Source organism: Cohnella caldifontis (assembly GCF_029360585.1).
Classification (GTDB): Bacteria; Bacillota; Bacilli; order Paenibacillales; family Paenibacillaceae; genus Cohnella; species Cohnella caldifontis.
Genome location: NZ_JAQZSJ010000002.1, coordinates 172415 through 403100, shown reverse-complemented (window position 1 = coordinate 403100; position 230686 = coordinate 172415). Strand labels below are relative to the sequence as shown.

Annotated in this window: 225 protein-coding genes, 1 tRNA gene, 3 pseudogenes, 1 riboswitch and 1 other annotated feature (1 of these 231 only partly in view); of the genes and pseudogenes, 190 read left to right on the top strand and 39 right to left on the bottom strand. The window is 60.5% G+C overall.

Annotated elements, in window-relative coordinates; translation table 11 throughout:
* Window positions 1–1625: 1625 nt before the first annotated feature.
* Together PTZ19_RS04885 and PTZ19_RS04880 are read right to left on the bottom strand one after the other, a co-directional pair.
* Entirely contained in the window at window positions 1626–2753 is a 1128-nt protein-coding gene (locus PTZ19_RS04885) for a YkvI family membrane protein (RefSeq protein ID WP_276352685.1), read from the bottom strand.
* Window positions 2754–2822: 69 nt separating this feature from the next.
* Window positions 2823–3338 (bottom strand): DinB family protein, encoded by a 516-nt coding sequence (locus tag PTZ19_RS04880; protein ID WP_276352683.1) that lies wholly within the window; start codon window positions 3336–3338, stop codon window positions 2823–2825.
* Between the two features lie 177 nt (window positions 3339–3515).
* Between PTZ19_RS04880 and PTZ19_RS04875 the strand changes: the two genes are divergently transcribed.
* From PTZ19_RS04875 to PTZ19_RS04855, 5 genes and pseudogenes are all read left to right on the top strand, one after another.
* Window positions 3516–4088 carry a xanthine phosphoribosyltransferase gene (locus PTZ19_RS04875; RefSeq protein WP_276352682.1) on the top strand — a complete coding sequence of 191 codons (573 nt, stop codon included), beginning with the start codon at window positions 3516–3518 and terminating at the stop codon, window positions 4086–4088.
* Window positions 4089–4190: 102 nt separating this feature from the next.
* Window positions 4191–4517: a hypothetical protein gene (locus PTZ19_RS04870; RefSeq protein WP_276352930.1), complete on the top strand. Its 327-nt coding sequence runs from the start codon at window positions 4191–4193 to the stop codon at window positions 4515–4517.
* A 76-nt stretch (window positions 4518–4593) separates the two neighbouring features.
* The gene (locus tag PTZ19_RS04865; RefSeq protein ID WP_276352679.1) at window positions 4594–4809 is read left to right on the top strand and encodes a hypothetical protein; all 216 of its coding nucleotides are present in this window, start codon (window positions 4594–4596) and stop codon (window positions 4807–4809) included.
* A gap of 82 nt (window positions 4810–4891) precedes the next feature.
* A pseudogene (locus PTZ19_RS04860) lies at window positions 4892–5224 on the top strand (carboxymuconolactone decarboxylase family protein); the annotation flags it as partial.
* A 264-nt stretch (window positions 5225–5488) separates the two neighbouring features.
* Window positions 5489–5575: transfer RNA gene (locus tag PTZ19_RS04855), tRNA-Leu, on the top strand.
* A 75-nt stretch (window positions 5576–5650) separates the two neighbouring features.
* Here PTZ19_RS04855 and PTZ19_RS04850 read toward each other — a convergent pair.
* Window positions 5651–5896: a helix-turn-helix transcriptional regulator gene (locus PTZ19_RS04850; protein WP_276352677.1), complete on the bottom strand. Its 246-nt coding sequence runs from the start codon at window positions 5894–5896 to the stop codon at window positions 5651–5653.
* 49 nt (window positions 5897–5945) lie between these two features.
* On the opposite strand from PTZ19_RS04850, the gene PTZ19_RS04845 reads away from it, so the two are divergent.
* Window positions 5946–6263, top strand: a complete 318-nt coding sequence (locus PTZ19_RS04845; RefSeq protein WP_276352676.1) for a hypothetical protein — start codon at window positions 5946–5948, stop codon at window positions 6261–6263.
* 376 nt (window positions 6264–6639) lie between these two features.
* On the opposite strand, the gene PTZ19_RS04840 is transcribed toward PTZ19_RS04845, so the two are convergent.
* The 5 genes and pseudogenes from PTZ19_RS04840 to PTZ19_RS04825 form a co-directional block, all read right to left on the bottom strand.
* Window positions 6640–7029, bottom strand: coding sequence for a DoxX family protein (locus PTZ19_RS04840; RefSeq protein ID WP_276352675.1), 390 nt, complete (start codon window positions 7027–7029; stop codon window positions 6640–6642).
* Between the two features lie 15 nt (window positions 7030–7044).
* Window positions 7045–7389 carry an SRPBCC domain-containing protein gene (locus tag PTZ19_RS04835; RefSeq protein WP_276352673.1) on the bottom strand — a complete coding sequence of 115 codons (345 nt, stop codon included), beginning with the start codon at window positions 7387–7389 and terminating at the stop codon, window positions 7045–7047.
* Window positions 7390–7419: 30 nt separating this feature from the next.
* Window positions 7420–7526: pseudogene (locus PTZ19_RS25375) on the bottom strand (ATPase); the annotation flags it as partial.
* Between the two features lie 21 nt (window positions 7527–7547).
* Window positions 7548–7886: an ArsR/SmtB family transcription factor gene (locus PTZ19_RS04830; protein ID WP_276352671.1), complete on the bottom strand. Its 339-nt coding sequence runs from the start codon at window positions 7884–7886 to the stop codon at window positions 7548–7550.
* Window positions 7887–8046: 160 nt separating this feature from the next.
* Window positions 8047–8691: a DUF1054 domain-containing protein gene (locus tag PTZ19_RS04825; protein ID WP_276352669.1), complete on the bottom strand. Its 645-nt coding sequence runs from the start codon at window positions 8689–8691 to the stop codon at window positions 8047–8049.
* A 174-nt stretch (window positions 8692–8865) separates the two neighbouring features.
* Here PTZ19_RS04825 and PTZ19_RS04820 point away from each other — a divergent pair, with 174 nt between their 5' ends.
* Window positions 8866–9462 carry a hypothetical protein gene (locus PTZ19_RS04820; protein ID WP_276352667.1) on the top strand — a complete coding sequence of 199 codons (597 nt, stop codon included), beginning with the start codon at window positions 8866–8868 and terminating at the stop codon, window positions 9460–9462.
* A 76-nt stretch (window positions 9463–9538) separates the two neighbouring features.
* Here the strand turns inward: PTZ19_RS04820 and PTZ19_RS04815 are convergent, their stop codons facing one another.
* Window positions 9539–10072, bottom strand: coding sequence for a YceI family protein (locus PTZ19_RS04815; protein WP_276352665.1), 534 nt, complete (start codon window positions 10070–10072; stop codon window positions 9539–9541).
* Between the two features lie 222 nt (window positions 10073–10294).
* Here PTZ19_RS04815 and gndA point away from each other — a divergent pair, with 222 nt between their 5' ends.
* A complete protein-coding gene (gene gndA, locus PTZ19_RS04810; protein ID WP_276352663.1) occupies window positions 10295–11710 on the top strand; it encodes an NADP-dependent phosphogluconate dehydrogenase in 1416 nt (471 codons plus the stop codon).
* Here gndA and PTZ19_RS04805 read toward each other — a convergent pair.
* Window positions 11701–11994, bottom strand: a complete 294-nt coding sequence (locus PTZ19_RS04805; protein WP_276352662.1) for a hypothetical protein — start codon at window positions 11992–11994, stop codon at window positions 11701–11703. The genes gndA and PTZ19_RS04805 overlap by 10 nt on opposite strands.
* A 229-nt stretch (window positions 11995–12223) precedes the next feature.
* Window positions 12224–12532, bottom strand: a complete 309-nt coding sequence (locus PTZ19_RS04800; protein WP_276352661.1) for a rhodanese-like domain-containing protein — start codon at window positions 12530–12532, stop codon at window positions 12224–12226.
* A gap of 120 nt (window positions 12533–12652) precedes the next feature.
* Here PTZ19_RS04800 and aroA point away from each other — a divergent pair, with 120 nt between their 5' ends.
* From aroA to ptsP, 4 genes are all read left to right on the top strand, one after another.
* Window positions 12653–13948, top strand: coding sequence for a 3-phosphoshikimate 1-carboxyvinyltransferase (gene aroA / locus PTZ19_RS04795; protein WP_276352660.1), 1296 nt, complete (start codon window positions 12653–12655; stop codon window positions 13946–13948).
* Between the two features lie 53 nt (window positions 13949–14001).
* On the top strand, window positions 14002–14430 hold the full coding sequence (locus PTZ19_RS04790) for a CoA-binding protein (protein ID WP_276352659.1): 429 nt from the start codon (window positions 14002–14004) through the stop codon (window positions 14428–14430).
* Between the two features lie 99 nt (window positions 14431–14529).
* Window positions 14530–16419 (top strand): glucose PTS transporter subunit IIA, encoded by a 1890-nt coding sequence (locus PTZ19_RS04785; RefSeq protein ID WP_276352658.1) that lies wholly within the window; start codon window positions 14530–14532, stop codon window positions 16417–16419.
* The gene (gene ptsP, locus PTZ19_RS04780; protein ID WP_276352657.1) at window positions 16416–18170 is read left to right on the top strand and encodes a phosphoenolpyruvate--protein phosphotransferase; all 1755 of its coding nucleotides are present in this window, start codon (window positions 16416–16418) and stop codon (window positions 18168–18170) included. The genes PTZ19_RS04785 and ptsP overlap by 4 nt, the downstream gene beginning before the upstream one ends.
* Window positions 18171–18229: 59 nt before the next feature.
* Here the strand turns inward: ptsP and PTZ19_RS04775 are convergent, their stop codons facing one another.
* Entirely contained in the window at window positions 18230–18757 is a 528-nt protein-coding gene (locus PTZ19_RS04775) for a type 1 glutamine amidotransferase domain-containing protein (RefSeq protein ID WP_276352656.1), read from the bottom strand.
* A 119-nt stretch (window positions 18758–18876) separates the two neighbouring features.
* Between PTZ19_RS04775 and PTZ19_RS04770 the strand changes: the two genes are divergently transcribed.
* The 5 genes from PTZ19_RS04770 to PTZ19_RS04750 all read left to right on the top strand — a co-directional run bounded on the left by PTZ19_RS04770 (window position 18877) and on the right by PTZ19_RS04750 (window position 22464).
* Complete coding sequence (locus PTZ19_RS04770; protein WP_276352655.1) at window positions 18877–19341, top strand: VanZ family protein; 465 nt, start codon at window positions 18877–18879, stop codon at window positions 19339–19341.
* 55 nt (window positions 19342–19396) lie between these two features.
* The gene (locus PTZ19_RS04765) at window positions 19397–19813 is read left to right on the top strand and encodes a hypothetical protein (RefSeq protein ID WP_276352654.1); all 417 of its coding nucleotides are present in this window, start codon (window positions 19397–19399) and stop codon (window positions 19811–19813) included.
* 354 nt (window positions 19814–20167) lie between these two features.
* A complete protein-coding gene (gene ytxJ, locus PTZ19_RS04760) occupies window positions 20168–20524 on the top strand; it encodes a bacillithiol system redox-active protein YtxJ (protein ID WP_276352653.1) in 357 nt (118 codons plus the stop codon).
* A 133-nt stretch (window positions 20525–20657) separates the two neighbouring features.
* Window positions 20658–21671, top strand: a complete 1014-nt coding sequence (gene ccpA / locus PTZ19_RS04755; protein ID WP_276352652.1) for a catabolite control protein A — start codon at window positions 20658–20660, stop codon at window positions 21669–21671.
* Between the two features lie 91 nt (window positions 21672–21762).
* Entirely contained in the window at window positions 21763–22464 is a 702-nt protein-coding gene (locus tag PTZ19_RS04750) for a 5'-methylthioadenosine/adenosylhomocysteine nucleosidase (RefSeq protein WP_276352651.1), read from the top strand.
* A 32-nt stretch (window positions 22465–22496) separates the two neighbouring features.
* Here the strand turns inward: PTZ19_RS04750 and PTZ19_RS04745 are convergent, their stop codons facing one another.
* A complete protein-coding gene (locus PTZ19_RS04745) occupies window positions 22497–23687 on the bottom strand; it encodes an acetoin utilization protein AcuC (protein ID WP_276352650.1) in 1191 nt (396 codons plus the stop codon).
* A 73-nt stretch (window positions 23688–23760) separates the two neighbouring features.
* Window positions 23761–24393 carry a GNAT family N-acetyltransferase gene (locus tag PTZ19_RS04740; protein ID WP_276352648.1) on the bottom strand — a complete coding sequence of 211 codons (633 nt, stop codon included), beginning with the start codon at window positions 24391–24393 and terminating at the stop codon, window positions 23761–23763.
* A 258-nt stretch (window positions 24394–24651) separates the two neighbouring features.
* On the opposite strand from PTZ19_RS04740, the gene acsA reads away from it, so the two are divergent.
* Window positions 24652–26370 carry an acetate--CoA ligase gene (gene acsA / locus PTZ19_RS04735; protein WP_276352647.1) on the top strand — a complete coding sequence of 573 codons (1719 nt, stop codon included), beginning with the start codon at window positions 24652–24654 and terminating at the stop codon, window positions 26368–26370.
* A gap of 89 nt (window positions 26371–26459) precedes the next feature.
* Here the strand turns inward: acsA and PTZ19_RS04730 are convergent, their stop codons facing one another.
* Entirely contained in the window at window positions 26460–29555 is a 3096-nt protein-coding gene (locus PTZ19_RS04730) for a penicillin-binding protein 1A (protein ID WP_276352646.1), read from the bottom strand.
* 130 nt (window positions 29556–29685) lie between these two features.
* Window positions 29686–29916 (top strand) — a binding site (T-box leader).
* A gap of 68 nt (window positions 29917–29984) precedes the next feature.
* Between PTZ19_RS04730 and tyrS the strand changes: the two genes are divergently transcribed.
* Entirely contained in the window at window positions 29985–31274 is a 1290-nt protein-coding gene (tyrS, locus tag PTZ19_RS04725; RefSeq protein WP_276352645.1) for a tyrosine--tRNA ligase, read from the top strand.
* Between the two features lie 98 nt (window positions 31275–31372).
* On the opposite strand, the gene rpsD is transcribed toward tyrS, so the two are convergent.
* On the bottom strand, window positions 31373–31972 hold the full coding sequence (gene rpsD / locus PTZ19_RS04720; RefSeq protein ID WP_276352644.1) for a 30S ribosomal protein S4: 600 nt from the start codon (window positions 31970–31972) through the stop codon (window positions 31373–31375).
* Between the two features lie 347 nt (window positions 31973–32319).
* Here rpsD and PTZ19_RS04715 point away from each other — a divergent pair, with 347 nt between their 5' ends.
* From PTZ19_RS04715 to PTZ19_RS04695, 5 genes are all read left to right on the top strand, one after another.
* Window positions 32320–34293, top strand: coding sequence for a sensor domain-containing diguanylate cyclase (locus PTZ19_RS04715; RefSeq protein WP_276352643.1), 1974 nt, complete (start codon window positions 32320–32322; stop codon window positions 34291–34293).
* Window positions 34294–34446: 153 nt separating this feature from the next.
* On the top strand, window positions 34447–35217 hold the full coding sequence (locus PTZ19_RS04710; RefSeq protein ID WP_276352642.1) for a hypothetical protein: 771 nt from the start codon (window positions 34447–34449) through the stop codon (window positions 35215–35217).
* 43 nt (window positions 35218–35260) lie between these two features.
* Complete coding sequence (locus PTZ19_RS04705; protein ID WP_276352641.1) at window positions 35261–36376, top strand: aminopeptidase; 1116 nt, start codon at window positions 35261–35263, stop codon at window positions 36374–36376.
* Window positions 36377–36467: 91 nt separating this feature from the next.
* Entirely contained in the window at window positions 36468–36707 is a 240-nt protein-coding gene (locus PTZ19_RS04700) for an HPr family phosphocarrier protein (RefSeq protein ID WP_276352640.1), read from the top strand.
* Between the two features lie 140 nt (window positions 36708–36847).
* A complete protein-coding gene (locus tag PTZ19_RS04695; RefSeq protein WP_276352639.1) occupies window positions 36848–37153 on the top strand; it encodes an Fpa/YlaN family protein in 306 nt (101 codons plus the stop codon).
* A gap of 37 nt (window positions 37154–37190) precedes the next feature.
* Here PTZ19_RS04695 and cax read toward each other — a convergent pair whose 3' ends face one another.
* Complete coding sequence (gene cax / locus PTZ19_RS04690; protein ID WP_276352638.1) at window positions 37191–38249, bottom strand: calcium/proton exchanger; 1059 nt, start codon at window positions 38247–38249, stop codon at window positions 37191–37193.
* Between the two features lie 173 nt (window positions 38250–38422).
* Here cax and PTZ19_RS04685 point away from each other — a divergent pair, with 173 nt between their 5' ends.
* The gene (locus PTZ19_RS04685; RefSeq protein WP_276352637.1) at window positions 38423–38809 is read left to right on the top strand and encodes an Asp23/Gls24 family envelope stress response protein; all 387 of its coding nucleotides are present in this window, start codon (window positions 38423–38425) and stop codon (window positions 38807–38809) included.
* 46 nt (window positions 38810–38855) lie between these two features.
* On the opposite strand, the gene ftsW is transcribed toward PTZ19_RS04685, so the two are convergent.
* Both ftsW and PTZ19_RS04675 read right to left on the bottom strand, forming a co-directional pair.
* On the bottom strand, window positions 38856–40037 hold the full coding sequence (gene ftsW, locus PTZ19_RS04680; protein ID WP_276352636.1) for a putative lipid II flippase FtsW: 1182 nt from the start codon (window positions 40035–40037) through the stop codon (window positions 38856–38858).
* A 19-nt stretch (window positions 40038–40056) separates the two neighbouring features.
* Window positions 40057–40401, bottom strand: a complete 345-nt coding sequence (locus tag PTZ19_RS04675) for a YugN family protein (protein WP_276352635.1) — start codon at window positions 40399–40401, stop codon at window positions 40057–40059.
* 263 nt (window positions 40402–40664) lie between these two features.
* Here PTZ19_RS04675 and PTZ19_RS04670 point away from each other — a divergent pair, with 263 nt between their 5' ends.
* The 4 genes from PTZ19_RS04670 (at window position 40665) to PTZ19_RS04655 (ending at window position 45758) form a co-directional block, all read left to right on the top strand.
* Complete coding sequence (locus tag PTZ19_RS04670) at window positions 40665–41828, top strand: M20 metallopeptidase family protein (protein ID WP_276352634.1); 1164 nt, start codon at window positions 40665–40667, stop codon at window positions 41826–41828.
* Between the two features lie 51 nt (window positions 41829–41879).
* Complete coding sequence (locus PTZ19_RS04665) at window positions 41880–42317, top strand: CBS domain-containing protein (RefSeq protein WP_276352633.1); 438 nt, start codon at window positions 41880–41882, stop codon at window positions 42315–42317.
* A 200-nt stretch (window positions 42318–42517) separates the two neighbouring features.
* Window positions 42518–44962, top strand: a complete 2445-nt coding sequence (locus PTZ19_RS04660) for a stalk domain-containing protein (RefSeq protein WP_276352632.1) — start codon at window positions 42518–42520, stop codon at window positions 44960–44962.
* Between the two features lie 181 nt (window positions 44963–45143).
* Window positions 45144–45758 carry a hypothetical protein gene (locus PTZ19_RS04655; RefSeq protein ID WP_276352631.1) on the top strand — a complete coding sequence of 205 codons (615 nt, stop codon included), beginning with the start codon at window positions 45144–45146 and terminating at the stop codon, window positions 45756–45758.
* On the opposite strand, the gene PTZ19_RS04650 is transcribed toward PTZ19_RS04655, so the two are convergent.
* Entirely contained in the window at window positions 45711–46601 is an 891-nt protein-coding gene (locus tag PTZ19_RS04650; RefSeq protein WP_276352630.1) for a helix-turn-helix domain-containing protein, read from the bottom strand. The two genes, PTZ19_RS04655 and PTZ19_RS04650, sit on opposite strands and share 48 nt — an antisense overlap.
* Before the next feature lie 567 nt (window positions 46602–47168).
* Between PTZ19_RS04650 and PTZ19_RS04645 the strand changes: the two genes are divergently transcribed.
* The 9 genes from PTZ19_RS04645 (at window position 47169) to PTZ19_RS04605 (ending at window position 57727) form a co-directional block, all read left to right on the top strand.
* A complete protein-coding gene (locus tag PTZ19_RS04645; protein ID WP_276352629.1) occupies window positions 47169–49679 on the top strand; it encodes a family 78 glycoside hydrolase catalytic domain in 2511 nt (836 codons plus the stop codon).
* A gap of 50 nt (window positions 49680–49729) precedes the next feature.
* On the top strand, window positions 49730–50461 hold the full coding sequence (locus tag PTZ19_RS04640) for a phospholipase D-like domain-containing protein (protein WP_276352628.1): 732 nt from the start codon (window positions 49730–49732) through the stop codon (window positions 50459–50461).
* Between the two features lie 104 nt (window positions 50462–50565).
* Entirely contained in the window at window positions 50566–52260 is a 1695-nt protein-coding gene (locus tag PTZ19_RS04635) for a DNA repair helicase XPB (RefSeq protein ID WP_276352627.1), read from the top strand.
* Window positions 52261–52262: 2 nt separating this feature from the next.
* Window positions 52263–54233 carry a helicase-associated domain-containing protein gene (locus tag PTZ19_RS04630; RefSeq protein ID WP_276352929.1) on the top strand — a complete coding sequence of 657 codons (1971 nt, stop codon included), beginning with the start codon at window positions 52263–52265 and terminating at the stop codon, window positions 54231–54233.
* Window positions 54234–54300: 67 nt separating this feature from the next.
* Complete coding sequence (locus PTZ19_RS04625; RefSeq protein WP_276352626.1) at window positions 54301–54792, top strand: YlbF/YmcA family competence regulator; 492 nt, start codon at window positions 54301–54303, stop codon at window positions 54790–54792.
* 66 nt (window positions 54793–54858) lie between these two features.
* Entirely contained in the window at window positions 54859–55122 is a 264-nt protein-coding gene (locus tag PTZ19_RS04620) for a YlbG family protein (RefSeq protein WP_276352624.1), read from the top strand.
* A gap of 321 nt (window positions 55123–55443) precedes the next feature.
* The gene (locus PTZ19_RS04615) at window positions 55444–55881 is read left to right on the top strand and encodes a hypothetical protein (RefSeq protein ID WP_276352623.1); all 438 of its coding nucleotides are present in this window, start codon (window positions 55444–55446) and stop codon (window positions 55879–55881) included.
* Window positions 55882–55989: 108 nt separating this feature from the next.
* Window positions 55990–56898: a LysR family transcriptional regulator gene (locus PTZ19_RS04610; protein ID WP_276352621.1), complete on the top strand. Its 909-nt coding sequence runs from the start codon at window positions 55990–55992 to the stop codon at window positions 56896–56898.
* Entirely contained in the window at window positions 56885–57727 is an 843-nt protein-coding gene (locus PTZ19_RS04605; RefSeq protein WP_276352619.1) for a PHP domain-containing protein, read from the top strand. Before PTZ19_RS04610 ends, PTZ19_RS04605 begins: the two co-directional genes overlap by 14 nt.
* A gap of 259 nt (window positions 57728–57986) precedes the next feature.
* Here PTZ19_RS04605 and PTZ19_RS04600 read toward each other — a convergent pair whose 3' ends face one another.
* Entirely contained in the window at window positions 57987–59729 is a 1743-nt protein-coding gene (locus PTZ19_RS04600; protein WP_276352618.1) for an Rqc2 family fibronectin-binding protein, read from the bottom strand.
* Between the two features lie 176 nt (window positions 59730–59905).
* Between PTZ19_RS04600 and PTZ19_RS04595 the strand changes: the two genes are divergently transcribed.
* The 20 genes from PTZ19_RS04595 (at window position 59906) to spoVM (ending at window position 83404) form a co-directional block, all read left to right on the top strand.
* The gene (locus PTZ19_RS04595; RefSeq protein WP_276352616.1) at window positions 59906–62725 is read left to right on the top strand and encodes a calcium-translocating P-type ATPase, SERCA-type; all 2820 of its coding nucleotides are present in this window, start codon (window positions 59906–59908) and stop codon (window positions 62723–62725) included.
* 103 nt (window positions 62726–62828) lie between these two features.
* Entirely contained in the window at window positions 62829–63254 is a 426-nt protein-coding gene (locus PTZ19_RS04590) for a VOC family protein (RefSeq protein ID WP_276352615.1), read from the top strand.
* A gap of 184 nt (window positions 63255–63438) precedes the next feature.
* Window positions 63439–64272: a diaminopimelate epimerase gene (gene dapF, locus PTZ19_RS04585; protein WP_276352614.1), complete on the top strand. Its 834-nt coding sequence runs from the start codon at window positions 63439–63441 to the stop codon at window positions 64270–64272.
* A 223-nt stretch (window positions 64273–64495) separates the two neighbouring features.
* Window positions 64496–64777, top strand: a complete 282-nt coding sequence (locus tag PTZ19_RS04580) for an ArsR/SmtB family transcription factor (RefSeq protein WP_276352613.1) — start codon at window positions 64496–64498, stop codon at window positions 64775–64777.
* A 69-nt stretch (window positions 64778–64846) separates the two neighbouring features.
* A complete protein-coding gene (locus PTZ19_RS04575; protein ID WP_276352611.1) occupies window positions 64847–66055 on the top strand; it encodes an MFS transporter in 1209 nt (402 codons plus the stop codon).
* Between the two features lie 121 nt (window positions 66056–66176).
* Window positions 66177–68042, top strand: a complete 1866-nt coding sequence (locus tag PTZ19_RS04570) for a bifunctional homocysteine S-methyltransferase/methylenetetrahydrofolate reductase (protein ID WP_276352610.1) — start codon at window positions 66177–66179, stop codon at window positions 68040–68042.
* A 189-nt stretch (window positions 68043–68231) separates the two neighbouring features.
* A complete protein-coding gene (gene remA / locus PTZ19_RS04565; protein ID WP_005548256.1) occupies window positions 68232–68492 on the top strand; it encodes an extracellular matrix/biofilm regulator RemA in 261 nt (86 codons plus the stop codon).
* Window positions 68493–68505: 13 nt separating this feature from the next.
* Window positions 68506–69141 carry a guanylate kinase gene (gene gmk, locus PTZ19_RS04560; protein ID WP_276352609.1) on the top strand — a complete coding sequence of 212 codons (636 nt, stop codon included), beginning with the start codon at window positions 68506–68508 and terminating at the stop codon, window positions 69139–69141.
* Between the two features lie 6 nt (window positions 69142–69147).
* The gene (rpoZ, locus tag PTZ19_RS04555) at window positions 69148–69348 is read left to right on the top strand and encodes a DNA-directed RNA polymerase subunit omega (RefSeq protein WP_276352607.1); all 201 of its coding nucleotides are present in this window, start codon (window positions 69148–69150) and stop codon (window positions 69346–69348) included.
* Window positions 69349–69463: 115 nt separating this feature from the next.
* Window positions 69464–70687: a bifunctional phosphopantothenoylcysteine decarboxylase/phosphopantothenate--cysteine ligase CoaBC gene (coaBC, locus tag PTZ19_RS04550; RefSeq protein ID WP_276352605.1), complete on the top strand. Its 1224-nt coding sequence runs from the start codon at window positions 69464–69466 to the stop codon at window positions 70685–70687.
* Entirely contained in the window at window positions 70684–73170 is a 2487-nt protein-coding gene (priA, locus tag PTZ19_RS04545; RefSeq protein WP_276352603.1) for a primosomal protein N', read from the top strand. Before coaBC ends, priA begins: the two co-directional genes overlap by 4 nt.
* Window positions 73171–73186: 16 nt before the next feature.
* Window positions 73187–73675 (top strand): peptide deformylase, encoded by a 489-nt coding sequence (gene def / locus PTZ19_RS04540; protein ID WP_276352602.1) that lies wholly within the window; start codon window positions 73187–73189, stop codon window positions 73673–73675.
* Window positions 73676–73677: 2 nt separating this feature from the next.
* Window positions 73678–74631, top strand: coding sequence for a methionyl-tRNA formyltransferase (fmt, locus tag PTZ19_RS04535; RefSeq protein WP_276352600.1), 954 nt, complete (start codon window positions 73678–73680; stop codon window positions 74629–74631).
* A 1388-nt stretch (window positions 74632–76019) separates the two neighbouring features.
* Window positions 76020–77495 carry a 16S rRNA (cytosine(967)-C(5))-methyltransferase RsmB gene (gene rsmB, locus PTZ19_RS04530; RefSeq protein ID WP_276352599.1) on the top strand — a complete coding sequence of 492 codons (1476 nt, stop codon included), beginning with the start codon at window positions 76020–76022 and terminating at the stop codon, window positions 77493–77495.
* A gap of 30 nt (window positions 77496–77525) precedes the next feature.
* Window positions 77526–78608 (top strand): dual-specificity RNA methyltransferase RlmN, encoded by a 1083-nt coding sequence (gene rlmN, locus PTZ19_RS04525; RefSeq protein WP_276352597.1) that lies wholly within the window; start codon window positions 77526–77528, stop codon window positions 78606–78608.
* Window positions 78605–79444: a Stp1/IreP family PP2C-type Ser/Thr phosphatase gene (locus PTZ19_RS04520; protein ID WP_339329291.1), complete on the top strand. Its 840-nt coding sequence runs from the start codon at window positions 78605–78607 to the stop codon at window positions 79442–79444. Before rlmN ends, PTZ19_RS04520 begins: the two co-directional genes overlap by 4 nt.
* Window positions 79441–81537 (top strand): Stk1 family PASTA domain-containing Ser/Thr kinase, encoded by a 2097-nt coding sequence (pknB, locus tag PTZ19_RS04515; RefSeq protein WP_276352595.1) that lies wholly within the window; start codon window positions 79441–79443, stop codon window positions 81535–81537. The genes PTZ19_RS04520 and pknB overlap by 4 nt, the downstream gene beginning before the upstream one ends.
* A gap of 37 nt (window positions 81538–81574) precedes the next feature.
* Window positions 81575–82480 (top strand): ribosome small subunit-dependent GTPase A, encoded by a 906-nt coding sequence (gene rsgA / locus PTZ19_RS04510; RefSeq protein WP_276352594.1) that lies wholly within the window; start codon window positions 81575–81577, stop codon window positions 82478–82480.
* 1 nt (window position 82481) lies between these two features.
* Window positions 82482–83129 (top strand): ribulose-phosphate 3-epimerase, encoded by a 648-nt coding sequence (rpe, locus tag PTZ19_RS04505; protein WP_276352592.1) that lies wholly within the window; start codon window positions 82482–82484, stop codon window positions 83127–83129.
* A gap of 194 nt (window positions 83130–83323) precedes the next feature.
* On the top strand, window positions 83324–83404 hold the full coding sequence (spoVM, locus tag PTZ19_RS04500) for a stage V sporulation protein SpoVM (protein ID WP_010345573.1): 81 nt from the start codon (window positions 83324–83326) through the stop codon (window positions 83402–83404).
* Window positions 83405–83546: 142 nt separating this feature from the next.
* On the opposite strand, the gene rpmB is transcribed toward spoVM, so the two are convergent.
* Complete coding sequence (rpmB, locus tag PTZ19_RS04495) at window positions 83547–83735, bottom strand: 50S ribosomal protein L28 (RefSeq protein WP_276352590.1); 189 nt, start codon at window positions 83733–83735, stop codon at window positions 83547–83549.
* 231 nt (window positions 83736–83966) lie between these two features.
* Between rpmB and PTZ19_RS04490 the strand changes: the two genes are divergently transcribed.
* The 5 genes from PTZ19_RS04490 to PTZ19_RS04470 all read left to right on the top strand — a co-directional run bounded on the left by PTZ19_RS04490 (window position 83967) and on the right by PTZ19_RS04470 (window position 89629).
* Entirely contained in the window at window positions 83967–84326 is a 360-nt protein-coding gene (locus tag PTZ19_RS04490) for an Asp23/Gls24 family envelope stress response protein (protein WP_276352589.1), read from the top strand.
* 86 nt (window positions 84327–84412) lie between these two features.
* A complete protein-coding gene (locus PTZ19_RS04485) occupies window positions 84413–86251 on the top strand; it encodes a DAK2 domain-containing protein (RefSeq protein WP_276352588.1) in 1839 nt (612 codons plus the stop codon).
* A gap of 49 nt (window positions 86252–86300) precedes the next feature.
* Window positions 86301–87155 (top strand): DegV family protein, encoded by an 855-nt coding sequence (locus PTZ19_RS04480; protein ID WP_276352587.1) that lies wholly within the window; start codon window positions 86301–86303, stop codon window positions 87153–87155.
* 33 nt (window positions 87156–87188) lie between these two features.
* Window positions 87189–89234: an ATP-dependent DNA helicase RecG gene (gene recG / locus PTZ19_RS04475; protein WP_276352586.1), complete on the top strand. Its 2046-nt coding sequence runs from the start codon at window positions 87189–87191 to the stop codon at window positions 89232–89234.
* A gap of 101 nt (window positions 89235–89335) precedes the next feature.
* Window positions 89336–89629, top strand: coding sequence for a stage VI sporulation protein F (locus PTZ19_RS04470; protein ID WP_276352585.1), 294 nt, complete (start codon window positions 89336–89338; stop codon window positions 89627–89629).
* 72 nt (window positions 89630–89701) lie between these two features.
* On the opposite strand, the gene PTZ19_RS04465 is transcribed toward PTZ19_RS04470, so the two are convergent.
* A complete protein-coding gene (locus PTZ19_RS04465) occupies window positions 89702–90382 on the bottom strand; it encodes an SOS response-associated peptidase (protein WP_276352584.1) in 681 nt (226 codons plus the stop codon).
* Window positions 90383–90612: 230 nt separating this feature from the next.
* Here PTZ19_RS04465 and PTZ19_RS04460 point away from each other — a divergent pair, with 230 nt between their 5' ends.
* The 3 genes from PTZ19_RS04460 to PTZ19_RS04450 all read left to right on the top strand — a co-directional run bounded on the left by PTZ19_RS04460 (window position 90613) and on the right by PTZ19_RS04450 (window position 93947).
* A complete protein-coding gene (locus PTZ19_RS04460) occupies window positions 90613–92598 on the top strand; it encodes a bifunctional diguanylate cyclase/phosphodiesterase (RefSeq protein ID WP_276352583.1) in 1986 nt (661 codons plus the stop codon).
* 135 nt (window positions 92599–92733) lie between these two features.
* Complete coding sequence (locus PTZ19_RS04455; protein WP_276352582.1) at window positions 92734–93744, top strand: TIR domain-containing protein; 1011 nt, start codon at window positions 92734–92736, stop codon at window positions 93742–93744.
* Window positions 93741–93947: a hypothetical protein gene (locus tag PTZ19_RS04450; protein WP_276352581.1), complete on the top strand. Its 207-nt coding sequence runs from the start codon at window positions 93741–93743 to the stop codon at window positions 93945–93947. The genes PTZ19_RS04455 and PTZ19_RS04450 overlap by 4 nt, the downstream gene beginning before the upstream one ends.
* A 61-nt stretch (window positions 93948–94008) precedes the next feature.
* Here PTZ19_RS04450 and PTZ19_RS04445 read toward each other — a convergent pair whose 3' ends face one another.
* From PTZ19_RS04445 to PTZ19_RS04430, 4 genes are all read right to left on the bottom strand, one after another.
* Window positions 94009–94332, bottom strand: coding sequence for a YolD-like family protein (locus tag PTZ19_RS04445; protein ID WP_276352580.1), 324 nt, complete (start codon window positions 94330–94332; stop codon window positions 94009–94011).
* Entirely contained in the window at window positions 94329–95591 is a 1263-nt protein-coding gene (locus PTZ19_RS04440) for a DNA polymerase IV (protein ID WP_276352578.1), read from the bottom strand. The genes PTZ19_RS04445 and PTZ19_RS04440 overlap by 4 nt, the downstream gene beginning before the upstream one ends.
* Window positions 95588–95977 carry a YhjD family protein gene (locus tag PTZ19_RS04435; RefSeq protein WP_276352577.1) on the bottom strand — a complete coding sequence of 130 codons (390 nt, stop codon included), beginning with the start codon at window positions 95975–95977 and terminating at the stop codon, window positions 95588–95590. Before PTZ19_RS04435 ends, PTZ19_RS04440 begins: the two co-directional genes overlap by 4 nt.
* 422 nt (window positions 95978–96399) lie before the next feature.
* Window positions 96400–96786 carry a YmaF family protein gene (locus PTZ19_RS04430; RefSeq protein WP_276352576.1) on the bottom strand — a complete coding sequence of 129 codons (387 nt, stop codon included), beginning with the start codon at window positions 96784–96786 and terminating at the stop codon, window positions 96400–96402.
* Window positions 96787–97019: 233 nt separating this feature from the next.
* Here PTZ19_RS04430 and PTZ19_RS25515 point away from each other — a divergent pair.
* Window positions 97020–97118 (top strand): annotated as a pseudogene (locus PTZ19_RS25515) (DUF2935 domain-containing protein); the annotation flags it as partial.
* Between the two features lie 115 nt (window positions 97119–97233).
* A complete protein-coding gene (locus PTZ19_RS04425; RefSeq protein ID WP_276352575.1) occupies window positions 97234–99330 on the top strand; it encodes a YhgE/Pip domain-containing protein in 2097 nt (698 codons plus the stop codon).
* 794 nt (window positions 99331–100124) lie between these two features.
* Here the strand turns inward: PTZ19_RS04425 and PTZ19_RS04420 are convergent.
* The gene (locus PTZ19_RS04420) at window positions 100125–101678 is read right to left on the bottom strand and encodes an FAD-dependent oxidoreductase (RefSeq protein ID WP_276352574.1); all 1554 of its coding nucleotides are present in this window, start codon (window positions 101676–101678) and stop codon (window positions 100125–100127) included.
* 207 nt (window positions 101679–101885) lie between these two features.
* Here PTZ19_RS04420 and PTZ19_RS04415 point away from each other — a divergent pair, with 207 nt between their 5' ends.
* The 10 genes from PTZ19_RS04415 to PTZ19_RS04370 all read left to right on the top strand — a co-directional run bounded on the left by PTZ19_RS04415 (window position 101886) and on the right by PTZ19_RS04370 (window position 111049).
* Window positions 101886–102629, top strand: coding sequence for a YheC/YheD family protein (locus tag PTZ19_RS04415; protein WP_276352573.1), 744 nt, complete (start codon window positions 101886–101888; stop codon window positions 102627–102629).
* 433 nt (window positions 102630–103062) lie between these two features.
* Complete coding sequence (locus PTZ19_RS04410; RefSeq protein WP_276352572.1) at window positions 103063–104151, top strand: ABC transporter substrate-binding protein; 1089 nt, start codon at window positions 103063–103065, stop codon at window positions 104149–104151.
* Window positions 104152–104176: 25 nt separating this feature from the next.
* Window positions 104177–104476 carry an MTH1187 family thiamine-binding protein gene (locus PTZ19_RS04405; protein WP_276352571.1) on the top strand — a complete coding sequence of 100 codons (300 nt, stop codon included), beginning with the start codon at window positions 104177–104179 and terminating at the stop codon, window positions 104474–104476.
* On the top strand, window positions 104466–105245 hold the full coding sequence (locus PTZ19_RS04400; RefSeq protein ID WP_276352570.1) for an ABC transporter permease: 780 nt from the start codon (window positions 104466–104468) through the stop codon (window positions 105243–105245). Before PTZ19_RS04405 ends, PTZ19_RS04400 begins: the two co-directional genes overlap by 11 nt.
* A complete protein-coding gene (locus PTZ19_RS04395) occupies window positions 105242–106027 on the top strand; it encodes an ABC transporter ATP-binding protein (protein ID WP_276352568.1) in 786 nt (261 codons plus the stop codon). Before PTZ19_RS04400 ends, PTZ19_RS04395 begins: the two co-directional genes overlap by 4 nt.
* Window positions 106017–106814 carry a TatD family hydrolase gene (locus PTZ19_RS04390; RefSeq protein WP_276352566.1) on the top strand — a complete coding sequence of 266 codons (798 nt, stop codon included), beginning with the start codon at window positions 106017–106019 and terminating at the stop codon, window positions 106812–106814. The genes PTZ19_RS04395 and PTZ19_RS04390 overlap by 11 nt, the downstream gene beginning before the upstream one ends.
* A 36-nt stretch (window positions 106815–106850) precedes the next feature.
* Entirely contained in the window at window positions 106851–108503 is a 1653-nt protein-coding gene (locus tag PTZ19_RS04385) for an MGH1-like glycoside hydrolase domain-containing protein (protein ID WP_276352565.1), read from the top strand.
* Between the two features lie 560 nt (window positions 108504–109063).
* Window positions 109064–109711, top strand: coding sequence for a hypothetical protein (locus PTZ19_RS04380; RefSeq protein WP_276352564.1), 648 nt, complete (start codon window positions 109064–109066; stop codon window positions 109709–109711).
* A 152-nt stretch (window positions 109712–109863) separates the two neighbouring features.
* The gene (locus PTZ19_RS04375; protein ID WP_276352563.1) at window positions 109864–110412 is read left to right on the top strand and encodes a T6SS immunity protein Tdi1 domain-containing protein; all 549 of its coding nucleotides are present in this window, start codon (window positions 109864–109866) and stop codon (window positions 110410–110412) included.
* A 100-nt stretch (window positions 110413–110512) separates the two neighbouring features.
* On the top strand, window positions 110513–111049 hold the full coding sequence (locus tag PTZ19_RS04370; RefSeq protein WP_276352562.1) for a T6SS immunity protein Tdi1 domain-containing protein: 537 nt from the start codon (window positions 110513–110515) through the stop codon (window positions 111047–111049).
* Here the strand turns inward: PTZ19_RS04370 and PTZ19_RS04365 are convergent.
* The 4 genes from PTZ19_RS04365 to PTZ19_RS04350 all read right to left on the bottom strand — a co-directional run bounded on the left by PTZ19_RS04365 (window position 111029) and on the right by PTZ19_RS04350 (window position 113003).
* Window positions 111029–111550, bottom strand: coding sequence for a SecY-interacting protein Syd (locus tag PTZ19_RS04365; RefSeq protein ID WP_276352561.1), 522 nt, complete (start codon window positions 111548–111550; stop codon window positions 111029–111031). The genes PTZ19_RS04370 and PTZ19_RS04365 overlap by 21 nt on opposite strands.
* 53 nt (window positions 111551–111603) lie before the next feature.
* Window positions 111604–111825, bottom strand: a complete 222-nt coding sequence (locus PTZ19_RS04360; RefSeq protein WP_276352560.1) for a hypothetical protein — start codon at window positions 111823–111825, stop codon at window positions 111604–111606.
* Complete coding sequence (locus PTZ19_RS04355) at window positions 111788–112342, bottom strand: CcdC protein domain-containing protein (protein ID WP_276352559.1); 555 nt, start codon at window positions 112340–112342, stop codon at window positions 111788–111790. The genes PTZ19_RS04360 and PTZ19_RS04355 overlap by 38 nt, the downstream gene beginning before the upstream one ends.
* A 454-nt stretch (window positions 112343–112796) precedes the next feature.
* Window positions 112797–113003 carry an alpha/beta-type small acid-soluble spore protein gene (locus tag PTZ19_RS04350; protein WP_276352558.1) on the bottom strand — a complete coding sequence of 69 codons (207 nt, stop codon included), beginning with the start codon at window positions 113001–113003 and terminating at the stop codon, window positions 112797–112799.
* Window positions 113004–113151: 148 nt separating this feature from the next.
* Between PTZ19_RS04350 and PTZ19_RS04345 the strand changes: the two genes are divergently transcribed.
* Window positions 113152–114003, top strand: a complete 852-nt coding sequence (locus tag PTZ19_RS04345; RefSeq protein WP_276352557.1) for an ATP-dependent DNA ligase — start codon at window positions 113152–113154, stop codon at window positions 114001–114003.
* Between the two features lie 73 nt (window positions 114004–114076).
* Here PTZ19_RS04345 and PTZ19_RS04340 read toward each other — a convergent pair whose 3' ends face one another.
* Window positions 114077–114199, bottom strand: a complete 123-nt coding sequence (locus PTZ19_RS04340) for a hypothetical protein (RefSeq protein WP_276352556.1) — start codon at window positions 114197–114199, stop codon at window positions 114077–114079.
* A 177-nt stretch (window positions 114200–114376) separates the two neighbouring features.
* Here PTZ19_RS04340 and PTZ19_RS04335 point away from each other — a divergent pair, with 177 nt between their 5' ends.
* Window positions 114377–114583 (top strand): hypothetical protein, encoded by a 207-nt coding sequence (locus tag PTZ19_RS04335; RefSeq protein ID WP_276352555.1) that lies wholly within the window; start codon window positions 114377–114379, stop codon window positions 114581–114583.
* 17 nt (window positions 114584–114600) lie between these two features.
* Here the strand turns inward: PTZ19_RS04335 and PTZ19_RS04330 are convergent, their stop codons facing one another.
* Window positions 114601–115155, bottom strand: coding sequence for a DUF3231 family protein (locus PTZ19_RS04330; RefSeq protein WP_276352554.1), 555 nt, complete (start codon window positions 115153–115155; stop codon window positions 114601–114603).
* Between the two features lie 397 nt (window positions 115156–115552).
* Here PTZ19_RS04330 and rsmD point away from each other — a divergent pair, with 397 nt between their 5' ends.
* The gene (gene rsmD, locus PTZ19_RS04325; protein WP_276352553.1) at window positions 115553–116161 is read left to right on the top strand and encodes a 16S rRNA (guanine(966)-N(2))-methyltransferase RsmD; all 609 of its coding nucleotides are present in this window, start codon (window positions 115553–115555) and stop codon (window positions 116159–116161) included.
* The gene (gene coaD, locus PTZ19_RS04320; protein ID WP_276352552.1) at window positions 116158–116682 is read left to right on the top strand and encodes a pantetheine-phosphate adenylyltransferase; all 525 of its coding nucleotides are present in this window, start codon (window positions 116158–116160) and stop codon (window positions 116680–116682) included. Before rsmD ends, coaD begins: the two co-directional genes overlap by 4 nt.
* Window positions 116683–116688: 6 nt before the next feature.
* Here coaD and PTZ19_RS04315 read toward each other — a convergent pair whose 3' ends face one another.
* Both PTZ19_RS04315 and PTZ19_RS04310 read right to left on the bottom strand, forming a co-directional pair.
* Window positions 116689–117957 carry a hypothetical protein gene (locus PTZ19_RS04315; RefSeq protein WP_276352551.1) on the bottom strand — a complete coding sequence of 423 codons (1269 nt, stop codon included), beginning with the start codon at window positions 117955–117957 and terminating at the stop codon, window positions 116689–116691.
* A gap of 421 nt (window positions 117958–118378) precedes the next feature.
* Entirely contained in the window at window positions 118379–119611 is a 1233-nt protein-coding gene (locus PTZ19_RS04310; protein ID WP_276352550.1) for a nucleotidyltransferase, read from the bottom strand.
* Window positions 119612–119739: 128 nt separating this feature from the next.
* On the opposite strand from PTZ19_RS04310, the gene PTZ19_RS04305 reads away from it, so the two are divergent.
* The 23 genes from PTZ19_RS04305 to ylqF all read left to right on the top strand — a co-directional run bounded on the left by PTZ19_RS04305 (window position 119740) and on the right by ylqF (window position 140980).
* Window positions 119740–120252 (top strand): YceD family protein, encoded by a 513-nt coding sequence (locus tag PTZ19_RS04305; protein ID WP_276352549.1) that lies wholly within the window; start codon window positions 119740–119742, stop codon window positions 120250–120252.
* Window positions 120253–120357: 105 nt separating this feature from the next.
* Window positions 120358–120531 (top strand): 50S ribosomal protein L32, encoded by a 174-nt coding sequence (rpmF, locus tag PTZ19_RS04300; protein ID WP_276352548.1) that lies wholly within the window; start codon window positions 120358–120360, stop codon window positions 120529–120531.
* Between the two features lie 162 nt (window positions 120532–120693).
* Entirely contained in the window at window positions 120694–121299 is a 606-nt protein-coding gene (fapR, locus tag PTZ19_RS04295) for a transcription factor FapR (RefSeq protein WP_276352547.1), read from the top strand.
* Window positions 121283–122272: a phosphate acyltransferase PlsX gene (plsX, locus tag PTZ19_RS04290; protein ID WP_276352545.1), complete on the top strand. Its 990-nt coding sequence runs from the start codon at window positions 121283–121285 to the stop codon at window positions 122270–122272. The genes fapR and plsX overlap by 17 nt, the downstream gene beginning before the upstream one ends.
* A gap of 9 nt (window positions 122273–122281) precedes the next feature.
* Window positions 122282–123268 (top strand): beta-ketoacyl-ACP synthase III, encoded by a 987-nt coding sequence (locus PTZ19_RS04285; RefSeq protein ID WP_276352543.1) that lies wholly within the window; start codon window positions 122282–122284, stop codon window positions 123266–123268.
* Between the two features lie 32 nt (window positions 123269–123300).
* The gene (gene fabD / locus PTZ19_RS04280) at window positions 123301–124224 is read left to right on the top strand and encodes an ACP S-malonyltransferase (protein ID WP_276352541.1); all 924 of its coding nucleotides are present in this window, start codon (window positions 123301–123303) and stop codon (window positions 124222–124224) included.
* A 410-nt stretch (window positions 124225–124634) separates the two neighbouring features.
* Complete coding sequence (fabG, locus tag PTZ19_RS04275) at window positions 124635–125381, top strand: 3-oxoacyl-[acyl-carrier-protein] reductase (RefSeq protein WP_276352924.1); 747 nt, start codon at window positions 124635–124637, stop codon at window positions 125379–125381.
* Window positions 125382–125512: 131 nt separating this feature from the next.
* Entirely contained in the window at window positions 125513–125746 is a 234-nt protein-coding gene (acpP, locus tag PTZ19_RS04270) for an acyl carrier protein (protein ID WP_219637538.1), read from the top strand.
* A gap of 73 nt (window positions 125747–125819) precedes the next feature.
* Window positions 125820–127061, top strand: coding sequence for a beta-ketoacyl-ACP synthase II (fabF, locus tag PTZ19_RS04265; protein WP_276352538.1), 1242 nt, complete (start codon window positions 125820–125822; stop codon window positions 127059–127061).
* A gap of 89 nt (window positions 127062–127150) precedes the next feature.
* Window positions 127151–127843 (top strand): ribonuclease III, encoded by a 693-nt coding sequence (rnc, locus tag PTZ19_RS04260; RefSeq protein ID WP_276352537.1) that lies wholly within the window; start codon window positions 127151–127153, stop codon window positions 127841–127843.
* Window positions 127844–127891: 48 nt separating this feature from the next.
* Window positions 127892–131464 (top strand): chromosome segregation protein SMC, encoded by a 3573-nt coding sequence (gene smc / locus PTZ19_RS04255; RefSeq protein ID WP_276352536.1) that lies wholly within the window; start codon window positions 127892–127894, stop codon window positions 131462–131464.
* Between the two features lie 19 nt (window positions 131465–131483).
* Complete coding sequence (gene ftsY / locus PTZ19_RS04250; protein WP_276352535.1) at window positions 131484–132482, top strand: signal recognition particle-docking protein FtsY; 999 nt, start codon at window positions 131484–131486, stop codon at window positions 132480–132482.
* A gap of 145 nt (window positions 132483–132627) precedes the next feature.
* The gene (locus PTZ19_RS04245) at window positions 132628–133068 is read left to right on the top strand and encodes a MarR family winged helix-turn-helix transcriptional regulator (protein ID WP_276352534.1); all 441 of its coding nucleotides are present in this window, start codon (window positions 132628–132630) and stop codon (window positions 133066–133068) included.
* A gap of 3 nt (window positions 133069–133071) precedes the next feature.
* Entirely contained in the window at window positions 133072–134574 is a 1503-nt protein-coding gene (locus tag PTZ19_RS04240; protein WP_276352533.1) for a DHA2 family efflux MFS transporter permease subunit, read from the top strand.
* 131 nt (window positions 134575–134705) lie between these two features.
* A complete protein-coding gene (gene ylxM, locus PTZ19_RS04235) occupies window positions 134706–135050 on the top strand; it encodes a YlxM family DNA-binding protein (protein ID WP_276352532.1) in 345 nt (114 codons plus the stop codon).
* 28 nt (window positions 135051–135078) lie between these two features.
* On the top strand, window positions 135079–136470 hold the full coding sequence (gene ffh / locus PTZ19_RS04230) for a signal recognition particle protein (RefSeq protein ID WP_276352531.1): 1392 nt from the start codon (window positions 135079–135081) through the stop codon (window positions 136468–136470).
* A 292-nt stretch (window positions 136471–136762) separates the two neighbouring features.
* Window positions 136763–137035 (top strand): 30S ribosomal protein S16, encoded by a 273-nt coding sequence (gene rpsP, locus PTZ19_RS04225; RefSeq protein ID WP_276352530.1) that lies wholly within the window; start codon window positions 136763–136765, stop codon window positions 137033–137035.
* Window positions 137036–137093: 58 nt separating this feature from the next.
* Window positions 137094–137327 carry a KH domain-containing protein gene (locus PTZ19_RS04220; protein WP_276352529.1) on the top strand — a complete coding sequence of 78 codons (234 nt, stop codon included), beginning with the start codon at window positions 137094–137096 and terminating at the stop codon, window positions 137325–137327.
* Window positions 137328–137416: 89 nt separating this feature from the next.
* Window positions 137417–137941: a ribosome maturation factor RimM gene (gene rimM / locus PTZ19_RS04215; RefSeq protein WP_276352528.1), complete on the top strand. Its 525-nt coding sequence runs from the start codon at window positions 137417–137419 to the stop codon at window positions 137939–137941.
* Window positions 137942–137944: 3 nt separating this feature from the next.
* On the top strand, window positions 137945–138700 hold the full coding sequence (gene trmD, locus PTZ19_RS04210; protein ID WP_276352527.1) for a tRNA (guanosine(37)-N1)-methyltransferase TrmD: 756 nt from the start codon (window positions 137945–137947) through the stop codon (window positions 138698–138700).
* 155 nt (window positions 138701–138855) lie between these two features.
* Window positions 138856–139197 (top strand): 50S ribosomal protein L19, encoded by a 342-nt coding sequence (rplS, locus tag PTZ19_RS04205; protein ID WP_276352526.1) that lies wholly within the window; start codon window positions 138856–138858, stop codon window positions 139195–139197.
* Between the two features lie 111 nt (window positions 139198–139308).
* Complete coding sequence (lepB, locus tag PTZ19_RS04200; protein ID WP_276352525.1) at window positions 139309–140040, top strand: signal peptidase I; 732 nt, start codon at window positions 139309–139311, stop codon at window positions 140038–140040.
* 37 nt (window positions 140041–140077) lie between these two features.
* Window positions 140078–140980 carry a ribosome biogenesis GTPase YlqF gene (gene ylqF / locus PTZ19_RS04195; protein ID WP_276352524.1) on the top strand — a complete coding sequence of 301 codons (903 nt, stop codon included), beginning with the start codon at window positions 140078–140080 and terminating at the stop codon, window positions 140978–140980.
* A gap of 259 nt (window positions 140981–141239) precedes the next feature.
* Here ylqF and PTZ19_RS04190 read toward each other — a convergent pair whose 3' ends face one another.
* The gene (locus PTZ19_RS04190) at window positions 141240–141734 is read right to left on the bottom strand and encodes a hypothetical protein (RefSeq protein WP_276352523.1); all 495 of its coding nucleotides are present in this window, start codon (window positions 141732–141734) and stop codon (window positions 141240–141242) included.
* 205 nt (window positions 141735–141939) lie between these two features.
* Here PTZ19_RS04190 and PTZ19_RS04185 point away from each other — a divergent pair, with 205 nt between their 5' ends.
* From PTZ19_RS04185 to PTZ19_RS04165, 5 genes are all read left to right on the top strand, one after another.
* Window positions 141940–142569: a ribonuclease HII gene (locus tag PTZ19_RS04185; protein ID WP_276352522.1), complete on the top strand. Its 630-nt coding sequence runs from the start codon at window positions 141940–141942 to the stop codon at window positions 142567–142569.
* A 72-nt stretch (window positions 142570–142641) separates the two neighbouring features.
* Window positions 142642–144453: a hypothetical protein gene (locus tag PTZ19_RS04180; RefSeq protein ID WP_276352521.1), complete on the top strand. Its 1812-nt coding sequence runs from the start codon at window positions 142642–142644 to the stop codon at window positions 144451–144453.
* Window positions 144450–144761, top strand: coding sequence for an EscU/YscU/HrcU family type III secretion system export apparatus switch protein (locus tag PTZ19_RS04175; RefSeq protein WP_276352520.1), 312 nt, complete (start codon window positions 144450–144452; stop codon window positions 144759–144761). Before PTZ19_RS04180 ends, PTZ19_RS04175 begins: the two co-directional genes overlap by 4 nt.
* A gap of 25 nt (window positions 144762–144786) precedes the next feature.
* Complete coding sequence (locus PTZ19_RS04170; RefSeq protein WP_276352519.1) at window positions 144787–145161, top strand: YraN family protein; 375 nt, start codon at window positions 144787–144789, stop codon at window positions 145159–145161.
* A 61-nt stretch (window positions 145162–145222) separates the two neighbouring features.
* Entirely contained in the window at window positions 145223–145360 is a 138-nt protein-coding gene (locus PTZ19_RS04165) for a hypothetical protein (protein WP_276352518.1), read from the top strand.
* Window positions 145361–145454: 94 nt separating this feature from the next.
* On the opposite strand, the gene PTZ19_RS04160 is transcribed toward PTZ19_RS04165, so the two are convergent.
* Entirely contained in the window at window positions 145455–147074 is a 1620-nt protein-coding gene (locus tag PTZ19_RS04160) for a YifB family Mg chelatase-like AAA ATPase (protein WP_422614968.1), read from the bottom strand.
* A gap of 280 nt (window positions 147075–147354) precedes the next feature.
* On the opposite strand from PTZ19_RS04160, the gene sucC reads away from it, so the two are divergent.
* From sucC to PTZ19_RS03880, 56 genes are all read left to right on the top strand, one after another.
* The gene (gene sucC, locus PTZ19_RS04155) at window positions 147355–148515 is read left to right on the top strand and encodes an ADP-forming succinate--CoA ligase subunit beta (RefSeq protein WP_276352517.1); all 1161 of its coding nucleotides are present in this window, start codon (window positions 147355–147357) and stop codon (window positions 148513–148515) included.
* Window positions 148516–148582: 67 nt separating this feature from the next.
* Window positions 148583–149509 (top strand): succinate--CoA ligase subunit alpha, encoded by a 927-nt coding sequence (gene sucD / locus PTZ19_RS04150; protein ID WP_276352516.1) that lies wholly within the window; start codon window positions 148583–148585, stop codon window positions 149507–149509.
* A gap of 237 nt (window positions 149510–149746) precedes the next feature.
* On the top strand, window positions 149747–150826 hold the full coding sequence (gene dprA, locus PTZ19_RS04145; RefSeq protein WP_276352515.1) for a DNA-processing protein DprA: 1080 nt from the start codon (window positions 149747–149749) through the stop codon (window positions 150824–150826).
* A gap of 222 nt (window positions 150827–151048) precedes the next feature.
* On the top strand, window positions 151049–153145 hold the full coding sequence (gene topA, locus PTZ19_RS04140; RefSeq protein WP_276352514.1) for a type I DNA topoisomerase: 2097 nt from the start codon (window positions 151049–151051) through the stop codon (window positions 153143–153145).
* Between the two features lie 19 nt (window positions 153146–153164).
* A complete protein-coding gene (gene trmFO, locus PTZ19_RS04135; RefSeq protein ID WP_276352513.1) occupies window positions 153165–154505 on the top strand; it encodes an FADH(2)-oxidizing methylenetetrahydrofolate--tRNA-(uracil(54)-C(5))-methyltransferase TrmFO in 1341 nt (446 codons plus the stop codon).
* A gap of 69 nt (window positions 154506–154574) precedes the next feature.
* Window positions 154575–155117: an ATP-dependent protease subunit HslV gene (gene hslV, locus PTZ19_RS04130; RefSeq protein ID WP_276352512.1), complete on the top strand. Its 543-nt coding sequence runs from the start codon at window positions 154575–154577 to the stop codon at window positions 155115–155117.
* Between the two features lie 38 nt (window positions 155118–155155).
* Entirely contained in the window at window positions 155156–156550 is a 1395-nt protein-coding gene (gene hslU / locus PTZ19_RS04125; protein ID WP_276352511.1) for an ATP-dependent protease ATPase subunit HslU, read from the top strand.
* Between the two features lie 39 nt (window positions 156551–156589).
* Window positions 156590–157357 (top strand): GTP-sensing pleiotropic transcriptional regulator CodY, encoded by a 768-nt coding sequence (gene codY / locus PTZ19_RS04120; protein ID WP_276352510.1) that lies wholly within the window; start codon window positions 156590–156592, stop codon window positions 157355–157357.
* Window positions 157358–157617: 260 nt separating this feature from the next.
* Window positions 157618–158028: a flagellar basal body rod protein FlgB gene (gene flgB, locus PTZ19_RS04115; protein ID WP_276352509.1), complete on the top strand. Its 411-nt coding sequence runs from the start codon at window positions 157618–157620 to the stop codon at window positions 158026–158028.
* Between the two features lie 6 nt (window positions 158029–158034).
* Entirely contained in the window at window positions 158035–158478 is a 444-nt protein-coding gene (flgC, locus tag PTZ19_RS04110) for a flagellar basal body rod protein FlgC (RefSeq protein WP_276352508.1), read from the top strand.
* Between the two features lie 54 nt (window positions 158479–158532).
* Window positions 158533–158844 (top strand): flagellar hook-basal body complex protein FliE, encoded by a 312-nt coding sequence (fliE, locus tag PTZ19_RS04105; protein ID WP_276352507.1) that lies wholly within the window; start codon window positions 158533–158535, stop codon window positions 158842–158844.
* Between the two features lie 83 nt (window positions 158845–158927).
* Complete coding sequence (fliF, locus tag PTZ19_RS04100; RefSeq protein ID WP_276352506.1) at window positions 158928–160517, top strand: flagellar basal-body MS-ring/collar protein FliF; 1590 nt, start codon at window positions 158928–158930, stop codon at window positions 160515–160517.
* A gap of 14 nt (window positions 160518–160531) precedes the next feature.
* On the top strand, window positions 160532–161545 hold the full coding sequence (gene fliG / locus PTZ19_RS04095; RefSeq protein WP_276352505.1) for a flagellar motor switch protein FliG: 1014 nt from the start codon (window positions 160532–160534) through the stop codon (window positions 161543–161545).
* Window positions 161538–162380, top strand: coding sequence for a FliH/SctL family protein (locus tag PTZ19_RS04090; RefSeq protein ID WP_276352504.1), 843 nt, complete (start codon window positions 161538–161540; stop codon window positions 162378–162380). Before fliG ends, PTZ19_RS04090 begins: the two co-directional genes overlap by 8 nt.
* Window positions 162367–163686 (top strand): flagellar protein export ATPase FliI, encoded by a 1320-nt coding sequence (fliI, locus tag PTZ19_RS04085; RefSeq protein WP_276352503.1) that lies wholly within the window; start codon window positions 162367–162369, stop codon window positions 163684–163686. Before PTZ19_RS04090 ends, fliI begins: the two co-directional genes overlap by 14 nt.
* A 29-nt stretch (window positions 163687–163715) precedes the next feature.
* Window positions 163716–164138, top strand: coding sequence for a flagellar export protein FliJ (fliJ, locus tag PTZ19_RS04080; protein WP_276352502.1), 423 nt, complete (start codon window positions 163716–163718; stop codon window positions 164136–164138).
* Window positions 164139–164180: 42 nt separating this feature from the next.
* Complete coding sequence (locus tag PTZ19_RS04075) at window positions 164181–165089, top strand: magnesium transporter MgtE N-terminal domain-containing protein (RefSeq protein ID WP_276352501.1); 909 nt, start codon at window positions 164181–164183, stop codon at window positions 165087–165089.
* A 42-nt stretch (window positions 165090–165131) separates the two neighbouring features.
* Window positions 165132–166571 (top strand): flagellar hook-length control protein FliK, encoded by a 1440-nt coding sequence (locus PTZ19_RS04070; RefSeq protein WP_276352500.1) that lies wholly within the window; start codon window positions 165132–165134, stop codon window positions 166569–166571.
* A gap of 22 nt (window positions 166572–166593) precedes the next feature.
* Window positions 166594–167079 (top strand): flagellar hook capping FlgD N-terminal domain-containing protein, encoded by a 486-nt coding sequence (locus PTZ19_RS04065; protein ID WP_276352499.1) that lies wholly within the window; start codon window positions 166594–166596, stop codon window positions 167077–167079.
* Window positions 167072–167455 carry a TIGR02530 family flagellar biosynthesis protein gene (locus tag PTZ19_RS04060; protein ID WP_276352498.1) on the top strand — a complete coding sequence of 128 codons (384 nt, stop codon included), beginning with the start codon at window positions 167072–167074 and terminating at the stop codon, window positions 167453–167455. Before PTZ19_RS04065 ends, PTZ19_RS04060 begins: the two co-directional genes overlap by 8 nt.
* Before the next feature lie 104 nt (window positions 167456–167559).
* Window positions 167560–168381 (top strand): flagellar basal body rod protein FlgG, encoded by an 822-nt coding sequence (flgG, locus tag PTZ19_RS04055; RefSeq protein WP_276352497.1) that lies wholly within the window; start codon window positions 167560–167562, stop codon window positions 168379–168381.
* A gap of 59 nt (window positions 168382–168440) precedes the next feature.
* Window positions 168441–168674 carry a flagellar FlbD family protein gene (locus PTZ19_RS04050; RefSeq protein ID WP_276352496.1) on the top strand — a complete coding sequence of 78 codons (234 nt, stop codon included), beginning with the start codon at window positions 168441–168443 and terminating at the stop codon, window positions 168672–168674.
* Window positions 168671–169153, top strand: a complete 483-nt coding sequence (locus tag PTZ19_RS04045; protein ID WP_276352495.1) for a flagellar basal body-associated FliL family protein — start codon at window positions 168671–168673, stop codon at window positions 169151–169153. Before PTZ19_RS04050 ends, PTZ19_RS04045 begins: the two co-directional genes overlap by 4 nt.
* A 100-nt stretch (window positions 169154–169253) precedes the next feature.
* Window positions 169254–170255: a flagellar motor switch protein FliM gene (gene fliM, locus PTZ19_RS04040; protein ID WP_276352494.1), complete on the top strand. Its 1002-nt coding sequence runs from the start codon at window positions 169254–169256 to the stop codon at window positions 170253–170255.
* Window positions 170245–171477 carry a flagellar motor switch phosphatase FliY gene (fliY, locus tag PTZ19_RS04035; protein WP_276352493.1) on the top strand — a complete coding sequence of 411 codons (1233 nt, stop codon included), beginning with the start codon at window positions 170245–170247 and terminating at the stop codon, window positions 171475–171477. The genes fliM and fliY overlap by 11 nt, the downstream gene beginning before the upstream one ends.
* 21 nt (window positions 171478–171498) lie before the next feature.
* Complete coding sequence (locus PTZ19_RS04030; RefSeq protein ID WP_276352492.1) at window positions 171499–171861, top strand: response regulator; 363 nt, start codon at window positions 171499–171501, stop codon at window positions 171859–171861.
* Between the two features lie 20 nt (window positions 171862–171881).
* On the top strand, window positions 171882–172427 hold the full coding sequence (locus PTZ19_RS04025) for a flagellar biosynthetic protein FliO (RefSeq protein ID WP_276352491.1): 546 nt from the start codon (window positions 171882–171884) through the stop codon (window positions 172425–172427).
* Window positions 172428–172456: 29 nt separating this feature from the next.
* Entirely contained in the window at window positions 172457–173170 is a 714-nt protein-coding gene (fliP, locus tag PTZ19_RS04020; protein ID WP_422614972.1) for a flagellar type III secretion system pore protein FliP, read from the top strand.
* A 33-nt stretch (window positions 173171–173203) separates the two neighbouring features.
* Complete coding sequence (gene fliQ / locus PTZ19_RS04015; RefSeq protein ID WP_276352489.1) at window positions 173204–173473, top strand: flagellar biosynthesis protein FliQ; 270 nt, start codon at window positions 173204–173206, stop codon at window positions 173471–173473.
* Between the two features lie 5 nt (window positions 173474–173478).
* Window positions 173479–174273 (top strand): flagellar biosynthetic protein FliR, encoded by a 795-nt coding sequence (fliR, locus tag PTZ19_RS04010; protein WP_276352488.1) that lies wholly within the window; start codon window positions 173479–173481, stop codon window positions 174271–174273.
* A gap of 25 nt (window positions 174274–174298) precedes the next feature.
* A complete protein-coding gene (gene flhB / locus PTZ19_RS04005) occupies window positions 174299–175399 on the top strand; it encodes a flagellar biosynthesis protein FlhB (RefSeq protein WP_276352487.1) in 1101 nt (366 codons plus the stop codon).
* 81 nt (window positions 175400–175480) lie between these two features.
* A complete protein-coding gene (flhA, locus tag PTZ19_RS04000; RefSeq protein WP_276352486.1) occupies window positions 175481–177514 on the top strand; it encodes a flagellar biosynthesis protein FlhA in 2034 nt (677 codons plus the stop codon).
* Complete coding sequence (gene flhF / locus PTZ19_RS03995) at window positions 177511–178905, top strand: flagellar biosynthesis GTPase FlhF (protein WP_276352485.1); 1395 nt, start codon at window positions 177511–177513, stop codon at window positions 178903–178905. The genes flhA and flhF overlap by 4 nt, the downstream gene beginning before the upstream one ends.
* Window positions 178898–179761 (top strand): MinD/ParA family protein, encoded by an 864-nt coding sequence (locus tag PTZ19_RS03990; RefSeq protein ID WP_276352484.1) that lies wholly within the window; start codon window positions 178898–178900, stop codon window positions 179759–179761. Before flhF ends, PTZ19_RS03990 begins: the two co-directional genes overlap by 8 nt.
* An 80-nt stretch (window positions 179762–179841) precedes the next feature.
* On the top strand, window positions 179842–181332 hold the full coding sequence (locus tag PTZ19_RS03985; RefSeq protein ID WP_276352483.1) for a protein-glutamate methylesterase/protein-glutamine glutaminase: 1491 nt from the start codon (window positions 179842–179844) through the stop codon (window positions 181330–181332).
* A gap of 31 nt (window positions 181333–181363) precedes the next feature.
* The gene (locus PTZ19_RS03980) at window positions 181364–183439 is read left to right on the top strand and encodes a chemotaxis protein CheA (RefSeq protein ID WP_276352482.1); all 2076 of its coding nucleotides are present in this window, start codon (window positions 181364–181366) and stop codon (window positions 183437–183439) included.
* A gap of 16 nt (window positions 183440–183455) precedes the next feature.
* Window positions 183456–183923, top strand: a complete 468-nt coding sequence (locus tag PTZ19_RS03975; RefSeq protein WP_276352481.1) for a chemotaxis protein CheW — start codon at window positions 183456–183458, stop codon at window positions 183921–183923.
* 29 nt (window positions 183924–183952) lie between these two features.
* Window positions 183953–184543 carry a chemotaxis protein CheC gene (locus PTZ19_RS03970; protein WP_276352921.1) on the top strand — a complete coding sequence of 197 codons (591 nt, stop codon included), beginning with the start codon at window positions 183953–183955 and terminating at the stop codon, window positions 184541–184543.
* Entirely contained in the window at window positions 184540–185034 is a 495-nt protein-coding gene (locus PTZ19_RS03965) for a chemotaxis protein CheD (protein WP_276352480.1), read from the top strand. Before PTZ19_RS03970 ends, PTZ19_RS03965 begins: the two co-directional genes overlap by 4 nt.
* A gap of 1 nt (window position 185035) precedes the next feature.
* Window positions 185036–185452 (top strand): hypothetical protein, encoded by a 417-nt coding sequence (locus tag PTZ19_RS03960; RefSeq protein ID WP_276352479.1) that lies wholly within the window; start codon window positions 185036–185038, stop codon window positions 185450–185452.
* 12 nt (window positions 185453–185464) lie between these two features.
* Window positions 185465–186253 (top strand): FliA/WhiG family RNA polymerase sigma factor, encoded by a 789-nt coding sequence (locus PTZ19_RS03955; RefSeq protein WP_276352478.1) that lies wholly within the window; start codon window positions 185465–185467, stop codon window positions 186251–186253.
* Window positions 186254–186284: 31 nt separating this feature from the next.
* Window positions 186285–187685 (top strand): DUF342 domain-containing protein, encoded by a 1401-nt coding sequence (locus tag PTZ19_RS03950; protein WP_276352919.1) that lies wholly within the window; start codon window positions 186285–186287, stop codon window positions 187683–187685.
* 34 nt (window positions 187686–187719) lie between these two features.
* Window positions 187720–188040: a hypothetical protein gene (locus PTZ19_RS03945; RefSeq protein WP_276352477.1), complete on the top strand. Its 321-nt coding sequence runs from the start codon at window positions 187720–187722 to the stop codon at window positions 188038–188040.
* A 33-nt stretch (window positions 188041–188073) separates the two neighbouring features.
* Window positions 188074–188655, top strand: a complete 582-nt coding sequence (locus PTZ19_RS03940; protein ID WP_276352476.1) for a DUF6115 domain-containing protein — start codon at window positions 188074–188076, stop codon at window positions 188653–188655.
* Entirely contained in the window at window positions 188648–189226 is a 579-nt protein-coding gene (locus tag PTZ19_RS03935; protein WP_276352475.1) for a RodZ family helix-turn-helix domain-containing protein, read from the top strand. The genes PTZ19_RS03940 and PTZ19_RS03935 overlap by 8 nt, the downstream gene beginning before the upstream one ends.
* 43 nt (window positions 189227–189269) lie before the next feature.
* Window positions 189270–189348: riboswitch (ZMP/ZTP riboswitch) on the top strand.
* Between the two features lie 51 nt (window positions 189349–189399).
* Window positions 189400–189999: a DJ-1/PfpI family protein gene (locus PTZ19_RS03930; RefSeq protein ID WP_276352474.1), complete on the top strand. Its 600-nt coding sequence runs from the start codon at window positions 189400–189402 to the stop codon at window positions 189997–189999.
* A gap of 1036 nt (window positions 190000–191035) precedes the next feature.
* Window positions 191036–191734, top strand: a complete 699-nt coding sequence (rpsB, locus tag PTZ19_RS03925; protein WP_276352473.1) for a 30S ribosomal protein S2 — start codon at window positions 191036–191038, stop codon at window positions 191732–191734.
* Between the two features lie 239 nt (window positions 191735–191973).
* Window positions 191974–192624, top strand: a complete 651-nt coding sequence (gene tsf / locus PTZ19_RS03920; protein WP_339329290.1) for a translation elongation factor Ts — start codon at window positions 191974–191976, stop codon at window positions 192622–192624.
* Between the two features lie 73 nt (window positions 192625–192697).
* Window positions 192698–193426, top strand: a complete 729-nt coding sequence (gene pyrH, locus PTZ19_RS03915) for a UMP kinase (RefSeq protein ID WP_276352471.1) — start codon at window positions 192698–192700, stop codon at window positions 193424–193426.
* Window positions 193426–193980 carry a ribosome recycling factor gene (frr, locus tag PTZ19_RS03910; protein ID WP_276352470.1) on the top strand — a complete coding sequence of 185 codons (555 nt, stop codon included), beginning with the start codon at window positions 193426–193428 and terminating at the stop codon, window positions 193978–193980. The genes pyrH and frr overlap by 1 nt, the downstream gene beginning before the upstream one ends.
* Window positions 193981–194112: 132 nt before the next feature.
* Entirely contained in the window at window positions 194113–194907 is a 795-nt protein-coding gene (locus tag PTZ19_RS03905; RefSeq protein ID WP_276352469.1) for an isoprenyl transferase, read from the top strand.
* 3 nt (window positions 194908–194910) lie between these two features.
* The gene (locus PTZ19_RS03900) at window positions 194911–195705 is read left to right on the top strand and encodes a phosphatidate cytidylyltransferase (RefSeq protein WP_276352468.1); all 795 of its coding nucleotides are present in this window, start codon (window positions 194911–194913) and stop codon (window positions 195703–195705) included.
* 32 nt (window positions 195706–195737) lie between these two features.
* Window positions 195738–196883: a 1-deoxy-D-xylulose-5-phosphate reductoisomerase gene (locus PTZ19_RS03895; RefSeq protein WP_276352467.1), complete on the top strand. Its 1146-nt coding sequence runs from the start codon at window positions 195738–195740 to the stop codon at window positions 196881–196883.
* Window positions 196884–197008: 125 nt separating this feature from the next.
* Entirely contained in the window at window positions 197009–198268 is a 1260-nt protein-coding gene (gene rseP / locus PTZ19_RS03890; protein ID WP_276352466.1) for an RIP metalloprotease RseP, read from the top strand.
* Between the two features lie 27 nt (window positions 198269–198295).
* Window positions 198296–199744: a proline--tRNA ligase gene (gene proS / locus PTZ19_RS03885; protein ID WP_276352465.1), complete on the top strand. Its 1449-nt coding sequence runs from the start codon at window positions 198296–198298 to the stop codon at window positions 199742–199744.
* A gap of 277 nt (window positions 199745–200021) precedes the next feature.
* Entirely contained in the window at window positions 200022–204329 is a 4308-nt protein-coding gene (locus PTZ19_RS03880; RefSeq protein ID WP_276352464.1) for a PolC-type DNA polymerase III, read from the top strand.
* Window positions 204330–204402: 73 nt separating this feature from the next.
* Here PTZ19_RS03880 and rihB read toward each other — a convergent pair whose 3' ends face one another.
* Window positions 204403–205338 (bottom strand): ribosylpyrimidine nucleosidase, encoded by a 936-nt coding sequence (rihB, locus tag PTZ19_RS03875; RefSeq protein WP_276352463.1) that lies wholly within the window; start codon window positions 205336–205338, stop codon window positions 204403–204405.
* A gap of 107 nt (window positions 205339–205445) precedes the next feature.
* On the opposite strand from rihB, the gene yeiL reads away from it, so the two are divergent.
* The 24 genes from yeiL to PTZ19_RS03755 form a co-directional block, all read left to right on the top strand.
* Window positions 205446–206117, top strand: coding sequence for a transcriptional regulator YeiL (yeiL, locus tag PTZ19_RS03870; RefSeq protein ID WP_276352462.1), 672 nt, complete (start codon window positions 205446–205448; stop codon window positions 206115–206117).
* Between the two features lie 181 nt (window positions 206118–206298).
* On the top strand, window positions 206299–206760 hold the full coding sequence (gene rimP, locus PTZ19_RS03865; RefSeq protein WP_276352461.1) for a ribosome maturation factor RimP: 462 nt from the start codon (window positions 206299–206301) through the stop codon (window positions 206758–206760).
* Window positions 206761–206787: 27 nt separating this feature from the next.
* Complete coding sequence (gene nusA / locus PTZ19_RS03860; protein WP_276352460.1) at window positions 206788–207885, top strand: transcription termination factor NusA; 1098 nt, start codon at window positions 206788–206790, stop codon at window positions 207883–207885.
* A 52-nt stretch (window positions 207886–207937) separates the two neighbouring features.
* Window positions 207938–208261 (top strand): RNase P modulator RnpM, encoded by a 324-nt coding sequence (rnpM, locus tag PTZ19_RS03855; protein ID WP_276352459.1) that lies wholly within the window; start codon window positions 207938–207940, stop codon window positions 208259–208261.
* Window positions 208245–208577 (top strand): L7Ae/L30e/S12e/Gadd45 family ribosomal protein, encoded by a 333-nt coding sequence (locus PTZ19_RS03850; protein ID WP_276352458.1) that lies wholly within the window; start codon window positions 208245–208247, stop codon window positions 208575–208577. Before rnpM ends, PTZ19_RS03850 begins: the two co-directional genes overlap by 17 nt.
* On the top strand, window positions 208570–211890 hold the full coding sequence (gene infB, locus PTZ19_RS03845; RefSeq protein ID WP_276352457.1) for a translation initiation factor IF-2: 3321 nt from the start codon (window positions 208570–208572) through the stop codon (window positions 211888–211890). The genes PTZ19_RS03850 and infB overlap by 8 nt, the downstream gene beginning before the upstream one ends.
* Before the next feature lie 33 nt (window positions 211891–211923).
* Complete coding sequence (gene rbfA, locus PTZ19_RS03840) at window positions 211924–212280, top strand: 30S ribosome-binding factor RbfA (RefSeq protein WP_276352456.1); 357 nt, start codon at window positions 211924–211926, stop codon at window positions 212278–212280.
* A gap of 60 nt (window positions 212281–212340) precedes the next feature.
* Entirely contained in the window at window positions 212341–213321 is a 981-nt protein-coding gene (locus PTZ19_RS03835) for a DHH family phosphoesterase (RefSeq protein ID WP_276352455.1), read from the top strand.
* The gene (truB, locus tag PTZ19_RS03830) at window positions 213318–214250 is read left to right on the top strand and encodes a tRNA pseudouridine(55) synthase TruB (protein WP_276352454.1); all 933 of its coding nucleotides are present in this window, start codon (window positions 213318–213320) and stop codon (window positions 214248–214250) included. The genes PTZ19_RS03835 and truB overlap by 4 nt, the downstream gene beginning before the upstream one ends.
* 66 nt (window positions 214251–214316) lie before the next feature.
* Window positions 214317–215306, top strand: coding sequence for a bifunctional riboflavin kinase/FAD synthetase (locus PTZ19_RS03825; RefSeq protein ID WP_276352453.1), 990 nt, complete (start codon window positions 214317–214319; stop codon window positions 215304–215306).
* 1122 nt (window positions 215307–216428) lie between these two features.
* Complete coding sequence (gene rpsO, locus PTZ19_RS03820) at window positions 216429–216698, top strand: 30S ribosomal protein S15 (RefSeq protein ID WP_276352452.1); 270 nt, start codon at window positions 216429–216431, stop codon at window positions 216696–216698.
* Window positions 216699–216957: 259 nt separating this feature from the next.
* Window positions 216958–219060, top strand: a complete 2103-nt coding sequence (gene pnp, locus PTZ19_RS03815) for a polyribonucleotide nucleotidyltransferase (protein WP_276352451.1) — start codon at window positions 216958–216960, stop codon at window positions 219058–219060.
* Window positions 219061–219174: 114 nt separating this feature from the next.
* Entirely contained in the window at window positions 219175–220185 is a 1011-nt protein-coding gene (locus PTZ19_RS03810) for a polysaccharide deacetylase family protein (protein ID WP_276352450.1), read from the top strand.
* 204 nt (window positions 220186–220389) lie between these two features.
* On the top strand, window positions 220390–221670 hold the full coding sequence (locus PTZ19_RS03805; protein ID WP_276352449.1) for a M16 family metallopeptidase: 1281 nt from the start codon (window positions 220390–220392) through the stop codon (window positions 221668–221670).
* On the top strand, window positions 221633–222076 hold the full coding sequence (dut, locus tag PTZ19_RS03800) for a dUTP diphosphatase (RefSeq protein WP_276352448.1): 444 nt from the start codon (window positions 221633–221635) through the stop codon (window positions 222074–222076). The genes PTZ19_RS03805 and dut overlap by 38 nt, the downstream gene beginning before the upstream one ends.
* Window positions 222077–222269: 193 nt before the next feature.
* Entirely contained in the window at window positions 222270–223169 is a 900-nt protein-coding gene (gene dpsA, locus PTZ19_RS03795; protein ID WP_276352447.1) for a dipicolinate synthase subunit DpsA, read from the top strand.
* Window positions 223166–223762, top strand: a complete 597-nt coding sequence (locus PTZ19_RS03790; RefSeq protein WP_276352446.1) for a dipicolinate synthase subunit B — start codon at window positions 223166–223168, stop codon at window positions 223760–223762. The genes dpsA and PTZ19_RS03790 overlap by 4 nt, the downstream gene beginning before the upstream one ends.
* 39 nt (window positions 223763–223801) lie before the next feature.
* The gene (locus tag PTZ19_RS03785; protein WP_276352445.1) at window positions 223802–224842 is read left to right on the top strand and encodes an aspartate-semialdehyde dehydrogenase; all 1041 of its coding nucleotides are present in this window, start codon (window positions 223802–223804) and stop codon (window positions 224840–224842) included.
* Between the two features lie 45 nt (window positions 224843–224887).
* On the top strand, window positions 224888–226111 hold the full coding sequence (gene dapG, locus PTZ19_RS03780) for an aspartate kinase (protein WP_276352444.1): 1224 nt from the start codon (window positions 224888–224890) through the stop codon (window positions 226109–226111).
* 10 nt (window positions 226112–226121) lie between these two features.
* Window positions 226122–227006 carry a 4-hydroxy-tetrahydrodipicolinate synthase gene (dapA, locus tag PTZ19_RS03775; RefSeq protein WP_276352443.1) on the top strand — a complete coding sequence of 295 codons (885 nt, stop codon included), beginning with the start codon at window positions 226122–226124 and terminating at the stop codon, window positions 227004–227006.
* Window positions 227007–227262: 256 nt separating this feature from the next.
* Complete coding sequence (locus PTZ19_RS03770; RefSeq protein ID WP_276352442.1) at window positions 227263–228942, top strand: ribonuclease J; 1680 nt, start codon at window positions 227263–227265, stop codon at window positions 228940–228942.
* A 337-nt stretch (window positions 228943–229279) separates the two neighbouring features.
* Window positions 229280–230023, top strand: coding sequence for a ClpP family protease (locus PTZ19_RS03765; RefSeq protein ID WP_276352441.1), 744 nt, complete (start codon window positions 229280–229282; stop codon window positions 230021–230023).
* Complete coding sequence (locus PTZ19_RS03760) at window positions 230020–230250, top strand: YlzJ-like family protein (RefSeq protein WP_276352440.1); 231 nt, start codon at window positions 230020–230022, stop codon at window positions 230248–230250. Before PTZ19_RS03765 ends, PTZ19_RS03760 begins: the two co-directional genes overlap by 4 nt.
* 105 nt (window positions 230251–230355) lie before the next feature.
* Window positions 230356–230686 carry the 5' portion of a DNA translocase FtsK gene (locus PTZ19_RS03755; protein ID WP_422614967.1) on the top strand. 2336 nt of this gene lie beyond the right edge of the window, so 331 of the gene's 2667 nt are visible here — the first part of the coding sequence; the start codon lies at window positions 230356–230358; the stop codon falls past the right edge of the window.

Sequence of the window (230686 nt, the reverse complement as noted above, 5' to 3'; positions counted from 1 at the left end):
GGCCGGCATACTGGCAGCGCTGGCTGCCGCCCTTGCCGCGGGGGGCGCCGCCGGTTTCGCCGGCACGCCGGCTGCAATGCTGTACGTCGCGGCTGCCGCGTGCGCCGTGCTGGCGATTATCGCCGCTGCAGTCGGATGGCGGAATCGCAGCCCATCATCCGGCTACCCGCCGACAAACACAGCAGGCAGCGCAGGCGACCTGGCCCGCTTGGCCGAGCTTCGGCGGAGCGTCGAAGCCCGGTTGGCCGCGCTGCTCGAGCGGCCGGAGCGGATGGCGGCATTGCTGCTGGACGACCGCAAGGAGAACTCCGCGGAGGCTTGGAGGCGGTTGCGGCGCGCGGTTCAAGCCGTGATGGCCGAGATGGAACGCGCCGAACGGTTCGGAGAACGGTCGCGGGAAGCGCGAGGCCGCCTTCATCAAATCGACCGGGAACTCGAATCGCTGGAGGCGGCGATCGGGGAGGAGAACGCAAGCCTGATCGGGCTCGAGACGGAATGGTCGGCTTGGCTGTCGCGTTACCGGCTCTCGCCTGCGTACACGCCCGACCTGCTGCCGGAGCTGCTCCATCTGGCGGAACAAGGAGAATCGGCGCTCCGTCGGCGGCTTCGGACCGAGGAACGCCTGGCGGCTTTGGAGCAAATCCAAGCCGCGTTTCGGCAATCGGCCGCGGCGCTGTTCCGCGTCTGCCCGCCGCCCCCGTCGATGGAAGCCGACCCCGCGCTGGCGGTATCCTGGCTGTTCCGCCGGTCTGCCGAGCAACAGGCGGCGTTCCAGGAGGCGGCGCGCCTGGACCGGCAGCTTCGGGCCGCGGAGCAAGCGGAACGCGAGGCGAAACGCCGATTGGAGGAAGCGGAACGGGAGGCGGCTGCCGTCCTCGCGCAAGCGGGAGAGCTTGACGAAGCGTCCTACGAGCGCCGGCTTCGCGTCGACGAGCGCCGGCGCGCGCTGCGTAAGGAACGGCGGGAAGCGGAGCTCCGGCTGGAGGCCGGGCGAACGCCTGCGGAGGCCGCCGATTTGTACCGGTTGCTGGATCGACACGATGAGGCGGAACTCGGGGAGAAACTCGCGCAAGCGGAGGAGAGAAGGAAGGCCGCGGAGCGGGAGCGGGCGGAGCTGCTGGACCGGAGGGGAAGGCTTTCCCAGGAGCTGGAGCGTTTAAAGAGCGAAGCGGAGACCGAAGACCGCGGGTCGCGGCTTTCGGAAATGGAGAGCCGGCTGGAGCGGCTGCTGGAGCGGTACGCGTTGCTGGCCGTCGCCGACCGGCTGCTTCAGGAGACGAAGGCGGTCTACGAAGCGGAGCGCCAGCCCGAAGTGCTGCGACTCGCCTCCCGTTATTTTTCGGAGATGACCGGCGGCGCTTATACCCGGATCCTGGTTCCGGAAGACACGCCCGCCGTTCTCGCCGAATCCCCCGATCGCCGGATCACGGACAGCGCGTTTCTCAGCCGCGGCACGCAGGAGCAGCTCTATCTGTCGATGCGCTTCGCGCTGGCGGAGGCCGCTTCGAAGGAAGCGCCGCTGCCCCTGCTGTTGGACGACCTGTTCGTGCATTTCGACGAACACCGGCTTCGCCGGACCGTTCCCGTGCTGGGGGAAATCGCCCGGAGCCGGCAGGTGCTGCTGTTCACGTGTCACCGGCATGTGGCGGAAGCGGTGCGGAGCGCGATGCCGTCCGCCGGGATGATGGACTGGGCGGGGCGGGCGGCGGACCGTCCCTCAGCGCCCGGTCCCTTCCCATCAGAAACAGCCAGCCCAGGCTGAGCATCCCGAAGAACGGATACAAAGCCGACAGCAGCGGACCGAAGCCGAATTGTCCGATGATGAAGCATACCAGTAACAGCCCCGCGGTCAGCGCGCCTCTCGAGATCCGGGTACGTTCCTGCAGTTGGACGGTCAAGCCGAAAATATCGGAGACGAGCGTCGTGAAAATTTCGGAGAAGATCAGAAGGACGTAAGTCCAATGGATCCACGCTCCGAATTCCCGGGCGATTCCGCCCATCGGAATGTCGAACTGGGAGATGCCGGGCATCCGGGCCGACAGCGTGAGATGGCCGGCCAAGAGCAGCAGCCCGATGCCGATGCCGCCCATCCAGGCTCCCCGCTTCAGGATGCGGGGGTCGCCGACGGAAGAACCGAGCGGCACGAGAACGGCCTGCGCCATGGAGAGGTTAAAAGCCGCGTACAAGAAGGGAGACAGCAGGGCGGCCCACGGGGAGACGGCAAGGCTGTCCTGGGAGGAGGGCCAGCCGCTCGTGCCTGGGCTCGTCAGCGTGTCGACCATCAGCACCGCGGTAAACGCAACCATGATCGGAACGACGAAGGAATTGACGGCGATGATCCCCGGGATTCCTTTCCGAAGCAGGACAAAACAAGCGAACATCGTAATCAGGAGTCCGCTCTGGTAGCTCAGGTTCAGATGCTCGGAGAACAGCGAGCCGGCGCCGGCCAGCATGACGGCGTTCACGGCCGTCAGCACGAGCAGCATGAGCAGGCTGACCCAGCGGCCGGTCCGATCCCCGAACAGATGCCGGTTGAGATCCTCGTAGGAGCCCGCTTTCAGCTTCGAGGCCAGCAGCAAGACCTTGGCGCCGATCCAGACGAAAAACAAAGAGGCCAGAAGGATCAGCAGCGGTCCCCAGTCCCCGAAACGGGTGAAGAACTGCATGACCTCCCGGCCGGAAGCGAATCCGGCGCCTACGACGGTCCCGATAAACGTAAACGCCACCTGAAAGCTTTTCCACCACGATTTCACGCCGCACCGGAACCCCCCGTCTCGTCCCCTTTTTACCAAGCCTATGAGCGGACGGGGACGGGCATTCCGTCAAACCGAATATTTGTCCCGGATGATCGCGATATGGTGTTTTTCGTGCCCGGCGATCACGTGCGCGAGCGCGCGGACCGTAAGGCCGACGTTGCTGGCGGTCCCCCTGCGGGACCAGGCTTCCTCCGGCAGTCCCTTCAGCAGCGTGAGGGTCGCCTTCCGAACCGCGCCGTAATCTTCCGCGAGCTGCGCGAAGCTCCACCCGCCGAACACGGAGTGCTTCATCCACAGATCCTGGTCGAAGCCGGGGAGCGGCGTCTCGTCCCCGCGGGCGATCCGCAGCAACCGATAGCTCATGACGCGTTCCGTGTCGGTCATATGCCCGATCAGTTCTTTCAACGACCATTTGCCTTCCGCGTACCGGTAATCCCCCCGGCTTTCGGGCAAGCCGCTCAGCAAGCCGATCGTATCCCGTTCCTGCGCCTCCAGCGTCTCCACGATATCGCCTTCCGGCACCAGCCGGATGTAGTTCCCGAAATGTCCTCCGTATTCGTTTTCCGACGGTTTTCCCCGCATGGAAATATCCCCCTTCGCGATAATTGACCCGATTATAGCACCCGAACGGGCGCCGGGACAACGTTTATGCCCCAAACTTCACTATTGAAATTCCGCGCGGCGGAAACGCCGGTTCCCATATTGCGCAAGCTTGGAGGATGTGATACGTTAAACAGAAAAAGAACGGGCGGTGGGAAAATGGACATATTGAAGGAACGGCTGCTCAAGGAGGCCACCGTCCTGAATTCCGACGTGCTCAAGGTCGATTCCTTGCTGAATCACGGCGTCGACCCCGTGCTGACGATGGAGATGGGCAAGGAATTCGCCCGGAGATTCGCGGAAGAGAAAGTCACGAAAGTCGTGACGGTAGAGTCCTCCGGCATCCCGGTGGCGTTCGCGACCGCGCTGGAACTGAAGGTTCCGCTCGTGTTCGCCAGACGGAAGAAGACGCTTTTGAACGAGGCGGATGCCTACACCGTCAGAGTCCCTTCCTTTACGAAAGGGATCGTGACGGACCTGATCGTCTCCCGCCATCTGCTGAGCCGGGAAGATTCGGCTTTATTCATTGACGACATCATCGCCAACGGGGACGCCGCTCGCGGCATGATCCGGATCATCGAACAGTCCGGCGCCCGTCTCGCGGGGATCGGCATCGTGCTGGAGAAGTCGTTCCAGGCCGGAGGCAAGGCCCTTCGGGAGCTCGGATACAGGGTCGAGTCGCTCGTGCGAATCCGGTCGCTGGAGGATAACCGGATCGCGTTCGAGGACTAAATTCCAGAAACATCTCCAGGCCGATCGGCTTGTCATCCCTTTTCGGAGCGTTCGGGATGACGTATAATGAAGGGGAACTTGCAGAGGGGAGGCGAGCAGCAAATGGGGAACGTTCAGCCGTCTGACGACTTTTTCGCGCAAAAGCTGGAGGAAGCCAAAGTCCATTTCGAGCGCGCGCTCGACTGCAAACATACGGAGTTCGACGATCTGTACCCTTATATGATCGAACATCCGCAGTTTTTCTGGTATAAGCGGTATGTCGCTTGGTCCGAACTGCTGACGGTGGTCAAAATGTGCGATGAGCTGGATTTTCCTTGGGCGGACCGCTTTACGGAACGCCAAGCCGAATATGTCCGGAGCCGCGTCATGTCGAGCAAGGTGCTGGACGAATGGTACGAAACGAACGACTCGGTGAAACACGTCGGATGACCGGCGCGCCGGCTCGATACCCGCGGAACCGATGTTCCGGCGGGTATTTTTTACGCGGAAAAGGAGGGAATCGCGTATGGACGAGGAACAGTTGGACCGCTGGCGGATGGACGGCACGAAGGTAAGGGTCGTTCGGGACGCGCTGGAGCAGAACGACGTACGCGGGATCGTCGTGGCTTGGGACGAGGAGAGCGTGCTGATCCGGCGGCCCAATCGGCGGGTCGTCAAGCTCAGCCGGAGCTATCGCATCCAGCCGGCGAACGAGCCCCGGACTTGGGAATTTCCCGAGTAAGACCGGGTATGGGATCGCCTTCCTTGTGGCAGATTAGGTCTGTGCCCCGGACTGCGGGGACGACAGGGAAGGGGGAATCGCCATGACCTCCGCGCTCGCGGATCAGAAAGTGCGCCAGTACAAGGATCAGGCCGGCCGGTTGTCCGAAACGCTTCCGGAGACGGCGTCGGCCTACCATCAATGGACGGGAGAGTGTTTCGCCTCCGGAGAGCTGGACGCGAAGACGAAACATTTGATCGCGCTGGCCGTCGCCATGTACGCGAATAACGAGGTATGCACGTTTTACCATATGGAAGAGGCCCGTTCCGAAGGCGCGTCCGACCGGCAAATCATGGAGACGGCGGCAGTGGCGGCGGCCGCGGCCAGCGGGCATGTGCTGTCCCAAGGGGTCGTCCGCGTCCAAGGAACGCTGCGGCCGGAGGCGGCGGGATTTGCCGGAATCCCGGCGGGCGGCATGCAGGATTACCTGCAGGATACGGAATTTTCCGCGGATTGGGACTTGAACCATGAAGCTCCCGGGGCGCCCGGTGCGACTCATGAGGTCTCGCCGAGCTATTAACCCCCGCCGTTAACTGAAAATTTGAACTTCCCTAGAACGGCTTGACTTGGCTTTCCGCCCCGTGCTATGATAAGTCACGTGATTGCGACAGGTTCTGCCGATGCGCATCACGGATGGCATGCGGTCGTGGCGGAATTGGCAGACGCGCTAGATTCAGGTTCTAGTGGTGTAACAGCCGTGGAGGTTCGAGTCCTCTCGACCGCACCATACTTAAACAATCGAAGCCCTTCAGGACAGTTCCTGAAGGGCTTTTTTCGCATATCAAAGCGCGTCTCGCCCTATCTAACGTTCCTTGGCGAATTTGCTGCGGAAGCCCGAGGGAGAGAGGCCTTCTTTCTTGTAGAAGCAGGTGGAAAAATGCGAGACGTGATGGAAGCCCACTTCGTCCGCGATCCGGGCGATCGACCACGCGGTTTGCAGCAGAAGCCGTTTGGATTGTTCGAGCCGGTAATATTGGAGATAGGTCATCGGCGTCATTCCGTAAACTTTCAGCATTGCCTTGGCCAAATAATTGGGGTGGTAGTTCATCTTCTTTTGCAACACCGAATTCGTGATATCGCTGGCGTAGTTTTGGCGGATGAACAGTTCGATCTGCTCGGCGAGCCGAATCGCGGTGACGTTCGAATATTGCCTGGAAGAAGCGGACAATGGCCCCGACCTTACGGATATTTGCTTTCCCGAGAACTCCGATTTCAAAGCGGAGTATCGGGAAGACGTCCTGGGCGGGATCGTCGCCTTGACCGGAGAGGGGCAACGCTCCGATCTTTCCTGGGAGGATGAACTGTACAGGCCGGTCACGCGAAAGAAGAAGAGCGTCCCGGTCACGGCCGTCCCTTACGCCTACTGGGGAAACCGGGAACCGGGCGAAATGACGGTTTGGATTCGCGAACGGTAAGGTCGGAAAGGACGCGCAAAATCGCCAGGGTCCCCGAGGGGACCCTTCAGGCTGTTGAAGAACCTTCAACAGCCTAATTAGCAAAAGCGATTTAAATTTTATATTCGATTTTTCGAGTTCAATTATTGGTAAAACCACAATTCGTCTATTCTATATGAAAAATCGCATACAATCCTCGACTTAGCGGCCGCAGGGTGAAATGTATTCGAAATTTCAAACAGAATCATAAAATGATCTGCTCAAGCGATTTGTGATTGATCTTTCGAATATCGTTGGATGGTTTCCCCAAGGGGGGCGAATAATCCTGGTAACGGCTTCACCAACAGGCTGAAGGGTCCCCGAAGGGACCCTTTATCTCGTCGATGCGGACGATCGATTATGCCCGTTGCGTCGACCTCAGCTTCCATGCGCCTTCCGCGCGGATCAACCGTACCAGCAGGAAGACCAGCAGGATCAAGTATACCGCGGGCAGCACGGCGTCCGCCGGCGCGCTTGCCGTCAATTGCGACGCGATCGCGCCGACCATGACGACCGCAAGCGCGACCGAAGCGGCAGCCGCGGCGCGTTTCCAGCGGAAACCGGCAATCAGCGCGAGCGCCGCCGAAGTTTCGATCGCTCCGATCGCATAGATGAAAACGGGGTCGTAGCCGAGCGGATCCGAGTACATCTCGCGGATCTGCTCCAAGCCGGAAAAAAGCTTCGTCAAACCTGACATCAGAAATCCGACGCACAGCACGCCTTGCACGATCCGGGCAACCCATTTCATTTTCGTGAACCCTCCTTATCGGGATTGGAGTTTCGCCAGAACTTCCTCCAGCCGGTCCATCAGCTCCATGGCGCCTTCCGTCATGCCGGATTGCAGCACGCCGTCGCGCACTTCCACCGACGGGTACAGCGTCAGCTCCGTGAACTTCGTCTTGCCGCCCGGCAGCTCTTCGAACGTCGTGGTGACGAGGCCGACCGAACCGGGATAACCTTCGTATTCGTAGGTGTTCACCAGCCGGCCGGGAGACGCCACTTCGTGATACACCCCGTTATGGGCATGCTCGTAGCCGTTCGCTTCGCGCTGGACGTACCGCCAGACGCCGCCCTTCCGGACTTCCATTCGGTCGACGGTCGTCGCCATGCTGGAGGGACCCACCAGTCGGGGACTAACGCCGGATCCGTATACGTACGGAACACGAGTTCCCGGGGGGCGTCGAATTCGCGGGTAATCACGATTTCCTGCTTGCCTTTCTCGGCGATTACGTTCGTTTTGGACATGCTATCGTCTCCTTTTGACCCTTAATCGTTTTTCGCATTCGTTTCGTTCATTTGGGCTTTCTTCAGCAGTTCTTCGAATCGGTCGAATTGTTCTTCCTTGACCCGGGTGAAAGTCTCCAGCCAGTCGTTCATCTCGAGCAGCGGCGTCGGGCACAACGAATAAATGCGGCGATTCGCGTCTACCTGAACATTGACGAGGCCGGCTTCGGAGAGGACGTGCAAATGTTTGGAGGATTGGGGGAGCCGAAGGCCCAGCTTCTGGGCGATCTCGCTCACCGTCATCGCGCCGAAGTCGCGCAGCAGTTCGACGATGTTGAACCGGTTGGGCTCAGCAAGCGCGCTGAGCGTTGCGAAAGTCATGGAAGGAGCACCTCCTTTCGGATCCGGATCGGATTTCCTGATTTCAATTTACCCGAAAAGGAAATTTCCGTCAAGAGAAATTTCCTAAAGAGGAAAATAAATCTCAAAAAATGGCCTCGGCGCATTTTCTTTGCCGAGGCCATCGTTCTCAGAGCAATGATCAGCCTGACGCCAAGCGGTAAAGCGGCAGCAGCGTGCGGAACGTATCCAGCGCCAGCCGCGCGAAGGCTTCTCCGTCCGCGAGGACCGGATCGCCTTTCAGCACGTGGATGCCGCAGGTGATTTCCGCGGCTTTCACGGCGCGAAGCCGTCCCAGCCAATCCGCCAGTTCGTCGTTGGCGATCGACCCGTGCGGGCGGCCTTCGGGGACCGTATGATCCCGGGACCAGACATAGTCGTCCGGCACGGCCTTGCGGATCGAAGCCAGCTCCCGGAGCGCGTTGTCCGCGAACGACGATTTGTCCGGGCATTCGTAAATGATGGCGAACTGCGCGAAGACGTGCGTCGGCCAGATGCCGACCTGGAAATGCGGGTGCATTTTGTAGCCGCGCGGACTGCGGGACCAGGCGACCCAAGTGTCGGCGGGAGGATTGACGGATCTTCGGGCGTGCTTGGCGACGTGGGGCGTCATGGCTTCTCCGCACGACTCGCCCAGCCGGGGGGCCAGATCGGCTCCGAGCGACGTCAGCTTGGGACGGACCGTTCGGATGATCGCTTGCATCCGGCCGTCCAAGCCTTCGGCCGTCATGGCTTCGAAGTCGGCTTGTCCGAATCCGGGAAACGTCAGGGAGGTCAAGGAGTTCAAAAGGGGTCACCTCTTTGCGGAATTTGCCGTGATGCTTTCCCCACTATAAAGGAAAATAGTCAAGAAACCAAGTTGCCAGAACATAAGATGGAGTATAAGATAAGGATAAGAAACGAATTTTCAGAACATTCGGTCAAACTCTGATCATGCGGAACCCGCAGGAGGTGTTTGCCCGTGTACCGCAGCTGCGAAGTGGAATACCGCGATCTGGAAGTCCGTTTCGACCGCCGTCAAATCCAGAATTCGATCCGGGAGCTGATTCAGCAAGGATACTCGTTGTATTGGAACGAAAGCGACGGCCAAATGACCGTTTCGGTCCGATCGGGAAGGAAGCTGGTGAAATTCCGGTTTCTGCGGGCGCATGGATGCTACAAGCTCGTGGGCGAATACCGGGTGAAGGATGAGCGGCTCGCGTCGTGGATGGAGAAGCTGATCGGCGATTCCCGGGGGCATGCCGTGGTCAAACGGTTTCGGGACCGCCAAGTCCTCATCGAGAACATCATGTTCGGAGAAATCATCCGTCAGGTGGAGGTGTCGGGCATGGAACATCGGATCATTTACCAGAAGAAACCGCAGGTTACAGTGGAAGACATGATACAGGCGTTCAAGTCGGAACGCGCCGAACAGCGCGCTGCCGTTCTCAGACTTGAAATCGATTACGAGCTGGCCGTGCTCCATGAGGCCCTCCGGGAAGGGCGCTCCGAGGCGTCGGAAGCTTCCAAGGAGAAGCTCCGGGCCATGAGGATCGAAATGCTGCAGCTGGAATTGTAGAGGCCGGAGATCGGCAGCGAATAGAGAAAAAGCATCCCCCGCGAGGGGGATGCTTTTTTTTGGCGGCGCGTTATCGTTAGGCCGCTTTCGCGAACTGGAGCTCGATGTTCAGCTTGACGGTGTCGCTGACGAGCACGCCGCCGGTTTCCAGCGCCGCGTTCCAGGTCAGCCCGAACTCGGAACGGGACAGGGAGCCGCTGGCCGACACGGCGATTTTCTCGTTGCCCCAAGGGTCTTTGGCCGGTCCGGAAATTTCCCCGCTGAGCGTGATCGGTTTCGTGTTGCCCAGGATCGTCAAATCCCCGGCGATCTCGTATTCTTCCCCGCCTTTGGACGTCACTTTCGTCACCTTGAAGACCATGTTCGGATGCTGCTCGACATTGAAGAAGTCCGGCGATTTGAGGTGGCCGTCGCGGCCTTCGTCCTTCGTGTCGATGCTCGCAACGTCAATCGTGATCGTCGCGGAAGCGGTTGTCGGATCCGCCGGGTCCGCCGTAACGGAAGCGTCGAATTCGCCGAAGCTGCCGCGCACGTTCGCGATCATCATATGCCGGACGCTGAAGGTGATGTTGCTGTGGGATTTGTCGAGATTCCATTGGGAAACGGCCATGTAGAATTCCTCCTTAAGATTATCTAGTACATACTATAAGATAACTAACTATAGAAAAGCAAGTAAAATTCTTGCCATGCGAATTTTCGATAACGGCATTCAAAATTTCGATGTCCGGAATTGACTTTTGAGGGCCGGGTTTGCCAATGCATGGTTTTCATCCGGGAGCAAAAAGAGTACAATAGGAATGTTGCAAATTCGGAATGTAAGGATGGAGAGAAGATGACCAAAGCGAACATCGGCGTCGTCGGCATGGCCGTCATGGGACGCAACTTGGCCTTGAATATCGAGAGCCGCGGTTTTACGGTGGCCGTATACAACCGTTCGCCGGACAAAACGCGCGATCTGCTGGAGACGGACGGCAAAGGCAAAAATCTCGTCGGCACGTTCTCGGTGGAGGAATTCGTGAACGCCCTCGAGAAGCCCCGCAAAATCCTGATCATGGTACAGGCGGGCTCGGGAACGGATGCCACGATCGAATCGCTGCTTCCCCATTTGGATAAAGGGGATATCCTCATCGACGGCGGCAACGCCTACTTCCCGGACACGCAGCGCCGCAGCAAGGAATTGACCGAGAAGGGTTTCCACTTCATCGGGACCGGGGTTTCCGGCGGCGAAGAAGGCGCGTTGAAAGGCCCCTCGATCATGCCGGGCGGCCCGGAAGAAGCTTACCGCCTCGTCGAGCCGATCCTGACGGGCATTTCGGCGAAGGTGAACGGGGATCCTTGCTGTACCTATATCGGACCGGACGGCGCCGGCCATTACGTGAAGATGGTGCATAACGGCATCGAATACGGCGACATGCAGTTGATCTGCGAAGCGTACCAACTGCTGAAAGACGTGCTCGGCCTTTCGACGGACGAGCTCCAAGCGATTTTCGCCGAGTGGAACAAAGGCGAACTCGACAGCTATCTGATCGAAATCACGGCCGACATTTTCACCCAGAAAGATCCGGAAACCGGCAAGCCGATGGTCGACGTCATCCTCGACGCCGCCGGCCAGAAGGGAACCGGCAAATGGACGAGCCAAAGCGCCCTGGACCTCGGCGTGCCGCTCTCCATCATTACCGAGTCGGTATTCGCCCGTTTCCTGTCGGCGCTGAAGGAAGAACGCGTCGCGGCCAGCAAAGTGCTGAAAGGACCGCAGACCAAGCCCTTCGAAGGCGACAAGAAAGCGTTCATCGAAAGCATCCGCAAAGCGCTGTATGCCAGCAAGATTTGCTCTTACGCGCAAGGCTTCGCCCAAATGCGCGCGGCTTCCGAGGAGTACGGCTGGAACCTGCGGTACGGCGACATCGCCATGATTTTCCGCGGCGGCTGCATCATCCGGGCCCGTTTCCTGCAAAATATCAAAGACGCGTACGACCGCGATCCCCAGCTGCGCAACCTGCTGCTGGACGAATATTTCAAAGGCGTGGTCGAAAATTACCAAGACGCTTGGCGCGAGGTCGTGGCGACCGCGGTACGGTACGGCATTCCGGTGCCTTCGTTCGCAAGCGCGCTGTCCTACTACGACAGCTACCGCTCCGAGCGCTTGCCGGCGAACCTCCTGCAGGCGCAACGCGATTATTTCGGCGCCCATACGTTCAAACGCCTCGATAAAGAGGGAACGTTCCACCACGACTGGATTCACAACTGAGCCGGGTCGCGGGCGAATAAACCTTCGAGCATCGCGCGGAAGCGTTCCGTTTCCGGCTTGCCCGGCGTCTGCCGATGCAGGAGCAGGAGCGACATTTCCGCGAAGCAAGCGAAAACCTCCAGCAGCTGCGGCCGATCGAGTCCCGACCATTCGGGCGCTCCATCGGCCGCTTTCCGTTTCATGTAATCCAGCGCCCACAGGACGTCTTCTTTGCAGAACGGCTGGGAACGGTCGAGCAGTCTTTTCAGGGGGGACGGGGGAAGAGCGGGGCTGGCGGATTTCATCAACGCGCATCACCTTCCAGAACTTTACAGTCACACACTATCAAACTTACGGAAAATCGCGCGGATTTATACCTGGCCGCCCGAACGGTGTGTTATAGTAGAAAACAAATCCCCCAAAAGCGACGCGAAGCTCTGCAGCATATTCCGATTCCTTTCGGGGGAGCCCCCGGTTAAAACATAAAAAAGCGGAGCAGCGCGCTCCGCTTGTCCGTGGCGATATTCGTAAGGGTCAGTCGGGAAGCTGGGACCAGGCCAGCATGCCTCCGATCATGTTCACCGGCTTCTCGAAGCCCAGCATGCCGAGGTAATCGCACACTTGGCCGCTTCGGTGGCTGCTGCGGCAGACGAAGATGACTTCGCCTTCTCGGGGGATTTCGTCCAGCCGCTGCGGGATTTGCCCCATCGGAATGTGGACGGCTCCCGGGATCATGCCGTACGCCACTTCCTCGGGTTCGCGCACGTCGATGATGAGCGGTTTCTCGCCGGCGTCCAGCCGGGCTTTCAATTGTTCCACGGTAATCGTTTCCTGCGGATTCATACGGATTCGCCCTTTCATCCCCAATTGGTATTCTCATCATAGGAGAACGCCGGCCTTGCTGTCAAACGGAGGCACGGAGCAAGCGATAGTCGCATCGGACAAGGGAGTGTCTAGCGTAACATGGATATGATCGTGACGCCGACGAATCGGCTGCAGGGAGACATTCAAGCGTTGTCTTCCAAAAACTATACGACCCGTTATTTGCTCGTGGCGGCATTAGCCGAAGGAACCAGCACGATCCTGTATCCCGCCCACAGCGAGGACGGGGAAGCGATGCGGCGCTGCATCCGCGATCTCGGCGCCGTCATCGAGGAAGACGCGGAGAAAATCGTGATCACCGGGTTCGGGAGACATCCGAGGCCCGTGAAAGAGCTGAACGTCGGCAACGCCGGCGCGGTGCTGCGGTTCATCCTGTCGATCGCCGCCCTCGTGCCGGGCGAAGTGAATTTCGTCAACGCGTATCCGCAATCGCTCGGCAAACGTCCGCACGACGATTTGCTCGAAGCGCTGCAGGGCATGGGCGTCGAAATCGAACATAACGGCGGGAAATTGCCGATAACGGTCCGCGGCGGGAATCCGAAGGGCGGCAAAATCCGCGTATCGGGCAGCGTCAGTTCGCAATTTTTAAGCTCCTTGCTGTTTATGACCCCGCTGCTGGACGAGGACAGCGAAATCGAGGTTCTGCACGACCTCAAGTCCAAGGTCGTCATCGGCCAGACGCTGGAAGTGCTGGCGCAAGCGGGCATCGTCGTCCATGCCTCGGACGATTTGATGTTTTTCCGCGTGCCGGGGCGGCAGAAATATCGCGCGCAAACCTACACGGTACAAGGGGATTATCCCGGCTCCGCCGCCGTGCTCGCCGCGGCCGCCGTCACGAATTCCGACGTGAAGCTGCACCGGCTGACGGAAGACAGCAAGCAGGGGGAACGAGCGGTCGTGGACGTGCTTCGGGCGATGAACGTCCCGCTGACGCACGAGAACGGGATCGTCCATGTTCGGGGCAAAGGCCGGCTGAAGGCCGTCGAATTCGACGGCGACGAATTCACCGACGGCGTGCTGGCGATGGTCGCGGCCAGCGTCTTCGCCGAAGGAACCTCCCGGTTCTATAATGTAGAGAACCTGCGTTACAAGGAATGCGACCGGATCACGGATTATTTGAACGAGCTGCGCAAAGCGGGCGCGAACGTCGAGGAGAAACGCGACGAGATCATCGTGCACGGTCGGCCGGAAGGCGTGGAAGGCGGCGTGGAGATCGACGCCCATTTCGACCATCGGGTCATCATGGCGCTGACCGTCGTCGGCTTGCGCGCGGCGAAGCCGATCCGCATCCGGGACGCCCATCACGTGGCGAAATCGTATCCCCAATATTTCGACCATCTGAAGGCGCTGGGCGCCCAGGTGAAGTGGGTGGAGTAAAGCCGGGAACAATTAGACCCCGTCAAACTCCCGAGTTAAAGGAGGACTCGAGCATGGCATTCGAAAACCCGTCCAGGGACGAAATCAAGCGCATTTTGCAGGAAGCCGGAACGATCGCGGTCGTCGGGCTGTCCGACGATCCTTCCAAAACCTCGCACATGGTGTCCGCCGCCATGCAGGCGAAGGGCTACAAAATCATCCCGGTGAACCCGAACGCGGATACGATCCTGGGAGAGAAGGCGTATCCCTCCCTCAAGGACGTGCCGGTGCCGATCGACATCGTCAACGTGTTCCGGCGCCCGGAGCATACGCCGCCGATCGCCGGCGAAGCGGCGGCCGTCGGGGCGAAGACGCTGTGGCTCCAGCTCGGCATCGTGAACGAAGAAGCCGCCGATATTGCCCGCCAAGCCGGCATGACCGTCATCATGGACCGCTGCATCAAGGTCGAAGACTCGATTTTGCTGCCGCAGGGCAGAGGCTGATCCTCTCGCAAGCGGCCGGGCGCTCGCCCGGCTTTTTGCTTGAGATGGGCGCAGGTTGCCCAAGCACCGCATGAGACCGGAAAAGGAGGGGAGCTGCCGATGTTCGGATTAGGCTATCTGCAAAGGCTGGGCCGGGCCATGATGCTGCCGATGACGGTGCTGCCCGCCGCGGCGATTTTTCTCATGCTCGCCAGGCTGCCGTGGGAAGCGATGGGCTGGCCGCAAGTACCGGACCTGCTGCATGCCGCGGGACTCGTGATGTTCCAATATACGCCCCATATTTTCGCCGTGGGCATTGCCCTGGGGTTGTCCAACCAGACTGCCGCGGCCGGCATCGCGGCGCTCTCCGGGATGATCATTTTCGCGGCGATCACCCACACGTACGATCCGGAAGGCGTTCAGCCTTCCATGTTCGCGGGCGCCGTCATCGGCATCGTCACCGGCTGGGCGCACGACCGCTTCAAATCGATCGTGCTTCCGGAATATTTGCAATTTTTCGGCGGCTCCCGTTTCGTTCCCTTGTTCATGAGCGGATTCTCCCTGCTGTTCGCCTGGATCATGATCGGGGCGGGCAAAGGCGTGGCGGACCTCGCCGCGACGGCTGGCACCTTGGTGCAGTCGGCGGGGGGCTTCGGCATTTTCCTTTACGGCTTTTTGCATCGGATTCTCGTGGCGTTCGGGCTGCATCATTTGCTGAATCACGTGTTCTGGTTCCAAGTCGGCCAATACCAGGACGGAAGCGCGATTTATTTCGGGGACATGCCCAGGTTTTTCGCGGGGGATCCGGAGGCCGGGGCGTACATGGCAGGGCTCTACCCGACGATGATGTTCGCGCTGCCGGCGGTAGCGTTCGCCATCATCCATGAGGCGCGGGAAGATTTGAAGCCGAAAATCGCCAAGCAATTCCGCATCGCCGCGCTGGGCTCTTTCCTGACGGGCGTGACGGAACCGGTCGAGTTCGCGTTTCTGTTCGTCGCCCCGTATTTGTTCCTGGTCCACGCGCTGCTGTCCGGCGCCATCATGTGGCTGACCTACGAACTCGGCGTGCGCCACGGCTTCAGTTATTCCGCCGGCGCGTTGGAATACGTCATTAACCTGCCGCTCTCCACCAAAGGCTGGCTCATCCTCCCGCTGGGGCTTGTCGTCGGCCTCGCGTATTACGTGCTGTTCCGCTGGAGCATCCGGCGGTTCGAGCTGACGACGCCGGGGCGGGAGGACGAGTCCCGATTGGACGACTGGGCGGGCGACGTGCCTTATCGGGCGCCGCTGATCCTGCAGGCGCTCGGAGGCAAGGAAAACATCGCCCGGTTGGAAGCCTGCATCACGCGGCTGAGGCTGACGTTGGAAGACGACCGCAAAGTCGACGTGCCGGCGATGAGGCACCTAGGCGCGGCGGGCGTCATCAAGCTCGGGGGCGGCCACGTGCAGGTCGTGTTCGGCACGTACTCGGAGCTGATCCGGGAAGAAATCCAAAAACTGCTGCAGCAGGACGTTCAGCAAGTGCAATTCCATTCGCCGGTGCAAGGCCGGATGATTCCGCTGGAAGAAGTGGACGATCCGATCTTCGCCGGACGCCTGGTCGGACGCGGGGTCGCTTTCCTGCCCGAGAAAGGCGAACTGGTCGCCCCCGTGAAAGGGAAGATCGTCCACGTTCACCCGTCGAAGCACGCGATCGGCCTGCGGACGGATGACGGGCTGGAAGTGCTGCTCCACGTCGGAATCGATACCTCGCTGCTCGGCGGCGAAGGCTTTACCGCCTTGATCAAAGAAGGGGACGAGGTGACGCCGGGGCAGCCGCTGCTCCGGTTCCATCTGCCGACAATCCGCAAGAAAGCCAAGTCGCTGGCCACGCCGATGGTCATCACGAACCCGGATATCGTCCGCTCCTGGCGGTTCGCTCCCTTCAAAAACGTGAAGAAGGGGCAGGCGGCCGTCATGTCGGTGGCCGTGAAGCACGGGGAACACAACGTCCGGGAGGTGGAAGCATGATACAGGCGCTCGGGGCATCGGCAGGCATCGCGATCGGCAAGGCGTTCGTGCTGCCGAACTGGGAATGGGAATTGCCGGACCAGAAGATCGACGTGGCCGACTTGGCGAAGGAGTTCGACCGGCTGTATGAAGGCGTCCGCCGCTCCAAAAGCGAAATCGCCCAAATGAAATCCGAGCTGGACGAAGCGGTCGGCGCGCAGGAATCCAGCATTTTCGACGCGCACATCGCCATTCTGGAGGATCCCGTTTTCATGAACGAGATCCAGGGCATCATCCAGCGCCAGTACAAGGCCGCGGAAGTGGCGGTGAAGGAAGCGATCGACCATTTCGTCACGATGTTCGATCTGCTGGACGACGAATACATGAAAGAACGGGCGGTCGACATCAAAGACGTCGGCAACCGGCTCCTCAAGCATCTGCTTGGGGTCCCCGAGATCGATCTGCCGGAGGATACGCAGCCGTTCGTGCTGGTCGTCCGCGAGCTGACGCCTTCGCAGCTCATTCACCTCCGGCCGGAGCTGGTGCTCGGCATCGTCACGATGGTCGGCAGTCCGACTTCCCATGCCGCCATCATGGCGCGGGCGTTCGGCATCCCGCTCGTCATGGGCGTGGAAAGCAAGCTGGAGGCGCCGATCGTGACGGGAGACCTGCTCATCGCGGACGGAGGAACCGGCCAACTGTACATCGAACCGGATCCCGAGACGGTAGAGCTTTACGTCGGACGGCGCCAGCAATATCTCGCCCAGCAGGAGCAGCTGCGCTCCCTGGTGGCGCTGCCGTCGGTCACCATGGACGGGGTCCCGCTGCAGCTGGGGGCCAATATCAGCTCGGTCAAAGAGCTGGAAGCCTCGCTGGAAAGCGGGGCGGAAGGGGTCGGCTTGTTCCGGACGGAGTTCCTGTACATGGACCGCAGCCATTTTCCGTCGGAGGAAGAGCAGTTCGAAGTGTATCGGGCGGCGGCGGAACGGCTGAACGGCAAACCGCTCGTGGTCCGCACGCTCGACATCGGCGGGGATAAGCAGCTCGATTATTACGAAATGCCCGAGGAAGACAACCCGTTCTTGGGCTACCGGGCGATCCGGTTCAGCCTGCACCGCAAAGACCTGTTTAAAATCCAGCTGCGGGCGATTCTCCGCGCGGCGGCGTATGGCGACGTGCAGATCATGTATCCGCTCATCGCGTCGGTCGAGGAAGTGAGGGAAGCGAACGGGGTATTGGAAGAAGCGAAGCGGGAGCTGGCGGCGGAAGGTATCGCCTACCGGGCCGACGTGCCGACGGGCATCATGATCGAAGTGCCCGCGGCCGTGGCCGTGGCGGATCTGCTGGCGGAGGAAGTTTCGTTCTTCAGCATCGGCACGAACGACCTGGTCCAGTTCACCCTGGCGGTCGACCGGATGAACGAGAACATCGGGCATTTGTATGAGCCGTTCCACCCGGCGGTCATCCGGATGCTGGCCCAAGCCGCGGAAGCCGCCAATCGGCGGGGCATCTCCGTCAGCGTATGCGGGGAGCTGGCGGGAGACGTCCGCGCGCTGCCCCTGCTGCTGGGACTGGGCATCACGGTGCTCAGCTTGTCCGCCCAAGCGATCCTGCCGGTCAAGGAATGCCTGCTCCGCACTCGCGCGGCGGACTGCCGCGCTCTGGTGCAACAGGTGCTGGCCTGCCGGACGGCTGCCGAAGTCCGCGGGGTGTTGGAGGCTTTCCATGCCGAGACCGAGTCGCGGAACTGGCAGGTGCAGCCTCGGGCTTGAAGGCGAGGCCCAAGGCCCAAGGCCCGTAGCCCGAAAGGAGATATCGGGCCGGCACGGGATCAGGACAAGCGGCCGTACAGCTTGTCGCAGAACGCTTTGGCGTAAGGGGGCAGATCGGGCGGCCGCCGCGCGGAAATCCAGTTGCGGTCTATGACGACCGGCTCGTCGAGCCACGTCGCGCCCGCGTTTTCCCAATCGTCCCGGATGCCCGGCGTGGAAGTGACCGTGCGGCCCGCGGCGATTTTCGCCGAAATGAGCACCCAGCCCGCGTGGCAAATTTGGCCGATCGGCTTGCCGGCTTGGTCGACCCGGCGAACGAAATCGAGCACGCGCCGGTCGCGGCGGATTTTGTCCGGCGCCCATCCGCCGACGATCAGCAAGCCGTCGCAATCCAGCGCCGCCAAATCGTCGTACGACAAATCGGCCACCGCGGGAACCCCGTATTTTCCGATATATTTGCGCCCGCGTTCCGGGCCGGCGAGCAGCACCTCGGCGCCTTCCTCGCGTACCCGGTAGACGGGATACCACAATTCGAGATCTTCGAATTCGTCGTCTACGAAGCAAACGACTTTTTTCGTTGCGTTCATGACTTCATCGCCTCCGTCTGTGATGGATTCCGAGTCTCATTCTACCAGAATTCGTGTCGGAGCGCTTCCGTATGACGTCTCAGCCGGAAGCCTTCGCCTGCTTAAGGAGTGGAAATTCGTTGCCGATTCCTTCGGAAGGTATGCGTGGCCGGGCCGGCGGACGCCGACTATGGCGCTGGGCGCCGGCTTTGATTTGGATGGGGGCGATCTTCGCCCTGTCAGCCCGCAGCGGAGGGCAATTGGACACTTGGCTGCCGTTTTTCAGGCGGCTGTTCCCGGGTTTGCAATCCTTCAACCCGATGCACTATGTCGCTTATTTCGGCTTGGCGCTGACGGTGGCATACGGTCAAGGTTCCCGTTTTTGGTCATGGACGGGCGGTCTGTTGAACGTGCTGATCTGCGTGCTGTACGGCGTCACGGACGAATGGCATCAATCGTACGTGCCCAATCGTTCCCCCGATGTCATGGATCTGCTTCATGACGGAATCGGAGCCGCGGCAGCCTGCCTGGTGCTGTTTGTATGGCACTGGCGGTTTAGAGGCAAGCGTGCCAGATATTACAGTTCACGGAAGAGCAGGAATTAGATCGGGCATCGGCGAATATACAGGGATGAGTGCTTTCAGAAGGAGAGATACCCCCTTGAATAAACGATGCCAATGCGGGGACCTGCAAAAACTTCGCCTTCGCACCGTCATCTATGCCAGGCAGGTCAGCATCACGAGGGTGCCTGTATTTTGCTGCAACCGCTGCGGAAGCAGCGAAGTGCACGCCGGCGTGAAGTCGGACATCGGAAGGCTAATCGGGCGCCTCGGTTCGCATCCGGTGCCGCGGATCATCCCGTTCGACCAGGTCAACGAGCTGGCGGGCGTGCTTTCGTCGGCGCTGGAGAACGGGAGCGACGACTTGCATGCCGTCGACATTGCCCGGGCCGCGGAAGAGAGGACGAACGAGCTCCTGGATCTGTGGCTGATCGCGTCCTCCTTGAAGGACGAAGGCTGGAAGTCGGAAATCCAAGGCCGGTTGGCGCAGCTGAGTTCCCCTTACATATCTTCTTGAACGTTCGTACATACTTCGACTGAAATCGGCGCTCGGACATACGGGTTGCCGATTTCGGCGTTAGACGACTTTTCCGTACATCACCCCATGAATGACACGGATATACCCTCGATGTCCGACTTTCCCGTACATCTCTCCTTTTTTTCAGCGGAAAATCCGCCGTTGCCCGATTTTCCCGTGTATCCGATTTTGAAAGAAACCGCTTGGAATTCCCGGAGCGGATCCCCTCGCGAACCGAATAAGCCTATCCCGCGATACGGATGAGGCCGGCTTTCAAACCCTTCGTTTTGCGGGAGAAGGCGATTTCTGATAACATGAAAATTAACGAAGCATTTTCAAAGGAGGGTGCCCATCATGGCCGAGATGAACCAACTGACCAGCCTGGAACAATGGAAGGAGGCGCTCCGCAAATCGTCGGACCGTCCCTTACTGGTATTCAAGCACAGCACGAGCTGCCCGATCAGCGCGGGAGCGCACGAGGATTTGGTTCAGTACGTGAAGGATTCCGTCCAGCCGAATGTCGATTTCACGATCGTGCACGTCATCGAGGACCGTCCGGTCAGCAACGCGATCGCGGAGGAACTCGGCGTGCAGCATAAATCGCCGCAGGCCATCTTGGTCCAAGGCGGCAAACCGGTTTGGAACGATTCGCATTGGAACCTGACCTATGCATTTTTCGCGGAGAAGCTGGGAAATCCCAAAGAGGCGTGAAAATAGGGGAAACGCCCGTTTGGCGCCGCGCCGACGTTGCGAAAACGCTCGTTTTATCGTATCATTACCTTAAATATCCATGATCGGACAAGCCTGTTCTCTTGTTCCCGTCATGACATTGGAGCGAACAAACGTGACAGTAACCATTTACGACGTGGCTCGCGAAGCCGGGGTGTCGATGGCCACGGTTTCCCGTGTCGTCAATCATAATCCGAACGTGAAACCCCAAACCCGCAAAAAAGTGTACGAAGCGATCGAGCGGCTCGGCTATCGGCCGAACGCGGTCGCGCGCGGACTCGCAAGCAAGAAGACGACGACGGTCGGCGTCGTCATTCCGGACATCGCCAACGCGATTGTCGCCGAGGTCGCCCGCGGAATCGAAGATATCGCCAACATGTACCATTATAATATCATCCTCAGCAACGCCGACAAACGCAAAGACAAGGAAATCCGCGTGGTGAACACGCTGCTCGAGAAACAAGTCGACGGCCTGCTGTTCATGGGCGGCGTCGTGACGGACGAGCACCTCCAAGCGTTCAATACGTCGAACGTCCCGATCGTCCTCTGCGCGACGACGGACGAGAAGGGGAGCATGCCTTCCGTGGACATCGACCACGAAGGGGCTGCGTTCGACGCCGTGAACAAGCTGATCCAGGAAGGCCATCGCTCCATCGCCATGATCAGCGGAACGCTGCAGGACCCGGCGAACGGCTACGCCCGCTTCCAAGGCTACAAGCGCGCCCTTGAGAAGGCCGGCTTGCCATACCGCGAAGATTACGTCCGGGTCGGCAACTACCGTTATGAATCGGGCATCGAAGCGACCGAGTACTTCCTGAAGCTGTCCGAACGGCCGACGGCGATTTTCGCGGCGACCGACGAAATGGCGATCGGCGCGATCCATTGCTTGCAGGACGCCGGGCTGGCGGTGCCGGGCGACGTGTCCGTCATCGGCGTCGACAACAGCCGCATGGCTTCGATGGTGCGTCCGATGCTGTCGACGGTCGCGCAGCCGATGTACGACATCGGCGCCGTCTCCATGCGGCTTCTGACGAAGCTCATGAAGAAGGAATCGGTGGACAACGCGAAGGTCACGCTGCCCCATGAGTTGATCTTGCGCCAATCCGTCGCGGCTCCGAAAGGCCGGTAAATCCCGCATCACAATCGACAGCCCCGCGAGGGATCGCGTTTCCCTCGGCGGGGCATCTTCATGGATAGGAATCGGAAAGGGTGAGCTCCTCTTGCGGATCGGAACCATCGGAATCATCGGAGCGATGAAGGAAGAGATCGACCTGCTCCTCCAAGAGCAGCAGGATACCGCCGAAGAGCGGCACGCCGGCATCGCTTTCCATACCGGCCGTCTGCACGGACGCCGCGTCGTGTCCTGCAAATCGGGCGTCGGGAAAGTCAACGCGGCGGTATGCACGCAGCTCTTGATCGACCGGTTCGGCGTGGATGCCGTCTTGTTCACCGGGGTGGCGGGCGCGCTGGATCCGCAGCTCGAAATCGGCGATATCGTCGTCTCCCGCAGCTGCGTTCAGCACGACATGGACGTGACGCCGCTCGGCTTCGCCCGCGGAGTGATCCCCTACCAGGAGGTATCGGAGTTTCCGTCCGACCCGGAGTTGATCCGGCTCGCCGAACAAGCCGGCGAGCGCGTATTCCCCGGCCGCTGCCGGATCGGGAAAGTGTTGTCCGGCGACCAATTCATCGCCGACCGGGAAACGGTTCGAAAGCTCCACGAGGAAATGCAGGGGACCTGCACGGAGATGGAGGGCGCGTCCGTCGCCCAAGTGTGCCACATGAACGGCATCCCCCACGTGATCATCCGTTCCATGTCCGACAAGGCCGACGGCTCGGCCCACGTCAATTTCGCGGAGTTCACCGTGGAAGCCGCCAACCGCTCCTTCGCCATCGTGAGCGACATGGTGAAGCGGATGTAGGACGGATGGGTTTGCGCGTCACGCTTATACGTTTAGCCCAGATGCTGGAGCGCAAGCTCCAGCATTTTGCGGTTGTTGGCGGCGATTTCGCTCCGCCGGGGCATGGGCGCCCATCGCGAGGTGTCGTCGAGCCAGGTGGCCGGCATCTCCGGAGGGACCGCGCCCGTGCCCGGCAGCGGCCAGCCGGACGGCAGCGCAGGCCCGCAAGGGAAAGCGTCGATCGCTTCGAGCAGCGGGTGTCCGTTCATTTCCAGCCACAGCAGTCCCCAAGCCCGGGGGGCGACGCGATAGTGGTCGTACCCGCCGCCGCCCAGCGCGATCCATCGGCCGTCCGCGTAACGGTCCGCGACGGAACGGATCATCCGGGGCATTTCCCGATAGATTCTCATGCTGCAATGGACGTGCGCGAGCGGATCGAAGGCGTGGGCGTCGCACCCGTGCTGGCTGACGACGACGTCCGGGCGGAAGACGGATGCCGCCTTCTCCAGCGCGGTTTCGAAGCATTCCAGCCAAGAGTCGTCCTCCGTATACGGCTCCATGGACAGATTGAGGCAAGCCCCGTAGCCGGAGGACGCTCCGCGTTCATGGGCGAAGCCCGTCCCGGGAAACAAATATTTGCCCGTCTCATGGATCGAGAACGTGAACACGTCCGGATCGGTATAGAAAAACCACTGCACGCCGTCTCCGTGATGGACGTCGGTGTCGACGTACAGCACCCGGCTGCCGTACGCCTCCCGGATGCGGGAAATCGCGGCGGCGGCATCGTTGTAGACGCAGAAGCCGGCAGCCCGTTCCGGGAAGGCATGATGCAGCCCCCCGGCCAAATGCAGCGCGCGCGAGGCGAAGCCGGACATCACGGCGTCCGCGGCCGCGAGCGAGCCGGCGACGATGGAGACGGCCGCCTCATGCATGCCGGCGAAATAGGGCGTGTCCCCGTCGGGATGCAGCCCGTACGTTTCCGCCTTCCGGACGGCTTCCGGGGCGGGACGTTCCGCGCTTAAGGCCAGCACGGCCGCTACATAGTCCGGCCGATGCAGCGCGCGTACGGAACGTTCGGCTTCCGTTGCCGGGAGCGAGTCGATCGTCTGGGAGGCGTCTAGCGCGCCCGATAACCGAAGCAGCTGCTCCGTAAGCGAAAGACGAATCGGGTGGAATGGGTGCTCGTCATGGAAACGGTACCGCCCTGCGGCGGACGAATCCACCCATACGGTTCTGGACTTCAACTCGCGTCTCCTGCCTTTCTCCGGTGCCCCGGTACTCTAGTGCACTAGCGCACTAACGCTCCGGTTCGGCCCGTCAATACATGAATCGCTGCCTGAACCGGACCCGGTCGAACTTTTCCGCCGATTCCAGCGGCACGTCTTTGCCGATCCGGACCATCAGGCAATTCGCCGGGTGCGCGCAAATTTCCGGATCGTCCGTGGCGAACCAGACCATGCCGACGGATTTCATCAGCCGTTCCATCATGTCCCGGTACTCCCATACGGAAAGTTTGCTGCCTTCCAAATCCCAATGCCAATAATATTCGGTCGTATAGACGATCGCGTTGTCGAGCTGTCCGTGCTCGAAGGCGGCGGCCAGCATCGCTTTGCCCAGTCCGAGCGATCGGTATTCGTCCGCGACTTCGATGGCTCCCAGCTCGATCAAGTCGTCCATTCCGCCTTCGGACCAACGTTCCAGCTCGTCCGGGTAGTGGAACGTCACGTACCCGGCGATCACGTCGCCTTCCCGGGCGGCGATGATCCGTCCTTCGGGAAGGCTCGCGATCTCGACCAGCGCTTCGTGCTGGTCATTCGGTTTGCGGAAAGCGTCGAGGGAAGGGTGGAGCGTATACGTCCGGAGCCGTTCGGGCGGTATCGGACCTTCGACGACGAGCTTGCGCCCGTTCCGTTCGATCGTATGGGCAACTTCGATCTTGACGTGCTTCATGCGATCTCCCCACAAAAGCGGATGGCCGCGGCGGTCATGCCGTGCGGCGGCGGCCGCGGATTTGACGCCATTATACACCAGGCGGAAGATTTTGTCCCTTCGAGTATCGGAATTTCGCCCGCAAATCCATGCGCCGGCACGCGGCGCTGTGTTATAATGCTTATTGGCGGAGACGGAGTCTCCAAAATGTAAGCGATTACGTTCGTATAGCCAACCCGCAAGAGGGACGGGAATCCAGACGGGAAGGGGAACAAGGAAATGGAACACAACGAAAAGCTGGCCGCGACCGCCGCGGTCTCCAACATGGGTCCTTACGAAGAAGCGGTGAAGTCTTTCCGTTGGGAGGACGTCGAATCTCATTTCACGTGGTCAAAGACCGGGAAAGTCAACATGGCGTACGAAGCCATCGACCGGCACGCGGCGGAAGGACGCGGGGATAAAATCGCGTTATATTACAGCGATCCCGTTCGGGACGAAAGCTATACGTACGCGCAGCTCTCCAAGCTGTCGAACCGGTTCGCCAACGTGCTGCGCGGACTCGGAATCGGCAAGGGCGACCGCGTCTTCATTTTCATGCCGAGAACGCCGGAACTGTATGCCAGCCTGCTCGGCATTCTGAAGGTCGGGGCCGTCGTAGGTCCGTTGTTCGAAGCGTTCATGGAAACGGCCGTGCGCGACCGGCTCCAAGACAGCGGCGCCGTCGCCATCGTCACGACGCCGGCCTTGCTGTCCCGCGTTCCCCGCGCGGACTTGCCCGATCTTAAGCACGTGATCGTCTACGGCGAAGGCGTGCAGGAAGGGGACGGCATCGTCGATTACGCGAAAGCGATGGACGGAGCCTCCGAAGAGGCGGAAATCGAATGGCTGGACCGCGAGGACGGCCTCATTCTCCATTATACGTCCGGATCGACGGGCAAGCCGAAAGGCGTTTTCCACGTCCAGAACGCCATGATCCAGCATTACCATACCGGCCGGATCGTGCTGGATTTGCGGGAAGACGACGTCTACTGGTGCACGGCGGACCCGGGCTGGGTTACCGGAACGTCCTACGGGGTGTTCGCGCCGTGGCTGAACGGCGTCACCAACGTCATCCGGGGCGGACGGTTCAGCCCGCAAGACTGGTACTCCACCCTTGAGAAATACAAAGTGACCGTATGGTACAGCGCGCCGACCGCGTTCCGGATGCTGATGGGCGCCGGCGACGAAGCGGTCAAGCCGTTCGACCTGTCGAGCTTGCGCCACGTGCTCAGCGTCGGCGAACCGCTGAACCCCGAAGTCGTCCGTTGGGGGTACAAAGTATACGGGCAGCGCATCCACGATACGTGGTGGATGACGGAAACCGGCGGCCAGCTGATTTGCAACTATCCAAGCATGCCGATCAAACCGGGATCCATGGGCCGTCCGATTCCGGGCGTCCAGGCCGCCATCATCGACGACCAGGGCAACGAGCTGCCCCCGCTGCGGATGGGCAACCTGGCGATCCGGACGCCGTGGCCGTCCATGATGCGCAAAATCTGGAACAACCCGGCCAAGTACGAGGAGTATTTCCGGATTCCCGGCTGGTATGTGTCGGGTGACTCCGCTTACCGGGACGAAGAAGGGTACTTCTGGTTCCAGGGCCGAATCGACGACGTCATCAATACGTCCGGCGAACGGGTCGGGCCGTTCGAGGTCGAGAGCAAGCTGGTGGAGCATCCGGCCGTCGCGGAAGCCGGCGTCATCGGAAAGCCGGACCCTCTGCGCGGGGAAATCATCAAAGCGTTTATCTCGCTGCGGGAAGGCTATACGCCTTCGGAGGAGCTGAAGGCCGACATCGCGAAATTCGTGAAGGAAGGGCTGTCCGCCCACGCGGCGCCGCGCGAAATCGAGTTCAAGGACAAATTGCCGAAAACGCGCAGCGGCAAGATCATGAGACGGGTGTTGAAGGCTTGGGAATTGAACCTTCCCACGGGCGACCTGTCCACGATCGAGGACTGATTGACTTTCCCCAAGTTCAAACGGCAACCAAAAATCCCCTCAAGCACATCGCTTGAGGGGATTTTGCCGCGGTATGGCGAGGTTGTCGGTCAACCGCCCGATTTGGCCTCCACCGCCGTCGACGGAGCGGATTCTCCGCCCGGACCGACGGCCGTTACCCGGTACCAGCCGCTGCTGAGCGGGGAAACGTATTCGAAGCGGTTTTGCACCGAGCTGCCCAGCAGCTTGAAGCTGCCGGTCTGGCTGGCGGAGTAATAGACTTTATAAGAGGTAACGCCTTCGTCGCCCGAATTCGCCTGCCAGGTAAGCGTAACGCCGAGATCCGTCGTTTGGGCGTTCAGCCCTTGAGGAGCGGAAGGCCCGCTCCCCGACGGGGTGCCCCCGATGCTGCCCGGATCGATCACGGAGCCGTTGCCGCCGGCATTCGGATCGTAACCGCCGGACGATCCGTCGGAACGGACGACGGCGCTTCGCGGCGATTCGTTGCCGCCTACGTCGACCGCGGTCACATAGTAGCTGTAGGCCATTCCTCCGGCCGTGGGGTCCGTGAACTTGGTTGGCTCGCCCGTCAGGATCGAATTGCCGATTTTTTCGAAGTTCACGCCGTCGGCGGAACGGTAGAGCCGATAGCCGACGACGTCTTCCGCGCCGACCGCGGAAAATCCGATCTGCACCGTCGGTCCGACGGTTTCGGCGGTCACGTCTCCCGGAGCGGGAGGGGCGCTGCCGTCCTCCACGCGGGGATCCGGCTTGCCGGGCGCGCTGTTCGCCGCGTCCGCCGGCAAATAGTAGGCCATCGACTTGCGGTTTTGGGCGGCCACTTTGCCGAGCGCTGCCTGGATTTCTTCCATCAGCACGTCGAGCGGCTTCTCCCGTTTCACCATGACGGCTTCGCGGAGCATGTCTTCCGGCGTTTCCGGAAGCGGTACGTAATTGACCCCGTTATAGGAGATGTATTTCATTTTGACGAGGGCGTCGTCCGCTTCCTTCGGGACATACTTGCGGTTGAACAAATCCGTCACGAGCTTGCCGGCTTCCTTGGTCAAATCCGTCGGCAGCTTGCCGCTGACGCTGGAGACGGTCACCGAGACGAGGCCGTCGGGCTTCGCGAACGATTTGGTCGGGAACAGCTCGGGTCTGGCTTCCGTCACCGCGTTCATGACGCTGGCCCAGATCAGCTTGGCCCGATCCTTGCCTTCCCCGGAGAGCGTGTGGATCTGCTGCTCGTAGCCGGCCCAGACGCCGAGCGTGATGTCCGGCGTGAACCCCTCGAACCAGACGTCGCCGTAGTTCTGCGTCGTTCCCGTTTTGCCGACGATCGGGATCTTGCCGTAATTTTTGAACTTGGCCTTGACCATGGTGGCGGTGCCTTCGGTCACGACCGTTCTCAGCATGTCCGTCATGAGGTACGCGGACTGTTCGGACACGACCCGCTTGGGTTCGGCCTTATGCTGGTAGACGGTCTGGCCGTCGATCGTCGTGATGTTCTCGATCAGGTACGCGTCGTTGAACACGCCTTTGTTGGCGATGGCGCTGTAGGCATTGGTCAATTCCTCGACCGAGACCCCGTAGGCCAGGCCGCCGATGACGCCCGTTTGCGCATGGTTGTCGCTTTCCGTCAGCGTCGTGATGCCGAGGGATTTCGCGAATTTCCAGGCTTCGGGGATGGTCACTTTGTCCAGGAACACCTTCAAAGCCGGGATATTGAGCGATTTGTTGAGCGCGGTCCGCGCGGTGACCAGTCCCGAGTACTTGTTGTTAGAGTTTTTCGGGATATGTTTGGACGAGCCTCCGTTGTTCAAAATGATCGGCGAATCGTCGATGACGCTGGCGGGCTGGATCAGCCCTTTCTCGATCGCGGGCAAGTAAGCCGCGATCGGTTTCATCGCGGAGCCCGGCTGCCTCGTCATTTGGGTGGCGAAATTCATCTGCTCGAGATGGAAGTCGCGGCCCTCGATCATGCCGAGGATGGCGCCGGTTTTGTTATCCAACATGACGGCGGCCGTCTGTTCCACGCCTTTCGTCTTGCTGTCGGGAGAGAAGTTTTTCGGGTTTTCGGCCACGTCGTGCATCAAGTCGTACACTTTCTTGTCGATGGTCGTCGTGATTTTGTATCCGCCCCGAAGCAGCTGCTGGCGCGCGTCCTCGACGAGCGACGCGTTTTCTTTCTTCTTCAAATCCTCGAGCGTCAGTTCAGGGTTCTGCTTCAGCACGAGCCGTTCGGCCGCCTGGCGCTCCACTTCCAGCATGAGGTACGGATACGTGTTGTACGCTTTTTCGGTCGGTTTGGCAAGGTGCGAGCGGATGTCGTAGGCCAGCGCTTCCTGGTACTCCGCCTGGTCGATCTTGCCTTCCTCCAGCATGCGCCTGAGCACGAGCTTCTGGCGCTCGATGGCGCGGGCGATGTTCTTCTCGTTATACTCGCCTTTGCTCGTGTAGTTGGAATAAAGGGACGGAAGCTGGGGAAGACCGGCCAAATAAGCGGCCTGGGCCACGTTCAAGGTGCTCAGGTCGTCCACGCCGAAAATGCCTTTGGCCGCCGCTTTGATGCCGACGAGCTGATAACCGGAAGACCCGTTGCCGTACGGAATTTTGTTTAAGTATGCCGTGATGATTTCCGGTTTGCTCAAAAAGCGTTCCAGCCGCAGCGACAGGAAAATTTCCTTCGCTTTGCGGCTCTGCGTCTGGTCGAGGGTGAGGAACACCCGCCGGGCCACCTGCTGCGTGATCGTGCTGCCGCCCGTTTGCACGCTTTCGTTCAGCAGCTGCTGCTTCACGGCGCGAAGCAACCCGTTCGTATCAATGCCGATATGATTGAAAAAGTTCTTGTCTTCGATCGAGACGACGGCGTCGATCATCGTTTTCGGAATTTCCTCGTAAGTAATGGGACGTTGGTCTTCCTCCGTGCGCAGCTGGCCGACAAGGGAGCCGTCGCGGAAGTAGACGAAGCCGGTCTGCGCGTTCTCGCCGATTTTCTGTTCGATGAATTGCCGATCGCGGACGGGATCGTCCTTGACCAGCGAGGCTACGTACCCGGCGACGGCGCCGGCGGCGGTCAGCCCGGCCAGCACGCCGAACAGCACGAGCCACAGCACGGTGAAGCCGGCAATCTTGCCCGCAACGATGAAACCGTATCCTTTGCGGCGAGGCGGCGAAGGATTTTGCGGGGGTTGTTTCTGATCCATAAACAGCCTCCTTCTGCAAACAGAAATATTATAGCACATTTTGCCTTGACCTGACCTCCTTAGACAGGAGAAAACCCTGCAAGTTGACAGGGCTGGCGGAACATGTTATAACGGGAATCAAACATTCGCAAACCAAGCGATGAAGGGAACCCAGTAGCGTTCGGAGTCAATGTTCCAGAGAGCCGGCGGTCGGTGCAAGCCGGTACTTGAACGGACGCGAATTACGTCCCCGAGCTTCCGCTTCCGAAACCGCCGCGGCGGAAGGAACGGACGGCAGCCGGCCGTTATCCGGTTCGAGAGGAACGCGCGCGCGGCCGGCGCGCGTTCAACGAGGGTGGTACCGCGATGACTCGTCCCTGTTTGAGGGGGACGGGTCTTTTTGCATTCCGGGCTTAAGCTGCCCGTAAACGAAGGAGAGAGGATCCGAAAATGACGACGACGAACCAAGCGATTCCGCAAGACGTGCTGGACGACCTGGAATACCGCGGGCTGCTGTACCAGGTCACGGACCGGGAGGGGCTCAGCGGCAAGCTGCGCTCCGATCGGATCGTGCTCTACTGCGGCTTCGATCCGACGGCGGACAGCCTGCACATCGGAAGTTTGCTCCCCATCTTGACGCTTCGCCGGTTCCAACTGGCCGGCCATATTCCGATCGCGCTGGTGGGGGGAGGCACCGGTCTCATCGGCGACCCGAGCGGACGATCGACCGAACGGTCCTTGAACGGACCCGAGACCGTCGCGGCCTGGACCGACAGCTTGAAAAAGCAGCTTTCCCGGTTCCTGGACTTTGGCGCCTCGCCGAACGCGGCCAAGCTGGTCAGCAACTACGACTGGCTCGCGAAGCTGGACGTCATCGCGTTCCTGCGCGACGTCGGCAAAAACTTCACGGTCAATTACATGCTGGCGAAAGACTCCGTGGACTCGCGGCTCGCGCAAGGCATTTCCTTCACCGAGTTCAGCTACATGATTCTGCAGGCTTACGATTTCCACCGGTTGTACGAAGACCTGGGCTGCTCGCTGCAGATCGGCGGTAGCGACCAATGGGGCAACATTACGGCCGGACTGGATTTGATCGGCAAGCTGGGCGGCGAGCGAGAAGCGTTCGGCATGACGATGCCGCTCGTCACCAAGAGCGACGGCAAGAAGTTCGGCAAGTCCGAGTCGGGCGCCGTCTGGCTGGACCGGAGCAAAACGACCGCTTACCAGTTCTACCAGTTCTGGATCAACACGGACGACGCCGACGTCATCAAGTTCCTGAAGTACTTCACTTTCCTTTCCAAATCCGAAATCGAGGCGCTGGAAGCCGAATTGAAGGCGAACCCGGAGCAGCGGGCCGCCCAGCGGACGCTGGCGCGGGAAGTGACCCGCATCGTGCATGGGCAGGAAGCGGTGGAGACGGCGGAGAAGGTGACGTTATCCCTCTTCTCCGGCGACGTTTCGCAGCTGGGGCAAGAGGAGCTGGTCGAGGCGATGCGCGACATGGCCAGCGCGGAAGTGGAAGAAGCCGAAGAAATCCCGCTGGTGGACCTGCTGGTCGCGTCCGGGCTGGCTCCGTCCAAGCGCCAGGCGCGCCAGGACCTGGAGAGCGGAGCCGTATACGTCAATGGACAGAAGCAGTCGGGCATCGATGCCGTCGTCGGCCGCGACCAGAGGCTGTACGGCAAATACGTGATCCTGCGCCGGGGCAAGAAAAACTACGCCGGCATTACGATCCGCTGACGAAACCGCCGTCTATCCGAATGGATAGGCGGCGGTTTTCCGATAGACGGATAAAGAAAAAAGCACCGTCCGAGGACGGTGCTTGTCGTTGGATGCGATTAACGGGAGTAGAACTCGACGATCTGCTTCTCGTCGATGTCTTGGGACAGCTCGTCGCGGCTCGGCAGACGGACGTACTTGCCTTCCATCGCGTTCGCGTTGAAGTCGAGGTATCCCGGCAGGTGATGGCGGCCTTCCAGCGCTTCCTTGATGGATTTCAGGCCGCGGCTGCGCTCGCGCAGGCCGATCACGTCGCCCGGTTGAACCGTGTACGAAGCGATGTCGACCTTCTTGCCGTTCACGGTCACGTGGCCATGGGAAACGAGCTGGCGCGCGCCGTAGCGGGAGTTGGCCCAGCCCAGACGGTAAACCAGGTTGTCGAGGCGGCTTTCGAGCAGGAACATGAAGTTCTCGCCGGCGATCCCTTTGAGCTTGACGGCACGGTCGAACAGGTTGCGGAATTGCTTTTCGTTCAGGCCGTACATGTGGCGGAGCTTTTGCTTCTCTTGCAGCTGCAAGCCGTAGCCGCTGATCTTGCGGCGTTGGCCGGGACCGTGCTGCCCGGGGGCGAACGGACGTTTCAGTTCTTTGCCGGTTCCGCTCAAGGAAATGCCGAGGCGGCGGCTCAATTTAAATTTCGGACCAGTATAGCGGGACATCGTATGCAGACTCCTTTTTCCAAAAAGGTGATTTTGAAAAATGGGGTTCGGCTAGTGCCGGATTTCGCCTAACCGAATCGAATCGGTTCCGGCAGGGAAGTTCAGCCGCTGCCCGCCGGCGGGAAATCCGTGAGGGTGACACGAGATGAGCCCAATATTCAACTATTGATATTATAGGAGAACGAGGCCTTTTGTCAAGGTCTGTACGGTTTGCCTGAACGGTTTCCAAAGATTCATCCGCAAGTAAGACTAAAGGCCCGGTTTCGAGTCTTCGAAACTAGTGCAAAATTCACGCAATCATTGTATAGTGAAAGGTAGAAGGCGTTGCCCTGGAGGTGATCTGAGGAATGGCGGAAAAACGGCAGTTCGAGATTCCCATACACGAAGTTCCCGGCCATGCTCCGATCGCGTTGGACGAGCTTCCTCCATGGCTCAAACGCCAAGACTTGCTGGACGCGGATTTGCCCTATCTCCACTCCTTGCTCGAGGAAAGCTTCGCGGATTGGGCGGAGCAATCGGAAGACTTCCCTTGGCTCTCGGGTCCGATGATGCTGTACCATGCGGACGGGAGCCGCGCCGGGATACGGCCGGGCACGGAAGAATCCGCTTTCCCGGCCTCCGGGGCCGGCGGCGGACAGCCGCTTCCCCGCGCCGTCGAGGCCGTGCTCCGCACGTGCCGCCCGGCCATGCTCCGGGCCGATCCGGCAGAGACATCCGCCGACCACGCCCTGGATTCCCTGGCCGTTCCCGTTTTCTCCCGGTCTACGGGCATTCTGTGCGCCGTGATGGCCGCCCTGCTTCCCGGCGGATCCGCCCAAGCCGGGGATTTGAAGCTCCTTCAGGCGGCGGCGCTTCATTACCGCAGCTGTCTGTATCGCCGATTCGAATTATTGTTCATCGGCGGCTTGATCCGGGAGCAGAAGTTGACGCGGAAGGAAGAAGCCCGCCGGGACATTCTGTTCGAAGTGCTGCGCAGGCTGAACGACCATATGGAAGTGGAGCAGGTGCTCTCGGAGCTGCTGGCCAGCCTGGAACGGCTGTATCCCGCCTGCCGGGTCGATCTTTTCCTTTCCCAGGACTACAGCAGCACCAATGACAAGGTCAAACCTCTGGCTTTCCATCATCCGGACATGGGGTTATGCAGGCAGGCGTTTCTGTCCGGTTCGCTCCGCGAGCAGCTGACGGACGGTTTCCATCAGCTGGCGGTGCCCTTCGCCGGCAAGCAGGGCGTTTACGGGGTGCTGCGGCTCGGGATGCCCGAGCACAGGTTCGACGATTTGGATTTGCGATTCCTCGAGACGCTGGCCGGTTCCGCGGGCGCGGCGTTCGAAAAAGCGAAGCTGCACGAGCAATCCAACTCCCTCGTCGGGGAGTTGCGTTTGATCAACGAGCTTACCCATCGGCTGAACAGCAGCCTGAAGCTTTCGGATACGATCGAATTCGCGTCCTCGGAACTTCTGAATATTTTCCAAGCGGATTTCTGCACCATTCTTCAGGTAAACCCCTCCAAGAGCGAGTTTACGATTATCTCCTCGAACGTGAAAGAGACGATCGGCGATACTTTCCCGATCGATTACGGTTTCGTCGGGGTCATGTGGGTCACGAAGGAGCCGATCATCCTTTCGGATTACGCCGCGGCCGCTCCGGTACCGTCCAAGCTGATGACCGTTACCCAGTCGAGATCGCTGCTGGCGGCGCCGCTGCTCCTGAACGGCGAAGTCATCGGCGCCGTCATGATTTGCCATCGCGAACCGAACCATTTCTCCTACGACAATTACAAGCTGCTGCAGGTGCTGTCGGCGCATTTGGGGCTTGCCGTTTCCAACGCCAGCCTGCACGCCGAAGTCCGCCGCATGGTCATTACGGACAATTTGACCGGCCTGTTCGCCCGCCACTATTTGAACGAGCGGATCTCCCGCCGGCAGAAGAGGGATACTTCCGGCTCGCTCATCCTGGTGGATATCGACCATTTCAAACGGGTGAACGATACGTTCGGGCATCAGATCGGGGACGAAATCCTTAAACAGGTGAGCGAGATCATCCGGAATGCCATCCGGGACGGCGATATCGCGGCGCGTTGGGGCGGAGAGGAGATCGCGATTTATTTGCCGGAGGTCGGGTACGACCTTACGGGCAAGGTCGCGGAGCGCATCCGGCTTCGCGTGGAGAAGGAAACCGATCCGCAAGTGACCGTGTCGTGTGGCATGTCGGAGTGGCGTTCCACCGACGAGAAGATCAGCGTCGAGTCTTTGTTTTACCGGGCGGACATGGCCTTGTACGAAGCCAAACGCCTCGGACGCAACCGGGTTCAAACCGGTTGAATCGACGATCCCCCGATCAATCGATCCGGGGGATTTTTTTGCGTTCGATCGTTTGAATGGGGGAAGCCGCAAAGGCAACCCGCCTTTCCATGCATTGCATGAAGCCCCTGAACGTTGGTTAGCCTACGGAAATAAAACCGTGGGGGCGATTCCATGCGCTGGCGGATGTCCGACATACTCCGGCCCGGGTGGAGGGCCGGTATCGTCCTGTGTGGTTTGGCCGCGGCCTTGGCGGGCTGCGCGAACGGAAAAAACGGTATTTCCGCCGACAAAGCCTTTGCCTTGTCCGCGTCCGCGCTTTCGGGCAGCGACAGCTACGGGTTGAACGGAGAAGTCTCGATCCTGGATCCGAACGGCGTCGTGGCGGACTATTCCAGCTATAACGGCCAAGTGACCGGACACGGACAGCTCAAGCTGACTTGGACGGGAGGGCGCGCGATCCGGACCCGGGCGGCGGACGGTCCGCCCGCTTATCGGCCGCTCCAGCTGCTCAGCGTGGTCCAGCACGGGAACGCGAAAGTCGGCTACGCGGACGGAGACGCTGAAGGGAAATCGCCGGACGGGACGGTGACCCTTCGCTTGGAGCTGAACCCGGACGCGGCCGGCAAACCGTTCGCGGACGGGCTGCGCGGGGAGATGGCCCAGCTTCGAAGCGCCGTGAAGGCCAAAAAACTCGACGCGGCCCGCCGGACAGAAGCGAATCGCATTTTGGACGACGCCGACCGGGACTTGGAGGCTGCCTTGTCTTCGATAAAGGCGAGTACGGTCATCTTATGGACGGCGGACCGCAAAACCTGGTTTCCCCGGAAGATGTCCGAGCAGTCGGAACTGGTCTATACCTGGAAAGGGAAAACGTACCGGGAAAAAAGAATGTCCGTCACGAATTTCCTCCCGGTCGGGCGAAATGGTACAATAACGGAGTAAAAACGCATACAAACCTAGATAGATGCTCAAGGAGGAAGTTCACATGCGCGATCCGCGTTTGCAGCGTCTGGCCGCCACCTTGGTCGGATATTCGGTCAACGTTCAGCCCGGCGAGAACGTACTGGTTGAAATGATCGGATCGGAAAGGGAATTGCTGAAATGCGTCATCGAGGAGATCGCCCAAAGGGGAGGCCGGCCTTTCGTCGAACTGACGGACCGGTCCGTCGAGCGGAGCCTGCTCCGGAACGCCACGCCGGAAATGGTCGAAACCTGGGCCTCGTACGACATGGAACGGATGAAGCGGATGCAAGGGTACATCGGCATCCGTTCCGGCGAAAACGCGAACGAGCTGTCCGACGTGCCGACCGACAAATATAAGCTGTACGACCGCATGTACCGCCATCCGATCCATACCGAGCGGCGCGTCAAGAAGACGAAATGGGTCGTGCTGCGTTACCCGAACCCGTCGATGGCCCAGTCGGCCCAGATGTCCACGGAGGCGTTCGAGGATTTCTACTTCGACGTCTGCAACCTCGACTACGCCAAAATGAAACGCGCGATGGAACCTCTCGAGGAACTGATGAAGCGTACGGACAAAGTGCGCATCGTCGGGCCGGGCACGGACTTGTCGTTTTCGATCAAAGGCATCGGAGCCAAAAAATGCGCGGGGGATCGCAACATCCCGGACGGAGAAGTATTCTCTTGCCCGGTACGCGATTCCGTGAACGGGACGCTCGCTTACAACACGCCCAGCGTATATAACGGCTTCAAATACGAGAATATCCGGTTCCGCTTCGAGAACGGCAAAATCGTGGAAGCTTCGGCGAACGACACGGACCGGATCAACGCGCTGCTGGACACGGACGAAGGAGCCCGGTACATCGGCGAATTCAGCCTGGGCTTCAATCCCTACATCCTTCACCCCATGATGGACACGCTGTTCGACGAGAAGATCGCCGGGAGCCTGCACTTCACGCCCGGGCAAGCCTACGAGGAAACGGACAATGGCAACCGTTCCGCCGTGCACTGGGATCTGGTGCTCATCCAACGTCCCGAATACGGAGGAGGCGAAATCTACTTCGACGACCGGCTGATCCGCAAAGACGGGTTGTTCGTCGTTCCGGAACTCGAAGCATTGAACCCGGAGGCGCTCAAATAAAGCGAATTTCCCTGGATTCACCCTTGCACGGTTGCCAGTTGGCGGGTATGATGATTTTGAGCAGGTGATACCTAATATTGGAGGGAATCCAATGTCCAACAATGCAGCGATTGTGGAATTGTCCCAAACCGCAAACAAGTTCCGTTCTTCGATCGTGCTCCAAGCCGAGAACAAGTACATCGACGTGAAAAGCATCCTCGGTCTGTTCACGACCCTCGTCGGCGGACATGCTTACGAGCTTCACGTCCACGGTCCGGACGCCGAGGAAGCCAAGTCCGCATTGGCGGAAGTGTTCGCCAAGCATAACCTGAACGTGAAAGTCGTGGACTGATCCCGATGATCATGCCGAACGCCCTTCCGGCCGGAAGGGCGTTTTTTCGATCCCGGGACCCCCGTCCTTGAACATCGGCCGAAATTCGTCTAATATGGAAGAGATAGCGTAGATGGCCGTTTGGCACTGGGGGAGTGAAGATGGCTCAACTTGAAACCGAAACGATCGAATTCCTGAAGCATAAGGCGCTACGCATGCTGCAGGACGATGCCGATAAAATCGAGAAACTGATCGCCATCCAGATGGAGAACTTGACGACCCGGCAATGCCCTTTGTACGAAGAAGTGTTGGACACGCAGATGTACGGCTTCTCCCGGGCGGTCGACTTCGCGGTGCGAACCGGTTTGGTGGAGGAAGGCGCCGGGCGTCTGCTGGTCAATGAGCTGGAACGCAATCTGGCCCTGCTGTACGAGGCTTTGAACCAAAAAAACGAGCAGCTTCCTTAGGAAGCTGCTTCTTTTATTCCGATATCCGGTTTGCGGTTTAAACGAGATAGAAAGCGACGCCGAGAATGCAGTACACGATGATCAGCAGCTTTCCTTCATACCAGGTGGTCGAGCCGTCGCGGGAAATGGAGATGGCGATGAGCGCCGCCACCGCGAGCGCGGCCAGTTCGATCGTGCTGAAAATCAAATTCATGTGTTCCTGGAAGAGCAGGCTGATGAAGACGAGCACCGGCGCCACGAACAACGCGATTTGGAGGCTGCTGCCGACGGCGATCTCGACGGCCGCGCCCATCTTGTTCTTTAGCGCGAGCATGACCGCGGCGCTGTGCTCGGCCGCGTTGCCGATAATGGCGACGACGAACGCCCCGACGAACAGCTCGGACATGCCGAATTTGGCCGTGAACACGTGCAGCGTGCCGACCAGCCATTCGCTGACGAACCCGACCATGACGGTGGCCAGGAGGAGGAACAGGATCGAGACGCCTTTCGACCAAGCGGCTTCTTCTCCGTGGTCCGCCTGGGTGTCGACATGGTCCTCCAGCATGTCCTTATGGGTGAACATGGAGTAAATGAGCCACCCGATATAGGCTAAGATCAGGAAACCCGCAACGATGACGCTGAGCGTCATCGTCTCGGTTTCCGGGAAATGCTCGGTTTTCACGAAAACCGCCGGGATGAACAACGCGATCACGCCGAGCAGCATGAGCGAAGCGTTCTGGCCCGCCAGATGGACGTTGAATTTCTGCTCCTTGAATTTGAGGCCGCCGGCCAAAGCGCTGGCTCCGAGCACCAGCAGCAGGTTGCCGATGATCGCGCCGGTCAGGCTGGCTTTCACGACGTCGAACAGCCCTTCCTTGATCAGGAAGATGGCGATGATGAGTTCCGCGGCGTTGCCGAACGTCGCGTTCAGAAACCCTCCCAGCCGCTGTCCCGCGTAGTGGGCGACCGATTCGGTCGATTTTCCGAGAAAGCCGGCGACGAAAATGATCGCGATCGCGGAAAGCACGAATTCCGGCGTCGGACCCCAATGCAGGTAATGAGCCGCCGCGCTGAGCAGGAACGTCAGGATGAGCAGGGGAAAGAACAGTTTTTTCAAGTTCGGACACCTCAGTTTGCGTATGGGATGGTGCATGTTGCCATCTTTTTTACTATAACGAAAAGAATCGGCCAAGTAAATGCGAACGGACGAAGCGTCGGCCGATTCGGTTGCTTTCACCCGGTGTCTTCCATTACAATGAAATCATCAAAGGTTCGGGGGAGTGGGCCGCCATGACGGAAGAGCTGCTTCAAGAAGGACTTATCCGCATATCCGACGACGTCGTCGCCACCATCGCCGGGCTCGCGGCGTTGGAGACGCCGGGGGTATCCGCCATGTCCGGAGGCATATCGGAAGGGCTCGCCAAACGGCTCAGCGGCCGCAACGCCCAGAAGGGCGTCTCGGTCGAAGTGGGGCAAGTGGAGGCGGCGATCGATCTTCGCATCGTCGTGCAATACGGGATCCCGATTCACGAGGTTTGCCGCCGGCTGCAGGACAACGTGAGGGAAGCCGTCGAGAATATGACGGGACTCCGGGTCGTCGAAGTCAACGTCAAAGTCGAAGGCGTGGCGTTCAAAGACGAAGAGATCGAGGAAATTCAAAAAGACAGAGTCAAATAACGACGAAAGAAGCCGTCCTGCGCGCAGGACGGCTTCTTTGCGATTGTCAGGCGGCTGCGCCCGGCCGGCGTTCCTTCTCTTTGTCGACCCGGTTATACTCCCGCGAAATGCTCAGCAGGATCCCCATTCCGAACAAGGTTACCAGCATGGAAGATCCGCCGTAGCTGATGAACGGCAGCGTGACTCCGGTAACGGGAATGGCCCCGCTGACGCCTCCCATGTTGACCAGGGCTTGGATCGAAATCAGCGAAACGATGCCGACCCCGACCAGCGTGCCGTAAATGTCCGGACAGCGAAGCGAAACGATGAGCGCCCGCCAGAGAAACAGCATATAAAACAACAAGAAAACCGTAGTCCCGATGAACCCCAGCTCTTCGGCGATCACCGCGAAAATGAAATCGTTGTAAGCGTATGGTAAATAGAACAACTTTTGCACGCTGTGGCCCAGGCCGGCCCCGGTCAGGCCTCCGTGTCCGAACGCCATGAGCGATCGGCTGAGGTGGTAGCCGCTGCCCTGCTCATCCGACAGGGGATTGAGGAAGGCGGTAAAACGGGCGCCGCGGTACCCGCCGTCCGTGTCCGGATTGGCGAGCAGGTAGATGCTGAGCCCGAGCAAGCCGACTCCGGCGAGCACGCCCGCCGACAAGAACACGTGCTTGAGGTTGGACCCCCCGGCGACGATGATGACGAACGCGCAGGAGATCAGGATCAGACATGAGCCCAAGTCCGGCTGCAGCATGATCAAGAAAGCGATGAATCCGATCACGATCATGACGGGCAAGAGCCCTCGTTTGAATTCGCGGAATTTCTCGTCCTTCTTGACGATGATCGAAGCCAGGTACAGAATGACCGCCAGCTTGGCGAATTCGGTGGGCTGGATGCCGAACCCCCCGAAACCGAGCCAGCTGCGGGCGCCGTTGATATTATCCGCCACGAACAGCACGAGAACGAGCATGCCGATCGTCAGGAAGAGGAACGGGGCAAACCATTTTTTGAACTTGTGGTAGGGGATGTTCATGAGCGTCAGCATCATGAACGTGCCGATCCCGGCCCACAGCAGCTGCCGCTTGGTGAAATACAACGCGTCGTAGCCGTATTTGGCGGAAACGACGGTCATGCTCGAGCTGGCGCTGAACACCATGACGAGGCCGAAGCCGACCAAGAGCAGCGTCAAGATGAGCAGCAAAAAATCCGGCGTGCCGCGCTGGCCCGTAACCGGGGTTTTCATGGCTTAAACCCCCGGCGGCTCAGGCCAGCAGCTGCTTCAATTCCTGCGCGCGTTGCGTGGCCGCATTCAAAATCGGCTGCGGAATCGGCGATTCGTATTCCATCCCATGGGGGAACGTGGCGCGTCCGATGTATACGTGTTCGACTTCCAGGATCGCGTCCGGCTTTTCGAGCTTGCCCTCGACCGCCCGGGTGCTGATCCGAAGAAAGTAGTCGTTTCCGCTGGCGCGGTCGTGCATTTTCAGATCGTATGTAGCCCGGCGATACTCCCACTGCCACCGCACGAAGCCGAGTTTTTCGGCGGATTCGTCCAAATGGGCAAGGTCGCTGCGCATGCCGTTCAAGCCTGTATTTTCGATGATCATGGGCGTATAGCTCCTCCTTCGGTAGTCCATGCGGGTTCGACGTGCCGCGGCGCTTCCCGGCGGCCGTCTTTTTTGTCCATGTTACCCTTCATCATAGACGGTTTGCCCGGGTTCTGCAACCCTGCGGGAGGCCCGATCTTCGAACGTTATTTGACATTTTCCGGATGGAAAGCGTTAAAGCGGCGATGACTCGAATCCCGGTTTCTGGTACAATATCGGAACAAGGCCCGATTGGCGCAAATCGGCCGGGAGGTGGGCGCAACATGATGGAAAACACGCTGAATTCGCTCTACGGTGACATGGTAGAATGGCGTCGGCGCATGCATCGGCACCCGGAGCTGTCATTTCGGGAGCATGAGACGTCGAAATGGATCGCCGGCCTGCTGGAGTCCTGGGGGCTCGAGGTGAGACGGGGCGTCGCCGGAACAGGCGTCGTCGCCAAGCTCGTCGGAGGCCGGCCGGGACGGAGCGTCGCGCTGAGGGCGGACATCGACGCGCTTCCGATCCAGGACGCCAAGACCTGCGAGTACGCCTCGACCGTTCCGGGCGTCATGCATGCCTGCGGACACGACGGACACACGGCCGAGCTGCTCGGCGTCGCCCGCTATTACAGCCGGCACCGGGAGGAGACGGCAGGGACGCGCGTGTTTCTGTTCCAGCCCGCGGAAGAAGTGCTTCCCGGCGGCGCGGTGAGCATGATCAGGGACGGCGCGCTGGAAGGGACGGACGCGGTGTACGGCGTTCATTTATGGTCGCCGCTGCCGTACGGAACCGTCGCGACGCGGTCGGGACCGTTCATGGCGTGTCCGGACGAGTTCGAGGTGGAAATCAAGGGCAAAGGCGGCCACGCGGGCTTGCCCCACGAGAGCGCCGACGCGTTGGTCGCGGGCGCCGCCCTGGTCACCGCGCTGCAGACGATCGTGTCCCGCAGCGTCAATCCGCTGGAGTCCGCCGTGGTGTCGGTCGGACAGCTGCATGCCGGAACGGCGAACAATGTGATCGCGGAAACGTGCCGGCTCAGCGGAACGATCCGCAGCTTTACCCCCGGAATCCGCGCGCTTGTCCGCAGACGGCTGGAAGAGATCGTCCGCCACGTATGCGGAATGCACGGCGTCGATTTTCGGTACCAATACTTCGAAGGCTATCCTCCGGTCGTCAATGACGAAGCCGAAGCGCTCCGCATGCTGGAGGTTGCCGCCCGGGCGCTGCCGGATTGCCGCGCGGTCCGCAGCGAGCCCATCATGGCGGGTGAAGACTTCTCTTATTATTTGAAGGAAAAGCCCGGTTGTTTCTTCTTCGTCGGAGCGGGCAAAGAAGACGGTTCTTCGGCGCCGCATCACCATCCGATGTTCGATATCGACGAGCGGGCGATGCTGACGGCCGCCCGCCTGCTCGTCGCGGCGGCGGACGATTCCGCGGCGCGGTGACGCATGGAAATCTTCCGTTCCGGCCAAGCTAAACCGGAAAGGAGGGACACCATGCGTAAAATCGCGGATGTCATGTCCAGCGGCTGCATTACGGTGACGCCGAAGGACAATATTTTCGAGGCGGCGGTGGCTATGCGGGACCACGATATCGGATTCGTGCCGGTCGTGGACGGCAACCGTCTGGTCGGGGTGATCACGGACAGGGACTTGGTGATTCGGGGATACGCGGAGAAGCACTCGGGATCGACCTCCGTCACGGAGGTGATGTCCGACGACGTGCTGACCATCTCGTCCAACCTGTCGGTGGACGAAGCGGCCTCCCTGATGGCGGCCAAGCAGATTCGCCGCCTGCCGGTCGTCGACGACGGGGAGCTGAAGGGCGTCGTATCGCTGGGAGACCTCGCGGTCCGGGAGATCTTCGTCTCCGAAGCGGGAGAGGCGCTCAGCGGCATTTCGGAGCACGAGCATCGGGAAACGGCCATTCATTAAGACGAAAACTTCATCGATCCTGCAGGAGAAACCCGTTGGTCCGGCATTTGCCGGAACGGCGGGTTTTTTAATTTCATTCCCTTGCGGCGCAAGGGATTTTTCTTTTAATGGGGAAATTGCACAAATTTGCTTGGATTTTCTCGCAGGTCATCGCGATAATGGTAAATTGGGATCTACGACATTTCATTTGGAGGACATCGATGAACTCGAGGCCGAGATGGATTCGCCGCTGCATCATGCTGCTTTTATGCTTCCATGTTTTTTCGCTCATTTATATCGCGGCCATGCCTGCTGCAGGGGCTGTTTCGGGAGGAACGCCCACACTGCGCAGTGATTTGTACATCAATGGGGAGCGCTATGAAGGAGCGGTGTATAACGCGGAATCGATTTATGTCCCATTGGATTCGATCGTTGCCCGCATGGGGGATTCCCTGGTTTGGATCGAAAAACCTTACTCTGCTCGCGTGAACCAATCCGGCGGAAAATGGATCCAAATCAACGTTGGACGATCCAATGCCATTGTAGGCCATGCAAACGCGCAGGATGAATTGGCGGCGGAAGTGCCGGTATCCGAACAGGTGATCCCGTATGGCTCGGTTTCCGCGCAAGCCAACCCGAAGATCGTATCCAACACCTTATATGTACCGTACGATACGATCGAAAACGTGCTGGGTTACCCCGTCGAGCTGCAAGAGAATGGATTAAAGGCAACCGTATTCGTAGGGAAAATGCCGGATTTGGCCGACATTGCGGCGGAGAAACCGGATTTTGTCCATCAGGATCAATTTTCCCCGAACGAAACCTGGACCGCTTACGACCCGCATCTGGGCGCGGATGCATTGGCGGATTTCATTTATGGCAATCAAGAATATGTTGCCATCGGCGCATATGGGACATACGCCGTGTCCAAGGACGGAAAGCAATGGAACCCACATTCCCGAATCGGCGATTATTATTTATCCGCCATCGTGTGGACCGGATCGCGATATGTCATGTGGGGGTCGCCCGGCAACAACCCCTATGCGAAAGCGGAAGCTTTCTTTTCCTCTGACGGCATGGCGTGGACCCGGCAGCTTACGGACATGCCGTATGGTTTGACGGGCGCGGTATACGCTTTCGATCGGTTTTTCGGAATCAACAACTATGGCCAAGCTTACCTATCCGCAGACGGCATGAAATGGAAGACATTCAGCCGCGCCGCGAATTGGAACGACAACATCGCCGCGTTCCGGTTGGTGAACGGTACGCTTTTCGCCCTTAGCGCTTCGAATCAACCGTTCGTTGCGATTTCGAAGGACGGGCGCAATTGGAAGGAGCAGGCTTTGTCAAGCCCCTTAAGCGAGGTGATTTGGAACGGTAAACAATATATCGGAGTTGGGGACGAAGGCGTGTTCGCTTCACCGGACGGTCTCAAATGGACAAAAACAAGCCAAGTGAAAACCGGTGTCCTGTATGACATCGATTATAACGGCAGCCTTTACGTGGGAATGGGTTATGTTGGGCAGAACGGCAGCAAGCAGCCAATCGTATTTACGTCGAAAGACCTTAAGACGTGGGAACAGCAGGTCATGCCGGGCGGACAGTTGGTCGGAAGGGTGCTGGGAAGCGAAAAAGGCTTCGTTGGCGTTTCTACGCAAGGCAGCTCTCGCAAGGTGGTCTATGGCTACTTCTCCAAGGATGGCAGGACGTGGGGAGTGAATTTCCTCGGAACCCCTGCTGGATTTCGTTCGAAGGCAACCGATGGAAAAAGATACGTGTTCGTAGGGGAGGGCGGGGCTGTTGTCGTAACCGACGATGGAATCCATTATCAGAAATCGGTCGTCGTCACCTCCCAAGGTGCGCCGGACTTTCAGGATGTCATTTGGGACGGCCGGAAATTTGTCGCGACAGGCAGCGGCGGCGTGTATTTGTCCAGCGACGGGTTGAAGTGGAGGTTCGTTCCCATTCAATCGGGTTCCACATCGGAGACGACCTTCGATATTTATTGGAATGGGAAACAACTGGTGGCTTTCGGCCTTTACGGGCGTATCTTCACTTCCCCCGATGGCGAGAAATGGACCAAGATTTATAAGGGAAGAAACGGTTTTACCGGCAATTGGGACATGATGATGTGGGACGGAAAAAAATATATCGCGACATGGGAGGGTCCCTCGAACCAATCGCAAAAGCTGAAGTATAGCCCGGACGGCGTGAATTGGAAGGACGCCGTCATGCCTAAGGGTTTCTTCAAAGGCATGGTAGTGGCCAAAAATTCCAAGGGATATATCGCGGTAGACGGGTATGAACCCGATCGGATTTTGATTTCACAAGACGGGATGACCTGGAAGATGGCCGACAACAACATGCCGGACTGCGAACATTGCTTGACGACCGGGATCGATGTGATTGACGACCAATTTGTTATCTTCTATGGATCCGTCCATGAAGATCTATTCGTTTACTCCGCTGACGGGAAAAACTGGACGGCGAAGCCGCTTGTTAAGTATCCGGATGAAACCACCTATCTGATTGGCGGAGTATCTTATTTGGGAAAAATCAATGGGGCCTATATGTTCAGCGGGGGCAAAGCGATTCGGATCCCGGATATGAATCGAATCGAACCTTATACGCTGCCGTCAAGCCAACTAAGCAAACCGGAATTCTAAATAGCAACCGGGCATTGAAACTTCGGAATGGTAAAGGAGATCCCTTGCGAGACGGCAAGGGATTTTTTTAATTCAATCTTCCTTTCGATTTGACAGCGGGTTAACAATGGTCTGATAGGGTAGGGTGAGAATCGTTCGAGCCGTTTTCGCTCGGCGGACAGCGCGAAGGAGGAACTCAATCGTGTCGGCGCTCGTTCGTTTGCCCTATGCGCGCATGCTCCTTTTGGCGGCAGCGGTGTTCCTTAGTCCGGTTCCGCAGCCGATTGCTTCCCATGGCTTCAGCCAGGGCCATACCACGCTGGAATTGTCTCCGTCGCAGACGGTGCTGACGTACGAACTGGACGAGAATTCCGTCAGCGAGTTGACCGGCGGCGACGCCAATCGCGACGGCGTGATGGACCAACGGGAATTCGAAGCGGTGAGAATCCGCCTGGAATCGATGCTGAACGAGAATATCGTTCTGGAAATCGACGGAAAACCGGAAACCTGGACGCATGTGGAAAGCTTCGTGCTGGAGCCGCAAGGAGATACGGCGAAAGCGGTGTGGAGAGTCGTTTATCCCGGCGTGTCCGCATCGGAATCCGTATCGCTTACGGATCGGTTCTTCGAAGACGGGAAATCGGGTTATTCGAACCGGATAACGGTTCAATACGGGGGACGTTTGAGCGAAGCCGTGCTGACGGGCGCTGCCCGCAGCTGGTCGTCGGTACCGGCGAATGAAGCGGACCCGAATTCAGACGGAGTGCCGCTATTCCGGCCGAATTTTGGCTTGGCGGCGGTATTCGCCGGGGGTTAACCCGGTCTTGAGCTTGAACAGGCGATTGAAAAACTTCATGTCCTGATAGCCGACGGCCGATGCGACCGTGGCCACCGGCATCGCGGATTCGGCCAGCAGCCGGCAGCTTTCCCGGATGCGTGCGTTTTGCGCGTATTCCGTGAGAGACATGCCGGTTTCTTTGCGAACCCACCTCTGCAGCTGCCGCGCGCTGATCCCCAATTCGCCGGCGATCCGCTCGGCACGGACGGGCTCCGCGCTGCTTCGGTCGATCCGCGCAAGCCAAGCCCGTACGGCCTCCGAGGCTCCGGCGGTAGCCGGGCGGCCGTCTCTCCCGTTCCGGCTCTGGCGAAACAGGTGAACCAGAAGCTCCAGCATGCCCGCGTGCAAGAGGGCGGCGTGCCCGGCGGCGCGCCTTGCGGATTCGTCCCGCAAGCGGGCCAGAATCCGTTCCGCTTCGCAGGAAGGGTCGCGAACCGCGAACCATCGGCGGCCGTCCTCCATTTCCCGAAAGAAGGCGCCCAGCTCGTCTTCGATCGGAATGAGCCGCAGGATGGACTCCAGGGCGCCGCGGGTGAAGAGGCAGTTGTAGACGACCAAACGTTGGCCGGGAGACGCCGAGAGAGGCCGGAAGACATGGGAGACTCCGACGGGGATGTAGAACACGTCGCCTCTCGAAACCTTGAAATGTCCGCCGTCGATATAATGCTCCCCGCTGCCTTCCGCGACGGCGCAAACCTCGATGAATTCGTGCGCATGCTCTTGCAGCTCGAATGACTCGGTCGCGCGGTTGACGTGAATGGGCAGGCCGGGAGAAAAAAAGAGAGAGCCGGGTGTCAAGGCGATCGGGCGCCTGGCGGGCATCGGGGCACCTCCTGTCTGCAGGGCGATTTTCCTAGAGCGTAAGTCAAACGCGGCGTTGATGCAAGGGCATGATGTCCGATTTCCCCCTGCGAATGGTCCGAATCGCCCCTCGGGGGGCGGCGCGGTTGGAAGTACAATGGGAAAAACATCCCGCAGGGAGGAATGAAACCATGACCTTATTCGGAGACCGTAACGGGAACGCTTCTTGGATTTGGGGCGGCAACGAGGATGCCCCGCGCAACGCGTGGAGATGCTTCCGGCGGACGTTCCGCGTTCCCGGATTCCGCTCCGGCCCCGCCAGGTTGTTCATCACCGCGGACTCGCGTTATGTCCTGTACGTTAACGGAACGCGGTGCGGCAGAGGTCCCGTGCGTTCCTGGCCGGAGGAGCTCGGCTATGACGTCTATGAAATCGGACATCTGCTGAAGGAAGACGACAACACGATCGCCGTATTGGTCGTAAGCTTCGGCGTGTGCGGTTACGGAACATGGGGAGACGTTTCTCCTCGGAACGGACGAGACCTGGACGACGGCCGAACATGCGGGTTACGAGAGGCGGTCGCCCCGCATGTCCTGCCAGCTCGGGTTTTCGGAACGGGTGGACGCCGGGACGTGGGACGCCGAATGGTTCCGGGCGCCGGCTTCCGCCGAGGGCGTTTGGGAACCCGCACGGATCATCGGAAAGCCGGGGGACGGACCTTGGCGCAAGCTGGTGCCGAGCGGGATTCCGCCGCTTACCGAGGAGACGGTCTGGCCCGTCCGGGTCGAATCGTTCCAGCGGGTCCGCCCCGTCTCCCGTACCGGCTGGCTGGATATCCGGAACGCCATGGTCCAAGACAGCGTCAAGCATGCCAATCCCGTGTCCTTCGCCGGCTTCGCGGCCACGGTGATCCGCGTCGGCGAAGCCGCCGAGGCAACGATCGGTTTCGTCTCCTGGTTTCCCGCCTTCCAGGGCTTGAACTTGAACGGAACCTATATGCCGGCCGATGCGATGGAGGGAGCATCCCCCGAACGATACGCGAAGGTTCGGCTGCGGCCCGGCGCAAACTTGCTGGTGCTGGAGACGGCGGGCACCGACCACGGGGGCGGGCTTCATTTCGGCATCGACTGCGAGGTCCCGTTCGAGCTGGAATCTCCGCTGGGCGAATCGGTCGGGGATTCCCCGTTCGTCCGCATCGGCCCTTTCTCGGAGTGGGTGCATGTGGATCATGAAGCGGCCGTTCCGCCGCTGTCCCGCTACAAGGGCTTCGGAGGGCACGAAGAGCTGGATGAGGAAGCGTTTCCGGCCTTCCGTACGTATGCATCCATGAGAAGCGTCCGTTCGGCGGATGAATGGGTTTCGTTTTCCGAATGGCTGTCCCCGATGCCGTCCGCGTTCGTTTCCGACGTTTCCGTGTTCGCGGCGAGCGTTTGGAAGCGGGAGGAACTACGCTTGCCGGTGCCGCGGGAGCTTCAAACGGTCTGCATGGCCAACCGCGCGCCGGCCGTCATTCCGCTGCTGGGTGGCGGCGACGCGGAGTTCGTTTTGGATTTCGGGAAAGAATGGTCGGGTTATCTCCGATTCGAAGCCGACGCGCCGGCGGGCGCCGTTCTGGATTTTTACGGTTTCGAATACATGAAGGACGGCTGGCGGCAGGACACCTACGCCTTGGACAACACGCTCCGCTATACGTGCAAGGAAGGGCGGCAGGTTTACGAATCGCCGGTTCGGCGCGGCTTCCGCTATTTGATGGTCACCGTGCGGGGGGCGGCGCGTCCGGTCAAACTGACGGGCGTGCAAATTTCGCAAAGCAATTTCCCCGTGGCCGAAATCGGCCGCTTCCATTGCTCGGATCCGCTCTTGAACGACATCTGGGAAATCAGCAAGCATACGACCCGGCTTTGCATGGAAGACACGTTCGTCGACTGCCCCGCCTATGAACAGACGTTCTGGGTCGGCGACAGCCGCAACGAGGCGCTGGTCAACTATTACGTGTTCGGGGCGGCCGACATCGTGCGCAGGTGCCTCGAACTGGTGCCGGGCTCGAAATTTCAATCCCCGCTCTATGCCGACCAGGTTCCGAGCGGGTGGAGCAGCGTGATCCCCAACTGGACCTTTTTCTGGGTGATCGCCTGCCTGGAATACGCGGAGCATACCGGCGACCGGGACTTCGCCCGGGACATGTGGCCGAAAGTGCGGTTCGCGCTGGAGCATTACCTGCGGAATATCGACGAGCGGGGCTTGCTGTTCATCCGGGACTGGAATTTGCTGGACTGGGCCCCGATTGACCAGCCGAGGCACGGCGTCGTCACGCATCAGAACGCGGTGATGGCGGGCGCGCTCCGGACGGCGGCCAAACTCGCGGCGGCAGCGGGGGAGCCGGAAGCGGGTGCCGCGTTCTCGGAGGCGTCCGAATCGCTGGTCCGGGCGATCAACCGTCATTTGTGGTCGGCGGAACGGCAAGCCTATATCGACTGCATCCACGCCGACGGCAGACGCTCGGAGACGTACAGCGTACAGACGCAAATCATCGCGTTTTTGCATGGGGTTCCCCAAGGAAGCCGCAAGGACATCGTCGCGGACCTTCTCTTGGCGCCGCCGTCCGATTTCGTGCAGATCGGCAGCCCCTTTATGGCGTTCTTTTACTATGAAGCGCTGACCTTGCTCGGACGTCCCCAAGCCATGCTGGACGACATGAGGAAAAATTACGGCCAAATGATCGAGCACGGAGCGACGACCTGTTGGGAGATGTATCCGGCCTTCGAGGAAAACCGGGCGAACCCGAACTTGCTGACCCGCAGCCACTGCCATGCGTGGTCCGCTGCCCCGGCCTATTTTCTCGGCAATTCCGTGTTAGGGGTACGGCGGGCGGAGGAAGGGTGGCGCCGGGTGATCGTCTCCCCGCAGCCCGGCGATCTGCGGTGGGCCCGCGGCGCGGTTCCGCTCCCCGGCGGGGGAAGGATCGACGTCTCATGGCGGATCGGGGAGGAAGACGGGGTGCCGACATTCCGGTTGGAAGTGACGGCACCGGAAGGAATCGAAATGGAACTGTCGGCCCCGGAAGGCTATCATGCCGTGATGACTCATAGTAAAATATAGCCATCCTGGCATCTAGGGATCACTTGACGGAAGTTGCGGAGGTATTCAGCATGAATTTCATCAAAGCCGCCTTGCCGGCGGTATTGGCCCTGGCCTTGGCTTCCTGCTCGGCGGAAGCGGCGCAGAGAGGCCAGGCCGACTCGGCGAACGCGGAATGGACGTTTGACGGCAAAGAGCAACAGAAGCTGCTGATCGACGTCATCGGATCGGCCAAGTCCACGCTGGACATCGCGATTTACAGCCTGACGGAGCCGGGCATCGTGGCGGCCATCCGGGACGCCGAGAAACGCGGCGTCTCCGTTCGGATCATCACCGATCGGCAGCAGGCGGGCGGCAAAACGCAGACCGAAGCTTTGAAGCTGCTCGGCAGCGCGGGAATTCCGATCAAGATCAACAAGCACAGCGGCCTCATGCATCTGAAAATGACGATCGCCGACTCGAAGGTCGGCACGACCGGCTCCTTCAATTACTCGAAGTCGGCGATGAACGAGAACGACGAGATCCTCATGGCGGTGCGGGACGAACGGGCGGCCCGCAGCTTCGCTCAGCAGTTCGAGAGCATGTGGAATGACGCGAAGCGGTTCGAACCCGCCGATTACCGCATCGCGCAGCCCGATCCGAGCGGTCAGCCGGATGGAGCTTCGGAACAAATGGACGGCGCCCCTTTCGCCAGCTGCGCCGCTGCCCGGGCAGCCGGCAAAGCGCCGCTGCGCAAAGGGGAACCCGGATACAACGCGAAGCTGGACGGCGACGGGGACGGGGTGGCGTGCGAATCGCGGTGACAGGCGGTTAACGATCGCGGACGCGGGGAACGATGGAAAAGAGACTGCTGCAGCGGCGAGAGTTTGCCGCCGTCAAACTCGCGATGAGAGGAGGTCGCTTTTCCATGGACGAGTCCCTTCCGCTTCTGGTCCAATCGGACGGGACCCTAATCCTGGACGGACGGCACCCGCGGAACGCGGAAGCGTTGGAAGCCCTCCGCCCGATTGCCGAAATCGGCAAAAAGCCGGGGCAGCTTCATACCTATCGGATGACGAAGGTGTCGCTATGGAACGCAGCGGCGGCGGGCGAAACGGCGGATCGGGTCGTGGAGAGGCTGCGCGCTTTTTCCCGATACGGATTGCCGGCTTCCGTGGAGCGGGAAATCCGGGAAACGATGGGCAGCTACGGCCGTTTCCGCCTCGCGGGCCGGCCGGAGGGCCTTTTTTTGCTGGCGGATCACCCCGAACGGCTGCGGGCGGCTTACGCCTGGCCGGAGGCGGCGGCTTGCTTCGAGACGTCCCCGCAAAACAGCGAAACGATGGTGCGGATCCGGCCGGAGAAAAGGGGGGCGCTGAAAAGCGCCCTTGCCGCCCGAGGCTGTCCCGTAATGGACGAAGCGGGTTACCGGAGCGGCGGCGCGATGGACGTGTCCCTGCGGGAGACGTCCCGGAGCGGAAAGCCGGTTCGGCTTCGTTCGTACCAGACCGAGGCGGTGGACGCGTTCCTCGGCCCTTCGGGAGACGGGGGCGGAAGCGGCGTGGTCGTCCTTCCCTGCGGAGCGGGCAAGACGTGGGTCGGCATGTCGGCGCTCGTGCGGCTGGGCTGCGAAACCCTCATTTTAACGCCGAACTCCATCTCGGTCACGCAGTGGATCCGCGAACTGCTGGAAAACACGAGTTTGACCGAAGCCGACATCGGCGAATATTCCGGCCGAACCAAACGCGTCCGGCCCGTTACCGTCGCGACTTACCAGGTGCTGACGCGAGGGGCGGGACAGGAAGAGCTGCCGCATTGGTCGCTGTTCGAAGGGCGCGATTGGGGACTGATCATTTACGACGAAGTGCATTTGCTGCCCGCGCCCGTATTCCGCATGACCGCCGATCTGCAGGCGACGCGGCGGCTCGGACTGACGGCCACGCTGGTGCGGGAAGACGGCCGGGAGACGGAAGTGTTCGCGCTTATCGGCCCGAAGCGGTATGAAATGCCCTGGAAAACGGGGGAGCGCGAAGGGTGGATCGCGGAGGCGTCCTGCACCGAAGTGCGTGTGGGTCTGGACGAACGTACGGCGCAACGTTACCGGGAAGCCGGGGCGCGCTCCCGCCACCGGATCGCGGGCGAGAATCCCGCCAAAGCCGAAGCGGTCCGCCGCTTGCTGGACAAGCATCGGGGAACGCCGACGCTGGTGATCGGCCAATATTTGGACCAGCTCCGGAAGCTGGCCGGGGAGCTGGGGCTTCCTTTGGTGACGGGCGAAATGCCCCATGCCGAGCGGAGGGAGCTGTTCGACCGGTTCAACCGCGGGGAACTCAGGACGCTGATCGTGTCCAAAGTCGCCAATTTCGCGGTCGATTTGCCGGACGCGGCCGTCGCGATCCAGGTGTCCGGAAGCTATGGCTCCAGGCAGGAGGAAGCGCAGCGGCTGGGTCGGATTTTGCGGCCGAAAGCTTCCGGAGCGAAGGCTTCGTTCTACACGGTCGTCAGCGAAGGAACGGAAGAAGTGGAATTCGCGCGCAACCGCGGGCGGTTTCTGGTCGAGCAAGGATACGCTTACGCCGTCGATCGAGGCGATGCTGACGGGACGGGAGGGGACGGGATTTGAACGTGCGCGATTGCGTTGCCGGCCTTCCCGAATCGGTCCGCCGGCGAATCTTGTCGGACCCCGCCGTGCGAGACCGCGTTTCGGGCGGCATGGAGCTGCCGGACGTGTTATCGTCCCCGGAATGGGCCGCCGAGTGGGCGTCCCGGGCCGACCGTCTCCGGAAGGAAGCGCTGAGGCGCATCCTGTTGGTCTACGGGGCGACCGCCTTCGAAGAAGAGAAGAGCGAGGAAGAAGCGCTTCGGGACGGCCGATGGACGGGAGCCGAATGGCGGGTGGCGCTCGCGGGCTTGCGGCTGACCGGCATCCTGTACGCCATCCGCAAAACGTGGGGAGACCGGTTGTACTTCGTTCCCGCCGACATGGCGGCGGTTTGGCAGCGGCTGCTGCTGCCGGCGTTCGCCGATCCGCTGGACGAATCCGAGGCCCGGGAAACGGCTGCCGCCGCGGCTCCTTTCCGATTGCCGTTATCGCTGGAATTGCTCTCCGCTTGGTCGGCAATCCGCCGCGCGGGGCTTCCGCTCACGTCCAAAGGGGCCGTCTCCAAACCTTCGGCTGCCCGGCTCGTTTCGGCCATGCGGTTGACGGCGGAGGAGCTGGAGCCGCTCGGACTCGCGTACCCGTACCGGGATCAACTGCCCGTCCATGCCGCTTTGGCGTTGGATTTAGGCTTGTGCACGGGCGTCCTGCGGAAGCGGGACCGCGAAATCTCCGTCTCCGCGGCGGGGGCCGAAGCCTGGATGGCCCGGTCGGCCCAGTCCGCGGATGCCGAGCTTTACCGCATGGCCATGCTGCGTTACGCGGTCCCGGATCCCGGGCGGCACCTCGCGGCGGCTGCCGTATGCGCCTGCCGGGCGTTCGAGTGGTATCGGGACCGGGACTTCTTGCGGATCGGAATCGCTCCCTCCGCCTGGGAAGTTTGGATGAATCTGCTCGTCTCTTTCGGATGGGCGGAAAGGGGGACGTTCCGGGGGGAAGCCGTTTTCCGGCTGCTCGCGGAATTGGGGGACGCTCGAACCCCGGAAGACCGGGAATCGCGGACGGAAGAAGGCTTCGCGGAACGTTTCGAACGCTTCCTGGTTCAGCCGGATGGAGAAATTTTCGTGCCGCCCGGCGTCGGCTTGGCGGAACGCTGGCAGCTCGAAGCCGTGAGCGAACGGGTAACCGCCGACCGCATGTTCGTGTACCGATTGACCGCGGCCACGGTTCGGAGGGCCTATGATTCGGGATGGCGGGAAGGGGAACTGCGCCGTTTTCTCGAGCGGGGGTCCGGCGCCGCGCTTCCCGGACCCGTCGAAGAAGCGCTTCGTGATTGGTTCCGGGCGCTCGGCAAAGTCCGCGTCGTGGACGCCATGCTCCTTCGTACGGAGGACGCCGGGACGGCGGAACGGCTGCTCCAGGATGAGGAAGCAGCCGGTTGGCTGCTTGAACGCGTCGGCGACCGCGATTTCATCGTGGACCCTGCGCACGCGAAGGAGCTCGTCGCCAGGCTGGAGAAAATCGGCTTTCCCCCGGCGCCGGATCGCGCGGAAGGAAGCGAACCCGGAGCGGGAGGAGAAACGGAAGCCGATGCCGGAACGTCCGATCCCGGCTGGATCTATACCGGCAGCGTGCCGTCCCTCTATCGGCAGGACGGGACGCTCGAGACGGCCGGCCGATTGTTTCCCGGCTTATCCGACGTTCCGCCCGGTTGGCTGCGCCAGACCGGCTCCTATCATTCGACGACGAGGCGGGAGCTCGTCCGGAGGGCGCTCGATTGGCGGGCGGCGCTGCAGGTCGGCGAGGACGGCGGGCGCCTGTTCGTGCCGGACGCCCTGGAAACTTCCGGAGACGGCTGGCAAGTGCGGGGGCGCTGGGGCGGCCCGGACGGGGCGGAAGAACCGGACACGCTGCCCGCGGACCGTTGCAGCCCCCTTAGGATCGTGCTGCCGGACTTGGAACCTTTGCCGTTCGCCGACGCTCCTGCAAACGGTTGACCGTCTATCGTCTCCATATGGTATGATAGAGGCGGTATCCATCGAGATCCAGAAGAGGTGAAGCTGCATGGCCGTGTTGCCGGATCTCCTCCCAACGTCCGAATCGGTTGCGGCGGATCCTGCTCCCGCCGATTTTACGGAGCTGTTGGAAGGCGCGTACGCGCTCGGAGAAATGATCAAACGTTCCGCGCTCGCGGACGATTACGTGTATTGGAAACGGCAGGTCGAGCAAGACCCGGAAGCCGGCAGGCTCAAAGTCCAGCTCGCCAAAGCCAAAGAACGATTCGAAGAGTGCGAACGGTTCGGCCGGTTCCACCCGGATTATAACGAAGCGTTGGATCGGGTTTACGCCGTTCAGGCCGAACTGGACCGGCTGGAATCCGTCCGGCGTTATAAAATCGCGGAAAGCGGGCTGGACCAGCTGTTGTACGAAATCTCCAGCACTTTGGCGTCTGCCGTATCGGACAGCGTGAAAGTGCCGGATCCGGTACGCGGCGAGGCAAGCGGCGGCTGCGGCAGCGGCGGCGCCTGTTCCTGCGGGGGCGGGGGCTGCGGTTAAGTCCCAGCCTGCCGCGGCACCCGCACCGCAGCGATACGACACTTGGAAGTCGGAGGGAAAACGGGGATGTTTGGGGAGCGCGTCGGTTATATCGTTTGGTTCAGCGATTACAAAGCGGCGAGAGGGTTGGATAAGTACGGTTCCCTCCATTATTTGTCCCGGAAAATGCATTACGCGGTGCTGTACATGAACGCGGACAATGCCGAGGAAACCGTGCGCAATCTTCAGCGGCTGCCTTACGTGAAGAGAGTGGAACGGTCGTTCCGGGGCGAAATCAAAACCGAGTACGAGAAGAACGTCCCGGATAAAACGCGGTTTTACGGCTTATAATCCGAATCCGGACCATTCGATTTCGTCCGACGGATTTCGACAGTCTCCCTGCGGGGAGACTTTTTCGCATTCTATCGGTTGGCGCGGATGACAATCTCCGCCAAATGCCCGTAGTACAAGGATTCCCGGACAAGCCGGCAGCAGAGAACGCTGGGGCGCGCGGCATCCATTAGATGGAATAGATGGGGAGATTTTTTCGTTTTCTTGTTGAATCCTCGCGAACGCATGCGGTAAAATGGACTTAACTTCCTTAGGATTCTCGCACGAGTTTTCAGCCGAGGTCGGGCCTTAAGACCTAATGCGGAGAAGGGGAAATGCCCGGTGAAAGACAAACAGACCGAACGCTGGAACACGTATGAACCCTTCCATGTCGAGCTTGGAGACAAGCGGATCGCGGACATCATCATCACCAACCATGCCCGTCAGCGTTGGACCGACCGGGTGGAAAGCGAGAAAACGGGTTATTCCGACATTGCCCAGTTTTTGTGGCAATGCCTGAAGGAAGGACGGATCGTCTCGTATTACCGCAACGAGCAGGACGTCTATACGATCGACGACGACTTGGTGTTCGTCGCGGAGTTCGCCGATTCGGACAAGGACGTCGACTTACTCGGGAACCCTTTGCATAAAATGATCGTGGTTACGTTTTTGGGACGGATGTCGGAGACGATGGAGCTGCGGGATCTGAAAACGTACTATTCCTGGCTTCGCCATTCCCGGCGCATGACCCTGATCAAGAACAACCGCAAACGCCGCTAAACCGGCGATTCGGACAGGCCGTTCACCGCGAAATCGCATGCGGGAACGGCCTGTTCCCGCTATGGTATAATACAGCATGACAAAAGCAGACAAAAAGGCGGTATCCGCATGGCTCTGAACGTTCATCAACTGCATATTTTCTGCACCGTTGCCGAACGGGGCAGTTTTTCCTCTGCCGCCCAAGCGCTGCACATGACCCAGCCGGCCGTGACGATGCAAGTCCAAGCGTTGGAGGAGCATTTCGGCACCAAGCTGCTCAACCGCACGACCAAGAAGCTGGAGTTGACGGAAGCCGGCCATTGGCTGCTGCCGCAAGCGCGGAGAGCGGTGGATCTGATGAGGGAGACGGACGCCCGGATGGTCCGGTTCGCCCAGGACCTCAAGGGCCGGCTGCATTTCGCCGCCAGCCTAACGATCGGGGAGTACGTGCTCCCCCGGCTGCTGGGCTCGTTTTTGAAGCGTCATCCGGGACTTTCGGTCAGCATGAAAGTCATGAACACGACCGAAATCATCGAGGCGATCCAGACGCACGGGCTGGACTTCGGGTTGATCGAAGCGCCTTGCGAGACGCCGGGCATCCACGCCGAGGCGGTCATGGACGACGAGCTGTTCCTCGTCGCGCCCGCCGGGCATCCGTTTGCCGCACGGGAATCGGTCGAACTGGCCGAGGTGTTGGAACAACCGCTGATCCTGCGGGAAGTCGGATCCGGAACGAGGCAGGTCGTCGAGGAAGAGCTGGTCCGCCACGGCGCGGATGAAGGCAAGCTGCGCGTCGTCAGCGACTTCGGAAGCACGGCGGCCATCAAGTCGGCGGTAGAGGCCGGGTTGGGACTGACGGTGCTGAGCGCCTGGACGTTCAAGCACGAAGCGGCGCTCGGGGTGCTGAAGGCGGTGCGCATTCGGGACGTATCGTTCCGGCGGCAGTTTTACGCGGTGCGCCTGCCTTCCGCGCTGCTCCCGATGCCGGCCGCCGCGCTGTTCGAACAATTGAGGGGGCTGACGCATGAGCCGGGCTGACTTGCATACCCACACGACGGCCTCCGACGGCCGCCATCGCCCTGCCCATGTGGTGCGGATGGCGAAGGAAGCGGGGTTGTCCGCCGTAGCGATTACCGATCACGATACGGTCGCCGGTCTCGCGGAAGCCTTGCGGGCCGGGGAGGAGTACGGCATTCGGGTGGTGCCGGGGGTCGAAATCAGCACCTCCGCGGAAGGAAAGGACATCCACGTGCTGGGCTACGGGTTTTCGCCGGAGGATCCCCTGCTGCTGAAGAGGCTGGTGTCTCTCCGGGAGGTGCGTTCCCGCCGCAACGGGATGATCGTCGCCCGCCTGAATGAGCTCGGCGTGGAGATCACCCTGGAAGAGGTGGAGAGGGCGGCTTCCGCTTCGCCCCGGGCGGATGGCTCGATCGGCCGGCCCCATATGGCCGAGGTTCTGGTCCGCAAGGGCTACGCCAACGATATGCGCGACGCGTTCGACCGTTACCTCGCGGAGGGGGCCGCGGCGTACGTCAATCCGCCACGCATCGAACCGGCGGAAGCCGTCCGCTGGATCCACGAGGCGGGCGGAGCGGCCGTCGTCGCGCATCCCGGCCTATACGGGAACGATCGGCTCGTGCTGGAGCTGCTCGACGGCGGGGCGGATGGGCTGGAGGCGTACCATTCGGATCATGACGAAGATACGCAGCGTCATTACGAGGCGATGGCGGAGTCGAAAGGCGTGCCGGCTACCGGCGGTTCGGATTTCCACGGCACCCGGGAAGGCGTCGTGTTCCACGGACCGGTCGGCAATCGGACGGTCGACGCCGCCGTGATCGACAAGCTGCTGTCGGCCAGACGGAAATAACGGCAACGGGCCGCCCGTCTTCTTCGGAAGACGGGCGGCCCGTTTGGTTGACCGGTGTTCTAACCACCAAAAGTGCGGCTCGAGTGCAGATAAGTAAGAAAATTTTCTTAACTCCGCCGCCATGGCGGGGTTTCGGGGGGAGTTAAGTAAGCAAGTTTCTTAACTCCGCCGCCATGGCGGGTTTCGGTGGGAGTTAGGAAAGAAAGTTTCTTAACTCCGCCGCCATAGCGGGATTTCGAATCCATCCGCAAAAGCAACGTTACTTCACGCTGACGAAGAGCGATTGGACCAACGCTTCATCCGGCGTGACGTACAGCGTTTTCTGGCCTTCGTAGATGACGAAGCCGGGCTTGGCGCCGCTGGGCTTGCGCACGTTGCGGATCTTCGTGTAGTCGACGGGCACGTTGCTGGACGCCCGGGCTTTGCTGTAGTAAGCCGCCAAAGCCGCCGCTTCGCGCAGGGTGGCGTCTCCGTATGGCTCGCCGCGGATGAGCACGTGCGATCCCGGAATGTCTTTGGTGTGCAGCCATGTATCGGATGGCGATCCCAGCCGGTTCGTGAGATAGTCGTTCTGCACGTTGTTTTTGCCGACGTAGATCGGGACGCCTTCGCTGGACGTATAGCAGAGCACGGACGGCGTGTCTTTCTTTTTCTTCTTCGCTCCGCGCTTCTCCCCGTGATGGCGGATATAGCCTTGCCCCGCCAACTCCTCGCGGATTTCCTCGATATCGGCCGGACCGGCCGTCTCCAATCCTTGCAGCACGGATTCCAGATAGGCGATTTCTTCCCGCGCGGCGGCCATTTGCTCTTCGACGGCCGACTTGCTGTTCTTGAGCTTGTTGTATTTGCGGAAATAACGCTGCGCGTTCTCCGTCGGCGTCAGCATGGGGTCGAGCGCCACGGTAACCAACGGTTGGCCTTCCTCGTAATAGTCGGTGATTTCCGCGGATTCGTCCCCGCGCTGCAGGAGATGGAGCTGCGATGTCAGCAGCTCGCCGGTCCGCCTCAGCTTGTCGGCCTCCTCGGATTCCCGCAGCGTTTCCTCCAGCTTGACCAGCTTTTTCTCGTTTTTGGAAATTTCGTTGCCGAGCAGCCGGCTCAAATCCGCCGTGCGCTGACGCACGAGATCGCGGTCGGCTTTGTCCTTGTAATACGTTTCGAGGCATTCGTTCATCGTCCCGAATGCCCGGACGGTCCCATCCGCGTGCGTCAGCGCCAAGGCGGAAAACAGCGTTTTGCCGCCGGCCGTATCGACCAGATTCGGTTCATAGCGGTGCGCCGCGACATCGTCCATCACTGCGCGGAACGCGGACCAGAGCTTGTGCGGTTCTCCGCCGGCGCGGTGCGCGATTTCCTTTGCCGCAAGCGGGCTGAGTCCCGTGTAGGCGTTTACCAGCGCGGACGAGGCCGCCTTGGTATCCAGAGAGCCGCTTTCGGAAAACGCAAGGCTGACCCGATCCCGGAAAGCCGGTTCCGTTTCCCGCAGCGGGTCGCGTTTGTCCTGGGACGGGGGCGCCACATAGGCCGTACCGGGCAGGACGACGCGGTAGCTGCTGACCGCGGGGGTGACGTGGCGGATGCCGTCATGGATCTGGCCGGTCGCCGGATCCATCAAGATAAGGTTGCTGTGCCGGCCCATGATCTCGAGGACCAGGCGTTTGACGGAAAAGTCGCCCAGTTCATCCCGATGTCGGACGTCGATCCAGACGATCCGCTCCAATCCGTCCTGGCGGACGCTTTCGATGACGCCTCCCTCGCAATGTTTGCGGAGCAGCATGCAGAACATCGGCGGTTCGGACGGATTCTCCCAAGCTTGTTGCGTCCAATGGAGGCGGGGCATGGAAGGATGGGCGGACAAAAGCAAGCGGCCGTTCGCGTTCTGGCCGCGGAGATGGAGGACGATCTCGTTTTCCGTCGGTTGATAGATTTTGGCGATCCGCGCGCCCGCGCAAGCCTGAAGCTCGTGCACGAGGGCGCGGGTGACGATGCCGTCGAGTGACATTTGGCGTTCATCCTATTCCTGTTCGCGTACTGTACTTGCTATGATGCCACAGTTGCCCGTAAAGGAAAAGGGACGCGGGGATATTTCCCGGCTTGTCTGAATAGACATAGCTTGAACAGGCTGTCCGCCGATCCGATGGAGCGAAACAGCGCATTACGGGAGGAGATGAAGAGACAGTGGAAGGGAAAACATGGCACCAGTTGGACGCCGCCGGGCTTGCGGAGGCGCTCGGCACCGATCCCCGCAGCGGGCTGGCGCCGGAGGAAGCGCGCAAGCGGCTGGCGGAAGCCGGGAGGAACGAACTGCAGGAGAAGCAAGGCGAGCCGCCGCTTAAGCTGCTCCTCCATCAATTCAAAGACTTCATGGTGCTCGTGCTGGTCGGGGCCGTCGTCATCTCGGGGCTGCTGGGGGAAATGCTGGACGCCCTCACGATCATCGCGATCATTCTGATTAACGGCATTTTGGGCTTTTTCCAGGAATACCGGGCCGAGCGCTCGCTCCGCGCGCTGAAGGAGCTGTCCGCGCCCAGCGCGAAAGTGGTCCGGGGCGGATCGCTGGAAACCGTGCCCGCGAGCACGCTCGTACCGGGGGACGTCGTATGGCTGGAGAGCGGCGACCGCGTGCCCGCCGATCTGCGTTTTATCGATTGCCAGCAGCTGGCGGTGGACGAATCTGCGCTGACGGGCGAGTCGGTTCCGGTCGTGAAGGAAGCAAGCCCGATCGCGGCGGCCGATCTTGCGCTCGGAGACCGCAAAAACTGCGGCTACCTGGGCACGATGGTGACCCGGGGCACGGCCAAAGGCATCGTGACGACGACCGGCATGCGCACGGAAATGGGCAAAATCGCCGACCTGATCCAGAAGACGGAGGAAGCGGCCACTCCGCTGCAGCGCCGGCTGGAGCAGCTGGGCAAAATCCTGATCGTGATTTCGATCTTGCTCACGGTGATGGTCGTCGTAGCCGGCGTGCTGCACGGACAGGAGCTGTACGGCATGTTCCTGGCCGGCGTCAGCCTGGCGGTCGCCGCGATACCGGAAGGGCTGCCCGCGATCGTGACGATCGCGCTGGCGCTCGGCGTGCAGCGCATGATCCGCAGGCGGGCCATCGTCCGCAAGCTGCCGTCGGTGGAGACGCTCGGCTGCGCTTCCGTGATCTGCTCGGACAAAACGGGCACGCTGACCCAGAACCAAATGACCGTGACCCGCCTGTGGCTGGGCGGAAGAAGGATCGACGTCTCGGGCGAAGGCTACGAGCCTTCCGGGGTGCTCACGGAGTCGGGCAAGACGGTGGAGGCCAAAGGAGACGCCGCGCTCCGCAGGTTGTCTCAGGTGGCCGCCCTGTGCAACAACGCCGAATTGGCTCGGACCGCAAGGGAAGACGAGGCGCGCAAACGCAAGCCCGGCAAGGAAGAACCGGGCGAGGACGCGGGGGATTGGAAAGTCAAAGGAGACCCCACGGAAGGCGCGCTGCTCGTCATGGCCGCCAAAACCGGTTACGGCCGTTCCGCGCTTGAGGCGTTGTACCGGAGGGAGAAAGAATATCCTTTCGATCCCGACCGCAAACGCATGTCCGTGCTGGTATCCCACCAGGGAGGCCGGCTCTTGCTGACCAAGGGCGCTCCCGACCTGCTGATCGGGCAGTGCGAATACGTGCTCTGGGGGGACCAGGTGACGCCCTTTACCCCGACCCTTAAGCAGAAAGTGCTGCAGGCGAACGAAGCAATGGCCAAAGACGCGCTGCGCGTGCTCGGTTTCGCCTACCGGGACCTCAGAACGCATGAAACTTGCGAAACGAACGAGGAAGCGGAGCGCGGGCTGGTGTTCGTGGGGCTTGCCGGCATGATCGATCCTCCCCGCAAAGAAGTCCGCGAAGCGATCCTCAAATGCCGCCAAGCCGGCATCAAAACGGTGATGATTACCGGCGACCACGGTTTGACGGCGGAGGCGATCGCCCGGAGCATCGGCATCATGCAGCGGGACGGCCGGGTGGTCACCGGTACGGAGTTGTCGGCGATGAGCGACGAGGACTTGGACCGCATCGCGGACGACGTGAACGTCTATGCCCGCGTGTCGCCGGAGCATAAGCTGCGCATCGTGCAGGCGCTGCAACGCGCCGGACACGTCGTAGCCATGACCGGAGACGGAGTGAACGACGCGCCCGCCGTGAAGGCGGCCGACATCGGCATCGCCATGGGCATCACCGGAACCGACGTCACGAAGGAGGCTTCCGCGCTCGTCCTGGCGGACGACAATTTCGCCACGATCGTCGCCGCGGTCGAGGAAGGGCGGGGCATCTACGAAAACATCCGCAAGTTCATCCGCTACCTGCTCGCTTCCAACGTAGGGGAAATCATGACGATGTTCCTCGCCATGATGGCGGGGCTTCCGCTGCCGCTCGTTCCGATCCAGATCCTGTGGGTCAACCTGGTGACGGACGGACTGCCGGCCATGGCGCTGGGCGTCGACCAGTCGGAAAGCGACGTCATGCGCCAGAAGCCCCGCCCGGCCAAAGAGAACATTTTCGCCCGCCGGCTCGGTTGGAAAATCATCAGCCGCGGCCTTTTGATCGGTTTTTGCACGCTCGGGGCATTCGTCCTGACGCTTTGGGAAGGAAACGGGGACCCGGCTTCGCTGGTCCATGCCCAGACGGTGGCGTTCGCGACGCTCGTCATGGCGCAGCTGATCCACGTGTTCGACTGCCGCAGCTCCCGATCCATTTTCCACCGGCGGCTGCTCGAAAACAAATTCCTCGTGCTCGCCGTGCTGTCCTCGCTCGTGCTGATGCTGGCCGTCCTGTATTTGGAGCCGCTTCAGCCGGTCTTCAAAACGGTGCCGCTGGGCTTCCGCGACTGGGCGCTCGTGACGGTGGCCGCCGGCATTCCGACGTTCGTCATGGGTATCGGAAGCGTGCTTGGCACCTCCAAGCCGAAGAAGGGACGCAAAATCAGCTACGGGGCAAGCGGCGCTTCCCAACCTCCACGTCCGGTGTCGCGTTGACCTGCCGTCCGGGCCGGGCGGGCGGATTTTGATCCGGCACCTCGTTCCGGTATAATCATCCATGAAGTCAACACGTCCTGCCGGACGCAAAGGAGAATCGAGGATGGCGATCCGATTAAGCCCCTATCTGGTAACGAACGGCAACGGCCAAGAAGCCGTCAAATGGTACGAGGAAGCTTTGTCCGCCAAGGTGATTTCCCTGCAAACCTTCGGGGAGATGCCGGGCGATCCGGACCACCCGGTCCCGGAGGAAGCCAAAGACCGCGTGCTTCACGCGGCGCTTCAAGTCGGCGAAACCGTGCTGATGCTGTCCGATACGTTCCCCGGCAATCCCCATCAGGTCGGAAACCACGTGGCCATCGCCGTCGTGGTGGACGACGCGGCCCAAGCGAAAACGATTTTCGACAAGCTGGCGCAGGGCGGCAATGTGGAAATGCCGCTTCAGGAAACGTTTTGGAGCCCCGCTTTCGGGATGGTAACGGATAAATTCGGCGTGTCGTTCCAGATTTCGACGGAACGACCTGGGTAATCCGGTTTCGGCCGGTACAAGGCGGCAGACGGTCAACCGTCTGCCTTTTTTCGTTCCTCCGGTCATCTCCCCCGGAAGCGGAATAATGCAAATAAACTGCGATTGGCTCAATGCCCATCCGCTTCGTTTTGCGGTAAGATTTTGACAAGAACAAGCCGAAGCGCGAAATCAGGGGGAAGTTGACATGCAATTCACGAAAATGCACGGATTGGGCAACGACTTCATCGTCGTGTACGGGGAGCGGACGCTTCCGGCGAACGCGGGCGAATTGGCGGTTCGCCTCTGCAATCGGTTTTTCGGCATCGGCGCGGACGGGCTGGTCTACATCCTGCCGTCCGAGAAAGCGGATTTCCGCATGCGGATCCTCAACTCCGACGGCTCCGAAGCCGAGCAGTGCGGCAACGCTATCCGTTGCGTGGCCAAATACGTCTACGACAAGGGATTGACGGACAAAACGGAGCTGACGATCGAGACGTTGGGCGCCGGCGTTCAGCCGCTCTCGCTCGAAACGGCAGACGGCAAAGTGTCCCGGGTAACCGTCGACATGGGCGCTCCGATCCTGAACGGCTTGGACGTCCCGACGACGATCGACGCCAATCCGGTGCTGGGCCAATCCGTCGAAGTGGACGGGCGGACGTTCAAATTCACCGCGGTTTCGATGGGCAACCCGCACTGCGTCATCTATGTCGACGACGCGGCCGGTTTTGATCTGGCCAAGTGGGGCCCGAGATTGGAGACGCATCCGCTGTTCCCGCGCAAAATCAACGTGGAATTCGCGACCGTCCATTCCCGCGGCCAGGTCGACATGCGCGTCTGGGAGCGCGGGGCGGGTCCGACGCTGGCTTGCGGAACGGGCGCTTGCGCCACGCTGGTCTCGTCCGTGCTGAACGGGCTGACCGACCGCAAGGCGACCATTTCGCTCGCGGGCGGGGATTTGGAGATCGAATGGAAGGAAGCCGACAACCGCGTCTACATGACCGGACCGGCCGCCTTCGTGTTCGAGGGGGCTTTGCTGTAAGCGGAGTTTAAGCGAAAAGCGGCGAACAGGCCGAAGCCGGTGAAACCCGGCTTTTTCGCGTTCGCCTTCAGATGACCTTCAGCGAGCATCGATCGATCGTCTCGATTACGAGGAAATCCATTCCATCGAAGAAGGCAAGTCACGAGGGTTTACATTTCCGTTTCCGTATGTTAATTTTATTTCGATACCTGTGGAAATAATCTGAGAGCGGGAGGCCTGACCGATGCACGGAGACAACGAAGAACTCCAGCAAGCCGTCAAAGTGTATAAAGCGCTTGGCGAACCGACGCGCCTTAAAGTCGCTCGCCTGCTGACCGAGGAACGGAACCTGTGCTGCTCGGATATCCAAAGCAAGCTGGAATCGGTCGCCGGATCGACGCTGTCCCACCATCTCAAGCAATTGACCGATTGCGGGCTGCTGAATCTCCGGAAGGAAGGCACCTTTATTTATTACAGCGTGAACCGCGATGTGGCCGAAAAATACGCGCCGTATTTGCTTAACTGATTTTTTTTCGCCGTTATTTCTATAAATCTAGAAATATAAAAACAAGAGTGGAGAGAGGAGTTTTCCGTGATGCGCAATGCCTGGAAAATTTACATGTTGGCCGTCGTCAGTTTTCTGGTGGGGACGTCGGAGTTTATCATCGCCGGCATTTTGGATTTGATCGCCAAGGACATCGGGGTCTCGCTGTCGGCTGCGGGCCAGTTGATTACGGCTTTCTCGCTGGCGTACGGCTTCGGGACGCCCATCCTGGTGGCGCTGACCGCCCGTATGGAACGGAGGAACGTGCTGCTCGCCGCATTGGGCCTATTCGTGCTTAGCAATGCCGCTGCGGTCTTGACGGTGGATTTCGTGTCGTTGATGGCGGCGCGGATCGCCATGGCGCTGAGCTCGGGGATGTTCGTGGTCGTCGCCCTGACGGTCGCGGCGAAGCTGGCGCCCGAAGGACGCCAAGGGAGCGCGATCGCGACCGTCGTCATGGGGTTCAGCACGGCGCTGATCGTCGGGGTGCCGCTCGGCAGGGTGGTCGCGTCCGCTTTCGACTGGAAGGCCGCGTTCGGAGGCATCGGCGCGCTCGGCTTGCTGACGATGTTCGCCGTTTTCCGGACGATCCCCCGCACGGAAGGCGAACAACCGGTCCCGCTGCGGAGGCAACTCGCGCTGCTCAAGGATCCGAAACTGACCGTGGCGCTTTCGGTTACGTTTATGTGGATTCTCGGCTACTCCGTTACGTATACGTATATTTCGCCCTATCTTCTCGAAATCACGGGGATGAGCGAACGGCAAGTCAGCATCGGCCTATTCGCCTTCGGCATCGCGAGCTTGATCGGCTCCAAGCTGGGGGGGTACGGCACGGACAAATGGGGCGTCCCCCGCACGCTGACCGGCGGCATGCTGCTGCACGCGATCTCGCTGGTGCTGCTGTCGGCCGGGGCCGGCTCGCCGGCCGTCGTGTTCCCGGTGCTGATGCTCTGGGCTTTCGCGGCCTGGTCGTCGGGTCCGACGCAGCAGTATTATCTAATGAGCCTGACGCCCGAAGCCTCCGGCATCATGCTTAGCCTGAATTCCTCCGTTCTTCAGCTGGGCATGGCCGCCGGTGCGGGTCTCGGCGGCGTCGTCGCGGACCGGGCTCCGCTGTCTGCCGTCAGCTGGATCGGCGCGGCGGGCGTTCTGCTCGCGGCGGCGACTGCGGTCGCGTCCCTGCGATTGTCGCGGGTCCGTGCCCGGGCCGATAGCTGCGCGAGAGGATTCGCGCAAGCCGACGTGCAGGCGGAAGCTTAAACCCAAAAGTACCGTATATCGGCTAACCCCACCTCGACAGTGGGGTTTTTCCATTTTAACGTTGGCGAAATTATGCTACATTAGAAATTACTTTAACGGAAGAATGGGATGGGGGAGCAACATGAAACCGGATTTGCGCGCGGCGCTGAAGGAGAGGCCGCGGGTCGGCGACGGGGCGATGGGGACGTACCTGTATCAGCTCGGCTTTCCGGTCGGGGTTTCGTACGAAGAGTTCAACCTGCTGAAGCCTTCGGTCATTGCCGACGTTCACCGCCGATACGTGAAAGCCGGCGCGGAAGTCATCGAAACCAACACGTTTTCCGCCCAACACGGGAAACTCGCGAAATACGGCTTGGAAAAGAAGGCGGAAGCGATCAACGCGGCCGGCGTCGCGATCGCGCGCCAGGCGGCGGGAGACCGCGCGTACGTCGTGGGGGCGATCGGAGCGATTCGCGCCGGCCGGCGCAAGAACGTCCGAACGGCCCATATCCAAAGGGATTTCGAGGAGCAGATCGGCGCGCTGCTGGCGGAGAAGCCGGACGGGCTGCTGCTGGAGACGTTCTTCGATCTCGAGGAAATTTCCCTCGCGCTCCGCTTGATCCGCAAGCGCAGCGACCTGCCGGTCATTTGCCAGTTCGCCGTGGAAGACTCGGCCCGCACGCATGACGGCGTGCCGCTGGCCGAAGCGTTCCGTCGTCTCAAGGGAGAAGGGGCCGACGTGATCGGCTTCAACTGCCGCAGCGGCCCGAACGCGATTCTGCGGGCGATGGAGACGCTGCCCGCCGACCTGGGCGTACCGCTCAGCGTATTCCCGAACGCCGGGATCGCCGATTACGTGGACGGCAAGGTGGAGTACAAGGCGACGCCGGAATATTTCGCGGTGTCGGCGCAGCGGTTCGCGGATCTCGGTTCCCGACTGATCGGGGGCTGCTGCGGCACGACGCCCGAGCACATCGAAGCGATCGCGAAGGCGCTCCGGGACTACCGGCCCGGCGTGCCGGCATCCGAGAGTTCGCCATCCCGCCGCGCGGAGTCCGCGGATCAGGCGCCCGCGTCCGGGACCGGGCGAGGAGTGCCGGAGCCGACGCTGGTCGACCTCGTCCGGCAGCGCCATACGATCATCGTGGAGCTCGATCCGCCGCGGGACCTGGACATCGCGAAATTCATGCAGGGCGCCCAGGCGCTCAAGGAAGCGGGAGCGGACGCCATCACGATGGCCGACAACTCGCTGGCGGTCACCCGCATGAGCAACATGGCGCTCGGGGCGCTGATCAAGGAGCGCGTCGGCATTCGTCCGCTTGCCCACATCGCTTGCCGCGACCGGAACCTGATCGGCACCCAGTCGCACATGATGGGTTTCGACGCCCTCGGCATCGACCACGTGCTTGCGGTCACCGGGGACCCGGCGAAATTCGGCGATTTGCCGGGTTCGAGTTCCGTGTACGACCTGACGTCTTTCGAAATCATCCGCATGATCAAGCAGCTGAACGAAGGCGTGGCTTTCTCCGGCAAGCCGCTTAAGCAGCAGGCCAAGTTCGTCATCGGAGCCGCCTTCAATCCGAACGTGAAGCATTTGGACAAAGCCGTGCAGCGGCTGGAACGGAAAGTCGCCTCCGGGGCCGACTATATCATGACGCAGCCGGTCTACGATCCGGAGCTGATCGAGCGAATCGCGGATTCGACCCGCCATCTGGACGTGCCGATCTTCATCGGCATCATGCCGCTCGCGAGCGGGCGCAACGCGGAATATCTCCACAACGAAGTGCCGGGCATCCAGCTGTCCGACGAGGTGCGCCGGCGCATGAACGGGCTGGAAGGCCCCGCGGGCCGGGCGGAGGGCGTCGCGATCGCCAAGGAGCTGCTGGACGCGGCCATGCCCCGTTTCAACGGAATCTATCTGATCACGCCTTTCATGTTTTACGAGATGACGGCCGAGCTGACCGAATACGTGGCGAAGAAGAGCGCGGCCGCTTCGCGCGCCGGTTGAACGTCGCGTGCCGGGGTCCTCTTGTCCGGTCTATGGATTTGAAGTACAATAAAGCAATAAATCCATAGGGTGTGGAAAACCGCACCCAATCCCGCAGTATGCGGAGGGCCGCTTTCGGCAACAATGGGAGCGTAGTTCAAGGGCTGCCCCGGGAAGCTGCTGACGAGGACGACCGGAGGGAATCGCTGCATGGCTATCAAGCTCATCAATATCGGGTTCGGCAATATCGTATCGGCGAACCGGATCATTTCGATCGTAAGTCCGGAATCCGCTCCGATCAAACGGATCATCCAGGAAGCCCGGGATCGGCACATGCTGATCGACGCGACTTACGGCCGTCGGACCCGCGCGGTCATCATCACCGACAGCGACCATGTGATTTTGTCGGCCGTCCAGCCGGAAACGGTGGCGCACCGCCTCTCTACCAAAGACGACGACAATGACGAATGAATTGGGGACCTCCATGAACAAAGGTTTACTGATCGTACTGTCCGGACCTTCCGGCGTCGGCAAAGGCACCGTGTGCGCCGAGCTGAGGAAAAGGCATCCGGAGCTGATTTATTCGGTGTCCGCCACGACCCGCGCACCCCGGGAGGGGGAGCGGGACGGCGTTAACTATTTCTTCAAGTCCCGCGACGAGTTCCAAGACATGATCGCGCGCGACGCCCTGCTCGAATATGCCGAGTACGTCGGCAATTTCTACGGGACGCCCCGCGAATTCGTGGAACGGACGCTCGCCGAGGGCAAGGACATCATCCTGGAAATCGAAGTGCAAGGCGCCCTGAAGGTGAAGGAGAAGTTTCCGGAAGGCGTATTCGTCTTCCTGCTGCCTCCGTCGCTGAACGAACTGAAGGCGCGCATTACCGGCAGGGGAACCGAGACGCAGGCGACGATCAACCATCGGCTGTCCGTGGCGGTCGAAGAAATGAACCTGCTGTACCATTACGATTACGCCGTCGTGAACGACCGGATCGACAACGCCTGCGACCGGATCGCCGCGATCATGACGGCGGAGCATTGCAAGCGCGAAAGATTCCTCCATGAACTTTTCCAGGAATTGAAGGAACTGGCGCCGGCGGAAAACGTATCGGAGAGGTGACCAAACATGTTGTATCCTTCCATTGACGAATTGATGCAGAAAGTCGACAGCAAATACACCTTGGTGGTGGCGGCCGCCAAACGGGCGCGCAGCCTGCGCGACGGCGCCCAGAGCGAGATGATGGCCCCCAAGTCGCACAAAGTGGTCGGGGTGGCGCTCGAGGAGATCTACCACGATTACGTGCACGTCGAAAACCTGAACAAATAAGATACGGGCCCGCAGGGGCCGAGGAAGACAACCCCAGCGGTTGTTTTTTTTCTGCCGCCGCGGGGAATCTGCTGCAAAGGGTCATACGAACGAATCGGTCGGAGGGGGAAGAGCGATGAAGCCGCTTGAGGGAAAAACGGTCGTGCTCGGCGTGACGGGAGGAATCGCGGCTTATAAGGCTGCCGCGTTGTGCAGCCGCCTGGTGTCCTGGGGGGCGTCCGTCCGCGTCATGATGACCGCAGGGGCGGCGAAGTTCATCACGCCCCTTACGATGCAAACGTTGTCCCGCCATCCGGTGGCGACCGACGTGTTCGACGAACGGGACGCTTCCGTCGTCCAGCATATCGATTGGGCGGACGCGGCTGACCTGGTGATCGTCGCTCCGGCGACCGCGAATATCATCGGCAAAATGGCCGGCGGGATCGCGGACGACATGCTGAGCACCACGCTGCTGGCCGCGACGGCGCCGATCCTGGTCGCCCCCGCCATGAACGTCCATATGTGGGAGCATCCCGCGGTGGTCGAGAACGTGCGCAAGCTCGGGTCCCGCGGCGTTTATTTCGTCGAACCGGGAACGGGGCAGCTGGCCTGCGGCTACGTCGGCAAAGGCCGGCTGGCCGAACCGGACGAAATCGCCGAAGCCGCGGCCCGGCTGCTGGCGGGACCGCGGCCGCTGGCCGGGCGCAAAGTGCTGATTACGGCGGGCGGCACCGTCGAGCGCATCGATCCCGTGCGGTATATCGCGAACGATTCCTCGGGGAAGATGGGTTTCGCTCTGGCGGAAGCGGCCCGCGACTACGGGGCCGACGTGACGCTGATTTACGCCCGAACGGACGGACCGCCTCCCGGCGGAATCGAGGCGATTCGGGTCGAGTCGGCGGCGGAGATGCACGAACAAGTGCTGTCGAGACTCGGCCGCGTCGACGCGGTCGTGAAGGCGGCCGCCGTGGCAGACTACCGCCTGCAACAAGTTTCGGACAAGAAATTGAAAAAGGACGGCGAGACGCTGACGCTGGAGCTGGTCCGCAATCCCGACATTCTGCAAGCGATCGGGGATTGGAAGAAGGATCATCCGGGCGAGCGCCGTCCGTTCACGGTGGGGTTCGCCGCGGAGACGGGAGATTTGGAGAAATACGCGATGGATAAGCTGAAACGCAAAAACTGCGACCTGATCGCGGCGAACGACGTCTCCGCCCCCGGGGCCGGCTTCGGGACGGAGACGAACATCGTCAGCGTATACGGGCCGGAAGGCTTGGTCGAGCATATTCCGCAGTCCGTCAAACGGAAAGTCGCGGAGCGGCTTTGGCAATTGGCCGCCGAACGGATGGGCCCGGCATGAGAATCGCGCGTGTCGTCGTGGACGTGCCGGCCCGGGAGACGGACCGGCCCTTCGATTATCTCGTGCCGGAACGTCTGGCCGATTGGACGGAAATCGGCAGCCGCGTCGCCGTGCCGTTCGGCGGGCGCACGCTGCAAGGCTTCGTCGTCGGCTTCGCGGAAGAAGCCGAAGTGGACAAGGGCCGGCTCAAGCCGATTGCCGACGTGCTGGATGCCGTGCCGCCGCTGACGCCCGAGCTGATCGAGCTCGGCGCCTGGATGAGCCGGCGCTGGGTATGCCCGGCCGTCGTCGCGCTGCAGGCGATGCTTCCGGCCGCCTTGAAAGGCCGGACCGAGAAATACATCGCGGCGGCCGCGGAAGAGCCGCAGGGAATGGACGGTCGGGAGTCCGAGGTTTGGGAAGCGATCGCGGGTCGTTCCGCGGTCAAATGGTCCGCGCTGCTGCAGCAATTTCCGGACCGGGGACCGCTTTTGAAACGCTGGTTGAAACAAGGCTGGATCACCGAACGGCAGAAGGTGGAGGATCGGCTGTCGGTCAAGACGGTCGCGACCGTCTATCCCCCCGATCCCGAACGGCTGCGCGCGATGGCGGAGGCGGTTCCGTCCCGCGCCCGCAAGCAGCGGGAAGTGCTCGAATACCTCGCCGAAAATCCGGAGCCGATCGCGCTCGCCGAACTGGCGGAGGCGGCCGGCGTGACTCCGCAGGTCGTCCGCGCCCTTGCCGGCAAAGGCGGCGTGGAAATCCGCCAGGTAACGGAAGATCGGGATCCTTACCAAGGCCGCGAGTTTCCGGCTTCCCGGCCGCTGCCGCTCACTCCGGCGCAGCAGGCGGCGATCGCGCCGATCGCCGAAGCGCTGGACGGGCGCAGGTTCGCGCAACTCCTTCTGCACGGCGTGACGGGGAGCGGCAAGACGGAAATCTATTTGCAGGCGATCCAACGATGCCTGGCCCAAGGACGCCAAGCGATCGTGCTCGTTCCGGAAATCGCGCTGACGCCCCAAATGGTCGAGCGGTTCAAAAGCCGCTTCGGCGAGCGGGTGGCCGTGCTACACAGCCGATTATCCCAGGGGGAGCGCTACGACGAGTGGCGCAAAATCCGGGAAGGCCGCGCGTTGGTCGCGGTCGGGGCGCGGTCCGCGGTTTTCGCCCCTTTTTCCGAAATCGGTCTGATCGTGATCGACGAGGAGCACGAAACTTCCTATAAGCAAGAAGAGAGCCCGAAATACCACGCCCGCGACGCTGCCGCCCAGCGGGCCCGGATGAACGGCGCCGTCCTCGTGCTGGGTTCGGCGACGCCTTCGCTGGAGAGCTACGCGGCCGCCACGCGTTTGGACGGCGACGGGGCGGAGCCGCTCCGCTATATCGCGCTGCCCGAACGGGTGGGCGACCGGCCGCTGCCGGAAGTCCGGATCGTCGACATGCGGGAGGAATTGAAGCTCGGCAACCGGGCGATGTTCAGCCGGGCGCTGGCGGACGCGCTCCGGGAACGGCTCCGCCGCGAGGAGCAGACGGTGCTGCTGCTGAACCGCCGGGGGTATTCGACCTTCGTCATGTGCCGTTCCTGCGGCTACACCTGCAGCTGCCCGCATTGCGACATCGCGCTGACCTACCACCGCGGTTCGAAAAACCTGCGCTGCCACTATTGCGGGTACGCCGAACCGGAGCCTGCGAGTTGTCCTTCGTGCCAAAGCCCGCATATCCGGTTTTTCGGGACGGGCACGCAGAAGGTGGAGGAAGCGCTGGCGGAGGCGTTTCCCGGCATCCGGGTCATCCGGATGGACGTGGACACGACGTCCGAGAAAGGCGCGCACGAGAAATGGCTCACGATGTTCCGGGAACGCAAAGCGGACGTGCTGCTCGGCACGCAGATGGTAGCCAAGGGACTCGATTTTCCCCGCGTGACGCTCGTCGGGGTGCTGGCGGCGGATGCCGCGCTGCGGCTGCCGGATTTCCGCGCGGCGGAGCGGACGTTCCAGCTGCTCACCCAGGTGGCGGGAAGGGCAGGGCGGCATGAGCTGCCCGGCGAAGTCGTCATCCAGACGTACGACCCGGAACACGTGTCCATTACGTCGGTGACGGGACATGACTATGACGGGTTCGCCGCGCAGGAACTGCATGCCCGGCGCGTGCTCGGGTATCCGCCTTTCGGCCGGCTGATCTCGATCACGTTCTCCCATGAATCGGTTCCGATGCTGCTGTCGATCGGAGAGAAATTCGCGAGGGCGCTGCGGGAACGGGCGGAAGAGGCCGGGATCGGATCCTGCGGCACGGCGGGCAGCGCGGCCGGCTTGGACGTGCTCGGTCCGGTTCCTTCGCCCATCCCCAGGCTGAAGGATCGCTACCGGTATCAATGTATGGTAAAATATCGGGGTAAGCTCGATGCCGCCGCCCTGACAGCCGGGGTGCTGCGGGACATGGGCGAGGCGGTGAAGCGGAGCGGCGTGGTGATCGGCGTCGACGTGGATCCGCAGATGATGCTTTGATAAAGGACGGATGAGAATGGCTATCAGATTGATCGTCAAGCATCCCGACCCCGTGCTTCGCGAACGGGCGAAGGAAGTGACCAAATTCAACGCCAATCTCCATAAGCTTCTCGACGACATGGCCGATACGATGTACGACGCCGACGGCGTCGGCCTCGCCGCGCCCCAGGTGGGCATCCTGAAACGGGTGTTCGTGGTCGACGCGGACGAGGAACACGGTTTAATCGAACTGATCAATCCCGAAATCGTCAGCATGGAAGGCGAACAGTTGGGCGCGGAAGGCTGCCTCAGCATCCCGGGCCTCCAGGGCGACGTGAAACGCGCCAACAAGGTCGTCATCAAAGGGCAGGACCGCTACGGCAATCCGGTTCAATACGAAGGAACGGAACTGCTGGCCCGCGCGTTCCAGCACGAGCTGGACCATCTGAACGGCGTGCTGTTCATCGATTTGGCCGAATCCGTGTACGAAGCGCGGAAGCTGGCGCCGGAGCAGGACGGGGAATGAACATGAGAATCGTATTCATGGGGACGCCGGACTTCGCCGTCCCTTCTTTGCGGGCGCTGATCGAAGGCGGGTATGACGTGGCGGCGGTCGTCACCCAGCCGGATCGGCCGAAAGGCCGCAAGCGCGAACTGACCCCGCCCCCGGTGAAGGAGTTCGCGCTGGAACGCGGGCTGCCCGTGCTTCAGCCGGAACGGATGCGGGCGGCGGACGCGGTGGAAGCGGTCGCGGCCTATCGGCCGGACTTGATCGTGACCGCGGCTTACGGGCAAATCCTGCCGAAAGCCGTGCTGGCGCTGCCCCGGCTCGGATGCGTCAACGTGCACGGGTCGCTGCTGCCCAAGTACCGCGGAGGCGCGCCGATCCAGCGCTGCGTCATGGGCGGCGAGACGGTGACGGGCGTCACGCTGATGTATATGGCGGAAGGGCTCGACACCGGCGACATGATCGCCCGGGTGGAAGTGCCGATCACGGACGAGGATACGGCCGGCACGATGTTCGGCAAGCTGAGCCGGGCCGGGGCGGCGCTGCTGACGGAATGGCTGCCGAAGCTGGCCGACGGAACGGCGCCCCGGGTGCCGCAGAACGACGCGGAAGCGACCTACGCGCCGAACTTGACGCGGGAGGACGAGCGGATCGACTGGAGCGGGACCGCCCGCGAGGTGTTCAACCGCGTGCGCGGGCTGAATCCGATGGCCGGCGGGTTCACGTTCTGGAACGGGGAAGTGTTCAAGGTGTGGAGCTGCCGGATCCCCCAAGAGTCGGACAAGCGGCTGCGGCCGGAATGGGAGAAGCTAACGCCGGGTTCCGTCCTCGAGACTGGGCCGTTCGGGATTCGGGTGCGGACGGGAGACGGCAGCGTCGTGCTGACCGACGTGCAGCCCGCAGGCAAAAAAACGCTGCCGGCGTCGGAATTCGCCAGAGGCGCGCGGCTCGCTCCCGGCACGGTGCTCGGGTGATCCGGGCGCCGTTTTTTTTGCCCGTGGAAGCGGGGGGCCCGGGCCTCGATAAGCCCGTTAAGTGGGCTTAAACTCCGGGAACGCTACTAAACCGCGGACATTAAGCCTGCCTCGCATGCTTAAAACCTCGGGAAGTGCTGCGCTACGGGGCGTTAAGCCTGCGAGACAGGCTTAAATCCTCGGGAATCTTGGCTTAGCCGGGCATTAAGCTTGTCTCGCGGGCTTAAACCCTATGGAAATCGCGTCACTGCGGGGAATTAAGTCGGTCTTACCGACTTAAACTCGTGGAAATCGCGTCAATGTGGAGCATTAAGTCGGTCTTACCGACTTAAACCCGTGGAAATCGCGTCACTGTGGGGAATTAAGTCGGTCTTACCGACTTAAACTCGTGGAAATCGCGTCAATGTGGAGCATTAAGTCGGTCTTACCGACTTAAACCCGTGGAAATCGCGTCACTGTGGGGAATTAAGTCGGTCTTACCGACTTAAACTCGTGGAAATCGCGTCAATGTGGAGCATTAAGTCGGTCTTACCGACTTAAACCCGTGGAAATCGCGTCACTGTGGGGAATTAAGTCGGTCTTACCGACTTAAACTCGTGGAAATCGCGTCAATGTGGAGCATTAAGTCGGTCTTACCGACTTAAACCCGTGGAAATCGCGTCACTGTGGGGAATTAAGTCGGTCTTACCGACTTAAACTCGTGGAAATCGCGTCAATGTGGAGCATTAAGTCGGTCTTACCGACTTAAACCCGTGGAAATCGCGTCACTGTGGGGAATTAAGTCGGTCTTACCGACTTAAACTCGTGGAAATCGCGTCAATGTGGAGCATTAAGTCGGTCTTACCGACTTAAACCCGTGGAAATCGCGTCACTGTGGGGAATTAAGTCGGTCTTACCGACTTAAACTCGTGGAAATCGCGTCAATGTGGAGCATTAAGTCGGTCTTACCGACTTAAACCCGTGGAAATCGCGTCACTGTGGGGAATTAAGTCGGTCTTACCGACTGAAGCCCTCGTGACACGTGGCACTGTGGAACATTAAGCCCGTCTCACAGACTTAAATCCTCGTGAGACGTAGCACTGTCGGGCATTAAGCCTGTCTCGCAGGCTTAAACCCTCGTGACACGTGGCACTGTGAGGCATTAAGCCCGTCTCGCAGGCTTAAACCCTCGTGAGACATAGCACTGCGAGGCATTAAGCCTGTCTCGCAGGCTTAAACTCTCATGAGACGTAGCACTGCGAGACATTAAGCCTGCCTCGCAGGCTTAACCCGCGTGAATCGTAGTTGGAAAAAGCGGGTTTCGATGGTGATTGTCCATTGTGGAGATACTGGAACCGTACGGGGAGCGTTTGACTCGTTAGGTTCGGCGAATGAGGAGAGATGACCGGATGGCGGAACAACCCGGCACGGGACAACCGCGGGGGCGAAAGGCAGGAAGCGGCGGCACGGACCGGAATCCCGCGAAGCCGAACCGTCCGCGCCAGGCGCCTTCCACTCCCCGGGAACTGGCGCTGGAGGTGCTGAAGCGGGTCGAGGAGCGGGGAGCCTACAGCGGGCTGGCGCTGAACGCCCTGCTCGAGGAGGCGAAGCTGTCCCGCCCCGACGCGGCGCTGGCGACGGAGCTGGTCTACGGAACGATCCAGCGGCTGAACACGATCGACCATGTGCTGGCTGCCCGGGTCAAGGGCTGGCCCCGCAAAGTCGAACCGTGGGTCCGCTGCCTGCTCCGGCTAAGCTACTACCAGCTCAGGTGGCTGGACCGGATTCCGGCGCACGCCGCGGTGGACGAGGCGGTGCGCATCGCGAAAAAACGCGGCCACGCGGGCATTGCGGGGCTGGTGAACGGCGTGCTTAGGGGGCTGATTCGGGAAGGGACGATTCCTCCCCTCCCGGCCGGTCTCGCGGCGGCCGAGCGGATCGCGCTGACCCACAGCCACCCGGATTGGCTGGTCCGGCGGTGGATCGACGCCTACGGCGAGGAGACGGCGGCCCGCTTATGCGAAGCGAATAACGAGCCTCCGCACGCTTCCGCCCGCTTGAATCGGCTGCGGACGGATCGGCCCGGTCTGTTGACCGCGATGACGAGCGCCGGATACGACGTACAAGCCTCCCCGCTGTCCGCCGACGGCATTGTCGCGAGCAAGGCAGGCAGCTTGGCGGACACTTCGTGGTATCGCGAAGGTTTGCTGACCATTCAAGACGAGAGCTCGATGCTGGTCGCGGCCGTCGCCGATCCGAAGCCGGGAATGGCGGTGCTGGACTGCTGCGCCGCCCCTGGAGGCAAGTCGACGCACCTGGCGGAAATCATGCGCGATCAGGGCCAAGTGATCGCGAACGACGTCCACGAGCATAAACGTTCGCTGATCGAACGGCAGAAGGAACGCCTTGGCCTCTCGATCGTCGAGACGATGACGGCGGACGCGCTGGAGCTGGGCGGCCGGATTCCGCCGCGGTCCATGGATCTGGTGCTGCTCGACGCGCCGTGTTCCGGATTCGGCGTGATCCGCCGGAAACCGGAGATCAAATGGAACAAGACGCCCGAGGACATCGCCGGGCTCGCCGAATTGCAACGGCGTTTGCTCGAAGCGGCATGCCGTCTCGTCAAGCCGGGAGGCACCCTCGTTTACAGCACGTGTACGATCGCGCCGGAGGAGAACGAAGAGAGCGTCCGCGGTTTCCTGCGGGGCCATCCGGAATTCGCGCTTGATCCCGACTGGCCGGAAGAAGTGCTGACCCCCTTGAAGGACAGAGGGATCCTGCCCTTCCCTTTCGAAGGAATGGCGCAGCTGCTTCCCCACCATTTCGGCAGCGACGGCTTTTTCATCGCCCGGATGCGCAGGAGCGCGGAAACCGGATCTTTCTGAGCGAAAATACTTTATGGTAAAATAGATCGAATGGTGGTGACGAATTTGAAAGCGCAAATTACGCTCGATAAACCTTTCATTTACGATTTCTCGCTCGAGGAACTCCAGGAATGGACGAAGGAGCAGGGGGAGCCCGCGTTCCGGGCCGGCCAGATTTACGACTGGCTGTACGTCAAACGGGTCGGCTCGTTCGAGGAAATGAGCAACCTGCCGAAGCCCTTCCGCGTCAAGCTGGAGGAGAGTTTCGGCTTCGTTACGCTGAAGGAAATCACGAAGCTGTCCTCCAAGGACGGGACGGTGAAGTTCCTGTTCGGCCTGCATGACGACCATGCGATCGAGACGGTGCTCATGCGCCATAATTACGGAAACAGCGTGTGCGTGACGACGCAGGTCGGCTGCCGAATCGGCTGCACGTTTTGCGCGTCCACCCTCGGCGGTCTCAAACGCAACCTGACGCCGGGAGAAATCGTGGCCCAAGTCGTGCAGTGCCAAAAGCTGCTCGACGCGGAAGGGGAACGGGTGTCCAGCATCGTGATCATGGGCTCGGGCGAACCGTTCGAGAACTACGAGGCGACGATGAAATTCCTGCGCACGATGATCCATCCCAAGGGACTGAACATCGGCGCGCGGCATATCACGGTATCGACCAGCGGCATCGTTCCGAGCATTTACAAATTCGCGGACGAGGACACGCAGATCAATTTGGCGATTTCGATCCACGCGCCCAACGACGCGCTGCGGTCGAAGCTGATGCCGGTCAACCGCCGGTATCCGTTTCAGGAAGTGATGGACGCCATCAAATATTACATCGAAAAAACGGGGCGCCGGGTGACGTTCGAATACGCCTTGATCGGCGGGGTGAACGACCGTCCCGAGCACGCCCAAGAGCTGGCCCAGGTGCTGAAGGACCTGCTGTGCCACGTCAATCTGATCCCGGTCAATTACGTACCGGAAAGGGATTACGTGCGGACGCCGCGGGATGACATTTTCGAATTCCAGCGCATATTGCTAAAGAATAACGTCAACGCCACGATCCGAAGGGAGCAGGGGCACGACATTGCGGCGGCCTGCGGCCAGCTGAGGGCCAAGCACATGGAAGCGACGACGGGGTGATCGGTGTGAAAACGGCTTGGAGAACGCACGTCGGGAAAGTGCGTCAAGTCAACGAGGACAGGGCATGGAGCGGGAGGCTTACGGACGGCTGGACCGCCGTGGTGGTCGCCGACGGCATGGGAGGCCACCGGGCGGGAGACGTGGCGAGCGAGCTCGCGGTCGGCAGCTTGTCGGATTCCCTCCAGGATTGGCCTTCCGGATTGACCGTGGAGGAAGGCGCCGCGCGCCTGCGGGAGATGATCCGCAAAGCGAACAAGGTCGTGTACGACACGGCTTCGCTGAACGAGCAGTACCATAACATGGGCACGACCGTCGTGGCGGCCGTGCTCAGCCCCCAAGGCGGGTGGATCGGGCATGTCGGCGACAGCCGGATCTACCGGCTGCGGGGCGGGGAATTGGAACAGCTGACCGACGACCATACCGTGATCAACGAGTTGTCCAAATCGGGACAGCTGAGCCCGGAGGAAGCCGCCCGGCATCCGCTTCGCCATGCGATCACGCGGTCGGTCGGCACGGACCGGGACGTCAATCCCGACGTCAAAGCGATCGACTGGCTGCCGGGAGACCGGCTGCTGCTGTGCAGCGACGGGCTCAGCGGGCTGGTCGAACGGGAAGCGCTCCGGACGGCGCTGGCCCAGAGGGCGGGCGTTTCGCTCGACCAGATTGCCCAGCAACTGGTCGAGATGGCGCTGGACGCAGGCGGGGACGACAACGTCACCGTCGTGTTGGTCGAATCCGATGAGGCTGCCGGCTCTATGCCCGGGCAGTCGACGGGGCTCGCGACCAAGACGGGCGGTTTGCCCGGGAAGTCGGCCGCGGGAGGGGAATCGGCATGATCGGACAAACGCTGGGCGGTCGTTACGAGCTGCTGGCCCGGGTCGGCGGCGGAGGCATGGCGCTTGTCTATAAAGCGCGGGACAACCTGTTGAACCGCTACGTGGCGGTCAAGGTGCTTCGCCAGCAATTCATGCACGACGAGGATTTCATCCGGCGTTTCCGCCGGGAGGCGCAAGCCGCCGCGTCGTTGTCCCATCCGAACATCGTGAGCATTTACGATGTCGGACAAGAAGAGGATACGCATTATATCGTCATGGAATTCGTCGACGGACCGAATCTGAACGAAATCATACGCGATCGGGCTCCCCTCCAGACCGACGAAGCGGTCAAAATCGCTTCCCAGATCTGCGACGCGTTGGATCACGCCCACATGAACCAAATCATCCATCGCGACATCAAGCCCCACAACATTTTGATCGGTTTGGGCGGGAGGGTCAAAGTCACGGACTTCGGCATCGCGAGGGCCGTTACTTCTTCCACCATCACGCAGACCGGTTCCGTCGTCGGGTCCGTCCATTATTTTTCGCCGGAGCACGCCAAAGGCGTCACGACGGGCGAGAAGTCGGACATCTACTCCCTCGGCATCGTGCTGTATCAAATGCTGACGGGACGGCTGCCGTTCCTCGGGGAAAGCCCGATCAGCGTGGCGCTGAAGCATTTGCAGGAGCCGTTCGAGCAGCCGCGCGAAGTGAACCCGTATATCCCGCAAAGCGTGGAAAACGTCATTCTCCGAGCGATGCGCAAAAATCCGCAGGAACGTTACGGGTCCGCCCGGGACATGCTGGCGGACCTGGAGACTTGCCTGCAGCCGCAGCGGCTGAACGAGCCGCCCGTGCATTTCAGCAGCGACGACGAACCGGAGGCGGACAAGACGCGCGTCGTTCCCGCTATCCGGCCGGATATGAGGAATACGATCGAAGCGCCCGCCATCGGAAGGGAGCAGCCGGAAGAGCGGTGGAACTCCGACGGGCTCGAGGACAAGCCGCGTCGGCGCTGGGTATTGCCGACCCTATTATCGGTAGTGGCCGTCATCCTGATCGGCGTGCTCGTCTGGGCCGTCGTTTCCCTGAAAGGTTCCTTGACGCCGAAAGACGTGCAGGTGCCGACGGTGATCGGGGAAGAAGAGCAGCATGCCATCGATATCCTGGAAAAAGCCGGCTTGAAGGTGGAAATGCCGGTGGCGGAAGAACCGAGCACGGAGGACATGAAGGGGAAAGTCATCAAGCAGTCCAAGCAGGACATCGAGGTCAAGGAAGGCTCGCTCATCGCGCTGACGGTCGGCACGGGACCCGACCTGCCGACGATGCCCGCCCTCACCGGCGGAACCCTTGGCGAAGCCGAGGAGAAGCTGGGAGCGCTCGGCGTCAATCCGGACAACATCAAGCCCGATGAAGTGTACGACGACGAAGCTGAACCGGGCACCGTGATCAAACAGGAACCGGCGGAGGGCGAAACCTTCGATCCGGAAAACGATACGGTCAAGCTGACGATCAGCAAAGGGAAAGAGAGCTTCCCGATGCCCGATCTGACGAACCGAACGGAAAATGAAGTCCGTTCGATTCTGCAGCAAAACAACTTGAAGCTCAAGGACGATAAAGTGATCCAGGAATCTAGCTTTACGGTCGAGAAAGGACGCGTGATCCGGCAATTCCCGGTCGAACCGAACGCTCCGGTCAACGCGGGAACGGAAATCAGCGTTTACGTGAGCAGCGGACCGCCGCCGGAAGCGAAAGAAGTGCCATGGGACGTAACGGTGTCCCCCGCGCAGGACGGGGTGGCCAGCGAAATCCAGATTAAAATCACCGACGCCAAGGGAGAGAACGTCGACGCTTATAAGGCTCCCAAAAAGATCACGTTCATGACCACGTTCACGGTTAAGCTGTGGTTGACACCCGACACCGCCGGGTCGATCACGATCATCCGCGACGGCCAGGTATTGAACACCGTTCCCGTCGCCTATGACGATCAGCCCGCCATGAATCAGGGAGGCGGAGGCGGTCAGGACGCGGGCGGCGAAGGTTCGGGCGACCAAGGCGGGCAACAGGAAACGAACGGTCAGGGTGACGCGGCCGGTCAAGGAACCGCCCCATGATTTGGGCGTTAAGCGCAGTTGAAGGAGCCGTGTGAAGATGCCCGAAGGAACGATCGTCAAGGCGCTCAGCGGTTATTATTACGTACGGCCGGCCGCCGGAGGGGACCCGGTCCAATGCCGGGCCCGGGGCGTGTTCAAGAAACGGGGAGAGTCCCCGCTCGTCGGGGACCGGGTCGCTTACAGCGAGACGGAGAACGGGGAAGGAACGGTCACCGAAATCATGCCGAGAAACACCGCGCTCATCCGTCCCCCGGTGGCGAACGCCGATTTGGCGGTGCTGGTGTTCTCTGTGGTCCATCCGGACTTGAACCTGGCGCTGCTGGACAAGTTCCTGGTGCATATCGAACATGCCGGATTGGACGCCCTGCTCGTATGGACGAAGACCGACCGGATTCCGGAGGGACCGGAAGGAGAGCAGGCCCGCGGACTGCTGGCCGATGCCACGGCGTTGTACGAGTCGATCGGGTACGAAGTCATCGCCACCAGCTCGAAACGGGCGGAAGGAGTCGATGAGCTGGCTTCGCGGTTGTCGGGTCATCTCTCGGTTTTCGCCGGTCAATCGGGCGTGGGGAAATCTTCGCTGCTTAATGCGCTCGTCCCCGGCCTTGAGCTTCAAACAAGCGAAATCAGCGAGAGGCTCGGCCGCGGCAAGCATACGACCCGGCACGTGGAACTGGTGGCGCTGCCGGGCGGCGGACTGATCGCGGACACGCCGGGATTCAGCCAGCTGGATTTCGGGGAACTCGGGATCGAGGACATCGGGTCTTGCTTCCGGGAATTCCGGGAGCTTTCGGCCGGCTGCAAGTTCCGGGGCTGCACCCACCTTCATGAACCCGGGTGCGCCGTCCGGCAAGCGGTGGAGAACGGAGAAGCGGCAACGAGCCGTTACGAGCATTACAAAGAATTCATGGCGGAATGGAAAGAGAAGCCGCGGAGGTATTGAAATGCTGAAGATCGCCCCGTCCATCCTCGCCGCCGATTTCGCGAGGCTGGGACAAGAAATCCGCGACGTCGACCGTTCCGGAGCGGATTGGATCCATATCGACATCATGGATAACCGCTTCGTTCCGAACCTGACGTTCGGACCGCCGGTGATCCGGGCCGTACGGCCGGAAACCCGGCTGCCGTTCGACGTGCATCTGATGACGGTTCATCCCGAAACGCTGTTTCCCGCGCTGATCGAAGCCGGCGCGAACGTACTGACCGTGCATGCGGAGGCTTGCACGCATCTGCACCGCACCGTGAACCGAATCCGGGAGCTCGGGTGTCTGGCCGGCGTCGCGCTCAATCCCCATACGCCGCTGTCCGTCTTGGATTACGTGCTGCAGGACGTCGACCTGGTCCTGATCATGACGGTCAATCCCGGGTTCGGGGGCCAATCGTTCATCTCCGGCATGCTGCCTAAAATCCGGGAACTCCGGAAAAAGCTCGCCGAGATCGGCCGGCCGGAGGTCCACATCGAAGTGGACGGCGGGATCACGGACGAGACGGCGCCGCTGGTGCGGGAAGCGGGAGCGGACGTGCTGGTGGCCGGAAGCTACGTGTTCGGGCAAACGGATCGGGAAAAGGCCATTTCGTCGCTCAGAAGATGAGCGGACAACCGGCGGGCCGCGCGAATGCGCGGCCTGCTTTTTTTTTTTTTTGGCGGCGTGCCGCCCCAAGAGTGCCCGCCTGCAGATCCGGAATACGCGCGCTCGGTTTTTATCTCCAGGGTGTGTTAGGACAAATTGCGTGCTGCATACATTGGATTAACAGCCGGAGAACCAGTCGGGGGAGGGATGGGAGAGTGAAATTTTATACCATCAAGCTGCCGAAATTTTTGGGCGGCTTCGTCAAAGCGATTTTGAACACGTTCCAGAAAAACTGATCCCCCGGCTCCGGACAACCAACCGGTCATGTTTGGAAATCGGGGGGATCTTGCGCGCAAGCAAAAAGGGCTCGCCGTCCAAATCCGCGGAGGATTTCTTTCGGAAGAGCCCTTTTGACCGATCGTTCAAGGGAAAAACGCCTTACACGCGCGTCACTTTACCGGACTTCAGGGCGCGGGCGCTCACATATACGCGTTTCGGCTTGCCGTTCACCAGAATGCGCACTTTCTGCACGTTAACGCCCCAAGAGCGGCGGTTATGGTTGTTGGCGTGAGAAACATGATTGCCGGAACCCGGTTTCTTTCCCGTAATGTAACATTTGCGAGCCATTCAATCCACCTCCCTACCCCATACCTTGCAAATACCTCACTATCATATCACAGCCATGGCAATCGTTGCAATGATCCGCATTCGCGATTGCAGGAGAAAAGGAGGTTTCCGGCAACGCGGTCGCTTTATGCCGTTTTTAGGCGGAACGGGGAGGAAACGGCTTCAAAGTCCCGTTTTTTTATAGTACAATGAGGTATGGTCCATAATACAGGCATAAAGGAGTGAATTTCCATGCCGATGCAGTTGGCGACGGAAAACGGAAAAATCGACGTGGCCGATCAAGTGATCGCCGTCATCGCGGGATCCGCGGCGATGGATTGTTATGGACTGGTCGGCATGGCATCGCGCAAAGGGCTGAAGGATGGCATCGCCGAACTTCTCGGCCGCGAGAATTTGTCCCGAGGCGTCGAAGTGCGCCGCGAAGGGGAACTCATGCATCTTGACCTGTACGTGATCGTGAGCTATGGCGTTAAGATTTCCGAGGTCGCGCACAACATTCAATCGAAAGTGAAATACGTATTGGAAGAGGTTGTCGGGCTGAAGGTCGATTTCGTCAACATCTTCGTTCAAGGGGTACGCGTGATCAATTGACGGGTGGACCGAACGCATCCATGCTTATTCGGCCGTGACGCCAAGGGCGCAATTACCCGAACGCACTTAGGAAGGAGACTGACAGCTTGAGCAGGCGTTCTTTGAACGGAATGGAATGGGCCGCCATGGTGCTGGCCGGCGCGGAGAGACTGTCCGCGAACGAGAGCCGGATCAACGCGCTCAACGTTTTCCCCGTGCCGGACGGCGATACGGGAACGAACATGAATTTAACGATGTCGGCCGGAGCGGCCGAATTGAAACATAAACCGTCCGAAGAAGTGGGACGAGCCGCCGAGACGCTCTCCAAAGGGTTGCTCATGGGAGCCCGGGGCAACTCCGGGGTCATCTTGTCGCAACTGTTCCGGGGATTCGCCCGGGCGGCCGCGGGCGAACGCGAAATGAATGCGGCTTTGTTCGCGAACGCTTTGCAGCAAGGAGTTGATACCGCTTACAAAGCGGTGGTCAAACCGGTGGAAGGCACGATCCTGACCGTGGCGAAGGAAGCCGCCCGCCAAGCGGCCGTTTCCGCGCGCAAAACGTCGGATTTGGCCGAGTTCATGCAAGAGGTGCTCGCCAAAGCTTCCGAAACGCTCAGCCGGACGCCCGACATGCTGCCGGTGCTGAAGCAGGTCGGCGTCGTCGATTCGGGCGGCCAGGGCTTGGTCTGCCTGTACGAGGGCTTCGTGGCGTATTTGACCGGGGTTTCCGCTCCGGCTGTCGCGGGAGTGCCCGTTGCGCCGGCGGTTCCGGAGAGGAACGTTTTCCCGCCTCCCGCGGTCTCCGCGGCTCCGGCCACGGCCTTCTCGGCGCAGGCCAAGCTGGAAACAGAAAGCATCGATTTCCCGTACGACATGGAATTTTTCATCCACCGCAGGACCGGATCCGCTCCGTTCGCGGAGCATTCCTTCCGGCAAGCGTTGGCGAAGGACGGCGATTCGATCATCTTGATCGAAGACGGGGACATCGTGAAGGTCCACGTGCACAGCCGCAGGCCCGGCGACGTGCTTAACTTCGCCATGACGCACGGGGAGCTGACCCACCTGCATATCCTGAACATGCGGGAGCAGCACCGCGATTTGCTCCGCGAGCCGGAACCGGCCGGGAGCGCCGCGGCACCGTCCGCGCCCAGGATCCCGGCCGAGCCGGCTGAACCGGCCGAGCAGCTGGGCCTGGAGGCGGCCTCCTGGATTCCGGCCGCGGAATACGAGTACAGCGGCGTTACGCCTTCGCCGGAAAGCGAGCCGAATCCGGACGTTTACGAAATGGCGGAATACGGAATCGTAGCCGTCAGCGTCGGCGAGGGGAACGCGGAATTGTTCCGCAGCTTGGGCGTCGACGTCGTGCTCTCCGGCGGCCAGAGCATGAATCCGAGCACGGAAGACCTGCTCGGGGCGATTCGTTCCTTGTCCGCCCAGACCGTCTTCGTGCTGCCGAACAACCCGAACATCCTGCTCGCGGCCAAGCAAGCCGCCGAACTGGCCGAACGGCCCGTAACCGTGCTGCCGACCCGCACCATTCCCCAAGGAATGGCGGCCATGCTCGCGTTCCGGGAAGAAGACCCGGAGGCGGCGAACGTGGAACGGATGACCCGCTCCTTCGAGAACGTGCTGACCGGGTCCGTGACGCAGGCGGTTCGCGATACGAACATGGACGGACTGGACATCCGCTCCGGGCAGTTCATCGGCATCCTGGACAAAACGATCGTCGCGGCGGCGGGAACCGCCGAAGAAGCCGCGCACCTGCTGCTGGAGCGCATGCTGCGGAGCGGCGGGGAAATCGTGACGGTGTTGACCGGCGAAGGCGCGGACGAAGAGCAAGGCCGGCAGTTGGCCGAATGGATTTCCGGGCGGTTTCCGGACGCGGAAGTGGAGGTTCACGAAGGCGGTCAGCCGCTTTACCCGTATTTGATCGCCGTAGAACCTTGATGGACCATATCGTGGGGCGGCAATTGGCGTCCATAGGGAGGACAAGCTCATGGCATCGGTGGCATTGGTAACGGACAGCACGGCGGACATCCCTCTCGAAATGCGGCAGCGTCTCGGAATCACGATGGTTCCGCTAAAGGTGATGTTCGGAAACGAAACTTACCTGGACAACGTCGAGCTGGAGCCGGAGGAATTTTACCGGAAGCTGACGTCGTCCAAAACTTTGCCTACCACGTCCCAGCCTTCTCCGGCCGATTTTTACGATACGTTCCGGAAGCTGATCGGGGAAGGCCGCTCCGTCGTATCGGTCCATCTGTCGGGCGCTTTCAGCGGCACGTACCAGTCCGCCACGATCGCGAAGTCGATGCTGGAAGGCGAAGGAGACATCACGGTCATCGACTCGAAATCCGCGTCGTACGGGTACGGCCTGATCGTCGCGGCTGCGGCGGAGCTGGCGGCCCAAGGCGCGAGCGCGGCGGAAGTCGCGGCGGAAGTCCATCGGCTTCGGCGGGAATTGCGGCTGTATTTTCTGGTGGATACGCTCGAATACTTGCAGAAGGGCGGACGGATCGGGAAGGCGGCGGCCGTGGTGGGCTCGCTGCTCAATATCAAACCGATCCTGACCATCGATGACGAGGGCGTCATCACGCCGGTCGATAAGGTGCGGGGCCAGAAGCGCGCGATTGCCCGGGTCGCCGAGTTGCTGGAAGCGGATCTAGGCAGCCGCCCGATCGATTTGTATATCGCTTTGACGCCCGGTTACGAAGAGAACGCGAGGGAAATGTCGACGTTGCTTAAGGACCGTTTTACGGTTCGGAGTTACTTGGAAACCGCCATCGGTCCCGTCATCGGTACGCATGCCGGACCGGGAACCGTCGGCGTGTTCGCGATTCCCGCGGAATAATCGCCGGGGGAGGATGCAAAGGCTGGTGTTCCGATGATCGATTTGTTTGCCATACCGGCAGAACGTCTTCAAGGCGTGGGCTCCTCCAAAGCAGGGGAGCTTCACGCCTTGGGCATTTCCACCGTCGGGGATTTGATCGAATATTATCCGTTCCGGTACGAAGATTACCGGCTCCGCCCTTTAAGCGAGGCGAAGGACGGCGAGAAAATCACCGTTCAGGGGACGGTCGCCTCCGCCCCTTCCCTTCAGCGGTACGGCAAGAAATCCCGCTTAACCGTGCGGGTAACGGTCGACGGGCTGCTGCTGACGGCCGTCTGGTTCAACCGGGCGTTCCTGAAGGAGCAGATGGAGATCGGCCGCGACATCACGTTGACCGGCAAATGGGAGCAGCGCCGCCGCCAAATCACCGTCGCCGAATCGGAATTTCCCGACCGCGGGGCGGGCAAAACGGGCACGCTGCAGCCGGTGTATTCGATCGGAGGCAGCATTACGCAGGCTTGGATCCGGAAAACGATCGACCGCGCTTTGACGCAATACGGCGCGATGATCCCGGAGCTGCTGCCCGCGCAGCTGGTGGATCGGCACGGGCTGATGCCGCGGCGCGAAGCGATTCTCCGCATCCATCGGCCGGAGAACACGCGCGAAGGGGAAGAAGCCCGCCGGAGGATGGTGTACGAGGAGCTGTTTCTTTTCCAGATGAAGCTCCAAGCTTACCGGGCCGCTAACCGCAAGCAAGAAGGGCTGGCGCATACGATCCGGAGCGAGGACATCCGTTCCTTCGTCGGCAGCCTGCCGTTCGAGCTGACGGAATCCCAGAAGCAGGTCGTCAACGAGATCATTTACGACATGAAACGGCCTTACGTCATGAACCGCCTGCTTCAGGGCGACGTCGGCGCGGGCAAAACGGTGGTCGCCGCCGTGGCGCTGTACGCGACGGTCCGGGACGGCAACCAGGGTGCGCTGATGGTGCCGACGGAGATTTTGGCGGAGCAGCACGCGCGTTCGCTCTCCAAGCTGTTCGAGGCTCATGGCATCCAGGTCGGACTGCTCACCGGCAGCCTGACCGAGCGCAAAAAGCGGGACGTGGCGGCCTCGCTCCAGATGGGGCTCATCGACATCGTCGTCGGCACGCACGCGCTCATCCAGGAAGACATCTTCTTCCGCCGGCTGGGCCTCGTCGTAACGGACGAGCAGCACCGGTTCGGCGTGAACCAGCGCAGCATCCTTCGGCGCAAAGGGATGAACCCGGACGTGCTGACGATGACCGCCACGCCGATTCCGCGCACGCTGGCCATCACCGTGTTCGGCGATCTGGACGTCTCGACTTTGCGGGAGCGTCCCAAAGGACGCAAGCCGATCAAGACGTATTGGGTCAAACACGACATGATGGACCGCGTGCTCGGGTTCATCCGGCGCGAAGCGGCGGCGGGACGCCAGACGTTCTTCATCTGCCCGCTGATCGAAGAGTCGGAGAAGCTGGACGTGCAAAACGCGATCGACTTGCATGCGCAGCTGCGGCAAGCGCTGCCGGACCTGTCGATCGGCTTGCTGCACGGGCGGATGACGCCCGCGGAGAAGGAAGAGGCGATGGGCGCTTTCGCGGCGGGCGACTCGCACGTGCTCGTGTCGACCACCGTCATCGAGGTCGGGGTCGACGTGCCGAACGCCACGCTGATGATCGTCATGGACGCCGAGCGTTTCGGCTTGTCCCAGCTGCACCAGCTTCGGGGCCGGGTCGGGCGCGGCGAACACCAGTCCTATTGCATCCTGATCGCCGACCCGAAATCGGAGAACGGGCAGGAGCGGATGAAGGCGATGACGGAGACGGACGACGGCTTCGAAATCGCCCGGCGCGACTTGGAGCTGCGCGGCCCCGGGGACTTCTTCGGCACGAAGCAGAGCGGCATGCCGGAATTCCGGCTGGCCAACCTGCTGAACGATTTCGAGGTGCTGGAGGCGGCTCGCGACGACGCCGCCGAGCTGACGGCGAAAGAAGATTTCTGGTCATCGCCGGCGTATGCGCCGCTGCGCGACCATTTGCTGCGGGAAGCGCGCCTGCAGGGAGAACCGCTGGATTAGTCGACTCTCATCGCCGGCGTTCATCCCCCGCCCCGTTCCGGCATAGAATGAACGGAAAGCCACGGCACGTAGAACGGTGGCGGAAAGGGCGTGGGGACGCCGTGAACGCAAGCTGGCAAAAATTCGGCATCCAGCCGCAGCTGGTGGAACGCATTAAGCTGAAAATGAAAAATCCGGTCGTGAAAGACCGGATCAAGGCGCTGCTCGACGGGGTTACCAAATACGATTTGCAGGACCGGGTAAAGGTGCGCCAATTGGTGAAATCGGCCTCCCGCATTCTGAACGAGCCGCTGACCGCGATCCAGGAGGATCAGATCGTCGCTTTCGTGCTGGCGCAGAAAATCGACCCCCAGAACACGCTGCACCTGATCAAGCTGTGGGCGATGTTCCGTTAAAACCGTCGTTCGCCCGAACGCCCCGACTGCCGGACCGAAACCGGCGGCGGGGCGTTCCGCGTTTTCCGGCCGTCAGCCGGATGCTTTCTCCAAGCATGCGGCGTCGTCGTTGGCGGGATTGCCGACGCGCCTGTCCACTTCGTAAGCTTCCATCTCGTCATCCGGGTACGAAACGAGCAATTCCGTAAGCTCGGCGGGATCCTGCACCCGGCGGTCCAGCCACAGCGCTTCGTCCTCGCGCCTCAGGATCACCGGCATCCGGTCGTGGATGCCGGCCATCAGCTTGTTCGGCTCCGTCGTCACGATGGCGAACGAGCTGACCCGGCGGCCGTCCGGGGCCGTCCACGTCTCGTACAGCGCCGCCATGCTGAACAATCCGCCGCCCTTGAGCCGGATGCGGTACGGCCGTTTGCCGCCGCCGCCCGGCGCCGCCTTCCACTCGTAGAAGCCGTCGGCCGGAATGAGGCAGCGCTTGCGCCGGAACGCGTCCCGGTATGCCGGGCGTTCCTGCAGCGTCTCCGCCCGGGCGTTAATCAAACGGCTGCCGCCTTTCTCGTCGTCCGCCCACGGAGGGATCAGCCCCCATTTGAGCAGCCCCAGCCGGTTGCGCTGTCCGTCGTTCACGACGGCCGGCACCATTTGGGTGGGAGCCACGTTGTATCGGGGCAAATGAAACGGCACCGACGGCAAGTCCGCGAAATAATGCAGCATCAACTCTTCCATCGTCACGGTGATCGTGTATCTTCCGCACATGTCCGAGCCCCCCATCGGATCCGAATCCTGCTTTTCATGATCGTCGTCCTCTTATTGTATCAGTTTGAAAGGCGGATTCGAAAGCTTACCCGTCGCGACGAGCCCTTATGAGGGACAAACTCATCGGAGCATGCGCGAATGTTCAGAAATTGTCGAGTTTTGTATGATATAATACCATATTGCGGTTCTTTATCCTCATCATGGATCTGTCCATACGGGAGTTGTTCGACATGTTTTTACAAGGGACTTATAACGGATGGATCGTCGCGCTTTCGGGCGTCATCGCGATCCTGGCGTCTTATTCCGCGTTAAATATTACGTCCAAAATCTCTCACGCGAAAGGAACGACGAAATATTTCTGGCTGATGGCCGGCGCGCTCGTCATGGGCAGCGGCGTATGGTCCATGCATTTCGTCGGCATGCTGGCCTTCCATTTGCACGCCGCGGTGAAATACGACGTCTGGATGACGCTGCTTTCCCTGCTGGCCAGCATCGTTTCCTCGTTCATCGCGTTTTATATCACCATGCCGAAAAACGTCAACTGGATCAAAATCGCCTTCGGCGGCTTCTTTATGGGCAGCGGGATCGTGACGATGCATTATGTCGGCATGGCCGCCATGATCATGCCGGTCGAGCTGTCCTATGACCGAACGCTGTGGGCCTTATCCGCGTTGATCGCGTTTGTCGCTTCCTATGCCGCGCTGCTGCTGTTCCTGCGTTTCCGGAACCAGTCAACCTCCAGCGGGCTGAAATGGCTGTCCGCCGTCGTCATGGGGTTCGCGATCTGCGGAATGCACTATACCGGCATGAGAGCGGCCCGCTTTCACGGCCACGGCACGGCGCAGATGCCGGACGGGCCTGCCGTGGACTACTTCCTCCTGTACGGGGTAACGGTGACCATTTTCCTCATCTTGTTCGTCTCCTGGGGAGCGATGTTCTTCGACCGCCACGTGCTCGAGAGGATGGCTTTTTTGGACGCCCTGACCGGATTGCCCAACCGCAATGAAATGAACCGCTTCTTCGAATCGCACCACGGCCGAGACGAGATCGGCGTCCTTTTCCTGGATCTGGACCAGTTCAAGGCGATCAACGACACGCTTGGCCACCATGTGGGCGACTTGCTCATCCAAGAGGTGGGCCATCGGCTGCGGCGGTTTATCGACGCCGACCGGAGCGCCTTCCGGATCGGAGGGGACGAGTTCCTGTTCATTTTGAAACGGTGCCGTCCGGAGCAGGCCGAACAGCTGGCCGGTGACATTTTGCAAAGCGTCAAGCAGGGCTTTCGGATCGAAGGAAACGAACTTTACGTCACCGGGAGCATCGGCATCAGCATCGGCCGGCTCGGGGAATCCGACTTGCTGCGGAAAGCGGATACCGCGATGTACAAAGCGAAAGGGCTCGGGAAAAACCGATATTGCGTGTACACCGACGAAATGGGAATCAAGGAAGTCCGGAAGATGGAGATCGAAAAAGACCTGCATCAAGCCCTCGATCGCGGTCAATTCTATCTCGTCTATCAGCCGAAATGGAACGTGAGGAGGAACGACTTGCACGGGTTCGAGGCTTTGATCCGCTGGGAGCATCCGCGGCTGGGCCTCGTCTCCCCCCAGGAGTTCATTCCGGTTGCGGAAGAGACGGGGCTGATCGTTCCGATGACGAAATGGACCATCGAGGAGGCGTGCCGGCAATGCAAGGAGTGGCACGAACGGGGAATCGTGCAGCCGGTATCGGTGAATTTGTCCGCCAAGCTGCTCCAAACGGACCATTTGATGGAGTGGATTCCCGGCATCCTGCGGGACGTTGCGTTGGCGCCCCGTTTTCTGGAGCTGGAAATCACGGAGTCCATGGTTCTGTACGATATCCAGGAGACCGTTCGGCAGCTTCGGTTTCTGCGGGACCTGGGCGTGCGGATTTCGATGGACGATTTCGGCACGGGCTATTCTTCCATCGGTTTATTGGATCGTCTGCCCCTCGACACGCTGAAGCTGGATCGTCTCTTCACCCAGGATCTGGACACCCCGAGCAAGCGGGCCATCCTTCAAGCCATCGTGCTGATGGCGGAAAACCTGCATTTGGACGTCATCGCCGAGGGGGTCGAAAACCAAGAGCATATCGACTACCTGACGCAGCTGGGATGTTACGTCATGCAAGGGTACTACTACGGGAAACCGATGAGAAACGACGACATGGAACAATGGATCCGGGCGCCCCGTTAAAAGACCGTTTCTCGAATCGTTAAACGGGGAACGGGCGTTCTCGTTGTCGATGGACCGCAGGGTCGGCCTATGGTATAATTTTCCTTACCTGGGCTTGTGCCGAGCCCATTCCCGTTGCCGAAGGAGTTGGACGCCATGGCCGAATCCGCCGTCAAACCGGAAATTTTCGTCGGTTCGTCCCGAGAGGCGATCCCTTACGCGCGTGCCGTGACGTCCCAACTATCGAGGATCGCGCAGGTAACGCCTTGGTACGCGGGGGTTTTCGGGGCCAACGACTACACCATGGAAGCGTTGGAACGCCGGCTGGACGCCAGCGATTTCGGCGTGTTCGTATTCGCGCCCGACGACGTCGCGTTGATCCGGGGAAAGTATGCGTTTATCGCCCGGGACAATACCGTTTTCGAAATGGGACTGTTTTGGGGCAAACTGAGGCGAAAGCGCGTGTTCTGCTTGGTGCCTCGGGACATCGAGGCTCGGGACGACATCGTGCCCGGCGCGCGGGTCGGGGAGTATCGCGTGCTGTCCGATTTGAACGGCATGACGCTGCTGGAGTACCACCGGAGAACCGACGGCAACCACGAGGCGGCGGTGGACGCGGCCTGCGGGGCGATCGAGCGGCTCGTGTCGGAGCAAGGTCCGTACGAGAATCCGGAAGAAGTGCTGGAGCGCAAACAAAGCGTGCTTCATTTCTTTTGGGAATATACCCGGAACATCCCGCCGGCCGATTTCGCCAGCCGGTACGCGGCGCTCAGCGAGGCCGTCCGGAACGCGTTGCTTCCTCCGGAAGGCTACCGGTTGACCGGCGCGGCGTTCTGGCAAAAAATCGGCAGCGAGGGCATCGGGCAGGTGGGAGGCAATGTCGGCAAAGGGCGGTTTTTCAAATTCCAAACGGGCGGGGAGCGTTCGGGGAACGAGCCCGTCATTTACGTTCTCGATGCCTACAACAGCGGAAAATGGGCCTTTTTTCACCGGAGGGAAGTTGCGCACGTCTACGTGCTGTGCTATCCTCTGGGTAAGGAGCATGTGATGTCCGTTCATTTCACGGGCAACCGGACATTGTCCCCGCAGCAGCTCGAACGAACGGTCCGGTTGAACGAGGAGCTGTTCTCGACCATCCTTCATTTGATCGGAGGGGATTCTGGGTGAGTTCAAGAAAAAGAGAGCGGGCGGAAGGATCCTCCGGCGGCCGCTGGTCGGTTCGGAGAACGGGTGTCTCGGCTAAGGGCCAGCTTCTGGCCTCGATCGGAAGCAAGGGAATTTTCGTCGGGCCTTCCGTCGAAGGCGGAGACGAAGAATACGTGAAAGTGGTCAGCGGGCAAGTCAACGCCGCCAAGCCGTCTTTCGCCTGATATCGATCGCTGAAACGACAAACCGACCCCGCCGGGGTCGGTTTTTTGGTGCATTTGTTCTTTAAGGCCCTTCAAGCCGGACGAGCTTGCGGAGGTCGAACCAGCAGCCGTCCACGCGGATTCTCCAGCGAAGGGCGTCCACCTGATCGACGACGCCTTCCACCACGGGCTCTTCATAAGGATCGTATAGATACAGCTTGATCGGCAGCCTCTCCTCCCAGGAGCGGTACAGGGCGTCGCCGATTTTTTCCATTTCCTGCTCGTCGAGCTCCGGCTGCGGCTTCGGATCGAGCTCGCGGTTGGCCTTCTGAATCGTCCGATGATGCTCCGGCAGCATCATGCGGCTGCTCTCCCAGAGTCCGTTGCCTTCCAGCTTCTTCCTCATTTGTAGTGTCCTCCAATCTTGCCTGCCCGGTCTCTCGCCTGGCCGGCCGCGGTCGCCGAGACGGCCCGCATGATGACGGTATCCCCGTATTTGCGCTTGAGCGAGTCGGTGGCCCGCTCCAGCTCCCGGAGCCGGTCCCGCTCTTCGAACAGGGACAGCTGGTACTCGCCTTCCTTCTCCAGCCCCGTGACGCTGACCCCGACCTTCCGGACGGGGTCGCCGTTCCAATGCCGCTCGAACAGCTTCGCGGCCCAATGGTACACGTGGTTGGTCGCGTTGGTCGGGTCGGGCATCGTCATCTGCCGGTAGAAGCCCGTCGGCCGGTCGAAATCGGCGCCCTGGCAGCCGACCGATACGACGCTCGCCATGTAACCCTTGCTCCGGCAGCGCTGGCATACCAGCTCCGACAACTCCAGGATGATGATCTTGATGTCCTCCAGCGCGCGGTAGTCCCGCGGCAGCGTCATCTGGTGGCCGATCGATTTCGGCGCTTCTTCGTGCGTATAAGGGCTGACCGGGCTGTTGTCGATGCCGTTGGCGATTCTCCAGTACAGCTCGGCGTCGATGTCGCAGTTGCGGCGGAACTTCTGCCGCATCCGCAGCTTCAGCGTCTCGAGGGGAGTGCGGGCCAAGTCCCCCACGGTCGTGAAGCCCATCGAAGTAAAGTGGGACGTCATGCGGTTGCCGACCATGAACAGCTTTTGGATCGGCTGCTCCCACAAAGTGGAGGGAATTTCCTCCCGCTTCAATTCGAAAATGCCGTCGTCGTTCTTCTTCGCCCACAGATCGCAGGCCATCTTGGCGGTGACCTTCGAATCGCTCAGGCCGACCCGCGTGTAGATGCCGGTTTCGCTGCGGACTTTCTCCTGGATCGTCCTGGCGATCTCCCGCGGCGTTCCGAACAGCTTCAGGCTGGCCGTCAAATCGATGAACTGCTCGTCGATGGAATAGGGCTCCACCAAATCGGAAAACGAGCGGTAAATTTCGGTAATCTGCATCGAAACGTCGATGTAGTGCTGCATGCGGGGTTTGATGACGACCAGTTCGGGGCATTTGGCCAGCGCTTCCCGGAGCGACTCGGCCGTCGTGACGCCGTAACGCTTGGCGATCGGGCATGCCGCCAGGATGATGCCGGAGCGGCGCTCCGGATCCCCGGCGACGACCACGGGACGGTCGGCGTACTCGGGGTGGTCCGCTTTCTCGACCGAGGCGTAGAACGATTGGCAGTCCGCCAGCGCGATGACCCGGGCGCCGCTCATGCCGGCGAACCCCCGGTCAGCGTGACGCCCGTGTACCGGCTGGCCTTGCGCAGCACTTCGGTCCGGACGACGCTCCACAGCAGACTGATCCGATGCCGGTAGCCCCGGCACACGTAATGCCCCTCGAGGCCGGCGTCGGACCGTTCCACGGCGTACAGCTTGATCCCCCGCCTCCGAAGTTCGCCGCGGACGTCCAAGTGCTCCGAGATGATTTGCTGCTCGACGGCTTGCAGGCTTTTGACGATGATCAGGTCCAGCTTGAGGCCCATCTGGCTGACGGTGCGGATGTCGTTCTGAAGAAATTCCAGCATGGCGGGAATCACGATCGCATCCTTTACCAGCGCGCGCTCTTCGGGCGTGATCACCGGGGGTTTGTTCGGGACCATGCTTTGGCCTCCTTAAGCAAAGGGAACATCTGTTCCCTCATCATACTACGAACAGTTGTTCCCCTTCAAGACTCAATTTATTCCGGCTTGTCCGGTTTTTCCGCATGGAAAAAGCTTCCGCGCGAGGCGGAAGCTCGCGGCGGGACGGCCTCGGAGCGGCGGGCGCGCGGACGGGTCGCCGGCGGGGTTGCAGCCGGGCTTGATCGGGTTGCGGCGTGCGAACGGGCCGCCGGCGGGGCTGTAACCGGGTTTGATCGGGTTACGCGTGCGAACGGTGCGGCCGGCGGGGCTGGAACCGGGTTTGATCGGGTTACGCGTGCGGACGGGCCGCCGGCGGGGCTGTAACCGGGTTTGATCGGGTTACGGCGTGCGAACGGTGCGGCCCAGTCGGCGCGGCGCGGACCCGGGGCGGCCCGCGCTCCTTACATCAACTCGTTGCCCGTATGGCCGTGGTAAGCATGGGCGTGGGGATGCCTGCCGTTCACCGTGGTGTAGCCCTCGAAATAGTGGATGTGCCCGCCCCCGGGCAGCGGAACGTCGCGGCCCGTCGTGCCCCGGATGACGTGCGTGTGGCCGTCGTTGAAAGACGTCTCGGCGTAAAACTCGTGGACGTGGGGGACGCCGGTGGCGGCCGGGGCGGTGACGCCCGCATACTGGTGGGCATGGCCGTCATCGAAGGACGTGACGCCGCCGAACGCGTGCGTGTGGGGAACCGGCCGGCCGTCCCAGGAGGTCAGGTACAGCTTGTGGGAGTGCCGGCCGTCCGCGCCGGCCGAGCAGAGGACGATCCCCGTAACCGGAATTTTCATGCGCATTTCTCCTCTTGGCGCGTTTTGGTTGAACGGGCTGTCCGGGCCACGGACGGCGGCCCAGCCTCATCGGGGAAGATGCATGAGGGATAAGCCTGATCCCTGCGCTGCGAGGAAAGAGTTCAGGGATGGCGAAGGGGAGAGGGAAAGGGACAATCCGGCAGAGGCGCAAGGGTCTAGATGCAAAGGCAGATGCAAGGGCAGATGCAAAGGCAAGGGATTGGCTGAGGGCGATGCTGTTGCCTCCTGTGCTCAAAGCGGCCCCGAACGAATCGCTGACGGAGTGGACGTTCATCGAACGGTCGCCACGGAAAACCGTTTTCCGGCTGCGTGCAAGTTCCCCGTTGAGAGGGCCCTCCCTGAGCCTCTATTTCGCAGATCCGCCTGCCGGGAGCGCTTTTGGGAAATCCTAACCGCAAAAGCCCCCTTAACCCGGAGGATTTCCCAATGAACCCTTTTCGCGTGTTCGTCCAAGACGTCCGGCATTTTCTCAAAAATCCGATGCTCATCGTCACGTTCGCGGCGGTCGCATGTATTCCGATCCTGTACAGCGGCTTCTTGATCCGCGGCTCCTGGGATCCTTACGGCAATCTCGCGAACCTGCCCGTCGCCGTGGTCAATCTGGACCGGGGGGCGGATTTCGGCGGCACGTTCAAAAACGTCGGCGAACAGTTCGTATCCGAGCTCAAGGAAAATCCCGTGTTTCGCTGGAGCTTCGTCAGCGCGGGACAAGCGGAAAGCGGCATGCTGGAGAACCGGTATTACGCGTCGGTCACGATTCCGGAGAGCTTCTCGGCCGACGCGGCTTCCTTGACGACGGACCAGCCCCGGCAGGCCGAAATCGTCTACGAATCGAACAGCTACTACAACTTCATCGCCGGGCAAATCAGCGAGAACGCGGTCAAGGAACTGCGGACCCAGCTTTCGGAAAACTTGACGGAAGCGTATACCCGCAGCGTAACGGGGCAATTCGCCGAACTGTCGGCCGGGCTGAAGGAAGCGAGCGAAGGGGCGGCTAAGCTGAATGAAGGAGCCGCGCAGCTCGGGGATGGCGTCGCCTCCGTCCGGACGCACTTAGGCGAGCTGTCCGCCGGGGCCGCACGGATGCATGCCGGGGCGAGCCGGCTCGCGGCGGGAGCCGCCGACGCCGTCGCCGGAGCCGCGCAGGTGAATAGCGGCGCGTCCAGCCTAGCCGGCGGGCTAGGGCGGCTGGCGTCTGCCGGCAAGCAACTGCAGGCGGGGGCTGCGGATGCCGCGCAAGAGGCGGATTCGCTCGCGGCGGCGCTTCAGACGGCGTCGGCAGGCGGCAGCAAGCTGGAGTCCGGACTGGCTGCGGCTTCGTCTTCCGCGAGCGAGCTGTCCGCCGGAGCGGCGCAAGCGGCCGATGGGCTTCAAAAGCTGCTGAACGCGAACGCCGGCCTGGCCGCGGATGCGCAAGCGAAGCAGCTGCTGAACGCGCTCCAATCGCTGGCGCAAGGCGCCGGAGCGCTGAGCGGCGTCCAGAAGCAGCTGGCTGCAGGCGTCGGCAGCTTGGCGCAGGGCCAAGGGCAGCTGGCGGCGGGCGCCCAAAAACTGGCATCGGGCGCGCGTCGGCTGGAGCAGGGGCTGAAGCAGGAGAACGCGGGCCTGACGGACGCGGCGGCTGCCGGGAACAAGCTGGCGCAGGGGGCCGGGCAGCTGCGGACAGGCATCAGCAGTCTGCGCGCTGGCGTCTCGCAGTTGGTAACGGGGAGTGCCGACTTGGAGGCCGGGGCGAACCGGCTTCAGACGGGGACGGCGCCGCTTGCGACGGGGGCGGCGCAACTGGCGGACGGGACGGCGGAGCTGGCGGACAAGCTGGCGGAAGCCGCCGATCGGACCGCCGCCTTGAATGCCGACGACCGGACGATGCGGCTGTTCGCCCAACCGGTCTCGATCCGGGCCGACGACGACCGTCATATCAAGCGGTACGGTTACGGCATCGCTCCTTATTTCATCTCCATCGCCCTATTCGCCGGATCGCTCGTCTTTACGACGATTTTCTCCCCGCGGGGCGGATCGGAACCGGGTGCCGGGGGCTTTCCGCTGTTCGTCAGCAAAGGGTTGACGTTCGGCCTGATGAGCCTGGCGCAGTCTCTCATCCTGTGCACGGTGCTGACGTACGCGCTCGGCCTGCAGGTGCGGAGCGTTCCTTGGTTTTACGCGTTCACGGCGGTAACGGGCCTCGCCTTCATGTTCATCGCCCAAGCTTTCGCGACATGGCTGGACCAGCCGGGAAGGTTCCTGGTCCTCGTGCTGATGGTGCTGCAGCTGGCGTCCAGCGCCGGCACGTTTCCGGTGGAACTGCTGCCGGGCTGGGCCAAGGCGCTGCACCCGTGGCTGCCGATGACCTACAGCGTCCAAGGCTTCCGCGACGCCATTTCCAGCGGGGATTACGCCGACCTGCGGATTCAACTCCTCCGGCTGGCTGTCTGCGCGGCCGCCTTCCTGGCGGCGACCAGCCTGTATTTTCTGCTGCGCGGGAAAGAAAAGGCCGGCGAACAAACGATGCCGGCGAAGGCGTGAGGGGGCGTACGTGTATGCGGCACAGGGCGTTAAGCCTGCGCGGCGGGCGTAACGGCCGTGGAGAAGCGTCGGCGCATGGCATTAAGTCTGTGCGGCAGGCGTAACGGTCGCGGAGAATCGCCGGCACCGGGCATTAAGCTTGCGCGGCAGGCGTAACGGGCGTGGAGAAGCGTCGGCACATGGCATTAAGCCTGCGCGGCAGGCGTAACGGCCGTGGAGAATCGGCGGCGCGAGGCATTAAGCCTGCATGGCAGGCGTAACGGGCGTGGAGAAGCGTCGGCGCATGGCATTAAGTCTGCGCGGCAGGCGTAAGGGGGGTGTAGACGCGTCGGCACAGGGCATTAAGCCGGCGCGGCAGGCGTAACGGGCGCGGAGAATCGGCGGCGCGAGGCATTAAGCCTGCATGGCAGGCGTAACGGTCGCGGAGAATCGGCGGCGCGAGGCATTAAGCCTGCATGGCAGGCGTAACGGCCGTGGAGAAGCGTCGGCGCGAGGCATTAAGCCTGCATGGCAGGCGTAACGGCCGTGGAGAAGCATCGGCGCATGGCATTAAGTCTGCGCGGCAGGCTTAATGGGCGTGGAGAAGCGTCGGCACACGGCATTAAGCCTGCATGGCAGGCGTAACGGTCGCGGAGAATCGCCGGTGCGAGGAGATAAGTCGGCGAGACCGGCGTAAACGCGCAGAGGAGCATCGGTGCGAGGAGATAAGTCGGCGAGACCGACGTAACGGCCATGCAGCGGCGCCAACCCAGGCCGATCAGGCGTCCCGCCTCCGGCACCGGCGCCTCCGCCCCTCACGAAGTCGGCGCCGTGATCGCCTTTAGCGGCTTCTTCGCCGGACCGTCCAGCACTTCCCCCCGGAACGAGAAGCGCGACCCGTGGCACGGGCAGTCCCACGTGCGTTCGCCCGCGTTCCATTCCACCTCGCAGCCCATGTGGGTGCAGGTCGTATCGAGCAGGTGCAGCGTCCCGTCCGGCTCCCGGTAAGCGCCCGCCCTTCTGCCCCGGACCTCCACGACGGCGCCTTCGTCCGGGCCGACTTCTTCCGGTTCTTTGCGGTTCCATTCGAGTTTGCCGCCCGCCAGATGTTTCGCCACGTCGGCGTTCAGGCTCAGGAACGTCTTCACGTCGGGATCGGCGTGGAAGCGGGAGGGGGCGTACAGCTTCTCGTACCGGTTGCGGACTCCCAGGATCAGATCCTTGAGCAGCAAGGCGGCGGCCGCGCTGTTCGTCATGCCCCATTTGCGGTATCCCGTGGCGATGTACGCGTTCCGCTCGCCCTTGACGGGTCGGCCGACGTACGGAATTTTGTCCAGCGTCGTATAGTCCTGCGCCGACCAGCGGTAACGGATTTCGGCGGGGCCGAACGTCTCCCGGGCGAACGCCTCCAGCGCTTCGTAATGCTTGAAGGTGCAGATGCCCTGGCCGGTTTTGTGGCGTTCTCCCCCGATGATCAGCAAATCTTCCCCGTTGTAAGACACGGACCGGATGGAGCGGACGGGATCGTCGGCGGAGAGGTACATGCCGCCGGGATACTCCTTCGTCCTGCTTATCCCCAGCGCATAGGATCGCTCGACGTACATGCGGGCGAAATAAAACCCGCCGGCGCCGTAAAACGGAAAATGCGAGCAGGACACGACGTCGCGGCACGTGACCCGGTACCCGTCTTCCGTGACGACCTTGCTGAAAGGCGAGCCGTGCTCCACCGTCCGGCCCGTCGTTTCCTCGAACACCAGCCCGCCGCTTGCCGTGAACGCGGAGACAAGGCGGGCCAAATACGCCGTCGGATGGAACCGCGCCTGGCCGTCCATGACGACGGCCGCCCGGGCTCCTGCCGGCAAGGGGATCCGATCCTCGCGGCGGCCGGGGATGCCGAGCTTCCCGTACGCTTTCCATTCCCGGTCGATCTTCTTGACGTTTTTCTCCTCGGCGGCGTACACGTAGGCGTCTTCCTCCGTCCAATCGCATGCGATCCCAAGGCCGCTGACCGTCTCCCGGACGAATTGCAGCGCCTCCCGGTTCGCGTCGTAATACAGCCGCGCTTTTTCTTCCCCGAGGGTCTGGATCAGCTCGTCGTAAATCAACCCGTGCTGGGCGGTCACTTTGGCGGTCGTATGGCCGGTCGTTCCGGTGAGGATTTTGCCCGCTTCGAGCAGCGCGACCCGCTTGCCCTCCTTCGCCAGCAAATAAGCGAGCGTGATGCCGGTAATGCCTCCTCCGACGATCGCGACGTCCACGGACAGGTCGGCCGTCAGTTTGCCGAAAGCCGGAATGTCGGCGGAAACCAGCCAATACGATTGCGGATATCGGGGCAGCGAAGCGGAAGGCTGGTCCGTTGAGGTGTCCATGCGCACTCAAGTTCCTCCTTGGCGAACGTTGCGTATTCGACCCATTTTCGGATAGGATGCCCGTTTTCCCGACCGCGGAATCCGAAGCCCAGCCGGTTAAAATGGATGCGCCTCCCCTCATCAATCGCCGTCGACTTTGCGTCTTGATCTTAATACGTTAATCGGGAGTGAGCTGGGAGACAAGCAAACAGGGAGGAACGGGCATCCATGGGGAAATGGTTTTTCCATCGGTTCTACTCGAAACATCCGGTCATTCGCAGGCATTTGCCTCCGACATCCGTATTCCGTGCCGCCACGTTGAACCAATACTTACGGCGCTACGGCGCCGTCTACATCAAGCCGGATCGCACGCACCAAGGAAAAGGGGTGATCAAAGCCTGGAAAACCGGGAAGGGCTACGCCTGGGTACTTTTGAGGGGGGCTCCGAAAAAATGCCGCACCTCCGGCCAGTTATACCGGGCAATCAAAAAAAGGGCACTGCCCCAGGAACATATCGTGCAAAAAGCGATCCGGCTGGCCCGGATCCGCGGAAGGCCCCTCGATATCCGGGTGATGATGATGCGCAATACGCGGAACCGCTGGCAGTTTTTCGGCCTGTATTCCAAGGTGGCCGGTCCGACGAGCATCGTCACCAATATTTCCAACTCGCGGGGGTACGTGCTTCCGTTCGAAAAATCGATGAAGCAATCGCTCGGTCTCTCCAGGACGGAGGCGAATCTCGTCAAGGCGCGGATGGTCCGACTCAGCCACGCCATATGCCGGCATGCCGGGAAAATCAGGCGATACCACAAGGTGGGCATCGACTTCGCCGTCGACGCGAGGAAGAAGATCTGGATGATCGAAGCGAACTTCACGTATCCGGGCTATAAAGGCTTCTCCCGGCTGCCGGACAAAACCGCTTATTGGCGCATTAAAAAAATGGACAACATCCTGCGCAGCCGGCTCCGGTAGCAGCGGGGATCGGCCCGTTGGCTGCGGTACCCGGCAAGCGCTTCTGGCAGCGCCACCGGCAGTTGTTGACTTTCTTGCCGTCCGAAGTGTAAATTAGATAAAGAGTTTACGAGAGAGCCTTCGACAACTGAATACGCAATCGGGAGCTTAGGTAACTTTGCTGAGAGGAAAGCTGATACGCTTTCGACCGAAAACCTGATCTGGATAATGCCAGCGGAGGGACTCGACACGCGATTCGTAGGGCCGCAGCCGTTGTTGCTGCGGCCTTTTGCGTATGCGCGGGCGGGATAGCGGCGGCCGAATGGGCCGTTCGTCGCCCGTTCACGTTCGAAGGATGAACGCCCTCCGGAATCGGGGGGCGTTTTTTGGGCTGCGCCGGGCTCTCTTCCAACATCCGCGTAAAGCGGGAACTAGCAGGAGAGGGAGAAGAGACATGAGAAAAGGATTCAAAGGCTGGAAAATGACGGGGGCCGGCGTGCTGGCGGCGATGCTGCTGCTGACCGGCTGCGGCAGCAAAGGTACGTCCGGCGGCGACGCGTCGCCAGCGTCCTCGCCATCGGCTTCGGCGTCGGCACCCGCATCGGCGCCGTCGTCTCCGTCGGCGTCGCCGGAAGCGTCCAAGGCGCTGACGGAAGTGAAGGTGGTGCTCGACTGGTCGCCGAACACGAACCATACGGGGTTGTATGTCGCCCGCGACAAGGGCTTCTGGGAGAAGCGCGGCCTGAAGGTGGAGATCGTGCAGCCGCCGGAGACCGGGGCCGGCCAGATGGTGGCCAGCGGCGCCGCGGCATTCGGCGTCGGCTACCAGGAAGATTTGACGCTCGGACGCGAGAACGGCGTGCCGCTCGTCTCCGTGGCCGCGGTCATCCAGCATAACACGTCGGGCTTCGCCTCTCCGGTCGCCAAGAACATCCAAGCGCCGAAGGATTTCGCCGGCAAAACGTACGGCGGCTGGGGTTCTCCGGTGGAGCAGGGCGTCATCGAGACGCTCATGAAAGAGCAGGGCGCCGATCCCTCCAAAGTGAAAATCGTGAACATCGGGGACGCGGATTACTTCACGGCGGTCAAACGCGATATCGATTTCGCCTGGATCTACTACGCCTGGACGGGCGTGGAAGCGGACCTTCGCAAGGAGCCGCTGAACATGATCTGGATGAAGGACTACGACAAACGTCTCGACTATTACACGCCGCTGCTGATGACAAGCGAGAAGATGATCCAAGACAAGCCGGACGTCGTCCGCGCATTCGTCGAGGGAGCCGCGGAAGGCTACAAGTACGCCATCGACCATCCGGACGACGCAGCGGACGTGCTGATCAAGGACGTGCCGGAGCTGAACGCGGATCTCGTGCGCGCCAGCCAGAAATGGCTCAGCCCCCGTTACCAGGACGACGCGCCGCGCTGGGGCGAGCAGAAGAAAGAAGTGTGGGAAGGCTACGCGGATTGGATGATGAGCCACGGCGTCATGAAGAAGAAGATCGATTTCGACGAGGCGTTCACGAACGAATTCCTGCCGCAGTGATCGGCCGGGAGAGGAGAGAGGCAAAATGGCGCAAGCGCTGCTGAGCGTGCAGATCATTCCGAAAACGGTCGGGGGAGCGGACGTGATTCCTTACGTCGACCGCGCGATCGAGGTCATCAAGGAGTCCGGCGTGAATTACCGCGTCGGGCCGCTGGAAACGACGATGGAGGGAGAGTTCGACGAGCTGCTCGCCATTCTGAAACGGATGAACGAAGCGATGTTCGAAATGGGCTGCCCGTCCGTCATGTCCCAAGTCAAGCTGCTCGTGGGCGGCCCGACGGCATCCATGGAGAAGCTGCTGGAGAAGTATCCCGATGGCCAATAAGCCGGCGTGGCGGCGGGCCTGGCCTCCCGCCGCCGCTTTGCTTCTCTTCCTGGCGCTGTGGCAGGCGGCTTGCGCCGCGTTCCGGATCGATCCGTGGACGCTGCCGTCGCCCTACGACATTGCCTTGCAGATGGGGGAGGACGCGCCGCTCATCGGGTACCATCTGGCCGGGACGCTCGGCCTCGCCATGTCCGGGGTCGGCCTGGGCCTTGCGGCCGGCGTGATCCTGGCGGTCGCGCTGCACCTGCTTCCGGCCGTCCGATCGGTCGTCTCCCCCTTCGTGGTGGCCTCCCAGAACGTGCCGCTGATTGCGCTCGGGCCGCTGCTGATGATTTGGTTCGGTTTCGGCCTGACCCCCAAACTGATTTTGCTCACGTTGGTCGGCTTCTTTCCGGTCGCATGGTCCTTGTTGGCCGGACTCGGCCGGGCGGAGCCTCAATTAAGGGAATATTTGGCCATGATCGGCGCTTCAAAATGGGAGACGCTGCGGCGTTTGGAATTTCCGGCCTCTTTGCCCTATCTGTTCTCCGGCCTTAAAATCACCGTCACGTACAGCGTCACGACGGCCTGCGTCGCCGAGTGGCTGGGCGCGAGCCGGGGCATCGGGTATTATTTGGTTTTGAAATTCAAGGGCTTCCAAATCGACGCGGTTTTCGGGGCGGTCATCTGCATCGTGACGCTCTGCTTGGGTTTATACGGGCTTGCGGCGTGGTTGGAGCGAATCGCGATCTATTGGCGGCGAGCCGGAAAGGCGGGTGAACGCGGATGAGCGCGGAAACGCCGTACCGGCTGGAGCTGATCGGCATTTCGAAAAGCTACGCGAGAGACGGCAAGCCGTTCCAGGTCCTGGATAACGTCTCGATCCGCGTCCGCGAAGGGGAGTTCGTCACCTTGCTCGGGCCGTCCGGCAGCGGCAAGTCGACGTTGTTCCGGCTGACCGGCGGCGTCGAGCTGCCGGACGCGGGCGAGGTGCGGATCGGCGGGAAGCCCGCCACCGGGGAGCGCGGGTTGATCGGCTACATGCCGCAGCAGGCTTCGCTGTTTCCGTGGATGACGGTCGCGGGCAACATCGCCGCGGCGCTGGAGATCGCCGGCGTGCCGCGCCGGGAAGCGCTGGCGTCCGCCAAGGAATGGCTGGCGCGCATCGGGCTGGACGCGGTCGCCGGGGAACATCCGGGCGTGCTGTCCGGCGGCATGCAGCAGCGGGTGTCGTTCCTGCGCGCGCTGCTCATGCCGCGCGACGTAATGTGCCTCGACGAACCGTTCGCCGCGCTGGACGCCCTGACGCGCACGGAAATGCAGCAGTGGCTGCTGCGCCAATGGGAGGAGCGGCGGCGTTCCGTGCTGTTCGTGACGCACAGCATCGAAGAGGCGCTCACCTTGTCCGACCGCATTTACGTCCTGTCCGCGGCGCCGGCCCGGGTACTGCGGGAAATCGCGGTGCCCTTCGAGCGCCCGCGCCGCGCGGACGTATGGATGGATCCCCAGTTCGCGGAGCTGAAGCGGGACATTCTGGGATTGCTTAGAAGAGGGGATTCGGATGCCGTTTGACGCGCATATCCATTTGGACCATTACGAGCCTGCCGAGCGGGACGCGATGCTGGAGGCCGCGTTCGCGGCCGGCGTCCGGGGCGTCGTGACGGTGTCCATGGGCTTGGATTCGTGCCGGGAGAACCTGCGGCTGGCGCTGCGCGATCCCGGCCGGGTGATTCCGGCGTTCGGGCGCCATCCGGAGCAGCCGCCGCTGACGGACGGCGAACTGGAAGAACTGTGCGCCTGGATCGCCGGCCTGCCGGCGGATCTGCCGAAAGCCGTCGGCGAAGTCGGGCTCCCGTATTTCAACCGTACGGCGGCCGAAGCCGCGGGGGAAGCGTTCGACTCCGCCCCGTACGTCCGCCAGCTCGAGACGTTCGTGCGGCTCGCCGCCGAGCTTGATCTGCCGATCGCCCTGCACGCCGTGCATGAGGACGCGGACACGACGATGGATCTGCTGGAGGAGCACGGCGTCCGCCGGGCGCATTTCCACTGGTTCAAAGGAAGCCGGGCCACGATGGAGAGGCTTGTCGCAGGCGGCTACTACGTTTCCGTCACGCCCGAAGTGCTCTACGACGAGGAAACGAGAGCACTGGCCCGGCTCTATCCGCTCGACCGGCTGATGGTGGAGACGGACGGGCCGTGGCCGTTCGAAGGCCCGTTCGCCGGCCGGCGAACGGAGCCGAGGATGGTGATGGACGCGGCGCGGGAGATCGCCGCCCTGCGGCATTTGCCGGAGGCGGACGTCTTGCGGGCGCTCGAAAGGAATACGAGGCGGTGCTACGGACTGCCCGACGGGGAATAGGACTTGCCATATTCTAGACGGACGGGGAGTATTCCGATGAGCGATTCCTTATTAGAGAGACTGCGCCGGATCGATCCGGCGCAGCGGGCCGGGTTCTCGGACGAAGCGCGGGGCGGCGCTTGGCTGGACGAATGGCGGAGCTCGGGCGTTAAATTCGCCGCGGGTTCGGAGCGGTTCGAGAACGTCTATTACGATGCGTGGCGGAAGCTGGACGAATGCATCCGACCGACGGGCGGGGACGAACCCGTCCTGCGCGAAGGCGGGGCGTATCCGGGCTGCTGGCTGGAGAGCACGGGTACGATCAACGCGGAGCTGCTGTCCCGTTTCGTTCCCGGCGTGACGGCCTCGACGTTCCGCCTGTTCTCCGATTTCCTGAAAGAGGACGGGCAGATGCCGTACAAGATCACGGCGGACGGGCCGGCTTACCGGCAAATCCAGATGGTGACGCCGCTCGCCAGAAGCGTGTGGCGCCATTATTCGCTGAACGGACGGGACCGGGATTTCCTGCGCCGGATGTACGCGGCGATGGCCCGTTACGACGGCTGGCTCGAACGTTACCGCAACACGCGGGGAACGGGGTGCGTCGAAGCGTTCTGCACGTTCGATACGGGGCACGATTTGTCGCCGCGGTTCTGGCACGTGCCCGATTCCTGCCATATGGACGACGCGCGGAGGTACGATCCGGCCTCCCCGATCCTGCCGTTTCTCGCGCCCGACCTGACGGCGAACGTATACTGCCAGCGCAAGTACCTGGCGCTCATGGCGGAAGAGCTGGGAGAATCCGGCGCCGCGGATTGGCGGGGCAAGGCGGAAGCGAGCCTGGACAGCCTGATGCGCCATTGCTACGACGAACGGGACGGATTTTTCTACGATCGGGACGCGAACGGCCAGCTCGTCCGCGTCCAGTCCGACGTGCTGCTGCGGGTGCTGGCTTGCGAGGTGGGGGACCTCGGGTTCTTCGATGGAGCGCTGCGCCGGTATTTGCTCAATACGCGCAAGTTTTTCGCCAAATACCCGTTCACGTCCGTCGCGATGGACGATCCCCGGTTCGACCCGTCTTCCGCTTACAACAGCTGGGCGGGGACGACCAATTTCCTCACCCTGATCCGCGCTCCGCATGCGTTCGAGTTTCACGGAAGATACGTGGAGCTGACCTGGGTGCTCTATCCGATCCTGTGCGCGATGGCCCGCATGACGCGGTTTCCGCAGACGCTCAGCCCGTGGACCGGGGCGGAAGGGTATACGGACACGTATTCGCCGTCCATCTTGTGCTTGCTGGACTTCGTCGAGCGGCTGTGCGGCATCTTGCCGACGCCGGAAGGCGAGCTTTGGTTCACGGGTCTGCTGCCTTATCCGATGGATCATGGCGAAGAAATCGCGAGCGAGACGGCGTACGCCCGAACCGTGGACGGAGTGGGGTTCGAGCTCGTGAATACGCGCTCGGGCTCGACGGTGTACCGCGGCGGCGAAGCGTGGATCCAAATGCCGTTCGGGCTGAGGGCCGTCACCGACCGGGTCGGCCGGCTGCAAGCCGTCATCGGCATGAGCGCGGCAACGGCGGAAGGCACGGTACGTTATGAAGGCGCGGAGTTGCACGTTCGGGTAAAAGGAAATCAGAGGCTGCGGTTCGAGAACGGCCGGTTCGCGGAAGAAGCGGATCCCGGCATCGTGCCGCCGACCTATGCCTAACATGCGAAAAAATCCGGGCTCCGGTCCAGTGCCGGAACGAAATCCGAAATCGGTTTCTTGAATCGCCTTGACCAACTACGGGTTCATTGTGATGGTGTTGCCATCATAATGAACTTTTTTTCTATGGTTGACTAATTGACATACAGAAGATTTGCCTTATGCCGATCGTTACGGACACCACAGCCGTTATTGGAGCAATGTCAACGTTTTTCAAATCGTAACGGACAACACGGACCTTAAGCGCAACACTTCGCGGCTAATCAGCGGTATTTTTGCTGAATAAGTGCAATCGCGTCCGTTAGAATTCGATTGGTTGAGGAATGCCCCCGATAACGTCCTCCGTGACCCTTAGCCTGATGGTGTCCGTGTTTTTCGACCTGGTATGCGAATGGGTCAGTCGTAGTTTTTTTTCAATTTTCTGTCCGTCTGGAAGCCGAAGGCGGCAGAGACTTCTTCTGTCATGAGGGAGAGTACGCCAGACAAACGATTGGAGGATTTTGGAACACGGGCGAAGAATATATCTGCAAAAAAGAAAAATTGTCGAGAGGGGAAGATAAGATTTGGGGAGGAAAGAGCAATCTCACGCTAAGGCTCTCAAGCAAGTCGCAATAAAGCACTTGGACAACCACATAAAGAGCTATGGTTTCAAAATGAAATCAGGATTTTTATATAAGAGGCAAGGTGACTTTTTCTTTTCCATGCCGGTGTCTGTAAGGTACAACAATAATGAGAATGGATATTCGCTTAGTGGTTCCGCTCTAGTAAAACCTTATGATTTAGACGATTTATTTTGGGATATTTTTGAAATTCCGGGAAACAAGAAACAACCGGATAGCTTAAGAGCAAATGGAGCCTATGTAGCACCAAGCATTTCGATCGATAGCATCTCGCTAAAAGTAGATTTAGAAAATCTGGCACATAGCTGTAATGAATTATTAAGTAATTTTGAGAAAATAATAAACAAATTTTTGATGGATGTAACCGATATTCAGTCCTATTTTCAATATGTAAAGAGGACTCTGGAATATAATGATGAAGAATTATTGTTCCTATTGTTAGAAATCCAAGTTTGCAATTATGAAGGGGCTTTAAGGATGCTTGAGACTGAAATGTCCTTAGGCAATAGCGGTGGATTTAGAGCAGACGATAAAGATATTTATGAATACGCTCGAGATTATTGTTTGGAGAAACTAAATGAACAAAAGTAGATAAACATAGGATATGCATAAGGCAAAAGGAAAAAAATGTCGAATCTGATCGACTTGAAAAGCATGTAAGAGCTGCCTCGGAAAAGATACAGAAACCGAAAAAATCTGCTCTGTGATGTGAAACTAACGTACTAAATCGTGAGGTGACAACTTTGACAGGAAAAATTTTAGTTGATTTCAAGTTCCAAGCAAGCACTCCCGATGATGTCATAAAAAGCTACACGGGGGCTGTACCTGAAAGTATGCTCGAGATTTGGAATCAGTACGGTTTTGGGAGTTTTTTAGGAGGATATCTAAAAACGGTTAATCCAGATCTTTTTCAACCGATATTGAAGGACGTATATGTTCGTCATAGGGATGCCCTTGTTCTATTTACGACATCAATGGGAGATATTATCGTTTGGGAAGATAATAAATATCTGATTCAGCTCAACTTTAGAAGAGGAAAAATAAAAGGTATATCTTCGGGTATTACGTTTTTCTTTTCGGATTTAGAGGATGAATCCTTCTTGGAAGAAAATTTAGACTGGCTTCCTTATCCGGAAGCGGTTCAAAAGCTTGGCGAACCAGGATATGAAGAGTGTTTCGCATATACGCCTAGTCTCGCATTAGGAGGTTCGGAGAAGCTGGAAAACTTAAATAAAGCCAAACTGGTAGAGCATATCTATCTTATGAAAGAAGTCATAGGTCCTATTGAGTAAAAACTAAGCGATGCCAAAGCATATACGATTGGGATGCTTTTAATCAATTTGAGGAATCTATAAATGGTGAAAACACCTATAAAGGATGGAGGTATTTAATGTGAATGAATTTATGGAAAAGGTATTTCTTGATTTTAAGCCCCATGGCGCGGTATCAAAAGAAACAATAGAAAAATATAAAGATAAGCTAGGAGATGATGTGATTGATGTATGGAATAAGTATGGTTACGGGAGTGCGTTTAAGGGTTATCTAAAAGCGGTTAATCCAGACGAGTTACAGCAGCTATTCTTAGAAACATACATTATGCCTTTTGATGATATTCCGGTTTTTGTAACTGGAATGGGAGATATTATTGCATGTAATAGTAGAGGGAGTTTTGTCATCGTAGATTATCGCCATCAACGGACAAAGGTATTATGGACGGATAGAAAGATCAGATGGAATTATTTTCTCGAAGCCTACTATTATGATAAATACTGGCAATGGGACCCCTATTTCGAAGCGGTTGAAAAGCATGGTGAACCAGATTATGACGAATGTTTTGGATATGAACCCTTATTAAGCCTTGGCGGGAACGAAAGCGTTGAAAATCTTCAAAAGTTCCCTAGCCTGCCTTCAATACAACTGATCAATTAACTCTTCTAGGCGATTTGCGATCTCTTCAAAGCTTCCCATTTCATGATCCTCGATGAAAATTTTACCCGTTTCATTATGAACGACAACGAGTGAGCCATTTGCTTCGAATCCAATAGGGATATGTATCAATTGGTGATTATGATTAGCGGAATATTCCTCCAGGTTACGACGGAAATCCCCTAATCCGATTCCAGGAACAACGGGTTCCAGGATTATGCTATAACCTTTGCATTTCCCCGTTAATTCCAGAAACCAAAAGGCATTAAAATAATTTTGAATGTCTTGATTCAAGTTGAATTGAAGATCATCTTGAATTTGCTTGAAATCATAAACTTCGTCTTTTTCAACGGCTTTCCATTGTACGTACCCCTCGCTATTGACATCTCCAACATACATAAACGGCGATACATCCTCATCCCAACCGATCATGGGCAGCGTATTTTTATAATTTTTCCATCTTGCATATTTTCTTTCAAAATGCTGTTCAAGAGCGTGTTTCATGTTATCCTCATTTCCCTATATCTATTGATTAAGCTTTTCGATAATCTCCCGGCTCAACCGTGATAGCGGCCGGTCGGCTCGTTCAGCACCCATTCCAGCAGCAAGATTTGTTCCTCCAGCCGTTCCAGCTGGGCGGCTAAGCCGAGATCGACGGTGCCGGCCTGCGACGCTTCCCGCGATCCGCCTGCCGCCGATCCGGCAAGCGCCGCTTCGACCGCATGTTTGCGGGCGTTCAGCTCATGGAGCTTCCGTTTGATTTGGTCCGCCGTTCTCATGGGCCAGACGCTCCTTTCCTTGACGGAGGATGTACAGGTAGTATGCGACGTAGAAAGCGACGAGCACGAAGAATATGCCGCTCGTCCACGGATCCCCGGCAAACGCCTGCATCGGCACCTGGTTCCCGGGATCGGCCGTAGGGGAGGGCGCATAGGTCCCCATATTCGCGAAGCGGACGACGACCCGGATCAGGAGCAGCGCCACGACGGCGAGCTGGATGCCGGTATGCGTCCGGTAATACAAGCCGGCTTCCCGGCGTTCGAACTGCGTGTGCCGAATGGCGAACGCGGCCAGGATGCAGCCCGCGGCCGTGCCGGCCGCGTCTCCGGCCCAGATCATCGGATGCTGAAGACCGAGTTCCAACAGCAAGAGCCCTACGACGGCGAAGATGCCGATGCGCACCCGCAACCGGCGGGGTTCGAACGGCTGGGACCCGACCGTCCTGCGGATTCTGCGGTAAACGACCCACAAAATGATGAGCGCCGGAATGGCGAATTGCGCGTATGTTGCGTGCATAAGAGAAATCCTCGTTTCTTGGGGAGTCATTGTCGCTTTTCATCCTATCAAATCCCGAGAATCGTGGAAAGGGTGCGTTTTCCGGCCGAGGAATGCGGAAATTGTAATCCCGGTCACAGAAACCGTCGGCGGTTTGCGGTATGATCGTGAAAACGGTTGGAGCGAGTGATTCGCATGGATTGGCTCGGCATACTCGTGATCGGCCTGGCGTCGTTCATTGCCTTGATCGCGGTTGAACGCAAAGGCAAAGGAGAAAGATAACAAAAAAACGACCCGCGGGAAGGCGGGTCCAAGACAAGCGAAAGATCAAGCGGGGTTGATGGTTCCATCTTAAGGTCCGGAAATGAATGCCACATGAATGGAACCTGAAAAGAACATTAAATATCGTCCGAAACCCCGTTTTCCTCGAAGAATCCCCGCCGGCCGCTTTCGGGCCGGGCGGGGATTTCCGCGTTCAACGGAACCGTCCGGCCAGCTGCTGCTCGGCGATTTGGACCAAACGGCGCACCATGTTTCCTCCGATGGCCCCCATATCCCTCGTCGCCTTGTCTCCGTTGTAGCCTGGATCGAGCGGGATCCCGAGCTCCTGGGCGACTTCCCATTTCAACTGTTCCAGCGCGCCGCGCGACTGCTGGACGACGAGCTGGTTGCGATTGGGCATGTATGTTCACCTCCGCTTTTTCCTTATTTTGTTTCCTTTGTTTCCTTCTATTCAAATACTTACCGGGTCCATCAGGCCGAAGCGGATGATACAATCGGGATATATCGTTTCGGTATTTATCATCGTATAAGAGATGGGGGATCGTTCGATGTTCATGCCTCCCATGCTGCTGGAAAAGCGGGAAGAACCGTTCGACGACGACAAGTACGTTTTCGAGCCCAAAATCGACGGCCACCGCATGATCGTGTCCGTCGAAAACGGCTTGGTCAGGTTATATACGAGACGCGGGATCGAGGTCACGCGGCAGTATCCGGAGCTCTTGCACGTTCCGCTCAGCGATATGTCGGACGCCGTGCTGGACGGCGAGGTCGCCTGCGTGGACGGGGAAACGGGCACCGTCGATTTCGAGAGCCTGCAGCGCAGGTTCCTGCTGCGCAGGCCGATGGCGATCATGCAGGCGAAAGTGCGGCATCCGGTCATTTTTTTCGCGTTCGATATTCTCCGGTACGAAGGAGAGGATTTGCGGAGCCTTACGCTGATGGAGCGCAAGGAGATTTTGGCCGGGGCGCTCGGGGAGAATGCCCATTACAGCCGGATGATTTACGTGGAAGACACGGGAATATCGCTGTTCGAGGCGATCCGCGAGAAGCGCTTGGAAGGGATCGTGGCGAAAGCCAAGAACAGTCCGTACGTCGGCCGGCGGGACGCTTCTTGGCTGAAAATCATCAACTATTCCTACGCGGACGTACGGATCACGGGATACCGGAAACGGCAGTTCGGCTGGTTGATCGAGTACCGGGGCGAGCCGGCGGGCATTTTGGAGCTCGCGGTGCCGCCGTCGCACAAGAAGGCTTTTTACGGGGTGGCCGGCAGCATCGTCACCGGCGAAGACCGGGACTACGTCTACGTGAAGCCGAGCATCCGGGCGCGCGTCCGGTTCCGGGACCGGGCGTTTGCCGGGGTGCCGCGGCTGCCCGAGTTCGTGGATTTCGTGGTGTGAGGGAACGGCTAAATGGAAAAGAGCAGGAGGGGGTTGCCCTCGCTGCTCTTTTTCGTCTACGTATAACGGTGCGTCAAATGTAACCCGCCCACTCGATGTGGAGGTAATCCGACGTTTCTTCTTCCATGGCTTCCTCCGGTTCATCCGCGGGGGAAGCCGGATTTTCCGGGATCGTTTCGAGCTCGTTCGGCTCCATGTCCATCCTCCTTACGCATGATGCATGATGCTGAAGTTTTCGTCTAATATGCGCATTCGGCCGGAAAGCATGCAAGGCGGAATGACCGCTTTGACAAAGATCATGCGTTTCGCTTGATACGAACATGCATTCTCGTATATAATATAGGAACAAACGTTCGGAACGGAGGCGAACGCCTTGGCAGCGGGCATCGAGAAATACGTCGGGCGCAGCGCGGAAATCATTTACCAGGACAGCAAGGGACGGTTCACGAAGCGCCGGATTTCCGTTTATTCCGTCCGTGACGGCAGGGTCCGGGTGCTCGACTGGGAGAAACGGTCGTTCCGGACGCTCCGGGCGGACCGGATTCTGTCGGCCCTCCCGGTGATCGGACGGGTGGGATAAGCCGGACGTTCCCGGCGTTATCCCGCGGGATTCGGCGCGCCCGGAGGCATGAAGTAGGGCGGGATTTTCAGCCACCCGCGCTTTCTCATGAGCGTTTTCATCAGGATGCCGTAGATCATCGCTTCCTCTTGGAACTCCATGAACATTTTCCCGACGTCGTTGCGGATGGACTGCGACGCGCTCGCCGCGCAAAACGTGACCGCCGATGCCAGTTTCACCGATACGAGATTGGCGATCTCGTCATCCGTGAATTTGGCGCCGAGAGGAACGGCGTTCGGATCGGATTGGGGCTTCGGTTCGGAAACGGGAGGCAGGGGGACGCCTTCCCGTTGCAGGAAGTCTTTCAGCCGCCGGCTTTGGGAGACGGCCCCGTTCATGCTTTTTCCCACGTTTTCTTTGAGTTCGGGGTCGACGGTATGGTTGAGGCAAGTGAGCTCCAGCATGATGGCTTCCTCGAGCACGGTCAGATAGACCCAGCAATTCATGACTTCGCCGATATGGAGCGGCGGCTTCGGTTCTTCGTCGTGCATGGATTTTACGAAATCCGCCAAGGCCTGAAAGAGGTGTTTCATTCGAACCTCCTGATTACCCGTTTTCGCTGACGGAGGATATTTTTTCCCAACTTCCCGTTCGGATTCAGCGGGTCCGAGAATCCTGCCCCCAAAAAAGTCGAGCCCCGTCTCGCGACGGGGCCCTTCATGGGAGAGGAGAAACCGGACGAAGAGCTTATGGGGAAACGTAAGTCTTCTCCGCGGTTGTCCCCGGCACCTCTCGGCGCCGGTACTATCATGTTGACCTTCCGGGCAGGGAAATATACGCTTGCCCGGAAATTTTTTTTGGCGGACCTCCAGTTTCCGGCGGGACAGGGCGTCCCCGGCTTTTGCGGCGGTGCGGAATGTGGTAACATAACACCAGTTGGACGCGGCAAGATTTGGAATCCGCGCGGGAATGCAGCCGGGAGATGAACGCGTGAGGGTCATTTCGGGACAAGCCAAAGGGCGGCCGCTTAAAGCGGTGCCCGGGAATACGACAAGGCCGACCACCGACAAGGTGAAGGAAGCGTTGTTCAGCATCATCGGCCCTTATTTCGACGGGGAGCGCGTGCTGGATCTGTTCGCCGGGACCGGCGGCCTTGGGATCGAGGCGCTCAGCCGCGGGGCGGGCAGCGCCGTATTCGTCGACGCGAATCCCCGGAGCGTCGAGGTCGTCCGTCGGAATTTGGACGCGACGAAGCTGGCGGATCGGGCGGAAGTATACCGCAACGACGCGAAGAAAGCGATCAAGGCCATGGAAAAGAAAGGGCAGCCGTTCGATCTGGTATTCCTGGATCCGCCGTATGCCATGGTGGACGCAGACCGGCTGCTGACGGAAATGGAGGCGCGCGGACTGCTCGCGGACGGGGCGACGGCCGTCGTGGAACATTCCTCGGAAGCGGAGTATCCGGACCGCTTCGGCGGGTTGGAACGGATTCGATTGGCGAAATACGGGGAGACGGCCGTTTCCGTCTATCGATACGAGGCGGCAAGCATGAAGGCGGATGAGGCGCCGGGTGCGCCGGAGGAGGGAAACGGGCCATGAACGACGGTACGAACCGAGAGGCGGGCAACAGCCGGATCGCCGTGTACCCGGGAAGTTTCGACCCCGTGACTATGGGGCATCTCGATATTATTCGGCGGGCGGCCAAGCAGTTCGACCGCCTAATCGTTTCGGTGCTCAACAACACGACGAAAAGCCCGCTGTTCAGCGTGGAAGAACGGGTGGAGCTGCTGAAAGAGATCGCGAAGGATTTGCCGAACGTGGAGGTCGACTATTTTCGCGATCTGCTCGTCCGCTATATGCGGTCCAAGCAAGCGCACATCATCATACGCGGCATCCGTTCGGTTACCGACTTCGAATACGAGCTGCAGATGGCTTCCATGAACCGGCAGCTGGACGAAGGCATCGATACGATTTTCATGATGACGAATCCGAAATACTCGTATTTAAGCTCGAGCATCGTGAAGGAAATCGCCAAGTTCCACGGCAACGTTTCCGATTTGGTGCCTCCCGTCGTGGAAGAGGCTTTGCGCCGTAAATATCCTTTGGACCGTCAGCCCTGACGGTCCTTATTGTTTGCCCGGGGGCGGCGGATCGTCCGGACGGCGGGGACGGGGACGGATGAGGGCGGCCAGCAAGGCGAGCAGCAGAAAGACGGCCAGACTGAACAAACCGGCCAGCCAGACCTCCGGCCAGAGCCTCAGGTCCAACCAGCCGGGATCGCCGGCGGCCATGGCTTGGCGGGCGATCCCGCTCCCGGGAAGCCATTGGAGCGCGGCGGCATCGGCTTGGAAGCCTCGGGAAAGCGCAATTCGAGCGAGCGGAAAGGTGATCAGCAGCGCCAGCGCCGACTGCAGCAGTTTGCCCGCAATGATTCGTCCCCATGGAAACGGGCTGGCGGAGCCGAATGCGGCCCGGGCCTGCAGAAGTCCGCTCCAACCCGTCCATGCCAGAACGGCGGCGAGCAAGGCGGCAGCTTGCGCCGGGGCCGATTCCAGCAGCGGGGATCGTCCGGTCCCGTAGGCGCCGAGATGCATTTCGTACAGGCCGGGGATCGCGAGCCAGACGTCGGCGCCCGGAATCCATAGCTGCAGCAGCTTCAGCACGACGGAAGCCATCATCATCAAGCCGCCGACCATCATGAGGGCAGCGACGGTTTGCGTGACCCCATCGCCCAGTTGCCGGCCAAGCGGTCGGCCGTCCGCCTTGCGGGCCGCCGATGCGGCCTGGGCGGCCCGCCGGAACGGCGAAGCGGGACGGGGAGCCGGGGCAGGGAGCTCGGCGGCGGAAGCCGCGCGGCGAGGTCGGTTCAGCCGGGACCAAATGAAGCCGGACAGCAGGGCCGCGGACCAGACGCCGCCCGCCATCGCCCAGCCCAGCGCGGGGGATTGCAGGAACCCGGCGCCGGCAATGGCGACGACGAGGAAGGGATTGGGGACATGGGAGACGAGCAGCAATTGGTCGACGTCCTCGTCCCGCAACAGGCCGGTATCCCGCAGCCGGGCCGTTTCTTTGGCGCCGGCGGGCACGCCGGCGGTCCAACCGAAGGCGATCGCCCAACCCGCGGCGCCCGGCAGGCGGAGCCAGGCGCGCGTCAGCGGCTCCGCCAGGACGGAGAGCGCATGCAGCAAGCCGGAGGCCGCCAGCAGCTCCGCGAGGATCAGCGGAGGGATCAGGCCGGGAAATACTTGCTGCCACCAGATTTGCAAGCCGGATAAAGAAGCCCGGAACGCTTCTCCGGGCGAACGGACGATTCCGATCACGATCAGCAGGGCGGCGCCGCCCAGGAGGGCGGATTGGAGCGCGGACCCGTAGCGGCGGCGGATGGGCTTGAACATCGCAGCGGTCTCCTTTGGTGGAATTCCCTACAATGTACGCGGCTTGGCCGACCGTTAGACCACTTGTCCGCCCGGGAGGAAATGCACGGCCAGGCCGAACAATGCGCCGAAGTCTCCTGATTCCGGACGTAACCCTCGAACTAGACCGAATAATGCGCAGAAGCCGCATGGTTCCACCCGCAAACCCGGTCCGGGCTGAATCATTGGTAAAATGCAGTCAGAGCGCCTGAGTGGCGGGGCGAGTAAGCTGTAGGTACAAGGTTTGTGGCTGAAACGGATGAGCGGAGGGTCGAGTGGGCATATGGCTCAAATGTTGGAGATAGAGCGGATGAGTTGAGGGTCGAGCAGGCTGCAGGGTCAAAATTTACGGTTGAGCGGACGAGCGGAGGGGCGAGCGGGAACTCGCCCGCTCTTTCCGCGATTACGCTCGAATGGGAGGCTGCCGGAAATCCCGCATCGCGTCAGCCGGGTCCGGCTTGCGGAACGCCTGCGCGTACACCGCGGACGCGCGGGCGTCCATCGCCAGATACGCCCAGTCTCCCCGCGCGGCGGAATGCACGACGGGGACCGACGCCCGCTTCCGCATGTCCGCCAGCAGCTGCCGTCCCCGCTCGGTAAACCCAAGCACGCGCAGGTACTCGACGCCGGCCGACAGCCGTTCGCGCGTAAGCCATTCCTTGCGGTGGCCCAGCAAAATGCGGAGCAGCGTGCGCTGCAGCTTCGTGCGGGTGTAGCGCTTCGTTTTCAGGCGTTCCAGCAACTCCGCGACCCGCCATTCCGTAAGTTCGCCAGCCGCCCGCCGGATCCGGTGCTCCAAGCCTTCGGACACCTCGGCGTACTCGGCCAGCTCCTTCGGCGGAAGCCGCAGCAGCTCGTGGAACAGCGGGCGGGCGAACGACTCCCAGTCGACGGGCGCGCGGCCCGCCTCCGCTTCGCGGCGCAGGATCTCCAAAGCATAGGAAGGAACGAAGGGCGCGATCGCGTCCCACGAGCCGGTCTCCGCGATCAACTTCCGCAAAGCCGTGGCGCTGGCGATGGCCGCGTCGGTGACGTCGGCCTGGTTGTACCCGGCTTTCTCCCGCCGGACGGAGTAGGGGACGATCCGGCTCTTCAGCTGCCGCAGCGCGATCAAATAATGCAAGCCCAGCGTATGGTTCGGCTGTTCCAAAGAAAACGCGAGATCGGCCATGCCCCTCGCCGCCAGCAACTGCCCCGCAGCCGCCGTATAGGCCGACGGATACGGCATGCCCTGCCGCAGGCGCGCGTTCAGCTCCCGGGCCAGCGCCTCGGGCTCGTCCGCAAGCAGGCCCGCGACCGCGTCCAGCGACGCCAAGTCGCCGCTCTCGCTGCCGAAGCAGAGCGCATCTACGACGCCGCAAGCATCCAATACGGCGACCGCGCCGTAGGCGAACCATTGCGCCGGTTGGGCGCTGTAAGCGACGGGCAGCTCCAGCACCAAGTCGCACCCCGCCCGCAAGGCCATCTCCGCCCGCGCCCATTTGCCGACCACCGCCGGTTCGCCCCGCTGCAGGAAGTTTCCGCTCATGACGGCGACGACCGCATCCGCTCCCGTTATTTTTAAGGATTGCTGCAAATGATAGAGATGACCGTTATGGAACGGATTGTATTCCACGACAAGGCCGACCGTTCGCATGTTGCGGCTCCTTTCCACAAACGACGATATCTCGACTATATCACGGCCCCGCCTCTCGAGAAAACGCATCATTGACAAATGGCGCCCAATCTCGATATAATAACTTTTGTTTGTTTGGAGTGATCCTTATGATTCTACGTGTCCAAGAGCTGCTCTCCCGGCAACAGCCCGTGGAGCTGCAGGGTTCCGTCGACGTAGCGGAGTTGTTCGAAGGCTCGCGCGACGTCTTTCCGCTCGGTCCCCTGGAATACCGTCTGACCGCTCAGGCGTCGAACCGAAGGATCCTCGTGAACGGCGAGCTTCGCTGCAAGCTTCGGCTGCTGTGCTCGCGCTGCTTGACTCCGATTGACGAGACGTTCGCCATTCCCTTCGAGGAACAGTTCCAGGTAATGAAGGAAGGCGATCCGGAGCCGGGCGAAGAAGACGATTTCGTGCCGGTGACGGAAGAGCGGATCGATCTGCGTCCTTTCCTGGAAGAAGAGCTGGTGGTGAATTTGCCGCTCGCGCCTCTGTGCAAGGAAGACTGCAAAGGCTTGTGTCCGGAATGCGGCACCAATCGGAACGAACAGTCCTGCGCCTGCAAGACCGATCGCATCGATCCGCGCCTTGAAGCGCTGCAGAACTGGTTCCGCAACGAATGAACGAGCAAAAACGGCTTCGGCTCCCTTATCGGGCGCCCCGGCAAGCCGGATGGCCGACAACGCCGTTTCCGCAAGGAACGGATAGCAGGGTAAGGAGGTGGGAACATGGCAGTACCTTTTGGAAAAACATCGAAATCCCGCAAAAACAAGCGCCGGACGCACTTCAAACTGGTCGTTCCGGGCATGGTGAAATGCGATCAATGCGGCGAGCTGAAACTGGCGCATCGCGTATGCAAAGTATGCGGCACCTACAAATCCCGCGAAGTCATCAAACAATAATCAAGGTTGACGCGCCCGACAGGGCGGCGAACGGCCCGGATTGCTCAATCCGCCAAGGTCTGTCGCCGTTGCGTGCGGGCGCGTTTTTCTTTATACTCGAGGTTAGCACCAGGTATCATAATCTGCTTGCAAAATCGACCTTTTGAGAAAGCGGTGGCAAGTTTGGAACGAGTTCCGAAACGCGAGCGTCACCAGCAGTTGACCAAGCTGCTCGAGGAAAACCCGTTTCTGACCGACCGCGAGCTCACCCGTTTGCTCAAGGTCAGCATCCAGACGATCCGTCTGGACCGTCTCGAACTGGCCATCCCGGAGCTCCGCGAAAGGCTGAAGATGATCGCGGAGCGTTCCCACGATTCCGTCAAATCGCTGCCGCTGCACGAGGTGATCGGCGAAGTCGTCGATCTGCAGCTCGACCGGAGCGGCATCTCGATTTTCGAAATCGGCCAGGAGCATGTGTTTTCGCGCAGCGGAATCGCCCGCGGGCATCATGTGTTCGCCCAGGCGAACTCGCTGGCCGTGGCCGTGATCAACGACGAAATCGCGCTGACTTCGTCCGCCGATATCCGGTTCATCCGTCCGGCGCGGCTGGGCGAGAAGTGCATCGCCAAAGCCTACGTTCGCTCCGGAGGGGGAGCGAAGGGCAAGGCGAAAGTCGAAGTGTTCACTTACGTTGGGGAAGAAATGGTGTTTCAAGGCAATTTCGTCATTTACCGTTCGGCAGGCGAACATCATCAAGAAGGAGGCGAAGCCCGTGAAAATCGCCGTTGACGCCATGGGCGGCGATCACGCGCCGCAGGCCCCGGTCGAAGCGGTTTTGCAGGCGGCTTCCGAGTGGACGGACACTCATTTCACGTTAGTAGGACAGAAAGACCGGATCCAACCCCTGCTCGGCGCCGGCGTTCCCAAGAACGTATCGATCGAGGAAGCGCCGGAAGTGATCGAAGCGGATGACGAACCCGTGCGGGCCGTCCGCCGCAAGACGGGATCTTCCATGGTCGTCGCGGGACGGATGGTAAAGGAAGGCGCCGCCGACGCCATGATTTCGGCCGGCAACACCGGCGCGCTGATGGCGACGGGCTTGCTCGTGGTCGGCAGGCTGCCGGGCATCGAGCGTCCGGGCCTGGCCCCGATGCTGCCGACGATCGACGATGCCGGCTTGCTGGCGCTCGATCTCGGGGCGAACATGGACGCCAAACCCGAGCATTTGCTTCAATACGGCCTGATGGGCAGCCTTTACCGCCAGAAGGCGCACGGTATCGAGAGGCCGCGCGTCGGCTTGCTCAACGTCGGGACGGAAGCGGCCAAGGGCAACGAACAAAGCAAAGCCGCGTTCGAGCTGCTGGAGCAGGCCCCGATCCATTTCGTCGGCAACGTGGAAGCGCGGGACGTGCTGTACGGCGTCTGCGACATTATCGTCTGCGACGGGTTTTCGGGCAATATCATGCTCAAAGCGATCGAGGGCACGGCGGAAGCGATTTTCAAATTGCTGAAGCGGGAACTCACCGCTACTGTGACGTCCAAGATCGGAGCCGCCATCCTGAAGCCGGCTTTCCGCCGCATCCGGGATAAAATGGATTACAACGAATATAACGGCGCGCCCTTGCTGGGCTTGAACGGTCTGGTCGTCAAAGGGCACGGCTCGTCCAACGCCCGGGCGATGAAGATCGCGATCCGCCAGACGCGCAGCGCGCTGGCGGGCGGCCTGATCGACGCGATCAAAAGCGAATTCAGCGGAAAGTGAGAGATGGGAATGAGGGAAACTGCCGTCGGCATTCTGGGGACGGGCAAGTACGTGCCGGAACGCCGATTGACGAACAAGGATCTGGAGCAAATGGTCGAAACGAACGATGAATGGATCGTCACGCGGACGGGGATTCGGGAGCGGCGCATCGCGGAACCGGCCCAGGCCAGCTCCGACCTGGCTTACGAGGCGTCCGTGCGGGCGCTGGCGGCGGCCGGCCTGACGGCCGATCAGCTGGATTTGATCATCGTGGCCACGATCACGCCGGACATGTTCTTCCCGTCGACCGCTTGCCTGCTGCAGGATCGCCTCGGCGCCAAGCAAGCGGCCGCGTTCGATTTGTCCGCCGCCTGCTCCGGATTCATCTACGGATTGGCGACGGCGGCGAGCTTCGTGAAGACGGGCATGTACCGCCGCATTCTCGTGGTCGGGGCGGAGACGCTGTCCCGCATCACGGACTACACGGACCGCAATACCTGCATCCTGTTCGGCGACGGGGCCGGCGCGGTCGTCGTCGGCGAGGTGCCGGAGGGCCGCGGCTTCCGGTCGTTCGTGCTGGGCGCGGACGGATCCGGCGGCGAGTTGCTGCGCATTTGCGGCGGGGGGTCCCGCTTGCCTGCGACCGAACAGTCGGTCGCGGACAAAAAGCATTTTCTCGAAATGAACGGCCGCGACGTGTTCAAGTTCGCCGTCCGGGTGATGGGCAGCGCCGCCGAAGAAGCGCTCGATAAGGCGGGCCTGGCCAAGGCGGACATCGATCTGCTCGTCCCCCATCAAGCGAACATCCGCATCGTGCAAGCCGCTTTGGAACGCCTGGGCTTGTCCGAAGACAAAGCCATGGTCAACCTTGACCGGTACGGGAACGTTTCCGCGGCTTCCATCCCGATCGCCCTTGCGGAAGCGGTGGAGGAGGGCCGGGCGAAAACCGGCGACACGCTGCTGCTCGTCGGCTTCGGCGGAGGACTGACTTGGGGAGCGTCGGCGCTCGTTCTGTAAGGAGCGCGGCCGAACTTACGGGAGGAGATCAAGTGAGCAAAATCGCATTCGTATTCCCCGGCCAAGGCGCGCAAGCGGTCGGCATGGGGAAGGACGCCTACGAGACGTCGCCGGCGGCGAAGGAGATTTTCGACCGCGCGGACGCCGCTCTCGGGTTCCCGCTGAGCAAGACGATTTTCGAGGGTCCGGAAGAAGAACTGCGGCAGACCGCTTTGACGCAGCCGGCCCTTCTGACGACCAGCGTGGCGCTGTGGGAAGTTTATAAGGCGCAAGGCGTAAAACCCGATTACGTGGCAGGGCACAGCCTGGGCGAATACAGCGCGCTGGTGGCGGCCGGCGTGCTGGGCTTCGAGGACGCGGTGCGTCTCGTGCGGGCGCGCGGCTTGTTCATGGAGCAGGCCGTGCCCGGCGGGCAAGGTGCCATGGCGGCGGTGCTCGGCGCGGAACGCGAGCCGCTGGAGGCGCTGTGCCGCGACGTCTCGGCGAACGCCGGGCTTGTGGAATTGGCCAACGTCAACTGCCCGGGACAAATCGTCGTATCGGGCACGGCAGCCGGAGTGGCGGCCGTCGGCGAGCGGGGCAAGGAAGCCGGGGCCAAACGCGTCATTCCGCTGGAAGTCAGCGGGCCGTTCCACTCTTCGCTGATGCAGCCCGCGGCGGACCGCTTATCCGGGGAACTGGCGAAAGCGGAATTCCGCGATGCCGAGGTGCCGGTCGTGGCGAACGTGCACGCGCAACCCGTTACGGACGGCGCGGCCATTCGCGAACTGCTGGTGAAGCAGGTCGTCTCCCCGGTGCTCTGGGAAGAGACCGTCCGCTATCTGGTCGGACAAAGCGTCGATACGTTCGTGGAAATCGGCTCCGGCACCGTGCTGGCGGGGCTGATCCGCAAAATCGACAAGACCGTGCAAGTCGTGTCGGTGAACACGGCAGCCGCTGCGCTGGGGCAGGCTTAAAACGGCGCATCGGTTTAAACGCCGCCCAAAGCAGGCTTAAACCCTGCTGACTTGGGGTGCTGTGGCTGATTAAGTCTGCCACGCAGGCTTAAACCCTGCAATCGGTCGGCTGGGCGGACGTTTAAGCCGTTTCTACCGACTTAAACCTTGCAGACGCGGGATACAGCGGTCGTTTAAGTCGGTTCCGCCGACTTAACTCCTGCGGATGCAGGGTACGATGGACGTTTAAGCCGTTTCTACCGACTTAAACTCCATACACGCGGGGTACGACGGTCGGTTAAGTCGGTTTTACCGACTTAAACCCCGCCAACGCGGGTAGTATCGGCGGATTCAGCCTGCCACACCGGCTTAATTCCAACCCCTCAATAACTTGCAACCAAACCATTTTCCAAGGAGGTCTCCCCATGGCCATGTGGGATTTGACGGGCAAGGCCGCCCTCGTGACGGGCGCGTCGCGGGGCATCGGCCGCGCGATCGCCGTCGCGCTGGCGGAAGCGGGCGCCGACGTCGCCGTGAACTATGCCGGCAGCGAAGCGGCTGCGGCCGAGACGGTGAAAGCGATCGAAGCGCTCGGACGCAAGGCGGTCATGATCAAGGCGAACGTCGGCAAAGCCGCCGAATTCGAAGCCATGGTCGCCCAGGCGCTGGAGGCGTTCGGCAAGCTGGACATCCTGGTGAATAACGCCGGCATTACCCGTGACAACCTAATCATGCGGATGAAGGAAGAAGAGTTCGACGAGGTCATCGAGACGAACCTCAAAGGCGTGTTCAACGGCATCAAAGCCGTGACGCGCTCCATGATGAAGCAGCGGTCCGGCCGCATCATCAACATCTCGTCCGTCGTCGGCGCGCTCGGCAACCCGGGGCAGGCGAACTACGTCGCCTCCAAAGCCGGCGTCATCGGCCTGACCAAATCCGCGGCGAAGGAGCTGGCCTCCCGCGGCATCACCGTCAACGCCGTAGCTCCGGGATTCATCGCCACCGACATGACCGACAAGCTGCCTCCCGATATGAAGGAGAAGCTGGAGAAGGACATTCCGCTGGGCCGGGTCGGCCGGCCGGAGGAAATCGCCTCCGCGGTGGTGTACCTCGCGTCCGACGCTTCCTCGTACATGACGGGTCAGACGATCCACGTCGACGGCGGCATGTACATGTAAGCGGAACCGCCGGGCTTGCCATGACCCTCCTCGTCCGGCGGGACTTGCATTTCGGGCGATTTCCGTATACGCTTGCTTCTATGGCTTTTTGTCCATGATTCACGTATAATACGTTAAGGGAGGTGAACCGGATGTCCGATGTTTATGAGCGCGTGAAACGCATCGTCGTCGAACGCCTGGGAGTGGAAGAGGCGGAAGTAACCGCCGAAGCATCCTTCAAAGACGACTTGGGCGCTGACTCTCTCGACGTGGTAGAACTCGTGATGGAGCTCGAAGACGAATTCGACTTGGAGATTTCCGACGAGGATGCAGAGAAGATCACAACGGTGGGAGAAGTCGTAAATTACATACAATCTCATTCGTAATGGTCGCGGTCCCGTTGGAAGACGGGACCTCTCCACATTCGAGCGTCTTTTACCCCGAAGAGGTGAAACCGTTTTGGCACAACGCGTCGTCGTTACCGGGATGGGAGTCGTGACTTCCCTCGGTTCGGATATACGGACTTTTTGGAACAACCTGCTGGCGGGCAAGTCGGGCGTCAGCCGGATCGAAGCTTTCGATACTTCCGACTATACGACCAAAATCGCGGCGGAGATCAAGAACTGGGATCCCGAAGCGTACGGTTTGGATAAGAAAAACGCGCGCAAAATGGACCGGTTCGTGCAATTCGCCGCGGCCGCGAGCTTGATGGCGCTGAAGGATTCCGGACTCGAAATCGGTTCGAACGCCGAGTCGGACCGCGTCGGCGTCAGCGTCGGCTCGGGCATCGGCGGATTGGGCACGTGGGAAGAGCAGCACAGCCTTCTCCTGGAGAGAGGACCGCGCCGCGTCAGCCCGTTCTTCATCCCGATGATGATCGCCAACATGGCCAGCGGCCAAATTTCCATGATCACCGGCGCCAAAGGCCCGAACACGACCACCGTGACGGCCTGCGCCACGGGAACGCATTCCATCGGCGATTCGTTCCGGATGATCCAGCGCGGCGACGCCGACGCGATGATCTGCGGCGGCGCCGAAGCGACGGTTCGGCCGATGGCGATGGCCGGGTTCTGCTCGATGCGGGCGATGAGCACCCGCAACGACGAACCGGAGAAAGCGAGCCGGCCGTTCGACGTGGACCGCGACGGCTTCGTCATGGGCGAAGGCTCCGGCGTTCTGATCTTGGAAAGCTTGGAACATGCCCTGGGGCGCGGCGCCCATATATACGCCGAAGTCATCGGCTACGGCATGAGCGGCGACGCTTACGACATGGTGGAGCCGGATCCGGACGGAGCGGCCCGCTGCATGGCGAGGGCGATCAAGGACGCCGGCATCGCACCGGAAGAAATCGGATACATCAACGCGCACGGAACCTCGACGCCGGTCGGCGACAAATCCGAGACCACCGCGATCAAGACGACGTTCGGCGACCACGCCTACAAGCTGGCGGTGAGCTCGACGAAGTCGATGACCGGGCATCTGCTCGGCGCCGCGGGCGGCATCGAGGCGGTGATTTTGGCGCTGACGCTGCAGAACGGCGTGATCGCGCCGACGATTAATCTGGATCGCCAGGATCCGGAGCTGGATCTCGACTACGTGCCGAATGCGCCCCGCAAGGCGGACATCCGCACGGCGTTGTCGAATTCCTTCGGATTCGGCGGCCATAATGCGACCGTCATCATGCGCAAATACGAAGCCTAATCGGCGCGAAAACGGCGACGCAGGCGGCCGGTGCCGCTTGCGTCGTTTCTGTTTGAAGCGTCTTATCCGGAGAAAGGCGGTGCGAGCAGGTGAAGGAATCGTTTCGCAAGCTGCAGGAGCGGACGGGCTTTACGTTCCGGAACGCGGCGCTGCTGCGGCAGGCTTTTACGCATACTTCATACGTGAATGAACAAAGGGGAGCCCGGACCTCGGACAACGAGAGGCTGGAGTTCCTGGGCGACGCCGTTTTGCAGCTCACCGTATCGGAATATTTGTACCGCAAGTACCCGGACCGTCCGGAAGGCGAGCTGACCCGCCTGCGCGCGAGCATCGTCTGCGAGCCGTCGCTTGTCCGTTTTGCCGAAGCGCTCGAATTCGGGCAAGTCGTGCTCCTCGGCAAAGGGGAGGAGCTTACGGGGGGCCGAACGCGGCCCTCCCTATTGGCTGACGCCTTCGAGGCGTTCGTCGGCGCTCTTTACCTGGATCAAGGACTGGGTGCGGTCCAGACTTTCCTGAACCGACACTTGTTCCCCCATTTGCCGGAAGACGGGAGAGCGCCGCTCAAAGATTACAAAACCGAGCTTCAGGAGAAGGTGCAGCAGCTTGGCCAAGGCCCGCTCGAATACCGGATCGTGGAAGAGAGGGGCCCCGCGCACGACCGGGAATTCGTCGCCGTCGCGCTGATCGGGCAGCAGGCGCTCGGCCACGGGGCCGGACGCTCCAAGAAGGAAGCGGAGCAGCAAGCGGCATCGGAAGCGCTGCGGGCGCTGACGAAAGGTTAACGCAAGTATTCGCCGTTTTCAGAATGCTGATGAGGTGAGGATTTTCGCATGTTTCTGAAACGAATCGAGCTGGCCGGATTCAAATCGTTCGCCGACCGCACGGAGCTGGAATTCACCCGCGGCATCACGGCGGTCGTCGGCCCGAACGGCAGCGGCAAAAGCAACATTTCCGACGGCATCCGCTGGGTGCTCGGCGAGCAGAGCGCCAAGTCGCTCCGCGGCGGCAACATGCAGGACGTCATATTCGCCGGCAGCGACACGCGCAAGCCGGTCGGCTTCGGCGAAGTTTCGCTTACGCTGGATAATGCCGACAAGGCGCTGCCCCTCGATTTCACGGAGGTCACGGTCACCCGCCGCGTCCACCGCAGCGGGGAGAGCGAATATCTGATCAACAAGCAGCCTTGCCGGCTGAAGGATATCACCGAGTTGTTCATGGATACGGGCATCGGCAAAGAGGCTTATTCGATCATCGGGCAAGGCCGAATCGAGGAAATCCTCAGTACCCGTTCCGAAGACCGCCGCGGCATTTTCGAGGAAGCTTCCGGCATCGTGAAATACAAAAGCCGCAAGAAGGAAGCCCAGAAAAAGCTCGAGGACACGGAGAACAACCTGCTGCGGATCCACGACCTCGTCAGCGAGCTCGAGGGCCAGATCGAGCCGCTGCGGAAGCAGGCCGAGAAAGCCGAGACGTTCAAGACGCTCAGAGAGCAGCTGAAAAACAAGGAAATCGCGCTTTACGTCCATCAGATCGAAGGCGTGCACGCTTCCTGGAAAGAGCTGAACGAACGGCTGGCCGCGCTGCGCGAGGAGCAGACGGCTCTCGGCACGTTCGTAAGCGCGCACGACGCGCAGCTCGAGGAAGACCGCCAGGCGCTGAACCGCTTGGAGGACGAGCTGGCCTCCCTGCAAGACGAGCTGCTGCGCTGCAGCGAGGAAACCGAGAAGTCCGAAGGCTACGGAGAGCTGCTCGCCGAGCGGAAGACCAACTTGGAACGCAATCGCGAAGGGCTGAAAGAATCGCTGGCTTCCGCCGAGAAGCGGCATGCGGAGGCTTCGGCGGAAGCCGAGGCCTTGCAAACCCGCCGGAGCCAGGCCGAAGCCGAGCATGCGGCGCTGGCGGCCAAGCTGGAGACGGAAGAGGAGCGGCTGGCGCTGGCCGACGGCAGCGAGGAAGCCGAGAATAAGCTGAAGGCCGAGCTGTTCGAGGTCATGAACGCGATGGCGCAGGCCCGCAATGAAATCCGCTACGGCGAAGGTCAGCGCGAAATGCTGGAGCGGCGTTTGGCGCGCATCACGGAAGAGGAAGAGAAATGGAGCCGCCAACAGGCCGAGCTGGAAGAACGGCGCGTCCGCGCGGAGGAAAGGTTGGCTGAAGCGGCCCGGCAATTAGTCGAAGTGCGCGACCGCCTGGTGTCCGAAGGCGCCCGTTCCGGCGAGCTGCAGCGCAAAGTGGAGGAGGCTCAGGCGAACGCCCGCCGCTGGGAACAGAAGCGGGAGGCGCTCGTGTCGCGGCGGGATACGATCAAGGAGCTTCAAAACGATTACGACGGTTTCCAGCACGGCGTGCGCGAAGTGCTGCGGGCGGCGGGACGCGGCCAGCTCCATGGCGTGCACGGCGCCGTCGCGGAGCTGATCCGCGTGCCGGCGCATCTGGAAACCGCCGTCGAAACGGCGTTGGGAGGCGCCCTCCAGAACATCGTCATGGAGGACGAGCGTACGTCCCGGGCCGCGATCGCTTACCTGAAGCAGCGGCAGTCCGGCCGCGCGACGTTCCTGCCGCTCGACGTCATCCGTCCCCGCCATCTGGGAGACGGCGACCGCCGCATGCTGGAGCAGGCGGAAGGTTTCGTCGGCGTCGCGTCCGAACTCGTCGCCACGGAGCCGCGTTACGAAGGCATCGTCGGCAGCCTGCTCGGCAACGTGCTCGTTTCGGAAACGCTGGAGCAGGCGAACCGCATCGCGTCCCGGCTCCAATACCGCTATCGCGTCGTGACGAAGGACGGGGACGTCGTCAATCCCGGCGGTTCGATGACGGGCGGCAGCCTGCAGAAGAAGTCGGCCAGCCTGCTCGGCCGCCAGCGCCAGCTCGAAGAGCTGGAGAAGGAGATCGCCGAAGCGGAGAAGGCGCGGGAGACCGCGAGAGCGGAGGTCGACGACCTCAAGAAAGAGCTGGCCCACGCCTCGCAAAATATCGAACAGCTGCGGGAAGCCGGAGAGAAAGAGCGCCTGAACGAGCAGCAAGCGCACGCCGACCTGCAGCGGATCCAGGACGAAGTCGTCCAGCTCGGCGAGCAGCGCGCCGCCTTGGACGGGGAAAAGTCGTCCTTCGCGGCGGAGGCCGGCGGACTCGAAGCGCAGAAAGGCGAAGCGGAAGCCCGCCTTACGGCGTTGACGGAAGAGGAACGGCGCGTACAGGAGCGCATCCGCGAGGCGGAAGAGCTCCGGCGCCGCACCCAGTCCGAGAAGGAAGAGCTGCAGTCGGCGCTCACCGAGCTCAAAGTCACGATCGCCAGGTTGGAGCAGGACATGGCCTCGACCGACGAGCAGAGCGCCCGCGTGCGGGCGGAGCTGTCGCGCCTGTCCGCGGAGCGCAAAGGGCTGGCGGAATCGCTGGCCAACAACGAAGCCGAGTCGGCCCGCACGGAGCAGGAGCTCGTGTCCCAGCGCGAACGGCTGAACGAGTTGAGAATCCAGCGGAAGAGCCTGACGGAACGGATCGAATTCAAACGCGCCGACCGGACCCTCAAGCTGAAAGAGCTGGAAATCAAGGAAGGCGAGACGAAGGAGCAGCGGACGAAGCTGAGGAACGTCGAGGATTCGCTGCGCCAATCGGAAATCGCCGAAGGCCGGCTTGACGTCGAGCTGGAAAACCTGCTGCGCAAGCTGAGCGAGGAATACGAAATCGGCTTCGAGCTGGCCAAGGAACGTTACGCCGTTCCGGAGGACGTGCCGGCGGCCCAGAACGAAGTCCGGGAGCTCAAGCGTAAAATCACGATGCTAGGCGACGTAAACATGGGCGCCATCGAGGAGTTCAAACGCGTCAGCGAACGTTACGAGTTCCTGTCCGGCCAGAAGAACGACCTGATCGAAGCGAAGACGAAGCTGCACGGCATCATCCGGGAAATGGACGAAGAGATGTCCCGCCGCTTCCTGACGACGTTCGCGGACATCCGCAAGCATTTCGTCGTCGTCTTCTCGCGCCTGTTCGGCGGCGGCCGGGCGGACCTGATCCTGACCGAGCCGGACAGTCCGCTCGACAGCGGCATCGATATCGTCGCGCAGCCTCCGGGCAAAAAGCTGCAAAACCTGCAGCTCATGTCCGGCGGCGAACGGGCGCTGACCGCGCTCGCTTTGCTGTTCGCGATCCTGAACGTCAAGCCGGTGCCGTTCTGCGTGCTCGACGAGGTCGAAGCGGCGCTGGACGAAGCGAACGTGGCGAGGTACGCGCAATACATGCGGGAATTTTCAGAAACGACGCAGTTCATCGTCGTCACCCACCGCAAAGGGACGATGGAAGAGGCGGACATGCTGTACGGCGTCACCATGGAAGAAGGCGGCGTCTCGAAGCTGGTGTCCGTCCGCCTGGAGGACACGGACGATTTGATGACGGCCACCGCGTAAACGGTTTGGAGGTAGAGGAATGAGTTTTTTCAAACGACTCCGGGAGAGCATCGCGTCCAAGACGGAAGCGGTGACGAGCAAGTTCAAGGAAGGGCTCGCGAAAACCCGCAGCTTGCTGACGGACCGGGTGGCCGAGCTGTTCACGCGTCGCAGCAAGATCGACGAGGCTTTCTTCGAAGAATTGGAAGAAATCCTGATCGGCGCGGACGTCGGCGTGAACACGGTCATGGAGCTGATCGACGACCTGAGGGATGAAGTGAAGAAACGCAAAATCGATCAGCCGGCCGAATTGCAGCCGATCCTCAGCGAGAAGCTGATGGACATGCTGCGGGGTTCCGGGGAAGACGCGGCGTTGAAAACGAATCCGGACGGCATTACCGTCATCTTGTTCGTCGGCGTCAACGGCGTCGGGAAAACGACGACGATCGGCAAGCTGGCGTGGCGCTTCAAGCAGCAAGGAAAAACGGTGCTCATGGCCGCGGGAGACACGTTCCGCGCCGGCGCGATCGAGCAGCTCGAAGTATGGGGCCAGCGCACCGGCGTGGATGTCATCCGGCAGGAAGCCGGTTCCGATCCGGCGGCGGTCATGTTCGACGCGGTGCAGGAAGCCAAGCGCAGGGGCGTCGACGTCCTGCTGTGCGATACGGCGGGACGGCTGCAGAACAAAGCCAACCTCATGGAGGAGCTCGCCAAGATCCACCGCGTCATCCAGCGGGAAATCCCGGGCGCCCCGCATGAAACGCTGCTCGTGCTGGACGCCGCCACCGGGCAGAACGCGTTGCAGCAGGCGAAGCTTTTCGGCGAGAAGAGCGGCGTCACCGGCCTCGTCCTGACGAAGCTGGACGGTACCGCCAAGGGCGGCATCGTGATCGCCATCCGCAACGAAATGGCGCTGCCGGTGAAATTCGTCGGGCTCGGCGAGAAAATGGACGATCTGCAGGAATTCGACGCGGAGCAATTCGTGCACGCGCTTTTCGCGGGTTTGGCGGGTAATCCGGAGGAAACGGAAGAAAACTAATGATATGGGGCCGCATGGATCCGATGTAAGCGGAGACATGCGGTTCGTTTCGTCATAGGGAATGTATTCCTCTCCTTGACGGGGAAGGTGACGGATATTAAGATATTTCGTGTGCGAAATATTCGGCTGCGAAGGATGGGAGGAAATGGATGACCGCAATCCGATCGTTCGGATTGGCGATTCGCTTCGCGAATTGAACCGCGTCTTTTTCCACGTGACCCGCAGAGATTGCGAGGAATTCGGGATTACGCCGATTCAATTTCTTGCGTTGCGCGTTCTCAAGCAATATCCTCGGATCGGCTTGAACGAGCTGTCCGAGCTCATGCATTCGGGCGCCAGCACCGTCAGCGGCGTCGTGGACCGGCTCGTCCAGGCCGGGTTCATCGAGCGGGAAAGGTTGGAGAAGGATCGGCGCGCCGTCGAGCTGAACTTGAGTTCGGCCGGGAATGAGATGGTCGAACAAATGAACGATCGGATCTTGGATCGCCTGTCTCCCTTGCTTACGCTGTCGGAAGAGGATATTGGCCATTTGCTGAGGGTTCAAGGCAAAATCATCGACTTACTGCAAAACGGAGAGGATAAGTGAGAAATGGAAGCCGTACAAAATCAAATCAAAAGGGCGCCGATCGTCGCGTCCCTGCTAATCGCCGCTTTCGTGGCGATCTTAAGTCAGACCTTGCTCAACGTCGCCCTGCCCACCATGATGAAAGACTTGAACGTCGGGGAAAGCACGATCCAATGGCTGATCACCGGCTACATGCTGCTGAACGGCATCCTCGTTCCGATCAGCGCGTTCCTGATCGAGCGGTTCACCACTCGCCAACTGTTCGTTAGCGCAACCAGCTTGTTCACGGTCGGCACTCTGATGTGCGCGCTCGCCCCCGGATTCGAAGTGCTGCTCGCAGGACGTTTGATCCAAGCCGCGGGCGCCGGCATCCTGATGCCGCTCATGTCCATCGTGTTCCTGACGATTTTCCCGATCGAACAGCGCGGGAAAGCGATGGGCATGATGGGTCTCGCGATGATTTTCGCGCCGGCCGTCGGCCCGACCTTGTCGGGCTGGATCGTCGAGCACCATTCCTGGCGGGTGCTGTTCTACATCGTGCTGCCGCTTGCGGTGATCGGTTTGGTTTTCGGGGCGTTCTCCATGAAGAACGTTACCAAGAACTCCTTGCCCAAGCTGGACATTTGGGGCGTCATTTTCTCGACGATCGGTTTCGGCGGCCTGCTGTACGGATTCAGCGACGCGTCCACGGACGGCTGGGACAACGCGCGCGTCATCGTCAGCTTGGCTGCGGGCGTCGTGTTCCTGATCCTGTTCGTCTGGCGGGAACTGAAGGTCGAGAAGCCGATCCTGGAGTTCCGGGTTTTCAAATTCGACATGTTCTCGCTCACGACCTTGATTAACGTCATCATCACGATGGCCATGTTCTCCGCCATGATCCTGCTTCCGATCTTCCTGCAGAATATCCGGGGCTTCACCCCGCTGAAATCCGGCTTGCTGCTGCTGCCGGGCGCGCTGCTCATGGGCGTCATGTCCCCGATCACCGGCATGATTTTCGACAAAGTCGGCGCCCGCTGGCTGTCGGTCATCGGACTCCTGATTACCGCAGGCACGACGTACGAGTTTACGCAGCTTACGGTCGACACGTCGTATAACCACATGCTGTTGCTGTACACGCTGCGGATGTTCGGGATGTCCATGCTGATGATGCCGATCCAGACGGCCGGCATGAACCAGCTGCCCCAGCGGCTCAACGCGCACGGCTCGGCGATGTCGCAGACGCTGCGGAACATCGCCGGTGCGCTCGGCACGGCGCTGCTGGTGACATTCTTCACCAACGCCGCCGAGTCGAAGGGCAAGGATCTCGTCATCGCCGCGAAGATCAACCCGCAGGACGCGGCCAACGCCGCCCAAATGAAGGAGATCACCGATCAAGCGACGGTTTACGGCATCAACTTCGCGTTCGAGATTTCCATGTGGATGATCGTCGCCGCGCTGGTATTGGCCTTCTTTATCCGTAAGGTAAAGCCGCATTCGGAAACCGTGGCGGTTCCGCAGAAAACGGCCGCCGAGTCCGCAAGCTCCTAATCGAAACGCGAATAGGCGAAACGGGTGTTAAGGAGAATTCCTTGACATCCGTTTTCGTTTTCGTTAAGATGGGGGAGTACGTTCGGCTGTAAAGTGTTTTTCCTTAACACGGGGCGAAAGGGTGACCTGGGGTGAACGGGGAGAACGCGCTGGAGAAGACGAACCGGATCAACGTCCTGTTCGACTTTTACGGTCCTCTTTTGACGGAGAAGCAGCAGACGTTCCTGAAAAGCTATTTTCAAGACGATTATTCCCTCGGCGAGATCGCCGCGGAATTCAACATCAGCCGGCAGGCGGTCTACGAGCATCTGAAACGCGGCACGTTGACGCTGGAAAGTTATGAAGAAAAGCTGGGCCTGGCCGCCCGCCACGAGAGGCTCCAGGAGGACATCGACCGGCTGGAGCGGGAAATCGGACGGCTGCCGGCCGACCGGCGGGGTCCGCTGCTCGAATCGGCGGCCCGCTTAAGGGATTGACCTTTCTTCCGTTAAAGGAGGGGCAAAAATGGCATTCGAAGGATTGACGTCCCGGCTGCAGAACGTGTTCGGCAAGCTGAGGGGACGCGGCAAGCTGACCGAGGAAGACGTCAACGAGGCGATGCGCGAAGTTCGGCTTGCGCTGCTCGAAGCCGACGTCAACTTCAAGGTCGTCAAGGATTTCATCGCCAAGGTGAAAGAGAAGGCCGTCGGGCAGGAAGTCATGAAAAGCTTCACGCCCGCGATGGTCGTCATCGATATCGTCAACAAAGAGCTGACCGAGCTCATGGGCGGCACGCAGGCTAAGCTGGTCAAAGCGAACAAGCCGCCGACCGTCGTGCTGATGGCGGGTCTCCAGGGCGCCGGCAAGACGACGCTGACCGGCAAGCTCGCGAACCTCCTGAAAAAAGAGAACCAGAAGCCGCTGCTCGTGGCAGGCGACATTTACCGTCCCGCGGCGATCAAGCAGCTCGAAGTGCTGGGCGGGCAGATCGGCGTGCCGGTGTTTACGCTCGGCGATCAAGTAAGTCCGGTGGAAATCGCCAAACAGGGCGTGCAGAAAGCGAAGGACGAAGGCCTCGATTACGTGCTGATCGATACCGCCGGGCGCCTGCAGATCGACGAGGCGCTCATGGAGGAAATCAAGCAGATCCACGACGCGGTCGACCCCGACGAAGTACTGCTGGTCGTCGATGCCATGACCGGCCAGGAAGCGGTCAACGTGGCCCAGAGCTTCCATGAGAAGCTGGCGCTGACGGGCGTGGTGCTGACCAAGCTCGACGGCGACACCCGGGGCGGCGCGGCGTTGTCGGTCAAAGCCGTTACCGGCTGCCCGATCAAGTTCGCGTCGACCGGCGAGAAGATCGACCAGCTGGAGGCGTTCCATCCGGACCGGATGGCTTCGCGGATTCTCGGCATGGGCGACATGCTATCGCTGATCGAGAAGGCGCAGGCGGGCATCGACGCGGAGAAAGCCGCGGAGATGGAACGCAAAATGCGCACCGCGGAGTTCACGCTCGAGGATTTCCTGGAGCAGATGGAGCAGGTCCGCAAGATGGGGCCGCTCGACCAGCTGCTGGACATGATGCCCGGCATGGGCAAGCTGAAGAGCATGCCCAATTTCAAAGTCGACGAGAAGCAGATCGCGCGCACGGAAGCGATCGTCAAATCGATGACCCGCCAGGAGAAGCTGAAGCCGGAGCTGATCAACTTCAGCCGGCGCAAGCGGATCGCCGCGGGCAGCGGCACGACGGTCGCCGACGTGAACCGCCTGCTCCGCCAGTTCGAGGACATGAAGAAAATGATGAAGCAGTTCTCGGGCCTCATGGGTCCGGGAGGCAAAGGTCCGAAGGGCGGCATGAAGGCGCTGAAGCAAATGCTCGGCAAAGGCGGCAAGGGCGGCATGAAGTTCCCGTTCTAAGCTCCTGAAGGGCTGGCGCCGATCCTAACGGACACGACGGACCCTATTTTGCGATAATCGGCCTTGTCCAAACCGTAACGGACACCACAGCCCTTAATGACAACGAAATCTATCAATAGATGGGGAATTTACCCAAATAAGTGCGATGGTGTCCGTTAGAATGCGAATGGGACGAGAATGGCCCGAATAACGTCCGTTGTGTCCCTTAGCGGCATCGCTGTCCGATCGCTCCACGAGGATGGGCATCCATCCGCTGGCGTTTTCGATCCCGTTTAAGGAGGTGAATTTACCAATGGCAACCCGCATTCGTCTGAAACGGATGGGCGCCCACAAAGCCCCGTTCTACCGCGTGGTCGTTTCCGATTCCCGGTCTCCCCGCGACGGCCGCTTCATTGAAGAGATCGGCATCTACAACCCGGTCGCTCAGCCGGCCCAAGTGCAGATCGACGAGGAAAAAGCGCTTAAATGGCTGCAAAACGGCGCGCAAGCTTCCGACACGGTCCGCAGCTTGCTCAGCAAAGCCGGCGTCATGAAGAAGTTCCACGAATCCAAGCTCCAGAAGTAACGTCCTGGCCGTCGGCTCCTTCGGCCGCGGCGGTACGAGGAACCGGAGGAAATGAGCCATGGAACAGCTGATTCGGGTCATCGCCCGGGCGTTGGTGGATCATCCGGAAGACGTGCAGGTCCAGGTCAAGGAAGACGCGCGTGGCCTGGTGTACGAGCTTTCCGTTCATCCCGGCGATGTCGGGAAAGTCATCGGCAAACAAGGCCGCATCGCCAAGGCGCTGCGCACCGTCGTCTCATCCGCTGCCGTCAAGGAGCGGAAACGCGTCATCGTGGACATTATTTCGGATTAGGGAAAAGGGGCAAGAGATGCAGCGATGCAGATCTGGCCCCTTTTCGCAGGTCCGAGAGGGCACAGGCAATCGCAAAGGGGGCAACCTCCATGGCGGAGGAACGAATGCTCAACGTCGGAAAAATCGTAAACACGCACGGGGTGCGGGGCGAGCTCCGGGTATGGCCCCAAACGGATTTTCCCGAAGTCCGGTTCAAGTCGGGCAGCCGGCTGCTCATGGTTCCGCCGGACGGCGCGGGAGACTCGGTTCCCGTCTTCATCCAATCTTCGCGGGAGCAGAAAAACCTGCAGATCGTGAAGCTGCAGGGCTACGACAACATCAACGACGTAGAGCGGTATAAAGGCTGGGAGCTCAAGGTGAGCGCGGAAAACCGGGTTCCGCTCGAAGAGGGCGAATATTACGTCCGCGACATCGTCGGCTGCGAGGTCGTCAGCGAGGAAGGCGAGGCGCTCGGCGTGGTGACGGACGTGCTGTCTCCCGGAGCCAACGACGTCTGGGTCGTCAAGCGGCCGAAAGGCAAAGAGCTGCTGCTGCCGGTCATCGACGACGTCGTGCTGGACGTGGACGTGGCGGCCAAACGGGTGAAGGTCCATCTCATGGAAGGGCTGCTGTAAACGATGCGCATCGACGTGCTGACCTTGTTTCCGGAAATGTTCGACGGGGTGTTCGGCAGCAGCATTTTAGGAAAGGCGCGGGAACGCGGGATCGTGGAGCTGTCCACTTTGAATTTCCGGGAATTCTCCACCAACAAGCACCATACCGTCGACGATACGCCTTACGGCGGGGGCGGCGGCATGGTGCTCAAGCCGGAGCCGATTTTCGGAGCGGTGGAACACGTGCTGGAACGGGCCGGAGGCGAAGGCGGCAAGCCGGCCCGGGTGATTTTGATGTGCCCGCAAGGCGAGACGTTCACCCAACGGAAAGCGGAGGAGCTGGCGCGGGAATCCCATCTCGTGTTTATTTGCGGTCATTATGAAGGGTATGACGAGCGGATCCGCGAGTTTCTGGTGACGGACGAGCTGTCCATCGGCGATTACGTGCTGACCGGAGGGGAACTTCCGTCGATGGCGGTCATCGATGCCGTCGTCCGATTGCTGCCCGGCGTGCTCGGAAACGAAAATTCGGCGCTGGCCGATTCGTTTCAGGACGGCTTGCTGGAGTACCCTCATTACACCCGGCCCCCGGAATTCCGCGGTTGGGCCGTGCCGGACGTGCTGCTCTCCGGGAACCACGCCGAGATCGCCAAGTGGCGGCGGCGGCAGTCGCTGGAGCGGACGTTCGTGCGCCGGCCGGATTTGCTGGAACGCGCCGAATTGACGGCCGCGGAGCGAAAGTGGCTGGAGGAAAAACGCGCCGAGCTGGAATTCGAGTAACGCTCGATTTTTCGGTTGTGTTTCCGTCCCGGCTGTGGTAATATTTTAAATGTTGTTTACATGGATTACGGACGGTCCTCTGCACGCCATGATCCGGATGAAGGCATCCGGGGAGCGGAGACACGAACGTCTATGACGGAAGGAGGAACACCCTCATGAGTCTGCTTCAAACGATTACGCAAGAGCAGTTGCGCAAAGACATCCCGAGCTTCCGCCCGGGCGACACGCTGAAAGTGCACGTGAAGGTCGTCGAGGGCTCCCGCGAACGGATCCAGCTGTTCGAAGGCGTCGTGATCAAGCGTCGCGGAGGCGGCATCAGCGAAACGTTCACGGTTCGCAAAATCTCGTACGGCGTCGGAGTCGAGCGTACGTTCCCTGTACATTCGCCCCGCATCGAGAAGATCGAAGTGGCACGCCGCGGCAAAGTCCGCCGCGCCAAGCTGTATTACCTGCGCAACCTGCGCGGGAAAGCGGCCCGTATCAAAGAAATTCGATAATCCGCATACAAGGGGGGCTTGGCTTAGGCGAGTCCCCCTTTTTGCATTTTCGGGAGATCGATACCCATTCCACCATCCTGCGGCGGAAAGAGAAGCGAGGCGAACGAATCCATGGATGAACGGCAACATCCCGAATCCGAAGAGCGGGAACCATTCGCCGATCGAACGGCGGCAAACGGCGCGAACTCCGAAACGGGCGAACCGGGCGGTACGGACGCCGGAGACCGTTCTCCGGAGGAGCCGGCCGCTCCGCGCAAGCAAGAGTCGTCCCGGCTGGCCGGGGAGCTCGTGGAGTGGATCAAGGCGCTGGCGATCGCCGGGCTGCTCGTTTTCGTCATCCGGTGGCTGCTGGTCAGCCCGTTTATCGTGGACGGTCCGTCCATGCAGCCGAATTTCTGGGACCGGGAACGGATCATCGTCAACAAAATCGTATATGATATCCGCAAGCCCAAGCGCGGGGAAGTGATCGTGTTCCACGTGCCGGACGAAGGCCGCGACTTCATCAAACGGGTCATCGGCGTGCCGGGCGACACGGTCAAAGTGGATGGCGACAAAGTTTACATAAACGGCCAACAGATCGAGGAGCCGTATTTGAAAGCGGCGTACGACGCCGCCCATGCGGCGGGCAATGACTACAACTCGGCCGGCCAGTGGTGGGATGATTTCCCGAACAGCCAAAATCCCGACGGCAAAGTTCCGGAAGGCGCGTTGTTCGTCATGGGGGACAACCGTTCGAACAGCGAAGACAGCCGCACGATCGGCTTCATTCCGCTTAGCCGCGTGGTCGGCCGCGCGGATTTGGTCTACTGGCCGCTTCCGGATTTCCATTTTATCAAGCACTAGCCGGCGGCGATCGGCGCGGCGGAAGGAGGGCGGAGCGATGACGATCCAATGGTTTCCCGGGCATATGACCCGGGCCAAACGCCAAATCGAAGAAAAGCTCAAGCTGATCGACGTCGTGTTCGAACTGATCGATTCGCGCATCCCGCAGTCGAGCCGCAACCCGATGGTCGACGAGATCGTCGGTTCCAAGCCGCGGCTCGTGCTCCTGAACAAAGCCGACTTGGCCGATCCCGGCCGCACGGCGGAGTGGACGGCCTGGTTCCGCGCGCTCGGACACGAAGCGCACGCGATCGACGCGAACAGCGGAGCGGGGGTCAAGGAGATCCCCGCGAAAGCGCGAGAGCTCATGCGCGCCAAAATCGAACGCCAACTGGCCAAAGGGATGAAGCCGCGTCCGGTCCGCGCCTTGATCGTGGGCATCCCGAACGTCGGCAAGTCGACGCTCATTAACCGGCTTGCCGGAAGGAGCGCCGCGGCGACCGGAGACCGTCCGGGCGTGACGAAAGGCCAGCAATGGATCCGCACGGGATCGGACCTGGAGCTGCTCGATACGCCGGGCATATTGTGGCCCAAATTCGAGGATCCGAATGCGGGCAGCCTGCTCGCGGCGACCGGGGCGATCAAGGAAGAAGTGCTGCATATCGACGAGGTAGCCTGCTTTACGCTGCAGATTTTGGCGGCGGACTATGGCGACGTACTGCGCGATAGATACGGTTTGGCCCATTTGCCGGAGCGTCTGCCGGATATGCAATCCGCGGCGGAGGTGTTGGAGGCGATCGGCAGAAGAAGGGGATGCCTCGCCGGCGGCGGGCACGTCGATTTCGAGAAGGCAGCCGGGGTGCTGCTGCGGGATTTGCGGTCCGGCAAGCTCGGGCGGCTGACGTTGGAAAGTCCGATACCGGTTACGGTTAATGGTGCGGATGCGAACGAAACACGGTAGAACGAAAACGAACATTTTCCAAACCCGAGGGGCCGAAAGGCCTCTTTTTTGTTTCCCGTTCACGGAATGTCGCCGCAATTGCGCAGCGAGTGCTCTAAATGGCCGAACTCACCGTTCAGTCGCTGCAGTAGCGCACCACGTGCTCTATATGGCCGAACTCAGCGTTCAACCGCTGAATTAGCGCACCACGTGCTCTAAATCGCCGAAGTCACCGTTTTGCCTCGCGTTCGCTTGAAAGGTCTCCGCAGAGATTTTTCGGTCACTCCGGGAATAACGGCCAAACACGTCTCGACCCTTCAACGCAGCATCCGATGAGCAAGGCGATGAGGATGCCGCCGATAAACGTATAGGCGTTCAAAAACATGGTGTTCGTGTATTGGTTCAACAGCGGCCAGCGGTAAATGACGGAATCGGGATCGCCGGGACCTCCTCCCAGATGCCGCAGCAAAGAACGGGCGAACCGGAACTCTCCGTACCCGCAGACCGCAAGCGGGAAGAAAAGGACCAACGGATAACGGGAGGCGACTCTTCGGTTCCCGAACCTGAAGAAATACCGGCCGGCCTTATAGATGTAGAAAAGCGTAACGGAATAAAAGACGAGGGCGGGAAACGCGATCAGGAGTCCCGGATTCCCGTTGCCGGAAACAGGACCTCCGGTTTTGTAGGCGAAGGTGAACAGCCGGACGAAACCGAAGAAAGCCGCGGAAAGCGAAAGAAAAACGATAAGGAGGATCCGGTCGGATTTCGTTTGCAAGGCCTTAGCCCCCCTTCTCAGGATCCGGAGCGGACATTTTTCTTCTCCAATATACATCGAAATCTTCCTATAAAACCAGATGGCGCCTCTTGGACCAAGAAATGAAAGCAAGAAAGCGCCTGACCGGCCGAATCCGCCGTTGACCGATCGCGAAGCGATGATGGACAATGGAGAAGTCGAAACAACGCGAAAGGGCGTACATCGCATGGATGAAAACGAGTACCGGTTACGGTTCGAAACCGAGCTGTGGTCGCATGGTTTGACGGCCGTGGCCGGAATCGACGAAGTCGGGCGGGGCTGCCTGTTCGGCGACGTCGTGGCCGCGGCGGTCATTCTGCCCCCGGGGCTGGTGCTGGAAGGCGTCAACGACTCCAAACAGCTCAGCGAAAAAAAGCGAGAGCAATTGTATGAAGACATTATCCGCGAGGCGTCCGCGTGGTCCGTCTCCCGCGTGGAGGCCTCCGTCATCGACCGGATCAACATCCGGCAAGCCTCGCGCCTCGCGATGAAACAGGCGGTGCTTGGGCTCGGGATCGTTCCGGAGCATTTGCTGATCGACGCGGAGACGGTGGAGTTGGATCTGCCGCAGACCGCCATCGTGAAAGGGGACTTCTTAAGCCAGTCGATCGGCGCCGCCTCCATTATCGCCAAAGTGACGCGAGACCGGCTATGCGCGGAAGTATGGGACGTGCTTTACCCCGGATACGGCATCGGGAAACATAAGGGGTACGCCACCAAGGAGCATCGGGAAGCGTTGTTGCGGATGGGTCCGACGCCGATGCACCGCCAAAGCTTCCTCGGAAATTTGTTCGCGGTTCAGCAAGAACTGTTCTGAAAGGTTCAGCGTCGATCCGACAATGCCGATACATAGAGTAGATCGCTTTGCGCGAAACCGGAGGGCGGAAGCATGAGCATGAATATCGGACCGATGCTTCGCGCCTTGCTGGGGGATTCGGTTCCAACCGACAGTAAAGCCTTGGAGCTGCGGATCGGGCAAATCGTACGCGGCGTGCTGCTGGAGATGCTGGAAAACGGGGAAGCCCTGATGAATATCGGCGGAGTTCCGGTACGCGCCAAGCTGGAAGCGGATTTGCCGGCGGGGCGGGGGACGCTGCTCCAGGTTCAACCTTCCTCCGGAGGAACGGTCGTGTTAAAGCCGCTCGCCGAAACCGAGGACGCGGCGCCCGACGAAAACTTCCGGGAAACGTTGAAATCGTTCGGTTTGCCCGAACAGAAGTGGGCTTTCGAGCTGCTTCGGGGGTTGAAAAGGGACGGTTACCCGGTCGGCAAAGATACGGCGGCGTATTTCCGGACGGCGCTTGGGCTGAAACCTTCGGGTGAAGATACCTCCGAATGGACGTCCGCTGCCGGGGTGGCTTTCCGTAGAGGACTTCCGCCGACCGAAACGACGGTCGCTTCGCTCAAGCAAGCGTTGTACGGTTCCCCGATCCAGGAGCGGTGGTCGGGATTCGCCGCGGCATTGCAAGAGTGGGCGGCGGACGCCCGTCCGAAATCGCCTGCGGCGTCCGAATTGGCGAGCCGCCTCCAAACGTTGCTGACGGAAGGGGAAGCGCTGCTGAACCAAGGAGAAGACGAGCTGCTTGGACGCGCCGCGGGGACGCCGCGGAGCGGCGCGGCCGCGGACGTTCCGGCTGCTCCGCGTCCGGGCGGGGCGGCGATTGCGGTCGGCACCGCCCATGCTGCCGGTTCATCCGTTCTCCCCATGGATGAGCCGCCGGCTACGGGCGGCGGAAACGTGCCGAACGCCCCGAAGTCCGACGCCGCGGCACGGGGTCTCGCTGAGGCGCCGGCGGCATTCTCGGCCCGATCGGCGCCAGAAGGGCCGGAATCGCAAACAACGCCTTCGGCCCGCTCCGCCGAGCCGAAGCTCCCGGCGGATCCCGCAGCGGCGGTGCGGCCGAGGGCGGAGACCGAAGCCGCCGACGCCGATTTTCGCTCCGCGGTCCGTCCCGAGACGCTGCCGTCCGGAGCTGGCGCCTCTAAGCCGGAAGCCGCCCATACCCGAAGCGAGCCGGCTTGGATCGGCCGCTTCCTGCAGTGGCTGGGCGTCGAACACGAGCATCGGCTATCGGGCGCGTTGACTGCCGCCAAAATGACGGGGGAGCCGGAGGCGATGCCGGCCGACAATTTCAAAAGCGCCTTGCTCGCTTTGGCTTCGCAAGAGGAGGCGCCCCCTGCGCTGCGGGAGGCGGCCCAATCGCTGGCGGGCCAGATTACCGGCCAGCAGCTGCTCCTTTCGCCGGACCGGCAGCCGAACCAGCCCTTCAGCCTCATGACGCTGTTCGTCCCGATGAGAAGCCCCGACGGGGACACGACCGCAGCCGTCCACGTGCAGACCCGCCGCGGCCGCAAAGGGGAATGGGATTCCGACAACTGCCGGCTGCTGTTCGACCTCAGGATGCCGAGGCTAGGCGATACGATCGTCGACGTGCAAGTCGTGAACCGGATCGTTTCCGTCAAGCTGATGAACGATTTTCCCGGCATGGCGGAGCTGACGGAACAAACGAGGGGCGAACTGGAAGCAGGATTATCGGCGGCCGGGTTTCAGCTGCTGTCCTTGGCTTCGTCGCCGCTGCCGACCAAGGAATCGGCCCAAGGGAAGCAAGCCGATGCGAAAGAGAAGTCCGTTTCGTTGCCGTCGTCGGCCGCTTCCGCTTATGCCGCCAAAGCGTATAGAGGGGTGGATTTCCGCGTATGACCCGAAATGCCGGCCGAAAATCCCCCCAGACCGTGCCCAAGAAAGCGGTCGCGTTGAAATACGATCCCGAGCGCAACTCGGCACCGGCCGTCGTGGCCAAAGGAAAAGGCCTGCTGGCGGAGGAGATCCTGAAGAAAGCGCAGGAACACGGCGTTCCCGTCCAGGAGGACGCTTCGCTGGTCGAAGTGTTGTCCAAGCTGGATCTCGAACAGGAGATTCCCCCCGAGTTGTATAAACTCGTCGCGGAGATCCTCAGCTTCGTGTATCGTTCGGACCGGAGAGCCGGCGAGGAAACCGGCCGCCGTTAAGCGGCCAGAGAGGCGGGAGCAGATCGTGACGTCAAGCCGTTCCAACCGGATATCGACCGGCCGCGCGGCGGAAGAAGCGGCGGCGGCATACTTCGAGGAGAAAGGCTGTACCGTGGCCGCCCGCAACTGGCGCTGCCGGACGGGGGAACTGGATCTGATCGTGCGGGAGGGGACCTCTCTCGTGTTCGTCGAAGTCCGATCGCGCACGGCCCCGACCCGTTACGGCACGGCCGTCGAGGCGGTTACGCCGCGCAAATGCCGGCAGGTGCGCCAAACGGCCGAGGTGTACCTGAAGATGAACGGGCTGGAAGGGCATCCGACCCGCTTTGACGCGGTAGCCGTCACGTTCGGGCCGGAAGGCTCGGTCAGGGAACTGAAACATATCCCCGGCGCTTTTTAGAAAAGACGTCCGATTGCCAGGTTTTTCTACATATATCCGATTCATCGGCGAAGCATTCGGAATGACCGTCGATTACGAGCCGGAATCGGGCAGCTTGATCGTGAACGATCCCGCGTCGGAGGAGGTCGGGGATCCGGCTCGAGAAACAACTTCCGAATCCGCGTCGGACGCCTTGAGCGGGACGTCCTCGGATTCGTGACGGATCCGGCGTCCTCGACTGCGCCATGATAAGGAAACATCCGGAACCTCCGGCCCTCGCGGCCGGAGGTTTTCCGTAGATCCGCGTGCCGATCTTAAGTTTTATCCAGGCAACGGTATTGGATCGCCTCCGCCACGTCTTCCGGCTCGATCGTTTCCCGTCCGGCCAAATCCGCGATCGTGCGGGAAATTTTCAAAATGCGGTCGTGCGCGCGCAAACTGAGGCCCAACCGATCGTACACGTCGGCCAGCAACTGCTCGCCGGTCGGCGTAAGGGCCGCATGCCTGCGCAGCAACGCCCCCTGCAAATCGCTGTTCCGGGCGAAGCCGTACCGGGCGTACCGACGCCGCTGGCGTTCGCTTGCTTCCTGGACGATTCCGCGCGCCTCCTCCGTCGTCATGGAGGAAGCGGGCGCCGACGAGCGAACGGAAGGCCGGGGCAGCTCGACTTGCAGATCGATCCGGTCGGCGAGCGGGCCGGACATGCGCGAGCGGTACCGCAAAACGGAACTTTCCGAGCACGTGCAAGGCTTGTCTGCCGGTTCGCTTCCATAATATCCGCACGGACAAGGGTTCATCGACGCGGCCAGCATGAACCTCGCCGGGAACCGGCATACGCCCCGCGCCCGGCCGATCGTGACTTCGCGGTCTTCAAGCGGTTGGCGCAGCGCCTCCAGGCAAATCCGCGAAAATTCCGGCATTTCGTCGAGGAACAGGACGCCGTGGTGCGCCAGCGTCACTTCGCCCGGCTTCGGAACCGACCCGCCTCCGATGAGACCGGCCGAAGATATCGTATGGTGGGGGGAGCGGAAAGGGCGCCTGCGAATCAAGCCGGACCGGGAGTCGCCCAGCTTCCCGCATACGCTGAAAATTTTGGTGACCGTCAGCGCTTCCTCGTCGCTCAGCGGGGGCAGCAAGCCGGGCAGACGGCGGCAGAGCATCGTCTTGCCCGTGCCCGGCGGACCGATGAACAAAATATTGTGCATCCCGGCGGCGGCGATGATCAGCGCCCGTTTGGCCTGGGTATGTCCCACGATATCCGCCAGATCCGGCTCTTCCCCGTCCCGGGGCAACACCCGGCTTTGCGGCCGGATACCGCCGCTCCTCCGTTCCGGCGCCGACGCGGACGGCCGATCGTCCAGCCAGTCGCGGATGGAACGGATGCTCTCCACCTCGATCCCTTCGATGAGGCGGGCTTCATCCGCCGATTCCTCCGGCACGTACGCTTTGCGCATCCCCATATTGCGGGCTTGTTCGGTCATCGGAAGCACGCCCGGCACCGGCCGAACCTCCCCGTTCAGCGCCAATTCCCCGATCAGCAGCGCGTTATCCAGCCGATCCGGCTGAAGCTGGCCGCTCGCGCACAGGATGCCCGCCGCGATCGCCAAATCGAACGAGCTTCCTTCCTTGCGCATATCCGCGGGGGCCAAATTGACCGTGATCCGCTCCATCGGAAACTGCAGCCCGCCGTTCTGCACGGCGGACCTCACGCGTTCCACGGATTCCCGGACCGCGGTGTCCGCGAGCCCGACCACGTTCACTTGGGGGAGTCCGGAACAGATGTTGACCTCCACCTCGATCAGCCGGCCTTCGACCCCGATCACGCACGCGCCCGTCATTTTCACGTACACGACAAAAAACACCCTCTCCTTGGCGCTCAAGCCGGCGGAGAAAGGTGCTTCCTTAACCTTCCGCGTCACGATTTTCCTTGCCATCAGTGTAAGGCCGCCTTCCTTTTCTGTCAAGGCATGGAATGGGGATATCGGGGAAAGGATAGTCGAAGGCGGGAATCCGATCCATTCCATTTTGAGATGAAATCATTGCCAAACGCATCTGAAAAACCGATCGAAAAACAGAGGAAGACTTCTACAAAAAGTGATACAATGGGTAAGGTTTGTTACATAGCTTGACCGCGCGACGGCCGCAAGCGATCCCGGACAGGACGGGCCTACGGTCGCACGGGACAATGCCTGCAAACGGGAGGGTGCAAGAGCCATGAACATTCACGAATACCAAGGCAAAGAAGTGCTGCGCCAATACGGCGTGACCGTTCCCCGCGGTAAGGTGGCCTTCACGGTGAACGAAGCCATCGAAGCCGCCAAGGAGCTGGGGAGCGCCGTTACGGTGGTGAAAGCCCAAATCCACGCCGGCGGACGCGGGAAAGCGGGCGGCGTCAAGATCGCGAAAAATCTCGACGACGTGCGCAAATACGCGGAAGAACTGCTCGGCAAAGTGCTGGTCACGCACCAGACGGGACCGGAGGGCAAGGAAGTCAAACGCCTGCTCATCGAGGAAGGCTGCGACATCAAGAAAGAATATTACGTCGGGGTTGTCGTCGATCGGACGACGGGCCGCGTCGTCATGATGGCGTCCGAAGAAGGCGGAACCGAGATCGAAGAGGTCGCGGCCCGCTCGCCGGAGAAGATCATCAAGGAAACGGTCGATCCGGTTGCCGGCTTGCTGCCTTTCCAAGCCCGCCGCCTGGCTTACGCGATCAACATCCCGAACGAATTGATCAATAAAGCGGCCGGCTTCATGCTGAAGCTGTACAAGGCGTTCGAAGACAAAGACTGCTCGATCGCCGAGATCAACCCGCTCGTCGTGACGGGCGACGGCAACGTCATCGCGCTCGACGCCAAGCTCAACTTCGACTCCAACGCTCTGTTCCGCCACAAAGACATCGTGGAGCTCCGCGATCTGGACGAAGAAGACGAGAAGGAAATCCAGGCTTCGAAATTCGACCTCTCGTACATCGCGCTCGACGGCAACATCGGCTGTATGGTCAACGGCGCGGGTCTGGCGATGGCGACGATGGACATCATCAAATACTACGGCGGAGAGCCGGCCAACTTCCTCGACGTCGGCGGAGGCGCGACGAAAGAGAAAGTGACCGAAGCGTTCAAGATCATCCTGTCGGATGCGAACGTGAAGGGCATCTTCGTCAACATTTTCGGCGGCATCATGAAATGCGACGTCATCGCCGAAGGCGTCGTGGCGGCTGCCCGCGAGCTGGGTCTCGACAAACCGCTCGTCGTCCGCCTGGAAGGCACGAACGTGAAGCTGGGCAAAGAAATTTTGAACGGATCGGGCCTGAACATCGTGGCTGCCGATTCGATGGCCGACGGCGCGCAAAAAATCGTGTCGCTCGTGAAATGAAACGAGAGTCTTTGGGCTCCGCTCAAAGATCCCGATGTAAGGAGAACGAACCGGGGAGTGTGAAATCATGAGCATTTTGATCGATAAGAACACCAAGGTGATCACCCAAGGGATTACGGGAGCGACCGGTCTTTTCCATGCCAAGGGCGCGCTCGACTACGGCACGCAGATGGTCGGCGGCACGACGCCGGGCAAAGGCGGCCAGAAAGTGGACATCGCGCTGGAGAACGGCAGCACCGTTTCCTTGCCGATTTTCAATACGGTGAAGGAAGCGGTAGCGGCCACCGGCGCGACGGCTTCCGTCATCTACGTCGCTCCTCCGTTCGCGGCGGACGCGATCATGGAAGCGGTCGAGGCCGAGCTCGATCTCGTCATCTGCATCACCGAAGGCATTCCGGTCATGGACATGATCAAGGTGAAGCGCTACATGGAAGGCAAGAAAACCCGCCTGATCGGGCCGAACTGCCCGGGCGTCATCACGCCGGACGAGATCAAGATCGGCATCATGCCGGGCTACATCCATAAGAAAGGCCATGTCGGCGTCGTGTCCCGCTCGGGCACGCTGACGTACGAAGCCGTTCATCAGCTGACGACGAACGGCATCGGCCAGTCCTCCGCGGTCGGCATCGGCGGAGACCCGGTCAAAGGTTCCGAGTTCATCGATATCCTCAAGCTGTTCAACGAAGATCCGGACACGTACGCGGTCATCATGATCGGAGAGATCGGCGGCACGGCGGAAGAAGAAGCGGCCGAATGGATCAAGGCGAACATGACGAAGCCGGTCGTCGGCTTCATCGGCGGCGCGACGGCGCCTCCGGGAAAACGGATGGGCCATGCGGGCGCCATCATTTCCGGCGGCAAAGGCACGGCGGCGGAGAAAATCGCGAAGCTGCAGGAATGCGGCATCAAGGTCGCGCCGACGCCTTCCGAAATGGGCTCGACGCTCATTTCCGTGCTCGAGGAGCGCGGCCTGCTGGAGAAGTGCAAGTCGTAAGCGAAGATTGACCGATAGGGTCGAACGGATAGGCAAGCAGCCTTCCGCGCCTCGCCAGAGGCGTCGGGAGGCTGTTTTGTTTTCCGCGATTCCGCCGTCGTTTCCGGGCGTCCGACCGCCTGACGCGTCGAATGCAGGGAGCGGTGGATCGGGTTCGCAGAGCATTCCGCAAAAATCGCTAAAATATACATTGAGGTGACAATAATGGCAGATAAAGGATTTTCACGTGAAACATTGGTGGCCCTGCACGAGACGGAGGGGATCGGATGGAAGACGATTTCGCGCCTCTGGGACGCGAGAGAGGAGAAGCCGATCGCGCCGGGCATGCGGGAGGCGGACTTGCGCGACGCCGGACTTGCGCCGAAAGCCGCGGCCTCCCTCGCCGCCCGTTTGTCGCCGCAGGCCATGGAGGCGGCGGTTGAAAGGCGCCGGCGCGGCGGATTGGACGTCGTCACGTGGGCGGATCCCGAATATCCGTCCCTGCTTAGAAGCATCGAGGATCCGCCGCCCGTCCTGTACTGGAAAGGAAGGCCGGAGTTGCTCCGCCGCGTCGCCGTCGGCGTCGTCGGCACCCGGCTCGCGACCGCATACGGCCGCCATGTGGCGGAAGAGTACGCGGCCGTTATCTCCGCGGAAGGAGCGGCCGTCGTCAGCGGCATGGCGAAGGGAATCGACACGGCTGCGCATCGCGGCGCGCTCCGGGGCTCCGGCGGCACGATCGCCGTTCTCGGAACGCCCGCGGATCAAATCTACCCGCCGGAGAATCGCCGGTTATACGAGGAGATCGCCGAACGGGGACTGGTGCTGTCCGAGGCGCCTCCGGACGCGCCTTACCATCCGGGAATGTTTCCGATCCGGAACCGGATCATCTCCGGTCTGTCCCTGTGCGTCGTGATCGTCGAAGCGCCGGACCGAAGCGGCGCGCTCATCACCGCGGATCGCGCCATCGAGCAGGATCGGCCGGTGTTCATCGTGCCCGGCCCCGTCACTTCCCCAAGGTCCATCGGAGGCCTCCGCATGCTGCGGGAAGACACGGCGAGGGCGATGATCGGTCCCGAAGACGTGCTCGCCCACCTGAGAAGCCACCCGGGCTTCCGTGCGATCCGCGAGGAGTTTCCGGAGAATAAACCCGCGACGGACGATTTGCCGGAGCCGGAAGCCGCCGTCTACGCGCTGCTGCTCGACGGGCCGCGGACGATCGACGAGCTGGCGTCGGCGTCCGGCCTTGGGCCGGGGCCGCTGCATGCGGCGCTTCTCGCCTTGCAGATCAAGCGAAAAGCCGTGCAACAGCCCGGTTCGGCGTACGCCGCGCTCTAGCTCCCGCGGGGCCGTTGCAAGGGCAGGATTTGACCGCGCCGTGTCGGATCATGTACGATGTTTCCGAAGCTTCGATGCGAAGAAGCCGGTTTGGGCACGTTTGCGTTGCATGGAAAGAACCAGTATGCTTACTAATATTAAGAGGAAACAGATGAAGCCCCGCCTACGCAGTATGGGTGAGAGTTTGACTCCGTCAAACTCCCGATGAAAGGAGGAATGAATGTGGCGGATTCTCTCGTCATCGTAGAGTCCCCGGCCAAAGCCAAGACGATCGGCAAATATTTGGGCAGCAAATTCATCGTCAAGGCGTCCATGGGCCACATTCGCGATTTGCCCAAGAGCCAGATCGGCGTGGAAATCGAGAAACAATTTCAACCGAAATACATCACGATTCGCGGCAAAGGGAACGTCCTAAAGGAACTGAAGGACGCCAGCAAGAAAGTGAAGAAAATCTATCTCGCGGCCGACCCCGACCGCGAAGGGGAAGCGATCGCCTGGCATCTGGCTCATTACCTGGAGCTGGACGAGAAGGACGCGTGCCGCGTCGTCTTCAACGAAATCACCAAGCAGGCCGTCAAAGACGCCTTCAAGACGCCCCGGCCGATCGACATGAACCTGGTGAACGCCCAGCAGGCAAGAAGGGTGCTCGACCGGCTCGTCGGCTATAAGATCAGCCCTCTTTTATGGAAGAAAGTTAAGAAGGGACTGAGCGCCGGGCGCGTGCAGTCGGTGGCGGTCAAGCTGGTCTACGACCGGGAGAACGAGATCAAATCGTTCGTTCCGGAAGAATATTGGAGCATCACCGCGCATCTGATGAAGGGGAACGCTTCGTTCGAAGCGAAGTTCCATGCGGTGGACGGCGACAAGAAGGAACTGCGCAGCGAGGACGACGTCAAGGAAGTGCTGGCCCGGATCGGGAAATCGGCTTTCACGGTCTCGGACGTGAGGGAGAAGGAGCGCCAGCGCCACCCGTCCCCTCCGTTTATCACCAGTTCGCTTCAGCAGGAAGCCGCGCGCAAGCTGAATTTCCGCGCCTCCAAGACGATGCAGGTCGCCCAGCAGCTGTACGAAGGCGTCGATCTCGGGCCGGAAGGCACGGTCGGCCTGATCACCTACATGCGTACCGACTCCACGCGGATTTCCCCGGTCGCGCAAGAAGAAGCGGCTGGGTTCATCAAAGAAAAGTACGGCGCGGACTACGTGCCGGAAACGCCGCGCAATTACGTCCGGAAAAATTCCAACGCGCAGGACGCCCACGAAGGCATTCGCCCGACATCCGTGCTTCGCGATCCCGACTCCGTCAAAACTTATTTGTCGCGCGACCAACTCCGCCTGTATAAGCTGGTGTGGGAACGGTTCGTCGCCAGCCAGATGGCTTCCGCGGTGCTCGACACGATGACCGTGGACCTGAACGCCGGTCCGGTCCAATTCCGCGCGGTCGGATCCAAGCTGAAATTCCCCGGATTCATGAAGGTATACGTAGAAGGCAACGACGACGGTTCCACCGATGAAGAACGGCTGCTGCCTCCTCTTCAAGCCGGGGAGACGGTGAAGATGTCGAAAATCGATCCGAAGCAGCACTTCACCCAACCTCCGCCGCGTTACACGGAGGCACGCCTCGTCCGCACGCTGGAGGAGCTCGGCATCGGCCGTCCCAGCACTTACGCTCCGACGCTGGAAACGATCCAGAAACGGGGCTACGTGGCGATCGAGGAGAAGAAATTCGTGCCGACGGAGCTGGGCGAACTGATCGTTCAGCTGATGGAGGAGTTTTTCCCGGAAATCCTCGACGTGGAATTCACCGCCAACATGGAAGGCGAGCTGGACGAAGTCGAGGAAGGCAAGGAAGATTGGGTGCAGGTCATCGACGAATTTTACGATTCGTTCAAGAAGCGGCTGGCGGTCGCGGAAGAAGAAATGAAAGAGATCGAAATCCGGGACGAACCGTCGGACGAAATTTGCGACAAATGCGGGAAACCGATGGTTTACAAAATGGGACGTTTCGGCAAGTTCCTGGCCTGTTCCGGATTTCCCGACTGCCGCAATACGAAGCCGATCGTCAAGGATACCGGCGTCGGCTGCCCCAAATGCGGCAAAGGCCAGATCGTCGAGCGCCGGAGCAAGAAGGGCCGGCTGTTCTTCGGCTGCGACCGGTACCCCGAATGCGATTACGTGTCGTGGGACAAACCGGTGTCCAAACCGTGCCCCGACTGCGGCGGCCTGATGGTCGAGAAACGGAGCCGCGGCAACGTCCAGTGGCACTGCACCGCGTGCGGCCACGACGAGAACGCGCCGGAAGCCGAAGAAGCCGCGGAATAGTCCCGGGGAGGAACGCGACATGAATCAACCAACGCGCGTGACGGTCGTCGGCGCGGGGCTTGCCGGCAGCGAAGCCGCCTGGCAGATCGCCTCGCAAGGCGTGCCGGTCACGCTTTACGAAATGAGGCCCGTACGCAAAACCCCTGCCCACCATACGGATCGGTTCGCCGAGCTTGTCTGCAGCAACAGCCTGCGCGCCAATGGGCTGACCAACGCGGTCGGCGTGCTGAAGGAAGAGATGAGACGGCTGAACTCCCTGATCCTCTCCGCGGCGGACCGCAACGCCGTCCCGGCGGGCGGAGCGCTGGCGGTGGATCGGGAAGGCTTCTCGGGCGAGGTGACGAGCCGGCTCCGCGAGCATCCGCTCGTCACGGTCGTGAACGAAGAATTGTCCGCCATCCCGGCGGACGGGATCACGGTCATCGCGACCGGGCCGCTGACGTCCCCGGATCTGTCCCGCGGCATCCAGGAGCTGATGGGCGAAGAATATTTCTATTTCTACGACGCGGCGGCGCCGATCGTGGAGAAGGACTCCATCGACATGGAGAAGGTGTTTCTCGCCTCCCGTTACGATAAAGGAGAAGCGGCTTACCTGAATTGCCCGATGTCCGAAGAGGAGTTCGAAGCGTTCTACGAGGCGCTGATTACGGCGGAAACGGCCGAGCTGAAAGATTTCGAAAAGGAGATGTATTTCGAGGGCTGCATGCCGATCGAGGTCATGGCCAAGCGGGGCAAGCAGACCGTGCTGTTCGGTCCGATGAAGCCGGTCGGGCTCGTCGATCCTAGATCCGGCAAGCAGCCTTTCGCCGTCGTCCAGCTGCGTCAGGACAACGCGGCGGGCACGCTGTTCAACTTGGTCGGATTCCAGACGCACCTGAAATGGGGCGAGCAGAAGCGCGTGTTCGGGCTGATCCCGGGGCTGGAGCAAGCCGAGTTCGTCCGTTACGGCGTCATGCACCGGAACACGTTCATCAATTCGCCCCGCCTGCTGCTGCCGACTTATCAATTCAAACGCCGGGAAAATCTGTTCTTCGCGGGGCAGATGACCGGAGTCGAAGGGTACGTCGAATCCGCCGCGTCGGGCCTCATGGCGGGTTTGAACGCCGGAAGGCTGGCCCGGGGACTCGCGCCCGTTACGCCGCCTCCCGAGACGACGCTGGGCAGCATGGCGCAATATATCACGACGGCGGACTTCCGCCATTTCCAGCCGATGAACGCCAACTTCGGACTGTTCCCGCCGCTCGGCAGACGGGTTCGCAGCAAGAAGGAGAAGAACGAGGCCATTGCCGCGAGGGCGCTGGAGAGCGTCGCCCGATTCGCGCGAACCGTGTCGTCCGAGGCGGGTTTGCCTACCGCTTGAAGCAGCGGCAGAAGCCGTGTATTCGCGGCTCCCGCTGCTTTCGCATGACGTTTACAGGAGGTGGAGCCGATGAACGGCCAATTTCACGCCACGACGATCTGCGCCGTCCGCCACGAGGGCAAAGCCGCCATCGCGGGCGACGGGCAAGTGACGTTCGGCAACAGCATGGTGATGAAACATACGGCGAAAAAAGTCCGCCGCCTTTACCGGGGGCAAGTGCTTGCCGGTTTCGCGGGCTCCGTGGCCGACGCGATCACCTTGTTCGAGAAATTCGAAGGCAAGCTCGAGGAGCATCACGGAAACCTTCAGCGCGCCGCGGTAGAGCTCGCCAAAGATTGGCGCTCCGACCGGGTGCTCCGCAGGCTGGAAGCGATGATGATCGTGGTCGACGCGACGGGCATGCTGCTGCTCTCGGGCAACGGCGAAGTGATCGAACCGGACGACGGCATTCTGGCGATCGGCTCGGGCGGCAGCTTCGCGCTGGCGGCCGCGCGCGCCTTGAAGCGGCACGCGCCCCAGATGGAAGCGAAGGAGATGGCGCGGGCCGCGCTGACGATCGCGTCGGAAATCTGCGTGTTCACGAACGACAACCTGGTCGTCGAAGAGATTTAATATTTCTCCCCCATTCGTGGGTTGGGAGGCATGGGACCATGAGCGACAATCTGACGCCCCGCCAAATCGTGGCGGAGCTTGACAAATACATCGTGGGGCAGAAACAGGCGAAGCGTTCGGTCGCCGTGGCGCTGCGGAACCGCTACCGGCGCAGCCGGCTGGCCGAGGAGCTGCGCGACGAGATCGTGCCGAAGAACATCCTCATGATCGGCCCGACCGGCGTCGGGAAAACGGAAATCGCGAGGCGGCTGGCGAAGCTGGTCCATGCGCCGTTCATCAAAATCGAAGCGACGAAATTCACGGAAGTCGGGTACGTGGGCCGCGACGTCGAATCCATGGTGCGGGATTTGGTGGAGACCGCCATCCGCATGGTGAAGGAAGAGCGGACCGAGCAAGTCCGGGACAAGGCGGAGAAAGCGGCGGCCGACCGGCTGGCGGAGCTGCTCGTGCCGTCGCCGGCCAAAGCCAAACCCCAGCGCAACCCGCTGGAAATGCTGTTCGGCGGGGGCAACAATGCCGGCGCCCAGGAAGAAGCGGAGACGCCGGATCCGACGCTGCAGGCGAAGCGGCGGGAAACGAAGCAGCGCCTGGAAGCGGGCGAACTGGAAAACGAGACGGTGGAAATCGACGTCGAAGACGCCGCGCCGGCGATGCTGGACCTGCTGTCGGGTCCCGGGCAGGAACAGCTCGGCAACATGCAGGAGATGCTGGGCCAATTCCTGCCGAAACGCCGCAAGAAGCGCCGCCTGGCCGTGAAGGAAGCCCGGAAGGTGCTGATCCAGGAAGAGGCCAACAAGCTGATCGACATGGACGACGTGATTTCGGAATCGGTTCGGCGCGCGGAACAATCCGGCATCATTTTCCTCGATGAAATCGACAAGATCGCTTCCCAAAGCCGCGGGCAAGGTCCGGACGTTTCGCGGGAAGGCGTGCAGCGGGACATTCTCCCGATCGTCGAAGGCTCGACCGTCATGACCAAATACGGTCCCGTCAAGACCGACTACATCCTTTTCATCGCCGCGGGGGCGTTCCACATCGCCAAGCCGTCCGACCTCATTCCCGAGCTGCAAGGGCGGTTCCCGATCCGCGTCGAGCTCAGCAGCCTCTCGGACGAAGATTTCGTGCGGATTTTGACGGAGCCGCGGAACGCATTGACCAAGCAATACGCCGCGCTGCTCGAAACGGAAGGCATCCGCGTGACGTTCACCGATGCCGCCATCGCGGAAATCGCCCGTATGGCGCAGGAGGTCAACCGCAATACGGAAAACATCGGGGCCAGGCGGCTGCATACGCTGCTCGAGAAGCTGCTTGAAGACCTGTCGTTCGAGGCGCCGGAGTTGCAGCTCGAAGAAATGAGCATCACGCCGGAATACGTGCGGGAAAAACTGGCCTCCATCGCCAGCAACCGCGATTTGAGCCAGTATATTTTGTAAAGCTGCATCGCTTGTCGGATTAGGAGGAATAAGTTCATCATGACGTTGTTGGAAAAAGTCCGCACCCTGAACAAGCTGCTGCAAACGGCGGCGGGAAAACCGCTCAATTTCGGCGAGATGGCGGAAGTGCTGCGGGAAACGATTCAGGCGGACGTATTCGTGGTCAGCCGGAAAGGGAAAGTGCTGGGCAGCGCCCTGTCCCCCGGTTTTCCGGAGCTGCTGCTCCGCGGGGAAGACCCTGCGGAGATGCGGTTTCCCCAGCCGTGCAACGAGGCCATGCTCCGGATCGGGGAAACGGCGGTCGCGGTATCGAAGGAAGAGGTCTTCGGAGATGTCGGCGCGGCTTTCGGGGAATCGACGGTGACCGTCGTGCCGATCATCGGAGGGGGAGACCGGCTTGGGACGATGGTACTAGCCCATAAGCACGATTCCATCGGGGACGACGACTTGATATTGGCCGAATGCGGGACCACGCAGATCGGCATGGAAATTTTGCGGGAACGCGCAGAAGAGAGAGAGGTGGAAGCCCGCGGAAGGGCGATCGTGTCGGTCGCGGTGGGTTCCCTCTCCTTCAGCGAGTTCGAGGCGGTCGAACAGATTTTCGAGGAATTGCAAGGCAAGGAAGGACTGCTCGTGGCTTCCAAAATCGCGGACAGGGCCGGCATCACGAGATCCGTGATCGTCAACGCGCTCCGCAAGCTCGAAAGCGCGGGCGTCATCGAGACCCGGTCCCTCGGCATGAAAGGGACTTACATCCGGATTCTGAATGCCCAACTGCTGCAGGAAATCGAACGGCACAAATCGTGATTTCTCCATCGTCAACCCGTCCAAAGCCCTGATCTCTTCCAAGATTAGGGCTTTTTTCGTATTGTCGAGATTCCTATTCTCGTAGATGATGATGAATGGATGTCGAAAAGGACAAATTTCTTCTTTTTTTAATATTTTGAGGGGGGCCATGTCGAATTCAGCAGGAATTTCGCTATTCTATGTGGAAATACGAGAGGATTCGTATGAGCATTTTCTCATGATATCTCATAATTATTCGTACGGGAGGATGGCGTTTCCCTATGGATCTCCTGAACGGAGTCTCGTTTCAGCGCCTTGAAGGCGCGATCCGGGCCGCATCCATGCGGCAGCAAGTATTGGCGAACAATGTCGCGAACGTGGATACGCCGTATTACAAACGGTCGGACGTGAATTTTGAGAGCTTGCTCGCCCAATCGATGGGAGAGGGCGAAGGACGGAAGATGGCGATCCGGGCGACGGATCCGCGCCATTTCGGCAGCGGCGTCGCCGGACAAGTCCCGGAAGCGGCCGTCGTCACGGAAGACTCCTCGGTGATGAACAACAATCGCAACAACGTGGACATCGACAGGGAAATGTCCCTCGTGGCGGAAAATCAGCTGAGATACAACCTGTATATCCAGCAGGCGAACCATGAAGTGAAAATGATGCGGCTCGGCATCGAGGGGAGATGATAGCGGATGAATCTGGCGGGTTTCAATATCAGCGCGTCCGCCTTGACGGCCCAGCGGCTGCGCATGGACGTGATTTCCTCCAACATCGCGAACGCGGAGACGACCCGCGCCGGTTTCGTCGACGGACGGTTCGTTCCCTATCGGCGCAAGGAAGTCGTGCTGGCGCCCGTGACGGGCAAGTTCCAGAGCCTTTTGGACCAGAAGATGAACGCGGCCGGCGCGCAAGGCGTGCAAGCGGCGGCCATTCAGGACGATCCGACGCCTTTCAAACAGGTGTACAATCCGTCCAGTCCCGACGCGGACGAGAACGGAATGGTGCTCATGCCGAACGTGGACGTGCTGAAGGAAATGGTCGACATGATTTCCGCTTCCCGCTCTTATGAGGCGAACGTCACGGCGCTAAATGCCAGCAAGTCGATGTTCATGAAATCGTTGGAGATCGGCCGGTAATCGACGGCTGCGACAAAGAGGAATCCAACCCCACAATGAAAGGCGGGTCTATTCATGATTCAAAGCACGACGCTGTTTCCCCTGAACGCCCAAGCGGCAATCAACAACGTTTCATCCGCGGGCTCCAAAGCGACGCCAGCCCAAGTGACGGCGAGCTTCGCCGATTTCCTGAAAGACGCCATCGATTCGGTGGCCGCGCAAGAGAGCGCCGCGCATACCGTGACCGAGCAATTCATGATCGGCCAAGCCGACGTCAACGACGTGATGATCGCCTCGTCCAAAGCCGAACTCAGCTTGTCCTTGACCTCACAAGTGAGAAACAAAGTCATCGAAGCATACCAGGAGATCATGCGGACGCAAATCTGATCCGTTTGGTTCCGAAGGGCATTGCCGCGGCCCGCGGCCGGAAATCGGCTGCGGACTGCTTTATTCGCAGGTGAGGTGACATTGTGAACGAGAAGTGGGCACAGGTTCGGGAGAAGCTGACGGGCTTCTGGAACCAGTACAGCAAGAAGCAAAAATGGGTGCTCGCCTCGACGGCCGCTCTATTGCTGCTCGCGGTCATCCTGCTGGTCTCCTGGTTGTCCCGTACGGAATACGAAGTCGCGTTCCAAAATTTGGACAGCACGGATTCGGCGGCGATCATGCAGTATTTGGACGGGCAAGGGATTCCCTATAAGCTGAGCGCGGACGGAACGAGCATTTCGGTGCCCAGCGCATCCGCGTCCCGGGCCCGCGTGGATATCGGATCCCAGGGTCTCATACAGAACGGGTCGATGGGATTCAAGGAATTGAGCCAATCGAGCTCGGCCATCGGCACGACGCAGGAAGAGTTCAACGTCAAATACCGCAACGCGCTGAACGGGGAAGTTCAGCAACTCTTGCTCAGCAAGCAAGGGGTTCAGCGGGCGAAGGTGCTCGTTACCTTGCCGCAGGAATCGGTTTTCGTCAGCGAAGCGGACAAAGAGAAAGCTTCGGCGTCCGTCGTGCTCACGTTCAAGCCGGGATTCCGGCCCAGCCAGGACGAGATCGACAGCTACTTCAAATTGGTCAAAACCGCCGTGCCGAACCTGGATATCGACGGCATCACGATCGCCAGCACGACTTCCGGGGACCTGGAGCCCTCTTCGGCTTTAGGCGGCACCGGAACCGGCGTCGCGGGCGGCTTGATCGAGCAGCAGCTCGCGAGTACCCGGAGCTTCGAGAACGACATCAAGAAAAAGATCCAGCAGTTCCTCAGCCCTATGGTCGGCACGGAAAACATGGTGGTCAACGTCGTATCCTCGCTCAATTTCGACAAGAGTACGACCGAAGCGAACAACGTGGTTCCGCTGCCCAATAACGACAACAAGGGCATCATCATCGGCGAGGAGCACACCTCGGAGACGACGACGGGTTCCGGCGGGTCGACCGGCGGGATCGCGGGCACGGGCCAGACGGACGTCGCCAATTATCCCGGCGGCGCAGCCTCCTCTAATAGTTCATCGGAAAAAACGACCGATACGATTAATTACGAGCCGAGCCGCGAGAAAAAAGTGATCGAATCGGCTCCTTACAAAGTGAAAGACGTCTCGATCAGCGTCGGCCTGGACTCCTCGGTCGTGACGGAGCAGCAAGCCACGCAGTATCAGCAGTCGCTGATTTCGACGGTCAGGACGCTATTGGCGGATTCCGGCCTTAACCTGACCGATGAAGAAGTGTCCAAACGGGTGACCGTCGTGTCCCAGGCATTCAACGCGAACGCGGCCCAATCGACCGGATTGGCGATTTCGCCTTATTGGCTGGCCGGAATCGGCGTGCTCGCGCTGGCGCTGCTGGGCGGAGGCGGATACTTCATCGTCGCCCGCCGCCGCAGGGCCGCCCGCGAAGCGGCCGAACTGGCGGCGGCGGCGGAAGCGGCGCCGAAGGTGGAGCTTCCGACGATCGACATCGACAACGTATCCAGCGAAAGCCAGGTCCGCAAGCAGCTGGAGAATTTGGCCAAGCGAAAGCCGGAGGAATTCGTCAACTTGCTCCGGACTTGGCTGGTGGATGAATAGAGGTGGCAGCATTCATGGCGAAATCAGGGCTTCAGTTAACCGGCCGTCAGAAAGCGGCCATCCTGCTCATTACGCTCGGACCGGAAGTTTCCGCGAACGTCTTCAAGCAGCTCCGTGACGAGGAAATCGAGCAGCTTACGCTCGAGATCGCCAATGTCCGCAAAGTGGACAGCGTGGAGAAAGAAAGCATATTGGCCGAGTTCCATCAAATCTGCGTCGCGCAGGAATACATTTCGCAGGGCGGCATTACGTACGCCAAAGAAATTTTGGAGAAAGCGCTGGGGGCCGGCAGAGCGTCGGATATCCTGAACCGGCTGACCGCCACGCTGCAGGTTCGGCCGTTCGACTTCGCCCGCAAGGCGGAGCCGCAGCAGATTCTCAACTTCATCCAGAACGAGAACTCCCAGACGATCGCGCTGGTGCTCTCGTACCTCCAACCCGAACAGTCGGCGGCGGTATTGTCCTCCCTTCCGCAGGACAAGCAGGCGGACGTCGCCCGCCGCATCGCGCTGATGGACAGCACGTCGCCGGAGGTCATCGCCCAAGTGGAGCGGGTGCTGGAGCAGAAATTGTCCGCGACGGTCACGCAGGATTACACGAACGCGGGCGGCATCGAAGCGATCGTGCAGATCTTGAACGGCGTCGACCGGGGGACGGAGCGCACGATCCTGGATTCCCTGGAGATCCAGGACCCCGAGCTCGCCGAAGAGATCAAGAAGCGCATGTTCGTCTTCGAGGATATCGTCAACCTCGACAACCGTTCCATCCAGCGGATTATCCGCGACATCGAGAACGCGGACTTGCAGCTGGCCCTCAAAGTGGCGAGCGAAGAGGTCCGGGAAGCGATTTTCCGGAACATGTCCAAACGGATGGCGGACACGTTCAAGGAAGAGATGGAATACATGGGCCCCGTCCGGCTGCGGGACGTCGAAGAAGCGCAGACCCGCATCGTAGGCACGATCCGCAGGCTGGAAGAGTCGGGCGAGATCATCATCGCCCGCGGCGGAGGAGACGATATCATTGTCTAATCTGATCAAATCCGGACGCGTCGTCTCGCTGGATGACCTGAAGCAGCTGGAATTGATCCGCCGCTTCGCGCCCGCTCCCCAAAAATCTTCACCCCTCGACGGCGATTTCGAAGGAAATGACGGGGCGGACGTCGAAACACAAAGTTGGAAAGAACGGATCCTCCAGGACGCGGAGCATACGGCCCAGAACATCCTGAAGCAAGCGCAGGAGGAAGCGGCCGCCGCCCGGGCGACGGCGGAAGAAGAAGCCGAAGCCTGGTGGGCTTCCCGCCGGGCGGAGGATGAACGCGCCGCCGAAGAAGCCAGGCAGGCGGGGTTCGAACAAGGTTACCAAGAAGGAGCCGCGTTGGCGGAAGCCGAAATCCGGCAGCAATGGGAAGACCGGCTGCGGCAAGCCGAAGCGTTGATCCGGCAAGCCTATGCCGCCAAAGAACGCATCATTGCCGAAGCCGAGTCGTTCGTCGTCGACCTGAGCTGCGCCATTGCCTCCAAACTGGTATCCGCCCAATTCGAGCAGGCGCCGCAGCTCGCCATCCGGTCGTTCGAGCAGGCTTTGTCCCGCCGCAAGGAGCAAGGGATCATCACCTTATGCGTCGCGCCGGACCAATTCGAATTCGTCCAGGCGGCGAAGGACGAGCTGATCCTGGCGCTGGACTCGCAGGCCGAGCTGCAAATCGTGCCCGACGCCTCGGTCGAGGCGGGCGGTTGCATCGTCCGATCCGCGTTCGGCAGCATCGACGCCCGCATCGACACGCAGCTTTCCGTGATCCGCGCGGAACTGCTGAGGGCGGCGGCGCTGGCCGCGGAAGAGAGGACAAGCCATGAAGCTCCTTGACATCGCGAAATACACGGAAATTCTGGAGACGCTCGATCCCGTGCGGGTGAACGGCAAGGTGACGCAGGTCATCGGCTTGACCGTGGAATCCGAGGGACCCGACGCCAGCGTGGGCGAGGTTTGCGCGATCCATCCGATGAAGGGCGGTTCCCCGGTCTTAGCGGAAGTGGTCGGGTTCCGGAACAACCGGCTGCTGCTCATGCCGCTCGGGGAGCTGCACGCCGTAGGTCCCGGATGCGACGTCGTGGCGACGGGCCGCCCCTTGACCGTCCAAGTCGGCACCGAGCTGCTGGGCAAAGTGCTCGACGGGTTGGGTCAGCCGCTCGACGGCTCCCGGCTTCCCGTCCGGATGCCCCATTATTCGACCCACCGGACGCCCGGCAACCCGCTGAACCGGCCCCGGGTGACCGAACCGCTCGGTACCGGCGTCCGCGCGATCGACGGATTGCTCACGGTGGGACAAGGCCAGCGGATCGGCATCTTCGCCGGCTCGGGCGTGGGGAAGAGCACGCTGCTCGGCATGGTGGCCCGCAACACGGCGGCGGACGTCAACGTCATCGCGCTGATCGGGGAACGGGGCCGCGAGGTGCTGGAATTCATCGAGAAAGACCTCGGACCCGAGGGGCTGGCCCGTTCGGTCGTCGTCGTCGCCACCTCGGACCAGCCGGCGCTCATCCGCATCAAGGGGGCCCTGATCGCGACCACGATCGCGGAGTACTTCCGGGACCGCGGCTTGAACGTGATGCTGATGATGGATTCCGTCACGCGTTACGCCATGGCGCTGCGCGAGGTCGGGCTGGCGGTCGGGGAACCGCCGGCAACCCGGGGGTACACGCCTTCGGTCTTCGCGGCGCTGCCCAAGCTGCTCGAGCGGGCCGGCACCGGTCCCGCCGGTTCGATCACCGCTTTCTACACGGTGCTCGTCGACGGCGACGACATGAACGAACCGATCGCCGACGCGGTGCGGGGCATTCTTGACGGACATATCGTGCTGCACCGAAGCTTGGCCAACAAGGGGCATTTCCCGGCGATCGACGTGCTGGCGAGCGTCAGCCGCGTCATGAACGACATCGTGACGGCGGAGCACCGAAGCGCCTCGGAATCTCTCAAACGGCTGCTCTCCATCTATAGGGATTCGGAAGATTTGATCAATATCGGGGCGTACCAGCGGGGATCGAACGCGGAGATCGACAAATCGATCCAATTCATCGATCTCATCCAATCGTTCACCCGGCAAAGAACGGACGAGAAAGTAACCTTCGCGGAAGCGACCGAACGTCTCGTGGTGGACTTCTACAAAAGATGAGGTGAACGGCCATTCGTTTTCGGTATCCGTTGCAGAAAATCGTGGATCTCAAAGGCAGCGAAAAGTCGATGGCGGAATGGGAATACGCCGCCGCGATGAACCGTCTCCGGGAAGAAGAGGAGAAACTCGCCCGGATCCGCGCGGAGCGCAGGGAAATCGAGGAACGGCTGACCCAAGCGGCGGCCGGGCGCGTCACCTTGTCGGAACTGACTTCTCTCCAAGCTTACCTCGAGGTGGTGGACGCGAGGATCGAACGGCAGGCGGCCGACGTTTCCGCCGCCGAAGCCCGGGTCCGCGAACGGCAGGGAAAGCTGGCCGAGAAGGCGGTGGAAGAGAAAGTATGGCTGAAAGCCCGGGAAAAAGCCTATGAAGCCTTCCAATACATAAGTTTGGCCAAGCAACAGAACGAATTGGACGAATTGGCCTCCATTCGGGCCGCGAATCGGGGTTGAACCTCCCGAGGGTGACGTTTCACGGGGAAAGGAGGAAGGATCGTGGCCGGTGCCAAAACCGAAGATAGCAGCTACAGCGGCTTCGAGCGGTTTCTCTTTTTTCTTACGCCGATTCTCTTCACCGCCGTTCTGCTGGGTGTCCTTCTGATCCTGTTCAACACGGAATGGCGCAACAAAGCGCTGGAGATCGGCAATAAAGTGCCGGTTCTGAGCGCCGTGCTTCCCAATCCGAAGTCTTCGGCTCCGCCTCAGGACAGCGACGATGCGATTACGGTCGCGAATGCCCGGAAAAAGGTGGACGAGCTGCAGGCGCTGCTCGCGGACCGGGAAGCATCGCTGAAACAGGCGACCCAGATGACGGACGAGCAGAAGAAGCAAATCGAAGATCTGAAAGCCCAGGTCGACCAGTTGTCCCAGCAGAAGCAGCAAGCGGAGCTTACGGAAGAAGAATACACGGCCCGCATCAAATCGCTCGCCGGAGTCTACGCCAAGATGACGCCGAGCAAAGCCGCTCCGATTCTCGAAAGCATGACGCTGGACGAGACGGCTCTGATCCTGGGGCAGATGGCGGACACCGAACGCACGCGGGTGCTCGAGAAGATGACGCCGCAGAAAGCCGCGGACGTCTCGATGAAGCTGAAGGACGCGTCGAACGTTAAGGACCAGCAGATCGCGGCGCTGCAAGCCCGGATCAAGGAGCTGGAAGCCAAGGAATCGGCGAACGCTTCGACGCTGGATACTTCGGAACTGAAAAACACGTTCTCGTCGATGAAAGCGGCGGATGCCGCGGGGCTGCTGCTTCAAATGGCCAAAACGAACCAAACGAAAGCGCTGCTGATCCTGGGGACGATGGATGACAACGCCCGTTCTCAGGTACTGGCCGCCATGCAGAATCAAGACAGCAAAACGACGGCCGCGTTAGTCGGCAAATTGCTGCCGGCAAGCCCTTGACCGTAAAGCTCCGCATCTTGCACGGAAAGGAGGTGAGAAAACATGAACGCAAACGGAATCGCGATCGGCGGGAACGCTTCCGCCAAACCGGCAAGCGTCGGGACCGCAGCCGCAGCCGGAAAAACGGGCGCGGCGGGCGGATTCATGGGCATGTTGGTTCAAGTGATCGAAGGAGGCTCGCCCTCCGGCGCGAATGCGGCTGCCGGAAACGGGATGACCGCCGGACTGGCCGGATTGCTTAGCCTGCTCGGCGGGCAAGGAGACGAGCAGGCATCCCCGGAACTGCAGGATCTGCTCGCCTCTCTTAACGAACAGCTCGGTCATCTCGATCCGAACGTCCCGTTGCCCGACGATCTGCAAAATCAACTGGCCGCTTTGCTATTGCTGGTGCAGAACTTGCTGACTCCGCCGGACGCGGGTGTCCTGACCGGTACGACTGCCGCCGAAACGAAAGCTTCGGATGAAGGGATGAACCTGAAGGGCACGTCTTCGCAAGCCGCTCAACCGATTGTCATGGCTTTGCAGAAGGCGTTGACGCAGCTTGGAGAGCGGCTGTCCGGCAACGAGTCGTTGCAGAAGCAAACGGAGGGCGTTATCGCACCGTTCAAGCAAGCCCTGGAGGTGCTGCAAGCCTATGCTGCCCGACCGGAGAACGCGCGGAAGACGGAAAGCCGCACCATAGCGGATTCCCGGAATCCGGTTCAAGCCTCGAAAGACGAATTGCCGCGCTCCGGGGGGACGGTTACCGACGAGTCTGCTGCTTCCGTGGAGGTACAGCCGGAAATCCGCCGCAGCGTCGCCGCGTTACGGAATCCGGCATGGACGTCGCTGACCCATCCGGCAGCCGCGGAAACGGCATCCGCCGAAGGACAAGCGACTCAAGCGACGGCAGCGCAGCCTGCCGAAACCACGAGTCCGAACGGTTCGATCCCGGTATGGACGCTGTTGAAGGCCGACGCGGGCGCTAACCCCGCAGCCGTGACGCCGAATGGCGCCGCGACCGCGACGGTCCCGGTCCGCCAGTTCGCCGAAGAGATGGGGAAATTCCTGGTCAAGCAGTTTACCCTCTCGCAAGGAAACGGGATCGCGGAGGCGAAAATCAGCCTGCATCCGGAGCACTTGGGTCAGGTGGACATCAAGCTCCAGATCCACAACGGCCAGCTGACCGCCCATTTCATCACGGAGAACGGCACGGCCCGCGACCTGCTGGAAAACCAGCTGGCCCAACTGAGAGCCGCGCTCCAGAACCAAGGCCTGCAAGTCGAGAAAATGGAAGTCTCGCAGCAATCCACCCTGCACGGTGCCGCAGCGTTTTTCCAACAGCCGCAAGGGCGCCAGGGATCCGGACAGCAAGGCGGCGGCGCAAAAAACCGGAACGCGGGCGGAAGCTACGACGATTCCGCGGGATTCGAAGCGGAATTGGACCGAACGGCTTACCTTCGCGAGATCGGCTATGGCGCATCGCTTAACGTTACGGCTTAACCAGCAGGGGAGGTGAACGCGAATGTCGGGAAGCGTGGGCACGACGAACATATGGCCTTATTATTCCGCGCAAAACGTTCAGACGGCGGCACGGAAACCGACGACGGAGCTCGGCAAGGATCAGTTTCTTCAACTTCTGGTCACCCAGCTCAAAAACCAGGATCCGATGCAGCCGATGCAAGACAAGGATTTCATTGCCCAGATGGCGCAGTTCAGCGCGCTGGAGCAGACGATGAACATGTCGACGGAGCTGACCGCCTTGCGGCAATCGGCCGGAATCGCGTCCGGTCTGCTCGGGAAAACCGTCGGCTGGGAGGAAACGACCGACTCCGGCGTCGTTCAGCATTCCGGCGTCGTGCAAGGCATCGTTCGCCGCGACGGCATCCAATACGTGAAAGTCGACGGTTCGGAAGTGAAGATCGACGATTTGCTGACCATCTCGGACACTCCTTCCGCGGACACGGGTTCCGAATCGGGCTCGGAAACGGGAGGGACCGGAGATGAGTGAGCGGATGATCGTCGGCCACCTGCAGTCGGGCCGGACGGCGCCGCTGCAAGGCAGCCGGATCGGCGGCAAGCCGGCGGAAGCTTCTTCCGGAGTCGGATTCCGCGAACTGCTTAGCCAGCATGCCTTGAAATTCAGCCATCACGCCGAACAGAGGCTGGAGCAGAGGGGCATCGTGCTGAACGCGGACCAGTTGAACCGGATCGCGGGCGCGGTCGAACAGGCCGCCGCGAAAGGGGCGCGCGACTCCCTTGTCCTGTACCGGGATATCGCGATGATCGTCAACGTCCCGAACCGCACCGTGGTGACGGCGATGGACGGCTCCTCCATGAAGGAGCACGTGTTCACCCAGATCGACAGCGCGGTCGTCGTCGCGTAAGAAGTCAGGCAAGCACTTTAGGGCTGGTCCTTCACGGGGAGCCCCGGGCCGCGGATCGACCGAAGCGGCCCTATTCCGAAACATACGGGAGGTAATGCAATACCATGTTGCGTTCCATGTATTCCGGCGTGTCCGGCATGCGCGGCTTCCAGACGAAGCTCGACGTCATCGGCAACAACATCGCCAACGTCAACACCGCCGGCTTCAAAGCCGGACGCGTCATGTTCAAGGACATCCTCAGCCAGTCGATGTCGGGCACCACGGCGCCGGTCGACGGCACGACGGGCGGCGTCAACGCCAAGCAAGTCGGCCTTGGCGTGGCGGTATCGGCGATCGATACGATCCATACGCCCGGCAGCGCCATGACGACCAACGTCCCGACGGACCTGAGGATCGACGGCGACGGCTTTTTCATCGTGAAGCCGTCCGAGGACAGCGAGATCAGCTATTTGACCCGCGCGGGCAACTTCACGCTGGACGCGAGCCGCCAATTGGTCAATGCGGACGGCATGCTGGTGGCTAGCTCGACGGGAGATTTTATCCAGTTGGATGACACCGTGACGGCGTTCTCCATCGCGCAGGACGGGCAAATCATGGCGGTCGGGACGGACGGCAACGCGGCCGGAACCGGCATCTACATCGGCATCGCCAAAGTCACGAACCCGGGCGGCCTGGAGAAGGTTGGCGGCAACTTGTACCGCGTGACGGCCAACGCCAACACGGACGGCGCGTTCGAGCCGACGACAGCCAATAATCCGGAGCTTGGCACGGGCGCGATCATTTCCGGCCAGCTTGAAATGTCCAACGTCGACCTGACGAACGAATTCACCGAAATGATCGTCGCGCAGCGCGGCTTCCAAGCCAACTCCCGGATCATCACCACCTCGGACGATATTTTGCAGGAAGTCGTCAATCTCAAGCGATAATTGACGCGGCCGTAGGGGAGAAGGCGCCGCCTTCTCCCTGACGGAACGGGGGGACATTCATGATCGCCGTCACGCGGCTCAACGGCAGCCAGTTTCATGTCAATGCTTTGTTGATCGAAACGGTGGAACAAACGCCGGATACGCTCATTACGCTTACGACAGGCAAGAAATACATAGTCACCGAACATTCATCGGATGTGATCCGGTCCATCCGGCACTATCTGCGCAGTATCGGCATGATGGCCGTCATTACCGGCCAGCCGGATCCGCAATCGGAGGGAGCTTCGTCATGAAGAAAATGTTGCCTTGGCTCGTTTCGCTTCTCCTCGCCATCACCCTGATCGTATCGGTGGGCATCTACGTCTGGAACAACTACTTGAACGGTTCCGGAAGCGACGACCCTGAGAAGCAGGCGGTGGAGAGCGTCAAAAACGTGGAAGCGAAGCCGCTGTCGGCGGACGAACTTCTCAAGGTCACATCCGAGTTAACCGATATCAAGACGAACATCGCGGACACCAGTTACGTGGTGATCACGGGTTTCATCTTCCAGCTGGACAACGAGAAAAGCAAAGAGGAATTCGACAAAATCAAGGATATCGTGATCCGGCCGATCATCAACCGCGCCCTGTGGGTGATGAAACCGGAGGAGCTCCAGGGCACGAAGGGCAAGGACCAGCTTTACGCGGGCTTGATCAACTCGATCAACGCGGTGTTGACCGAGGGCAAGGTGACCAAGGTCGAATTGAAAGATTTCATCATGCAGCAAGTCTAAACGGCGTCATTTTCTAGAATCGGGGCTCCCCGCAAAAAAATCGAAATCGATCGTGCGGCATTAACGTCACTTTGCGGGGTTTATCGAAGGGGTGAGAGAGTTGGTTGACGTATTATCGCAGAACGAGATCGATGCTCTGCTGGCCGCGTTGTCATCCGGCGAAATGGATGCGGAGGAGCTTAAAAAAGAGGATACGCAGAAGAAGGTTCGGTCCTACGATTTCAAAAGGGCCATGCGGTTCTCGAAAGAGCACCTGCGAAGCTTGACCCGCATCCACGAGAATTTCGCCCGGTATTTGACGACCTATTTTTCCGCGCAGCTGCGGACGTTCGTTCAGATCAACGTGGTGCAGGTCGAGCAGCTCCCCTATGACGAGTTCATCCGCTCGATTCCGAAAATGACCATCCTGAACATTTTCGAAGCGGAACCGCTCGAAGGACGGATGGTGCTCGAAGTCCATCCGAACGTCGCGTTCGCCATGCTGGACCGCGTGCTCGGCGGCGCCGGTTCCGCCCCGACCAAGATCGGCAGCTTGACGGAGATCGAGACGATCATCATGGAGCGGATATTCAGCCGGGCGTTCGAAAGCCTCCAGGAAGCCTGGAGAACGGTCATCGACATGCAGCCGCGCTTGGATTCGCTGGAGACCAATCCGCAGTTCATGCAAATCGTGTCGCCGAACGAGACGATCGCGCTCATTTCGCTCAGCACCAAAATCGGCGATACGACGGGGATGATCAACCTGTGCATTCCTCACATCGTCATCGAGCCGGTCATGCCGAGGCTGTCCGTCCATCAATGGTTCGCCTCCCAGAAGAAGACCCGGGCGCCCGAAGAACAGGAAATTCTGGAAAAGCGGGTCAGCATGGCCAAGCTCCCGGTCATCGCGGAGCTGGGATCGTCGCATATCTCGGTGTTCGAATTCCTGAACCTCGGGGTCGGAGACGTGATCATGCTGAATAAGCCGACAAGCGACGGGCTCGAGGTCAAAGTCGGGGACAAAGTGAAATTCATCGGCAGTCCCGGCACGTTGAAGGAGAAGATGGCGGTCCAGGTGTTGGAAATCGTCAGCGAAGGGGTGGAAGAGGAAAATGACGAGTAAAGATTATTTGTCCCAGGAGGAAATCGACGCGCTGCTTCGTCAATCGTCCGGCGAAGAACCGGAGGAAGCTGCGGATTTCTCCTCCGGAGAGCTGAGCGTGGACGCGCTGCTGTCGCCGCTCGAACAGGATGCGCTCGGCGAGATCGGCAACATCACGTTCGGCAGCGCGGCGACGGCTTTGTCCACGCTGCTGGGCAAGAAGGTCGACATTACGACCCCGCAAGTGTCCGCGATCGCCAGAGACCAGTTCAGCGAAGAATTCCCGAAGCCTCACGTCGCCGTGCACGTACGTTACGTCGACGGCTTCGAGGGCATCAATTCGCTGGTCATCAAGACGCATGACGCCCAAGTGATCGCCGATTTGATGCTGGGCGGGGAAGGCAACGTCACGTCGGAGGAACTGAACGAAATCCACATCAGCGCGGTTCAGGAAGCGATGAACCAGATGATGGGTTCGTCCGCGACCTCCATGTCGACCATTTTCAACCGGATGGTGAACATTTCGCCGCCCGGCATCGATATCCTGGACGTCAATAACGGCTCGGGAATCGGCAACATTCCGGTGGAAGACATCTTCATCAAAATCTCGTTCCGGCTCAAAATCGGGGATTTGATCGATTCGACCATCATGCAGCTGTTGTCCGTGCCGTTCGCCAAAGAAATGGTGCGTTCGCTGATGGGCGGATCCCAGCCGGAAGCGGCGGCAGCCGCGGCAGCGCCGCCCGCGCCGCAAACGGCGCCTCCTGCCGCGCCGCCGCCGCAAATGCCTCCGCAGATGCCGCCAGCTTACGCGATGCCGCCGCAGGAGCCGGTGTACCAGGCGCCGCCGACGGCAGCGCCGCCCCAAGGGTACGGAGCGCCGCCGGCTTATCCGCAGACGCTCGGAGCCGGAGGGAGAGGCGTGAACGTCAACCCCGTGCAGTTCGCGAGCTTCCAGGGGAGCGGACTCTCGCAGGCCGACGAAACCAACTTGAATTTGCTGCTGGACATCCCGCTCAAAGTCACCGTCGAACTCGGCCGCACGCAGAAGCAAATCAAGGAAATTTTGGAATTGTCCCAAGGCTCCATCATCGAGCTGGACAAGCTGGCCGGCGAACCGGTCGACATCCTGGTCAACAACAAGCTGATCGCCAAGGGCGAAGTCGTGGTCATCGACGAGAATTTCGGCGTCAGGGTCACCGACATCGTCAGCCAATGGGACCGCGTCCAAAAAATCCAATAACATCCCCGGGAGGAATTCAAAATGGCTAACCGTATTCTCATCGTCGACGACGCCGCATTCATGCGCATGATGATCCGAGACATTCTCAGCAAGAACGGCTACGAGGTGGTAGGAGAAGCCCAGGACGGCGCGCAGGCCATCGAGAAATACAAGGAACTGCATCCCGACTTGATCACGATGGACATCACCATGCCGGAGATGGACGGCATTACCGCGCTGAAGGAAATCCGCAAGCTCGACACGAACGCGAAAGTCATCATGTGCTCCGCCATGGGCCAGCAGGCGATGGTGATCGACGCGATCCAGGCCGGCGCTAAAGATTTCATCGTCAAACCGTTCCAGGCGGACCGGGTCATCGAAGCCATCAAGAAAACACTCGGATAAGTCGGGAGCGTATCGAGCCGATGAATGCTTTACCGATTGCCGAGGATTTCGGGGACGTCAGTCCCGGCGGCTCGGCTTGGGAAATGCTGTGGATTCTGTTCGTTCTGGCCGTCATCGTCGGCTTGATCGTGCTTACCCTTCGTTTTCTCGGCAAACGGAGCCGGGGCTGGGGCATGAACCGGTCGCTTCGGTCGCTCGGCGGCTATCCGCTGGGGACGAACAAGTCGATGCAGATCGTGGAGTGGAACGGCAGGATCTACGTGCTGGGCGTCGGCGAGAACGTCACGCTGCTCGAGGCGATCTCCGATCCCGACCTGGTCGCCGCTCTTCTTGCGGAGCATGACGCAAGCGTCGAGTCGGACAGGCCCGCCCTGCCGTCCTGGCTGCGCAAGCTCGGCCAGAGACGACCCCCGCAGGCCGATAAGCCGGAGCTCGCCGGGACAATCGCCCGTCCGAGCTTCGAGCAAACCTTGGAAGCGCGGCTGCGCGAACTCGCGGAAAGGAGACAGCGCGCCGAACAACTGCTGGAGGACAAACCTCCCGATGATCGGTCGGACCACACATGAAAATCAAAACCATCGTTAGTTTCGCCGCGATGACGGCGCTCTTGTTCGGCACTTCCGGTTCCGCGTCCGCGGAGCCGATCGTCGGGGTTACGCTGGGAGACGGGTCGCAGCCGGTCGGAGCTTCCGCCCTGTCCTTGCTGCTGCTGATCACCGTGCTCAGCCTGGCGCCCGCGATCCTGATGCTGATGACGTGCTTTACCCGGATCGTCATCGTGCTCGGGTTCGTCCGGACGTCGCTCGGCACCCAGCAGATGCCGCCGAACCAAGTGTTGATCGGAATCGCCCTGTTCATGACGCTGTTCATCATGTCGCCGACGCTGTCGAAAGTGAATGACGAAGCCCTTCAGCCTTATTTGAAGAACCAGTTGACGCAAACCGAGGCGCTGCAGAAAGCATCGGTGCCGATGAAGGAATTCATGTACAAGCAGACGAGGGAGAAAGACCTGCTGCTGTTCATGAATTACACGAAAACGCCGAAGCCGAAGACGTTCCAGGACATTCCGATCACGGTTCTCGTGCCGGCTTATGCGCTCAGCGAGCTGAAGACGGCGTTCCAGATGGGCTTCATGATCTTCATCCCGTTTTTGGTCATCGACATGGTCGTGGGCAGTACTTTGATGGCCATGGGCATGATGATGCTGCCGCCCGTCATGATATCGCTTCCGTTCAAGATTTTGCTGTTCGTCCTGGTGGACGGATGGTATCTCGTCGTCAAGTCGCTGCTCACCAGCTTCCAAACCTAGCTTTGGCGAAGGAAGTTCTTGAAGGAGGTTGCCATGAGCTCGGAATTCGTCATCGGACTGGCGGGTCAAGCGCTTTATACCGTCTTGAAAGTCAGCGCTCCTATGCTGGGGTTGGGTCTCATCGTCGGATTGCTCGTCAGCATCTTCCAGGCCACGACGCATATCCAGGAACAGACGCTGGCATTCGTGCCCAAAATCGTCGCCGTTTTCGTCTCCATTCTCGTGTTCGGTCCTTGGATCTTGAACGTCATGGTCGATTTCACCGGACGAATCTTGGGCCATTTGGCCGACTTCATCGGATAACGCCCATGTCGATAACCGATACGATCATGCGGGTGTTTCCTGCCTTTCTGCTTGTGTTTTGTCGGATTAGCTCCTTTTTTGTCGTCGCGCCGGTATTTTCGTCGCGAAACGTACCGAGGACGCTGAAAGTCGGGCTGGCGTTTTTCATTTCGCTTCTCGTTTTTCTGACCGTCGGTTTCGACACCAAAGTCACGGCGGACGCTTCGTTTATTCTGGCGATCTTCCGCGAGATTCTGGCCGGACTGCTGATTGGGTACTTATGCACGCTGTTTTTCGCGGCCGTTCAGATCGCCGGGGCTTTCATGGACATGCAGATCGGATTCGGGATCGCCAATATCGTGGACCCGCTTACCGGCGTTTCGGCGCCCATGCTCGGCAACCTGAAGTACATGCTGACGATCTTGGTGTTTCTGTCGATGAACGGCCATCATTATTTGCTTGCCGCCGTCATGGACAGTTATCACTGGCTGCCTCTGGACAACGATTTATATGCCCGGATCGCGGACGGCAGCGTGGCGGATTTCCTGATCCGGACTTTCGCGGACACGTTCCGGCTGGCGCTGCAGATTTCCGCGCCGATCGTCGTTTCCATGATTCTGACGGACGTCGGGTTAGGTTTTCTGGCTCGCACCGCGCCCCAATTCAACGTCTTCGTGGTCGGCATTCCGGTGAAAATCTTGATCGGCATGGCCCTGTTGATCGTTCTATTGCCCGGCTTCGGAGCGCTGTTTCAAATGCTGTTCGACCAAATGTTCCGCGCCATTGACAAGCTTTTTGCCATCCTGCAGGCTTCACCGTGACGGTTCGGAAGGGAGGCGAAAGCGGATGTCGGCTTTAAGACATCGGCTGGACTTGCAGCTGTTCGCCGGCGAAAAAACGGAGAGGGCGACGCCCAAGAAACGTCAAGATGCGCGAAAAAAAGGCCAAGTCGCCAAAAGCCAGGAAATTCCGGGTTCGCTCATCCTTCTAGGCTCGCTATGCATCTTCATGGTGATGGGTCCCTTCTTCCGGGAACGGATCCTGCTGCTGTTCGGGGATATTTTCCTCCATCGCATCAACATGGCGGTCACGGACCAGAACGTGCTTCAGCTGTTCTACCACTACGCGTTCCAAATTATGATTCTGCTGTCTCCGATTTGGATTACCGTCATCGTGATCGCCTTCGCCGCGAACATCGCGCAGGTCGGATGGCTCATGACGTTGAACTCGTTGAAACCGAATCTGGGCATGCTCAACCCGATCTCGGGGGCCAAAAACCTGTTCAACATGCGCTCGGTTATCGAACTATGCAAAAGCGCGATTAAGCTCACCGTGATCGGATTGATCGTTTACTGGGCGCTGTGGTCGAAGAAAAACCAGTTTCTCGAGCTGGCGCACGTTCCGATCGAAAGTATTTTCGCTTTCGTCGCCCGACTGATTCTCCAGACGGGAATGCTCGTCGCCGCATGCCTGTTCGTGCTTTCGATCGGCGATTTTCTTTACAACAAGTTTGAGTACGAGAAAAAACTGAAAATGAGCAAGCAAGACATCAAAGACGAGCATAAGAACGCCGAGGGCGATCCGCTGATCAAATCCAAGATCAAGGAGAAACAGCGCCGCATGGCTTTGATGCGCATGATGCAGGAAGTGCCCAAAGCGGACGTGGTCATCACGAACCCGACGCACTTCGCCGTCGCGCTGCGCTACGACGGAACCCGTATGGACGCTCCGGTCGTCGTCGCCAAAGGCCAAGATTATTTGGCGCTGAGAATTCGGGAAATCGCCCGCAAACACGATGTCGCGATCATGGAAAACAAGCCGCTTGCCCGCGCGCTGTACGATCGGTCGGAAGTCGGGGACATGATTCCGGCCGATCTGTTCCAAGCCGTCGCGGAAGTGCTGGCATACGTATATCGCCTCAAAGGCCGCCACAGCCGCAGAGCGTAAACGGAATGCGATGAAGTTTATTAACGGGTCCTCCGCAAAGCATCGTCATTTTGTGGGGAAGAGAAGGGAGGGGATCGAGACATGAAGATCAGGGACCTCAGCATATTGATCGGGATCATCGGCGTCGTCCTCATGATGGTCGTCCCGATCCCGACCTGGCTGCTCGACGTGCTGCTGGTGCTCAACATCTCCGCCGCGCTCATGATCCTCTTGATCGCGATGAATACGACGGACGCGCTCAGTTTCTCGATTTTCCCGACGCTGCTGCTGGTCACGACGGTCTTCCGCCTGTCGCTTAACGTATCGACCACCCGGCTGATCCTGCGGGATCACGAAGCCGGCCACGTCGTCGACACGTTCGGCCATTTCGTGGCCGGGGGACAGCTCGCGATCGGCTTCGTCGTCTTCCTGATCCTGGTCGTCGTGCAGTTCATCGTCATCACCAGAGGTTCGGAGCGCGTCGCCGAGGTCGCCGCGAGGTTCACCCTCGACGCGATGCCCGGCAAGCAGATGAGCATCGACGCCGACCTCAACGCCGGCATGATCAACGAGCAGCAAGCCCGGGAACGCCGGGAGAAAATCGAGAAGGAAGCCGACTTCTACGGGGCGATGGACGGCGCCACCAAATTCGTCAAGGGAGACGCCGTCGCCAGCATCATCATCGTGGCGATCAACCTGATCGGCGGTTTCATCATCGGGATGGCCGTTCATGGCATGGACATCATGGAGGCGATCGACACCTATTCCATCCTGTCCATCGGCGACGGTCTGGTCAGCCAGATTCCGGCGCTCTTGATCAGCACCGCGACCGGCATCATCGTGACGAGGGCCGCCTCCGACAACAATTTGGCGGAAGACCTGACCGGCCAGCTTTTCCGGTATCCCCGCCTCCTGTACATCGTGGCCGGAACGGTCGCGATGTTGGGCTTGCTGACGCCGATCCCGCTGCTGACGACGCTTCCCTACGCGATCATCCTGGCGATTGCCGGATACCGGCTCCAGAAAAACCTGGAGGCCCGCAAGCAAGAAGAGCAGCTCATGGTCGAAGAGAAAGAGATCGAGGAGGTTCGCAGCCCCGAAAGCGTCATCAGCCTGCTCCAGGTGGACCCGATCGAATTCGAATTCGGCTATGGGTTGATCCCGCTGGCCGACACGCAGCAAGGCGGCGACTTGCTGGACCGGATCATCATGATCCGCCGGCAATGCGCGCTGGAAATGGGACTCATCGTCCCCGTCATCCGAATTCGCGACAATATTCAACTAAAACCGAACGAATACGTCATCAAAATGAAAGGAAATACGGTGGCTCATGGCGAATTATTGCTTAATCACTATCTCGCGATGAGCCCGGGCTTCGACGACGATTCCATTACCGGAATCGAGACGCGTGAGCCGGCATTCGGCTTGCCCGCCTTGTGGATCGACGAAGCCGCCAAGGAACGGGCGGAGCTCGCGGGATACACCGTCGTGGATCCGCCTTCCGTGGTGGCGACCCACTTGACCGAAGTGATCAAGAAACACGCCCACGAGTTGATCGGACGCCAAGAAACGAAGGCGCTGGTCGACAGCGTGAAGGAAACGTATCCGGCGCTCGTGGAAGAACTCGTGCCTTCCATCATGGGCCTCGGGGAAATCCAGAAAGTGCTGGCCAAGCTGCTGAAGGAGAAAATTTCGATCCGGGATCTGGTCACCATTTTCGAAACGCTGGCCGATTACGGCCGATACACCAAAGATCCGGAAGTGCTGACCGAATACGTCAGGCAGAACCTTTCCCGCCAGATCACGCAGCAGTATGCGCCGCAGAGCGAACCCCTGAAGGTGATCACGATCAGCCCGCAGGTGGAGAAGAAGATCGCCGAAGCGGTGCAGCAGTCGGATCAGGGAAGCTACCTGGCCATGGATCCCGCCTCATCCCAGTCCATTTATCAGAAGCTGACGGAGCAAGTCAACCGGCTGGTGCAAGCCGGACAGCAGCCGATCATCCTCACCTCGCCGACGATCCGCATGTATTTACGGCAGCTGCTGGAACGCAGCCTGCAAGACATTCCGGTCCTGTCGTACAGCGAATTGGAGCCGAATATTGAAGTGCAGAGCGTAGGGGTGGTGAATGCATGAAGGTCAAACGATACCTCGTAGACGATTTGCCGGCGGCGGTCCAGATGATCCGCGGCGAGCTCGGCCCGGACGCGATGATCTTGAGCACCAAGGAAATCAAGACGGGCGGGTTTATGGGCATGTTCGGGAAGAAGAAGGTGGAAGTGATCGCGGCGGTGGACGAAGCCGCCCGGAAAACCCCTGCCAGGGCGCAGCCGCCTCGCCTGCCGAAAACCGCCGCGCCGGAAATCGCCGCAACTCGCCAGGAAGAACCGTTGGACGGCAGGCCCGCGGTTCCCGGACGTGCCGTTCGCGACCTTTATTCCAAACAAGCGGGAACCGCATCCGGTGACGCGCCTTCCGCCGGGACGGCGGTCGCCGTGCCCGTCGCCGAATCGCCGCCGGCCAACCCGGCGGCGGAGGCGTTGCTGCAGCTGCTGTCCGCCGAGAAAGGAAAAGCGGCGGCGGCAGGAGGCGTTCCGCCGGCCGGACCTCGGACCGCCGGGAACGCCGCGGCGAATCCGGGGGACATGGCCGAAGCGTCGCTGCTTCTGAACGAGCTGCGCGCCATGAAAGACATGATGGCCCGCATGGCCCGGCAGCAGTCGTTCCGGAGCATCCCCGAATCGGTGCTGAGGTGGAGCCGGCGGCTGGCGGAGCAAGGGGTCGATCCGGTACACGTGGAGCAGTTCGCCGAGGAAGTCCGGGAGCGGCTGCACGACCGGGAGGTCCCGGATGAAGCCGCCTCGTACGAGGCGGCCAAAGAAGTCCTTCGCTCTTGGCTCCTCCCCTGCGCGGGCAGCGGGATCGGGCAAGAGACGAGAATCGTGCATTTCGTCGGGCCGACCGGCGTCGGCAAGACGACGACGATCGCCAAGTTGGCCGCAGACCAATCGTTTTCCCATCGCCGCAGCGTCGGATTCATCACGGCGGATACGTACCGGATTTCCGCGGTGGACCAACTTCGGACGTACGCCGATATCCTCAATTCGCCGCTGGAAGTCGTTTTTTCGCCCGGCGAATTGACGCGGGCTTACAACAAAATGGCGGATCGCGACCTGCTCTTCATGGACACCGCGGGCCGGAATTACCGCAACGAGCTGTTCGTATCGGAAGTGAACAGCCTGCTGGCTCCCGGGGAGAAGGCCGAAACGTTCCTGGTGCTGAGTCTGACGCACAAGTACGCGGACATGCGCGCCGTCGCCGCCCAGTTCTCGAAATACGGAATCCGAAGGCTGCTGCTCACCAAAGCCGACGAAACCGATACATACGGTTCTCTGCTCAATTTAGTCCGGGAATTCGCTTTCCCGATCTCATACATCACGTGCGGGCAAACCGTGCCGGACGATATCCGATTGTTCGATCCGGAGGAATGGGTGCTCAAGCTTCTGGGGGAACCGGCTCATGAATGATCAGGCTGAAGCCCTTCGTCAATTGGTCCACACGCGCGAAGCGCCCAGTGGCACTTCAACCCGGATTTTGACCGTGACAAGCGGCAAAGGAGGAGTGGGCAAATCCAATTTCAGTCTCAATTTCGCCATGGCCTTGCAGAAAAGGGGACACCGGGTGCTGCTGTTCGATGCCGACATCGGCATGGCCAACATCGACGTGCTGCTGGGAACGCCTGCCCAGTATAACCTGTTCCACCTGCTCAAGCGGGAGAAAAGCGTCTGGGAGATTATCCAGACGACGCCGGGCGGGCTGCAGTTCATCGCTGGCGGTTCCGGCTTTCAGGAGCTGATCCGCCTGACCGACGAAGAATTGGAATATTTCGCCCAGCAGATCGGTCTGCTGAACGGACACGTGGATTTCCTGCTTTTCGATACGGGAGCCGGTTTATCCAAGGAAACGCTTCGGTTCATCACGGCGGCCGAAGAGACGATCGTCGTCACGACGCCCGAGCCGACCTCGATTACCGATGCGTACGCCTTGATCAAGATGGTCAAGACGATGGGCCACGAAGCCGCTTTCCGGCTGGTCGTCAACCGCGTCGGGGATGACCGCGAAGGGAAGCAGACCGCCGACAATATCCGCCAAGTAGCGGCCAAGTACTTAGGGCTCGAGATTCCCGTTCTCGGCTACATCCCCGACGATGCGAGCGTTTCCCGCGCCGTCAAGCGCCAAACGCCGCTAAGCGCGGCTTATCCCGACAGCGCGGCGGCCAGGGGAATCGACCGGATCGCTTCGACGTATTTGCTGGAAGGGAGAACGTCGGATCCGGGGGGATTGACCGGATTTCTGCAACGCGTAAGAAAGTTATGGAAATGAACCTCTGACCGGAGGGGAACGTTCTGGTTTCGACGGTGCCGCCATTGCAGCCTTGATCCAACCGAAAGGAGCGTGGGAAAATGACCGTTTACCGCGTCCTGATCGTAGACGACTCCCGTTTCATGCGACACGTGCTCAGCGATATGGTCAACGCGGACGACGCCTTCACGGTCGCGTCCACCGCTTCCGACGGCGAGGAAGCCGTACGGCTCGCCTTGGAACTTACGCCGGATATCATCACGATGGACATGGAAATGCCGCGGATGAACGGATTGGAGGCGCTTCAGCGCATCATGGCGGCCCGGCCGACTCCGGTCATCATGCTGTCCGCGGTAACGGACAACGGCGCCCGGGATACGATCAAGGCGCTGCAGTATGGAGCCTTCGATTTCGTCCGTAAGCCCGACCGGGCCGTGAACCTGGACATCGGCGAAGTCAGCCGGTACCTGCTGGAGAAGCTCCATATCGCGGCCGAATCGCTGCGCGCCGGGACGCTGCGGATGCTGCCGGCCGTGCAGGAAGCGGCCGAGACCGAAGCCGAAGGGAAAAAGCATGGCGCCGATCCGCCTGCAACCGGCGGCCAAGCTCCCGATTACGGTTCCGCTTCTCCGCCGAGCCAAGACGACGCGTCAGAGCAACGGTTGAAAGGGGAGGGCGGGAAGCCGCCGGGAAATGCCGGTCCGATTCCGCCGAAGCCGAATGCCGCGGCGATCGAACGGCCCGCGACGGCCGGCCGGCCGCCGGCGCCGCGCAAACCGCAGCCCGCGAACACGGGTTTGGCGCCGTCCAAACCGAGGCAAGCGGACCAAGCGAAACCGCCCGTCGCTTCCAAACCGGCGGCTCCGTCCGAAGGTTCGACCCGCCGTTCGGCAGCCGGCCTTAAGAAATCGGGCGCGGCTCCGCCTTTGAACCGGGATTTGCCGGCGGGGCGTTCCGCCGGGTCCGGCGGGAAAATCCGGGGGACGTCCGCATTCCGGCAAATCGTGGCCGTGGGAACTTCCACCGGAGGTCCGCGCGCCTTGCACGAACTGCTGACCGCGCTGCCCGCGGACTTGGAGGCTCCGGTGCTGGTGGTGCAGCATATGCCTCCGAAGTTTACGCATTCGCTTGCCCAGCGGTTGAACGCATTCTGCAACATCCGAGTGTGCGAAGCGGAGCACGGGACGGTCGTCGAGACCGGCACCGCCTACATCGCGCCCGGAGGCAAGCAGATGGCGCTGGAAAAGGAAGCTTCCGGCACTTACCGGATCAAGCTGTCGGAGGACGGCCCCCGGAGCGGGCATATGCCTTCCGTCGACGTGCTGTTCGAATCGCTGGTCGGACTGCGCGAGCTTACGCGCCATCTCGTGCTGATGACCGGGATGGGCAGCGACGGGGCTTCGGGCATGAAGGCGCTTCAAATGGACGGCGCCGAAATCCGCATCGCGGAGTCGGCCGAAACGTGCGTCGTTTACGGAATGCCGCGATCCGCGGTGGAGCTCGGTGCCGCGAGCCATGTGCTTCCGCTGCAGCAAATCGCCCCATTCCTGCTTCGCGAAGTGAGGTCCCGCAGCATAACTCAGAGTCCGTAGCCAGCCTACGCAATCAGGAGGTGTCCGGCCAGTGGAAATGAATCAATACATGTCGATTTTCATCGACGAGGCGAACGACCATCTGCAATCGCTCAACGAAAACATGCTCCGGTTGGAACAGTCGCCGGAGGATATCGGCATCGTGCAGGTGATTTTCCGTTCCGCCCACACCCTCAAGGGCATGTCGGCGACGATGGGTTTCGAAGATCTCGCCTCCTTGACCCATGAGATGGAGAACGTGCTGGATCTGGTCCGCAATGGCAAGCTTGCGATGTCCGGCCCGATTTTCGACACGTTGTTCAAAGGGCTCGACGCTTTGGAAGCCATGGTGCAGGACGTCGTGAACGGGGGCACCGGCAAAAGGGACGTAGCCGATTTGGTCGCCCGGCTGAAAGCCATCGTCAAAGGCGAGGCAAGCCCGGCCGCCGGCGCGGGATCGCCCGCGCCCGCCGCGACCGCCGCAACGAACGCGTCCATGGCCCTCGACCAATATCAGCTGTCCGTGCTCGCGCAATCTTTGGAGAGCGGATACCAAGCGTACTACATCGAGGTCAAAGTCCGCGAGGATTGCTTGCTGAAAGCCGCACGGGCTTACATGGTATTCGACGCGCTGGAGCGGCACGGGGAAGTCGTCAAATCCCATCCTTCCGTTCAGGACATCGAACAGGAGAAATTCGACCGCAGCTTCTCCGTCTATTACATCACCAAGACCGACGAGGCGACCTTGAACGATCAAGTCGGCCGGGTCTCGGAGATCGAGTCCGTGCAGATGACGCGGCTGGACAAATCCTCGCTCGCCGAGCTGAATCCGGAATCCCGCAAGGATCCGGCATCGGAAGCGGCACGCGAAACGGCCGCCGCCGCTGCCGCGCAACCCGCCGCGGCTCCGGCTCCGTCAGGCGCGGCGGAGACGCCGGCCGCCCGTCAGGCGGCGCCGGCCGGAGGAGGAAGCACGGCTCCCCGGACGATCCGCGTCGACATCGAACGGCTGGATTCGCTGATGAACCTGTTCAGCGAACTGCTCATCGACCGGGTAAGGCTCGAGCAGCTCGCGACGGAAGTCCGCCGCAACGATCTCACGGAAACCGTGGAGCATATGGCCCGGGTGAGCGGGGATTTGCAGAATATCGTCCTGAAGCTGCGCATGGTGCCGGTCGACACCGTTTTCAACCGGTTTCCCCGCATGGTCCGGGATTTGGCCAAATCGCTGAACAAGAAGGTCGACCTTGTGGTGACAGGCGCCGAAACCGAGTTGGACCGCACGGTCATCGATGAAATCGGCGATCCGCTCGTGCACTTGATCCGGAATTCCGTCGACCACGGCGTGGAACCGATCCAGGACCGGCAACAAGCGGGCAAGCCGGAGACCGGAACGGTCCACCTGCGGGCGTTCCACAGCGGCAACCACGTCTTCATCGAAATCGAAGACGACGGACGGGGCATCAACCGGCCCAAAGTGCTGGAAACCGCGATCAAACGGGGCGTGCTCACGGCGGAGACGGCCAAGACGCTCTCCGACGACGAAATCAACATGCTGCTGTTCGCTCCCGGCTTCAGCACGGCGGACAAAGTATCCGACATTTCCGGCCGCGGCGTCGGACTGGACGTGGTGAAATCCAAAATCGAGTCCCTCGGCGGCCATGTTTCGGTCACGTCCACGATCGGCAAAGGCACGAAATTCTCGATCCAGCTGCCGCTGACGCTGTCGATCATCGCCGCCATGCTGATCAAACTCGGATCGGAGAAATACGCTTTCCCGTTGTCCTCCATCGTCGAGACGGCGTCGGTCAAACGGGAAGACATCCGTACCTTGCACGGGACGCGCATGGTCGATTACCGCCATTCGTTGATCCCGATCGTTTCCTTGGCGGAACTGGTCGATTCCCCGGATTACACCGAGAACGGCGAGGAAGAGACGGAAATGCTCGTCATCCGCAAAGGGGACAAGCTGGCTGCGGTACTGGTGGATGAATTCATCGGCCAAAGCGAAATCGTGCTCAAAACGCTGGGCAAATATTTGACGGGAATCAGCCTCGTTTCCGGGGCCACGATTCTCGGAGACGGCCAAGTCGCTCTCATCATCGATCCGAACGCGCTCATCAAGTAAAAAGGGAGGAATTCGCATGGCAGAAGAGCTGAAGGTTGTCGTCTTCACCCTGGCGAACGAAGAATACGGCATCGAAGTCGACAAAATCAAAACGATCGAACGCATGGTTCCGATCACCCGGGTTCCCAAAACGCCGGCTTTCGTGAAAGGGGTCATCAACCTGAGGGGGGTCGTCGTGCCGGTGATCGACCTGCGGGGCAGATTCGGCCTGCCGGAGACGGAGCCCACCGAAAATTCCCGCATCATCATCGTGTCGGCTCACGATCTGGAAGTCGGGTTCATCGTGGATTCGGCCAACGACGTGCTGGACGTCATGAGCGACGCGATCGAGAATCCTCCGGAGGTCGTCGGAGGCGTGAAAGCCAAATACTTGAGCGGCGTCGCGAAAGTCGGAGAAGACCGCTTGCTCATCCTGCTCCATTTGGCCGAAGTTCTGAACAAGTCGGAAATCATCCAGCTTGAACAGTTCGGGAGCGAGCCGTGACGCTGTTTCCGAAAGACGCCGATTTCAAAATGGACGTCCTTCGGGAGGTCGGCAACATCGGGGCGGGCAATGCGGCGACGGCTTTGTCCCGTCTGTTGAACAAGCCGGTGGACATGGCCGTGCCTACGGTCAGCCTCCTGCCGTTCGAGGAAATCGCCGAGCGGGTCGGCGGTTCGGAAGCCGTCGTCGTGGCGATTTTCCTCCGGGTGGACGGAGACGCGCCCGGCAACATGTTCTTCATCATTACGCAGGAATCGGCTCGGAGGCTGCTTCAGGGACTGCTTACGGGCGGCGCCGCGGAAGACGGGGCGGAATACTCCGAAATGGAGCTATCCACGCTTTGCGAGATCGGGAACATTTTGGCCGGTTCGTATTTGTCCTCCTTGGGCGACCTCACCGGACTGTACATGTCGCCATCCGTTCCGTCCATCGCCGTGGACATGGCCGGAGCCATCCTGAGCTACGGGCTGCTTCAATTCGGTACGATGGGCGACGACGCGCTCCTCATCGACACTTCTTTCCTGGAAGGCAGAGAGGAGACGCACGGGCACTTCTTCCTCATCCCTGACCCGGAATCGTTCGACAAGCTTTTCCGTGCGCTAGGGGTGCCTGTGGAATGATGGAAAGCATTTTGGTCAAGGTCGGGATGGCCGACATGAACGTCGCTTCGGGCGGCGCGGTGCTCAAAACGACCGGTCTCGGTTCCTGCGTCGGCGTCACGCTGTACGATCCCGTCCTGAAAACGGCCGGGATGGCGCACATCATGCTTCCGTCTTCCGATATCGCGCGCGAAGGACAGCTGAACGCGGCCAAGTACGCCGACACGGCGATTCCGGAATTGATCCGGCGGCTGAATGAAGCCGGGGCGATGACGGGGAGGCTGGTGGCCAAAATGGCCGGAGGCGCCCAAATGTTCGCGTTTGCGGGGGGGAGCGACGCGACCCGCATCGGTCCGCGCAACGTGGAATCGGCGAAGCTCGCGTTGCAAGCGGCGGGCATTCCCTTGCTGGCGGAAGATACCGGAGCCAATTATGGACGAACGGTAGAATTCGACAGCGGGACGGGCATTTTCGTCATCCGCAGCGTGCAGTTCGGTGTAAAGGAGATTTAACATGATCGGTTCCTGGCGTTGGAATGCCGTTTTCGGCGGAGCGGGAGGGCTGCTTACGTTTTTGGTTTCCCTGTCCCGCAATACGATGTTCACGTCATTCGTTCGGGGGCTGGCCGCATTCGCGGCGTTCGCCCTCATCGCATTCGCGATTCGGTTCCTGCTGGCCCAAGCCCAGCTGCCTTCGTCCCGCCCGGAATCCGAGCTGACGGAAGACGAGGAGCGGGGGAAGGTGCTGGATCTCGTGACGCCCGACGAAGGAGAAGCACTGAGCGAAATGCTGAAGGAAAATTGGTCGGACGGCAGGGAAAGCCCGGATGCCGGATTTCAGCCGCTTCAGCCCAAAAAGCTCGTCCATTTGGATGGTCCCGATCCGGAGGACGTGGTTCAGGCGATCCGGCGCCTGGCCGATGAAAGGTAAGGTGAAGCAAAAATGGTCGATCAAGCCCGTTCAAGGCTTTCCCATCAGGAATTGTGGCAACGCTGGAAGGAAGCCGGAGACTCGGATGCCCGAAAGCAGTTGATCGAGCATTATTTGCCGCTCGTGGAGTACGTGTCCAGCCGGATGGCCGCCTCGCTGCCCAAGAACGTCGCCAAAGACGACTTGGCCAGCCATGGGGTCATGGGACTGATCGACGCGATCGAGAAATTCGATTACCGGCGCGGGCTTCAATTCGAAACCTACGCCTCTTGGCGGATCCGGGGAGCGATCATCGACGGATTGCGCCACGGCGACTGGGTGCCGCGCTCGGTTCGGGAAAAGGCGAAAAAAATGGAAGACGCTTATTCCGTATTGGAGCAAAGATATTTGCGATCCGCGACCGACGAGGAAATTTGCGTCTACCTCAACATATCGAACAAGGAATTCCAACAAATGCTGCAGGAAGTCGCCGTGGCGGCCGTATGCTCGCTTGAGGACCCGATTCGCGAAGAAGAATCCGAGACGAGGCTGTCGCTGCTCGTGGACGATAAAGCGCCCAATCCCGAGTCGAAAGTACATGAGACGTTTTTGAAAGAAACGCTGATGCAAGGTTTGGAACGATTGACCGAAAAAGAACGCACGGTAGTTTCCTTATTCTACTACGAAGATCTATCCTTGAGTGAAATTGCCGAGGTGATGTCCCTTTCGCCTTCCCGGATCTCCCAATTGCATTCGAAAGCGATTTTGAGACTCCGAGGGGCGCTCGCGAAGCAAAGAGAACAATTGCTGCAGAACGGATGAGAAGGAGGCGCTGCTCTTGGCTGGCAACGATATGGCACAGCTTCAAGACTTGCTCCAAGTGACGGTATCCGAAGACAAGATGTATGCCTATTTGGTTTTCCGGCGAGTCGAAGGCGAAATCAATCTTAGCGATTCGGGGTTGGAAACGTTTTTGGCCGCCCAAGGAATCCAACACGGCGTTCAGAAGGATCTGCTGTATCTCATCTCGCAAAGACCTCAGGATTTCTTCTTCAATCAGAACGTCGTCGCGATCGGGACTCCGCCGAAGAACGGAGTGGACGGAAAAATCCGCTTGCTGTTCGAAATGGAGGACCGAAAGGCGAGCCGCCCCTCCGAACGGGAGGACGGAAGCGTGGATTTCAAGGAAATCACCCAGCTTGCCAACGTCAAAGCGGGACAGCTGATCGCCGAACGGGTGCCCCCGATTCCCGGAGAACCGGGAAAAGCCGTCACCGGCGAGAACGTGCCCTGCAAGGACGGCAAGGAAGCGATGTTCAAAATCGGCAAAAACGTCGTCGTCAATCCGGAGAAAACCGCGATGTACGCGGCGATCGACGGGCTCGTCACCAAGACGGAGAAGGACAAACTGAACGTGTTCCCGGTTTACGAAGTGAACGGGGACGTGGACTACAACATCGGCAACATCGATTTCGTCGGCACCGTGGTCGTCCGGGGCAACATCCTGACCGGTTTTCGGGTGAAAGCGGCAGGGGACGTCCGCGTGACCGGCGGGATCGAAGGCGCGGAAGTCGAATCGGACGGCTCGATCGAAATATCGGGAGGCATCATCGGCAGCAACAAAGGCTACGTGAAAGCGGGCCGCAACGTCAAATGCTCGTTCGTGCTGGAAGGCAACGTGATGGCAGGCGAAGACATTCTGGTCAGCCAGAGCATCATGCATTCCAACGTCCGGGCGGGCCGGAACGTCGAATGCGTCGGCGCCAAAGGGCTGATCGTGGGCGGCAACGTACAGGCGGGCGAGAAGGTGAAAGCCCGGGTGATCGGGAACACGATGTCGACGGCGACTTCGGTCGAAGTCGGCGTACGGCCTGAACTTCGGCAGGAATTACAGGAGTTAAAGCAGCAAGTTAGAGGATTGACGGAAGGCCTGGACAAGACGGAAAAAGCGCTTGCGCTCCTCGACCAAATGGCCTCCGTAGGCCAGTTGGCGCCGGATAAGCTTGCGCTGCGGGCCAAGCTGAACGTGACCCGGAAAGCGTCGTCGGATGAACTGCAAACGATCAGGGACCGGATCCTCGAGATCGAAAAAACGCTGGAGGATACGATGACGGCCCGCGTGGACGTTACCCATACGATTTACGGCGGCGCCAAAATCGTCGTCGGGAGATATACCCGTTTCGTCAAAGACAGCGTGCAGCGCGTTTCTTTCCGCTTCATGGATGGAGACATCACGATGGTACCCTTTATCTGACTTGAAGTAAATCGTTGGTCGGGAGGGATCGGACGTGAGCTACAAATCCATCGATTTTCAGACTTCATTGCCGCGAACGGCAGAGCTGTCTCCCCTTGCGCAGCAGCAACAGCATAAGCCGACGGCCGAGCAGGCGCTGCTGGCCCAGCATAACGTCAAAACGACGGAGCGGCAAGCCCATATGGCGGGCAAAGCCGAATCGGCTTCGCAGGGTAAAATTACGGATCAGCAGCAGCGGGGAGGCGGGCATCAGTCTTCTTCCCGGCGCAAGAAACAGACCGGCGAAACGGAGCGGGAGACTGAGCACGCGTCCGAACACCCGTTTAAAGGGAAGCATATCGACTTCATGGGGTGACCAAGCCGCCGGGAAAGGAGGATTCATTCTACCATGAGTCCTTGGCTCAGCATCGTATTGCTCGGATTCGCCATATTCGGTTTCGCGTGGCTTTCTCCCCGCGCCAAGAGGGAGGAAGAGGCGGGGGGCGGCGCCGATCCCGCCTATGACCGTTTATTGGAGGAATTGGAGACGGAAAACCGCGAATTGCTGGACGCCGTATCCAAATTTAAGCAGGAACAAGACGAAACGGTGAAAGGTTTGATTCAGCAGATCGCGGAGTTGGAACGCCGGTTCCAAACGGCGGAGGAATCGCCGAGAAACGGGCCCGCCGCTCCTGCGACCGGCGCGGCGGTTTCCGAGTCCGCCCAGGCGGTCCGGACGGCCGACGTCCCGCCCGCCGCGCCAGCCCAGACCGAACCTTCGCCGGAAGCGGCGCCGGCCGAGTCGGGGGATCGTTCCCCACCTCCGGCGGCGCGGGGACCGGCGTCGATTCGGGATCGGTACGCCGACTTGCTGGCTTTGCACGCCAAAGGCCGCTCGATCGAGCAAATCGCCAAGTCGGCCGGCATGAACAAAGGCGAGGTGCAGCTCATTTTGCAGCTCGCGCGGCGGGAGGAAGAGCAGCTTGCGTAAACATCGGAAATGGTGGATGGGCTTCGGGATCGGGATTATCGCGGGTGCGTCGATGCTGCAGCTGATTACGTTCGCGCAAGACCAGGAACAGTCGCTGATGGTGGCGGACGGGCCGAAAACGTATACGCAGCAGGAGCTCGACGACGCCGTCGCCAAAGCGCGGGAAGAGACAGGGAGCACGCCATTGCCTTTGCCGTCCGCATCGGATCCCGCTTCGGCGTCCGGTCCCCGGGACGGCGCCGCTATGTTGCCCGCCCCGAACGCCTCGGACGCCGCTTCGTCGGGACTGGCCGCGACGGAAACCCCTCCTCCGTCGCCGACGGATGCGGAAGAAACGTCGTCTCCTTCCGAATCCGCTGCGGAGAAGGTTTCATTTTACGTCAATCCGGGGATGAGTCTGAAAACCGTCGCCAGAAGCTTGATGCGGCTCGGCTTGATCGACGACGCGGACGACTTCATAGACGAGGCGCGGCCTTACAGCAAGGAAATCCAGCCCGGCACCAGCGTCTTCACGGGAAAGCCGACTTATCGAGAAATCATCGCCGAATTGACCCGGAAAAAAGAAGATTGAATGGTCAAACTCCAGCCATTCTTATATAATCGAAATGTAAACATTTGGGGTGTGTGACTGGCGTAACGTGGATCACCACGGGGGAGCACATCTTTCATATGCCGTACGCCTGGGCAAAGCGTTTGGTCGAAGACCGGATGCTTTTTATTTTTTTTCGGGGAGAGGATGCCGCCGTGGAAAAGCCGCAGGAAGCAAGAAACGTTGCCGTCTTGATTTTCGACAACGTGGAGCCGTTGGATTTCGCGGGCCCGTTCGAAGTTTTCATTACCGGAAGCAATCGGGGACAGGATTTCCGGGTATTCACCGTGGCGGAGCATGAGCGCCCTGTCAAGGCGCTGGGAAATTTGAGCATTAACCCGGCTTATTCGATCGATGCCTGCCCCGAAATCGACATCTTGATCGTCCCGGGAGGGTGGGGGACGAGGAAAGAAATGCTGAACGAAAGGTTGACGGATTGGATCCGCAAAACGGCAGACGAAGTCGAAGTCCTTTTGTCCGTATGCTCAGGTGCCCTGATTTTGGCGAAAGCCGGATTGCTGGAAGGTCTGAAGCTGACGACCAACCGTCTCGCGATCGACGAACTCAAAGCCGTCATGCCGCCTTCCGCCGAATTGCTGGAGGATGCCCGATATGTCGATAACGGCAAAATCGTCTTTTCCGCCGGCGTATCGGCCGGCATCGACGCGGCTTTATATGTCGTAGGGAGACTGCTGGGCGAAGAACGCGCCGTTAAAGCCGCCGAGATCATGGAGTACGATTGGAAGCGGGTTTAAGAGGGCGTAATACGCCATTTTGGCGTTTTTGCGTCGGAGTCAGCAGTATACTTGCTCGGCGATTTAGCGTATGGGGTACGTTATTTCGGCGATTGATCGATGAGATCGGCGAATTAGCGTACGTGGTACGTTATATAGGCGGTTGAACGATGAGATTGACGCTTTAGCATATGTGGTACGTTATTTCAATGGTTGAACGATGAAATTGGCGATTTAGCGTACGTAGTACGTTATTTCGGCGATTGAACGATGAGACCGACGCTTTAGCGTACGTGGTACGTTATTTAGGTAGTTGAACGATGAGATCGGCGAATTAGCGTACGTGGTACGTTATTTAGGCGGTTGAACGATGAGACCGACGCTTTAGCGTACGTGGTACGTTATTTAGGTAGTTGAACGATGAGATCGGCGAATTAGCGTACGTGGTACGTTATTTAGGCGGTTGAACGATGAGACCGACGCTTTAGCGTACGTGGTACGTTATTTAGGTAGTTGAACGATGAGATCGGCGACTTAGCGTACGTGGTACGTTCTTTAGGCGGTTGAACGATGAGACCGACGCTTTAGCGTACGTGGTACGTTATTTAGGCGGTCTGTCGGCGGACGGATTATCAGCTGTTATCCTCGTATCGCACTCCGCAACGGTAACATGAAATCGCCAACGTAGTCATGCGGGTGTCCAGAGGGCGCAGCGCCTCGGGATCCCCCTTCCGGGGAAGGGGGACTTCGGGGGTTGGCGAAAGGTTAGGGGGTTGGCGAAATGGTTGAAGGGGGATTTAGGGGGTTGGCGAAAAGGTTAGGGGGTTAGCGAAAGTTTTAGGGGATTGGCGGAAAAGGGTTGGCGGAAAGCCAAAAGGGTCGACGAATCGTAACACGTTGCGCCCGGACCTCGGATGTGATATAGTATCTGTCGGTGTGAAAAAACACACGCCGTTCAATTTCGCCAAGGGTGCTTCCCGTTCGGGGAGTTTTGGCGAAAGATGAGAGCGGCGGCGGAGATTCACCTACAAAAACCCAATCAGGAGGTGTCGTAAAGATGGCGGTTATTTCCATGAAGCAGCTGCTGGAAGCTGGGGTACACTTCGGTCATCAGACCCGTCGCTGGAACCCGAAAATGGATAAGTACATCTTTACCGAAAGAAACGGTATTTACATCATTGACCTGCAGAAGACGGTCAAGAAAGTCGACGAAGCTTACCACTTCGTGCGTCAGCTCGCGGAAAACGGCGGCACGATGCTGTTCGTCGGCACGAAGAAACAAGCTCAGGATTCCGTGAAGGAAGAAGCGGAACGCTGCGGCATGTACTACATCAACCAACGTTGGCTCGGCGGCACGCTGACCAACTTCTCCACGATCCAGAAGCGGACGGACCGTCTGCATCAGCTCGAGAAGTGGGAAGAAGACGGCACGTTCGAAGTCCTTCCGAAGAAAGAAGTCATCATTCTCCGCAAGGAGAAAGAGCGTCTGGAGAAATTCCTGGGCGGCATCAAGCACATGCGCAAGCTGCCTGACGCGCTGTTCATCATCGATCCGCGCAAAGAGCGCATCGCCGTGGCCGAAGCCCGCAAGCTCGGCATCCCGATCGTCGGCATCGTCGACACGAACTGCGACCCGGATGAGATCGACTACGTCATTCCGGGCAACGACGACGCGATCCGCGCCGTGAAACTGCTCACCTCCAAAATGGCGGATGCCATCGTGGAAGCGCACCAAGGCGAAGAAACGACGGCGTAAAGTTTAGTGTTTCATTCGGGGGTTCCCCCTTACTTTATCCCCAAAAAGTGACGCAATGCTTTGCAGCCAATTCCGATTACTTTTTGGGGACCCCATCTCAGAAGGCATTCGTCACTTTTGGGGGAATAGTTTAGGGTGGTCAGAAGCGAACCTTCTCACCGCCCTTTTTTTAAAACATCCAAACCGCTCGCGTGCGGTCCCGCACGTTACATAGGGCGCAAAATCAGGAGGTTATCCACTTGGCTATCAATGCAGCAGACGTTAAAACGCTCCGCGAAAGAACCGGAGCCGGCATGCTCGATTGCAAGAAAGCGTTGGAGGAAGCGAACGGCGATATGACGAAAGCCGCCGAGCTGCTCCGCGAGAAAGGTCTGGCCGCAGCCGCGAAGAAAGGCGACCGCGTGGCGACGGAAGGCATCGTGGAATCCTATATCCACGGCGGCGGACGGATCGGCGTGTTGGTCGAAGTCAACTGCGAAACCGACTTCGTGGCGAAGACCGACCAGTTCCGCGCGTTCGTGAAGGACATCGCGATGCAGATCGCGGCGGCCAACCCGAAATACGTCGCACGGGAAGAAGTGCCCCAGTCCGATCTGGACAAAGAGCGCGAAATCCTTCGCAACCAAGCCCTCAACGAAGGCAAACCGGAGAAGATCGTCGATAAAATGGTCGAAGGCCGCATCAATAAGTTCTACGAAGAGAACTGCTTGATGGAGCAAGCGTTCGTCAAGGATCCGGACAAATCGATCACGACGCTCCTGAACGAGAAAATCGCCGCCATCGGCGAAAAAATCTCCATCCGCCGTTTTGCCCGTTTCGAGCTGGGCGAAGGCCTGGAGAAAAAAGTCGACAACTTCGTCGAGGAAGTCATGGCTCAGGCGAAGCTGTAAATAACGTATGACGCAATTGGGGACACGGAGTGTTCCCTCTTTTTTAAACCCGACATGATGGAGGTTACGAGAATTGGAACGTCCCGTATATAAACGCGTGGTGCTCAAGGTGAGCGGCGAGTCTTTGTCCGGGCCGAACGGATACGGGATCGACGCGGCGACCATCCTGTCGATTGCGGAGCAAGTCAAGGAAGTGGTCGAACTCGGCGTGGAGGTTGCGATCGTGTGCGGCGGCGGCAACATTTGGCGCGGCATCGCGGGCAGCCAGAAGGGCATTGACCGCGCGACGGCCGACTACATGGGCATGCTGGCGACGGTCATGAACTCGCTCGCGCTGCAGGACGCCTTGGAGCAAATGAACGTGCCGACGCGGGTGCAGACGTCGATCGCGATGCAGCAGATCGCCGAGCCCTACATCCGCCGTCGCGCGATCCGGCATCTGGAGAAAGGGCGGGTCGTCATCTTCGCCGCCGGAACGGGCAATCCATTCTTCTCGACGGATACGACGGCCGCCCTGCGTGCCGCCGAAATCGAGGCGGAAGTCATCCTGATGGCCAAAAACAAAGTCGACGGCGTCTACAGCGCCGACCCGTTCAAGGATTCCTCCGCGGAGAAATACGAGCAGCTCACCTACATGGACGTGCTCAACAAAAACCTCGGCGTCATGGATTCCACGGCCTCTTCCTTATGCATGGACAATAATATTCCGCTTCTCGTGTTCAATATCACCGAGAAAGGCAATATCAAGCGTGCCGTCATGGGTGAGAAAATCGGCACGATCGTAAAAGGGAGTGTAGACTAGTGCCGCAAGCCATTAAGAAAGACGCCGAAGACCGCATGGAAAAAGCGCTGGCCGCTTTGAAGCGCGACTTGTCCACGCTGCGCGCGGGACGCGCTTCTCCCGCCGTGCTGGATCGCGTGCAAGCGGAGTATTACGGAACGCCCACGCCGATCAACCAGCTCGGCTCGATCACGACGCCCGATTCCCGCACGCTGGTCATTCAACCTTGGGACAAAACGGCGCTCGGAGCGATCGAAAAAGCGATCCTGAAATCGGAGCTCGGCTTGAACCCGGCCAATGACGGGTCGATCATCCGCATCGTCATTCCTCCGCTGACGGAGGAACGGCGCAAAGAACTCGTGAAAGAAACGAAAAAGTTCGGGGAAGAAGCCAAGGTGGCGATCCGCAACATCCGCCGGGATGCGAACGACGACATCAAGAAGAAAGAGAAGGGCGAAATCTCCGAGGACGAGTCCCGGCGCCACCAGGAGGACGTCCAGAAGCTGACGGACCGTTACGTGGCCGAAGTGGACAAAATCCTGGCCGCCAAAGAAAAAGAAATCATGGAAGTGTAAGCTTGCCGGTTCGACCCCTCCGTTACAGGCGGGGTTTATTCTCTTTTTGTCAGGCTACAAGCGGAGAGCGTTTGACTCCCAAAGCAGTGAGAGTTTGACTCCATCAAACTCCCGATTAAAGGGGGAACGACCATGAGCGGCCGTTCAATCGGAGGTTGGTTCCGCGGCCGTCGGGCGAATGCCGGAGCGTCCGAACCGGGCACGGCGGACGAATCGGAACTTGCTCCCGACAATATACCCCGGCACGTGGCCGTGATCATGGACGGCAACGGCCGTTGGGCCAAGTCGCGCGGACTGCCTCGGATCGCGGGACATCATAACGGAATGAAAGCGGTCAAACGGATCGCGAAAGCAGCCGACCGGATCGGCATCCAGGTGCTCACGCTTTACGCTTTTTCGACGGAAAACTGGAAGCGGCCGAAAGCCGAGGTCGAATTCCTGATGAAACTGCCGGAAGAGTTTTTGTCGATCGAACTGGGCGAACTGATCGAGAATAACGTGCAAGTCCGCATGATGGGCAACATGGAAGGCCTGCCCGGCCATACGCTCGCCGCCGTGCGGGAAGCCGTACGAAGAACGGCGGATAATACCGGCATGATTTTGAATTTCGCGCTGAACTACGGCAGCCGCATGGAGATGATGGAGGCCGTGCGCCTGTTGGCGCGCGATGCGGCCCGAGGCGAACTGGATCCCGAATCCATTACCGAGGAAACGTTCGAGAGCCGCTTGCTCTCCGCCGGGCTTCCCGATCCGGATTTGCTCATCCGGACGAGCGGCGAACTCAGACTCAGCAATTTCATGCTCTGGCAGCTTGCGTACAGCGAGTTCTGGTTCACCGACGTATATTGGCCCGAATTCACCGAACAGCATTTATTCGCCGCCGTCCGCGAATATCAAAGGCGCGCGCGCCGTTACGGAGGGCTGTAGCCGATGGTTCAACGCATCGTTACGGGGATCGGGGCCGGCGTCGTTTTCGCCGGCCTCTTGTGGCTTGGCGGTTGGTTTTATTCCTTATTGCTCATCCTCATGGCTTTGATCGGATTCGCGGAATACGTCAAAATGAACGGACAAGCTCCCGGCCGCTGGGACGTGCTGGCGGCGTTCGCCGCGGTCGTTCTCCTGACCTTGACCCGCTTGCCGGGGGATGGGGACGGACATTTGCCCGCATTCGGCACGGTGGTCTGGATTTTGATGTTCGTGCTGCTTTCCGCAAACGTATTCAGCAAAAACGCCGTTAATCTGGAACATGCCGGCTTGCTGTTCCTCGGGGCGGTTTACGTCGGCACCGGTTTCCATTACATGCTGGCGACGCGCGAAATGGACCATGGCATCTTCTGGTCCGCGGTGACCTTCGTCTGCATCTGGACTTCCGACGCCGGCGCTTATTTCGTGGGCAAGGCGATCGGCCGCACGAAGCTGTGGCCGGCGATCAGCCCCAACAAAACGGTCGAAGGCTCGCTCGGCGGATTCGCTCTGGCGATCGCCGCCGGCCTGATCTTCGCCTGGTGCCGCCCGGATTGGCTCGGATGGGCCCAGGGAGCGGCGATCGGGGCGGTGGCGGCCGTCGCGGGACAGTTGGGCGACTTGATCCAATCCGCCTACAAGCGGTTCAGGGGCGTGAAGGATTCGGGTCACCTGCTGCCGGGACACGGCGGCATCCTGGACCGTACGGACAGTTGGCTGATCGTATTCCCGCTTGTCCACTTGCTGAGCCTGCTGGGGTAAGGATTTGCCTTTTCGAAAGGGGTTCGCACAGAATGAAAAAAATTTCCGTCCTCGGCAGCACGGGTTCGATCGGCACGCAGACGCTGGACGTGATTTCCCGCGACCCCGAAGCCTATGAGGTCGTCGGCTTGGCCGCCGGCACGAACGCGGAGCTGCTGCTCCGGCAAGCGGACGCTTTCCGTCCGAAGATCGTTTCCGTGGCGAGCAAGGAACTGGCGGATTCCATCCGCGGGCGGCTTCCGGCCGGAACCCGCGTGGTCTTCGGAGACGAAGGTTTGATCGAAGTCGCGGCCCATGCCGGCGCGGACTTCGTCGTCTGCGCGCTCGTAGGCAGCCTGGGGTTGACGTCGACGCTCGCCGCCATCGATTCGGGCGCGGCGATCGGGCTCGCCAACAAGGAAACGCTCGTCACCGCGGGGCACTTGGTCACGGCCCGGGCGGCCGCGAAAGGCGTGCCTCTGTTGCCCGTCGACAGCGAGCATTCCGCTCTGTTCCAGTGCCTGAACGGGGAAGACCGGAAAGCCGTGAAACGGCTGATCCTGACCGCGTCCGGCGGCAGCTTCCGGGACCGCAAACGGGAGGAATTGCGAGAGGTCACCGTGGAAGACGCGCTCAAGCACCCGAACTGGAGCATGGGGGCCAAAATCACGATCGATTCGGCCACGATGGCCAATAAAGGGCTGGAGGTCATCGAAGCCCGCTGGCTGTTCGATATCCCCTACGATCGGATCGACGTCATGATCCATCCCGAGAGCGTCATCCATTCGATGGCGGAATTCGAGGATACGTCCGTCATGGCGCAGCTCGGCAATCCCGACATGCGGGTGCCGATCCAGTATGCGCTCACGTATCCGTTCCGCAAGCCGTCGCCGGCTTCCCCGCTCGATCTGCTGGCCCGGGGAGCGCTTCATTTCCGTCCGATGGATTTCGAGCGATATCCGTGCTTGCGGTTGGCTTACGAGGCGGGGAGGGCCGGGGGTACGGCGCCGACGGCGTTCAATGCCGCCAACGAATCCGCGGTCGCCCGTTTCCTGCGCGGGGAAATTCCGTTTCTCGCGATCGAGGAAATCATCGAAGAAGTGCTGAACCGGCATTCGGCGATGGCCGACCCCGACTTGGAGACGATCCTGGAAACGGACCGCCGGGCTCGCCGGGAAGCCGATTCCATAGCGAAATGAATCGAAATGCCGTCCCGTCCGTTTCTCTATCAGCGGTTCGCCGCGTGACCGTATTCTCTTGTGGCGTCGCGGAGAATAATGTTAATCTAAGGACAGCCGTTCTCGGCGACGGGAGTTGAATTGCCATGCCAATGATTCAGGTCGTCATCGCGACCGTTCTCATGTTTTTCCTGCTCGTTTCCCTTCACGAATGGGGCCATTTTTATTTCGCCCGGCGGGCGGGCATCCTGGTCCGGGAATTCGCGATCGGATTCGGTCCGAAGCTGTTCTCGGCCAAGCGGGGCGAGACCCGCTATACGATCCGGCTGCTGCCGATCGGCGGCTTCGTCCGGATGGCGGGCGAGGATCCCGAAACCGTGGAGATCCAGGCGGGACAGACGATTGCCGTCCGGCAGAAGGACGATCTCGTCACCCGGATCTACGTCGATCGGCTCGAGGAACGCTCGGGCGTGCTGCTCGGGGAAGTCAAGTCGATCGATCTGGAAAAGGACCTGCATATCCGGTTGGACGTGGATGGGGACGCCATTCGGCTGAACGTGCACCCGCAAGCGCTGGTCGTCGGCCGCGGCCGGGAGACGCAGATCGCGCCGATCGATCGCCAGTTCGGCAGCAAAACGGTAGGGCAGCGCGCGTTGTCCATTTTCGCCGGTCCGGTCATGAACTTCGTGCTGGCGTTCGTGCTGTTCGGAGCGGCCGTCCAGATGTCGGGCGTCGTCGTCGACCATCCGACCAAGGTGCTGATCAACGGGGTCATCGACGATTCGCCGGCGGCGAAAGCCGGTCTGCAGAAGGGCGATTGGGTCGTTTCGGTCAACGGGCAAGCCGTCGGGGGAGACATCGACGCTTTCGTGGACATGATCGGCACGTCCGTGGGCAAGCCGATGAAGTGGGTCGTCAACCGGAGCGGCGAAGAAGTAAACCTGACGGTCACGCCGGGCTCCGACGGCAAAGTCGGCATTTACCCGGGACCGGAGAAACGGCAGCCCGGCATCGGGGAAAGCGTGAAAATCGCCGGAGAGTCGATGGTCACCTGGACGAAAGTGATTTTCGACGGCTTCCGCAAAATCGTGTTCGGCGAAGTCGGCCTGAAGGACATGAGCGGTCCGGTCGGCACGACCAAGGTGACGATCGATATCGCCAAGCAAGGACTGCCCTATTTGACGAACTGGGCCGCGATTTTGAGCTTGTATTTGGGCATTTTCAACCTGCTGCCGATTCCGGCGCTGGACGGGAGCCGCCTGTTGTTCCTGGGCCTCGAAGCCGTGCGCGGCAGGCCGGTCGACCCGAACCGGGAGAGCATGGTGCATTTCATCGGGTTCGCGATGCTGATGCTGCTCATGGTGGTCGTCACGTATAACGATATTTTAGGATTGGTCCGAAAATAAGCCGCTGTCGGGGGTTGGAGAAACGCCATGTCGAAGGACAAAGGATTCGTTACGGAAATTACGCCCCAGGGCGAGGACTTCTCGCGCTGGTATATCGATGTCATCAAAAAGGCCGAGCTGATGGACTATTCGCCCGTGCGGGGCTGCATCGTGTTCCGTCCGGACGGCTACGAGCTGTGGGAGAACATGCAGCGCGAGCTGGATCAGCGGTTCAAGGATACCGGCCATCGCAACGCCTATTTCCCGCTGTTCATCCCGGAAAGCTTTTTCCAAAAGGAGAAGGAGCACGTTGAGGGCTTCAATCCGGAGCTTCCCTGGGTCACCGAGGCGGGAGGGGAGAAGCTGGAGGAGCGCCTGGCCATCCGTCCGACTTCGGAGACGATGATCGGGCATATGTACGCCAAATGGATCAATTCCTATCGCGATCTTCCGCTGCTCATCAACCAATGGGCCAACGTGGTGCGTTGGGAGAAACGGACGCTGCCGTTCCTGCGCACGAGCGAGTTCCTGTGGCAGGAAGGCCATACCGCCCATGAGAACGAAGAGGACGCGCGCCGCGAAACGATGACGATGCTGGACGTGTACACCGACTTCGTCGAGAACGTCCTCGCGATCCCGGTCATCAAAGGACAGAAGACGCCGTCCGAGAAATTCGCCGGCGCCGTGGATACGTATTCCATCGAAGCGATGATGCGCGACGGCCGCGCCGTGCAGGCCGGCACCTCCCACTATCTCGGAACGAACTTCGCGGTCGCCTTCGACATCAAATACTTAAGCCGGGAAAACACGCAGGAGTTCTGCCATACGACCTCTTGGGGCGTCAGCACCCGGTTGATCGGCGCGCTCATCATGGTGCACGGCGACGACCGCGGGCTCGTCCTTCCGCCGAAGGTGGCGCCGACGCAGGTCATCATGATCCCGATCGGTCCTCCGAAAACCCGGGAGCAGGTCATCGCCAAGACGGACGAACTGTTCGCGGAACTGAAGAAAGCCGGCATCCGCGTCCGCGTGGACGACCGCTCCGACGTGTCGCCGGGCTGGAAGTTCAACGAATACGAAATGCGCGGCATCCCGATCCGCCTGGAGCTCGGCCCCCGCGATCTGGAGAACGGCGTCTGCGTGCTTGTCTCCCGCGTTACCGGCGAGAAGAAGCAGGTGCCGCTGACGGATTTGACCGCGGAAGTGCGGAAGATGCTGGACGAGGTTCATGCCCAGATGTACGAGAGAGCCTTGTCGTTCCGGGAAGAGCATTTCTTCTCCGTCGAGACGTTGGACGAGCTGAAAGCCAAGCTGGAAGAGCAGCGCGGTTTCGCGCTCGCCGGCTGGTGCGGATCCGAAGCCTGCGAGAGCCAGGTAAAAGAAGAAACCGGCGCGACGAGCCGCAACATCCCGTTCGAGCCGGCCGAGACGAAACGCCAATGCCTCGTCTGCGGCGAAGCCGCCAAACACACGGTCGTGTTCGCGAGAGCCTATTGACGTCCAAAGTACAGTCCCCAAGATCGGCTCCGTGCCTGACTTGGGGATTTTGATTTCCATCCGGGCCGAACGAAAGGGCGGAAAAGGCCGTCGACTGCGTTCGAGCCGAGCGGAGAGTTTTCGAGCGAATCTTCCTTTTTGCCGCCGCTTCGGATAAAATAAGAGAAACAAGACTAGCTTCCGGTTGGAAGAAGGCAGGACCGGCCCATCGCTTGGGACGGAGGCCGTTTTTCGCGGAAGCTTTTGCTTTTTCGCGCGTCTGGGGAGGTAGGTAAGCATGCATCAAGCGGCCGACGGGCGCAAACGGTTCGAATTGCTGCTCCAGCAAGCGGAAATCCCGGCCGATTGGGTAACGGAATATTTCGCGGACGGTTACATACGCAAGGTGGAAGTGCATAAGTCCCGCAAGGAATGGAAGTTCCATATCGTCAAAAGCTCTCTGCTTCCGGCATCCGTCTATGCCGGCTGGATCGGACGCCTGCAAGAGAAGCTCGGCCATTTGGCGACGATTTCGGTTCAACTCGCTTTCGAGGATTCGGTTCCCACCTCGGGCATCCTGGAAACGTATTGGCCGGCGTTCGTGGAATGGATGCAGCGGGAATTCGTTTCGGTCAACGGATGGCTCGCCAAGGCGAAAATCGAAGTGGAAGGCGACTTGGTCACGCTGGTCATGCTGGACGAGATGGGGCTGGGCTTGGCCAAACGCAAAAACGTCGACGCGCACGCCGCCAAGTTTTTCGAGGACCGTTTCGGCCGCGCGTGCCGCGTGAAGCTGACGGTCGGGGAATTCAAGCAGGAAGCGTATGAGGAATTCCAACAGAAAATCCAAGAGGAAAACGGTCAGGCGATCCAGCAGCTCATGGCGAGCGCGGCGATGGAAGCACCCCCGGAAGGGGACGCGCCGGAGGTGCTGCAGCACGGCTACGAAATCAGGGACGAACCCGTGCCGATCGAGCAGATCCGGGACGAGGAGAAGAAAATCGCGATCCAAGGCACCGTCTTCGGGCTGGAAGTCAAGGAACTGCGCAGCGGCAGCACGCTGTACCAGTTTTTCGTAACGGATTTCACGGATTCGATCGCGGTTAAAGTGTTCGGCAAAACGAAAGAGGACAACAAAACGCTGGGGCTGCTGGCCAACGGCAAATGGCTGCGGCTCCGGGGGCGCGTCGAGTACGACCGGTTCCTGAACCCGCCGGAGCTGGTCATGATGGCCAGCGACATCCGCGAGGTGAACGCCCCGCCGGAGCCGAAGGACGACGCGGAAGAGAAACGCGTGGAGTTCCATCTGCACACGACGATGAGCACGATGGACGCCGTGACGCCGGTCGACGCGTATATCAAAACCGCCGCCAAATGGGGGCACAAGGCGATCGCGGTGACCGACCACAGCAACGTCCAATGTTACCCCGAAGCGGCCAAGGCGGGCAAAAAGAACGGCATCAAAGTACTGTACGGCGTGGAAGCGAACGTCGTCAACGACGCCGTCGCGATGGTGCTGAATCCGCGGGAGGAGAGCCTGGCGGACGCCGTCTATGTCGTATTCGACATCGAGACCACCGGTTTGTCCGTGACGGCGAACAAAATCATCGAGCTGGCCGGCGTCAAAATGCAGGACGGCAAAGAAATCGGCCGGTTCGCGACGTTCGTCAACCCGCACGAACCGATTCCGTACAACATCCAGCAGCTGACGAACATCACAGACGACATGGTGGCGGACGCTCCCGAGCTGGAACCGAAGCTCCGGGAGTTCCTCGAATTCGCGGGAGACGCCGTACTGGTCGCCCACAACGCCCGCTTCGACATCGGCTTCATCCAGGAAGCGTGCAAGCGGAACGGGCTTCCGCCCGTCGCGAATCCGGTGCTCGATACGCTGGAGCTCGCGCGCTTCCTTCATCCGACGATGAAGAACCATCGGCTGAACACGCTGGCGGATTTATATAAAGTGTCGCTGGAAAACCACCACCGGGCGATCGACGATACGGTCGCGCTCGGCGGCGTGCTGTTCGGGCTGATCAAGGACGCGGTAACGCGCGGCGTGACGGAGCTGCATCGCCTGAACGAGGTGAACGGGAACAGCTGGAAAACGACGCGTCCGTTCCATTGCGGCATCTACGCGCTGAACGCCGTCGGCAAGAAAAACCTGTTCAAGCTGATTTCCCTCTCGCACACCGAATACTTCCACCGCGTAGCCTGCATTCCGAAAAGCAAGCTGATCGACATGCGCGAAGGGCTGCTGGTGATTTCGGGCTGCGAGAAAGGCGAGTTTTTCGAAACGGTGCTCAACAAATCGCCGGAAGAGGCGGAAGAAGTCGCGCAATTCTACGACGTCCTCGAAATCCAGCCGCTGGACTTCTACCTCCATTTGTTGGACAAAGGTTTGGTCGGCAGCCGCGCCGAGCTGGAAGAAGCGCTGCGGCGGATTTGCCGGATCGGCGAGAAGCTCGGCAAACCGGTCATCGCGACCGGCAACGTGCATTATTTGAAACCGCGCGAGAAGCTGTTCCGCGACATCACGATCCACGGCATCACGGGCTTCAGCCCGCTCAAGGAGCAGCGCAAGCCGGACGCGCATTTCCGCACGACGAAAGAAATGCTGGAGGCGTTCAAGTTCCTCGGCGAGGAGAAGGCGAAGGAAGTCGTCATCCGCAACACGTCGGAGCTTGCGGACCGATTCGAGGAATACCCGATGTTCCCGGACCAGCTGTACACGCCGATCATCGAAGGAGCGGACGACGAAATCCGCAACACGTGTTACGAGACGGCGAAATCGATGTACGGAGACCCGCTTCCCGAAGTCGTCGTGCAGCGGCTGGAGAAGGAGCTCGTGCCGATCATCAAGTACGGCTTCTCCGCGAACTATCTCATTTCCGCGCGGCTCGTCAAGAAGTCGAACGAGGACGGCTATCTCGTCGGTTCCCGGGGATCCGTCGGATCATCGGTCGTCGCTACGTTCCTGGGCATTTCCGAGGTCAATCCGCTGCCGGCGCATTACTTGTGCAAGAATCCCGAGTGCAAGTACAGCGAATGGATTCTCGACGGCAGCGTGCCCAGCGGCTTCGACCTGCCGGACAAGCCATGTCCGAATTGCGGCACGATGATGCGGGGAGAGGGACAAGACATCCCTTTCGAGACGTTCCTGGGATTCAAGGGCGACAAAGTCCCCGATATCGACCTCAACTTTTCGGGCGAATACCAGCCGCACGCGCATAACTACACGAAAGTCATGTTCGGGGAGAAAAACGTGTTCCGCGCGGGCACGATCGGCACGGTCGCGGAGAAAACGGCGTTCGGCTTCGCCAAGAAATACCAGGAAGACCACGGGAAGAACTGGCGGGGAGCGGAGCTGAATCGCCTCGCGGCCGGCTGTACGGGCGTGAAACGCTCGACCGGCCAGCACCCCGGCGGCATCGTCGTCGTGCCGGACTATATCGAAGTGGAAGACATCACGCCCGTCCAATTTCCGGCCGACGATACGAGCGCGGAGTGGAAGACGACCCATTTCGACTACCACGCCTTCGACGCGAACTTGCTCAAGCTCGATATCCTGGGGCACGACGATCCGACGATGATGCGGATGCTCCAGGACTTGACCGGCGTCGATCCGACGACGATTCCGATGAACGACCCGAAGGTCATGAGCTTGTTCAACAGCGTGGAGGCGCTCGGGGTGACGCCGGAGCAGATCCGGACGCCCGTCGCCACGTACGGGGTGCCCGAGATGGGCACGCGTTTCGTCCGCCAGATGCTGGAGGAGACGAGACCTTCCACCTTCGCGGACCTGCTGCAGATTTCCGGCTTGTCCCACGGGACCGGCGTATGGCTCGGCAACGCGCAGGAGCTGATCAAGAACGGCACCTGCACGATTAAGACCGTGATCGGCTGCCGCGACGATATCATGCTGTATCTCATTTATAAAGCCGGCATGGATGCGTCGCTCGCGTTCAAAATCACCGAAAGCGTGCGGAAGGGCAAGGGGCTGACGCCCGAATGGATCGAGGAAATGAAACGGTGCGGGGTGCCGCAATGGTACATCGATTCCTGCTTGCGCATCGAGTACATGTTCCCGAAAGCGCACGCCTCCGCCTACGTCATATCGGCCGTGCGCACGGCTTTCTTCAAGCTCTACTATCCGATCGAATATTACGCGACGTATTTCTCGGTGCGGGCGGCGGACTTCGACGTCGAGGTGTTCTGCCAAGGCTATGACGCCATTCTGAAGCTGCTGAACGAAATCGAGGCGAAAGGGTTCCAGGCCAGCACCAAGGAGAAAAACATGATTTCCATTCTCGAAATGGGACTGGAGATGACGGCCCGGGGCTTCAAGGTGAAACCGCTGGATCTGTACCGATCCGACGCCACCCGCTTCATCGTCGACGGGGATTCCCTCATTCCCCCGTTCTCCGCGGTCGCGGGAATCGGGGAGAACGCGGCCCGGAACATCGCGGCGAGCCGCGAAGACGGGGATTTCCTCTCGATCGAGGATTTCCAGCAACGGTCCAAAGCGAGCAAGACGATCGTCGAGCTCCTGAACGGGATGGGCTGCTTCCGGGGACTGCCGGAGAGCAACCAACTGATGCTGTTCTGATCCCGGTAATCGCGCAAGGACCCCGATTCCCGCCGTCACGCGGCGAATCGGGGTCCATTTCATGCGCAATGGGTCAATCGCGATACAGGGAAACGCACCGCTCCACGAGATCCCAGAAGCGATCCCGGTTCAGCGTTATCCCGACTTTGCCGTTCGCGGGTTTCCCGAGGTTCCCGTAATAATCGCATACGGTGCGCCCGTAACTCGGTCCGCCCGTGATGTCGATTTCGGTAAACATCTCCTGCAGGGTGAAAATATCGGGTTCGATGAGATAGGCCACGCAAGTCGCGTCGTGGACGGGACCTCCTTCCAGGCCGTAAACCTCATGTTGCGTTTTCAGCGTGAAACGCATGATGTCTCCGAACAGCTTGCCCGCGCGGTTGCCGACGTTTTCCATCCGTTCGATGATATCGGGCGTACAGACGGTCTGATTCGTCAAATCCAACCCCATCATGACGAGGGGAACCCCCGAGGCGAATACGATGTGCGCGGCCTCCGGATCGGCGAAAATATTGAACTCCGCCGCGGGGGTCACGTTGCCGAGACCGTAGGCGCCGCCCATCAGCACGATTTCCTTGATTTTCCCGACGATGCGGGGCTCCATTCGCATGGCCATGCCGATATTGGATAAGGGACCGACCGGTACCAGGACGATATCCCCGTCCGAGGCCATCAAGGTTTCGATCAGATACGCGACGGCGTGTTTGTTTTCCGCTTCCCGAACCAATGGCGCGAATACGGGACCGTCCAATCCGGTTTCGCCGTGAATGTCGTCGGCGACGACTTGCTGCCGCAGCATGGGTACGGACATGCCGGCATATACGGGCACTTGGATGTCCAGATGCTGGCAAACGTTCAGGCCATTGGTCAGGGTTTTGTCCAGCGTTTGGTTTCCCGCCACGATCGTGATGCCCAACAGATCGATCTTCGGGTGCCGCGCGGCCATCATCATGGCGATCGCGTCATCGTGGCCGGGATCGCAATCGAGAATGATTTTTCGTTTTTCCATGTCGTCTTCGTCCCTTTCGTTATCATGGTTTCTCTTTGCTTCCATTGAACTGTAACAAGGATCGCGATAAACTGAATATGAGATTTCTCATAGAAGCGGGGATGCCCGTGCATCGGATCGATGACGTAAACGTTTTGGCGGAATGCTTGTCCTCATCGGATTTCGAGTTGAATTTTTCTTTTCCGGCCGCGCGGTATGCCCGATTATTCCACGCCCATGCCGGCGATTTCATCCTGAGGGAAGGGGAAGAGCCGGCTTATTTGTATTACCTGCATACCGGCCGCGTCAAGCTGTACCTCACGTTATCGAACGGCAAGGTTTCCTTGATCGATTTTTTCGAAGCGCCGTGCTTTTTGGGGGAAATGGAACTGATCGGCGTCCAAAGGGAGTCGCGCGCGATCCAGGCCCTGGGGGATTGCCGCTGCCTTGCCTTGCCGGTCAGGGAATGCAGGGAACTGCTGCTCCATGACGCTTTGTTTTTGCGGAAGTTATGCGTGTATCTAGGGACCAAGAATAATCGGAACGTGGCGTCGCTTTCCCAAAACCAGGCTTTCCCGCTGGCCAACCGGCTGGCCGCTTTCCTGCTGTTCGCTTCGCCCGACGGGCACTACCGGGAACGGCATACGCACGCCGCGGAATATCTCGGCGTCTCCTACCGGCATTTGCTGCACACGCTGTCCGATTTTTCGCGCAAAGGGTACATCGTGAAAGAAACGCGCGGGTATCGTTTGGCGAACCGGGCCGCCCTGGAAGAAAAGGCCCGCGGCATCGAATCTTAATGCAAGGGCTTCAAAAACTTGGTTGCCAACGGTGCCGGAATATGCTAAACTACTTTTGGTAATCATGTGGATATCACTGTCTGCAGAAGAGTGGGGAAACCCACTCTTTCCGTTTTGCCATGGGCCATTTCGGTGTGCGGAGCGGCGGGACATCCATCTGAAAGCACGGGAGGTAGGGCAATTGAGCGCAACGAAAATCGAGTCCATCGTGGAGGAATTGGTTGTTCCCTATTTGGAGGACAACGGGTTTCAGTTGGTGGACGTGGAGTACGTGAAAGAAAGGAGCAACCGCTTCCTGCGGGTGTTCGTGGACAAGGAAGGCGGCATCGACATCGACGATTGCGGCCGCATTTCCGAGTACCTGAGCGCCAAGCTGGACGAAGCGGACCCGATCGAAGAAGCGTACTTCCTCGAGGTCAGCTCGCCCGGGGCCGAACGTCCGCTGAAGAAGGCGGAGGACGTGGCCAAAGCCGTCGGCAAGCAAGTGTTCGTCACCACGTACGAACCCTTGGACGGCGCCAAAGAGTTCGAAGGACGGCTGGAAGGCTTTGACGGCCGGACGATGACGATCGTCGTCGGCCGGCGCAAGCATGCCATCCCTTACGATAAAGTGGCCTCGGCTCGCCTGGCCATCGTCTTTTAATTTCAATAGAGGAGGGGTTATCCCGACATGAGCATGGAGTTTATCGAAGCGCTGTCCGAAATCGAGCGGGAGAAGGGCATCGCGAAGGATGTCCTGCTCGAAGCCATCGAAGCGGCACTCATCTCCAGCTACAAACGGAACTTCAATACCGCGCAGAACGTTCGCGTCGACATCAACCGCACGACCGGGCAAATCAAGGTATACGCGCGCAAAACGATCGTGGAGGAAGTGCTCGACCCGCGTCTCGAGATTTCCCTGGAGGCAGCGCGCAGCCAAAATCCGCACTACCAGCTGGAGGATATCGCGGAGATCGAAGTGACGCCCCGCGACTTCGGCCGCATCGCCGCGCAGACGGCGAAACAGGTCGTCACCCAGCGGATCCGCGAGGCGGAGCGCGGATTGATCTACCATGCGTTCGTGGACAAAGAGCAGGACATCGTCACCGGCATCATCCAGCGCATGGATCAACGCAATCTGTACATCGACCTCGGCAAAGTGGAAGCGGCGCTGCCGCTGACCGAGCTGATGCCGACGGATAAATTCAAGCAAGGCGACCGGGTCAAATCCTACATCACCAAGGTCGAGAACACGAGCAAAGGGCCGCAGATCATCCTGTCCCGGACGCATCCGGGTCTTCTGAAGCGGCTCTTCGAGCTGGAGGTTCCGGAAATTTTCGACGGGACCGTCGAAATCCGCTCCGTGGCCCGGGAAGCCGGATTCCGTTCCAAAATCGCGGTCTATTCCCGCAACCCGGAAGTAGACCCGGTCGGCTCGTGCGTCGGACAGAAGGGCGTCCGCGTGCAGACGATCGTAACGGAGTTGAAAGGCGAGAAAATCGATATCGTGCGTTGGTCGGACTCGGTGGAAGAATACGTGGCGAACGCGCTCAGCCCGTCCAAAGTGCTGGAGGTCATCGTTTTCGAAGCGGAGAAGATGGCCCGGGTCATCGTGCCCGACTACCAGCTCTCGCTGGCGATCGGAATCAAAGGCCAGAACGCGCGGCTCGCGGCCAAGCTGACCGGATGGAAGATCGACATCAAGAGCGAGTCGCAGGCGGAGCAGGAGTACGGGCGTCCGAAAACGCAAGGCGCCGCCATGCATCAGGACAGCGTGTCGATCGATTGATCGACCGGAACCCGCGGAACGCAGCCCGCAAGCGAGAGGAGGAGAACGAACCTTGAGACCGCGGAAAATACCGCAGCGCAAATGCGTCGCTTGCCAGGAAATGATGCCCAAAAAGGAACTCATTCGCATCGTCCGTTCGCCGCAAGGGGACATCCAAATCGACCTGACCGGGAAGAAGCCGGGACGCGGCGCCTATTTATGCGGCAAAGTCAGCTGCTTCAAGTTGGCCAAGAAATCGAAAGCGTTCGAACGGGCGCTTAAAGCTCCCGTCGCGCCGGAGATTTACGACCGGCTGGAGCAGGATTTCATAAAGGTGGAAGACGAGTTTCAAGCGGCCAAAGCGATGGCGGGTGACGACGATGACGACGGGAAATAAGGCGTTGTCGAGGCTGGGGCTCGCCATGCGGGCCGGCAAGCTGGTTACCGGGGAAGAAACGGTGCTGAAGGCGATCCGCGCCGGGGAAGCCAAGCTGGTCGTGCTGGCGGGGGACGCTTCGGAGAATACGGGGAAAAAGCTGGCGGACAAATGCGGCAGCTACGGCGTCCCGCTCGTTACCGGGTTTACCCGGTACGAGTTAGGCTGGGCGGTCGGCAAGCCCGAGCGGGTCATGTTCGCCGTGACGGACCAAGGATTCGCCGACTTGATCGCCGGCGGCTGGGTTCAACATTCGGAGGTGGAGAATATTGAGTAAACAAGAAACGAACGACAACAAGGATAAGCTTCGCGTTTACGAATATGCCAAATCGCTCAACATGAGCAGCAAGGAGATCATCACGATTCTCAAACGGCAGAACATGCCGGTCAACAACCATATGAGCGTGATGGAAGACGGCATGGTCCAAGCGGTCGAGAAGTTTTTCCGCGACGTGAAGGCCAATGCCGCCGCCAAGATGGCGCAGAAAGCCGCGGCAGCGCAGAAAGCCGCGGCTCCGGCGCCCGCCGCGGCCGCGGCGGGGCAAGCGCCCCGCAAGCCGGAAGAGCAGGGCGCGCGTCCCGCGCGGGCCCAGGCGCCCGCGCAGGCGGCTCCGCGCCAGGCGGCGCAAAGCCAAACGCCGGAGCGCCCGGCCCAGGAAGCCGGCAATCGCCCGCAGGGAGAAGGCTCGCCGCAGCGTGAGGCCGGCCGCCCGCAGGGTCAAGGCGGCGGATTCAACCGCGAAGGCGGCCGTCCGCAAGGTCAAGGCGGCGGCGGGTACAACCGTGACGGCGGCCGTCCGCAAGGTCAAGGCGGCGGCGGGTACAACCGCGAAGGCGGCCGTCCGCAAGGTCAAGGCGGCGGCGGGTACAACCGCGACGGCGGCCGTCCGCAGGGTCAAGGCGGCGGATTCAACCGCGACGGCGGCCGTCCGCAGGGTCAAGGCGGCGGATTCAACCGCGACGGCGGCCGTCCGCAGGGTCAAGGCGGCGGATTCAACCGCGACGGCGGCCGTCCGCAGGGTCAAGGCGGCGGATTCAACCGCGAAGGCGGCCGTGCGGAAGGTCTAGGCGGCGGCGGGTACAACCGTGCCGGCGGCCGTCCGCAAGGTCAAGGCGGCGGCGGGTACAATCGTGACGGCGCTCGTCCGCAAGGTCAAGGCGGCGGCGGGTTCAACCGCGACGGAGGCCGTCCGCAGGGCCAAGGCGGCGGCGGGTACAATCGTGACGGCGCCCGTCCGCAAGGTCAAGGCGGCGGCGGGTACAATCGTGACGGCGCTCGTCCGCAAGGTCAAGGCGGCGGCGGGTTCAACCGCGACGGAGGCCGTCCGCAGGGCCACGGCGGCGGCGGGTACAATCGTGACGGCGCCCGTCCGCAAGGTCAAGGCGGAGGCGGGTTCAACCGCGACGGCGGTCGTCCGCAGGGCCAAGGCGGCGGCGGGTTCAACCGCGACGGAGGCCGCCCGCAAGGCCAAGGCGGAGGCGGGTTCAACCGCGACGGCGGCCGTCCGCAGGGTCAAGGCGGCGGGTTCAACCGTCCGCAAGGCGGCGGTCGTCCGCAGGGCGGCGGCTTCGGCGGCCCCCGCATTCCGGCGGCGCCGACTGCCGCGGCGGCGCCTGCGCGTCCGGGACGCGACAGCAGCCGGCCGGGCGCACGCCCCGAAGCGGGCAAAGGCGGCTTCGGCCGTGACGGCGGCGGCTTTGGCCGCGACGGCAAGCGCCGGGACAACGATTTCGGCAAGCGGTTCGACGAAGGCCGCGGCAATTTCAAAGGCGGCAAAGGCAAGGGCAAAAACGGCAAAGGCCGCGGGAATCAGCCCCCGCGCGAGAAAATCGACAACACGCCGAAAAAAGTCATCGTCCGCGGCGAAATGACCGTCGGCGAATTGGCTAAACTGTTGCATAAGGACGCTTCCGAAGTCATCAAGAAGCTGCTGATGATGGGCACGATGGTGACCATCAACCAGGAGCTGGACCTCGATACCATCCTGCTGGTGGCCGGCGAATTCGGAGTCGAAACCGAAGTCAAAATCGCCGTCGAAGACACCAATTTCGAGACGGTGGAAGAGAACGACGATCCGGATGCCCTGGAAACGCGCGCCCCGGTCGTCACGATCATGGGCCACGTCGACCACGGCAAAACGACGCTGCTGGACGCGATCCGCGAGACGAAAGTCGCCGCGGGCGAAGCCGGCGGCATTACCCAGCACATCGGCGCCTACCAGGTCGAGACGAACGGCAAGAAAATCACGTTCCTCGATACGCCGGGCCATGAAGCGTTCACCGTCATGCGTTCCCGCGGCGCGCAGGTCACCGATATCACGATCCTCGTGGTCGCGGCGGACGACGGCGTCATGCCGACGACGGTCGAGGCGATCAACCACGCCAAAGCGGCGAACGTGCCGATTATCGTGGCCGTCAACAAGATCGACAAGCCGGAAGCCAATCCGGACCGCGTCAAGCAAGAGCTGACCGAATACGGACTGGTGCAGGAAGCATGGGGCGGCGACACCATTTTCGTCGAAATCTCTGCGAAGCAGCGCCAAAACCTCGACGAACTGCTGGACATGATCCTGCTGGTGGCGGAAGTCAACGATTACAAAGCCGTCGTGGACAAACGCGCCCGCGGCACCGTGCTCGAAGCCGAGCTGGATAAAGGCAAAGGACCGGTCGCGCGCGTGCTGGTACAGAACGGTACGCTCAAGGTGGGCGACGCGTTCGTGGCCGGCGACTGTTTCGGCCGGGTCCGCGCCATGACGAACGACCGCGGCCGCCGGATCAAGGAAGCCGGACCGTCCACGCCGGTCGAGATTACGGGTCTGACGGAGGTGCCGCAGGCCGGCGATCCGTTCATGGTGTTCGAAGACGAGCGCAAGGCGCGCGAAATCGCCGACAAGCGGTCGATCAAGACCCGCCAGGAAACGATGAAGTCGAATTCCAAGGTTACGCTGGACGACTTGTTCAACAAGATCAAGGAAGGCGAAATCAAGGATCTCAACGTCATCCTCAAAGCGGACGTCCAGGGCTCCCTGGAAGCGCTGAAGGGATCGCTCGAGAAAATCGAAGTGGAAGGCGTCCGCGTCAAGATCATCCATGCCGGCGTCGGCGCCATCACGGAATCCGACATCCTGCTTGCTTCCGCGTCGTCCGCGATCGTCGTGGGCTTCAGCGTCGGCATCGAACCCCGCGCGGCTTCGGCGGCGGAGCAGGAAAAGGTCGACGTCCGCCTGCACAACATCATTTACAAGGTGATCGAGGAAATCGAGCATGCGATGAAAGGCATGCTGGATCCGGTCTTCAAAGAAGCCGTCATCGGCCACGCCGAAGTGCGCGAGACGTTCAAGGTCAGCAAGGTGGGCACGATCGCGGGCTGCATGGTGACGGACGGCAAGGTGACCCGCAACGCGGAAGCCCGCCTGCTTCGCGGCGGCGCGGTGATCTACACGGGCAAAATCGACTCGCTCAAACGGTTCAAGGATGACGCCCGCGAAGTTTCCGAAGGCTACGAGTGCGGCATCACGCTGGAGAAGTTCAACGATTTGCAGCAAGGAGACGTGATCGAGGCGTTCGTCATGGAATCGGTCGAGCGCTGATCGCGTCAGAGAACGGAAACGAGGGGATGCGGCATGGCGAAATTCCGTACGGGCAGGGTCGGGGAGCAGATCAAAAAAGAAATCAGCGGGCTGATCCAGACCGAGCTGAAAGATCCGCGCATCGGATTCATCACCGTGACCGGAGTGGACGTGACGAACGACTTGTCGCTGGCCCGCGTGTATCTCAGCATTCTGGGCAGCGAAGAGCAGAAAGAGGAGACGCTGCATGCGATCGGCCGGGCGAAGGGCTTCCTTCGTTCCGAGCTCGGCCGGCGCATCCGTCTTCGCCATACGCCGGAGATCGAATTCCGGTTCGACAGCTCGATCGAATACGGCAGCCATATCGAGGCTTTGCTGCAGCAAATCAACCGGGAATCGCGTGAATCTTGACGCGCCCGGTTGCTTTTTGCGCGATTCAGAATTCAGAAGTTAACGCCTGGGGGAGATCGGATGTGGGCAGGGCAACTGGCGCAAGCGGCGGCGTTTCTGAGAGAGCGTGACGACTTTCTGATCGTCTCCCACGTGCAGCCGGACGGAGACGCGATCAGCTCGACCGTTGCGGTCGCCTGGATGCTGGACAAACTGGGCAAAACCTATGCCATGATGAACGAAGGGCCGATTCCTTCCCGCCTGCTGTTCCTGCGGAAGAGCGGGGACATCTCCGGCTGCGGCGAACAAGCGCCGGCGCGCAAGTTCAAGAACGTCGTCGCCGTCGACTGCGCGGATTTCGCCCGGATCGGGCCGGCACGGCAATGGTTCGAGGATGAATACGAGCTGCTGAATGTCGACCATCATCCCACCAACGACGCTTTCGGCAAAGTCAACCTGCTTCGTTTCGACGCAGCCGCGACCGCGGAAATTTTGTTCGAGCTGGCCGGCACGCTCGGCCTTCAACCGGATGCCGAGGCGGCCACCGCTTTCTATACCGGCATCCTGACCGATACGGGCGGATTCCGTTACGCGAACACGAGCCCGTTCGTCATGCAGACCGCGTCTCGATTGCTGGAAGCCGGAGCTCCGGGACCCGATTTGGCCGAACGGCTGCTGGAGCGGATGTCCGTCGGGCAGATGCTCATGCTGCAGCGGGGGTTGTCCCGGCTGGCCTTCTCCGAAGACCGCCGAATCGCGTGGGTGTGGGTCACGACGGAGGATTTGGCCGAGACCGGCGCCTCCAACGAAGACCTGGAAGGCCTCGTCAACTATCCCCGCAACATCGAAGGGGTGGATGTCGGGATTTTGTTCAAAGAGAACGGCACGAAATCGGTGAAAGTGAGCCTGCGTTCTTCCGGTCTCGTCGACGTGGCCGCGGTCGCCCAGCATTTCGGCGGTGGAGGGCATGTCCGCGCGGCGGGCTGCCGGTTGACCATTCCGCTGAACGAAGCGATCGAGCAAATCGTCGGGTACGTCAGGAACGAGTTGGGGAGCGCATGAGGGAAGAAGGCTTGGAAAGGTTCGACGGCGTGCTGGCGATTTGGAAGCCGGCCGGATGGACCTCGCACGACGTCGTGGCAAAGGCGAGGCGGCTCCTGGGCGTCCGGAGAATCGGCCATACCGGGACGCTAGACCCGGCAGTGACGGGCGTGCTGCCGCTTTGCGTCGGGCGGGCGACCCGGTTCGTCGAGTATTTGCAGGAGATGCCCAAAACCTACGAAGCGGTGCTTCGTTTCGGCATCGCCACCGACACGGAGGATTTGACGGGGGAACTTCTGGAGGACGCCGACGCTTCCTTTCTTTCGGAGGACCGGATGCGGGAAGCCGTGCTGTCCTTCCTGGGGGACATCGAGCAGATCCCGCCGATGGTCTCGGCGGTCAAAGTGGGCGGCAAACGTCTGTACGAGCTTGCCAGGCAAGGCGTATCGGTGGAGAGGAAGCCCCGCAGGGCGACCATTCACTCCATCGACATCCGGGATGTCGCCGCCGGCGTCCGCCATCCCGAAATCCGGTTTACGGTCCGCTGCTCCAAAGGCACGTATATCCGGACGTTATGCGTGGATATCGGCCGCAAGCTCGGGGTTCCGGCGGCCATGGCTTCCCTCGTGCGAACCGAAAGCGCGGGATTGACCCGGAAAGATTGCGTAACGCTGGAGGAAATCCCGGAATTGATCCGCGATGGCGGGTTGGCTTCCCGGATGGTGCCCGCGGACCGGCTGTTGAGCCATATGCCGCGGACCGTCGCGGGGAGAACGGAGACCGAGCACGCCGTCCAAGGCAAGCCGCTTCCCGCCGTCCGGCTGCGTCCCGTACCTCGGCAGCCGGGGATCTGGTTGGTGGACCGGGAGGACGGCGGATTTCTCGGGATTTTCCGGCTGGAAGAAGGCTCGGACAAGCTCCGGGCCGTCAAGGTGTTTCCTCCCGCTTAATGCGGGATTAACTCGGGCCGATATCGGTGAAGAAACGCGGCTCGGGCTGCAGGCAGGGGGATTGCATTGGAAATCTATCAATTGACCACATCCGCCGTCGGCGACGGTTCGTCCCTTCCGGCAGGCGCAAGCATACCGGCCGGATTGTCGGTAGCCATCGGTTTTTTCGACGGCGTCCACTTGGGACACGCGGACGTCATCCGCCGCGCGGTCGCGTTTGGCCGGGAGCGGGGGCAAGTGCCCGCCGTGATGACGTTTGATCCTCACCCGAGAATGGTGCTCGGCAAAGGGCCGCATTATCAGACGGTTTTGACTCCATTGGAGGACAAGCTGGCTTTGCTTGCGGACCTGGGCGTCGAGGCGGCGTACGTCATCCGGTTCGATACGGCATTCGCGTCCGTCACGGCGGAACGGTTCGTGAAAGAACTGCTGCTGCCGCTGGGCGTCCGGACGGCGGTCGTCGGCTTCGATTTTTCCTTCGGCCATCAAGGAAAAGGAAACGCGGAGGCGATGCGGACGTTCGGGGAAGGCGCGATCGACGTGCGGTCGGTCGAGCCGATTCGCAGCGGCGGGGACAAAGTAAGCAGTACGCGCATCCGCGATGAACTGGCGGCGGGGAATTGCGCGGAAGCCGCTCGGCTGCTCGGCCGCCCGTACGCGATCCGCGGACAGGTGGTGCACGGGAAGGCGAGGGGACGGACGATCGGGTTTCCGACCGCCAACGTCCAGCCGGAGCAGCCGTACGTCATTCCCCGGACGGGCGTATACGCCGTCACGGCCGAGGTCGCCGGCACCCGCGGGGGACCGGCTGTCCGTTACGGCGCGGTGCTGAACGTCGGCTATCGTCCGACGTTCGAGCTGCCTTCGGGCGGCTTGTCGCTCGAAGCCCATCTGTTCGATTTCGAAGGAGATTTGTACGGTCGGGAGCTGACGCTGACATTCCGGGAATATCTTCGGGACGAAAAGAAGTTCGCTTCGGTGGACGAGCTCGTCGGCCAAATCCGGCGGGACGCGGAGCGGGCGAAGGACATCCTGCGTGCCATGAGCCTTGGCTGAACGGCTTGTATCGTCCTGTCGGCAACAGAGTTGAGAAACTTTCGTTCTTATCTGAACCAGATGTCCTTCGGTTTATCGAGAGTTAGGAAACATTCTTTCTTAACTCAGCTGAAATCCTTCGGCTCATGGAGAGTTAGGAACATTCTTTCTTAACTCAGCTGAAATCCTTCTGCTCATGGAGAGTTAGGAACATTCTTTCTTAACTCAGCTGAAATACTTCGGCTTATGGAGAGTTAGGACACATTTTTTCTTAACTCCGCTGAAATCCTTCTGCTCTGGGAGAGTTAGGCAACTTTGTTGCTTAACTCAGCTGAAATACTTCGGCTTATGGAGAGTTAGGACACATTTTTTCTTAACTCCGCTGAAATCCTTCTGCTCTGGGAGAGTTAGGCAACTTTGTTGCTTAACTCAGCTGAAATCCTACGGCTCATGGAGAGTTAGGAAACATTCTTTCTTAACTCAGCTGAAATTCTTCGGCTTATGGAGAGTTAGGAAACATTTTTTCTTAACTCAGCTGAAATCCTTCTGCTCATGGAGAGTTAGGAAACATTTTTTCTTAACTCAGCTGAAATCCTTCTGCTCATGGAGAGTTAGGAAACATTCTTTCTTAACTCAGCTGAAATCCTTCGGCTCACGGAGAGTAAGGAAACATCCATTCTTAACTCCGCTGAAATCCTTCGGCTCATGGAGAGTTAGGAAACATTCTTTCTTAACTCCGCTGAAATCCTTCGGCTCACGGAGAGTTAGGAAACATTCTTTCTTAACTCAGCTGAAATCCTTTGGCTCACGGAGAGTTAGGAAACAATCTTTCTTAACTCCGCTGAAATCCTTTGGCTCACAGAGCCGGCGCGACGTTTCGAGTGCAGTTGCAGACACGATTTTCGAGGTTGCGGAAGTTGCAGGACGATTGCGAGGAACGAACGGCTTGCCCCGATCCGGGGACTTCCCCCGGCGGTTCCGCCGACGCGGCGGAAAAACCGTCGTTGTGCCCGGTCGCCGGATATGCTATACTAATCAACGTTGCGCCTATTCAGGCGCAGCGGCGAACCTTGGCTTGGCCGGACGATTTCACCGTCGCCGGCGAGGCTAACGGCGATTCTACAGAATAGGAGGTGAATCAGGATGGCATTGACCCAAGAGCGTAAACAAGAGCTGATCGAACAGCATAAGACGCACGCTTCGGACACCGGCTCTCCGGAAGTCCAGATCGCTATCCTTACCGAGAACATCAACAACTTGACGGCGCACCTGCGGGAGCACACGAAAGACCACCATTCCCGCCGCGGCCTGCTCAAGATGGTCGGCCAGCGCCGCAAGATGCTGGCATACCTGAAGAACAAAGATGTCAACCGGTACAGCGCCCTGATCGAAAAGCTCGGCCTGCGCCGTTAATACCGCAACCATAAAGCAACCTGGCCGAGTCGCTTGGGATGTGCAAACATTTCAACCGGTGCCGGGTTGCTTTTTCCCATATCTGGCGTTTTGCGGGTGACTCCGCGGCCGCCTAAGGTTGCCTGCGGCAGGAAATAATAGGAGCAATGTCGAACTTACAGAAGTCTTAGCGGAGAGAGTTAGACTCGTCAAACTCCCGATTCGCATTTAGCGGAAAGAGCTTGACTCCGTCAAACTCCCGATTAAAGGAGGTACATACATGGAGGAGCAACGCGTGGAAATGCTGCTCGGCGGACGGCCGTTCGCGCTTGAAACCGGCCGCCTGGCGAAGCAGGCCAACGGAGCCGTCATGGTCCGTTACGGCGATACGGCCGTATTGTCTACGGTTACGGCATCGCCCGGCCCGAAAGACCTGGATTTCTTCCCGCTGACGGTCAATTACGAAGAACGGTTGTACGCCGTCGGCAAAATTCCCGGAGGCTTCATCAAGCGGGAAGGCCGTCCCAGCGAGAAGGCGATACTCGCCAGCCGCCTGACCGACCGGCCGATCCGGCCGCTGTTCCCGGAAGGGTTCCGCAACGACGTGCAGATCGTCAATCTCGTCATGAGCGTAGACCAGGACTGCTCGCCGGAGATCGCCGCGATGATCGGCACCTCGGCGGCGCTGTCCATCTCGAACGTGCCGTTCAACGGCCCGATCGGAGGCGTCATCGTCGGCCGCGTGGACGGGCAATTCGTGATCAACCCGACGGTGGAGCAAGAAGAGAAGAGCGATATGTACGTCGTCGTCGCCGGTACCCGCGACGCCATCATGATGGTGGAAGCGGAAGCGAGCGAAGTGCCCGAGTCGGACATGCTCGAAGCGATCATGTTCGGCCATGAGGAAATCAAGAAGATCGTCGACACGATCGACCAGCTCGTCGCCAAGGCCGGCGTGCCCAAGATGGAGGTCAAGCTTCACGCCGTGGACGCGGCCGTACAAGCCGATGTCGAGGCGTACGCCAAAGAACGTCTCGTGGAAGCGGTTCGCATTCCCGAGAAGCACGCGCGTCAGGATGCGATCGACGCCATCAACGACGAAACCGTGCAGCATTTCGAATCGGTTTATGCCGAGACGCCGGAGAAGCTGGCCGACGTCAAAGAAGTGCTCTACGACATCGTGAAGAACGAAGTACGCCGCCTGATCACGCACGACAAGGTGCGTCCGGACGGCCGCAAATTGGACGAGATCCGCCCGATCTCGACCGACGTCGGCCTGCTGCCCCGCACGCACGGCTCCGGCCTGTTCACCCGCGGTCAAACCCAGGCGCTCAGCGTCTGTACTTTAGGCGCGCTCGGCGACGTGCAGATCCTGGACGGCATCGACTTGGAAGAATCCAAGCGCTTTATGCATCACTATAACTTCCCGCCGTTCTCGGTCGGCGAAGCCCGGCCGCTGCGCCCTCCGGGCCGCCGCGAAATCGGCCACGGCGCATTGGGCGAACGCGCGCTGCTGAAAGTCATTCCGCCCGAGTCCGAATTTCCTTACACGATCCGCCTCGTCTCCGAGGTGCTGGAGTCGAACGGTTCCACGTCCCAGGCGAGCATTTGCGCGAGCACGCTGGCCATGATGGACGCGGGCGTTCCGATCAAAGCTCCCGTAGCGGGCGTAGCCATGGGCCTCATTAAGGACGGAGACCATTTCTCCATCCTGACCGACATCCAAGGCATGGAAGACCATCTCGGCGACATGGACTTCAAGGTGGCGGGCACCGCCGCCGGCGTCACGGCCATCCAGATGGACATCAAAATCGACGGCATCGACCGCGCGATTCTCACCCAGGCGCTCCAGCAAGCCAAGGAAGGCCGGATGTTCATCCTCGGTAAAATGCTCGAAACGCTGAAAGAGCCGCGTCCTTCGCTCAGCCCGTACGCTCCGAAGATCATTTCGATGAAAATCCACCCGGACAAAATCCGCGACGTCATCGGCTCCGGCGGGAAAATCATCAACAAGATCATCGAGGATACCGGCGTCAAAATCGACATCGAGCAGGACGGTTCCGTCTACATCTCCTCGACCGACGAAGAGGCAAACCGCAAAGCCCAGCGGATCATCGAAGGCATCGTGAAGGAAGTCCAGGTCGGGGAAGTGTATACCGGCACGGTCAAACGGATCGAGAAGTTCGGCGCCTTCGTCGAAATCCTCCCGAACAAGGACGGGCTGGTCCATATTTCGCAGCTCGCGAACGAGCGGGTGGCGAAAGTGGAGGACGTCGTCAACATCGGCGACCAGATTCTCGTCAAAGTAACCGAGATCGACAACATGGGACGCATCAACTTGTCCCGCAAAGCGCTGCTCGGCACGGAGGAAATGAAGGTATAACCCGCCGGGCGGAACGGCCGATCATAAGCAAGCCAAAAGAGACTGAGAAGGTCTCTTTTTGTTTTGTCCGGCATACACTAATCCAGATTCGGACAGGCGGGGGGAATCCGTGCCATGAGGATGAAATCGCCCGCCGGGCTGGCTGCGCTTGCGGGTTGCCTGGCGGTTGTTTGGCTTGCGGGAGCCTACGGCCCGATGGCTCCATTCGTGCAGACCGCCAAAATCGGACGGGCCGCCGCGCCTGCCGCGCTGCCGGAGACGCCGTCGAAGCCGGCGCAGTCGTTGCGCGATTGGATCGAGAGCGAGGCGGCCAAGCGGAACATTCCCCCGTCGAATGCGGTCGTCGACCGGATTTGGAAGGCCATCCCGGGGTACAACGGCCGGGAAGTAGACGTTCCGGCCACTTACGCCAAAGCCCGGCTGTCGGGATTGACGCCGGACAACGCGGATTTCCCTTGGGTTTACAAGGAAGTGCCGCCCGCGGTCGGGTTGGAGGATCTGCCGCTTCAGCCGATTTACCGGGGCAATCCGGCGAAGCCGATGGTCGCCTTTATGATCAACGTGGCGTGGGGCGACGAATTTCTGCCTTCCATTCTGAACACGCTGGATGCGGAAAACGTCAAAGCGACGTTTTTCCTCGACGGCTCATGGCTCTCCAAGCATGAGCAGACCGCCAGGGACATCCTGGCGCGCGGACACGAGTTGTCGAATCACGCTTATTCGCACCCGGACATGAGCCGGCTGGATCTCGCGGCGCAGCGGCGGCAGATCGCCAAGACGGAGGAACTGCTGAAGAAACTCGGCGTCCGGAACCGTTGGTTCGCTCCGCCTTCGGGGGATTACGACGCCAGAACGGTGAAAGCGGCAGGAGAATTCGGGCTGAAAACGGTGCTCTGGACGTTGGACACGGTGGACTGGCGGAATCCCCCGGCAACGTCGGTCGTGAACAAAATCGCCGCGAACGTCGGGCCGGGCCAGCTGATTCTGATGCATCCGACCGCAACGACCCGGGACGCGATGAAAGGCATGATCAAGGCCATCCGGGCCCGCGGATACCTTCTTGGCACCGTAACGGAGACGCTTAACGCGGATCGGGTGGAGGTCAAGGCGGCCAAACGCGGTTAAGCTCCGCGGCGTCCCGACTCGGTTGTGGCAAATGTCGGAATTTGGTATAGTGAAGTCATTCATTGAACGGTGAGTGATCAGCAGCGAGAGTTTGACTCCGTCAAACTCCCGATTAGCGATTGAGGAGAGAGTTTGACTCCGTCAAACTCCCTGAAGCGGGGAGAGATTGACTCCGTCAAACTCCCGATTAGAGGAGGAAATCGGGTGAACAAATATCAGTTGAAGAACGGCCTGCGCGTCCTGATCGAACCGATTCCTGCCTGCCGTTCCGTTTCGTTCGGCATCTGGGTCAAAACCGGATCCCGCAACGAAACCCCGGAAGAGAACGGCATTTCCCATTTTATCGAGCACATGCTGTTCAAGGGAACGGATCGGCATTCGGCCAAGGACATCGCGGACCGCTTCGACGGAATCGGCGGCAACGTCAACGCCTTTACCGCCAAGGAATATACGTGTTATTACGCCAAGGTGCTCGATCAGCACCTTCCGATCGCGGTCGACGTGCTGGCCGACATGTTCTTCCACTCGCAGCTGGCCGATACCGAACTCGCCAAGGAGAAAAACGTCATCCTCGAGGAAATCGCGATGTACGAGGACACGCCCGACGATACCGTGCATGACCTCGCCTCGCGGGCGGCGTTCGGCGACCATCCGCTCGCTTATTCGATTTTGGGCACGGCCGAACGGCTCGAAGCGATGGGAGCCCAGGATTTGCGGGCTTATATGGGCCGGAAATACCGGGCCGACAACACCGTGATCAGCATCGCCGGCAACGTGGGCGAGGAAGTGCTGGAGTTGATCGAACGTCACTTCGGCGTTTTCGATGTATCGGGCTCCGACGACATGCTGGAATCTCCGGCGTTCCGGTCGGGCAGCCTGTTCCATCGGAAAAAAACCGAGCAGAACCATCTGTGCCTGACGTTTCCGGGCTGCTCGATCGCCGATCCCAAGCTCTATGCCATGATTTTGCTCAACAACGCGATCGGCGGAGGCATGAGCTCGCGCCTGTTCCAGGAAATCCGGGAGAAGCGGGGTCTTGCCTACTCGGTATACTCCTACCACACGTCTTACGCGGACAGCGGGCTGTTCACGGTTTACGCGGGTACGGCGCCTAAGCAGACGAAGGACGTTTACGATTTGACCGTGGAACTGCTGTCGGAGATGGCCGAGCACGGCATGACCGAGCAGGAGCTGCACCGGGGCAAGGAGCAGTTGAAAGGCAATCTCATCCTCAGCTTGGAAAGCACGAGCAGCCGGATGAACCGGCTCGGCAAAAACGAGCTGATGCTGGGCCGCCATTACACCCTGGACGAAATGCTGGAACGGATCGAACGGGTCACGATGGACGATATCCGGGAGATGCTGGACCGGATCATGGGCACATCTTGCGCCATCGCGTTGGTCGGCGGCCAAGAGAAGGTGTTGTCAGGCATAGGGAGGGAGTTCGTTGTATCCAGTAGCATTGAAGCGGCTTCCGGGGAATGAGGATATCCCGCTGCCGAAGCAAATGTCCGAATGGGCGGCCGGCTTCGACGTCCATGCGGCGGTAAGCGAAACGCTGGTATTAGAGCCGGGACGGCGGGCCTTGGTGCCGACGGGTTTCGCCATGGCGATGCCGCGGGAACTCGAAGCGCAAGTCCGGCCTCGCAGCGGTCTGGCATTCAAGCACGGAATCACGTGTTTGAACACGCCGGGAACGATCGATGCCGATTACCGGGGCGAGGTCAAGGTGCTGCTGATCAACCTCGGCTCCGAGCCCTTCGCGATTCAGCGGGGAGAGCGGATCGCGCAGATCGTTTTCCAACGGGTGCCGCAGGTGACGCTCGCGGAAGTCGACGAACTGCCGGAGTCGGTCCGCGGCGAGGGCGGATTCGGGCATACGGGCAAATAAGGAAAGCCGACGAGGTCCATGGATGGACCGGCGTCGGCTTTTGTTTTGGCGCGGGCGGCGGGACGACGGGGGAGGCGGAAAAGGAACCCCGATCTGGGCTGCTGCATACGATAGGCTATGTGCAGGCCTGATGGAGAGGGGAGCGGAGAGGGTTTGACTCCGTCAAACTCCCGATGTAAGGAGGAAGCCCCGCATGCTAACCGGAATTCAAATCGTGCTGGCCGGCGGCGATGCCCGCCAGCTGGAGGTCATCGGCCGGTTGACCGAGCTGGATGCTTCGGTGACGATTTCGGGGTTCGACCGCCTGGATACGTCTTTTCCGGGCGTCACGAAGGCGGAATGGACGCCGGAGGTGCTGCAGAACGCCGATGCCCTGCTGCTGCCGGCCGTGGGAACGGATGACGAAGGCACGATTTCGGCGGTTTTCACCGACCGCGAGCTGAAATTGACCGACGCCCATGTCGCGGCCATGCCCAAAACCTGCAAGATCTACTGCGGCATGGCGAAACCTTATCTCAGGAAACTGTGCGAGAAGCACCGAGTGGAACTGATCGAATTGTTCGAACGGGACGACGTGGCCATTTACAATTCGATTCCGACCGCGGAAGGCGCCGTCATGATGGCGATCCAGAACACGGACATCACGATCCACGGCTCCGTTTGCATGGTCCTGGGACTCGGACGGACCGGCTTGACGCTGGCCCGAACGCTGCAGGGATTGGGCGCGAAAGTCAAAGCGGGCGTCCGCCGGGAGGACTCGTTCGCGCGGGCGTTCGAGATGGGGTTCGAACCGTTCTACATGCCTGATTTGGCGCGGCAATCGGGGAATATCGACTTGCTTTTTAATACGATACCGACTATGATAGTCACAGCACAAGTGATCGCCCAACTCCCTTTGCGCGCCTGCATTATCGACCTGGCCTCGAAGCCCGGCGGCACCGATTTCCGCTTCGCGGAGAAGCGGGGAATCAAGGCGATTCTCGCCCCGGGTTTGCCCGGCATCGTGGCTCCGAAAACGGCGGGTCGCATCATCGCCAACAGTCTGACCCAGATCATTCTGGAGGACAAAGGGCAACGGGGGAGTGCGCCATGAATTGGCAAGGGATCACCGTAGGTTATGCGCTATCCGGCTCGCATTGCACGCTGCCGGAAGTGATGCCGAACATCAAGCGTTTCGTCGATGCCGGCGCGAACGTCATTCCGATCGTCTCGAATTCGATCATGACGACGGATACCCGCTTCGGCACTTCCGAACATTGGCAGACGGAGCTTCGAGCCGTCACGGGGAACGAACTCGTTACCTCCATCGTGGAGGCGGAACCGCTCGGACCGTCCAAGACGATCGACGTGCTCGTCATCGCGCCCTGCACGGGCAACACGACGAGCAAGCTGGCCAACGCGATGACCGACACCGCCGTGCTCATGGCCGCCAAAGCCCAGATGCGCAACGGCCGGCCGCTCGTGCTGGCGATTTCGACCAACGACGGCCTCGGGCTCAACGCGGCGAACATCGCCAAGCTGCTCGTCGCCAAAAATATTTATTTCGTTCCATTCGGTCAAGACAATCCGAACGGAAAGCCCAACTCCTTGGTTGCCCGAATGGATCTCGTCATGGAGACATGCGAAGCGGCGCTGGAAGGAAAGCAGCTGCAACCGATGCTCATCGAGCGTTATCAATACGCCTGATATAGAGATTTGCCGTCATGCATAGGGAGAGGGAAATCCATGTCCGAACAAACGTTGTTTAACGTCGCCGTAGTCGGGGCTACGGGCGCCGTAGGGGAACAAATCATCCGACTGCTTTCCGAACGCGATTTCCCGATCAAAAGCCTCAAGCTGCTGTCGTCCGCCCGTTCCGCGGGAACGAAGATCCCGTTCAAAGGACAGGAGTTGACGGTCGAAGAAGCGACCCCGGACAGCTTCAAGGGCGTGGAGATCGCCCTGTTCAGCGCCGGCGGCGACGTCAGCCGCGCTCTGATCCCGCACGCCGTCCAACACGGCGCGGTATGCATCGACAACACGAACGCCTACCGCATGGACCCGGATACGCCGCTTGTCGTGCCGGAGGTCAACATCGACCAGATCAGCGGGCATAGAGGCATTATCGCCAATCCGAACTGTTCGACGATCCAGATGGTCGCGGCGCTTAAGCCGCTTTACGACCGCTATGGGATTTCGCGCGTCATCGTCTCCACGTACCAAGCCGTATCCGGGGCCGGCGCCAAGGCGATTGACGAGATGCTGCGCCAAAGCCGGGAAATCCTGGACGGCAACGATCCGAAACCGGACATTCTGCCGGTCGCCTCTTTGCCCGTGAAGCACCGGATCGCTTTCAACGCGGTTCCGCAAATCGATAAATTCCAGGACAACGGATTTACCCTGGAAGAAATGAAAATGGTCAACGAGACGAAGAAAATCATGGGCGACGACTCGATCCAGGTCACCGCCACTTGCGTTCGCGTCCCCGTCGTTTACGGGCACTCCGAATCCGTCTATGTAGAACTCAAGCAAGATTACGACCTTGGGGAAGTCAAAGCGTTGCTGGCGGACGCTCCGGGCGTCGTGCTGGTAGACGATCCGGATCGGCAGCTGTACCCGCTGGCTTCGGAAGCAGCCGGCAAGAACGAGGTCTTCGTCGGCCGTCTTCGCCGCGATTTGTCGAATCCCCGCGCGCTCAACCTGTGGATCGTATCCGATAACCTGCTCAAGGGCGCGGCGTGGAACGCCGTCCAAATCGCAGAATACATCGCCATTCCGCAAGCGTAAGCGGGGCCTCGCGTCCGCATCACGTACAAGCGGAGGAATGGACCTATGAACGTAACCGTACAGAAATTCGGAGGAACGTCGGTGTCGGACGAACGGAGCCGGCACCGCGTTCTTCATCATATTGTCCGTGAACGGGAGACCGGCCGCGGACTTGTTGTCGTCGTCTCCGCGATGGGCAGAAGAGGGGATCCATACGCCACCGACACGCTGCTCGATCTCGTCCGCACGAACGGAAACGCATTGTCCGATCGGGAGAAAGACCTGTTGCTCTCCTGCGGGGAAATCATTTCGGCTGCCGCGCTGACGAGCCTGCTGAACGCCGAAGGCATTCCCGCCGTCGCGCTCACGGGAGGACAGGCCGGTATCATCACGGATGCGCGGTTCGGTTCGGCGCGGATTCTGGAAGTGCGGCCGACGGCGATCCAGCCTCTGCTGGATGACGGCAAAGTGGTCGTCGTGGCCGGTTTTCAAGGCCGAACGGAAGAAGGAGAGATCACGACGCTCGGCCGCGGCGGCAGCGACACGTCGGCAGCCGCGCTGGGCGCCGCGCTGAACGCGGCCGTCATCGACATTTTCACGGACGTAGACGGCATTCTGACCGCCGATCCGCGGATCGTGAAGGATGCCCGGCAGCTGCCGGTCGTCAGCTACGAGGAAATCAGCAACATGGCGAGCAACGGCGCCAAGGTCATTCACCCGCGAGCGGTGGAAATCGCCATGAAGGCGGGCGTTCCCGTCCGCGTACGTTCGACGTTCTCGGACGGGGAAGGCACGCTCGTCACCTACTCCGAGAGCGCACGCAGCCGACCGGGATGGACGGACCGTACCGTCACCGGGCTCGCGCATTTCCTCGGGGTTACGCAGATCAGCGTGGAATCGGACCAGGGGGCAAGCGATCTTCAGCTGCAAGTATTCCGTGCCATGGCGATGAACGGGATCAGCGTAGATTTGATCAACGTCATGCCCAGCGGCGTGCATTACACGGTGAAAGACCAGGACGCCGACAAAGCGGCAAGCCTGCTGCGCGACCTGGGCTTCAGGCCGAAAATCCGGCCGGGATGCGCCAAGGTTTCGGTCATCGGCGGAGGCATGAACGGGGAACCCGGCGTCATGGCCAAGATCGTGGAGGCTTTGACAAGCCGCCAAATCACGATTTTGCAATCGGCGGACTCCAACACCACGATTTGGGTGCTGGTGTCCGAGCACGACATGGCCCCCGCGCTAGAAGCGCTGCATGCGGCATTCGGCCTGCATCTCGCAGCCCAATGAGGAGGATGGAATGATGGATTTCGGACGTTTGATCACGGCAATGGTAACCCCCTTCAACGACAAACTGGAGATCGATTGGGAAGTGACGGGCCGGCTCATCGATTACTTGATCGAAGAGCAGAAAACCGACGCGATCGTCGTCTCCGGAACGACGGGCGAGTCCCCCACGCTGACGGACGAAGAGAAAGTCGGCTTGTTCCGGTTCGCGGCGAAGCACGCCGCCGGGCGATGCAAAGTGATCGCCGGCACGGGAAGCAACGAGACGGCGCATTCGGTCCATCTCACCCAAGCGGCTCAGGAAACCGGAGTCGACGGCGCGCTGCTGGTCGTGCCCTACTATAACAAACCCTCCCAGGAAGGCATTTACCGCCACTTCAAGGCGATCGCCGACGCGACGACGCTGCCGATCATGATGTACAACGTACCGTCCCGCACGGTGACGAGCATGTCCGTGGAGACGACGCTGCGCCTGGCGGAAATCCCGAACATCGTCGCGACGAAGGAATGCGCCTCCTTGGATCAGATGACGGAACTCGTCAAGGAAGCGCCGGAAGGATTCCAGGTTTATTCGGGCGAGGATTCCCTTACGCTCCCGTCGCTGGCCGTCGGCAGCCGCGGGATCGTCAGCGTGGCCAGCCATTTGATCGGCTCGCGCATGAAGGATTTGATCGCGGCGTTCGAAGCCGGGAAAGTCGCGGAGGCCGCCCGTGTGAATGCGGAGCTGTTCCCGGTATTCAAAGGATTGTTCAACTGTCCGCATCCGGTGCCGAATCCGGTAGCGGTTAAACACGCGCTCAAGCTGCGCGGGCTGCCGGTCGGCGGCGTGCGGCTGCCGCTGGTGGAGCCGACGCAATCGGAAGCCGACTTCATCTCTCGGATGGTCAGCGCGCTGTAAGCTCGATTTTACGGAAACCGATGCCGGACGGCATCGGTTTTTTCGTGTCCGCGCAGTCCCGTTTCCCGGTTTGGACCGGCGGAGGAATGGAGACATTAACCCGTATGGAGGGGCATTCCGGAGCAAAACGGCGTGAGCCTTGTTTTTGGCCTTCCGCATCATGTATAATGTTTCCGAGTGATTGGGTGCGGCCAATATTTGCAACTTGACAATTTCATAGGATTGGGATCGTCGAAATGATATGGAGGTACTACCATTGTCCAAGAAGAACAACCAAGACAAATTGCTGATTTTCGCCTTGGGCGGCGTCGGAGAGATCGGGAAGAACATGTACTGCGTCCAGTACGCGAACGACATCATCGTCGTGGATGCGGGCCTGAAATTCCCGGAAGAGGAAATGCTCGGCATCGACGTCGTCATCCCGGACATCACGTATTTGACGGAGAACCGGGACAAGGTTCGGGGGATCCTGATCACGCACGGGCACGAAGACCACATCGGCGGTCTGCCGTACGTGCTGAAACATCTGAACGTCCCGGTGTACGGAACTCGGCTGACGCTCGGCCTGATCGAGAACAAGCTGAAGGAAGCGGGACTGCTCGGAGAAACGAAACGCCACTTGATTACCGCCGATTCGGAGCTCACGTTCGGCACGATTAAAGCGAGCTTCTTCCGGACGAACCACAGCATTCCGGATTCCGTCGGCGTTTGCCTGGACACGCCGGAAGGGGTCGTCGTCCATACGGGCGACTTCAAATTCGACCACACGCCGGTCAACGACCAATATGCCGACCTGCAGCGCATGGCGGAGATCGGAAAGCGCGGCGTACTCTGCTTGTTGTCGGACAGCACGAACGCGGAACGCGCGGGTTTCACGCCGTCCGAAAGCAATATCGGCAAGGAATTCGAAGAAATTTTCCGCCGGGCGAAGCAGCGCGTCGTCGTGGCGACGTTCGCTTCGAACGTGCACCGCATTCAGCAGGTCATCAACGCCGCCATGGAGACCCGCCGCAAAATGACGGTGATCGGACGCAGCATGGTCAACATCGTGACGATCGCTTCCGAACTCGGTTACCTGAACATACCGGAAGGCATGCTCATCGAACCCGAGGAAGTGAACAAGCTTCCGGCCGACCGGGTGGTCGTATTATCCACCGGCAGCCAAGGCGAGCCGATGTCCGCCTTGACGAGAATGGCCCGTTCTACGCATCGCAAAATCGACATCCTGCCGGGCGACACGGTGGTCATTTCCGCCACGCCGATCCCGGGGAACGAGAAATACGTCGGCCGGACGGTCGACGAGCTGATGCGGCTGGGCGCCAACGTCATCTACGGACCGGGCTCGGTGTCGGGCGTGCACGTATCCGGACACGGGAGCCAGGAAGAGCTGAAGCTGATGCTCAATCTGATCCGTCCGGAATATTTCATTCCGATCCACGGCGAGTACCGGATGCTCCGCCATCATGGCATGCTGGGCGAAGCCGTAGGCGTGGAGAAGGACAAAATTTTCCTCGTCGACATCGGCGATGTCGTGGAGTTCCAGAACGGGGTCGGACGCAAAGCCGGCAAAGTTCCTTCCGGCAACGTGCTGATCGACGGACTGGGCGTCGGCGACGTCGGGAACATCGTGCTGCGCGACCGCAAGCTGCTGTCCCAGGACGGCATTCTGGTCGTCGTCGTCACGCTGAGCAAGCAGGACGGCACGATTCTGTCCGGACCGGACATCATCTCGCGCGGATTCGTCTACGTGAGGGAATCGGAAGGGCTGCTGGAGGAAGCGAACCGCATCGTCACCGGCACCTTGCATAAGTTAATGAACGAGAACGTAAACGAATGGGCGTCGCTCAAGACCCACGTCAAAGACGCGCTCGGACGTTTCCTGTACGACCAAACAAAAAGAAGACCGATGATCCTGCCAATCATTATGGAAGTCTAGGATTACCGATCGCATGCACCGCCAACACTCGCTAAAACCGTTTTCCGATCCGCTTAAACGCGGGGGAAAGCGGTTTTTTTCGTATTGAAGCGTATCGTACCGATTCGGTGGAGGGCTGAGGACGAACTAAGGAAGAAAATTGCTTGCCTTCGTAACTCCCATGGGGTTGCCTGAGGAGTTAAGGCGGAAAATATGGGCTTTCGATAAGAGGCGGAGTGGGTGCGAGGGCGGAGTTGAAGACGCAAAAAGGGCGGTTGGCGGGAGAACGGGCTCAACGGCTGAATGCCCCGAAAATGGATCATACTAAGCCTGCCTTACGGGCAAAGGAGGTCCTGCCATGAACGAAGCCTCAAAGCCGCTGACCGGCGGAGAGCAGCCGGGTCCCGCGGGCGACGACTCCCGGGGATCCGCCGCCGTCGAATCGGTGGTGCAGCTGGGACAGACCGCGGTCCCGACGCCGGAGAGCAACATCTTCTGCCTGACGATCATCGGACAGATCGAAGGCCATATGATGCTGCCTCCCCAGAACAAAACGACGAAGTACGAACACGTGATTCCGCAGCTCGTGGCGGCGGAGCAAAACCCGAAAATCGAAGGGCTGCTCATCGTCCTCAACACGGTGGGCGGAGACGTCGAAGCGGGGCTGGCGATCGCCGAAATGATCGCGTCGATGTCCAAGCCCAAGGTGGCGATCGTCCTCGGCGGCGGCCATTCGATCGGCGTTCCGATCGCCGTCAGCGCCGATTATACGCTGATCGCGGAAACGGCCACGATGACGATCCATCCGATCCGGCTGAACGGACTCATCATCGGCGTGCCGCAGACCTTCGAGTATTTGGAAAAAATGCAGGAGAGGGTCACCAAATTCGTCACGCGGCATTCCAAAATCTCGGAGGAGACGTTCAAGGAGCTGATGTTCCGCATGGGCCAGCTCACGCGGGATATCGGAACGACCGTCATCGGTTCCGATGCGGTCAAACACGGCTTGATCGACGAGGTAGGAGGATTGGGCGAGGCGCTCCGCGTGCTGAACCGCCTGATCGTAGAGCGGAAGATGGCGAAGGGGGCTTCCCTGCAATGAGCCTCTACACGACCATGCCGCTGGAACTCGTGCTGGACGGCTGGAACCGCCCGGCCGAACCGGGACCTTTCCTGGACCTGAACGTTCGGGGAATCACGATGCGGGTCGTTCCCGTCGCGCCCGGCATCGGCCGGATCGAGCGGCTGCTTCACGCCCCGTTGGATTCGTATCTCGATCCGGCGTTGTCCCCCGGGCAGACGATCGTCTACGGGAGCTTGGACGCCTAACCCACACCCGAAGACCTTTCGTCTTCAGGCCCGATACGCCGAAATGGCCGATTCTGCCAACCTCCCGTCAACTGTGGTATAATGTTGAACCGGGAGGTGGCGTGTTTGGCCAAACGCAAAAAGAAAAAGGCCTCATTCGGAATGAGCCTGAAATACGAAATTTACGGCATCCTGCTGATCACCATCTCCATCATTACGTTCTATGGCGAAGGCCGAGGCGCCTGGGCTTTGACGAGCTTATCCAGTTTGATTCTGGGCAAGTTTTATTTTTTGATGGCGATTCTCGGGGTGTGGATCGGCCTTTACGTGATGATGAAACGGCAATGGCCCCGAGGATGGACGCCGCGCCGATCCGGGTTTCTGTTGTTCTGCCTTGCCTGCACGCTGATGAGCACGATCTCGTTCGCCCAAAGCCGGCTGGCCCCGATCGATTCCG

Coding starts and splice junctions, on each gene's coding strand:
- PTZ19_RS04340 (WP_276352556.1), bottom strand. CDS start 114,199: ATGGAGCCGAACGAGCTCGAAACGATCCCGGAAAATCCGGCTTCCCCC.
- acpP (WP_219637538.1), top strand. CDS start 125,513: ATGTCCGATGTTTATGAGCGCGTGAAACGCATCGTCGTCGAACGCCTG.
- rsgA (WP_276352594.1), top strand. CDS start 81,575: ATGCCCGAAGGAACGATCGTCAAGGCGCTCAGCGGTTATTATTACGTA.
- PTZ19_RS04415 (WP_276352573.1), top strand. CDS start 101,886: ATGGGGAAATGGTTTTTCCATCGGTTCTACTCGAAACATCCGGTCATT.
- PTZ19_RS04350 (WP_276352558.1), bottom strand. CDS start 113,003: ATGCCCAATCGCAACCAGCTCGTCGTCCAGCAGTCGCGCGGCGCGCTG.
- PTZ19_RS04245 (WP_276352534.1), top strand. CDS start 132,628: ATGGATGACCGCAATCCGATCGTTCGGATTGGCGATTCGCTTCGCGAA.
- PTZ19_RS04045 (WP_276352495.1), top strand. CDS start 168,671: ATGAAGAAAATGTTGCCTTGGCTCGTTTCGCTTCTCCTCGCCATCACC.
- PTZ19_RS04840 (WP_276352675.1), bottom strand. CDS start 7,029: ATGAAATGGGTTGCCCGGATCGTGCAAGGCGTGCTGTGCGTCGGATTT.
- PTZ19_RS04700 (WP_276352640.1), top strand. CDS start 36,468: ATGTCCAACAATGCAGCGATTGTGGAATTGTCCCAAACCGCAAACAAG.
- PTZ19_RS03905 (WP_276352469.1), top strand. CDS start 194,113: ATGAGCGGCCGTTCAATCGGAGGTTGGTTCCGCGGCCGTCGGGCGAAT.
- PTZ19_RS04845 (WP_276352676.1), top strand. CDS start 5,946: ATGAACAGTTCGATCTGCTCGGCGAGCCGAATCGCGGTGACGTTCGAA.
- PTZ19_RS04060 (WP_276352498.1), top strand. CDS start 167,072: ATGAGTGAGCGGATGATCGTCGGCCACCTGCAGTCGGGCCGGACGGCG.
- PTZ19_RS04175 (WP_276352520.1), top strand. CDS start 144,450: ATGACCCGAAATGCCGGCCGAAAATCCCCCCAGACCGTGCCCAAGAAA.
- PTZ19_RS04835 (WP_276352673.1), bottom strand. CDS start 7,389: ATGGCGACGACCGTCGACCGAATGGAAGTCCGGAAGGGCGGCGTCTGG.
- PTZ19_RS04465 (WP_276352584.1), bottom strand. CDS start 90,382: ATGTGCGGAAGATACACGATCACCGTGACGATGGAAGAGTTGATGCTG.
- PTZ19_RS04065 (WP_276352499.1), top strand. CDS start 166,594: ATGTCGGGAAGCGTGGGCACGACGAACATATGGCCTTATTATTCCGCG.
- PTZ19_RS04870 (WP_276352930.1), top strand. CDS start 4,191: ATGGGGAACGTTCAGCCGTCTGACGACTTTTTCGCGCAAAAGCTGGAG.
- flgC (WP_276352508.1), top strand. CDS start 158,035: ATGAATCTGGCGGGTTTCAATATCAGCGCGTCCGCCTTGACGGCCCAG.
- ytxJ (WP_276352653.1), top strand. CDS start 20,168: ATGGCCGAGATGAACCAACTGACCAGCCTGGAACAATGGAAGGAGGCG.
- PTZ19_RS04645 (WP_276352629.1), top strand. CDS start 47,169: ATGTCCTGCCAGCTCGGGTTTTCGGAACGGGTGGACGCCGGGACGTGG.
- ptsP (WP_276352657.1), top strand. CDS start 16,416: ATGATACAGGCGCTCGGGGCATCGGCAGGCATCGCGATCGGCAAGGCG.
- PTZ19_RS04240 (WP_276352533.1), top strand. CDS start 133,072: ATGGAAGCCGTACAAAATCAAATCAAAAGGGCGCCGATCGTCGCGTCC.
- ftsY (WP_276352535.1), top strand. CDS start 131,484: ATGAGTTTTTTCAAACGACTCCGGGAGAGCATCGCGTCCAAGACGGAA.
- PTZ19_RS04600 (WP_276352618.1), bottom strand. CDS start 59,729: ATGTCACTCGACGGCATCGTCACCCGCGCCCTCGTGCACGAGCTTCAG.
- PTZ19_RS03835 (WP_276352455.1), top strand. CDS start 212,341: ATGTGGGCAGGGCAACTGGCGCAAGCGGCGGCGTTTCTGAGAGAGCGT.
- rlmN (WP_276352597.1), top strand. CDS start 77,526: ATGGTGGTGACGAATTTGAAAGCGCAAATTACGCTCGATAAACCTTTC.
- PTZ19_RS04580 (WP_276352613.1), top strand. CDS start 64,496: ATGCACGGAGACAACGAAGAACTCCAGCAAGCCGTCAAAGTGTATAAA.
- fliG (WP_276352505.1), top strand. CDS start 160,532: ATGGCGAAATCAGGGCTTCAGTTAACCGGCCGTCAGAAAGCGGCCATC.
- PTZ19_RS04575 (WP_276352611.1), top strand. CDS start 64,847: ATGCGCAATGCCTGGAAAATTTACATGTTGGCCGTCGTCAGTTTTCTG.
- PTZ19_RS04220 (WP_276352529.1), top strand. CDS start 137,094: ATGGAACAGCTGATTCGGGTCATCGCCCGGGCGTTGGTGGATCATCCG.
- PTZ19_RS03850 (WP_276352458.1), top strand. CDS start 208,245: ATGACGACGGGAAATAAGGCGTTGTCGAGGCTGGGGCTCGCCATGCGG.
- PTZ19_RS04695 (WP_276352639.1), top strand. CDS start 36,848: ATGGCTCAACTTGAAACCGAAACGATCGAATTCCTGAAGCATAAGGCG.
- PTZ19_RS04160 (WP_422614968.1), bottom strand. CDS start 147,074: ATGGCAAGGAAAATCGTGACGCGGAAGGTTAAGGAAGCACCTTTCTCC.
- fliQ (WP_276352489.1), top strand. CDS start 173,204: ATGAGCTCGGAATTCGTCATCGGACTGGCGGGTCAAGCGCTTTATACC.
- ftsW (WP_276352636.1), bottom strand. CDS start 40,037: ATGAAAACCCCGGTTACGGGCCAGCGCGGCACGCCGGATTTTTTGCTG.
- PTZ19_RS04865 (WP_276352679.1), top strand. CDS start 4,594: ATGGACGAGGAACAGTTGGACCGCTGGCGGATGGACGGCACGAAGGTA.
- PTZ19_RS04830 (WP_276352671.1), bottom strand. CDS start 7,886: ATGACTTTCGCAACGCTCAGCGCGCTTGCTGAGCCCAACCGGTTCAAC.
- PTZ19_RS04665 (WP_276352633.1), top strand. CDS start 41,880: ATGCGTAAAATCGCGGATGTCATGTCCAGCGGCTGCATTACGGTGACG.
- dapA (WP_276352443.1), top strand. CDS start 226,122: ATGATGGATTTCGGACGTTTGATCACGGCAATGGTAACCCCCTTCAAC.
- PTZ19_RS03900 (WP_276352468.1), top strand. CDS start 194,911: ATGGTTCAACGCATCGTTACGGGGATCGGGGCCGGCGTCGTTTTCGCC.
- PTZ19_RS03975 (WP_276352481.1), top strand. CDS start 183,456: ATGGCAGAAGAGCTGAAGGTTGTCGTCTTCACCCTGGCGAACGAAGAA.
- PTZ19_RS03955 (WP_276352478.1), top strand. CDS start 185,465: ATGGTCGATCAAGCCCGTTCAAGGCTTTCCCATCAGGAATTGTGGCAA.
- hslU (WP_276352511.1), top strand. CDS start 155,156: ATGAGCGACAATCTGACGCCCCGCCAAATCGTGGCGGAGCTTGACAAA.
- rpe (WP_276352592.1), top strand. CDS start 82,482: ATGCTGAAGATCGCCCCGTCCATCCTCGCCGCCGATTTCGCGAGGCTG.
- PTZ19_RS04310 (WP_276352550.1), bottom strand. CDS start 119,611: ATGCGAACGGTCGGCCTTGTCGTGGAATACAATCCGTTCCATAACGGT.
- PTZ19_RS04185 (WP_276352522.1), top strand. CDS start 141,940: ATGGATGAAAACGAGTACCGGTTACGGTTCGAAACCGAGCTGTGGTCG.
- fliE (WP_276352507.1), top strand. CDS start 158,533: ATGATTCAAAGCACGACGCTGTTTCCCCTGAACGCCCAAGCGGCAATC.
- flhB (WP_276352487.1), top strand. CDS start 174,299: ATGTCGGCTTTAAGACATCGGCTGGACTTGCAGCTGTTCGCCGGCGAA.
- dapG (WP_276352444.1), top strand. CDS start 224,888: ATGAACGTAACCGTACAGAAATTCGGAGGAACGTCGGTGTCGGACGAA.
- PTZ19_RS04365 (WP_276352561.1), bottom strand. CDS start 111,550: ATGAAACACGCTCTTGAACAGCATTTTGAAAGAAAATATGCAAGATGG.
- PTZ19_RS04165 (WP_276352518.1), top strand. CDS start 145,223: ATGACCGTCGATTACGAGCCGGAATCGGGCAGCTTGATCGTGAACGAT.
- PTZ19_RS04660 (WP_276352632.1), top strand. CDS start 42,518: ATGAACTCGAGGCCGAGATGGATTCGCCGCTGCATCATGCTGCTTTTA.
- flhF (WP_276352485.1), top strand. CDS start 177,511: ATGAAGGTCAAACGATACCTCGTAGACGATTTGCCGGCGGCGGTCCAG.
- ffh (WP_276352531.1), top strand. CDS start 135,079: ATGGCATTCGAAGGATTGACGTCCCGGCTGCAGAACGTGTTCGGCAAG.
- PTZ19_RS04030 (WP_276352492.1), top strand. CDS start 171,499: ATGGCTAACCGTATTCTCATCGTCGACGACGCCGCATTCATGCGCATG.
- PTZ19_RS03895 (WP_276352467.1), top strand. CDS start 195,738: ATGAAAAAAATTTCCGTCCTCGGCAGCACGGGTTCGATCGGCACGCAG.
- PTZ19_RS03880 (WP_276352464.1), top strand. CDS start 200,022: ATGCATCAAGCGGCCGACGGGCGCAAACGGTTCGAATTGCTGCTCCAG.
- gndA (WP_276352663.1), top strand. CDS start 10,295: ATGACCAAAGCGAACATCGGCGTCGTCGGCATGGCCGTCATGGGACGC.
- fmt (WP_276352600.1), top strand. CDS start 73,678: ATGAGAATCGTATTCATGGGGACGCCGGACTTCGCCGTCCCTTCTTTG.
- PTZ19_RS04800 (WP_276352661.1), bottom strand. CDS start 12,532: ATGAATCCGCAGGAAACGATTACCGTGGAACAATTGAAAGCCCGGCTG.
- dapF (WP_276352614.1), top strand. CDS start 63,439: ATGCAATTCACGAAAATGCACGGATTGGGCAACGACTTCATCGTCGTG.
- tyrS (WP_276352645.1), top strand. CDS start 29,985: ATGACGACGACGAACCAAGCGATTCCGCAAGACGTGCTGGACGACCTG.
- proS (WP_276352465.1), top strand. CDS start 198,296: ATGTCGAAGGACAAAGGATTCGTTACGGAAATTACGCCCCAGGGCGAG.
- PTZ19_RS04730 (WP_276352646.1), bottom strand. CDS start 29,555: ATGGATCAGAAACAACCCCCGCAAAATCCTTCGCCGCCTCGCCGCAAA.
- PTZ19_RS04440 (WP_276352578.1), bottom strand. CDS start 95,591: ATGAGCGGCGCCCGGGTCATCGCGCTGGCGGACTGCCAATCGTTCTAC.
- rsmB (WP_276352599.1), top strand. CDS start 76,020: ATGGCGGAACAACCCGGCACGGGACAACCGCGGGGGCGAAAGGCAGGA.
- PTZ19_RS04285 (WP_276352543.1), top strand. CDS start 122,282: ATGAGGGAAACTGCCGTCGGCATTCTGGGGACGGGCAAGTACGTGCCG.
- def (WP_276352602.1), top strand. CDS start 73,187: ATGGCTATCAGATTGATCGTCAAGCATCCCGACCCCGTGCTTCGCGAA.
- PTZ19_RS04400 (WP_276352570.1), top strand. CDS start 104,466: ATGGCCAATAAGCCGGCGTGGCGGCGGGCCTGGCCTCCCGCCGCCGCT.
- rpmB (WP_276352590.1), bottom strand. CDS start 83,735: ATGGCTCGCAAATGTTACATTACGGGAAAGAAACCGGGTTCCGGCAAT.
- PTZ19_RS04850 (WP_276352677.1), bottom strand. CDS start 5,896: ATGAACTACCACCCCAATTATTTGGCCAAGGCAATGCTGAAAGTTTAC.
- rseP (WP_276352466.1), top strand. CDS start 197,009: ATGCCAATGATTCAGGTCGTCATCGCGACCGTTCTCATGTTTTTCCTG.
- PTZ19_RS04675 (WP_276352635.1), bottom strand. CDS start 40,401: ATGATCATCGAAAATACAGGCTTGAACGGCATGCGCAGCGACCTTGCC.
- flhA (WP_276352486.1), top strand. CDS start 175,481: ATGAAGATCAGGGACCTCAGCATATTGATCGGGATCATCGGCGTCGTC.
- PTZ19_RS04315 (WP_276352551.1), bottom strand. CDS start 117,957: ATGTTCAAGCCCATCCGCCGCCGCTACGGGTCCGCGCTCCAATCCGCC.
- recG (WP_276352586.1), top strand. CDS start 87,189: ATGATCGATTTGTTTGCCATACCGGCAGAACGTCTTCAAGGCGTGGGC.
- PTZ19_RS04330 (WP_276352554.1), bottom strand. CDS start 115,155: ATGAAACACCTCTTTCAGGCCTTGGCGGATTTCGTAAAATCCATGCAC.
- PTZ19_RS03950 (WP_276352919.1), top strand. CDS start 186,285: ATGGCACAGCTTCAAGACTTGCTCCAAGTGACGGTATCCGAAGACAAG.
- PTZ19_RS03990 (WP_276352484.1), top strand. CDS start 178,898: ATGAATGATCAGGCTGAAGCCCTTCGTCAATTGGTCCACACGCGCGAA.
- PTZ19_RS04785 (WP_276352658.1), top strand. CDS start 14,530: ATGTTCGGATTAGGCTATCTGCAAAGGCTGGGCCGGGCCATGATGCTG.
- PTZ19_RS04385 (WP_276352565.1), top strand. CDS start 106,851: ATGAGCGATTCCTTATTAGAGAGACTGCGCCGGATCGATCCGGCGCAG.
- PTZ19_RS03785 (WP_276352445.1), top strand. CDS start 223,802: ATGTCCGAACAAACGTTGTTTAACGTCGCCGTAGTCGGGGCTACGGGC.
- lepB (WP_276352525.1), top strand. CDS start 139,309: ATGGATGAACGGCAACATCCCGAATCCGAAGAGCGGGAACCATTCGCC.
- fliR (WP_276352488.1), top strand. CDS start 173,479: ATGTCGATAACCGATACGATCATGCGGGTGTTTCCTGCCTTTCTGCTT.
- flgG (WP_276352497.1), top strand. CDS start 167,560: ATGTTGCGTTCCATGTATTCCGGCGTGTCCGGCATGCGCGGCTTCCAG.
- PTZ19_RS04790 (WP_276352659.1), top strand. CDS start 14,002: ATGGCATTCGAAAACCCGTCCAGGGACGAAATCAAGCGCATTTTGCAG.
- priA (WP_276352603.1), top strand. CDS start 70,684: ATGAGAATCGCGCGTGTCGTCGTGGACGTGCCGGCCCGGGAGACGGAC.
- PTZ19_RS04480 (WP_276352587.1), top strand. CDS start 86,301: ATGGCATCGGTGGCATTGGTAACGGACAGCACGGCGGACATCCCTCTC.
- rpsO (WP_276352452.1), top strand. CDS start 216,429: ATGGCATTGACCCAAGAGCGTAAACAAGAGCTGATCGAACAGCATAAG.
- PTZ19_RS03940 (WP_276352476.1), top strand. CDS start 188,074: ATGAGTCCTTGGCTCAGCATCGTATTGCTCGGATTCGCCATATTCGGT.
- PTZ19_RS04345 (WP_276352557.1), top strand. CDS start 113,152: ATGTTCATGCCTCCCATGCTGCTGGAAAAGCGGGAAGAACCGTTCGAC.
- PTZ19_RS04805 (WP_276352662.1), bottom strand. CDS start 11,994: ATGAAATCCGCCAGCCCCGCTCTTCCCCCGTCCCCCCTGAAAAGACTG.
- PTZ19_RS04390 (WP_276352566.1), top strand. CDS start 106,017: ATGCCGTTTGACGCGCATATCCATTTGGACCATTACGAGCCTGCCGAG.
- PTZ19_RS04435 (WP_276352577.1), bottom strand. CDS start 95,977: ATGGTCCCGAACAAACCCCCGGTGATCACGCCCGAAGAGCGCGCGCTG.
- pnp (WP_276352451.1), top strand. CDS start 216,958: ATGGAGGAGCAACGCGTGGAAATGCTGCTCGGCGGACGGCCGTTCGCG.
- rplS (WP_276352526.1), top strand. CDS start 138,856: ATGAGTCTGCTTCAAACGATTACGCAAGAGCAGTTGCGCAAAGACATC.
- ylqF (WP_276352524.1), top strand. CDS start 140,078: ATGACGATCCAATGGTTTCCCGGGCATATGACCCGGGCCAAACGCCAA.
- PTZ19_RS04705 (WP_276352641.1), top strand. CDS start 35,261: ATGCGCGATCCGCGTTTGCAGCGTCTGGCCGCCACCTTGGTCGGATAT.
- hslV (WP_276352512.1), top strand. CDS start 154,575: ATGAACGGCCAATTTCACGCCACGACGATCTGCGCCGTCCGCCACGAG.
- PTZ19_RS04445 (WP_276352580.1), bottom strand. CDS start 94,332: ATGAGGAAGAAGCTGGAAGGCAACGGACTCTGGGAGAGCAGCCGCATG.
- PTZ19_RS04395 (WP_276352568.1), top strand. CDS start 105,242: ATGAGCGCGGAAACGCCGTACCGGCTGGAGCTGATCGGCATTTCGAAA.
- acsA (WP_276352647.1), top strand. CDS start 24,652: ATGGAACACAACGAAAAGCTGGCCGCGACCGCCGCGGTCTCCAACATG.
- PTZ19_RS04740 (WP_276352648.1), bottom strand. CDS start 24,393: ATGAAGCACGTCAAGATCGAAGTTGCCCATACGATCGAACGGAACGGG.
- PTZ19_RS04490 (WP_276352589.1), top strand. CDS start 83,967: ATGCCGATGCAGTTGGCGACGGAAAACGGAAAAATCGACGTGGCCGAT.
- fliI (WP_276352503.1), top strand. CDS start 162,367: ATGAAGCTCCTTGACATCGCGAAATACACGGAAATTCTGGAGACGCTC.
- PTZ19_RS03760 (WP_276352440.1), top strand. CDS start 230,020: ATGAGCCTCTACACGACCATGCCGCTGGAACTCGTGCTGGACGGCTGG.
- PTZ19_RS03970 (WP_276352921.1), top strand. CDS start 183,953: ATGGACGTCCTTCGGGAGGTCGGCAACATCGGGGCGGGCAATGCGGCG.
- PTZ19_RS04715 (WP_276352643.1), top strand. CDS start 32,320: ATGGCGGAAAAACGGCAGTTCGAGATTCCCATACACGAAGTTCCCGGC.
- rpsD (WP_276352644.1), bottom strand. CDS start 31,972: ATGTCCCGCTATACTGGTCCGAAATTTAAATTGAGCCGCCGCCTCGGC.
- PTZ19_RS04180 (WP_276352521.1), top strand. CDS start 142,642: ATGAGCATGAATATCGGACCGATGCTTCGCGCCTTGCTGGGGGATTCG.
- gmk (WP_276352609.1), top strand. CDS start 68,506: ATGAACAAAGGTTTACTGATCGTACTGTCCGGACCTTCCGGCGTCGGC.
- trmD (WP_276352527.1), top strand. CDS start 137,945: ATGCGCATCGACGTGCTGACCTTGTTTCCGGAAATGTTCGACGGGGTG.
- rbfA (WP_276352456.1), top strand. CDS start 211,924: ATGGCGAAATTCCGTACGGGCAGGGTCGGGGAGCAGATCAAAAAAGAA.
- PTZ19_RS04815 (WP_276352665.1), bottom strand. CDS start 10,072: ATGGCCGTTTCCCAATGGAATCTCGACAAATCCCACAGCAACATCACC.
- PTZ19_RS04070 (WP_276352500.1), top strand. CDS start 165,132: ATGAACGCAAACGGAATCGCGATCGGCGGGAACGCTTCCGCCAAACCG.
- PTZ19_RS04880 (WP_276352683.1), bottom strand. CDS start 3,338: ATGCGGGGAAAACCGTCGGAAAACGAATACGGAGGACATTTCGGGAAC.
- rpmF (WP_276352548.1), top strand. CDS start 120,358: ATGGCAGTACCTTTTGGAAAAACATCGAAATCCCGCAAAAACAAGCGC.
- PTZ19_RS04305 (WP_276352549.1), top strand. CDS start 119,740: ATGATTCTACGTGTCCAAGAGCTGCTCTCCCGGCAACAGCCCGTGGAG.
- PTZ19_RS04685 (WP_276352637.1), top strand. CDS start 38,423: ATGACGGAAGAGCTGCTTCAAGAAGGACTTATCCGCATATCCGACGAC.
- PTZ19_RS04410 (WP_276352572.1), top strand. CDS start 103,063: ATGAGAAAAGGATTCAAAGGCTGGAAAATGACGGGGGCCGGCGTGCTG.
- PTZ19_RS04355 (WP_276352559.1), bottom strand. CDS start 112,342: ATGCACGCAACATACGCGCAATTCGCCATTCCGGCGCTCATCATTTTG.
- pknB (WP_276352595.1), top strand. CDS start 79,441: ATGATCGGACAAACGCTGGGCGGTCGTTACGAGCTGCTGGCCCGGGTC.
- PTZ19_RS04050 (WP_276352496.1), top strand. CDS start 168,441: ATGATCGCCGTCACGCGGCTCAACGGCAGCCAGTTTCATGTCAATGCT.
- PTZ19_RS04360 (WP_276352560.1), bottom strand. CDS start 111,825: ATGAGAACGGCGGACCAAATCAAACGGAAGCTCCATGAGCTGAACGCC.
- rpoZ (WP_276352607.1), top strand. CDS start 69,148: ATGTTGTATCCTTCCATTGACGAATTGATGCAGAAAGTCGACAGCAAA.
- PTZ19_RS03790 (WP_276352446.1), top strand. CDS start 223,166: ATGAATTGGCAAGGGATCACCGTAGGTTATGCGCTATCCGGCTCGCAT.
- PTZ19_RS03960 (WP_276352479.1), top strand. CDS start 185,036: ATGATCGGTTCCTGGCGTTGGAATGCCGTTTTCGGCGGAGCGGGAGGG.
- PTZ19_RS04405 (WP_276352571.1), top strand. CDS start 104,177: ATGGCGCAAGCGCTGCTGAGCGTGCAGATCATTCCGAAAACGGTCGGG.
- PTZ19_RS04640 (WP_276352628.1), top strand. CDS start 49,730: ATGAATTTCATCAAAGCCGCCTTGCCGGCGGTATTGGCCCTGGCCTTG.
- fliP (WP_422614972.1), top strand. CDS start 172,457: ATGACGGCGCTCTTGTTCGGCACTTCCGGTTCCGCGTCCGCGGAGCCG.
- fabG (WP_276352924.1), top strand. CDS start 124,635: ATGTGGGATTTGACGGGCAAGGCCGCCCTCGTGACGGGCGCGTCGCGG.
- PTZ19_RS04670 (WP_276352634.1), top strand. CDS start 40,665: ATGATGGAAAACACGCTGAATTCGCTCTACGGTGACATGGTAGAATGG.
- PTZ19_RS04025 (WP_276352491.1), top strand. CDS start 171,882: ATGAATGCTTTACCGATTGCCGAGGATTTCGGGGACGTCAGTCCCGGC.
- fliY (WP_276352493.1), top strand. CDS start 170,245: ATGACGAGTAAAGATTATTTGTCCCAGGAGGAAATCGACGCGCTGCTT.
- PTZ19_RS04610 (WP_276352621.1), top strand. CDS start 55,990: ATGGCTCTGAACGTTCATCAACTGCATATTTTCTGCACCGTTGCCGAA.
- truB (WP_276352454.1), top strand. CDS start 213,318: ATGAGGGAAGAAGGCTTGGAAAGGTTCGACGGCGTGCTGGCGATTTGG.
- PTZ19_RS04620 (WP_276352624.1), top strand. CDS start 54,859: ATGTTTGGGGAGCGCGTCGGTTATATCGTTTGGTTCAGCGATTACAAA.
- PTZ19_RS04875 (WP_276352682.1), top strand. CDS start 3,516: ATGGACATATTGAAGGAACGGCTGCTCAAGGAGGCCACCGTCCTGAAT.
- PTZ19_RS04425 (WP_276352575.1), top strand. CDS start 97,234: ATGAACCCTTTTCGCGTGTTCGTCCAAGACGTCCGGCATTTTCTCAAA.
- sucC (WP_276352517.1), top strand. CDS start 147,355: ATGAACATTCACGAATACCAAGGCAAAGAAGTGCTGCGCCAATACGGC.
- PTZ19_RS03965 (WP_276352480.1), top strand. CDS start 184,540: ATGATGGAAAGCATTTTGGTCAAGGTCGGGATGGCCGACATGAACGTC.
- dpsA (WP_276352447.1), top strand. CDS start 222,270: ATGCTAACCGGAATTCAAATCGTGCTGGCCGGCGGCGATGCCCGCCAG.
- trmFO (WP_276352513.1), top strand. CDS start 153,165: ATGAATCAACCAACGCGCGTGACGGTCGTCGGCGCGGGGCTTGCCGGC.
- PTZ19_RS04570 (WP_276352610.1), top strand. CDS start 66,177: ATGAAACCGGATTTGCGCGCGGCGCTGAAGGAGAGGCCGCGGGTCGGC.
- PTZ19_RS04650 (WP_276352630.1), bottom strand. CDS start 46,601: ATGCCCGCCAGGCGCCCGATCGCCTTGACACCCGGCTCTCTCTTTTTT.
- PTZ19_RS03765 (WP_276352441.1), top strand. CDS start 229,280: ATGAACGAAGCCTCAAAGCCGCTGACCGGCGGAGAGCAGCCGGGTCCC.
- PTZ19_RS03985 (WP_276352483.1), top strand. CDS start 179,842: ATGACCGTTTACCGCGTCCTGATCGTAGACGACTCCCGTTTCATGCGA.
- PTZ19_RS04635 (WP_276352627.1), top strand. CDS start 50,566: ATGGACGAGTCCCTTCCGCTTCTGGTCCAATCGGACGGGACCCTAATC.
- coaBC (WP_276352605.1), top strand. CDS start 69,464: ATGAAGCCGCTTGAGGGAAAAACGGTCGTGCTCGGCGTGACGGGAGGA.
- rihB (WP_276352463.1), bottom strand. CDS start 205,338: ATGGAAAAACGAAAAATCATTCTCGATTGCGATCCCGGCCACGATGAC.
- rpsB (WP_276352473.1), top strand. CDS start 191,036: ATGGCGGTTATTTCCATGAAGCAGCTGCTGGAAGCTGGGGTACACTTC.
- PTZ19_RS04455 (WP_276352582.1), top strand. CDS start 92,734: ATGGCCGAATCCGCCGTCAAACCGGAAATTTTCGTCGGTTCGTCCCGA.
- sucD (WP_276352516.1), top strand. CDS start 148,583: ATGAGCATTTTGATCGATAAGAACACCAAGGTGATCACCCAAGGGATT.
- PTZ19_RS04420 (WP_276352574.1), bottom strand. CDS start 101,678: ATGGACACCTCAACGGACCAGCCTTCCGCTTCGCTGCCCCGATATCCG.
- PTZ19_RS04775 (WP_276352656.1), bottom strand. CDS start 18,757: ATGAACGCAACGAAAAAAGTCGTTTGCTTCGTAGACGACGAATTCGAA.
- PTZ19_RS03810 (WP_276352450.1), top strand. CDS start 219,175: ATGAGGATGAAATCGCCCGCCGGGCTGGCTGCGCTTGCGGGTTGCCTG.
- nusA (WP_276352460.1), top strand. CDS start 206,788: ATGAGCATGGAGTTTATCGAAGCGCTGTCCGAAATCGAGCGGGAGAAG.
- PTZ19_RS04710 (WP_276352642.1), top strand. CDS start 34,447: ATGCGCTGGCGGATGTCCGACATACTCCGGCCCGGGTGGAGGGCCGGT.
- flgB (WP_276352509.1), top strand. CDS start 157,618: ATGGATCTCCTGAACGGAGTCTCGTTTCAGCGCCTTGAAGGCGCGATC.
- PTZ19_RS04590 (WP_276352615.1), top strand. CDS start 62,829: ATGGCGATCCGATTAAGCCCCTATCTGGTAACGAACGGCAACGGCCAA.
- PTZ19_RS04430 (WP_276352576.1), bottom strand. CDS start 96,786: ATGAAAATTCCGGTTACGGGGATCGTCCTCTGCTCGGCCGGCGCGGAC.
- rimM (WP_276352528.1), top strand. CDS start 137,417: ATGGCGGAGGAACGAATGCTCAACGTCGGAAAAATCGTAAACACGCAC.
- codY (WP_276352510.1), top strand. CDS start 156,590: ATGACGTTGTTGGAAAAAGTCCGCACCCTGAACAAGCTGCTGCAAACG.
- PTZ19_RS04460 (WP_276352583.1), top strand. CDS start 90,613: ATGTTTTTACAAGGGACTTATAACGGATGGATCGTCGCGCTTTCGGGC.
- PTZ19_RS04605 (WP_276352619.1), top strand. CDS start 56,885: ATGAGCCGGGCTGACTTGCATACCCACACGACGGCCTCCGACGGCCGC.
- coaD (WP_276352552.1), top strand. CDS start 116,158: ATGAACGACGGTACGAACCGAGAGGCGGGCAACAGCCGGATCGCCGTG.
- aroA (WP_276352660.1), top strand. CDS start 12,653: ATGGATATGATCGTGACGCCGACGAATCGGCTGCAGGGAGACATTCAA.
- rpsP (WP_276352530.1), top strand. CDS start 136,763: ATGGCAACCCGCATTCGTCTGAAACGGATGGGCGCCCACAAAGCCCCG.
- remA (WP_005548256.1), top strand. CDS start 68,232: ATGGCTATCAAGCTCATCAATATCGGGTTCGGCAATATCGTATCGGCG.
- smc (WP_276352536.1), top strand. CDS start 127,892: ATGTTTCTGAAACGAATCGAGCTGGCCGGATTCAAATCGTTCGCCGAC.
- PTZ19_RS04625 (WP_276352626.1), top strand. CDS start 54,301: ATGGCCGTGTTGCCGGATCTCCTCCCAACGTCCGAATCGGTTGCGGCG.